The following is a 212,680-nucleotide window of genomic DNA, read 5'->3' on the forward strand; positions in this document are numbered from 1 at the left end:
GTCGCAACCGGTGGAGCGCAGGCCAGCACCAGTGACGCCCCATTCCAGGGCCTCTTTGGTGTTGTAGGCAGCGACCCCGATGGTACGACCCTTGAGGATGCTGTTCTGCAGGGCGGCCTTGGTGTATTCGTCCAGGCGCTTGGGCATCCACTCGACGAAGTCCTTGACCAGCTTTTCCCAGCCCCGTGGCAGGTCGTGGGCCACGCCACCGATGCGGTACCAGGCCGGGTGCAGGCGGAAACCGGTGATGGCTTCGATCACCGTGTAGGCCTTCTGGCGGTCGGTGAAGGTGAAGAACACCGGGGTCATCGCCCCCACGTCCTGGATATAGGTCCCCAGGAACAGCAGGTGGCTGGTGATACGGAAGAACTCGGCCATCATGATGCGGATGACGTCGACCTTTTCCGGTACCTTGATCCCGGCCAGTTTTTCGACCGACAGCACGTACGGCAGGTTGTTCATCACGCCGCCGAGGTAGTCGATGCGGTCGGTGTACGGGATGAAGCTGTGCCAGGACTGGCGCTCGGCCATTTTCTCGGCGCCACGGTGGTGGTAGCCGATGTCAGGGACGCAGTCGACGATCTCTTCGCCGTCCAGCTGCAGGATGATGCGGAACGCACCGTGGGCCGAAGGGTGGTTCGGGCCGAGGTTGAGGAACATGTAGTCCTCGTTGGCACCCGAACGCTTCATGCCCCAGTCTTCAGGCTTGAAGCGCGCGGCTTCTTCCTCGAGCTGTTGCTTGGCCAGGGACAGGCTGAACGGGTCGAACTCGGTGGCACGGGCCGGGAAGTCCTTGCGCAGCGGGTGACCTTCCCAGGTCGGTGGCATCATGATGCGCGACAGGTGCGGGTGGCCGGGGAAGTCGATCCCGAACATGTCCCACACTTCACGTTCGTACCAGTTGGCGTTCGGCCAGATACCGGTCACGGTCGGCACGCTGAGGTCGCTCTCGGACAAGGCGACCTTGATCATTACGTCACTATTACGCTCGATCGACAGCAAGTGATAGAACACGGTGAAGTCGACGCCGTCGGGCAGCCCTTGACGCTTGGTGCGCAGACGCTCGTCCACGCCGTGCAGGTCATAGAGCATGACGTACGGCTTGGGCAGGTTGCGCAGGAAAGTCAGGACTTCGACGAGTTTGGCGCGGGCAACCCAAAGTACCGGCATGCCGGTGCGGGTCGGCTGGGCGGTGAACGCCTCGGGGCCAAAACGGTTGTTCAGTTCGACGACCACATCCTGGTCGTCTGCCTTGTAAGGCGGGATGTACAGAGCACTGCCTGTAGTCATGGTTATTTATCGCTTTCGGTCAACGTAAAGAATGAAGCCAGGTTCTCGTTTCTTGTAGGGAACAGAGCTGGATCAGACTTCGTCGGGGCTGCGCAAGTTGGTGACTGCGATACGCTGTTCGCGGCGCTGTTCCTTTTGCGATGGCATGTCGGCGCGATAGACGCCTTGATCGCCAACGACCCAGGACAGCGGGCGACGCTCCTGGCCAATCGACTCCTGCAACAGCATCAGGCCTTGCAGGAAAGCTTCAGGGCGAGGCGGGCAGCCGGGCACGTAGACGTCCACGGGCAGGAACTTGTCCACCCCTTGAACGACGGAATAGATGTCGTACATGCCACCGGAGTTGGCGCACGAACCCATGGAGATAACCCACTTCGGCTCGAGCATTTGCTCGTAGAGACGCTGGATGATCGGCGCCATCTTGATGAAGCAGGTACCGGCGATAACCATGAAATCCGCCTGGCGTGGCGATGCCCGGATCACTTCGGCGCCAAAGCGCGCGATGTCGTGGGGCGCCGTGAAGGCGGTGGTCATTTCCACGTAGCAGCACGAAAGACCGAAGTTGTACGGCCACAGGGAGTTCTTGCGACCCCAGTTGACCGTGCTGTTCAGCACGTCTTCGAGCTTGCCCATGAAGATGTTTTTGTGGACTTGATCTTCTAACGGATCGGCGACGGTTTCCCGTTCGCCAATCGGATACTGCTCGTTAGGAGCATCGGGGTCGATCCTGGTGAGATTGTATTGCATTGCCAAAGCCTCATTGTTTCAGCTTCGCTTGCCGCTTGCGCCGAGCTTCCGGAGCCCAATCAAGCGCCCCCACTCGGTAAAGGTAGACAAGACCTGCCAACAGAATTGCTATGAAAACGAGAGCTTCGACGAATCCGGTCCAGCCGCTTTCGCGGACGGACACAGACCAGGCAAAGAGAAAGAGGGCTTCGATATCGAAGATCACGAAGAGCATCGCGACCAGATAGAATTTGGCTGAGAGCCGCAAGCGGGCGCCACCGGTAGGTAGCATGCCGGACTCGAACGGTTCATTTTTGCTGCGGCCCCAGGCTTTTGACCCGAGCAGGCTCGACACGCCGAGCATGAAGGCGCACAGGCCGACGACACCCAGAAGGAAAATGGCAAAGCCCCAGTTGTGGGCCATGAGTCCTGTCGCTTCGGGCATGCTGGAAATCCTTAACAGAGAGCAAAGGTCTCTGAGCTTGAATAGAAATAACGCAGTGACGATATGTCGCAGCAATCAATCGCGGTGATTTTATGGCTAAACACCGGGCAAGTAAAATTCCTATGGCGAAATTATTTATTGGAATAAGGACATAGCGCACCTCCAGAGCCCTGCGGCCCCGGCCCCGTGGGCGTTGGCCGGCTGTTCAGCAATAATATTTCGTGCGGAATGTAACAATGATAACGACTTCCAAATGATAATTATTATTATCTAGCCGGCATTTTCTACAGTGCACTTAGTGTCGTGTCCGAGAGGCTGTCTTACATCGTCGCTACTGCAATTGTCAGCGTCGGACGTTTTACTCCTTTTCCGACTGCCCAATACTGCGTTCGATCAATTTTCCTAGCACTGCGTAGGAGTTTGTTGTGGGGGCGGTGTCCGGCGAAGGTTGGGTCTGCATGAGGGACTGCTCCGTGGAAGCCAAGCTTGCTTGCAATGTCGGCAACGCGGTCCCGAGGCAGACAGCCTTATCGTGCATCGCAGCCAAGCCTGGCTTCCACAGTGCAGGCTTGCTCTTACAGCGTAGGTGGCTTCAAGGAAAACGGGTGAAAAAACCTCCGTCATCAGATCGAGGCCGCCCAGCCGAGCCAACCAAGAACCCTATGCCCCAGGCATTGGCGCGTTAGGCGAACCCGCTTTGCCTGCAAATATCGGCATGAGGCCGGCCCTAGAGCCTTGAAGAGTTGATGGCAAATGGCTATCTTTGCCGCTCACTCATCTAATCATCTATATCAATGTTGATTAGACAATTGCCCCTTCATAGATAGCTGCGTCAGTTTTCATCGTTCGCGGCGGATTACCAAAGGACTGTCATGAACTCTTGGATCGCGAACATGAGCGTTATGCTCAAGCTGGCTCTGGGTTTTGCTGTTGTGCTGTTTCTGACCGCGATCCTCGCCGCGACCGGCTGGACCAGTCTGGGCAAAATGATCCAGCGTGCGGATCGAATGACCAGCATTACCGAGCTCGGCAACCGTCTTGATCACCTGCGCAGGGCTCGCTTGCAATACCAGGTGGACAAGGGCGATGAACAAAAGGGTGAATTGATCCAGGCGTCGCTGGAACAATTTGTCGCCAAGCAAAAAAGCCTTGCAAATGAGTTGAAAAAACCCGAAAACCTGAAAAAACTTGCGCTGATCGAGCTGGCCAGCACCGAGTATCAAGTGGCGCTGAATACAATGCGCGAGGCTTATCGCACTGACGCAGCCATGCGCAAGGAGATGGGCGTCAATGCGGTCAAGGGCGCCGCGCTGATTGCCAAGGTCATCGATGACGTGGAAGCAATGCCTGCCACGGACGAGCGCCGTTTTGAGTTGTACAGGATTATCCTCAAAGCCAAAGAGGACGTCGCGCTGGTGCGTTATGAAGTGCGTGGCTACACCGGCAACCCCAACAGCGCCACCGAACAGGCCGCCACCCGCCAGCTCGAAAATGCGCTCAAGAGCATCGAAACCCTTAACGGTGCTTTCGGCCCGAGCTATGCCGACACCATCAAGCAGCTGGAAACCGCGCTGATTGCTTACCGTCGCTCGGTGCAGAACTTCACCGCCAGTAATCAGGCCATTGGCAAGGCCGTGCAGGACACCATCGATCTGGGTGAAACCATCACCCGTCTGACTGACGAAATGTATGCCAGCCAGTTGGTCTCCCTGGGTGACGAAAGCGCCCAGTCCCGTACCCTGCAGTTGAGCTGCACTGCCTTGGCGATGCTGTTGGGGATTCTTGCGGCCATGATCATCACTCGCCAGATTACCCGGCCGTTGCAGGACACATTGGCTGTAGTCGATCGCATTGCGGCAGGCGACCTCACGCAAGGCACCGTCGTGACCCGTGGTGATGAACTGGGTGTTTTGCAGCAGGGTATCCAGCGCATGGGCACCACGTTGCGCGACTTGATCGGTGGCATCCGCGATGGCGTCACCCAAATCGCCAGTGCCGCCGAAGAGTTGTCGGCTGTCACCGAGCAGACCAGTGCGGGGGTCAATAGTCAGAAGACCGAGACCGACCAGGTGGCTACCGCCATGCAGGAAATGTCGGCCACCGTGCACGAAGTCGCGCGTAATGCCGAACAGGCTTGCACGGTCGCGTCAGAGGCTGATGCACAGGCCCGTATCGGCGACCAGGTGGTTGCGCAAGCCATCGTTCAGATCGAACGCTTGGCCAGCGAAGTCGGGCGTTCCGTCGACGCCATGGATGAGCTGGAACAAGAAAGCGCGCGCATCGGCAAGATCATGGACGTGATCAGGGCGGTGGCGGAGCAGACCAACTTGCTGGCCCTTAACGCCGCCATCGAGGCCGCCCGCGCGGGTGACGCCGGGCGCGGTTTTGCCGTGGTCGCCGACGAAGTGCGTGGGCTGGCCCAGCGTACCCAGCATTCCACCGAAGAGATCGAAAGCCTGGTGGCGGGCTTGCAGAACGGCACGCGCCAGGTGTCGAGTATCATGCGCAATAGCCGCGAACTGACCGACAGCAGCGTGGAATTGGCCGGCAAGGCCGGCATTTCCCTGGGCAACATCACCCAGGCGGTTTCGGGCATCCAGGCCATGAACCAGCAGATTGCCGCTGCTGCGGTGCAACAAAGCTCGGTGGCCGAAGAAATCAGCCGCAGTATCCTGAGTGTGCGCGATGTATCCGAACAGACCGCCTCGGCCAGCGAAGAAACCGCAGCCTCCAGCATCGAGCTGGCGCGCCTGGGTAACCAGTTGCAGCAGCTGGTCAGTCACTTCAAAGTGTAAAAACCGGTAAAAAAAAGCCCCGAACCAGTCGGGGCTTCAGATCGTCGGCTTTGCGGTTAGTTTTTATCCGGTCCGCAAGGGCCGCTTACTCGAGGCAAGCGTGTGAATCAGTGGAACTGTTCTTCTTCGGTGGAGCCGGTCAGTGCGGTCACCGACGAAGTGCCGCCCTGGATCACGGTGGTCATGTCGTCGAAGTAGCCGGTGCCCACTTCCTGCTGGTGAGCCACGAAGGTGTAGCCCTTGGCGGCGTCAGCGAACTCTTGCTCTTGCAGCTTCACGTAGGCGGTCATGTCGTTGCGGGCGTAGTCGTGCGCCAGGTTGAACATGCTGTGCCACATGTTGTGGATGCCGGCCAGGGTGATGAACTGGTGCTTGTAGCCCATGGCGGACAGTTCGCGCTGGAACTTGGCGATGGTCGCGTCGTCCAGGTTCTTCTTCCAGTTGAAGGAAGGCGAGCAGTTGTACGACAGGATCTGGTCCGGGTATTCCTTCTTGATCGCTTCGGCAAAGCGACGGGCTTCGTCCAGGTCCGGCTTGGCGGTTTCGCACCAGATCAGGTCGGCGTACGGCGCATAGGCCAGGCCACGGGCGATGGCCTGGTCGAGGCCGGCGCGCACCTTGTAGAAGCCTTCCTGGGTGCGGGTACCGGTTACGAACGGCTGGTCGTACGGGTCGCAGTCGGAGGTCAGCAGGTCAGCGGCGTTGGCGTCGGTACGGGCCAGGATGATGGTCGGTACCCCGGCAACGTCGGCAGCCAGGCGGGCAGCGGTCAGCTTCTGCACGGCTTCCTGGGTTGGAACCAGCACCTTGCCGCCCATGTGGCCGCATTTCTTCACCGAGGCCAGTTGGTCTTCGAAGTGAACGCCGGCGGCGCCAGCCTCGATCATGCTCTTCATCAGCTCGTAGGCGTTCAGGACGCCACCGAAACCGGCTTCAGCGTCAGCCACGATCGGCGCGAAGTAGTCGATGTAGCCTTCGTCGCCCGGGTTCTTGCCGGCTTTCCACTGGATCTGGTCGGCGCGACGGAATGAGTTGTTGATGCGCTTGACCACGGTTGGAACCGAATCCACCGGGTACAGCGACTGGTCGGGGTACATCGACTCGGCGGAGTTGTTGTCCGCGGCCACTTGCCAGCCCGACAGGTAGATCGCCTGGATGCCGGCCTTGACTTGCTGCACAGCCTGGCCGCCGGTCAGGGCGCCCATGCAGTTGACGAAATCTTTCTCGGGACGGAAGGCTGGCTTGGCGCCCTGGGTCACCAGGTTCCAGAGCTTCTCGGCGCCCATTTTCGCAAGGGTGTGCTCAGGTTGAACCGAGCCACGCAGACGGACGACGTCAGCAGCGGAATAATTGCGCTTCACGCCTTTCCAGCGCGGGTTTTCAGCCCAGTCTTTTTCAAGGGCTGCAATTTGCTGTTCGCGTGTCAGTGCCATGGAGATAAACCTCGTCGCATAGGTCTTGGTGGAAAATTCCTGCTCCTGCCGACCAGGGGTTGGCTTACAAGTCGGTTCAGGCGGGGAGGCGACGGGATGAACGATGGGCTCGAGGGGAAAGTGAGCAGGTAGGGGCGAACTGCGGGCGCATTCGGGCGTCGTGGGCCTCCATACGAACTCAGAGTGATGCCGGGTTACCTAGTTACGCTTCCGTCCCTCGGGACAACTTCGTTCCAGTCGCAACCTCGTCAAACACACCTTGTGGGCGGTACAGACACGAATCGGCTCGCAGGGTAGTTGCAAGCGTCGACCCGAAGGCCCTTGCCAGGGCCCCTGATTAGCGGGAGCGAGGCCATCATGCCTTCGGTTTTTTTGCTCGTCAAACGTTTTGTAGTGCTTTTTTTATGGCACTACATCTTTGGTCTAATACGACTCATCAGTCAGTTTTTGGTGCTTCAGTTCAGGGTATCGACCTTGACCCGCAAAATCATGTCGTCGCGGCCCTGGGTCGAGTAGCTGCGGGTCAGGCCCTGTTTGTCGGCTTGAGTCTGGCGATTGACGCCGGCCAGGGTGATCCATTCGCCCAGGCGGCCACTGACGGTTGTGTCGGTACTCTGAACGTTCACTACATCGGGACGCTCCTGGCTCATGCGGTCACGATTGGTGCTGATGCTCAGATGAACGGTCTCGCCGGTGACGCTGGCCGTGACATAAAAACCCTGGGTGACGTTGCGGTATTCAGTCTGGCTCTGCATGCGGCCGTAGTTGTCGGTCTGGTTGCTAGTGAATGGCACGCTCTGGCCGACCTGGATCAGCGCCGGCTGGCCTTCACTGGCCTGCACCTGCTGCACGCCGCCTTCGCGGCTGGCGGTGCTGCGGTTGATGATGCGGGTCTGGCTGGGGGCGGCGCCGTTGATCGAGTAACCCTGGTCGCCCTGGAGGTTGTTTTCGTTGGTGTCGACCGTGATCAGCAGGCGCTTGGGGGCGGTGTCCAATTGGGCGAGGAATTGCCGCAGTTCTTCGATCTTGCCGGGCTCGGCGTTGACGATTAGTTGGTTGCCGTAGGCGCTGACCTGGCCGTCCTTGCCGATGAAGTTCTGTGCCACCGGCAGCAGGTCGGCGCTGGTGCGGTAGTTCAGCGGCACGATTTGCGTGTCGGCCATGACCGACAGGCTGCAACCGAGCAGCAGGGTAACCAGGAAGGTGCGTAGAGGCATGTCCATTTCTCCGCGAGACAAAGGCTTGATATTGCCAGTTTGTCGGCCTGGGGTGGGGCAAGTTGAATGGTAGACGGCAAAACGCCCCGGCATGCGGGAATGACGGGGCGTTTGAGTGCTGTGTGATGCCCTTGTGTGGCGAGGGAGCTTGCTCCCGCTGGGTCGCGAAGCGGCCCTAAAAAAACAGGACTGCTGCGCAGCCCAGCGGGAGCAAGCTCCCTCGCCACAAAGGCCATCATCTTGCTGGTAGGCGGGGGTTCAAGCCGAATGCCGCACCATGTCCACATGGGGAATCCCGGCTTCCAGGAACTCCTCGCTGACCACCGCAAACCCCAGCCGCTCATAGAACGGCGTGGCGTGCACCTGGGCGCTGAGCATCTGTTGCTGGAGCCCACGCTTCTCGGCTTCGGCGATCACGGCGTGCATCAGCGCATCGCCCACCTTCAGGCCGCGCCAGTCCTTGAGGACCGAGACACGGCCGATATGGCCATCGGTCAACAGGCGGGCGGTGCCGATGGGAAAGTCACCTTCAAACGCCAGAAAATGCACCGCGCTCTGGTCGTCGGCATCCCATTCCAGTTCAGGTGGAACAGACTGCTCGGCAATGAACACGGTCTCACGAATGCGCCGGATCTCGGCGTTATCCTTTTGCCAGTCTGCGACACGAACGTGAATTTTATTCATCGGCGAACCCCAGGCTGCCTTGCTTGACCAGCTCGCAGACCAGGCCGCGACCGTCTTCGTCGGCCAACCACGGACCGAGATTCTCGATGTGCAGGGCGTCGGCGGCGCAGATCATTTTCAGCAACTCGCGCAGCTTGCCTGGCAGGTAACGGCTCTGGCCGCTGGCGAACAGCAGCAGGTCGTCATCGACTTCCGACCAAGCCAGGCGCGCGCTCGGGTTGCGAATGATCACAGCGCCTTGTTCCAGGCTGGCCAGCAGGTCGTCTTCTTCCAGTTCCGGGCCCACCACCAGTTCCGGGTAACGCGGCTCGGTCATGAACTGGCCGAACCAGGTCAGCAGCAGGCGTTCGTCGCTCATGTGCTCGGCCAGCAAGCCCTTGAGGCGGTCGAGGGCGTCCTGCTGGATCTGATGCGGGTCGGCCACCGGGCGCGCATCGGCGTCGGTGTAGCGTTCTTCGTCCGGCAGGAACTGGCTGAGGAAGTCGGTGAAATGGGTCAGCACTTCGGCGGCGCTCGGTGCGCGGAAACCCACCGAGTAGGTCATGCAGTCGTCCACGGCCACGCCACAGTGCGCCAGGCGCGGCGGCAGGTAGAGCATGTCGCCTGGTTCCAGGGTCCACTCATCAGTGGCTTCGAATTCAGCGAGGATGCGCAGGTCGGCGTGCTGCAGCAGCGGGCTTTCGGAGTCGCACATCTGGCCGATCTTCCAGTTGCGCTGGCCATGGCCCTGCAGCAGGAACACGTCATAGTTATCGAAATGCGGACCCACGCTGCCACCCGGTGCGGCGAAGCTGATCATCACATCGTCGATGCGCCAGCTCGGCAGGAAGCGGAAGTTCTCCAGCAGCTCGCTGACTTCCGGTACGAACTGATCGACCGCCTGTACCAGCAGGGTCCACTCGCGCTCTGGCAGCTTGCTGAATTCGTCTTCGGCGAACGGGCCGCGACGCAATTCCCAAGGGCGTTCGCCGTGTTCGATCACCAGGCGCGATTCGACTTCTTCTTCCAGGGCCAGGCCGGCCAGTTCATCGGCATCGATCGGGCTTTGGAAGTCAGGAATTGCCTGACGGATCAGCAGGGGTTTTTTCTGCCAGTAGTCGCGCAGGAACTCCCGTGCCGTGATGCCGCCCAGGAGTTGCAGAGGAATATCAGGATTCATGTGTAACCTATTGAAAAAATATACTTTTCAGACGCGAATAAAAACGCCCGGCGCGGCCGGGCGTCTCAAAGGTAAAGCCGTGGATCAGATGCGCTTGGCTTGTGCCGCTGCGTTGCCGATGTAACTGGCCGGCGTGAGCTTTTTCAGCTCAGCCTTGGCGTCGGCGGGCATGTCCAGGCCATCGATGAAAGTCTGCAGCGCTTCAGGGCTGATGCCCTTGCCACGGGTCAGCTCTTTCAGCTTTTCATACGGGTTTTCGATGTTGTAGCGACGCATCACGGTCTGGATCGGCTCGGCCAGGACTTCCCAGCAGGCGTCCAGGTCGGCGGCGATCTTCTGCTCGTTCAGTTCCAGCTTGCTGATGCCCTTGAGGCTGGCTTCATAGGCAATGACGCTATGGGCAAAACCCACGCCCAGGTTGCGCAGCACGGTGGAGTCGGTCAGGTCGCGCTGCCAGCGGGAGATCGGCAGTTTGCTCGCCAGGTGCTGGAACAGTGCGTTGGCGATGCCCAGGTTGCCTTCGGAGTTTTCGAAGTCGATCGGGTTGACCTTGTGCGGCATGGTCGAGGAACCGATTTCGCCGGCGATGGTGCGCTGTTTGAAGTAACCCAGGGAAATGTAGCCCCAGATGTCGCGGTCGAAGTCGATCAGGATGGTGTTGAAGCGCGCGATCGCATCGAACAGCTCGGCGATGTAGTCATGCGGTTCGATCTGGGTGGTGTAGGGGTTGAAGCTCAGGCCCAGTTCGTCTTCGATGAAGGCGCGGGCGTTGGCTTCCCAGTCGATGTCCGGGTAGGCCGACAGGTGGGCGTTGTAGTTGCCCACGGCGCCGTTGATCTTGCCCAGCAACGGCACGGCGGCCACCTGGGCGATCTGGCGCTCCAGGCGGTAGACCACGTTCGCCAGTTCCTTGCCCAGGGTGGTCGGCGAAGCCGGTTGACCGTGGGTGCGCGACAGCATCGGCACGTCGGCGAAGCGAATCGCCAGCTCACGGATGGCCTGGGCGATCTGGCGCATCAGCGGCAGCAGTACATCATCACGGCCTTCACGCAGCATCAGGGCGTGGGACAGGTTATTGATGTCCTCGCTGGTGCAGGCAAAGTGGATGAATTCGCTGACGTTGGCCAGTTCCGGCAGCTTGGCCGCCTGCTCCTTGAGCAGGTATTCGATGGCCTTGACGTCGTGGTTGGTGGTGCGCTCGATCTCTTTGACGCGCTCGGCGTGCTCCAGCACAAAATTTTCTGCCAGGGTGTTCAGCACCGCGTTGGCTTCGGCGGAAAACGCCGGGACTTCGCTGATGGCAGGGTGGGCGGCCAGGCGCTGGAGCCAGCGCACTTCAACCAGGACGCGGGCACGGATCAGGCCGTACTCGCTGAAAATCGGGCGCAGGGCCTGGGTTTTGCCGGCGTAGCGGCCGTCAACAGGGGAAACCGCAGTGAGCGAAGAGAGCTGCATGGGGTGTTCTCGGACAGTCGGGCAACGAAATGGGGCGCGTATCATACATGAAATCTTGCGCCGGTCCGTCGCCAACTGACCGGCGTATTACGCGTAACAAGACACTATTTTTACTTGTGGCGAGGGAGCTTGCTCCCGCTGGGCTGCGTAGCAGCCCCTCTTGAGTCCGGGTTGCCCGGATTCAGGGCCGCTTCGCGCCCCAGCGGGAGCAAGCTCCCTCGCCACAAAAAAACGGGCTGAGGCGACTTATTCGTTGCGCATCAACGGGTAAAGCTCTTTAAGCAATTTGCGCCGGCTGACCACCAGTTGCCAGCGATGGCCGCCCAGCTGCCGCCACAACCGTGCCGAGCGGATACCGGCCAGCAACAGGGCGCGGATTTTCGAGGCATTGCTCGGTTGCTGCAGGTTGCGCATGTCGCCATGCACCTGGATGCGTTGGCGCAGGGTACTCAGGGTGTCCTGGTACAGCGCGCCGCAGGCCGCGACGACGTTTTCGTGGGACGGGCCGAAGTGCTCGACCTGGGACTGGATCTGCGGCAAGCGTTTGCCGATGGTCTCCAGCAGGTCGTCGCGCTTGGCCAGCTGGCGCTCAAGGCCCAACATCGACAGCGCATAACGCAGCGGTTCGCGTTGCAGGGCGCTGGGATCGCGCTCCAGGGCGCCGATCAGTGCACGATAGCCTTCGCGCAGGTTCAAGTCGTCGCCGCCGTAGACTTCCAGGGTGTCCTTGGGGTCGCGAACCAGCAGGCTGCCGAGCATGCAGGCTACGCCCGCTTCGGTGGCCTGGCCGGTCTTGGCGATCCTGTCCACCAGCACGGCGGCGAGAAACACACCGCCCAATGCCGTCAGTTGTTCCTGGATGGGGCTCATGCCTTGCTGCTCCAGGGTTCTGCGACTTCGATCACGCCACCGCCCAGGCAGATTTCGCCGTCATAGAACACTACGGACTGGCCGGGCGTGACCGCCCGCTGCGGGTCATCGAAGGTGGCTCGGTAGCCCGTGGCGGTTTTTTCCAGGGTGCAGGGCTGGTCGCTCTGGCGGTAGCGAACCTTGGCCGTCAGACGGCGTGGTTCGCTGAGGTCGATCGGGTTGACCCAATAGATGTCGGAGGCGAGCAGGGCGCGGGAAAACAACCAGGGATGGTCGTTGCCTTGGCCGACGATCAGCTCATTGTGCTCCAGGTCCTTGACCAGCACGTACCACGGCTCTTCCCCGGCGTCCTTCAGGCCGCCGATGCCCAGGCCCTGGCGCTGGCCGATGGTGTGGTACATCAGGCCATGGTGGCGGCCGATGACTTCGCCTTCGGTCGTCTTGATCTCGCCCGGTTGGGCCGGCAGGTATTGCTTGAGGAAGTCGCTGAAACGGCGCTCACCGATAAAGCAGATCCCGGTGGAGTCTTTTTTCTTGGCGGTGGCGAGCTGGTGTTTTTCGGCGATCGCGCGCACTTCGGGCTTTTCCAGTTCGCCTACCGGGAACAGGGTCTTGGCGATCTGCTCGCCGCCGACGGCATGCAGGAAGTAACTCTGGTCCTTGTTCGGGTCCAGGCCCTTGAGCAATTCGGTGCGGCCGTCGATGTCGCGGCGGCGCACGTAGTGGCCGGTGGCAATCAGGTCGGCGCCGAGCATCATGGCGTAGTCGAGGAACGCCTTGAACTTGATTTCGCGGTTGCAGAGGATGTCCGGGTTCGGCGTGCGGCCGGCCTTGTATTCGGCCAGGAAGTGCTCGAACACGTTGTCCCAGTACTCGGCGGCGAAGTTGGCGGTGTGCAGCTTGATGCCGATCTTGTCGCACACCGCCTGGGCGTCCGCCAGGTCGTCCATGGCGGTGCAGTATTCGGTGCCGTCGTCTTCTTCCCAGTTCTTCATGAACAGGCCTTCCACCTCATAACCCTGCTCGATCAGCAGAAGGGCGGAAACGGAAGAGTCCACGCCGCCGGACATGCCGACAATGACGCGCTTCTTGGATGTGTCAGAAGGAGCTGGATCACGCATAGGAGTTCAATGAGTGTCTTGAAAAAGGACGCGATTCTATCAGGCCCGGGCGCACAAGGCTAAAGAGAAGGACGGATCAGCGTCAGACTGTGGCAGTGGCCGGCCAGATAATCGTCGATGCAGCGGATGATCAGCTCGCTGCGCCAGCGGTCGCGTTGCTCCAGCAGTTCGTCGCGGCTTAGCCATTTGGCGCCGAGGATACCGTCGTCCAGTTGATAGTCAGGGCGATGATTCAAGGTCTTGGCGGCGAAACAGACTCGCTGGTAGGTCACGCCGTTGCTGGGGGCGGTGTACAGGTAAATGCCCACCACGCTCGTGGGTTCGACGTCCCAGCCGGTTTCTTCCAGGGTTTCGCGCACGGCGGCTTCGATCAGTGTTTCGTCCGGGTCCAGGTGGCCGGCGGGCTGGTTGAGCACCGCGCGTCCACCCTTGGATTCTTCCACCATGAGGAAGCGACCGTTGTCTTCGACGATGGTGGCGACGGTGATGTGGGGTTGCCAGTTCATGGGAGTCCTTATCTTGAAATTGGAATGCAGGCCGCTGTGGGGCAGAGCTTGCTCGCAATAGCAACGGGTTGCTCGATACTAAACGAATGATGAATCGCCGTCCCGAGCAAACTCCCATGCAGGTGATTGAGTCCTCCTGTCAGTGGCTGGGATGTAAGTTCAATTGCCCTTCGGGGTTCTAAGCAAAGTATGCCTATCCTCACAGGGCGATGCATATTGCATTCGGATAGTATTTGTCGAGGTAAGGGAAGTCCCGTATGTCACAAAGTTTGCCTGCGCCTGTAAATGATTTTATTTTAATGGTCACCTGTTTTTTTGAAGTGTCGTGGTTGAATTCGATGACGGCAGTTGCGTCCGAAAACCCGTCTTCTATCGTCAGGTTCGTTACGCCAGGCGGATAGCTTTTGTCCGGTGTCAGGTAGAGGTCGGTAGACATCGTCCCTACGAGTTTGTCGATTTTGTGCATTTCTCCCGGTGGGTACTCTTGGTATACATCGCAGCCTGAAAGATAGAGCGTGACGTTACCTAAAGATGAAAATCTGTCCGTGGGGTTGATAACGACTTGTAAGACCTTTTCTTTCGGGGTAGTAAGCGCGGGGCTGGTTGAGGAATGTTTGATGACCTGGTCGTTGATTTGCACCTCGGGCCATTCGGCCTTATCTGTCTGTTGGTCGAATTTTTTACCGGGTATGTGCATTTCGAGCTGAATTAACCCTGGAAAGTCCTCGAAGACAATAGAGGGGGCTCTGACGCTTGCGCCAGGTGAGTTGGTTGAGTAGATAACTTGATTTCCGAATTTGTTTAAATTGAATGTGTATGTGGCATCTGGGCTTGTAAAGGTTAGTTGTTGTGTGGTGGGGGTGTAGTTGTATATCTGTCCAAAGCGATTGGGGCGGATGTCTGTAGAGCAGCGTATGGCGTAACGGTCGGGAAATTCCTCTATTTTAGGGTATTCAAAAGGCTCATCAGCGCCCTCTCTCCTAAATAGGGTGGGGGAGCCTCGCAGTTGTTGAAAGTCTAAATTTCCAATTGTGAAGGGTATTTGAGCGTTCATAATTGCTTGCGCAGTCTTTTTCATGGTGTATTTCCTCAGTTTATGAGTCTGGTAGTGAGTTTATAAGTGCGTATTTTTCGCTGAAAACTCAAACTATCCAAAAGGGTTGCTATCGCTACGTAGCCGATTTCAGCAATCCAGTTTTCGCTCACTTGAGGTCGATACACCTGCTGGCAATCAGAATGACGCCTGATCTGACTCTCTCTCGTTCTCTTGCCGAGACATCTCGCATCCACGAAGGTTGAAAAGGTGTAGGGGTCACACCGGTCGTTCAGCGCTCGCGGTTTACTTCATGCACCTTCAGTGAAGAGGGCGTACTTAGAACGATGCTTTTAAGGCTAGGCTGTCTGATTGTACTGTCAAGGTAAGCCTGGGCAGCCAATGGGGTGGGGCAAGATAGGTTGGGGAGCGCTTGGTATGCCTGGAAACACAAACCCCGGCACAAGGCCGGGGTTCGTGGTGTTCCCTTACAACCTTACACCAGCGCGGCAATCGCTGCGTTGAAGGTGTTGCTCGGGCGCATGGCCTTGCTGGTCAGCTCCGGGTTGGCGAAGTAGTAGCCGCCGATGTCCACGGGCTTGCCCTGGACGGCGTTGAGCTCGGCAACGATTTTTTCTTCGTTGTCGGTCAATGTCTTGGCCAGGGAAGCGAACTGAGCCTTGAGGGCTGCGTCGTCATCCTGGGCGGCCAGAGCCTGGGCCCAGAACAGGGTCAGGTAGAAGTGGCTGCCACGGTTGTCGATGCCGCCGACCTTGCGCGAAGGCGACTTGTTGCGGTCCAGGAACTCACCGGTAGCCTGGTCCAGGGTCTTGGCCAGCACCAGTGCTTTCGGGTTGTTGTAGGTCACGCCCAGGTGCTCGAGGGAAGCGGCCAGGGCCAGGAACTCGCCCAGGGAATCCCAGCGCAGGAAGTTTTCTTCCAGCAATTGCTGCACGTGCTTGGGGGCCGAGCCGCCAGCGCCGGTTTCGAACAGGCCACCGCCGTTCATCAGCGGCACGATCGACAGCATCTTGGCGCTGGTGCCCAGTTCCATGATCGGGAACAGGTCGGTCAGGTAGTCGCGCAGTACGTTGCCAGTCACCGAGATGGTGTCCTTGCCTTCGCGGGTGCGGGCCAGGGTGAACTTCATCGCGTCGACCGGCGCCATGATGCGGATGTCCAGTCCGGCAGTGTCGTAGTCCTTCAGGTAGGTCTGGACTTTCTCGATCACGACGCCGTCATGGGCGCGCATCGGGTCCAGCCAGAAGATTGCCGGCGTGTCGCTGGCGCGGGCACGGTTGACGGCCAGCTTGACCCAATCCTGGATCGGCGCGTCCTTGGTCTGGCACATGCGGAAGATGTCACCAGCTTCGACGCTTTGCTCCAGCAGGGTGCGGCCGTTGCTGTCCGAAACACGGACCACGCCGTCGACCTTGATCTGGAAGGTCTTGTCGTGGGAGCCGTACTCTTCGGCTTTCTTGGCCATCAGGCCAACGTTCGGCACGCTGCCCATGGTGGTTGGGTCGAAGGCGCCGTGTTGCTTGCAGTCTTCGATCACCGCCTGGTAGATGGTGGCATAGCAGCGATCCGGGATCACGGCCTTGGTGTCGTGCAGTTGGCCGTCGGTGCCCCACATCTTGCCGGAGTCACGGATCATGGCCGGCATCGAGGCGTCGACGATGACGTCGCTCGGCACGTGCAGGTTGGTGATGCCTTTGTCGGAGTTGACCATCGCCAGGGATGGGCGCGCCGCGTAGACCGCCTGGATGTCGGCTTCGATCTGCGCCTGTTGCTCGGCCGGCAGGGCCTTGATGCGGGCGTACAGATCGCCGATGCCGTTGTTCAGGTTGAAGCCGATCTGCTCCAGCACTTGTGCGTGCTTGGCCAGGGCATCTTTATAGAACTCGGCAACGATCTGGCCGAACATGATCGGGTCGGAGACCTTCATCATGGTGGCCTTGAGGTGAACCGACAGCAGGACGCCTTTTTGCTTGGCGTCTTCGATTTCAGCGGCGATGAAGTCGCGCAGGGCGTTTTTGCTCATCACGGCGCAGTCGAGGATCTCACCGGCTTGTACGGTGGTTTTTTCTTTCAGGACAGTGGCAGTGCCGTCCTGGGCGATCAGCTCGATTTTCACGCTGCCCGCGGCGTCGATCAGGGCGGCTTTTTCGCTGCCGTAGAAATCGCCGGTGCTCATGTGGGCCACGTGGGATTTGGAGTCGGCTGCCCAGGCGCCCATCTTGTGCGGGTGCTTGCGGGCGTAGTTCTTGACCGACAGCGGTGCGCGGCGGTCGGAGTTGCCTTCGCGCAGGACCGGGTTCACGGCGCTGCCCTTGACCTTGTCGTAGCGGGCGCGAGCGTCTTTCTCGGCATCGGTGGTCACGGTTTCCGGGTAGTCCGGCAGTGCGTAGCCCTGGGCCTGCAATTCCTTGATCGCGGCCTGCAGTTGCGGCACCGAGGCGCTGATGTTCGGCAGCTTGATGATGTTGGCTTCAGGCGTAATGGCCAGGTCGCCCAGTTCGGCGAGGTGGTCGGCTACGGCTTTGTCACCCAGTTGCTCGGGGAAGCTGGCCAGGATGCGCCCTGCGAGCGAGATATCGCGGGTTTCCACGGCGATATCGGCCGAAGCGGTAAAGGCTTCGACGATCGGCAGCAGCGAATAGGTGGCGAGGGCGGGCGCTTCGTCGGTGAAGGTATAGATGATCTTCGAGCGGGTGGGCATATTCGGATTAACTCTCTTCTTTGCTAAAGCATGCGCAGAAACTCGAGGGCGCCGGGTAAGCGCGTTCGTTCAAAGTCATCCGTGAACCGAATGTCGAGGTTTCTTCGCGGTGATGTTGGGTGCATCAGTCGAGCGTCAAGCGGTTGGGCCGCGGTAACGGTCCGGCTTTTAAACTGGCGGAAAAGTCCTGTGATAGAGCGCTCAGCCAGCGTGACCCTGTGGTCAGCGGCGGCATTATACATAGGTAGCTGGCAATCTGCCGATGGTTCATAGACTTCCGTACACGTCCATTGGTCTAAACGTCGCAGTACCCAAGGAGCGGGCTATGCTCATGTTTGGCGCTTTTCCCTTGGTTTTCAGAGTTGTACACCGCGAACTGCAACGCTTTACCCCGGATGAGCCTAACGTAGGGTTTGCGTGCCGATTCAAGTGGGGTACGCTCGAACGCAGCCAGATGTTCAATCCAAGCAATGGAGTTCAGCATGGGGTATCAAAAGATTCAGGTTCCAGCCGTCGGTGACAAAATCACCGTCAATGCAGACCATTCTCTTAATGTTCCCGACAACCCGATCATCCCCTTCATCGAAGGCGACGGCATTGGCGTCGATATCAGTCCGGTCATGATCAAGGTTGTGGACGCTGCGGTTCAGAAGGCCTATGGCGGCAAGCGCAAGATTTCCTGGATGGAAGTCTATGCCGGTGAGAAAGCGACTCAAGTCTACGACCAGGACACCTGGCTGCCCCAGGAAACCCTGGACGCGGTCAAGGATTACGTGGTTTCCATCAAGGGTCCGCTGACCACGCCGGTGGGTGGTGGTATCCGTTCGCTGAACGTGGCCCTGCGCCAGCAGCTCGACCTGTACGTGTGCCTGCGTCCGGTGCGCTGGTTCGAAGGCGTGCCAAGCCCTGTCAAGAAGCCTGGCGACGTGGACATGACGATCTTCCGCGAGAACTCCGAGGACATCTACGCTGGCATCGAGTGGAAGGCCGGTTCGGCCGAAGCGACCAAGGTCATCAAGTTCCTGAAAGAAGAAATGGGTGTGACCAAGATCCGTTTCGACGAGGACTGCGGCATCGGCGTCAAGCCGGTTTCCAAGCAGGGCACCAAGCGCCTGGCCCGCAAGGCCTTGCAGTATGTTGTCGACAATGACCGCGACTCGCTGACCATCGTGCATAAAGGCAACATCATGAAGTTCACCGAAGGTGCCTTCAAGGAATGGGCCTACGAAGTGGCGGCCGAGGAGTTTGGCGCGACCTTGCTCGACGGCGGACCGTGGATGCAGTTCAAGAATCCGAAGACCGGCAAGAATGTCATCGTCAAGGACGCCATCGCCGATGCGATGTTGCAGCAGATCCTGCTGCGTCCGGCCGAATATGACGTGATCGCCACTCTGAACCTGAACGGTGACTACCTGTCCGACGCCCTGGCGGCGGAAGTGGGCGGTATCGGTATTGCGCCGGGCGCCAACCTGTCCGACACCGTGGCCATGTTCGAAGCCACCCACGGTACCGCGCCCAAGTATGCCGGAAAGGACCAGGTCAACCCGGGGTCGTTGATCCTGTCGGCGGAAATGATGCTGCGCCACATGGGTTGGACCGAAGCGGCCGACCTGATCATCAAGGGCACTAACGGCGCGATTTCGGCCAAGACCGTGACCTATGACTTCGAACGTCTGATGGAGGGCGCCAAGCTGGTGTCGTCCTCGGGCTTCGGCGATGCCCTGATCTCGCACATGTAAGCGGATCGGCGCTCAGCGCGAATGCCCGGCTCGAGTGATCGAGCCGGGCATTTTCATTTGTCCGGTGCAGCGACCGGTCAATGGGTCTCGGTGACCCTGACCTGGACAGGGGCGGGCTTTTCTTCGGCGGTGACAACCTTGATGTTGACCGCGTGCAGGCCCTTGGGTCCCTGGATGACGTCGAACGTCACAGGCTGTCCGGCCTTCAGGGTTTTATAGCCTTCCATGTTGATGGCCGAGTAATGGGCGAAAAGGTCTTCATCATCCCTGCCGGCCGCGATAATGAAACCGTAGCCCTTGGCATTGTTGAACCATTTCACCTTGCCATTCATCTTGACGACCGACATAACCCATTTCCCTCTGCAACGCACTCCATCACTGGAGTATCATCCAGTCCATCCGCAGGCTAATCTTGAAGTAAGGATAGATTCCACGGACCTTTTTAACCCACGATGGGCTCTATTGGTTGTAACACCGTTTTGCCGATAGTCAAGGTGGCCGGGTGGTCGTGGTTGAAATCGCCCACAAGCGCCCCCATCACTGTATTCGCCAACTAAACGAACCTTTCTTTCCATGCATGCAGTCAGCCAGATTCGACTAACATTCAATCAGGATCGCCCGGATCTACACGACGACGATTCCGCAGGCATTGCTGTTCAGGAGGCAAAGCCTGCATTACAGGCGCCACCGATGTACAAGGTGGTTTTGTTCAACGATGACTACACACCGATGGATTTCGTCGTCGAAGTGCTCGAGGTGTTTTTTAACCTGAATCGCGAGCTGGCGACCAAGGTCATGCTGGCCGTCCATACAGAGGGACGGGCAGTATGTGGAGTGTTTACCCGCGACATCGCCGAGACGAAGGCCATGCAGGTCAACCAATACGCCCGGGAAAGCCAGCATCCGCTACTCTGTGAAATCGAGAAGGACGGTTAACGCCGACCACTTGGGTATGAGGTGAAGCTATGTTAAACCGCGAGCTCGAAGTCACCCTCAATCTTGCCTTCAAGGAGGCTCGTTCGAAGCGTCATGAATTCATGACCGTCGAACACCTGCTGCTGGCCCTATTGGATAACGAGGCTGCCGCCACCGTTTTGCGTGCCTGCGGCGCGAACCTCGATAAACTCAAGCATGATCTGCAGGAGTTCATCGACTCCACCACGCCACTGATCCCCGTTCATGACGAGGATCGCGAAACCCAGCCAACCCTGGGCTTCCAGCGTGTCCTGCAGCGTGCTGTCTTCCATGTACAGAGCTCGGGCAAGCGTGAAGTCACCGGCGCCAACGTGCTGGTTGCCATCTTCAGCGAGCAGGAAAGCCAGGCGGTGTTCCTGCTCAAGCAGCAGAGCGTTGCGCGTATCGATGTCGTCAACTACATCGCCCATGGCATCTCCAAGGTGCCGGGGCATGGCGATCATTCCGAGGGTGAGCAGGATATGCAGGACGACGAGGGCGGTGAGTCTTCTTCTTCAGGCAACCCATTGGATGCCTACGCCAGCAACCTGAACGAACTGGCGCGCCAGGGGCGCATTGACCCGCTGGTCGGGCGCGAAGCGGAAGTCGAGCGTGTTGCCCAGATCCTGGCTCGGCGTCGCAAGAACAACCCATTGCTGGTGGGTGAGGCGGGCGTGGGCAAGACCGCCATCGCCGAAGGCCTGGCCAAGCGCATCGTTGACGACCAGGTGCCGGACCTGCTGGCCAACAGCGTGGTGTATTCCCTCGACCTGGGTGCCTTGCTGGCCGGTACCAAGTACCGCGGTGACTTCGAGAAACGCTTCAAGGCGTTGCTCGGCGAGTTGAAAAAACGTCCGCAAGCGATCCTGTTCATCGACGAAATCCACACTATTATTGGTGCCGGGGCGGCGTCGGGTGGGGTCATGGATGCGTCGAACCTGCTCAAGCCATTGCTGTCGTCGGGTGATATCCGTTGCATCGGCTCGACCACGTTCCAGGAATTTCGCGGGATCTTCGAGAAAGACCGGGCCCTGGCCCGGCGTTTCCAGAAGGTCGATGTGTCGGAGCCTTCGGTGGAGGACACCATTGGTATCCTGCGCGGCCTGAAAGGGCGTTTCGAGCTGCACCACAACATCGAATACAGTGATGAAGCCCTGCGCGCGGCGGCTGAGCTGGCCTCGCGTTACATCAACGACCGGCACATGCCGGACAAGGCCATCGACGTCATCGACGAGGCGGGTGCCTACCAGCGCCTGCAACCGTTGGAGAAGCGCGTCAAGCGCATCGAAGTGCCTCAGGTCGAGGACATCGTGGCGAAAATTGCGCGTATTCCGCCTAAGCACGTCACCAGTTCCGACAAGGAGTTGCTGCGTAACCTGGAGCGTGACCTGAAGCTGACGGTGTTCGGCCAGGATGCGGCCATCGACTCGCTGTCGACCGCCATCAAGCTGTCCCGCGCCGGTCTCAAATCGCCGGACAAGCCCGTGGGTTCGTTCCTGTTCGCCGGTCCTACCGGCGTCGGCAAGACCGAGGCCGCGCGGCAACTGGCCAAGGCAATGGGTATCGAGCTGGTTCGCTTCGACATGTCCGAGTACATGGAGCGCCACACCGTATCGCGTCTGATCGGTGCGCCTCCAGGCTATGTCGGTTTCGACCAGGGCGGCCTGCTGACCGAAGCCATCACCAAGCAGCCACACTGCGTATTGTTGCTCGACGAAATCGAGAAGGCGCATCCGGAAGTCTTCAACCTGCTCCTGCAGGTCATGGACCACGGCACGCTGACCGATAACAACGGGCGCAAGGCGGACTTCCGCAACGTGATCATCATCATGACCACGAACGCCGGTGCCGAAACTGCGGCTCGCGCTTCGATCGGTTTCACCCATCAGGACCACTCGTCCGATGCGATGGAAGTGATCAAGAAGAGCTTCACGCCTGAATTCCGCAACCGCCTGGATACCATTATCCAGTTTGGTCGCCTCAGCCATGAAGTCATCAAGAGCGTGGTGGACAAGTTCCTTACCGAACTTCAGGCGCAACTCGAAGACAAGCGTGTCTTGTTGGAAGTCACCGATGCGGCCCGCAGTTGGCTGGCAGAAGGTGGTTACGATGTGACGATGGGCGCGCGGCCGATGGCTCGCTTGATCCAGGACAAGATCAAGCGCCCGCTGGCCGAGGAAATCCTCTTTGGCGAACTGGCCGAGCATGGCGGTGTGGTGCACATCGACATCAAGGACGGCGAACTGACCTTCGACTTCGAAACCACGGCCGAAATGGCCTGATCGACCCGCAACAAAGCAAAAGGCGCCGAAAGGCGCCTTTTTGCTGTGTATGGGATCGTTCCCACGCTCCGCGTGGGAATGCCTCAACGGACGCTCCGCGTTCGGCTTTTGGGACGCAGAGCGTCCCTGGCTGCATTCCCACGCAGAGCGTGGGAATGATCCGCGTTGCGCGCAAACAAAAACGCCCGGCATCAGCCGGGCGTTTTGTATTGACTTGTTAGCGAGCGCGGTAAGTGATGCGCCCTTTGCTCAAGTCATAGGGCGTCAGCTCGACGCGCACTTTGTCACCGGTAAGAATACGAATGTAGTTCTTGCGCATCTTGCCGGAGATATGCGCGGTTACGACGTGCCCATTTTCCAACTCCACACGAAACATGGTGTTGGGCAGGGTGTCGACGACAGTGCCTTCCATTTCGAAGCTGTCTTCTTTCGACATGCAGTAAAGCCCTCGGTATCCAGTGAATGGCCCGGTGCAACTGCGCCAGGCAAAAGCGGCGTGCATTGTGCCCGAAAAAGGGGGGGCAAGCCAAGGGGTTCTAGCTTTATAAGCCGAAGGGGTTTAACTCAGGACAACCCACCGCTGGTTAATCAGCAGTTCAATGGGGCGATATTGGGTCTTGTAGTTCATTTTCTTGCAGTTCTTGATCCAGTAGCCCAGGTACACCGCTTCCAGGCCCAGGCGCCGGGCTTCGTTGATTTGCCAGAGGATGGCAAATCGTCCCAGGCTGCGCCGTTCTTCGTCCGGCTCGTAGAAGGTGTACACCGCCGAAAGTCCATTGGGCAGCAGGTCCGTGACGGCGATGGCGACCAGGCGCCCGTCCAGTCGGAACTCGTAGAAGCGGGAAAACGGCAGGTCACGCACCAGGAAGGTCGAGAACTGATCCCGACTGGGTGGGTACATGTCGCCATCGGCATGGCGTTGTTCGATGTAGCGCTGGTACAGGTCGAAATATTCTTCGGTGAACTGCGGCTTGGCCGGGCGGACCTGAAGATCGGCGTTGCGCTTGAAAATGCGTTTCTGCTGACGGTTGGGCAAAAATTGCGTCACAGGGATGCGCGCCGGGACGCAGGCGTTGCAATGCTGGCAATGGGGCCGGTAGAGGTGGTCGCCGCTACGACGAAAGCCCATTTCCGACAGGTCTGCGTAGACATGCACATCCATGGGCTGGCTGGGGTCGAGGAACAGCGTCGTGGCCTGCTCCTCCGGCAGATAACTGCAAGAGTGGGGCTGAGTGGCATAGAACTTCAAGCGCGCCAACTCGGTCATGATCAACCCTCGGATAAGCTTTTAGATTTAAGTGTAAGCCACGCGCGCGAATGTCGCTCAGCAAACCCAGGTTGCGTGGTTGGGTTGATCCAGATGGGCCTTGAGATAGCCAGCAAACTCAGTCCGTGGAATCGAGCGGGCGCCCAGGCTGTGCAGATGCTCGGTGGGCATCTGGCAGTCGATCAGCACGAAACCGGCGGCCTTGAGGTGTTGGACCAGCCTCGCGAAGCCGAATTTCGACGCATTGTCGGCTCGGCTGAACATCGACTCGCCAAAAAACAGCTGGCCCATGGCCAAGCCATACAGGCCGCCCACCAGCGCCCCTTGGTCCCACACTTCCACCGAATGGGCGAAACCGCGTCGGTGCAGTTCCAGATAGGCGGTTTGCATGGCGTCGGTGATCCAGGTGCCCTCGGCATAGTCCCGCGGCGCCGCGCAGGCCTGGATGACTGCGGCAAAATCCCGATCGAACGTCACTTCATAGCGCTGCTTGCGCAGCAGTTTGCCCAGGCTGCGGGAGATGTGCAGTTCGTCGGGAAACAGCACCGTGCGCGGATCTGGCGACCACCAGAGGATCGGCTGCCCCTCGGAAAACCATGGGAAGCAACCATGGCGATACGCCTGGACCAACCTGTCGGCGGATAGGTCGCCACCGGCGGCCAATAACCCGTTGGGGTCGCGCATGGCTTTTGCCAGGGGCGGGAACTCGAAGCTGTTGCGTTGTAACCAGGTCAGCATTGGTATCCGGCTTAGTAGAAGGGGAGGGCGGCTGGTGGCGGGCTTCGCCCATCCGCGAGCGCCCGCCTGGAAGGTTAACCGTCAAACGGCAGGGATGTCATCGAGATACTTCTCAGCGTCGAGTGCGGCCATGCAGCCGGCACCGGCGGAGGTAATTGCCTGGCGATAGACGTGGTCGGCCACATCGCCGGCGGCGAACACGCCCTCGATATCGGTTGCGGTGGCGTTGCCTTCGCTGCCGCCGCGTACGAACAGGTAGCCGTCACGCATCTTCAACTGGCCCTGGAATAGCTCGGTATTGGGTTTATGGCCGATAGCAATGAATACGCCGGCCAGGGGCAAGGTGCTGGTTTCGCCGGTCTCGCTGTGGCGCAGGCGCGCGCCAGTCACGCCGCTGGCGTCGCCCAGGACTTCATCCAGGTTCTGGTTCCAATGCAGCTTGATATTGCCGCTGGCGGCCTTTTCGAAGAGTTTGTCCTGCAGGATCTTCTCTGAACGCAGCTTGTCGCGACGGTGGATCAGGTGCACTTCCCTGGCGATGTTCGACAGGTACAAGGCTTCCTCGACCGCCGTGTTACCGCCGCCGACCACGGCCACCACCTGGTTTCGATAGAAAAAGCCATCGCAGGTTGCACAGGCTGAAACGCCTTTGCCGGCGAAGGTCTCTTCCGAGGGCAGGCCCAGGTATTGCGCGGAAGCGCCGGTGGCAATGATCAGCGCATCGCAGGTGTAGGTGCCGCTGTCGCCGATAAGCTCGAAGGGGCGCTGTTGCAACTTGGCGGTGTGAATATGGTCGTAGACGATCTGCGTGTCGAAGCGCTCGGCGTGCCGTTGCATGCGTTCCATCAGTACCGGGCCCGTCAGGCCTTCGACGTCGCCGGGCCAGTTGTCGACTTCCACCGTGGTGGTGAGCTGGCCACCGGCCTGCAGGCCGGTAATGACAACGGGTTTGAGGTTGGCGCGGGCAGCATAGACGGCAGCGCTGTACCCCGCAGGGCCCGAACCGAGAATGATCAGGCGTGAATGCTTCACTTCGCTCATAAAAAACACCTCATAAGCCTTTGTCACAAAAGAGAATGCATGGTCCAATTGGCGCGTGTATACCCTGTATTCGGCTATGCTGTCAGGCAATGCCTTGGCGCGGACAAAACCGTACAATGCTTGAGTTTTGAACGCAGGATGGGCTAAAGATCAAAATCTTCGGCAACGCCTGCGGTTTTCTGGATGCACCCCACAGTGGTAAAAGTAGTACCGGTTGTGCACATTCACTTTTTTACCTGCTCGTCGTGGGCAGTTTTTTATAGTCATTCAACAGATGGACGCGCCGTTGGCGCAGGAAAAGAAGCGTTTTGAAGAAATCCACCGCAGCACCCAAACCAGTCGTTCCGCTCTGGCGCCAGCAACTGCACTACCGGCTCAAGGAAGGTGCGTTGATCGCCATCGGCGCCCTGTGCCTGTTCCTGATGATGGCCCTGCTGACCTACGGCAAGGACGATCCGGGCTGGAGCCATAACAGCAAGATCGACGACGTGCAGAATTTCGGCGGTCCGGCCGGTTCCTACAGCGCCGATATCCTGTTCATGGTGCTGGGCTATTTCGCCTACATCTTCCCGTTGCTGCTGGCGATCAAGGCCTACCAGATCTTCCGCCAGCGCCACGAGCCGTGGCAGTGGAGCGGCTGGCTGTTCTCCTGGCGGCTGATCGGCCTGGTGTTCCTGGTGTTGTCGGGGGCCGCACTGGCCCATATCCATTTCCACGCGCCCACCGGCTTGCCGGCCGGGGCGGGCGGGGCGCTGGGGGAAAGCCTCGGCGACCTGGCCAGGAACGCCCTGAACATCCAGGGCAGTACGCTGCTGTTCATCGCCCTGTTCCTGTTCGGCCTGACGGTGTTCACCGACCTGTCGTGGTTCAAGGTCATGGACGTCACCGGCAAGATCACCCTCGACCTGATCGAGCTGATCCAGGGCGCCATGAACCGCTGGTGGGCGGCGCGCACCGAGCGCAAGCAACTGGTGGCGCAACTGCGTGAAGTCGACGACCGCGTCCACGACGTGGTAGCCCCGACGACGCCGGACAAACGCGAGCAGGCCAAGGTCAAGGAGCGCCTGATCGAGCGTGAGCAGGCGTTGAGCAAGCACATGTCCGAGCGCGAGAAACAGGTGCCGCCGGTCATCACCATGGCCCCGGCCAAGCCGCCCGAGCAAAGCAAGCGTGTCCAGAAGGAGAAACAGGCGCCGCTGTTCGTCGACAGCGCGGTGGAAGGCACCTTGCCGCCGATCTCGATCCTGGACCCGGCCGAGAAGAAACAACTCAACTATTCCCCCGAATCCCTGGCGGCCGTCGGTCATTTGCTGGAGATCAAGCTCAAGGAGTTCGGCGTCGAGGTCTCGGTGGACTCGATCCACCCGGGGCCGGTCATCACCCGCTACGAAATCCAGCCGGCCGCCGGCGTGAAGGTCAGCCGCATCGCCAACCTCGCGAAGGACCTGGCGCGTTCCCTGGCCGTGACCAGCGTGCGGGTGGTGGAAGTGATTCCCGGCAAGACCACCGTGGGTATCGAGATTCCCAACGAAGACCGGCAGATCGTGCGCTTCTCTGAAGTGTTGTCGACGCCTGAGTACGACAACCACAAGTCGCCGGTCACCCTGGCCCTGGGTCACGACATCGGCGGCAAGCCGGTCATCACCGACCTGGCGAAAATGCCCCACCTGCTGGTGGCCGGTACCACCGGTTCCGGTAAGTCGGTGGGTGTGAACGCGATGATCCTGTCGATTCTGTTCAAGTCCGGCCCCGAAGACGCCAAGCTGATCATGATCGACCCGAAAATGCTCGAGCTGTCCATCTATGAGGGCATCCCGCACTTGCTGTGCCCGGTGGTCACCGACATGAAGGACGCCGCCAACGCGCTGCGCTGGAGCGTCGCCGAGATGGAGCGCCGCTACAAGCTGATGGCGAAGATGGGCGTGCGCAACCTGTCGGGCTTCAACGCCAAGGTCAAGGAAGCCGAAGAGGCCGGCACGCCGTTGAGCGACCCGCTGTATCACCGCGAAAATATTCACGACGAAGCGCCATTGCTGCACAAGCTGCCGACCATCGTGGTGGTGGTGGACGAATTCGCCGACATGATGATGATCGTCGGCAAGAAGGTCGAAGAGCTGATCGCTCGTATTGCCCAGAAGGCCCGTGCGGCCGGTATCCACTTGATTCTCGCCACCCAGCGGCCGTCGGTGGACGTGATCACCGGCTTGATCAAGGCCAACATCCCGACCCGCATGGCGTTCCAGGTGTCGAGCAAGATCGACTCACGGACCATCATCGACCAGGGCGGCGCCGAGCAGTTGCTTGGTCACGGTGACATGCTCTACATGCCGCCGGGCACCAGCCTGCCGATTCGCGTGCATGGCGCGTTCGTCTCCGACGACGAAGTGCACCGCGTGGTGGAGGCCTGGAAACTGCGCGGTGCTCCTGAATACAACGACGACATTCTCAACGGTGTCGAAGAAGCCGGCAGCGGTTTCGAGGGCAGCAGCGGCGGCGGTGACGACGATGCTGAAACCGATGCGCTCTATGACGAAGCGGTGCAGTTCGTCCTGGAGAGCCGCCGGGCCTCGATTTCTGCCGTTCAGCGCAAGCTGAAGATTGGCTACAACCGCGCCGCCCGCATGATCGAAGCCATGGAAATGGCCGGGGTGGTGACGGCCATGAACACCAACGGCTCGCGCGAAGTACTGGCGCCGGGCCCGATGCGCGACTAATGACCCGGGCGGCCTGCTGACACGCCGCTCGCCCCCCACGACTTCATGAGGACTCCCATGCGCCTGATTCGCATGTTGCTGTTGCCCGTACTGGCCCTGACCACCTTGTCGGCCCACGCCGGCGAAAAGGATGTGGCCCGCCTGACCCAATTGCTGGGGGGCTCCCAGACCCTGACGGCACGTTTCTCCCAGTTGACCCTCGATGGCAGTGGTACCCAATTGCAGGAAACCGCCGGCGACATGGCCCTGCAGCGTCCAGGCCTGTTCTACTGGCACACCGATGCGCCAGCCGAACAACTGATGGTCTCCGATGGCAAGAAAGTCTCCCTGTGGGACCCGGACCTGGAACAGGTGACCATCAAGACCCTCGACCAGCGCCTGACCCAGACGCCGGCGTTGCTGCTCTCCGGCGACATCTCCGAGATCAGCCAGAGCTTCGAGATCACCTCCAAGGAGGCCGGGGGCGTGATTGACTTCACCCTCAAGCCCAAGACCAAGGACAGCCTGTTCGACAGCCTGCGCCTGTCGTTCCGTAACGGCCTGGTCAACGATATGCAACTGATCGACAGTGTCGGCCAGCGCACCAACATCCTGTTCACCGGGGTCAAGGCCAACGAGCCGATCGCCGCGTCCAAGTTCAAGTTCGACATCCCCAAGGGTGCCGATGTAATCCAGGAATAAACACTGGCCCCCTGTTGGAAATGGCCTGTGGGAAAAGGTCTGTGGGGGCCGATCTGCTCCGGCAGAGAGGATTGGCAACAGGACCCAGCGGAGGTTGTGTAAGTAGTGATGGACCTGTTTCGAAGCGCCCCGATTGCCCAGCCCTTGGCCGCCCGCCTGCGTGCGACCAACCTGGATGAGTACGTCGGCCAGGAACATGTGCTCGCCCGCGGCAAGCCTCTGCGCGAGGCCTTGGAGCAGGGTGCGTTGCACTCGATGATCTTCTGGGGCCCGCCGGGCGTGGGCAAGACCACCCTGGCGCGACTGCTGGCGGAAGTCTCGGATGCCCACTTCGAAACGGTGTCGGCGGTACTGGCCGGGGTCAAGGAAATCCGCCAGGCGGTGGAAGTGGCCAAGCAGCAGGCCGGGCAATACGGCAAGCGCACCATCCTGTTCGTCGACGAAGTCCACCGCTTCAACAAGTCTCAACAGGACGCGTTCCTGCCCTACGTCGAAGACGGCACGCTGATTTTCATCGGTGCGACCACCGAAAACCCTTCGTTCGAACTCAACAATGCCTTGCTGTCCCGGGCGCGGGTCTATGTGCTCAAGAGCCTCGACGAGGTGGCGATGCGCAAGCTGGTGCATCGGGCGCTGACCGAGGAGCGCGGCCTGGGCAAGCGGCATTTGAGCCTCAGCGATGAAGGCTTCCAGATCCTGTTTTCAGCCGCCGATGGCGATGGCCGACGCTTGCTCAACCTGCTGGAAAACGCCTCGGACCTGGCCGAAGACGACAGCGAGATTGGCGTCGAGCTGCTGCAAAGCCTGCTGGGCGATACCCGGCGTCGCTTCGACAAGGGCGGCGAGGCGTTCTACGACCAGATTTCGGCGCTGCACAAATCCATCCGTGGTTCCAACCCCGATGCGGCCTTGTACTGGTTTGCGCGCATGATCGACGGCGGCTGCGATCCGCTGTACCTGGCGCGGCGCGTGGTGCGCATGGCCAGCGAAGACATCGGTAATGCCGACCCGCGGGCCCTGAGCCTGTGCCTGGCAGCCTGGGATGTGCAGGAGCGCCTCGGCAGCCCGGAAGGCGAGCTCGCCGTGGCCCAGGCCATTACCTACCTGGCCTGCGCGCCGAAAAGCAACGCCGTCTACATGGGCTTCAAGGCCGCGATGCGCAGCGCTACCGAGCACGGCTCCCTCGAGGTGCCGCTGCACCTGCGCAACGCGCCGACCAAGCTCATGAAGCAGTTGGGCTACGGCGAAGAATACCGTTACGCCCACGATGAGCCGGACGCCTATGCTGCCGGTGAAGACTATTTTCCCGACGAATTCGAACCCCAGCGGTTCTACCAGCCGGTGCCCCGGGGCCTGGAGCTGAAGATCGGCGAGAAGCTCAACCACTTGGCCCAACTGGACCGCTTGAGTCCACGGCAGCGGAGAAAACCTTGATTCCCTTGATCCTTGCAGTCTCCGCTGGCGGTGTTGCCGGCACCTTGGCACGGTTCGCCACCAGCAATTGGGTCAGCGCAAATTGGCCGCGGCACTTCTATACCGCGACGCTGGCCGTTAATATCGTGGGCTGTCTGCTGATCGGCGTCCTGTACGGCCTGTTTTTGATTCGCCCGGAAGTGCCTGTCGAAGTGCGTGCCGGGCTCATCGTCGGCTTCCTTGGCGGCCTGACGACCTTTTCATCCTTTTCACTGGATACGGTGCGCCTGCTGGAAAGCGGGCAGGTGCCGCTGGCCCTGGGCTACGCGGCCATCAGCGTATTCGGCGGGCTGCTCGCCACCTGGGCCGGCCTGTCCCTGACCAAACTTATCTAACGAGAGACCGACATGCTCGATTCCAAACTGTTACGTAGCAACCTTCAGGACGTAGCGGACCGCCTGGCATCCCGTGGCTTTGCCCTGGACGTCGCGCGCATCGAAGCGCTGGAAGAACAGCGCAAGACCGTCCAGACCCGCACCGAAGCCCTGCAGGCTGAACGTAACGCGCGCTCCAAATCCATCGGTCAGGCCAAGCAACGCGGTGAAGACATCGCGCCGCTGATGGCCGATGTCGAGCGCATGGCGGGCGAGTTGAGTGCCGGCAAGGTCGAACTGGACGCAATCCAGACCGAGCTGGATTCGATCCTGCTGGGCATCCCCAACCTGCCTCATGAGTCGGTGCCGGTCGGGGAAGACGAAGACGGCAACGTCGAAGTGCGCCGTTGGGGCACGCCGACAACCTTCGATTTCCCGGTGCAGGACCATGTCGCCCTGGGCGAGAAATTCGGCTGGCTGGATTTCGAAACCGCCGCCAAGCTGTCGGGCGCCCGTTTTGCCTTGCTGCGTGGGCCGATTGCCCGTCTGCACCGGGCCCTGGCGCAGTTCATGATCAACCTGCACGTCACCGAGCACGGCTACGAAGAAGCCTACACGCCGTACCTGGTCCAGGCCCCGGCCCTGCAAGGCACTGGCCAGTTGCCGAAATTCGAGGAAGACCTGTTCAAGATCAGCCGCGAAGGCGAGGCCGACCTGTACCTGATCCCGACCGCCGAAGTGTCGCTGACCAACATCGTGGCCGGCGAAATCGTCGACGCCAAGCAACTGCCGATCAAGTTCGTCGCCCACACGCCGTGCTTTCGCAGTGAAGCCGGGGCGTCGGGCCGTGATACCCGCGGCATGATTCGCCAACACCAGTTCGACAAGGTCGAGATGGTCCAGATTGTCGAGCCGTCGAAATCCATGGAAGCGCTGGAAAGCCTGACCGCCAACGCCGAGAAGGTCCTGCAGCTGCTGGAACTGCCATATCGCACCCTGGCACTGTGCACCGGCGACATGGGCTTCAGTGCGGTCAAGACCTACGACCTGGAAGTCTGGATCCCGAGCCAGGACAAGTACCGCGAGATTTCCTCGTGCTCCAACTGCGGCGACTTCCAGGCCCGCCGCATGCAGGCGCGTTTCCGCAATCCGGAAACCGGCAAGCCGGAACTGGTCCATACCCTCAATGGCTCCGGCCTGGCGGTGGGTCGTACCCTGGTGGCGGTGCTGGAAAACTACCAGCAGGCCGACGGTTCGATCCGCGTGCCTGAAGTGTTGAAGCCCTACATGGGCGGCATCGAGGTCATCGGCTAAATGGACTATTTGCCACTGTTCCACAACCTGCGCGGCAGCCGCGTGCTGGTGGTCGGCGGCGGCGAGATTGCCTTGCGCAAGTCTCGCTTGCTGGCCGATGCCGGTGCGCTGCTACGGGTAGTCGCACCCGAGATCGAGCCGCAGTTGCGGGAGCTGGTTAGAGGCAGCGGTGGCGAATGCGTCCTGCGTGGTTATCAGGAAGCCGACCTGGACGGCTGCGGCTTGATCATTGCCGCCACCGACGACGAGCCGCTTAACGCCCAGGTGTCGGCCGACGCCCATAAGCGCTGCGTGCCGGTCAACGTGGTAGACGCGCCGGCCCTGTGCAGTGTGATCTTCCCGGCGATTGTCGACCGTTCACCCTTGGTGATCGCGGTGTCCAGTGGCGGCGATGCGCCGGTGCTGGCGCGGTTGATCCGGGCCAAGCTGGAAACCTGGATTCCGTCGACCTACGGGCAGTTGGCTGGGTTGGCGGCGCGTTTTCGCAGCCAGGTCAAAGGCTTGTTTCCCGATGTGCAGCAACGACGGGCGTTCTGGGAAGACGTGTTCCAGGGCCCTATCGCCGACCGGCAACTGGCCGGGCAGGGCGCGGAAGCCGAGCGTCTACTGCGGGAAAAGATCGATGGCCAGGCGCCGAACGCGCCGGGCGAAGTTTATCTGGTGGGCGCCGGGCCGGGTGATCCGGACCTGCTGACCTTCCGCGCCTTGCGCCTGATGCAGCAGGCCGACGTGGTGCTGTACGACCGCCTGGTGGCGCCGGCGATCCTGGAGCTGTGCCGGCGCGACGCCGAGCGCATCTACGTCGGCAAGCGCCGCTCTGAGCACGCCGTGCCCCAGGACCAGATCAACCAGCAATTGGTGGACCTGGCCCGCCAGGGCAAGCGCGTGGTGCGGTTGAAGGGGGGCGATCCATTCATCTTCGGGCGCGGCGGCGAAGAGATCGAAGAACTGGCAGCCCATGGCATTCCGTTCCAGGTCGTCCCGGGCATCACCGCGGCCAGTGGTTGCGCGGCCTACGCCGGGATCCCGCTGACCCATCGCGACTATGCCCAATCGGTGCGTTTCATCACCGGCCATCTCAAGGATGGCACCAGCGACTTGCCGTGGGCGGACCTGGTTTCGCCTGCCCAGACCCTGGTGTTCTACATGGGCTTGGTGGGGCTGCCAGTGATCTGCGACGAGCTGATCAAGCATGGCCGTGCGGCGGATACGCCAGCGGCACTGATCCAGCAGGGCACGACGTCCAACCAGCGGGTCTTTACCGGCACTTTGGCGGACTTGCCACGGCTGGTGGCCGAGCACGAAGTTCATGCGCCGACCCTGGTGATCGTCGGGGAAGTGGTGCAACTGCGCGAGAAACTGGCGTGGTTCGAAGGGGCTCAGGGGCAGGTCTGAAGCCGTGTAGCTGATCGTTCCCACTCCCGTGGGAACGCCGCCCGGGACGCTCCGCGTTCCGCCTTGGAGTGACGCAGAGCGTCACCGGATGCATTCCCACGCGGAGCGTGGGAACGATCTTAATCGCGCTGCCAAATCCCTTTCCCACTCAACCTTCCCCGATCATGGGCAACCCTGAAATCCTGCTTCGGCCCCTTGGGCACGATTCCATTGGGGTTGATGGTCTTGTGGCTGCCATAGTAATGGCCCTGGATATGCGTGAAATCCACGGTCTCGGCAATGCCCGGCCACTGGTACAGCTCCCGCAGCCAGTTCGACAGGTTCGGATAATCGGCGATGCGCCGCAGGTTGCATTTGAAGTGGCCGAAGTACACCGCGTCGAAGCGGATCATCGTGGTGAACAGGCGGATGTCGGCCTCGGTCAGGTATTCGCCAGCCAGGTAGCGGCGGGTTTCCAGTAACGCTTCCAGCCAATCCAGTTCGGCGAATAGCCGGTCGAAGGCTTCTTCATACGCGGCTTGGGTCGTGGCGAACCCGGCGCGATACACGCCATTGTTCACCGCCGGATAAATCCGCTCGTTCAACGCGTCGATGTCGCCGCGCAGGTGTTCGGGATAGAGGTCCAGCCCGTTGCCGGTCAAGCCGTCGAAGGCACTGTTGAACATGCGGATGATTTCCGCCGATTCATTGTTGACGATGCGCTGTTGGCGTTTGTCCCAAAGGGCCGGAACCGTGACGCGGCCAGTGTAGTCCGGCGTGTCGGCGGTGTAGCGCTGATGCAGGAATTGCAGATGGTCGAGCTTGTCGCCGGTGGAGCCGTGGGCCTTGTCGAAGGTCCAGCCGTTTTCCAGCATCAGGTAGCTGACCACCGAGACATCGATCAGCGCCTCCAGGCCCTTGAGCTTGCGCACGATCAGCGTGCGGTGGGCCCAGGGGCAAGCCAGGGAGACATACAAATGGTAGCGCCCGGCCTCGGCGGCAAAGCCGCTCTCGCCCGAGGGGCCAGCGCTGCCGTCGGCGGTGACCCAATGACGGCGCTGCGCCTGTTCGCGCTGGAAGGTGCCGTCCTTGCTTTCATACCACTGGTCCTGCCAGCGGCCCTTGACCAACAAACCCATCTGGATCTCCTCGCTCAATAATCATTGGAGACGAGTCTATTCCCATAGGTTCGAACTAAAAGCGCAAAGGTTGGGCGTTAATGATCGGTTAAATCGAACGATCCCGAGCATCCCAATACCGCCGGGCTTTATCGAACGCTTCTTCGCGAGCCAGGCCCAGGCCACGCAAGGCCAGGGCCATGGTGGCGATGAGCGCCAGTTGCGGGTAGCTGTCTTCGACGTCACCGAGCCAGATCGCTTTCAAGTGCTCAGGATCGAGGCTTTCCGGTTTGACGTGGCGCTGCTCGGCCAGTCGCGGCCATTCTTCATCCCAACTGACGCCGCCGGTGGTGCCGTACAGGTGGCTATCGGCGTCCGGGTTGATTTCGATCTCGCCGCCGTCGCCCTTGATCACGATGGCGGTATCACCGAGCAAACCGCTGGCGTCGCGATGCACGGCTTGGTAGCCCGGGTGGAAAATGCTTTGCAAGCCGCAACGGGCGGCCAGCGGGTTGAGGATGCGTGCCAGTGAGTGGATCGGCGAGCGCAGGCCCAGGGTGTTGCGCAGGTCGATCATCCGCTGCATCTGCGGCGCCCAGTCCACCAGCGGCATGAAGGCCAGGCCGCCGTTGTCCAGCGCACTGCCGACCTGTTGCCAGTCACGGCATAGCGGGATCTGCAAAAACGCCAACAGTTGTTCGGTGTAGAGCCGGCCCGCCGTATGAGCGCCGCCGCCGTGCATGAAGATCCGCACGCCGTTCTGCCCAAGGCACTTGGCCGCCAGCAGGTACCACGGCAAATGGCGCTTCTTGCCGGCGTAGGTCGGCCAGTCGAGGTCCACCGCCAACGCCGGGACCACCAGGCGTTCACGCAGGGCCTCGGTGAAACCGGCCATCTCCTCGGCACTTTCTTCCTTGTGCCGCAGCAACATCAGGAAGGCGCCAAGCTGGGTGTCCTCGACCTTTTCGTCGAGCACCAGGCCCATGGCTTCGCGGGCTTCTTCGCGGGTCAGGTTGCGGGCGCCGCGCTTGCCTTTGCCCAGGATGCGCACGAACTGGGCGAACGGGTGTTCGGCCGGGGTCTCAAGGGTCAGCGATGGAAAGTCGGTCATAAGCAATTCGTCGGTTTGGGCAGGCCCGCCAGCTTGGCGGCGAGTTTGGCGGGAGTGCCTTTGAACAATCGGTTCAGGTGCAGGCTGTTGCCTTTGTTCGCGCCCAGTTTCAGTGCCGTGTACTTGATCAGCGGCCGGGTCGCGGGGGAGAGCTGGAATTCGTTATAGAAGCCGCGCAGCAGTTCGAGGATCTCCCAGTGTTCGGGGCCCAGCTCGATGTCTTCGGCAGTGGCCAGGGCCGTGGCGACCTCGGCCGACCAGTCGTCAAGGTCGGCCAGGTAGCCGTCCTTGTCCAGCGCGATGGTGCGGTCGCCCACGTTCAGCGTCTTCATAGCCAGGTGTTGACCTTGTCGTGCTCGATCGACAGCTCGACGAAACCCGAATAGTTGATGGCTTCGGCCCAGTCTGGCGTGTCCAGGGCGCGGGCCTGGAGGTCTTCGGCGAGCACGAACAGGTTCACGCCAGCGGCCTGCAGCACTGCAAACGGTGGGCTGCCCGGTTGCAACGCGTACGTCGCGTCGCCGCACAGCAGCAGCGCATCCTGATTACCCAGCACCCGCAGGCAACTGGCGAGGCGGTTATCGCCGAAGGGCGAATGAGACAACACATGCAAAGTCGACATCAGAGGGTGATCACCTGGTCGTAACGGTCAATGAGCGCGGCGATTTGCGGCGCGGTCAGTGCTTTCATGTCGGCCAGCGCCAGGGTGTCGAGGGCGACACCGCGTTCGGCGGCGCTGTCGGCACAGACAAACAGGTCGTCGACGCCAAACATCGGCAATGCCTGCAAGTTCGCGCTCAGGTCCTTTTGCTGGACGGCCTTGGCGTTTTGGCTGCTTGTCAGTTGGAATACCCCGTCATCGAGAAACAGCAGGCCGATGGGCAGGTCGAAGGCGCCGCCGGCCAGGACGATGTCCAGCGCTTCACGGGCGCCGGGGCCGGACCAGGGGGCCTGGCGGCTGATCAACAACAAAGACTTGGCCATCACGCGCCTCCAAAGCAGATCAAACGGTCGGCGCCCTGGATCGCATCGTGCAACTGGCCCAGCCCGGACAAGGTCCAGGGTGCCTCGACGCTAACCGCCGAGCGCTGGTAGCGCTGGGCCTCTTCCTCGTTCAACACCCCACGGCGCAACGCCGCCGCGATGCAGACCACACCATCGAGCTGGTTGTCGCTGACAAAGGTTCGCCACTGCTGGGGCAGGTCCTGTTCGTCCTGGGGCGTGACGACACTGGCGCAGGCGTTATAGACGCCGTCCTGATAGAAAAACAGCCGCACGATCTCATGCCCGCCCGCCAGCGCAGCCTGGGCAAACAGCAAGGCACGGCGCGAGGAGGGCGCATGGGCGGCGGAAAACAGCGCAATGGCGAACTTCATGACAGACCCGATCAGCAAAACTGCGGCCATGATAAAGCTTTATTGGCGGTGGGGCGATTGCCAGAAAACGGTGAGACCGTGTGGCGAGGGAGCTTGCTCCCGCTGGGGTGCGCAGCGGCCCCAACTCATCCGCTGTGGTTTGGCTGACACACCGCGTTGGGAGGTTTTGGGGGCGCTACGCACCCCAGCGGGAGCAAGCTCCCTCGCCACAGGGGGGGCAGTGCTAGACCTGAAGTCCGTGCAACTCGCAATACTCCGCCCATTCCATCCCTGCCATCTCCGCCACTTCCTTGTGCACTTCCAGGCGCTGGGCTTGGTAGTCCTGGGGCGAGGTGGCGGTCAGTTGCAGGGTCAGTTCCCAGGCAAACAGGCCCAGGCGCTCGGCCTCGGCTTCGAACGCTTCATGCAACCGCTCGGCGCGGTACTGCGCGGCGGTCTCGCCCTTGGCCTGGGCCAGCAGCGGGTTGAGGTGGTCCAGTTCGTGGCGCAGTTCGGGGCGCTCATCGAGAAACTTTGCCAGGGCCCGTTCGTGTTGCTGTTCGGTTGCCGCCATGGTCACTCCTTGGGGGATGCAGACTGCTTCTTGCTGGCCTTGGCCGCAGCCGCCAGGCATTCGAGGGCGAACTGTTCGGTGTAGGTCATCTGGATCGGCGTGGTTTCGCCCTTGACGGTCCGTTCGCCGTCGAGGATGTAGCGAACCCGCTTGTCGGTGACGCCGATGCGCTTGGCGATCCAGGACGGTGTCTGGCCGATCTGGCTGATCAGTTTGTCGGCATATTCCGGGGTGGGCTTGTAGAACTCGGCGTTGGGAGTCATGGGGTGTTCCGCTTGGCTGGTGGCAATGGCGCGACAGGGTGCGCGAATCGCAGGCCGATGTCCCGTGTAAATTTCAGTAAAGCAGCACGAAGGCCCGGGCCGCAGTGCTACAGTCCGTTTTTTTCTTGATGAGTGAACGCAATGCGAATGTTGACCGTGGCCCTGGCCGCGACCTTGCTGGCCGGCTGCGCGGGTTCTGCGATGAACGAGGCCCGGACCCAGGCCCCTTACAAGACCCTGACCTCGGACAAACCCGAACAGGTCGTGGCCCAGTGTGTGCAGTTCTCCTGGCAGGACGAAGCAGTGTTCGGTGTCGATGCTGGCGCCTACCTGCAACCGGGCAAGAAGGGGGGCTCGACGGTCTACACCCGCTCCGCTGAATCGTTTGTCGATTTGCACGCCGGTGCGACGGGCACCGAGTTGAGTTATTACGCCAAGCATGACGACTTCGTGGCCAAGCGTCGGTTGGCGGCGTTGGCGACGTGTCTTTGAACAGATAGACCGATCGCGAGCAGGCTCGCCCCCACGGGTTTGAGGCTTAACTGATCGGCATTACCCACAGGGACTGGTTTTTAGTCAGAGGGCGTCAGGCGCTTCTGGAAGAAGAAGTGCTGGTGGCCCGGGGGATAGTCGTCGATCTGGCCGATTTCCGTGAAGCCGTGCCTGCGGTAGAACTCCGGCGCCTGGAAGTCGAAGGTGTCCAGCCAGATGCCCACGCAGTTTTTCTCCCGGGCCAGTGCTTCGGCCATCTGCATCAGGGTCGAGCCGGTGCCCTGGCCTCGGGCCTGTTCCGGCACCACCAGCAGCTCGATATACAGCCAGCGGAAAAACACTCGGCCATAGAGCCCCCCGACGATTTCGTCGTGTTCATCGCGCACCAGCCAAGCCACCAGTTCAGGCACCGTCCCGCCGGTCTTGGCCGTGTTATAGGCGCGCAGCGGAGCGAGGATGGCTTGGCGTTCTTCGTCGGTGGGCGCGTCCGTGCGTTCGATTCGTAGCGTCATCGGCAATGTCCTTATTCAGTCAAGATTAACCGCAGGAGCCTATCCCAAAGGCTACCGTGGCGTCACCCGGTCGGCTTGGAAACAGGCGCATTACGCAAACCGGGCCATACTAGCTAGTTGCTTGATGCGATCGCCGACTGTTTAAAACAAGAAGAGGCCGAGTCATGAAGTTCGAATCCTTAGCCCGAACCCTCATTGCCATATCCCTGACCCTCAGCTGTTTGTATGCCCAGGCCGCCTCCCAGGCACCGGTGGCCGCCGAGAACGGCATGGTGGTCACCGCCCAGCACCTGGCGACCCACGTGGGTGTCGACGTGCTCAAGAACGGCGGCAATGCCGTGGATGCGGCGGTGGCGGTGGGGTATGCCTTGGCGGTGGTGTATCCGGCGGCGGGCAATCTGGGCGGGGGTGGGTTCATGACCCTTCAAATGGCCGATGGCCGCAAGACGTTCCTGGATTTCCGCGAAAAGGCCCCCCTGGCCGCCACGGCCAACATGTATCTGGACAAGGACGGCAACGTCATCCCCGACCTCAGCACCCGCGGACACCTGGCCGTGGGCGTGCCCGGCACCGTCTCCGGCATGGAGTTGGCGTTGAAGAAGTACGGCAGTAAACCGCGGGCGGAGCTGATCGCCCCGGCCATCAAGTTCGCCGAGGAAGGCTTCGCCCTGGAGCAGGGAGATGTCGATCTGCTGGAAACAGCCACCGATGTGTTCAAGAAGGACATGCGCGACTCCGGGGCGATCTTCCTGCACAACGGCGAGCCCATGCAGGTCGGCCAGAAGCTGGTGCAAAAGGATCTCGCCAAGACCCTGCGGGAAATCTCCGCCAAGGGTGCCGACGGCTTCTACAAGGGCTGGGTCGCCGATGCGCTGGTCACCTCCAGCCAGGCCAACAAAGGCATCATCACCCAGGCCGACCTGGACAAGTACAAGACCCGCGAGCTGGCCCCGGTGGAGTGCGACTACCGCGGCTACCACATCATCTCGGCGCCGCCGCCCAGTTCCGGCGGGGTGGTGCTGTGCCAGATCATGAACATCCTCGACGGTTATCCGATGAAGGACCTGGGGTTCCATTCGGCCCAGGGCATGCACTATCAGATCGAAGCCATGCGCCACGCCTACGTGGACCGCAACAGTTACCTGGGTGACCCGGACTTCGTGAAGAACCCCATCGACCATCTGCTGGATAAAAACTACGCCGCCAAGCTGCGGGCCGCGATCGAACCGCAAAAGGCCGGCGACTCGCAGAAGATCAAGCCCGGCGTGGCGCCCCATGAGGGCAGCAACACCACCCATTACTCCATTGTCGACAAGTGGGGCAACGCCGTCTCGGTCACCTACACCCTGAACGACTGGTTCGGTGCCGGTGTCATGGCGAGCAAGACCGGGGTGATCCTCAACGATGAAATGGACGATTTCACCGCCAAGGTCGGCGTGCCCAACATGTACGGCCTGGTGCAGGGCGAAGCCAACGCCATCGCGCCGGGCAAGGCGCCGCTGTCATCCATGAGCCCGACCATTGTCACCAAGGACGGCAAGACGGTCATGGTGGTGGGCACCCCGGGCGGTAGCCGGATCATCACCGCGACGTTGCTGACTATCCTCAATGTGATCGACTACGGCATGAACCTCCAGGAGGCGGTCGACGCGCCGCGTTTCCACCAGCAGTGGATGCCGGAGGAAACCAACCTGGAGGCGTTCGCGGCCAGCCCCGATACCCGGAAGCTGCTGGAGAGCTGGGGGCACAAGTTTGCCGGCCCGCAGGACCCCAACCACATCGCCGCGATCCTGGTCGGCGCGCCGTCATTGGGTGGCAAGCCGGTGGGCAAGAACCGCTTCTATGGCGCCAACGACCCCCGTCGCAACACTGGGTTGTCGCTGGGGTATTGAGTCATCGCGCGGCTCCGATAATGTTTGAAGAGGGAAGGTCATGAACACCGCATTGCTGATCATCGATGTCCAGAACGCGCTGTGCTCAGGCGAAGAGGAATGCTTCGACAGCCAGCGCATCATCCGGACCATCAACGACCTGGCGGCCAAAACCCGGGCCCTCGGCTTGACGGTGATCCTGATCCAGCACGAAGAGTTGGAAGGTTCGCTGACCTATGGTTCTGCCGCCTGGCAACTGGCCGACGACCTGTTGACCGCAGCCGATGACCTGCGGGTGCGCAAGACCACCCCCGATGCCTTCTACCAGACCGACCTGCAACCGTTGTTGCAGGCCCGAGGCATCGACCGCCTGGTGATCTGTGGGCTGCAAACCGACTATTGCGTCAACGCCACCGTGCGCCAGGCCCATGCCCTGGGGTACGACGTGGTTTTGGTGGCCGATGCCCACTCCACGGTGGACAACGGCAGCATGGCGGCCGAGCAGATCATTGCCAATCACAACAACCGATTGGGGCGGCTGAGCAGTGCGGTATCGCGGATCGATGTGGTGCCGGCTGCTGAAATCCGCCTGTAGCCGATACTCACTGTCGGTACTGCGACGCAGGTTTGACTTGGGGGCACACTTGTGGCGAGGGAGCTTGCTCCCGCTGGGTTGCGAAGCGACCCTAAAATTTTTACGACCGCTTCGCGCTGGAGCGCCAGCCCGGTCGAGCGGGGGCAAGCTCCCTCGCCACAACAGCGGATGGCTCAGCATCGACGATGGTTTTTCACGGCGCGCCAAGCACCATCGTCCAGTACACCCCCGCATCACTGCGCGAATCGCTGGCGGAAGCGGCGCCCATCTGGGTGAACATCGGGTTCATCAGGTTGGCGCAGTGCCCCGGGCTGGCCAGCCAGTCGTGCATGGCCTGGGTCGGTGAGCGTTGTCCGGCGGCGATGTTCTCGCCCAATTTATGTCCGCGAAAGCCGGCGCTCTTGGCCCGATCGGAAGAGGAGCGACCGTCCGGGTCGCGATGGGCGAAATAATTCTCGCGGGCCATCGACCGGCTGTGGCCTTGGGCGGCGGTTCCCAGCGCGGCGTTCCAGCTCAGCGGCCGGGCCGCGGCGAAGCGCTGGCGCCCGCACATCCGCGGCTTGGCCCTGGCGGCGTTGACCTGGGCCAGCAGCGACTTGTCCGTCGCACCCGCGTCGCTCATCCGTGTGCCTCCCATGGGCTGCGCCAGCACCACGCGCCACTCATCACCGAGCCGATTGACGCCAATGTCGGCGTATTGGTTGTCCAGCAGTGCTGCGCAATGTTCGTCAGCCAACATGTCGAACGCTTCTTCGGCGTCCCGCGCATCGGTCAGGCGGATGCTGCGCACGGCCCGGGCCTGGTAGCCGGCGTCTTTCAAGGTCTCCCGCAGCCCACCGCGAAAGCCCATCGGCAAGCCCAGGTTCGAGCGCAGCACCAGCGGCGGCGTGGCACGCACCGTGCGCCATTCACAGCGGCGTGATTGGCTACGGAAATCGTTGATGGCGTCCACCAATTGCCTTTCGCCACGGGCGTGGACGGGGCTGGCAAATAAGGGAAACAGGGCAAGCAAGCACAGCGAAACGAAACGGCTAGAGCGAACAGGGTGGCGCATGGGGCGAACGGCTCAAGAAGGGGGAGGTGCTTAGCGCCAGGCTTGGCGCCGATCAGCTGGAAAACCCGGCGCTGCAGATCGGCGGGTTTTCACGGCTGGGGTAGGACTGTGGGTTTTGGAACAAGTTTCTGAGGACGAAGACTTTCTACGAGCTGGCACAACACCATTGTGGCGAGGGAGCTTGCTCCCGCTGGCCTGCGAAGCAGGCCCAACGCATTGGCGACCGCTTCGCGCTGGAGCGCCAGCCCGGTCGAGCGGGAGCAAGCTCCCTCGCCACAATGGTGTTCAGTCAGTTCAATTCGCTGTTCCAGCCACAGGCACCTTGGCCTGCTCAACCTTGCGATAGGTCAGCAATACGATGCCCGTCACCACAATCGCGCCACCCATCACCTGGCCCGGGTTGAGCATCTGGTCCAGTACCAGCCAGCCGATCAGCAGCGTGGCCAGCGGTTCGATGTTCATCACCGGGGCGTTGCGCGGCATGTCCAGGCGGGGCACGGAAATGAACAGCACAGTGAAGCCGGTGCCGTAGAGCACCACCAGGGTCGCCAGGGCGAACCAACCGGTGCTGCTGGCTGGCAGGTCGAAACCGCCGGGCAGGGCACCGGTCAGGCCGGCGAGGTTGACGCTGCTGAAGACGATGAAAATCGTCAGCAGGCTGCGCACCGAACCACGGACCTGGGACAGCTTGTGGTCGGTGATCCACAGCGCACAAGCGAACACGCAAGCGGCACAGAAGGCCAGGCCCACCCCCAGTAGCCATTGCGGGCCAACGCTCTGTTCAGACGATAACCGCGCCGGCACCTCCAGCACGAATACCAGGCCCACCAGGATCATGCCCATTAACGCGGCGGTGCGTGCAGTGGGCCGTGGCCCGCCCAGCGCCCAGGTCAGCAAGGCCAGCAGAATCGGAAAGACGTTGCCCACCAACAGCGCCAGTGCCACCGGCACCCGGGCCACGGCCGAGTACAGGCACAGGCTCTGCGCAGCGATGAGTAACCCCAGCAGCACCTGCCAACGCCATGCGCCCGGCGGCAAACGCAGGCTCTGACGTTGCCACAGTACCATCGCGGCCAACACCAGCAGCGTCCCGCCTGAGCGCAGCAGGATCGCCAGCAATACCCCGGCACCGTCATCGAACGCCGCTCGGGCGGCGACATGATTGCCGGCAAAGGCACAGCCCATGCACAGCAGAACGAGCACCGCGAGGTGACGGGGCAATGGAGGAGGGGCGTCAGGTGCAGCGGCGGGGCGAGTCATGGCAGGGTGTCTCAATGGTGGGCCGCCGAGGCAAATCGCCTTGGATCAGCTGTTTTTAGTTATAAGTCGTCGTACAACTTTGAGGGCTGTTTTTACCCTATAGGATTACAAGAGACAAGGTCGGGGTTGCGGGGGAGCTCTACCTTCTTAAGTGAACGACCGCGTGCACATTGTCCTGCGCTTTGCTGTACAACAACCTGACCGTTGTGTCGTTTACAGCATTGCCCTTTGCGGAGCCTCCCCATGCGCCTGGCCGATTTCATTCTCGACAATATCGAGCCGATTCTTCAGGCGTGGGAAGACTTCGCCAAAACCATCACCCCCGCATCCATTGGCATGGATTCCGTGGCCCTGCGCGACCATGCCGAGCAGATGCTGCGCACTATCGCCGCTGACCTGCGCACCTCGCAAACGCGCAATGAGGCGATTGCCAAGTCCCACGGCGAGGCCCCGCCGGTTGATGCCGAAACCGCCGCCGAAACCCATGCGGTCATCCGCCAGTCCTCGGGTTTTACCGTGGAGCAAATGGTTTCCGAGTACCGGGCCCTGCGCACCAGCGTGCTTATGCTCTGGATGCCGCACACGCAGTTGGATCACAAACAGGTCATGGACGATCTGATTCGATTCAACGAGGCCGTGGACCAGGCCTTGGCCGAGTCCGTCGTCAGTTACTCGGGGGCGGTGGATGCGTCGCGCAATATCTTTCTCGGGATTCTGGGGCATGACTTGCGCAGCCCCTTGGGCGCGATCCTGCTGAGTTCCGAAGTGCTGCTGCGGGCGGGGGACCTGCCCGCCAAGGCGACCAAGATCACTTCGCGCATCTACACCAGCGTCAAGCGGGCCAACAAAATCGTCGGCGATCTGCTGGATTTCACCCGCACCCAACTCGGCTCGGGCATTCCAGTGCAGCGCTTCAAGGGTGATCTGGTGGCCGCCTGCGAAGGTATGGTGGAGGAGGCGCGGGCCTATCACCCGGAAAGCAAAATTGTCTTTAAAACGAGCGGCGCCCTGGAGGCGCTGTTTGATCCGGCCCGCATGGAGCAGGTATTTGCCAACCTGATTGGCAATGCCGTCCAGCATGGTGCCGAAGGCTCGCCGGTGACTGTTTCGTTGAGCGTGGAAAAGGATATGGCCGTGATCGCGATCAACAACCAGGGCAAGCCTATCGAGAAAGAGGCCATTGCCAACATCTTCAACCCAATGGTCCGAAATCTGTGCAGCAGTGAAATGCAGTACGGTTCCACGGCTGGACTCGGACTTGGCCTGCACATCGCTTCGGCGATCGTATCGGCCCATCAGGGCACCATCAAGGTCCACTCGGAGGCGCAAGTCGGCACGACCTTTACTGTTCGTATACCGCTGAACCCGGCCTGATCGACTGTGCGCAGAGCAGATTCGCATACTTGTACGATGTCTTATCACGTAGTAAAACTGTCGTCCCGTCCAATAATAATTAACGGAGACGCACCGATGGATGCTTCGCAATCTGCAACCGCCGCCGATCAGGGCCGCCGGGTATTCCTGAAAAAATCCCTGGTGGTCTCGGCTGCTGCGGCCGCCCTTGGCAACCTGCCCGGGCTCGCTCAGGCCGAGCCCTTGAGTCAGCGTTACCCGGACCCGCTGATCAATATCCTTGACCCCAGCTTCATGGACTTGCGCATCTTCAATGCCAGCGTGGAGAAACTCGCCACCGGTTTGCGTTGGGCAGAAGGGCCGGTGTGGGTTGGTGACGGTCGTTACCTGCTGGTCAGCGACATTCCCAACAACCGCATCGTGCGCTGGGATGAAATTACCGGTGGCCTGTCGGTCTACCGCGAGAATTCCAACTTCTCCAACGGCATGTGCCGCGATCGCCAGGGCCGGCTGCTGGTGTGCGAAGGCTCCACCACCGCCAGCGAAGGCCGACGCATCACCCGCACCGAGCACAACGGCACTATCACCGTGCTGGCGGACAGTTTCGAAGGCAAGCCGCTGAACTCGCCCAACGACATCGTGTGCAAGCGCGATGGCTCGGTGTGGTTCACCGACCCACCGTTCCAGACCGGCAACAATTACGAGGGACACAAAGTCACCCCCGCCCAGCCTCACGCGGTGTATCGCATCGATGGCGAAACCGGCAAGGTCACGCGGGTCATCGACGACCTGGCGGGGCCGAACGGGCTGTGTTTTTCCCCGGATGAGAAAATCCTCTACGTGGTCGAAGGCCGGGCCAAGCCCAACCGCTTGATCTGGGCGATCACCGTCAAGGATGACGGCACGCTGGGTGAGCGGCGCAAGCACATCGAAGGCCTGGATTACGCGGCGATCGACGGAATCAAATGTGATGAAAGCGGCAACCTCTGGTGCGGTTGGGGCGGCAATGGCGACCCCAAGGCCGACCTGGAAAAACTCGACGGCGTGCGGGTGTTCAACCCTGAAGGCAAGGCCATCGGGCACATCTCCCTGCCGGAGCGCTGTCCCAACGTCTGCTTCGGCGGGCGGGAAGGCAATCGGTTGTTCATGGCCGGCAGCCACTCGCTGTATTCGCTGTTCGTGAATACTCGAGGGGCGACGTTTGCCTGAGTGACACATTCACCCTCGGAGTTGATGGACTTTGTGGCGAGGGAGCTTGCTCCCGCTGGGCTGCGTAGCAGCCCTAAAACCATTCACCTGGGTGTGCCTGGTTGGTCGCATTCAACATTCGGTCTCTTTGGGGTTGCTGCGCAACCCAGCGGGAGCAATCCCTGGCCACAGGATGTCCGCTGTGCCTGCGGTGTTTTCTGATGGGTTCAGGATTGTCCGCAGCTCCATAGCTCCACGGTCGGCTGGCCCTCTGTCGGCGGCCCCAGCCAATGACTCATCGCCCGACAACCGCCACCAAAACATAACTGATAGTCGCCAGCCTGCGGCGTGCGGCCCAGTTTCAGCGGTTGCAGGGGCGGCACCTGGCGTTGATAGTGCCAGCTGCCGTTTTCAAGCCTTGCATCGTCGGGAATCTCCATGCCCGCGCCATTGCCTTTGACCCTGGCCTCGCCCAGGATCAGGCCCTGTTCGCTGACGCGATAATCTTCCTCCCAGCGAATCTTCTCGATGGTGTGGTTCCATGCCAACGTGAAATCGGCCACGGCGAGCTGGGCCCAGACCACGCCGGACAAGCCCAGGCACAGACCGATCACGCCAAGGCCCGCCCACTGCGTCGTGCGCGCCAGACGTGTTGGAGAATCAGCAGCCCACCCAGCACGAAGCCGATCTCATCGGTCACGGGCAGGGCAACCACCAGCAACGCGCCGGCGGCAAAACACAGCAAGCGTTCCCAAATCGGCATTTTCTGTTGCAGGTAGCCGGTGGACGCCATGCCCCAGAGCCCGACGGCCAACAACGTCTTGATCAGCATGTACGCCGTCATCCACAGGTTGTCGCCCTGGAGCATCAGGGCCGGATTATAGACGGTCATGAATGGAATGACGAACCCAGCCAGGGCAATGCGCACCGCCCAGAAGCTGATCTTCAGGCCACTTTCCCGGGCAATGGGCGCGGCGGCGAAACAAGCCAGCGCCACCGGCGGCGTCAGGTCGGCCAAGATACCGAAATAGAACACGAACATGTGCGACACGATCAGCGGCACGCCCAGTTCCAGCAGGGCCGGTGCGGCGATCGAGCTGGTGATGATGTAGTTGGGGATGGTCGGTATACCCATGCCCAGCACCAGGCAGGTGAGCATGGTGAGGATCAGCGACAGCAACAGGTTGTCCCGGCCGATGGCGAGGATGTAGCCGGCAAAGGTGGAGGCCACGCCAGTCAGCGAGACCACCGCGATGATGCTGCCCACCAAGGCGCAGGCGATCCCCACTGGAACGGCATGACGCGCGCCATCTACCAACGCATGCAAGCAGATGACGAGGGTTTCCCGAGTGCCTTGCATGAACCAGCAGGCCACCACCAACACGCCGATCACCGCAAACACGACACCGATGCCCAAGCGGAAAAAACCGACGCAAAGCAGCCCCAAGGCGATCCAGAAGGCGCAGCGCAACGCGTAGTTCGAGACTTTGAGAATGATCGCCGAGCCGAGAATTACGATGGCTGTCAATGCCAGGCCCACCATGCCGGAAAACAGGGGGGTGCGTCCGGAAAACAACAGGTAGACCAACACCCCGAGCGGGATCAGCAGGAACCAGCTGTCCTTGACCGCGCCCCAGGCGCTGGGGCATTGGTCCTTGGGCAAGCCCTTGAGGTCGGAGCGCTTGGCCTCCAGGTGAACCATCCAGAACACCGAGCCGAAGTACAGGCAGGCGGGTATCAATGCGGCCTTGGCGATTTCAACGAACGGCACATTGATGGTTTCGGCCATGATGAAGGCCACCGCGCCCATCACCGGCGGCATGATCTGGCTGCCCATGCTGGACGTGGCTTCCACACCACCGGCAAACGCGGCCTTGTAGCCGAAGCGCTTCATCAACGGGATGGTGAATTGCCCGGTGGTGACCACGTTGGCGATGCCAGAACCGGTGATGGTGCCCATCAGCGCCGATGACACCACGGCCACCTTGGCCGGACCACCGAGCTTGTGACCGAACAGGCCCATGGCGAAATCGGTGAAGAGCTTGATCATGCCGGCCTTTTCCAGGAAGGCGCCGAACAGGATGAACAGGAAAATATAGGTGGCCGACACGTAGGTTGGCGTGCCGTACAGCCCTTCGGTGCCGAACGACAGCTGGTTGATGATTTGATCGAGGCCATAGCCGCGATGGGCCAAGTCGCCCGGTAAGTATTCGCCGAACAGGCCATAGGCCAGGAACAGGCCGCAAATGATCGGTAGTGCGATGCCCATCACTCGCCGCGCGGCTTCGAACACCAGCACGACCAGGACGATCCCCATGATCATGTCCGTGGTGGTCAAGTCGCCGGAGCGTTGGATCAGGTCCGACTCAAACACCCATTGATAAAGCGCCGTCGCCACGCCCCCCAGGCTCAAGACCCAGGCCAAGGGTTGCCAAGGGCGCTGCCTGCCATGCGCGGGGTAGCTGAGGAACACCACCCACAACAGAAAGCCGACATGTACCGCCCTCAGCACAATGCTGGAGACCGGAGAAAACGCGGCGGTGACGATCTGAAATATTGAAAACAGCAAGGCCACGTAGAACAGGGTCTTGGGCCAGTCTCGCGGGTCCGTGGCGATGCCGTGCTGGTCTTCACTCATGAGGTGCCTGCCTTCTGTTCACATTCAAGGGGCGAAAACACGACGTATCAACGGCGATGGGCGCCGTTGATACGCAGGGTGTTACAGCGCGCCCACTTCCTTGTAGTAGCGCTCGGCGCCGGGGTGGAGTGCGATCGGCAGGTTCTTCGCGGCGTTTTTCAGGGTGATGTCCTTGGCCGCTGAATGGGAGGTGCCCAGGCGAGTGAGGTTCTCGAAGAGCAGCTTGGTCATCTGGTACGCCACCTCATCCGGGACATCCTCGCGGGTGACCAGGATGTTGGTGATGGCCACCGTCGGTACGGCCTCCGCCTGACCATCGTAGGTATTGGCCGGAATCATTGCGCTCTGATACGCCGGGTTGCCGATTTTCTCCACCACATCGGTGGGCACCGCTACGTAGCTCAGCGCCATGGTCGAGGCCAGGTCGCGAATGGCCGCCATTCCCAGGCCCGAGGACTGCAGTGTGGCGTCCAGTTGGCGGTTCTTGATCAAGTCCACCGACTCGGCGAACGGCAAGTACTGGACCTTCATGTCCTGGTAGGTCAGCCCCGCAGCCTTGAATATCGCCCGGGCATTGAGTTCGGTACCGGATTTTGCCGCGCCGACGGAAACGGTCTTGCCCTTGAGGTCGGCCAATGTCTTGATGCCGGACTCCTGGCTGGCGACGATCTGGATGTAGTTGGGATAGGCGCCAGCGATGGCGCGCAATTTGGTCAACGGCGCCTTGAAACCGGCGTCTTCCACGCCGTTCTTTGCATCCGCCACCGAGTCGCCCAGGGCCAGGGCCAGCTCACCACGACCGGCTTGCAGCAGGTTGAGGTTTTCCACCGAAGCCTTGGTGGCTTGCACCGATGTCTTGGCGTCCTGGATGCCGTTGCTGTAGATCTGTGAAAGCCCGACCCCGATCGGGTAATAAACCCCGCTGGTGCCGCCCGTGAGGATGTTGATGTACACCGGGGCGGCCTGGGCCGTGGTGCTGACCACCAGGGCTGCCGCGGCGGCCAGGAGGGTGAAGTGCTTGTTGACTCGCATGGGGACCTCTCCGTCTTGTTATGGCTTATGCAGAGTCTTTCCACTGTAGTTCAAGCGCGGGTGATGGCGAGTCGAGTGGCCGTAAAGGCTTCTGTGGCGAGGGAGCTTGCTCCCGCTCGGCGGCGCAGCCGTCGTAAAACCGACAAACACGGTCTGCCTGAAAAATTGCGTCAGCCTCTTTCGGGGCTGCTGCGCAACCCAGCGGGAGCAAGCTCCCTCGCCACTGGTCCCTTGTTAGGCCAGGGGCGCCGTACTGCCTCGCACCGTCAACTCGAACGGCAACACCACATGCCGCTCGGCAATCGGCTTCTTCTCGATCAGAGCAATCAGCATCTGCACCGCTTTTTCCCCAAAGATTTCGGCAGGCTGTGAAATGGTGGTCAGGGGCGGGTCGCAGTAGGCGGCGAACGGGATGTCATCAAAACCCACCAGGGAAATATCCTCGGGCACCCGCAGGCCCATTTGCTTGATGCGCCTGAGCGCGCCGATGGCCATCTCGTCGTTTTCACAGAACAGCGCACTGGGGCGGTCGGCCAGCGCCAACATCGCGCCGGCCCCGTCATCACCGGCCTTCAAGGTGAAGTCGCCATGGCAGATCAGGCTGGGGTCGACGGCGATACCGGCCTGGCTCAGGGCATCCTGGTAGCCGGCCACGCGATCCAGGGTCAGGGGGCTGCTGCGTGGCCCCTTGATGATGCCGATGCGGCGGTGGCCGAGGCCGATCAGGTGCTCGGTCATGGCCTGGGCGGCGGCGCGGTTGTCGAGACTGATGGTCGGGTAGGGGGCGTTCTTGACCACTTCGCAGGCGTTGACCAGCGGCAGGCTTTCGACGCCTGCCGGCATCGATTCGAAAGGATCGCTGGCGCGCAACTGGATCACGCCGTCGGCCTGGTGGGCGTAGACCAGGGCGGCGAATTCCCGCTCGATCTGCGTCCGACCCTGGGTGTCGCACAACAGCAATCGATAACCCGCCGCCTGCGCGGCCTGCTGCGCGCCGCTGATGACCCGGGCGAAAAACGTATTGGCGATGGCCGGCACCAGGATCACCAGGTTGCCGGTGCGCCGGGAGCGAAATTGCACCGCCATCAGGTTGGGCCGATAGCCGGCCTGTTCCACCGCCGCGTTGACCTTGTCCCGTGTTTCGGGGAGTACCCGCTCGGGCGATTTCAGGGTTCTGGACACCGTGGCCACCGAAACACCCGCCAGCCGGGCCACCTCACGAATGTTGGACAAAATCACCTCGGGGAACAGGGGGTACGGTGGGGAGCTTACCGCAGGTTGAGCGCCTCACAAATATTCCACGGTGAACCCTGTGGGTTTGACACGCGGGGAAACTGAGCCTAGATTTTCGCCATGATGTAACCGGTTACATCATCATCCTGACAGGAAGACAAACACGATGAATCCTGTAGCACCAAAAATAAGAATGGGCTTCGTCGGCGGTGGAGAGGGCGCGTTCATCGGCCAGGCCCACCGTCAGGCCGCGGGCCTGGATGGCGGTTTCGAACTGGTCTGCGGCGCATTCAGCCGCGACCCTCGCAACACTCGGCAGACCGGCGCGGCCCTGGGCCTGGCCGCGTCCCGTTGCTACCACGACTGGCAGCAGATGCTCGACACCGAAGCGCTGCTGCCGCTTGATCAGCGCATGGAATTGCTGGTCATTGTTACCCCCAATCATCTTCATGCACCCATCGCCAGCGAGGCCTTGAAAGCCGGTTTCCATGTGTTCAGCGAGAAACCCGCCGCGCTGGACCTCAACGAGTTGCTGGCCCTCAGGGAAGTGCTGCAAGGCAGCCGTTGCCTCTACGGGCTGGCCCATACCTACCTGGGTTATCCCATGGTGTGGCAGGCCCGGGAGATGGTGCGCTCGGGCGCGATCGGCCAGGTGCGCAAAGTGCTGGTCGAGTACCCCCAAGGCTGGCTCAGCCAGGATGTCGCCGCCCAGGGCAATAAACAGGCCGAATGGCGCGACGACCCTGGCCAGTCCGGCCTGGGCGGTTGCATCGGCGACATCGGCACCCACGCGTTTTCCCTCGCCGAGTTCGTCGCAGACCAGCCTATCCAGCAGCTATGCGCCACGTTGGGCTCCCATGTGCCGGGCCGGCAATTGGATGACGACGTCGCGATGCTGTTCAAGATGGCGGGTGGCGCCAGCGGCGTGTTGATCGCCAGCCAGGTCTGCACCGGCGAAGAGAACCCGCTGAAGATTCGCGTCTACGGCAATAAGGGCGCCTTGGAGTGGCGCCAGGAAGAACCGGCGAGCCTGATCCATCGCGCCTTCGACCAGCCTTTGCGCATCCTGCGTAGCGGCGTCGGCCAGCCGTGGCTGTGCGCGGCGGCCACGCGGCGCATGCGCCTGCCGGCCGGGCATCCCGAGGGCTACCTGGAAGCCATGGCCAACCTCTACGGCGATTTCGCCCACGCTATTCGCAGCCATGTCGAAGGCCCCGACGCCCCAGGCGTACCCGGCATCGAGACCGGCTTGCGTGGCATGGCATTCATCGAGGCCGCCATCCTCAACCACCGTGGCGACGCGAAGTGGACCACCGTGCAAACCGGAGCATCCCTGTTGTGAATACCCTCGACACACCACCGAGCGGCCTGCGTGGCCCAGGTATTTTCCTGGCGCAATTCATGTCCGCCGAAGCGCCGTTCGATACCCTGGCCAACATCGCCCAGTGGGCGGCGTCGCAAGGCTACAAGGCCATTCAGCTGCCGACATCGGGCACCCAATACATAGACCTGGCCCGGGCCGCCGAGAGCCAGGCCTATTGCGATGAGCTCAAGGCCACCTGTGCCCAGGCCGGTGTCGAGATCAGCGAGTTATCGACGCACCTGCAAGGCCAGTTGGTGGCAGTGCACCCGGCGTTCGACGCGCTGTTCGATGACTTCGCCCCGGCCCATTTGCGCGGACAGCCCCAGGCGCGGACCGAGTGGGCGATCGAGCAACTCAAGCTGGCCGCCCGCGCCAGCCAGCGGCTGGGTCTCAAGGCTCATGCGACGTTTTCCGGCGCGCTGCTGTGGCCGTATCTCTACCCCTGGCCGCAGCGGCCGGCGGGTCTGGTGGAGCAGGGGTTCGCCGAACTGGCCCGGCGCTGGTTGCCGATTCTCGACTGCTTTGACGCGGCGGGGGTGGACCTGTGCTACGAAATCCACCCCGGCGAAGACCTCCACGACGGGGCCTCGTTCGAGCGCTTCCTGGAGGCGGTCGATCATCACCCGCGGGCGGCGATCCTCTACGACCCCAGCCATTTGCTGCTGCAACAGATGGACTACCTGGGCTTCATCGACCGCTACCACGCGCGCATCCGCATGTTCCACGTCAAGGACGCCGAATTCCGCCCCGATGCCCGTTCCGGGGTATACGGCGGCTACCAGGGCTGGGTCGATCGGCCCGGGCGGTTCCGTTCGTTGGGCGATGGCCAGATCGATTTCAAATCGATCTTCAGCAAACTGACCCAATACGATTTCAGCGGTTGGGCGGTCCTGGAATGGGAGTGCTGCTTGAAGGATTCACAACAGGGCGCCGCAGAAGGGGCAGCGTTCATCCAGCGGCACATGATCAGCAAGACCGGCAAGGCGTTCGATGATTTTGCCAGCGTCACGGCGGATGAGGATTCCAATCGGCGGTTGTTGGGCCTGTTGAGGTAACCGCTCCACCCCAAGACCCTGTGGCGAGGGAGCTTGCTCCCGCTGGGCTGCGAAGCAGCCCTAAAACCTGACAACTCGGTGGATCAGGTAGATGTAGGCCGAGGTGACTGTTTTGAGGGCTGCTGCGCAGCCCAGCGGGAGCAAGCTCCCTCGCCACAAAAGCCACAAAAGCAAGCCACAAAAGCTGTGCAAGGCTTTTTTCTTCACAAGAACAACAATAAAACGGTGACGCTCATGACCACGATGAATGCACGCCTCAGCGTGATGATGTTCCTGCAGTTCTTTATCTGGGGTGGCTGGTTCGTCACCCTCGGCACCTTCCTCTCCAGCACCCTGGGCGCCAGCGGTGGGCAGATCGGCATGGCGTTCTCCACGCAATCGTGGGGAGCGATCATTGCGCCGTTCGTCATCGGCCTGATCGCCGACCGCTTCTTCAACGCCGAACGGATCCTGGCGGTGTTGCACCTGCTCGGTGCGGTGTTGCTGTATCAGCTGTATTCGGCGGCGGATTTCAGCGTGTTCTACCCGTACGTGCTGGTGTACATGGTGGTCTACATGCCGACGCTGGCCCTGGTCAATTCAGTGGCCTTCCGGCAGATGCGCGATCCGGCGCTGGAGTTCTCCCGTATCCGGGTGTGGGGCACGATTGGCTGGATCGTCGCGGGCGTGGTGATCAGTTTTGTGTTCGCCTGGGATTCGCGCGAAGCGATCTCGGCAGGCGGCTTGCGCAATACGTTCCTGATGGCGGCCGTTGCTTCCCTGGTACTGGGGCTCTACAGCTTCACGCTGCCGGCCACGGCGCCGCTCAAGGAACAGGCCCGCGCGGGCGGCGTCAGGCAACTGCTGGGGCTGGACGCGTTGGGGCTGTTGAAGGATCGCAGCTACCTGGTGTTCTTCATCGCCTCGATCCTGATCTGCATTCCCCTGGCGTTCTATTACCAGAATGCCAACCCGTTCCTGGCCGAAACCGGGATGACCAACCCAACGGCGAAGATGGCCATCGGGCAGGTCTCGGAAGTGTTGTTCATGCTGCTGTTGCCACTGTTCATCCAGCGCTTCGGCATCAAGCTGGCGCTGTTGGTGGGGATGTTGGCGTGGGCGTTGCGCTACCTGTTGTTCGCCTACGGCAATAACGGCGACCTGGCGTTCATGCTGTTCACCGGCATTGCCCTGCATGGCATCTGCTACGACTTCTTTTTTGTCTCGGGGCAGATCTACACCGATGCCAAGGCACCGGAGCGCTTTCGCAGCTCGGCCCAGGGGCTGATTACCCTGGCGACCTACGGTGTGGGGATGCTGATCGGCTTCTGGGTGGCGGGGCAGGTGACCGATCACTTTGTCGTGGCGGGCGGTCATGACTGGCAGAGCATCTGGCTGTTCCCGGCCGGTTTCGCGCTGCTGGTGTTGCTCTGCTTCCTGTTTACCTTCCGCGGCCAGCAAGCGCTCGCTGCGTCGTCAAAGGCTTGAAGCAGGGCTGGGCGTCAGTCATTTGTGACTGACGTCCAGCTTGGTGTAGGTCACTTTCCCGCCTTCGTTGGAATAACCCTTGTTGTCCAAGGTGTAGACACCGGCCTTGAAATAGAAGTTATAGCCGTACCAGGACGGGTCCAACTTCACCTGTTTGCCCGCGTTGCCGATCAGCACCGAGAGCTTGCCTTGCTTGTCCATTTGCAGCGAATAGGAGAAGGCCTTGTTCAGCGGCACGTTGGGCACGGTGTAGATCACCGGGCTCTTCTTGTCCTTGGGCTTGACCCGGTATTCCACGTCGATATTGCCGGTGCCCTTGGCGTAGCGGTACACCAGTTTCAACAACGGCGTAGGGGCGTCCTTGGCGTGGATCTGCGCCACCACCACCCGGCCTTCGGAAGGCACCTGGTTCACCGCCAGGGTGCCCTTGAGGGTATTGGTGCCGCTGTTGTAGCGCCAGTTGCGCAGCTTGCCGTCCTTGCTGGTTTCCCGCAGCTCGGAGCGCGGGTATTCGCTTTTACCGGTATGGGAACCGGTGACCGGCGCCCAGAAGACGATCCGCTGGCCGTTATTGTCGAAATACTTGTTTTTCAGGGTTGGCATGGCTTTGGTCGCCACGACCTGCGCCGGCGTTTGCACGGGCAGGGTAATGTTCCAGACAGTCAGGTCAATCATGATGAAACCCTCCAACGGGACCGGCCGTTACCTGGCGGCCGTCAAGACAGAGACTGCCTTCCGTGGCGCAGTTTTCATGTTATCGACGATGGGCTGTTTCGCTGGAGGTGCACCTGACGGATGGCTCTGCGATGAGCCTTTCAGGCACTGAATTGGGCGGATTATCGTGTGTCAATTTGTTGCTGATCGGTTAGAGTACGCGCCGCCCGAGAGACGGATCCCGGGCGTCTTTCCATGGAGCGTCAAATGAATCAAATCAGCAAAGTTGTCGCCTGCGCACTGTTCGGCCTGGCCCTGGCGGGTTGCACCGGCACCCCGATGAAAACCCAGCAATACGACAGCAGCCAATACACCGTTGTCGGCCACAGTGAAGCCAAGGCCACCGGCCTGTTGCTGTTCGGCGTGATCCCGATTCGCCAGAACAACCGTTTCGTACGCGCCCAGACCGCGGCGATCAAGGCCAAGGGCGGCGACGCCATGATCAACACCCAAGTCCAGGAAAACTGGTTCTGGGCCTGGGTCCTGACCGGTTACACCACCTCGGTGTCCGGTGACGTGGTCAAGCTGAAAAGCGTTCAGTGACACCCTGCTTTAGAGTAGGTGAGCGCCGGTTGTAAGGGCGCTTGCCTGTGGCGAGGGAGCTTGCTCCCGCTCGATCGCGCAGCGATCGCAAAAGGGCCGCTTAGCCGCCCAGCGGGAGCAAGCTCCCTCGCCACAACAGCCCGATCATGCCCGATCCTCTGTCACTGTCCTCCCACCACCATATGCGTGAACGGCGCCACATACGCCTGCAACGTCACCAGCCCGCCCACCAGAATCGCCAGCACCACCGAGTGGAAAAACACGTAGCGCAGGATTTCGCCTTCGTGACCGTACCAACGGGTCGCGGTGGAGGCGACCACGATCGACTGCGCGTCGACCATCTTGCCCATCACCCCACCGGAACTGTTGGCCGCGGCCATCAACACCGGGCTGATGCCCAGTTGCTCGGACGTGACTCGTTGCAAGCCGCCAAACAACACGTTGGAGGCGGTGTCCGAACCGGTCAGCGCCACGCCGAGCCAGCCCAGCAAGGTGCCGAACATGGGGTAGAAAATGCCCGTGGCGGCGAAGGCCAGGCCCATGGTCGCGTCCAGGCCTGAGTAGCGCGTGAGAAACCCCAGGGCCAACATTGCTACGATGGTAATCAGCGAGTAGCGCACCACCCAGAGCGTTCGCAGGTAGTGGTGCAGCAGTTGCGGGATGGAATAGCCCATCAGCAAGCCACCGAGAATCGCCGCCAGGAAGATGCCGCTGCCCGTGGCAGTGAACCAGTTGAACTTGTAGACCGCTTCCTCGGTTTTTGGCTGGGGCACCACGGGCGGGACTTTTTCGATCTGCTGGTGGATGGTGCCGAAGGTCAGCAGGGGCGAGAAGATCGGATTGGCCTCGCGCATCGGCTTGCCTTGGGGATCCAGTCGGGCCGATTGGGTCTGGGGGTCGATGGCCGGACGGGTGTCGAACAGGTTCTTGAAGCCTTGGGTGCCCCAGGCGAACACGAACACTGTGAGGATGATCCAGGGCATCCAAGCCCGTCCCACGGCGGAGCGGGTGTCGCTGGAAAATGCCGCGCTGGCGACGGGTTTTTCATCCTCGCTGGCGTCGATCTTCGAGTTGTCGACCCGCCCGGACAGCGCGGCGGAGGTGTGCACCGTGGCCGGTTTCCAGACCTTGAGGAAACCGGTGAGGCAGGCCATGGAAATCAGCGCGGCAATCACATCCACCAGCATCGGCCCGTGGTAATTGGACACCAGGAACTGCGGGATGGCGAAGCTGACACCGGCCACCAGGATCGCCGGCCAGACCTCCAGCATCTTGCGCCACCCGGCAAACGCCCAGATCAACCAGAACGGCACCAGCACCGAGAAAAATGGCAACTGCCGACCGACCATCATCGACAGCTCCATTTCATCCAGCCCGGTGACTTTGGCCAGGGTGATGATCGGCGTGCCCAGGGCGCCGAAGGCCACGGGCGCGGTGTTGGCGATCAGCGCCAGGCCCGAGGCGGCCAAGGGGGAGAAGCCCAGCCCGATCAGGATCGCCCCGGTCACCGCCACCGGCGTCCCGAAACCCGCGGCGCCCTCGAAGAACGCACCGAAGCAAAAGGCGATCAGCAGCAATTGCAGGCGTCGGTCGTCGGTGATGCGGGCGAGGGAATCCTGCAGGACCTTGAACGAGCCGTTTTCGGTGGTCAGGCGGTGCAAGAAGATGATGTTGAGGACAATCCAGCCAATGGGCAGCAGCCCGTTGGCCGCGCCGTAAAGTGCCGCTGACCCGGCCATGCCGGCGGGCATGCCGAAGGCGAAGATGGCGATCAGCAAGGCCGAGGCCAAGGCCATCAACGCCGCCAGGTGCGCCTTGACATGAAAGAACGCCAGGGACGCCAGCATCACCACCACCGGAACCGCCGCCAGGAGCGTCGACAGCACCGCATTACCGAAGGGATCGTAGACTTGTTGCCAGACCATGTTCCACCTCTGCTTTTTATTGTTGGAAGTGCAGGCCCCGGGGGGGATTGGCAGAGAAGTATAGGCGGGGATTGGCGAGGGGAATGGCGCAGAGGCCTGGGGTAAGCCCCTGTGGCGAGGGAGCTTGCTCCCGCTGGACTGCGCAGCAGGCCCAAGTTTTTTGTTTAAGCACAAATTCTTGGGGCGGCTTCGCCACCCAGCGGGAGCAAGCTCCCTCGCCACAAGGTCAGTGGTGTGCTGGCTAGCGTGGGGGCTCACCTTCCTCCTGGCGAAGCTCAAGGCTCAAGCCGTCGCAGCTTTGCGACCAGGCGACCAGCCAGTCGGGCACGGCGGGCGATTGTTCGGCCAGGCCCAACTCGCGGATGAACTCAGCCGGTGCAATCGTGCCTTTGGCCGAGCGGAACAGGCCGCGCATGATCACCACCCCGACCACACGTCCCTGGCTGATGAAACGGTGCTCCATGAACGTCCATTTTTCGTCCCAACCGAGCAGGCGGGTGTGCACCTCGAACGCCTCGAACAGTTTCAATTCCCGCCTGAACTTGCCCCAGACATCCCCCACGATCGGCACCGCCCGGTTGCGCAACGCCACTTTGTAGGCGCCGCTGCGCAGCACGTAATCCATGCGTCCCACATCGGCCAACGTGAAGTAGCGTCCGTTGGTGACGTGGCGATTGAGGTCCAGGTCCAGCGGCCATACCCGCATGCGCACCACCGTGGTGCCCAGGGGCGCCGCCGGCTTGCGCCACGGGCGGCGGAACAGCATCAGCAACAGTCGAAACCAGAGATTCATAAGGAGGCCGTGAAGAGGGAAAACGGCGCACTTTAGACCCCGTGCAGGAAGCGGGCTAGGTGCGAAAGTGACGATTTGCGTGGCAATCGCGCATTTGGGGCATGTTCGAGCGGCTGTTGTGGCCAGGAGCTTGGGCCCGCTGTATGGCGAGCCGCTCCAAGAGTTTGGGTCGAAACAAAAGAACTGGGCCTGCTGCGCAGTCCAGCGGGAGCAAGCTCCCTCGCCACAAAAGCAGTGCAGCGCTACAAAGGTGCAAGGCGCTCGTTCAGCCCTTCGCCGCCATCGCCGTCACTTCCACTTTCATGCCTTCAACCGCCAGCGCTGCCACACCCACCGCCGCACGAACCGGCCAAGGCTTGGCGAAGAAGCGTTTGTAGACCTCGTTGAACGCGGCGCGGTCGGCCATGTCGGTCAGGTAGATGGTCAGGTGCAGGACCCGGTCCATGGAGCTGCCGGCGCCTTCCAAGGCAGTCTTGAGGGCTTGCAGCGTGCATTCGCTCTGCAGGGTGATGTCGCCCAGCTCCAGGCTGCCATCGGCGTGGGTGGGGATTTGCGTGGAAACCAGCAGGCCGCCGAAACCGGCGACGTCGGAGGAAATGGAGTCCGCATCCGGATCTGGAATAAACGTGATGTCTGGGTTGCTCATGCAAAACCTCATGCTGGAAAAGAAAAAGGAGCGCCGCAGTTTACCGTTCATTGCCGCGCCGTTCCTGCATTCCTTTATCCGTGCGCTCCCAGCCTGTTGTTTTGCACCAGTGCCTGGATGTAGGCCTCAAGCGTCATGGTGCCGTGCAAGGCGTCGTCGCCCACGTCGAAGCCGCTGTCTAGGCTGACGGCGCTCATGCGCGCATAGGATTGCGCCGCAGCGGGGCTGAAGCCGAGGCTCTGGAAGGTGCTTTCCCATCGGTCCCTGGGTATCACGTGTACCTCGACCGGCCGGCCGAGCGCCTGGGAAAAAGCCTGCGCCACATCGTTGGGCGAGTACAGGCCAGGCCCCTGCACGTTACGCACGCCAATGTCATCCACCGACGATAGCAATCGCGCGGCCGCCACTTCGCCCAGGTCCCGAGGCGCAACCATGGGGAAGGCCAGGTCGGCTGGAAACAGCGTCGGCAGCTTGCCGGTCTCGCGGACGGTATCGAGCAGGCTGTCCCAGTTGCTCATGTAATAAGCGCCGCGATTGATCGCCGCCGGGATCGACTGGTTGCGCAGCCCTTCTTCCAATTCCCACAAGACGCTGAGATCGCCGATACGCCTGCCAGGCTGGGCGCCGGCGGTGGATTGCACGACGATTTTCTCAAGACCCGATCCGTCGAGGGCGGCCAGGATGTTGGCGACCGTGCGCCGTTCCACCGCATCGGTATCGGTACTGGGAGCCGCTGGCGGGTTGAGAATGAATGCCCTGCGCCCGAGCCGAAACGCTGCGCGCAACGACTCGACGTTTTCGGCGTCCGCTTCGACGATTTGAGCGCCCCTGGCCCGCCATTCAGTGGCGTGGGTGGCGTTGCGGGTCATGATAATCACGGCATGCCCTGGCGCCAGCAAGGCGCGGCCTGTGGCCGAGCCAACGTGACCTGTGGCGCCCATGATCACGTACATGGCTTTATCTCCCGAAGTCAAAGTCCGCCCTGGGCCGGACGGTGGGTTGTCATTGCCGGTTCAAGGTGCGGTTGCGCGCCGTTCAGGCGTGCGGCCAGCTGTTGTGCCTGTTCCCATCCCAGCGCGGGCTCCAGCCATTCGAGCGCATCTTCGGCACTGAAGGCCAGTACCCGCTGCTGCTGGCTGGCGATGTCGCCATACGTCACCAGGGTCAGGCCGTCACAGCCAAACGGGGTCTCGCTGGCCTGGGCCAGGGCAGCCAGGAAAATCGGGACCGACTGCCGGGCGGTCGTGTAGGTGAGGCGTTGCGCCTGGGAGGGCGAGGCGGGGGCTTGTGACTCATACCAACCCTCCACGGGAACCAATACGCGGCCTTCGTGCTTGATGGGGTCGAAGACCTTGGAGCGCATCACCAGATGCAAGGGTAGATGGGTCAGGGGCGGCATCGTCCCGACCGACCAGATTGGCGACCAACCCCAGCGAACCTTGATGCACTCCAAGTGCCCACCGCGACGACGAATGGCGCTGACCTGCATGTTTGGCTTGATCAGACTCTGGCGCTCCTGGACCTTGGGCGGCGTTGTCACGTACAGGTCCAAGGGCGTCACGCTTGCACCGAAACGGCTGCCGGGCGTGTCTCGCTGGGCGAAATACGCCAGGGAGTCTTTTGAAGAAACGTGTTGAACAAGACCGTCACACATAACGAAAACTCCCGGCAGTGAACGCAAAGAAGCCTTGATCCACCCGCTGTTCAAGCCGTGACGTCGAAGCGCGTCAGCATGGCTTTCAGCGGTGTCATGTAGGTCCGAGCCGTGGCGAATGGCTTGGTTCGAAAATCCTTGCGGCGGGGAGACGAGCGGGCGGTGTGTCAGTTTGCAGAGAGGTTGGCTGTGCCGACGCCTTCGCGAGCAGGCTCGCTCCCACACTGTTGTGCGTTGATGAAGTCCACGAAAGCCCTCAATGGCGAGGGCAGGTAGCGGCGGCCGGGGTAGTAGAGAAATGGGCCGGTAAAGCGCTGCCACCAGGGTTCGAGTACCGCTTCGAGGGCGCCGCTGTCCAGGTACGGTCGTAACCAGTCTTCGAACAGGTAGACGATGCCCAGACCGTCTACAGCGGCTTGCACCGACAGGTCCACCGCACCGCCAATGCGCGTGATCAACGGGCCGCTCGGGTCGACGCTGATGGTTTCGCCGCCGCGCTCATACTCCCACAGCGGCATGGCGCCGCTGGGGAACTTGCCCCGCAGGCACGCGTGTTCCAGCAGGTCTCTGGGATGTTCCGGCCTGCCCCGGGCATCGAGGTATGCCGGGGCGGCGGCCGTGGCGAAGCGCTGGAACCGTGGGCCGATGGGGATGGCGATCATATCCTGCTCCAGGCGCTCGTCGTAGCGAATGCCAGCGTCACACCCGGCCGCCAGCATGTCGACGAAGCTTTCTTCGGTGACCACTTCCAGGCGGATGTCGGGATAGCTTTTCAGGAACGGCGTGATAATCGCCGGCAACACCAGCCGGGCCGCGCTGACCGGCACGTTCAGCCTGAGGGTGCCCGAAGGACGGTCGCGAAAGTCGTTGACCACGTCCATGGCCGCCTCGACCTCGCCCAGGGCCGGGACGATGCGTTCCATCAACCGGGCACCGGCCTCGGTCGGTACCACGCTGCGGGTGGTGCGATTGAGCAGGCGTACGCCGAGCCGGCTCTCCATCCGGCGTACGGCGTCGCTCAGGCTTGAGGCAGACTTGCCGCTCAGCCGCGCGCCTTCACGAAAGCCCTTCGCGTTGACCACGGCCACGAAGGCCAGCAAGTCTTGAATATCCGTCGCCATTGTTCTCTCCGCCGTACAACCTGTGCTGATTGCACCTGATTATCATGAGAATGGTCAACGTCTATAGTCGGCCCACGCACATTGATCCGAGGGCGACGAGATGAACATTGCAGGCAAGGCAGGCAGCTTTTTACTGGGCGATCGCACGGTCAATCGCATGGGTTACGGCGCGATGCAGTTGGCGGGGCCCCAGGTCTTCGGACCGCCGAAAGACCCGGCGGCCGCCGTCGCCGTGCTGCGCGAAGCATTGGCGAACGGGGTCAACCACATCGACACCGCCGATTTCTATGGGCCCCATGTCACCAACCATCTGATCCGTGAAGCGCTGCACCCTTATGCCCAGGACCTGGTCATCGTGACCAAGGTCGGTGCCGTGCGCGGTGCCGATGCGTCCTGGAACCCGGCCCACAGCCCCGCCGAGCTGACCCGGGCGGTCCACGACAATCTGCGCAACCTGGGTGTGGAGGTCCTGGACGTGGTCAACCTGCGGGTGTGGGGCGACCTGCATTCGCCCACGGAAGACTCCATCGAAGAATCGTTCACGACACTGGCGCAGCTACAGAGCCAGGGCCTTATCCGTCACCTGGGGCTGAGCAACGTCACGGCCGCGCAGGTCAAGCAGGCCCAAGGCATTGCCCAGGTGGTCTGCGTGCAGAACCACTACAACCTGACCCATCGCGACGACGAACACCTCATCGCCGACCTGGGCCGGCAGGGCATCGCCTACGTGCCGTTCTTCCCCTTGGGCGGCTTCACACCGCTGCAATCGCAAACCCTTTCCAGCGTGGCGGCGCGCTTGCAGGCGTCACCGCTGTGCGTGGCCCTGGCGTGGTTGCTGCAACGTGCGCCGAATCTGCTGCTGATTCCCGGCACATCGTCCCTGGCGCACCTGCGGGAAAACCTCTCGGCGAGTGAGCTGAAGATCCCTGCGCCGATGCTCGCCGAGCTGGACGCGTTGGCCTAGGCCGCCTGGAAAACCAACGTCTCGCCATCTTCCGGTATCAACAACCGGTCTTCGACACCGGCCTTCGCGGCGGCTGCGGCAAGGGCCTTGCGAGTCGTCGGGCAGTGGCTGATCGCTTCCAGGTGATTGGCCACCACGGTCCCGCGGGACAAACGGGTGAATTCCAGCGTCTCGTCGATGCCCATGATGATGTCGCCGCCGATGTCGAATCGTGCCCCGCCCGCCGGAACTACGCTGACCTGTGGCTGGTGTCGCAAGACGAATTCGCACACGGTGGGGGTGAGCACGGTGTCGCCGGTGAGGTAGACACTCGGTTCGCCGGGCAGCTCGATCAGGTAGCCGACGCCATGCTCCATCAACTTTCCCACCAGGCCCCGCCCGTGGGTGCACCGGACCGTGCGAATAGTGCCGCCCAGGAATGGGGTGGGTTGGTCATGGGCCTGGGCGAGCGCCTGGACATTCAAGCCACGCTTGTTGAGATAGGGCGCGTCATGGGGCGTGCAGATGACCGGGATCTGTTTTTCCCTCAGCCAGCGCTTGGCCGCGCGGTCCAGATGGTCGAAATGGCCTTTCTGGCAGTGGGTGATCAAGCAATGGGTGACGGTCTCGAGGGCCTGCGCTGTCGAGGCCGGAAGTGCCACCAGCGGATTGCGTTGCGTGGCGCCAAACAGGCGAAGCGGCGGCAGCGTGCCCTGGCCAGCCAGCATCGGGTCGACGAGCACGCGATACGGGCCGAATTCAAGAATGATCGTGGCGTTACGGATCTGCTGGATGTTCATGAGGTGTTCCTGTTGAGCGAGTGCTTCATGGTGCCGATCCGGTCCCGTGTGCATAATGGCCGGATCTGACATCTTTGATTCGTTTCAGGCCATGACAAACAAACTTCGAATCGGTTTGCTTCTATTTCCCGGCTGCATGCCCGCCGGCCTGTTCGCGTTCGCCGATCTGCTGCATGCCGCCAACCGCAGAAGAGGGCGGGCGCTGTTCGAGGCCCGCTACATCGCGTTGCAGGCCGGGCCGGTGGTGTGTGCCCATGGCGTGACCCTGCAGGCGGAAGCGGCGTTGGGCAGCGCCGGGCTGGATGCTGTCCTGGTTCCCGGTTTCTGGGCCGAGTCGGCCGAGCAGATGAATGCGCTGCTGGCTGAACAGACAGCCCTCGTGAGTGCGCTGTCGAACCATGCCCGATCGCTTCAGCTCTGGTCCTATTGCACCGGTGTCTGCCTGCTGGCCGCCGCCGGCCGATTGGACGGGCAGGGTGCGACGGTGACTTGGTGGCTGGCGCAGGCGATGCAGCAGCAGTATCGAAAAGTCCATTGGCAAAGCGAGCGGAACTGCGTGTTCAACGAGCGCACGGCGACCGCGTCTGGGGTGAACGGTTACCTGCCCATCGCCGAAAAACTCATTGAGCGAAGTGTCAGCAGCGACGTACTGCGCGATATCACGCGGCTCATGGTGCTGCCGCGCCCAGCCATTCCCCATGCGGCGTTCCAGGGCATTGCCCTGATCGAGCAACCCAGCGGATGGTTGCGGCAGTTGCATGGGTTGATCGAACAGATGCCGGCCGAGCGGGTCACTGTGCAGGCACTGGCCAGCCAGTTGGCGGTGTCCGAGCGCACCCTGGCGCGCAAGGTCAGCCGTGAGACGGGGCAGGCCGTCGCGGCCTACGCCCGGCGCATCAAGTTGAACCAGGTCAGCGAGCGTCTGACGTTGACCACGCTGCCCCTCGCCAGCATCGGCGCCGAGCTGGGGTTCAGCAGCAGCTCCAACTTGCAGCGGATGTTCAAGGCGTTGACCGGGCTGACGCCGATGGAATACCGGCGCAAGTTCGGGCGGGTATGACGCCGGTCAACCCGGCGTCTTGTCGGTTTCGTTGCGATGGTGTTCCTGCCAGTTGTCGACGGGGCGGGCACGGTCTTCGTTGAACATGTCCGTGAGCAGCGCGTTGGCGCGCCGATAGGCATCGTGGCGAAACTTGAGGTCGTCTTCCGGCTGGGCGACGATCTCCTCCAACATCTTGAGGTTCAGCCGGCGGAACTGATCCGCCCGTTCCCGCGCTTCGTAAGCCCCGACGCCCATGTGCTCCAGTGCACTGCGACCCAATGCCAGCGCGCTCTCGAAGGTTTCCCGCTCGGCCGCCTCCACGCCCATCTGTCGCAGGGTGATGAGGTGGCCCATGTCCCGCGCCCGCACGATCAACTGCAACGCGGGGAAGTGCTCCTGGGCCAGCCGGGTCAGTGTCAGGTTGTCTTCTCGATCGTCGATCGCATTGATCAGCACCACCGCTTGGGCCGCGCCGGCTGCGTGCAGCAGATCAAGGCGCGTGGCATCGCCATAAAAGACTTTCACGCCGAATTTACGCAGCGTCTCGATGTTGTCTGGGTCGTGATCCAATACCACCACTTCGACGCCGCAAGACATCAGCAGGCGACCGGCGATCTGCCCGAAGCGGCCGAACCCGGCGATGATCACCCGTGGATTCTGCTGGTCGACGAGGTCGGATTCGCGTTTGTTTTTCTTGGCGACGGACTCGAACCGATCCAGCAACACGATCAGCAAGGGCGTCAGGCACATGGACAGGGCCACCGCCAGGGTCAGGCTCTTGCCCCATTGATCGGTCAAGATGCCGGCCACGGTCGCCGCGCCAAACACCACGAAGGCGAATTCGCTGCCCTGGCCCAGCAACACCGCCTGCCAGGAGCGCTGGCCGGCGGGGACGTTGAGGAACCGGCCCGCCATCTTGATCACCAGCAGCTTGATCAGGATGAAGCCCAGGGTCAGGGTGACGACTTTCAGCGGTGCGTCGATCAGGGTGCCGAAATCGATCGACATGCCGACACCGATGAAGAACAGGCCCAACAACAGGCCCTTGAACGGCTCGATGTCGCTCTCCAGGGCATGGCGGTATTCGGAACTGGCCAGCAGCACGCCGGCGAGGAACGCGCCCATGGCCATCGACAGGCCGGCTTCCTCCAGCAGAAAGCCGAAGCCGAACACCAGGAAAAGCGCCACGGCACTGAAGATCTCGCGCAAGCCTGACCGCGCGGCGAAGCGCAGCAGCGGTCGCGTCACGTAGCGCCCCAACAGCACGACGATGGTGATGGCAGCGACGATTTTGCCAATCGATAGCAACAGCGCCGTGCCCGAAGGCGTGTCGCCGTGGGCCGACAACAACGGGATCATTGCCACCAGCGGAATGGCCGCGATGTCCTGGAACAGCAGCACGGCGAAGCTGCTGCGCCCGACCGCGGTGGCGGTCAGGTTGCGTTCGTTCATCGCCTGCATGGCGATGGCCGTGGAGGACAGGCTCAGGGTCAGGCCGACCAGCAGCGCTGCCGTCCAGCTCAGGCCAAGGGCCGTGCAGAACAAGCCAATGGCAGCGCCACAGGCGAGCATCTGCAGGGCGCCACCACCGAACACCATCTTGCGCAGGGCCCAGAGCCGTTTGGGGTCGAGCTCGAGGCCGATGATGAACAGCATCAGCACCACGCCGATTTCAGCGAACTCCAGGATGGCTTTTACATCGGTAATCAGCTTCAGCCCCCACGGGCCGATGATGCACCCTGCCAGTAGATAACCCAACACCGGGCCCAGGCCAAATCGAACGGCAATCGGTACGATCAGCGTCGCCGAGGCCAGGTAGATGAGCATTTCAATCAGGCTGTGAGTTTCCACTTCAATCTTCCTTCCAGGCGGCCAGGCGAGCGGCATAGTGTTCGATTTGGACGTGTTGGGCATCCGCTTCGGCGGCATAGGCGCCATGCACGACAACCGGCTCCAGCCAGCGCATGCCGCAATAGAGGGCCGTGGCGTGGAGCGGTTGGGCCAGTGCGGCAAAGCCTGGGTAGCCGCCGATCTGGAAATGCCCCTGATCGCCACCGGTGGTCACGGCCCACAGCAGGGATTTGTCCTTGAGCGCCGTGGCGCCTTTGCCATAGGCCCAGCCGTGGGTGAAGACTTTATCGATCCACAGCTTCAGCAAGGGCGGTGTGCTGTACCAGTACATCGGGTGCTGGAGCACGACCAGCTCTGCTTGTTCCACCGCACGCTGTTCCGCCTCGACGTCGATATCGAAGTCGGGATAAAGCGCATAGAGCGAACGTATGACCACGTCCGGGTTGGTCGACACTCGCTTGAGCATCTGCTGGTTGACCCGCGATTTGTCGGGGTAGGGGTGCGCATAAATGATAAGAATCATCGGTGAATTCCTTGGTTTGGCTCCGTCGATTCCTGTCTGTCGTGAGCGCGAACGATGGCATTGAGTCGAGCGATACAAACAAGAGCGCCTTCCCGGAACAGGGCCCAGGCCGGAAAAACCGGACATCCTACCGAGGAAGGCGCTGATTGTTTAGCGCGGATCGTCACATCGGGCACTTCAGTCAAGCGGCAGCGAGACCCTGGCCTCCAATCCGCCGCTTTTTCGATTGCGCAGGGTCAGCGTGCCGCCATGCTCCAGCACCGTCGCCCGGGCCGCCGACAGGCCCAGCCCGACGCCGCCAGTGTGCTTGTTGCGAGAGCCTTCGATGCGAAAGAACGGCGTGAAGACCTGCTCAAGGTATTGGGCGTCGATGCCCGGCCCTCGGTCCAGGATGCGAATGTCCACACGGTGGGCGTCGGCTTCGAGTCGAACCGTCGGCTGGCCGCCATATTTGATCGCGTTGTCGATCAGATTGACCAAGGCGCGTTTGATGCCGATGGGGCGGCCGACATAGACGAAGCGCTGGGCACCTTTGAACGCGACCTCGGTGCCGGCGTCCTTGAGGTCATCGACGATGGTGTGCAGCAGCTCAGCCAGGTCGAACGCGGTGGCGTGTTCAAGCCGGGCATCGTCGCGGAAGAACTCCAGGGCTGAGTTGACCATCGCCTGCATTTCGTCCACGTCCCTGAACAAGCGCGATTGTTGTTCGGCATCCTCGATGAACTCCCCGCGCAGGCGCATGCGGGTCAACGGCGCGCGCAAGTCATGGGAGATGGCGGCGAGCATCTGCGTGCGGTCCTGCAGGAAGTGCTTGAGCTGTGCCTGCATGGCATTGAACGCGAGGATCGCCTGGCGGATTTCGTGGGGGCCAATGACCGGAATCGGTGGTGCCTGGTGGTCGACGCCAAAGCGCCGGGCGCCTTTGGCGAAACGTTCCAGCGGTGCGGCCAGGTGCCGGGTGGCGATCAGCGCGACGATCAACGTCGAGAGCAGGATCAGCGCGATGATGATCCCGTTGCGCGCCCATTCGCCCAGCCCCCAACTGCGCGACGGCACGGAGAAGATCACCCACGAATGGTCGGCCAATTCGATGATCACCGCGTAGCGTGCATCCGGTTGGTCGGCCGGCCAGTCGCCCGGTTCGTAGGCTTCGATCCTGGCGTCCGGCCGACCCAATTGTTGGCGCAGGAGCGTCGAACCTTCACTGAACTCCGGGTCGTCGATCACCGGCAACCGCGCGTCTTCATGCCGTTGCAGCCATTGTGCGTTGAACGCCTGGTCGCTGGCGGCCCTGGCAATCGCGGGGCGTTGTGCGGGCGCGACGGAGTCAATGATGCGGGTGATGGCGGCGGCCTTTTCCATCAGGCCGGTTTCCATCAGGGGAGGGCGCGCCCAGGCACCGGCCAGCAGGCTGAACAGCTCATTGAGGGCCAACAAGGTCAGCATGGCGATCATGGTGGTCAGGGCGATCCAGCGCGCTACCGTGTCCCGTGGACGTTGGGAGCCCGAGCGCGAGGGCTTCATCGCTTCACCACATGGGGGCTGAAAAGGTAGCCGCTGTTGCGCACGGTGCGGATCATCGACGCCCCGGTGATGTCGGTCTCCAACTTGCGCCGCAAGCGGCTGACCTGGACGTCGATGCTGCGGTCAAACGCCTCGAAGGTTTCGCCGCGGGCCAGGTCCAGCAACTGCTGGCGCGTCAGCACCCGGCGCGGGTGTTCGGCAAACACCAGCAGCAGTTCGAACTCTCCGGCGGACAGCGGGATCATGACCTTGTCCGGTGAGCGCAGTTCGCGCCGGGTAACGTCCAGTTGCCAGTTCTCGAACTCCAGGATCGGCCGGAAGGCGTCGCTCGACGCGTCCCTGGCTTCACCAGTGCGCCGCAGGACCGAACGCACCCGGGCCAACAGCTCCCGGGCGTCGAACGGTTTGGTCAGGTAATCGTCCGCCCCCAGCTCCAGGCCGACGACGCGATCACTCAATTCGCCCATGGCGGTGAGCATGATGATGCCGACCGTGTGCTCGGCCCGCAGTCGTTGGCAGAGCACCAGCCCATTGTCGCCCGGCAGCATGACGTCGAGGATGACGAGGTCCGGCACCCGACGCTGCACCGCCTGCCACAGGGCGTTGCCGTCGGCGGCCACCTCCACGCTGTAGCCATGTTGTTCGAGGAACTTGCGCAAGAGGGCGAGGACTTCGAGGTCATCGTCCACCAGTAATAAATGGCTCACGGTGGGCACGCAGGGTAATGAATACAGGAGGCGATACTAGGGGCAATCCAGGGCATGCGTCATATATTTCAATCCGGCAATAAAGTTGCCGACGGGCAATATTCCGGAAATCTCCAGGCAAAGAAACAGCGGCAGGATGGCCCCGATGTCAGTCAGTTAAACAGCCATCCAACACCGAACCCTGTGGCGAGGGAGCTTGCTCCCGCTGGGTCGCGAAGCGGCCCCAAAAAGCGGTGAGCGCTTCGCACTCAAGCGGGAGCAAGCTCCCTCGCCACAGGGTTCGGTGTTCGGCTTTTAACCGGCATAGGCAGCCCCCATTCCTCGCCGAGATCACCCTGTATGCCGATCACCAGACCCGCTCCGTTGCTTGTTCGATCCACCGTTGTGGTTGTATTGACGGCATTCACCAGTGGTTGCTCCAGCACACCCGCTGCAAAACCGGGCGTGTGTGAGCGCGCGGCCTATACCGTTCACGATCCCGCAGAACCGGTCAACCGCGGCATCTTCGCGTTCAACCGAACCGTGGATGACTATGTGCTGGCCCCGGTCGCCCGTGGTTATCTCAAGTTGCCGGAGATGTTCCAGGCCGGCGTCCACAACTTCGTGGCGAACTTCGGTGAGCCCAAGGTGTTCATCAACGACTTGCTGCAAGGCAATGCACAACGCTCGGTCAACACACTGGGGCGGTTCGTCATCAACACCACGGCGGGCATCGTCGGGCTGGTCGACGTGTCGGGCAAGCTGGGCATCGAGCGCCATAAGGCCGATTTCGGCCAGACCTTCGGCGTCTGGAACGTCGCCCCCGGACCGATCGTGGAACTGCCGTTGCTGGGCAGCGCCAACCTGAGGGACGCGTCGGGCAAAGTGCTGAGCTTTGCGGTCGACCCGTTTGGCGACAACAGCAGCACCGTCGACACCCTGGGTACGATCAACACCGTCGGCGGCGTTGTCGATGGCCGCGCCGAGGCATTGCCGCTGACCGACCAGTTGCAGGCCCAGGCGGATTACTACGCGGCGCTTCGCGATGCAACGGCGCAGCGGCGTGCCGATTTTGTCGCGCAAGGGAATTGGGGGGCGGTCGTGCAGGACCATCCGCAATGCCAGGACGGAGCCGCCGCTGATGAGTAGCGAGGTGTTGGTCCTGCATCGGCGAATGCGCACGCTCGATCCGGATGTGCTGCATTGCCGTGAGGTTGAACTGCGGTTGGCCGAGGATGGCCGCCACGTGCTGCTCAACCGCTATGTCGAGTTGTATCGCCATGAGCACGTCAGTTGGTGCGCCATCCAGCAGCATCGGGTGCCGTTGGCGAGGATGGTGCGCTGGATGGTCGATAACGGCGAATTGGTGATGGGTTAGTGGCAATTTGCTCCTGAATACACCGGTATCTTGGGAGCGGACACCATGAAATATTTCTACATAATTAGGCAGCAATAATGGTTGTACGACGTCGTATCTAATATGTTCGACTGTGGCCGTTTCTCACAAAAAAAATAACGGAGATTCCATCCATGACGAGCATTCCTTCCGCTGAAGGCCAGGCTGCGGCGTCCACGCAAGGCCGTTTCGTACGCCTGCTCAAGCTTCTCGGCCCCGGCATCATCGCGGTCCTTTCCTGGCTGGGCGCAGGCGACTTGATCACTTCATCCGTGGCCGGCGCGAATTATGGCTACGCGATGATGTGGGTACTGGCGGTCTCTCTGCTGCTGCGTTACCTGATCGTCAACATCATCGCGCGCTTCCAGCTCTGCAATAACCAGGGCATGACCATCCTGCAAGGTTATGCCCAGCTCAATCCGTTTTTCGCCTGGTTCCTGTTGGTGTATGCGTTGCTCATGGGGCACCTGATGAACGCTTACATGATCAAGGGTGCTGGCGAAGCCTTGGCCATGTTGCTCAAGGTCGACTATCCACTGCTGTGTTCGGTGGCGGTGGTGTTGGCGGTGTGGATGCTCGTCGGGCGCAATATCTATTCGATGATTGAAGGCGTGATGAAAGGACTGCTGGCGATCATGACGCTGGCGTTCCTGGCCCTGGCGGTGATGTCCGGCCCGGATGTCGCCGGCATTGTCAGAGGCACCATCGGCTTCAGTATCCCGCCCGATGAAGGGGTGCACGGTGCGTTGCTGGTGGCCGTCTCGGTGATCGGTGCGGTGGCCGGTTCCATCGCCAACTTCGTTCATCCGTATGTCATGCGCCAGAAGGGCTGGGTGGGGCCTGAACACAAGCGTATCCAGCGTAACGACCTGCTGTTTGCTGTGTTTGTCGGGATCGTCATCAACCTGGCGATCTGGATCGTCGGTGCGGAAATCCTGCGACCCAACGGCATCGAGGTCAAAACCCTGGGCGATTTGGGCAAGGCCTTGGAAATGTTCTTCGGTTCGATCGGTTGGTACGTGTTCTTTATCGGTGTGTTTGCCACGCTGTTCGCCAGCATATCCGGCAAGACCACGGCGTTCCCGATGCTCATCACCGACGCCTTCCAGCACGTACGGCCCGAGCGCCGGGAGCGTTACGGCAAAGAGTTCCACCGTGACCCGATGCACAAATGGTTCATGCTGTTCATCCTCGTGACACCACTGATCTGGTCGCTTCCCGGCATGCCGGACTTCGTCACGCTGACCATCGGCGTCAATGCGCTGAACATCATCGGCTTGCCGGTGATTTCCCTGGGCCTGCTGATCATGTCCAACCAGAAGTCCCTGCTGGGCAAGGAGTACCGCAACAACCTGTTCGAGAACATCGCGTTGATGTTTGCCACGGGCCTGGCGTTGTGGGTTGCGTTCCAGTTGGGGGTCGATCTGTTTACCTGAGGCCCGGCCATCTGCAACTTTCGGGGGGACTGCTAGACTTTATCGTCCAGTCCCTTTCGGAGAAGCGGAATGAACAATAAAAACAGGATCTGCCTCTGGTACGACGGCAATGCCCAGGAAGCTGCGCAGTTCTATGCCAAAACGTTTCCCGACAGTGCGGTGAACGCCGTCTACCAGGCCCCGAGCGATTATCCGTCGGGCAAGGAGGGCGATGTGATCACGGTGGATTTCACGGTGATCGGCATCCCTTGCATTGGCCTCAACGGCGGGCCGGTGTTCAAGCACAGCGAGGCCTTTTCATTCCAGATTACAACTGAAGACCAGGCCGAAACGGACCGCTTGTGGAACGCGATCATCGACAACGGCGGCCAGGCCAGTGCCTGCGGCTGGTGCAAGGACAAGTGGGGCTTGTCGTGGCAGATCAGCCCGCGTGTGTTGCTTGAAGCGGTCGCCAGTCCTGACAAGGCCGTTGCCAAGCGGGCCTTCGAGGCCATGATGACGATGACCAAGATCGACATTGCGGCGATTGAGGCGGCGGTGAAAGGTTAGCCGGCGCAGCACTTCCATTCCCTTGTGTGCGAGCTTGCTCGCGATGGCGTCGGAACAGCCAACAGTGATGCAAGCTGACCCACCGCTATCGCGAGCAGGCTCGCTCCCACACTCGATATCACGAGGTGGTTTCGGGCAACCTGGCAATCACCTTGATCTCGAACTGAAACCCATATAGCCACGTCACGCCCACCGCCGTCAGCGTCGGATGCGGCGCGCTGCCCCAGAACTCGGGTACAACGCTCCAGACCCGCTCGAAGGTCGATTCGGGATCGACCATGAAGACCGTGACGTCCACCACATCGTCAAAACTGCAATGGGCGGCAGCCAGAATCGCCTTCAGGTTGTTGAACGCCAGCCGGACTTGAGCCTCCAGGTCTGGCTCTGGCGAGCCCTCGGCAGTACTGCCGACCTGTCCCGAGACGAACAGGAAGCCATTGGAACGAATCGCCGGCGAATAGCGATTGCGCTCATAGAGTGCCTGGCGTCCAGGCGGGAAAACCACGTCGCGCTGTGTCATGAGTACCTCCATCAAAGAGTGGGTTCCAAACGTTGAACGCACTCTAGGGGCTTGTGTCCTGGCGATAAACGAGCAACCTTGGCGATCACTGTTTGTAGAATCCAAACAATCGGATCGACACCCGAGGCACAGATGGATCGTTTTGATGCAATGCAAGCGTTCGTTCGAGTCGTGGAGGCGGGCAGCTTTACCAAGGCGGCTGAAACCCTGCACATGAGCAAAACCACCGTGACCCAATTGGTGCAGCAGCTCGAGGCACGGTTGCGGGTCAAGCTGCTCAACCGCACCACGCGCAAGGTCAATGTCACCGCCGACGGCGCGGTTTATTACGAGCGGGTGATCCGGCTGCTGGCCGACATGGACGATGCCGAGACCAGCGTGTCCGGCGCCCAGGCGTTACCTCGCGGGCGACTGCGTGTGGACGTGCCGAGCCCGCTGGCCGCGATGATCCTGATACCGGCCTTGCCGGCGTTCTACGCGCGATACCCGGACATCCAGATCGACATGGGCGTCAGTGATCGCATCGTCGACATGCTCGATGAAAACGTCGATTGCGTGGTGCGCGGCGGTGAGTTGAGGGATCAGTCGCTGGTCGCCCGACGCGTTGGCGATCTCGCCCTCGGCGTCTTCGCCGCCCCGAGTTACCTGGCACGATTTGGCCTGCCCGCGCATCCGCGAGAACTGGAAGATTCGCACCACCGCACCGTGGGTTTCCTGTGGGCACGCACCGGCAAATCCTTGCCCTACGCCATGCGCCGTGACGGTGAGCTGCTCCACGTCAAAGGGCGTTACTCGCTAGCCATCGACGACGGCAACGCCTACCTCGCGGCTGGTTTGGCGGGGCTGGGGGTGCTCTGGCTGCCCAAGTACATGTCCAGGCCTCATGAAGCGCAGGGTGAGTTGGTGCCGCTGTTCGAAGACTGGCACCTCGAGCCGATGCCGCTGTATTTGGCTTATCCTCCGAACCGGCACATCAGCGCCAAGCTGCGAGTGTTCATCGATTGGGTTGTGGAACTGATGGCGCAACATGCGCCGGTTGACGCCAAGGGAAGCGCGCAATGATCGCCGAAGGACTCGTTGTACTGCTGGACTACACCCTGTATCTGCTGCCGGGCCTGGCGCTCTTCGGCCTCTGGTTCGCGTTGACGCCCAAGACCCAGACAGCGTTGCGTATCGTGATTGTGCTATTGGCGTTCGTGTTGATGCGCGATGCGATGACGCCCTTGGGCATGTGGTCCCTGAACGGCGATCTGCAGATTGGTTTTCTGGCCAACCCGTTCGTCCTGGTGATGTTGGGCGCTTCGTCGCTGCTGTTGGTCGCGTTGAGCGCGCGCCTGTTACCGGACTTGTGGCAACTGGTCGTTCTATTCAAAGGCAATCGATTGGCTGGCCTGGTCCTGGGCATCGCCGTGGGTTGCTTGATCGGCTTGCCGCTGCGGCTTTATCAAGGGGCTGAAACGGCGATTCCAGGTTATTGGGCCTGGCTGTTCGGCATGACGGTGCTGGCCTACGGAGCCAACGCCCTGGAAGAAGTGTTGTTTCGTGGTTTCCTGCAGGGCTACCTCGAACTGCACGCCAGCGCCTGGCGAGCAGCGCTGATCAGTGCCGTGGCGTTTTCGGCGCTGCATGCTTTTCTCGCCTTGAGCGTCACCCCACTCGGTTGGCCCGTGTTGCTGTTTACACTGATAGAGGGCCTGGCCTGCGGGCTCATTCGCATGCGCTACGGCGTCGTGGCATCGAGCGCTACCCATGGGACGGCAATATTGCTGATCGCAGTGCCGATGATGAGTTAAACCAGGAACAGGCAGGCGCGGTCGAAGGTTGTATCTCGATCGCTCGACGACAGAGGAGACCCACCATGGACCGATTCACCGGCGGTTGCCTATGCGGCAACGTGCGTATCGAGGCCTCGGGCCGTCCGTATCGGGTTGGCCTCTGTCACTGCCTCGACTGTCGCAAGCATCACGGCGCGTTGTTCTACGCGGCTGCCGTGTTCCCCCAGGATGCCGTGACGATCGAGGGCGAAACACGGGATTACGCCGGGCGCTTTTTCTGCCCTCGCTGTGGCTCGTCGGTGTTCGCCCGTACCGGCGATGAAATCGAAGTGAACCTCGGCACGCTGGATGCCCCCGATCAACTGGTGCCCACCTACGAAAGCTGGACCGTGCGCCGTGAGGCCTGGTTGCCGGCGTTTCCGTTCAGCCGACATTACGCGCATGATCGCGAGGGCACCGGGCGGGCTGAGGAGTAGGGCGCTCATTCGAAGCCGACAATCGCCTTGGTCTCCAGATACTCCTCGAAACCGTGAACCCCATACTCACGACCATTGCCCGAACGCTTGTAGCCACCGAACGGTGCCATCGGGTTCCACGCCGGGTAGTTCAACAGCACTTGCCCTGCGCGGATACGCGACGCAACGGCGCGCACAAGATCAAGGTCCTGACCCTGGACATGCGCCCCCAGCCCATAGACGGTGTCGTTGGCGATGGCGACGGCTTCATCCACCGTGTCATAGGCAATGATGCACAGCACCGGGCCGAAGATTTCTTCCTGGGCGATGCGCATGGCGCTGTCGACTTGCGAGAAAACCGTGGGGCGGGTGTAGAAGCCTTGTTCAAGACCCTCCGGGCGTCCTGGGCCACCGCACACAAGCTTGGCTCCTTCATTCATGCCGACTTCAATCATGGCTTGCACGCGATTGAACTGGGCCTCGTTGGCGACGGGACCGAGTACGGTTTCTTCCAATTGCGGATTGCCCACGATGATCGCGTTGGCGGTGGCGGCAGCCAACGCCTCGACTTCTGCCAGCCGATTCCTTGGCACGATCATTCGGGTCGGTGCGCTGCACGATTGGCCGACGTTGCGAAAAGCCGACATCACGCCCGACGGTACGGCCTTGGCGAAGTCGGTGTCGGGCAACAGCACGTTCGGTGACTTGCCGCCCAACTCTTGGGTAACGCGCTTGACCGTAGGGGCGGCTGCCTGGGCCACCAGTGCGCCCGCGCGGTTCGAGCCGGTGATGGAGATCAGGTCGATGTCGGGATGCGCCGCCATGGCCGCGCCGACCTCGGCACCGCTGCCGTTCACCAGGTTGAAGACGCCGGCAGGCAGGCCTGCGTCATGCACCAGTTGGGCGAAGAGCAGGGCGCTCAGGGGCGACAGTTCGCTGGGTTTCAACACCACCGTGCAACCGGCGGCAATCGCCGGGGCGACTTTGGCGGTGATTTGGTACAGCGGCCAGTTCCACGGCGTGATGAGGCCGCAGACGCCAATGGGTTCGCGTTGAATGGCCGTGCCATGCTCAATCTTCTGGAAGGTGTAAGTGGACAGCACATCGCGGGCCACCCGAACGTGTTCGGCGGCCAGCGGCACTTGCATGGCCCGTGCGAAGCCGATGGCCGCGCCCATTTCCAGCGAGAGCGCCTGGGCCAGTTCTTCTTTGCGTTCAAGGATCAGTGCATGGATCTTTCCCAGGATTGCCACGCGGGCATCCACCGCAGTCGAAGACCAGCCGGCAAAGGCTGCGCGAGCCGCCGCTACGGCGCGGTCAACGTCTTCGCCGGACCCTCGGGCGACCTCGGCAATGACGTGCTCGGTAGCGGGATTGACCACGGGCAGCGTGGCCGGGTATGCCGGAGACAGCCAGTCACCATTGATATAGAACTGCTGGGACGTAGGCGAGGTGTTCAAAAAAGGGGTGGTCATCCAACGGGCTCCCATAGAGCGGTGATAGCACTGCCGGCGACAGATTCTGAGGCCGTTTTCTTCTCGATAAACTAACAAAGCGGCCCGGAAGGGATATGCCGTTCTCAAGCCTGGCAAAGAAGAATCTGCTGTATCTGCCGGGCTAACTTGGCAAAAAAATGGCGACGCCCGTCCAGGGCAAAAAGGGCGCCCAGTCGCCTGTGTCAAATGAGTCTGCCGGTGCCGGGCGTGCTCATCTGAGGCATTGTCAGAGCGGTCGGTTCGGTGAACCTGCGAATATCGAAGGGGCTGATCAGGGTGCGGGTGCTGCCGGTGCTGATCAGCTCGGCCATGACGTCGCCGACGCCCGGGCCGAGCTGGAAGCCATGCCCGCAGAACCCAAAGGCATAGAACAACCCCTTGACCTTGCCGCTTGGGCCCATGATCGGCAGCGAGTCTGGCGTATAGCTTTCGATGCCGCTCCACACTCGGATGATGTTGAGGTTCGCCACCCCGGGCAGCAGGCGGCTCATCTGCTGCATCTGGTTGAGCAGGCTCTCGGGCTTGAAGTAGGCGCGACGGTTGATCATGTCCGGTTTGCAGCGGTTGCCGCCGCCGATGATGAGATTGCCTCGGGGGATCTGCCGGAAATAAATCACCTCTTCCTTTATCTTGGTGAACACACCGATCACGGTCGGCAAGGCATAGGGCACAGGTTCGGTGACCGACATCTGTGGGCCATTGGCTTGCAACGGCACCGCTTCGTCGAATTGCTCGGACAGCTTCGCCCCCCACGCGCCCGCCGTGATCAGCAGTTGCTCAGCGATGAATAGCTGGCCGTTGGTGGTGGTCACGTGGAAATGGTCATTCTCCTTTCGTACCGTGGCGACTTCCGTTCGCTCGCGGATGCTGGCCCCGGCCCGTGTCGCCGCGCGGGCAAATGCCGGGGCTGCCAGGCGCGGGTTGGCGTGGCCGTCGTGCGGGGCGTACGAGCCGCCCTTGACCTGCGCGCCGAGGAACGGGAAACGCGCGTGCAACGCCTTGCCGGTGATGATCTGCAAGTCCAGCTCCCGGGCTTCGGGGGCGGCGGCGTAGGCTTCAAGCTCGGCTATTTCGTCCTCGCGATAACAGACGCGCATATGGCCGCTGGGGATGAACTCCAGGTCATCGCCAATCAACTCGGGGAGCCGTTTCCACAATCCGTACGAGCGATTCGACAGTTCCAGTTGGCCGAGGAATCGCCCTTGGCGTCGCACGTTGCCGAAATTCACCCCACTGGCGTATTGGCCGATCAGATCGCGTTCCAACAGGGTCACCGAGTGCCCACGCTGGCGCAGAAAGAACGCCGACGCCGACCCCATGATGCCGCCGCCGATAATCAATACATCGCTTTTTTCTGGCTTCATGATATTCCCTCGAAAATCCTCGACCGCGGTTCAATAGCAATACAAGACCTGGCCAGCCCCCTGTGGCGAGGGAGCTTGCTCCCGCTGGGTCGCGCAGCGGCCCCAAAAAAGCGGTGAGCGCTTCGCACTCAAGCGGGAGCAAGCTCCCTCGCCACAGGTTCATCTAGGCCGTCGGGAAGGCGTGCACACGTGCCAGCGCTTCGATTTCGATCAGGTACCCATGGTGCAAGGCCGGGACGGGCACTACCGCGCGTGCGGGCCGGTGTTCGCCGAGATAGTGGGCGTAGATCCGGTCGAAAGCCGGCCAGTGTTCGATGCCGACGACATAGACCGTCACCTTCAGCAAGTCATTGGGGCTGCGGCCTGCCGCGCCGAGAATCGCCATCAGGTTGTCCAGGGCGATGGCGGCTTGCACTTCGAACGGTTGGTCGACGCTGTGGCTGCCATCGGCGCGTACCGGCAGTTGCCCGGACACGTACAAGACGCCCTGGTGCAAGACCGCCTGGGTGTAATGTCCGCCCGCTGCGGCCGCCTGGGTCGTGTGAATCAACTCGATTTCACCAGCCATGCAGACGACTCCAGGTGTGCACCGCGCCCGAGGCATCGCAGGCGCGGTAGTCAGGGAATTGCGCACCAGTGGCGCAGGCGTGGTTGGGCAGGATGCGCAGGCGACTGCCGATGGAAAACCGCTCGGTGATATCGATGTCCCCGGGAGTGGAAAGGGTGACGATACCGTGCTCCTGGTTGGCGCTGCAGAGCAGGGCGCCCTCGATCCAGTCGCCGGCTTCGCTGCACACTTGCCCATACCCGAAATCCCGCTGCTGGCGCTGGGTACCCCGATCACGACTCATGGCCATCCAGCCGGCGTCGGTGATGATCCAGCCTTTGTCCGGCTGATGGCCGATCACGGTGGTCAGTACGCTCAGGGCCAGCTCATCCGCCTGGCAAACACCGATGTTGTGCATCACCAGGTCGAAGAACACATAGACGCCAGCGCGCACTTCAGTGACGCCCTCCAGGCTTTGCGCCGAAAGTGCCGTGGGTGTGGAGCCGATGCTGACCTCGGGGCAGGCCAGCCCGGCTGCGCGGATGCGCTGGGCGGCGCTGACGCAGAGGTGGCGTTCTTGTTCGGCCAAGGCTTGCAGCGCTTGGGGGGTATCGAGCTCGTAGCTGGACCCGGCGTGGGTCATGACGCCGCAAAGCTGCATGCCGCCTTCGCTGAGTCGCCGTGCGATGTCGACGAGTGCATCGTCTTCAGCGCGCACGCCGGAACGATGGCCATCGCAATCAATCTCGATCCAGACCTCGAAACGCTCGTCGTGCTGCCTGCCGAAATCGACGATGGCCTGCGTCGCCGCCAGGCTGTCGGTCAAGATGCTCAATCGACAGCCCTTGCGCCGCAGCCTCAGGGCCTGGGCCAGTTTGCCAGGTGCCATGGACACGGCATAAAAGATGTCGCGGATGCCGTCGGCGAAGCAATGCTCGGCTTCCTTAAGGGTCGACACGGTGATGGCGTTGGCGCCTGCTGCAAGCTGCGCCCGGACCACCGGCAGGCATTTGCTGGTCTTGATGTGCGGGCGCAAACGCACGCCCAAGGCATCCATGCGTTGTTGCATGCGCTGGATATTGCGCTGCATTCGCGGCATATCGATGAGCGCGACTGGGGTATCGAGGGAAGCAATTGAGACTGGCATGAACGAGGCTCGCGGGTGAAAGACAGGTTCGACTCTACTCAGTCATCGTAAAGCCGTGGTTCAATGCGCTGTCATCAATCATTAAGTTGAACTGAATGATCAGCCTCGAAGACCTGCGTATGGCCGTGACGCTGGCACGCTGCGAATCGTTGAGCGCCGCTGCCAGGGCCCTCAATGTCTCGCCACCGGCGCTGTCCATGCGCTTGCGCAAACTGGAGACGCTCCTGGGCCTGACCTTGGCCAATCGCGACGCCCGGCGGCTGAGCCTGACCGCCGACGGCGAGCGTTTCTCGCGCCAGAGTGCGCTGTTGCTGGAACAGCTGGAGGCGCTTCCCGAATCGTTCAGGCAGCAAGACGATCAACTGGCCGGCACCCTGAGGCTGGCGGCACCGTTCGGCTATGGACGCCAACGCCTCGCGCCGCTGCTGGCCCGTTTTGCCAGGTTGCACCCGCAGCTATGCCTGCATCTGGATCTCCGGGAAACGCCCTGGCCTGACCGTCATGACAGCGATGCGGTGATTCACATCGGTCACCTGAGCGACAGCCAGTGGGTCGCCCGGCCCCTTACGCAAAATGACCGTTGGCTGTGCGCGAGCCCCGCTTACCTGGAGCAGAACGGCACACCGTTAGCGCCGGAGCAACTCGCCGAGCATCGTTGTATCTGTATTCGTGAAAACGATGAAGATGTCACCCTGTGGCACCTGCGCAACGCGCACGGGCGCAAGACCCTGCGGATCAAGCCTGCCTTGTTGAGCAACGATGGCAGCGTGGCTCGACGCTGGGCCGAACAGGGCCTGGGGCTGGTGCTGCGTTCGCAATGGGACGTCAACAAAGCCATCGCCGACGGCCGCCTGGTACGGGTGCTCGCCGATTGGCAATTCGACAGCGCCCCAATCAACCTGCTGGTGCCCTCGCGCAAACTGCGCAGTGCACGGGTGCAGGCGTTGGTGAGTTTCCTGGAGGCCGAACTGAAGGTCTGAATCGGACACTGTTCCTATCGACCCATCGCCATCGCGAGCAAGCTCGCTCCCACAATGGATCGGCGGTGTTTCTTGAACCCGTGCCCACCACCATCCCCTGTGGGAGCGAGCTTGCTCGCGATGACGGCAGCCCATTCACCAGGGATGCTGAAGCTGCTGCGCCAAGCGCAGATTCTGCCGAAAACAACTCTTTGCAGAGCCGTTTGGCGCACCATAACTGCCCGCAAACCCAAAGAAACACGGGCGCGACGCCCACGCCTGGAGCATCCCGCAAAGTCTGCTGAGCGAGCCCCGCAAAACGGTGGTTTGTACCAAGCGGCCGGTATTTTTAACGATTTATCCACGGTCTCATGGTGTTGTAATGAAAACGTGATGCAGCGTTGCACCGATGCCTCACGAAAGGCGCCATGTTCGCCTCGTCGAGCCTTCAACAACAATCCAGGACCGCACTCATGAGCTTTCTTCGACCCAAGTACATCACCTTCGACTGCTACGGCACGTTGACCAATTTCCAGATGGGCACCATGACCCGCGAGCTGTTCGCCGACCGTGTCGATGCCGGGCAGATGGACCAGTTCGTCAAGGATTTCTCCGCTTATCGCCTGGACCAGGTGATGGGTGACTGGCGGCCCTATGATGAAATCATCAAGACCTCCCTGATGCGGGTCTGCAAGCGTTGGGGCGTCGAATATCGTGGCGAAGGCCAGCTCTATTACGACGCCGTGCCAACCTGGGGCCCCCACGCCGATGTACCGGCGGGCCTGTCGAAAATCGCCGACAAGATCCCCCTGGTGATTTTTTCCAACGCGATGGACGAGCAGATCATGTCCAACGTCGACAAGCTCGGCGCGCCTTTTTACAAAGTCTTCACCGCCCAACAGGCCCAGGCCTACAAGCCGCGCCTGGCCGCGTTCGAATTCATGCTCGATAACCTTGGCTGCGGACCGGAAGACGTCCTGCATGTGTCGTCGAGCTTCCGCTACGACCTGATGTCGGCCCACGACATGAAGATCAAGCACAAGGCCTTCGTCGCCCGCGGTCATGAACAACCGGCCAACGCTGCCTTTGGCTACCAACAGATCTCGGACATCGGCGGGTTGCCCGCTCTGGTCGGGCTCTGAGTCTCGACGCACGCTTGAAGGCGAAAGGGGTTAGACATGGGCAGTGAGTCCTATTGGCTCGACACCGCACCGGCGTTCACCGGTGCTCAGCTCGGCGGATTGCCCGGGCAGGTCGATGTCGCCATCGTCGGTGGCGGCTTCACCGGCCTGGCGGCGGCGCGGGCCCTGGCCTTGAAGGGGGCCAGCGTGGCAGTGCTGGAAGCGGGCAGGGTGATTGGCGAGGCGTCGGGGCGCAACGGTGGGCATTGCAGTACCGGCGTGGCCCAGGATTACGCGGCGCTCACCGCCAGCCTCGGCGCCGACAAGGCCCGGGCGTATTACCAAGCCTATGAAAACGCCGTGCACAGCGTCGTGACGCTGGTGGAGCAAGAGCAGATTGCTTGCGACCTCAAGCGCAACGGCAAGCTCAAGCTGGCTGCCAAGCCGATGCATTACGAAGGGTTGGCGCGCACCTGTGAATTGATCCGCAAGGAAGTCGATGCCGAGGTCGAGTTGCTTTCGGCCCAGGAGACGCGGGCGGAAGTCAATTCGGCGCAGTTTCATGGCGGCTTGTTGCAGCGCAATGGTGTGCAGATGCATGTCGGGCGTTTCGGCGTCGGCCTGGCCGAAGCGGCCGCCCGTCACGGTGCGTTGATCTTCCAGGGCGTGGCGGTGCAGGACTGGAAGGCCAGTGCCGGCGGCTATCGAGTCAACACCAGCAAAGGGGCGCTGCAGGCCACGCAGATCCTGCTGGCGACCGGTACCTGTCAGCAGGGCGGCCTGGGCTGGTATCGGCGGCGAATCGTGCCGGTGGGCAGTTTCGTGATTGCCACCGAGGTATTGCCCCAAGCTTTGATCGACAGCTTGCTGCCGGCACGCCGCTCCTATGTCACCAGCCGCATGATCGGCAACTACTTTCGCCTGACCCCGGACAACCGCTTGCTGTTTGGCGGCCGTGCGCGGTTTGCCATGTCCGACAGTGTTTCCGATGCCAAGAGCGGCAAGGTGTTGCAGGCCGCCATGGTGCAGATGTTCCCGCAGTTGGCGAACACCCGGATCGACTATTGCTGGGGCGGCCTGGTGGACATGACCTCCGATCGCCTGCCCCGGGCCGGCCAGCATGGCGGGGTTTATCACTCCATGGGCTACAGCGGCCACGGTGTGCAGATGTCGGTGCACATGGGCCAGGTCATGGCCGAGGTCATGGCCGGCAAGGTCGAGGCCAACCCTTGGCGCGAACTGGACTGGCCGGCCATTCCCGGGCACTTCGGCAAGCCTTGGTTTTTGCCGCTGGTCGGCGCGTATTACCGCTTGCAGGACTACCTGCACTGAGTTTCACCGCGTTGTTTGGCGTTTCAACCACGTTGCGTTAACGCAACGTCATCGAGCCCTATCATTTTCCGAAAGGTAGAACTGACATGAGTGACACTAAAAACGGCATCAAAGACCAGTTGATCACCGGTACAGAAAGTCTGCGTGTTTTCGAAGGGCTCAATCGTGGCATGTCACGCCGGCATGCCTTGCAAATGCTGGGGCTGGCCGGTGTGGCCGCGGCGGGTGCCGGCAGCCTGTTCGGCGCCGCCGGCAAGCTGCTTGCCGATGAACAGGCGAGCCCCGGCAAAGGCAAGCCCGGCGGGCGTATCCGGGTCGCCGGTATCTCCAGTTCCACCGCCGATACCCTGGACCCGGCCAAAGGCTCATCGTCCACGGACTACGTGCGCCATTACATGTTTTACAACGGCCTGACGCGTTTCGACAGCCACATGGTGCCGCAACTGGAACTGGCCGAGCGCATGGACACCACCGATGCCACGCTCTGGGTGATTACCCTGCGCAAGGAAGTGACCTTCCACAACGGCAAGGGCCTCACCGCCGCCGACGTGGTGTTTTCCCTGATGCGCCACAAGGACCCGATCACCGGTTCCAAGGTCTTGCCGCTGGCCGAGCAGTTTGCCGAGGTCAAGGCCACCGGCACCCATGAAGTGCAGATACGCCTGAGCGGCCCGAATGCCGAGCTGCCATCGATCCTTGCCATTTCCCACCTGTTGATCGTCCCCGAGGGCACCAGCGACTTCAACCAGGGCATCGGCACCGGTCCATTCAAGGTCAAGGAGTTCAAGCCTGGGGTGCGTTCCATCGGTGCGCGCAATACCAATTACTGGAAACCTGGCCTGCCGTACCTGGACGAAATCGAATTCATCGGCATCGGTGACGAGCCTTCACGGGTCAACGCGTTGCTGTCGGGCGACGTGCAGATCATCAACGAGGTCAACCCGCGCTCGACCACGCGCATCAAGGACAGCACCACCCATCGTGTAGTGGATTCGCCGTCGGGTAACTACACCGACCTGATCATTCGCCAGGACCAGATGCCCGGCCAGAGCCCGGAGTTCACCGAGGCGATGAAACTGCTGCTGGACCGCGAACAGGTCAAGTCGGCGATCTTCCGTGGGTTCGCCAGGGTCGGTAACGACCATCCGATCGCCCCCGGCGCACGCTTCTACAACGCCGACCTGCCGCAACGGACCTACGATCCGGAGAAGGCTCGTTTCCTGCTGAAGAAGGCCGGCATGGAAAGCATCAGCATGCCGGTGATGTGCTCGCCAGCCGCCACCGGTTCGGTCGACGTTGCCGTGCTGCTGCAGCAATCGGCCAAGGAGGCCGGGCTCAAGCTCAACGTCAATCGGCTGCCGAGCGACGGCTACTGGTCCAACCACTGGGCCAAGCACCCGCTGAGCTTTGGCAACATCAACCCACGGCCCAACGCCGACATGATCTTCTCGCAATTCTTCCAATCGACCGCGCCCTGGAATGAATCCGGCTGGAAAAACCCGCAGTTCGACCAGTTGCTGATCCAGGCCCGGGGTGAAACCGATGAGGTCAAGCGCGGCAAGATGTACGGGGACATGCAGGCCCTGGTGCATGAACACAGCGGCATCGGCATCCCGGTGTTCATCAGCAACATCGATGGCGTCGACCAACGCGTCAAAGGTTATGGCACCAACCCGCTGGGCGGTTTCATGGGCTATATGTTCGCCGAGCAAGTCTGGCTTGACGCTTGATGCGTGTTGTCTTGCGGCGTGACATGGCACAAGGGGTAGGGCGATGAATAGCAACACACTTTGGTTGATCGGCCGGCGTCTGGGCGCTGCGGTCGTGACCCTGTTGATCGTATCGATGGTGGTGTTCGCCATTACGGCGGTGTTGCCGGGAGACGCGGCGCAACAGTCCCTTGGACAGTTCGCCACGCCTGAGCAAGTGGCGGCGCTACGGGTGAAGATGGGCCTGGACCAACCGGGTGTGTTGCGCTACCTGCACTGGTTGATGAGCCTGCTCAGCGGTGACATGGGCGTGTCGATCTCCAACGCCACGCCGGTCAGCGAGTTGATGGCTGGCCGGGTGCCCAACACCCTGATGCTGGCGGCGGCCACGGCGCTGGTGTCGGTGCCCGTGGCGTTGATCCTGGGCATCGGCTCGGCGATGGGGCGAGGGGGACGCATCGACGGCTTCCTGAGCTTCTTCACCCTGACGATGGTGGCGGTGCCGGAGTTCCTGGTCGCCACCCTTGCAGTGCTGATTTTCGCGGTGAACCTGGGTTGGCTTTCGGCGTTGTCCTATTCCAGCGAGATCACTTCGCCTCTGCAATTCATGCGTACCTACGCCTTGCCGGTGATGACCCTGTGCTGCGTCATCGTTGCGCAGATGGCGCGCATGACCCGGGCGGCGGTGATCGATCAACTCGACAGCCCCTACGTGGAAATGGCCCGTCTCAAAGGCGTGAGTCCGGTGCGGGTGGTGCTGCGCCATGCCTTGCCCAATGCCATCGGGCCGATCGCCAATGCCATCGCCCTGAGCCTGTCCTACCTGTTGGGTGGGGTGGTGATCGTCGAGACGATTTTCAACTATCCCGGCATCGCCAGCTTGATGGTCGATGCCGTGACCAACCGCGACATGGCGTTGGTCCAGGCCTGCACCATGCTGTTTTGTACGGCGTACCTGGCGTTGGTGCTGGTGGCTGACCTGTGCGCGATCCTGTCCAATCCGAGGCTGAGAAACCAATGAACAATCTCATTGTGAAATCCCCGCCTGCGGCGCCCGAACCGGCGTTGGTCAAGGTGTCGCGCAAAACGCCCTGGCTCGGCCTGATCGGCGCCGCGATGTGTGTGATCTGGTTGCTGGTGGCTATCTTCGGGCCATGGCTGGCGCCGCACCCGGTGGGGGAAGTGGTCTCCGACAACGTCTTCGACAACCTCAGCGCCACTTATCCGCTGGGCACCGATTATCTGGGCCGCGACATGCTCAGCCGCATTCTCGTGGGCGCGCGCTTCACGGTGGGCCTGGCGCTGGTGGCGGCGGTGCTGGCCAGTGGGCTGGGCACCAGTTGCGCGCTGCTGTCGGTGGTTTCGCCGAAGTGGCTGGACGAGCTGATCAGCCGCCTGATGGACGCTTTCATTTCAATCCCGAGCAAGATGCTGGCGCTGATCATGGTCTCGGCGTTCGGTTCGTCGGTGACGCTGCTGATCTGCACGGCGGTGCTCAGTTTCATGCCGGGGGCGTTTCGTATCGCCCGCAGCATGGCGGTGAACATCGAGGCCCTGGAATACGTGCAAGTGGCCCGCACCCGTGGCGAACGCCGGCTGTACATCGCTTGTGTGGAAATCCTGCCGAACATGCTCAACCCGGTGCTGACCGACCTGGGCCTGCGTTTCGGCTTCATCGTCCTGCTGCTTAGCGGCATGAGCTTCCTCGGCCTGGGCGTGCAACCGCCGGATGCCGACCTGGGCTCGCTGGTGCGGGAAAACATCGGCGGCCTCAACCAGGGGGCGCCGGCCATCGTGATTCCAGCCCTGGCCATCGGCACCCTGACCATCGGCGTCAATCTGTTTATCGACCGCTTGTCTTCGCGGCGCAACCGACGTACGGGAGGCCATTGATATGAGCCAATTGATCCGAGTCGAGAACCTGCGCGTAGTCGCCTGTGGCGAGCGCAGCGAGGTGGAGATCGTCAAGGGCGTGAGTTTTTCCCTGGAGAAAGGTGAAGTGCTGGCGCTGATCGGCGAGTCCGGTTCAGGCAAGACCACCATCGCCCTGGCGTTGCTCGGTTATGCCCGGCGCGGTTGTCGCCTGGCCGGCGGCGTGGTGCAGATTGGCGAGCACGACATGCTCGCCTTGAGTGAACGCGAGCTGCAAGGCCTGCGCGGCAATCGGGTGTCGTACATCGCCCAAAGCGCCGCGGCGGCGTTCAACCCGGCCAAGAAACTCATCGACCAAGTGGTGGAAGGGGCGGTGATCCATGGCCTGGGCAGCCGTGCCGTGCTCGAAGCCAAGGCCATCGAACTGTTCCGCGACCTGGCGCTGCCGGATCCCGAGCGCATTGGCCAGCGTTATCCCCATCAAGTGTCCGGCGGGCAACTGCAGCGGGTGATGGCGGCCATGGCGCTGATCAGCGACCCGCTGCTGGTGGTGCTCGATGAGCCGACCACGGCCCTCGATGTGACGACCCAGATCGACGTGCTGCGCGCCTTCAAGCGGGTCGTGCGCGAACGTGGCGCGACGGCGGTCTATGTGTCCCACGACCTGGCCGTCGTGGCGCAGATGGCCGATCAGATCGTGGTGCTCAACGGCGGGCAGATCTTTGAACAGAGCGCCACGGCGCCGCTGCTCAAGGGCCCGGCTCACGCCTACACCCGCAGCCTGCTGGCGGCGGCACGGCCAGACACGACGATTCGCCCACCCTGCGGCGTGGCCGAAGACACGCCGTTGCTGACCATCCAAGGCCTGGTCGCAGGCTACGGCAACAAGAACCAGCAGGGCATGCCGGCGATCCGGGTGCTCGAAGACATCGACCTGACGGTGCGCAGGGGCCAGGCCATCGGTGTGATCGGTGAGTCAGGCTCGGGCAAATCGACCCTGGCGCGGGTGGTGGCCGGGCTGTTGACCCCGGCCCTGGGCGGGCTGACGTTTGACGGTCAGCCACTGGGTGGCAGCTTGTCCGAACGCACGGACGAACAGTTCCGGCGTATTCAAATGGTGTTCCAGAATGCCGACACCGCGCTCAACCCGATGCACAGCATCAGCACTATCCTAAGTCGGCCGTTGAAGATGTATTTCGGCCTCAAGGGCGCGGCGCTGCGTGAGCGTATCGGCGAATTGCTCGACCTGGTGCGTCTGCCACGGGACATGGCCGAGCGCCGCCCGAGCGAACTCTCCGGTGGACAGAAACAGCGGGTCAACCTGGCCAGGGCGCTGGCGGCCAAGCCGGATCTGATCCTGTGCGATGAAGTGACCTCGGCCCTCGACACCGTGGTCGGCGCGGCGATCCTTGAACTGCTGCGCGACTTGCGCCAGCAACTGGGGGTTTCCTACCTGTTCATCAGCCACGACATCTCCACGGTGCGGGCGCTGTGCGACGACATCGTGGTGATGTACAGCGGCCACAAGGTCCAGGCGGGCACCCGACAATCGTTCGCCCAGGCGCCGTTCCATCCCTACACCGACCTGCTGATCCACTCGGTACCGGAGATGCGTCAGGGTTGGCTGGAAAGTTGTGGCGCCACCACCTGCGGCACGCTGCCGGTGTTGGGCGCGCGCGCCGAGGTGCCGGACCTGTGCACCTTCCTCAATCGCTGCCCGGTGCGGGTCGACGGCCTGTGCAATCACACCGCACCGCCCCGGCGGATCATCGATGGTGGCAGCGAGGTGCTCTGTCATCACGACAGCGCCGAGCTGCTCAAGCGCCAACAGGATTCAAACAGCATGATCGTGGGAGCCTACGCATGAACGCGCGTTTCGTGAGGTTGGCCGAACAGGGCCGGCCTGTCGTCAAATTGAAAGTGGATGGCGTCCCGGTCGAGGCGTTGCAGGGCGACACCTTGATGGTCGCCTTGCTGACCCACGGCCCGGCGTTGCGCCAGTCGGAATTCGATCCGGGCAGCCGTGCCGGTTTCTGCCTGATGGGCGCCTGCCAGGATTGCTGGGTCTGGACCCGCAGCGGCGAACGCCTGCGGGCCTGCTCCAATGAAGTACGCGAAGGGCTGGACATCATGACTCAACAACCGGAGGCGATATGGCCACTGCGCGGCTGAACACGCATCGAGTCGTCATCGTCGGCGCCGGGCCGGCCGGCATCCGTTGTGCCCAGACCCTGGTCGCAGCGGGCTTCAAGCCGATCCTGCTCGACGAAAACCGTCGCGATGGCGGGCAGATCTATCGGCGCCAGCCCGAAGGGTTCACCCGCAACTACGCCACGCTGTACGGCACCGAGGCGGACAAGGCCCGTGACCTGCACGAAAGCTTCGACCGCCTGCGCCCGCAGATCGACTACCGTCCGGACACCCTGGTGTGGAACCTGACCCCCGGGCAATTGTGCTGCGTCAGCCAGGGCCAGCACACGACGGTGGATTACGACGCGCTGATCCTCTGCACCGGCGCCACCGACCGCTTGATGCCCATCGAGGGCTGGCAGTTGGGCGGCACCTACAGCCTCGGCGGCGCGCAGATCGCCTTGAAGGCCCAAGCGGTTTCCATCGGTCATCGGGTGGTGTTCATGGGCAGTGGGCCATTGCTGTATCTGGTCGCCAGCCAATACCTCAAGGCCGGCGCCAATGTCGCAGCGGTGCTGGACACATCGCCGCTGGGCCAGCGCATCAAAGCCTTGCCCAAGCTCATGGCGCGCCCGGGCTTGCTGTTCACCGGCATGAAACTGTTGGCACAGTTGTATCGGGCGAAGATTGCCGTGCACCTGGGCATTTCGCCGCTGCAAATCCTGGGAGAGGCGAGCAGCGGCGTCAGCGGCGTGCGGGTCCGTACCGCGAGTGGGGAAACCTTGACGGTGGCGTGCGACGCGGTGGCGCTGGGTTATCACTTGCGCCCGGAAACCCAACTGGCTGACCTGGCGGGCTGCCGCCTGCGCTTTGACGAGGCCTCCAGCCAATGGCTGCTGGACACGGACGAAGAGGGGCGGACCTCGGTCAGCGGTGTCTACGCCGCCGGTGATGGTTCGAAGATCCGTGGCGCCGATGCCGCCGAGCACGCCGGACGCCTGGTCGCCCTGGCGTTGTCGAGCGATCTGCAGCAGCCGGTGGACGCCGCACTCGTCGCCGAACAGCGCCAGGCGCTCAAGGTGATGGACGCGTTTCGCCTAGGCCTGGCCCAGGCGTTTCCCTGGCCGGCGGCACAAGCCAAGGCCTTGCCGGACGAAGCCATTATCTGCCGCTGCGAGATGATCAGCGCCGGCGAACTGCGCCGCACGGTCAGCGAAAAGGGCGCCTGTGAAGTCAATCGGGCCAAGGCGTTCAGCCGGGTTGGCATGGGCCGCTGCCAGGGACGTTATTGCTCCCAGGCCGGCGCCGAAGTCATTGCAGCAGCAGCGGGTGTCCAGGTGCAGGAGGTGGGGCGCCAGCGCGGCCAGGCGCCCGTGAAACCCCTTTCGATGCTCACTCGGGAGGTGACGCCATGACGCTGAATAAAGCCGATGTGGTGATTGTCGGCGGCGGCCTGATGGGCTCGGCGGCAGCGTTTTTCCTGCGCCAGCGGGGGCAGTCGGTGATCTTGCTGGAGCGTGACCAGATCGGCCAGTACGCCAGCGGCGTCAACTTCGGCAACGTCCGGCGCCAGGGACGTTTCCTTGGGCAACTGGAACTGGCGAACCGCTCCTGGGCGCTGTGGAAACGCCTGCCGGAGCTGATCGACGACGACCTGGAATTCATCGCCAGCGGGCACATGCGCGTGTGTTATCGCGAGGATGAAATACCCGAGCTTGAGGCTTACGCAGCGGCACCGGAAGCGGCGCAACTGGACTTGCAGATCTATCGCGGTAGCGAGCTGCACGCGCGTTTTCCGTTTCTTGGCAAGGACGTCAAGGGCGGCTCCTATGCGCCCCACGACGGTCACGCCAACCCGCGCCTGGCCGCCCCGGCGTTCGCCCGGGCGGCGCGGCGGCTCGGGGCACGCATCGAGGAGCGCTGCGAAGTGGCCGAGGTGCAGAAGGTCGGTGAAGGGTTCGGCATCAGCACCACCGATGGTCGCCAGTTCAGCGCCGCGCAACTGTTGATTACCGCAGGTGCTTGGGGCCAGAAACTCTCGGCGCAATTCGGCGAGCCGGTGCCGCTGGAGACCAACGGCCCGCAGATGGCCGTCACCGAACCGGTGCCTTACGCCTTGCCGACGGTGATCGGGGTGTACACCAAGATTCCTGAAGAAGTGATCTATTTCCGCCAGATTCCCCGGGGCAATATCATCATCGGCGGCGGCTATCGCAGCAAGCCGGACATGCTCAACCGCCGGGCCTATGTCGAGCCGCGCAGCATCCTCAACCAACTGGACCAGATGCGTCGGCTGCTGCCGGGTGTCGGCCATCTCAACATCATCCGCGTGTGGAGCGGCATCGAAGGCTACCTGCCCGATTCCCTGCCGGTGATGGGGCCCAGCGGCAACGTCGATGGCTTGTACTATGCGTTCGGCTTCAGCGGCCATGGCTTCCAGCTCGGTCCGGGCGTTGGCGATGTCATGGCTGAACTGATCAGCACCGGCAGCACTCGAACCTTCATCGAGCCGTTCTCCATCCGCCGGTTCGCCCTTTTCGCCGAGCAACGGAGCAAGGCCTCATGAAACCCCGCGTGTTAGCTATTTTCGAACGCCTGCTGGCGTTTGAAACGGTCTCTTCAGAATCGAACCTGGCCCTGATCGAGTACGTGCGCGAGCTGTTGCTGAGCAAGGGCATCGAGTCGCTGATCGTCAAGGATGAGAGCGGCAAGAAGGCCAACCTGTTCGCCAGCACCGGCCCGCGTGACTTGCCCGGGGTCCTGCTGTCCGGCCACACCGATGTGGTGCCGGCGGCGGGGCAGGCCTGGACCGTTCCGGCGTTCCAGGCGACCGTGCGCGATGGGCGGGTCTACGGGCGCGGCAGTTGTGACATGAAAGGTTTCATTGCGCTGGCCATCGACGCCATGCTCGATGCCGCCGACCATTCGTTGAACCGGCCATTGCAACTGGCGCTTTCCCACGACGAAGAGATCGGTTGCGTGGGGGTGCGGCGCTTGCTCGACGTGCTGCACCTGGCGCCGGTGCGACCGTTTCTGTGCGTGATTGGCGAGCCGACCAACATGCAATTCGTGCTCGGCCATAAGGGCAAGGGTTCCTATCGCACCTACTGTCGCGGCCTGGAAGCGCACTCATCGCTGGCACCGCGCTCGGTCAATGCGATTCACGTGGCCTGCGATTTCATCGCGGCGTTGCGCCAGAGCCAGCAGCAATTGCAGGAGCAAGGCGCCCAGGACGCGGATTACGACGTGCCCTACAGCACCGTGCATGTCGGGCAGATTGTCGGCGGCAAGGCACTGAACATCGTGCCAAACCTGTGCACCCTGGATTTCGAAGTGCGCAATTTGCCGGACGATGATCTGGACCTGTTCCTGGAGCAACTGCGTGAGCGCGCCGAGGTGATCGTGCGCGAGGCGAAAAAACTCTCCAGCGTCGCGGACATCGAGATCGAAACCCTGAATGTCTATCCGGGCCTCGACACCCATCCGAGCGTCGAAGCCGTGCGCTTCCTGAAAAACTTCGCCACCCCGGACACCGGCACCGCCAAGGTCTCCTTCGGCACCGAGGGCGGCCTGTTCAAGCAGCGTCTGGATGTCCCCGTGGTGGTCTGCGGCCCAGGCTCCATCGAACAGGCGCACAAGCCTGACGAGTTCATCGAAATCAGCCAGATGGATGCGGGGGAGCGGTTTCTGGAAGGGTTGTTGGGGTCGTTGAAAATCTAAGCCATGTACATGACTAAATGTGGGAGCGGGCTTGCCCGCGAAGGCGATGTGTCAGTTGACGATGAGTTGACTGGCACGCCGCTTTCGCGAGCAAGCCCGCTCCCACATAGGCTTCAGTGGTGATGCTGACATCTCGGTAGAGCCTGCCGTCCCACCTCGAAATTTCAGCATCCAACACTGCCCAATCCCCGCTTTCAGCATCCTGCCCCGCGGCATCTCCCTAGACTGGAGCTACCTCGGAACAGGACGCGACCATGCTCAAGAATCGATTGAAAGACCCCAGCCTATTGGCAGAACTCGCTTACGTCGACGGTCAGTGGATCGGTGCCGACAACGCCGCCACCCTTGACGTCATCGACCCGGCCACCGGCCAGTCGCTGGCTCATGTACCCGCGATGCAAGGCGTGGAAACCCGGCGTGCCATCGAGGCCGCCGAGCGCGCCTGGCCAGCGTGGCGCGCGCGTCCGGCGGCGGAGCGGGCAGCGCTGTTGGAGCGCTGGTATCAGGCCATGATGGACAACCTCGACGACCTCGCGCTGATCATGACGTGCGAACAGGGCAAGCCGTTGAGCGAAGCCAAAGGCGAAATCCGCTACGGGGCCGGTTTCGCCAAATGGTTTGCCGAAGAGGCCCGGCGGGTCTATGGCGAGACCATCCCGGCGCCCAGCGGCGACCGACGCCTGCTCACGCTCAAGCAGCCGGTGGGGGTCTGTGCCGCGATCACTCCATGGAATTTCCCCAATGCGATGATCACTCGCAAGTGCGCACCGGCCTTGGCGGCGGGGTGCCCGGTCATCGTCAAACCCTCGGACCTGACTCCCTTGTCGGCCCTGGCCCTGGCGGTGCTGGCCGAGCGGGTAGGGATTCCGGCCGGGGTGTTCAATGTCGTGACGGGTATGCCCGCCGGTATCGGCGAAGAACTGACCGGCAACCCGACGGTGCGCAAGATTTCCTTTACCGGTTCGACGGCGGTCGGGCGTTTGTTGATGCGCCAGAGCGCCGAGCACATCAAGCGCTTGAGCCTGGAGCTGGGCGGCAACGCGCCGTTCATCGTGTTTGACGATGCGGACCTGGAGCAAGCCGTCGCCGGCATCATGCTCAGCAAGTTTCGCAACGCCGGCCAGACCTGCGTCTGCGCCAACCGCATCCTGGTGCAGGACGGTATCTACGAACGCTTCGCCGCGCGGCTGGTGGAGGAGGTGGGCAAGCTCAAGGTCGGCAATGGGCTGGAGGCTGGCGTGATGATCGGCCCGCTGATCAACCTCGCTGCGGTGAACAAAGTTGCCCGGCACATCGACGATGCGTTGAGCCAGGGCGCGCGCCTGCTCTGTGGTGGCGTTCCCGAGGGCGACAGTCAGTTCGTCCAGCCAACGGTACTGGGCGAGGCCCACGCCGGGATGTTGCTGGCCAACGAAGAAACCTTCGGCCCGGTGGCTCCGCTGATGCGCTTTACTACAGAAGAGCAGGCCCTGGCCCTGGCCAATGCCACGCCGTATGGCCTGGGCGCTTATTACTTCACCCAGGACCTGCGCCGCTCATGGCGTTTCGGCGAGGCGCTGGAGTTCGGCATGGTCGGGCTCAACACCGGGATCATTTCCATGGAAGTCGCGCCCTTCGGCGGCATCAAGCAGTCGGGCCTGGGGCGCGAAGGCAGCAAGTACGGCCTGGACGAATACCTTGAAGTCAAAGCCTTCCACATCGGTGGGTTGTGATGCGACCGTCATTTGAACAGACACCAGGGAGCCACGATTGATGAGCAAACCATTTCGAATCGCTGCCATTGCCGGCGATGGCATCGGCAAGGAAGTCCTGCCGGAAGGGCTGCGGGTACTGGAGCAAGCCGCGAAAAAGTGGCAGTTGTCGCTGGACATCGAAGTGCTCGATTGGGCCCATTGCGATTACTACTTGGAACACGGGCAGATGATGCCCGCCGACTGGTTCGAACAACTCAAGGACTTCGACGCCATCTACTTCGGCGCCGTGGGCTGGCCGGACAAGGTGCCGGATCATGTTTCCCTGTGGGGCTCGCTGCTCAAGTTCCGTCGCGACTTCGACCAGTACGTGAACATCCGCCCGGTGCGGCTGTTCCCGGGCGTGCCGTGCCCCCTGGCCGGGCGCAAGGCGGGGGACATCGACTTCGTGGTGATTCGTGAAAACACCGAGGGCGAATACTCTTCCGTCGGCGGCAAGATGTTCGAGGGCACCGAGCATGAGTTCGTGCTGCAGGAATCGGTGTTCACCCGGCGCGGGGTCGACCGGATCCTGAAGTTCGCTTTCGACCTGGCCCAGACCCGACCGCGCAAACGGTTGACAGCGGCAACCAAGTCCAACGGCATTTCCATCAGCATGCCGTATTGGGACGAGCGCACGGCGTTGATGGCCGAGCGGTACCCGGATGTGCAGTGGGACAAGCAACACATCGACATCCTGTGCGCTCGCTTCGTTTTGCAGCCCGACCGGTTTGATGTGGTGGTGGCGTCGAATCTGTTCGGCGACATCCTTTCCGACCTGGGCCCGGCCTGCGCCGGCACTATCGGCATCGCACCGTCGGCCAACCTTGATCCGGAACGCCGCTACCCGTCGCTGTTCGAACCGGTGCATGGTTCGGCCCCCGATATCTATGGGCAGAACATCGCCAACCCGATCGCGATGATCTGGTCCGGCGCCTTGATGCTCGACTTCCTGGGTAACGGCGATGAACGCTACCGCGCGGCCCATGATGGGATTCTCAAGGCCATCGAACAGGTGATCGCCGAAGGCCCCATCACCCCCGACCTGGGTGGACAAGGCTCGACCCAGGCTGTTGGCCAGGCCATCGCCGCGGCGCTCTGAGACTTGATCCAACCTGCGACACCTTTTGCCCGCTCACACTGCGGGCTTTTTTTTGGCTGATCTACCACCACCCATCACAACCCTTTGTGGGAGCGAGCCTGCTCGCGATAGCGGTGGAACTGTCATACGCCGGATTACTTGACGACGTACACCTTGCGCACATAAACGCTGCTTTTCCAGGCACACGGGGCATTCAGCGGGACGAATACGGTATCGCCGGTGTTGACCGTCAAGTCGCTGCCGTCGGCTGCCTGTAAGGTGACGCTGCCTTCGAGCAGGTGCATCAGCTCATGCAGTTTGTGCGGTCGTGACTTGCGGGTGTAGGGCGTCGAGTCCCAGATACCGATGCGCAGGTTGCTCGCTTCTTCGACAAACAGATTGTGCGAGCGACATTGCGGTGGCGGGCTGAGCAGGATCTCCTCATCCGGGGCAGCGGAAGGCGAGAGCAGGGTGTGGGCGGGGAGTGCCGTCAGTCCGGGAAGGTGCGCTTCGATGCGCTGGGTGTCGGCACAGAAGGCCCAAAGCGAGCCGGGTTGCGCCTCGACCTCTAGCGCGGTCCCCCGACCGATCACCGCGCTTTCACCTGGCTTGAGCTGCAGCGTCTGCCCCTGGCTGCGCAGCGTTACTGCGCCGGCATGCACCACGAGCGTCTCACTGAAGGGGTATTCATCGACGCTGAACAGCCCGCTCGCCCGGACCACGCCGGCAGTCATGCCATCCTCCCCGGCATAGGCGATGAGTCGGTCGAACGGATCCTTGGCGCCCAGTGAACCCGGGGTGAACGGGGTTGAGGCAAGACTGCCATCGGCGTGTGCCAACAGCACTGCAGTGGGTTCGAGCATGAAGATGATTCTCCAGGGAGCATTGAGGGAAGTGTGGGTTTTCAGCCAATGGCCTGGGTCACCGGCGCAAATTGCCGAACCGCACAGGTAGCCTGCGGGGGTGTGCCCCGTGCCATTTGGGCGACGGTGTCGACCTGCTTGAGCCCGGCATCTTCCAGCCAAGGGGCCAGACCGCTGTTTGAGGGGATGTCGATACGAACGAATGCCCCCGGCACTTGGGCCAGCAGCACGGCGATCAAGTGCTGAGCCTGTTCCAGGGTTTGGGCGATGACCGGGCCAATGCAGCGACCACGGCCAAAGGGACGCAGCAGGGCGAAAGCGCACAGGTGACCGTCCTGTTCGATACCCACGCAATGTTCAACGACACCGAACAGGTCATTGAGTACGGCGCTTCGTTCCAGCCCGCTCCCGGCATTGGCCAGTTTGATCAACTCGGCGTGATCGGCTTCGTCCAGCACGCGGCAGCGTTCGCCGGCGGCCAGTTCTTGCGGGGCCGGCACCAGCGCTTGCCCTTGATGCTGCTGGATATGCCCAAAATCAACGAACCCCTGGCTGGCATACAGCGGGGCACCGGCCAGCGTCGCATTGAGGATGGCGGTTCGTGAGCCGCAAGCTTCGATTGCCAGTTCCATCAGTTTGCGCCCGATTCCCTGGCCTTGATATTCATCGTCGACAATCACCAGGCCGATCGTGGCGTAATCCCCCTGGGCGCAGGTGAACGCCGTGCCAATCAAACGGCCCTGGTCTTCCACGACAAAACCCTGGGCAACACGTTGCAACATCGCCCAGTCTTCCAGGCGATGGGGCCATTTCAATTGCACGGACAAGGCATGGGCCGCAGGCACATCGGCGGCGGTCATGGCGCGATAGAAGTAAGTAGGGCGTTGCGAAATGGACATGGCAGATCACCATAAAATAAGGGGCGAAATCGGATGGATGTGTGCGCTGAAAGTCTTTGTATCTCACCTGCCATCGGGCCTGGCAAGGGCGGCAAATCGATTCGGTATCTTCCGTAAGCAACGGCTCTGCCGGCCACATTTCTTGCTCAAATCAGACGCTTGGCCAGCAGTAAATACCGGGTCGTTTTTTCGCTGTTCAGATCGAAACCAGAGGTCATCGAGGGCTCAATAGTTACGCTCACGATCAACCAGGCCCAGCATCGATTTTCCCCGTTGATGCCGGCGGATGTTCTCCAACAACACGCCAAAGGCACTTTCAGGCTGAGTCATCGCCGCGATGTGCGGCGTCAACAGTATCTGTGGATGGTGCCAGAAGGGGTGATCCATCGGTGCCGGCTCCTGCTCCAGCACGTCCAGCACCGCGGCGCTGAGTTGGCCGTCGGCAAGGGCTTCAAGCAGGTCCGCTTCCACCAGATGCCCACCTCGGCCCATGTTGACCAACGCTGCGCCCTTGGGCAGGTGTTGGAACAGCTGGCGGTTGAGGATCCCTCGGGTCTGCTCGGTCAACGGCAGGACGCACAGCACAATGTCGCATTGACCGAGAAAGGCCGGCAATTGCTCGTCGCCAGCAAAGCACACGACGCCCTCGATGTCATGCTCGCTGCGGGCCCAGCCCGATAAGGCAAAACCAAAGGTCTTCAAGGTGGCGAGTATCTGCCGTGCCTGCAAACCCAGGCCCATGAGGCCCACCCGGCGTTGCCCGGCGGGCACCAGCCGGTGCGCTTGCCAGCACCGTTCGGCCTGTTGCTGGCGATAGCGCAACATGTCCCGGTGCAGGTTGAGCACGGCGAAACTGGCGTATTCGCACATGCCCTGGCTGATGCCCGGGTCGAGCAAGCGCACCACCGGCAGCGTCGTAGGCAACCGGCTCAGGTCAAGTTGATCCACGCCGGCCGACAAGGCAAACAGCACCTGCAGATTCGGCAACAGCGTTTCGACGTCGTCCGGCGCCTGCCAGGCCGCCAGGTACTGGATATCCCGCGGGTCGCCGATGTCTGGCCAGGCACGCCATTCAATGTCCGGCGCGTGTTCGGCGAATAGGCGCCGCCAGTGTTCGCCGCGTACCGGGTCAGCTTTATAGAGCAGGGCCATGGGTCACTTCTCGCCTGAAATCAAGGAGCCCCTAGCATGCCTCAACGCCAGAGCAGGATCTGTCGAAAGGGCCGGCGTAGCAGCATCGCACTGCGTTGCAAGGTGCCTTTTGCGGCAGATTCCATGGGGCTGGAATGCCTCTGGAGGATTCTGCTGTTTGCCGGGGTGTAAACAGTCGATCCGAATTTCTCAACGACCAAGTTCGGCTTAGACAATCGCGTCGAACGCTTAACCTGTGAACACACCGCAGCCGCTTCCTGGGTGCGAGGCTCACGATGGGAAATGCCAATGAACAGTAAAGTCGAAGAAACCCCAAGTTTGCTCCGTCAGCGTGATCAATTCGTGCCACGTGGCCTGGTCACCGCGCACCCGTTGGTGATCGATCGGGCCCAGGGTTCGGAATTATGGGACGTGGATGGCAAGCGCTACCTGGACTTCGTCGGCGGCATCGGTGTGTTGAACATTGGCCACAATCACCCCAAGGTCGTCGCGGCCGTGCAGGCCCAGTTGCAGAAGATCTCCCATGCCTGCTTCCAGGTCGTGGCCTACAAGCCTTACCTGGACCTGGCCCAGCGCCTGTGCGAAATGATCGGCGGCCAGCACGCCTATAAAGCGGCATTTTTCACCTCGGGTGCCGAAGCGGTGGAAAACGCGGTGAAGATCGCCCGGGCCCACACCAACCGCTCGGCCGTGATTGCCTTTCGTGGCGGATTCCATGGCCGGACCTTGCTCGGCACCACGCTGACCGGCATGAGCCAGCCGTACAAACAGAACTTCGGCCCGTTCGCCCCGGAGGTCTTCCACACGCCCTATCCAAATGCCTATCGCGGCGTCACCAGCGCCATGGCGCTGCAGGCGCTGGACGAGCTGTTGGCCACGCAAGTGGCACCTGAGCGGGTCGCGGCCATCATCATCGAGCCGGTGCAGGGCGATGGCGGTTTCCTGTCGGCCCCCGCCGAGTTTTTGCAGGGCCTGCGCGCATTGACGCAAAAGCATGGCATTGTGTTGATTCTCGATGAAATCCAGACTGGTTTCGGTCGTACCGGTAAATGGTTCGGTTTCCAGCACGCCGGCATCCAGCCGGACCTGGTCACGGTCGCCAAGAGCCTCGCCGGTGGCTTGCCGTTGTCGGGTGTGGTCGGCAAGGCCGAGATCATGGACGCTCCACTGCCGGGTGGCCTGGGCGGTACGTACGGCGGTAATGCGCTGTCGTGCGCGGCGGCGCTGGCGGTGATCGAGGCGTACGAGCAAGAACAGCTGCTGGTCCGTGGCGAAGTCCTGGGTCAGCGCTTGCGCCAGGGCCTGCTGCATCTGCAAACGCGTTACCCGCAGATCGGCGACGTGCGCGGCAGCGGCTTCATGCTGGCGATCGAACTGATCAAGCATGATGAGGCGCGGACCCCGGATGCCGACCTGAACCAACGCCTGATCGACGAAGCCCGGGCCGGTGGTTTGCTGGTGATCAAGTGCGGGGTGTACCGCAACGTCTTGCGCTTCCTGGCGCCGCTGGTGACCAGCGAAGCGCAGATCGACGAAGCGTTGCAGATTCTCGACGGTGCCTTGGCACGCGTCCTGGGCTGATGCCCGCGTTCATGACGTTTGCCGGGGCAAGCGTCAGTGGCGGTTAATGGAGCGTTGATCGATGGGACATCATCGGAGGCTTTACAGATGAGGCTGACTGAATATCGGGCGTTGTTGATCGACTGCGATGAGGTCTTGGTGGATCGGGACTCCGGCGTCTGGACGGCGTTGCAACCGTTGCTGGAAAACCATGGCGAGCCGTTGGACAAAGCACAGGTGCTCGCCGATTTTGACGAAGTACTGCAAGCCTTGTACCCGCGTTTCGGCGAATTGGGCTTCAGCGGCTTGCTGTGTTTCGCCCACCGTCAATTGGCCGAGCGCTGGAAGCTCAAAATCAGTTGGGAGGAGGGCATGAGCTTCGCCCGCTCGGCTGCCGGTTGGACGCTGTTCGAGGATGCGCCGGGTGCGATGCTCTACCTGCGCAAGTTCTATCGGTTGTTGGTGCAAGGGGATCGCGATGCCGAGGACCGGGGCGTGTTGTGCGAGCGCCTGGGCATCGAGCCTGATGATTTTATTTCGCTGGCGAGCGACCCGTTGCAGGATCACGATTGGCTGGCGGCCAATGGCCTGAGCGCCGAGACGATTCTTCAGGTGACCCGTCCTGGCGCCCGTCCACGGTCGGTTGGGGCTGTCTGCCTGATCTGCCGCAACGCCGATAGGTCGCCCGCGCCCTGTGCGGCGGACTACTGCATCAACAGCATGGCTGATCTGGTCGCTCAGCATCAGCTGTCCTTACGACGCTGATTTTGTTAGAAGATTGTCTTACAAACGGCAGGCAAGAGGTATGCGATGGAAGGTTTAGCGAAACTGGACCGGATCGACATCAGCATTTTGGTAGAGCTTCAAAAAGATGGCCGCATGACCAACGTCAGCCTGGCCGATGCCGTGGGCTTGTCCGCCAGCCCGTGCCTGCAGCGGGTCAAGCGACTGGAGTCGTTGGGGTACATTTCCAGCTACAAGGCCCATCTGAACCTGGCCAAGATTACCGACTCGGTGACGGTCTTCACCGAAGTCACCCTGAGCGACCACAAGCGTGAGGACTTCGCCAAGTTCGAATCCAACATCCGCCTGGTGGATGAAGTACTCGAATGCCACCTCATCAGCGGCGGCTACGACTACCTGGTGCGCTTCATGACCCGCAGCATCCAGGACTATCAGGACGTGATGGAAAGCCTGTTGGACAAGAACATCGGCATCTCCAAGTACTTCAGCTACATCGTCATCAAGTCACCGGTGCGCAAGGATGAGATTCCATTGCGCAAGTTGTTGCGGCATTGAGTTCGGGAACCATCCTAAAACAGCTGCGGGAGCGAGCTTGCTCGCGAAGGCGTCGGCAGGTTCGGCATTGAGGCACGCTGATCCACCGCCATCGCGAGCAAGCTCGCTCCCACAAGGGATCTGGGCTTTTATTCCTTGAGGAAGGTCAGCAGATCCTGATTGAGACGATCCTTGTGCGTCTCGGTCAAGCCGTGCGGCGCACCAGGGTAGACGATCAGTCGAGCGCCCTTGATCAGCGCCGCCGAGGCCCGGCCTGAAGCGTCGATAGGCACGATCTGGTCGTCATCGCCATGGATCACCAGCGTCGGCACATCGAACTTCTTCAAATCGCCGCGCAAGTCGGTAGCCGAGAATGCCGCGATCGAGTCATAGGTATTCTTGCTGCCACCCTGCATGCCTTGCACCCAGAACGACTGGATCAACCCCTGGGATGGCTTGGCGCCCTTGCGGTTGTAGCCGTAGAACGGGCCCGAGGCAATGTCCAGGTACAGCTGCGAGCGGTTCTCCAGGGATGCCTTGCGCAGGCCATCGAACACCTCGATAGGCAAGCCACCGGGGTTGGTGTCTGTCTTGAGCATCAACGGCGGGACAGAGGACACCAGCACGGCCTTCTTCACTCGAGCGGTGCCGTGACGGCCGATGTAGCGAGCCACTTCACCGCCCCCTGTCGAGAAGCCCACCAAGGTGACGTCCTTCAGGTCCAGCGCTTCAATCACCGCCGCCAGGTCATCGGCATAGTGATCCATGTCGTTGCCTTCCCAAGGCTGGCTGGAGCGACCGTGGCCGCGACGGTCATGAGCCACCACGCGATAACCCTTCGAGGCGAGGAACATCATCTGGCCTTCCCAGCTGTCGGAGTCCAGTGGCCAGCCGTGGCTGAAGGTCACGACCTCACCATCGCGCGGGCCCCAGTCCTTGTAATACAGCTGGACGCCATCCTTGGTGGTGATGTAACTGGCGGACTGAACCACGCTGCCGACAGCAGACGCGCTGGCAGCGGACTGGACAGGTGACGCGGCTTCGGCGCTGAGGGTGGCCAATGCCAGGGTGGCGACAGCGAGGGTGCGGTTGAATGTGTTCATCGTTTCTCTCTCCATAAGGTCAGTTTGATCTGCGGCGATCGTCGTCGATCGCGTTGGTGGGCAGATTAGAGAGAGAGGCCGAGGACGAGAACGGCGCCGGTATCGATAGCAACTATGGGAAAATCGGATAGCTGCGTTTCGCTTCGGTTGCGTGTGAATGGTCGGCGCGGGTTATGGTGACCTTGTGGCGAGGGGATTTATCCCCGCTGGGTTGCGCAGCAACCCCAAAATTTAAGGGGACTGCTACGCAGCCCAACGGGGATAAATCCCCTCGCCACAATTGCCTGCTCTGTACAGATTCACACGGATGAAAGCGGCAGTGTCTTCAGGCCATTTGGCGTTTGAATATGTGCAACCAGGGAGGGAGCCGAAGACGCTTGCCGTGCATGAAGATGAACCGGGCCAGAAAAGTTCATGGCCGTCAGGATCGCGCTGACTTTTTCCGGATCCGTATGGAAGATCTCCAGCGTCAATAGCGCGCACCCCTTGTCCTGGAGCATGTCCGCAGGATGAGGCCCAGGCGCCCATTGAATGAGGGTGGGGACTGATCCAGCCATGGGAAGGCTTCCATCAGCCGGTATGGTGATTTGCCAATTCAGTGCTCCTCTCGTCATGGGTTCGACATCTCCGACAAGGCCAGGGCAGGCATCACGAGCCGTATGGATATCATCGGTGCGTGCTACCCAGGTCGCCAGGCGTGCCGGCGAATCGGGAGCCAATTGATCGAGGCCGAACCAGCGTGCCCGGTGCGGACGTAGGGCGGACGGGTCCACGGCAATCACTTCGAGGTAGACCCCGGGGCCAAGGTGCAGCAGCCTGTTATGGGTGCCCATGCGTGAGTGGACGCCACCCGGCTGAAGGTCGACGCCCAGCGCGTCAGTCACGAACGCGCAGCCGGTATCGAGGTCCGTTGCCACGATGACAAGGTGATCAAGGGTGGTTTTCATGTGTTCATCCATCCGTGGGTTGGGAAGTGTCTGTCGCCATCAACCAAAAGAAGGCATCGGCCCCAGCGAGTGCAAGATCCACATGACCGCCGCCACTGCTGCCAGCGCGGCGACCACAATGCCGATCAGCACCCATTTCAGGATTTTCTGCCCTTTCGACGGCTGGGACCTTGGCCCGTGTGCCTCGACCATGTGCCGAATTTCTCCGGCGCATCGCGGGCAAACAGCGGTGTCGTAAGGGAGGAGGGACCCGCATTGATCACAGTTTGTCATGTCGTCACTTCGAGGCTCAAAGGAGGGGGGGCCCTTTATGGGCTCGTAAAAGCGGACCGAACATGTGTGGCGTCAGTCGCTTAATATTTGTAGACGATGCCCAGCCTGCCCATGATCTCCAAGGCATTGGTCAGGCCCAGGCCGTTCATGGGCAGGCAGGCGAAGGCCTGGTATTCATCGAAGTGCGTGCCGATGGCCAACAACTTCAAGTCATGGGCCTCCAGCTGGGCGTTGAAATACTGCAGGAGCGCACGCTCCCAATCGTTGGCGCGGTTGATGGCATCGATGGCGTTACGCTCGGGCACAGGGATTTCAATGCCCAACTGTCGCAGCGGGGCGAGGGCATTGACGGCATCGATCCCGCAGGACGACCACTCCTTCCATTCGAACCCGGCCAACTGATTGGTCTCGGTGAGTGCTGACTCGACCTGCGTCCAAGCCCAATCCCACTGCCCGGTAGGCGCCGGGATGTTCTGAATGAGCGCCTGCGCGCGCGCCTCGTCGAACAGGCAATCAAACAGATCGGCCAGGGTATCGGCCAAATCGGGCTGCGGCCCGTGTCCCTGGGTGTCCAGGTCGTGGCTCAAGCGCTGCCATAGACTGCTCAGTTCGGCCCAGTCCTCGTCGTCCATGTCGTCATCGATCACCTGGGCCTTATGGCCGCGCAGGTAGTTATCCAGCCGTGTCTTGCGCACGCGTACGCTGCCCTCGGCGAGATCGACCTCATAGCTGCGGTAATCCAGGTAGTTGGTCTGGAAAACGATGCGGTCAGCAAACACCTCATGGGCGAGGCTTTCCTCAGCGTCGAAATACGCCGCGCCTTCGCAGTTGCCATGGGCGGTGATGATGCGTTGAAACGACAGTGGGTCGATCGGATTCATGTGGGCGGGTCACAGGGAGAAGGGCGAAACGGAAGCGCGGCGTACGCTGTCCGATATCCGGATCGCGCTGATCGTACACCAAGGCCTGGAGATTGCTAAGGGGCGGAATGTGGGCTACGTCAACTGGCGGGCGCGTGTTTGGGTCTATGCTTACCTTGCCCCCTTGAACCAAGCCCGTCCATGCACAAACACCGAACAATCCGCCGGGAGAACATGTGAGACATTCGACACCGGTTGCAGCGCTGATCTGCCTATTGCTCGGCACGGTTGATGCCAGGGCCGAGGAGTATCAAGTCATCACCGAAGAGTGGGCACCGTACAACTATCAGGAAAACAATCAGCTCACCGGCATGACCACCGAGATCGTCCGGGCCATCATGGCGCTCACCGGGAATGACTTCGAGGTGCTGTTGCAGCCGAGTATGCGAGCCACCCAGGTACTGAAGACGCGACCCAAGACCATCATGTACTCCCTGTTCCGCACACCGGAGCGCGAGCCGTTGTACAAATGGGTCGGACCGATCGTGGAGGAGTCCATCCACCCCTATCAACTGGCCAGTACGCCGCCGGTCAACTCCCTGGAACAACTGCTGCATGCCCCGCAGATCACCACCCGTCACGCCGGCCTGGTGCCGCAGATGTTGCAGTCGCTGGGCTTCAACAACCTGGATAAAAGCGCCACCGAGAGCAAGTTGCTTTACCGCATGCTGCTTGCCGGGCGCACCGGCATCATCATCGGTGACACCGATGCGGGCGTGGCTTATTACAGCCGTCAGTTGAACATCGCGCCGGGCACCTTGCGACGGATCCCTATCGAACTGTATCGCTCATCGCTGTACATCGCCTTCAGCCCTGACAGTGAGGATGAAGTGGTGGCGGCGTGGGCCAGTGCGTTGGAGAAGTTGCGGCGTTCCGGGGAGTTGGAGCGGATTCAGCGGCGGTATGAGGGGGCGGTGGGGCAATGAGCGCGCGGAACCGGCGAAAGCCGGCCCCGCAGACCTGCACTCACTTCACGCTCTGCACATGCATGTCGATGGATATCGAGTCATTTTTGTCAGTACTGGCGTGATAGAAGAACCCATAGTCAACCAAGTAGTAATAGTGCGTCAGCGGCACGACTGTTGAGCTTGGGCGCTGTTCACGGCAGCTCAACGCCTTGGCGTTACCGCTCAAGGCTGGGTTCAGTCGTTTGGCTGGCCCTTCACTGTCGACGGTACAGTCGAAGGTTTTCGGTTCCTTGCCCACGGTGCCGATCAGATTGCTGGTGAGGCTGCCCTGGCGGGTAAAGCCCAGCTGACTGCCCACAGGCATACGCTGCCAATCGCCACGGAAACTCAGGCTGTTGACCACCTCGGTGTTCTCGGAACGCGTGGCCTGCTCTGTGCCCGATAGCCTGATCAGGCCGCGCCAGTTGATCTGGCGGCCATTGAGGTTTTCGCTTTTGTGAACGATGCTGAGCTGCCGGGTCACAGGGTCAGTGGACAGGAAGTACTCAGTACGCTCCGGCCAACTTTCTTGGGCATGACTGGCGGTGCCTGCCAACTCAATATAAGTCAGCGTCTTGACCGGGGCCGGCATGTGAAGTTGCTCAATGCTCCTCAATACACCTGGGTTGATGTCGGGCAGAGCATCCGCCGCGATCGGTGCTTTGGTACGAGACTTGAACGTCGGCAGAGTGGCAATGGTCGTAGGCGCGTTGCACACGAGTTCAAAAACCTTCAACTGATCCTGATCGGCCGCTGTCATCGCCTTGGCCTCGGGAAACATTTCGATTTTCCCGTCAGTGACCTCGTTATTGGCATTGAGGTAATAACGGGCCAACAGCGTGACCTTTCGCGCTGCGCAGTCCAGCGTGTACTGCTCGCGGGTCTGCGTGAAAGGAGACCTACTCAGCGGGTTCAGGCGGGTCTGCGGCTCGTCGTAGGCCATCCAGAACTGCACCTGTTTACCGTTTTTGCGCACGCTGCTGTTATCCAGCAACAGCCACCGTTCAGCGTCCCCCTTCATCACCTGGCGCCAATCCGGAGCGGGGAGGTTTTTACACGCCTGGGTGAACTCCCGGTTGTTCATCAGCGTGGCGTGATAACGCTCGGGCAACGCTGTTGGCGGGGCATAGTGGCCGCTATTGTTGGCGTAGGAGCGGCGGAGCATGAACGAGTAAACCTGGTTGACCTGAGGTCTGGAGCAGGCCGCCGAAAACTGAACCGTTTGCCAGAAGGGTATGTTCGGTTCGCGGGGGGCGAACACCTGGAAGTTTATGACGTCGCCTTCGCGCATCAGGCTATTGGGCGTCAACGGCTGAGCGAGCAGGGTGGCTTGCTTATCGGCTGGTGGCTGTTGGCTGGCGCAGGCGGTTAGCAGCACTGAGGCGATGAGAAGGGTAGGGCGTTGCACAGATGTCTCCGGTAAGTCCATTGAGGGAGGCGGGGTGGGGCGATGTCTTGGGGCTGGGGGCTTAGGATAGAGGGAGTGATTAGCTGATGCGAGCCCTGGCCAGCAATCAGGCCGGCCAGTGTCGGTGAAGCGACGACTACCGGCCTGTGGCACTGCATCGAGCAACAACACGGGTCGGGGCTTGACGGAACGTCCAATGGGTAACTGGTTTACCTACGGGCTCCAGGCCAAAGGTATAACACGGACCCATTCATGTATGAGTTTTATCCTCTACCGTCTTCAAGTAGGCCGCAGGTACCGACTCCACAAGCCAAACGCCATTGTCCGCCTGAAAGAACCGAACCCCTGCCTGTTTCATACCCTGTACATCAACAGCGAGTAGAACAGGTTGTCCATAGCGCTTGCCGACGGCCATTGCCGTTTCGGGACTTTCAGTCAGATGGACATGGTGCCGACTGCCTGGGATCAAGCCCTGCACCTCGATGGAGGCCATGAAGCGGCTGGCGGTTCCATGATAGAGCTGGGCAGGTGGTGTTTTTTCGACGTGTTGCACCTGGACCTGCCCGGTGCTGTGACCTTGTGCGGCTCGAATGCGTTGGCCATCTTCAGAGAGCGTGAAACGCTTCTTTTCGTTGGTCTCGACCACCTCGTGCAGCATCTGGTAGTCGAAGGTATGGCCATGTTGGTGGGCGTTCGAAATCAGATTATCAATGTCGGCCCAACCGTCGCGGTCCAGGACTAGCCCCATGGATTCGGGGGCGTGGCGTAGTACGTAGCTGAGGAGCTTGCTGATGTCGTCGCGTTGTTTCTTGTTCAAGGAAAGGTCCGTTTTCATTAGCTGATTGCAAATAGTACTGTGCTTGGTTGTATGGCGGCACTCAAACGAACGTTGCCCGGAGGCCGAAGCGGGCTCATTCTGAGTGATGTTGAGTTGATATCACTCAGTTGAGTTGGTACTATCCGCGGCGGAGTAGTTGAGCATCGGTAAGCTCACCCGCCCTTTACTTAAGCTTCGGCTTTACATTATCCGCGGGGGAGAAGAAGTTTTCTCCATGCCGGTTCGAATCCGGCCTACTTCACGTTAAGCAGCAATATGACGAGCACTATAATTTTACGTACGCGAGCTTTGAAGCTGTTCCGTACCAAGCTTGGCAATCCGGTGCGAAACCTGAACAGTGTCGTGATTGGTTTATGCGGGGTCGGTGCAGGAATAGCGTTGAAACCCAAGGATCTTGCTGTTAGCTGGGCTCCTGGTGATCTCATCCAGGCTGAGCGTGAGGCAAGAGGGTTTGCAATAAAGTCTTTGATGGTAACGGCCTGTGATGCCTTGGATCATTACCTTGAAGACTTAGGCGTTGGTCCGAGCCCATTGGCTGATATGACCTTACGTTCAGTGCTGAGAAAAGAGCCTCAGATTACCCAAAGGGGCCAGGCGCTCACGCCAAGCGGCATATCAATGCTCGAGACGCGACTGAATGAAGTCATCGATCGCCCATCCGAGATCAAATCTGTCCTGCGTGATTTTTCGGAAAAGTTCTGTGGCAAACAAAAAACGCTATCGTTGAATGCTCGTTGTGGTGGGCTTTTTTTCCACGCTCAAACCTTGAACGGACCTGCCATTTCCGCCATTCCTCTAAGACCGTCCTATCACTCGGCTGTGGTCCTATTGGTTGCATGGCGCAATGTACTCGTACACGACATGGATACGGATCCGCTAGATCCCAAGGTCGTTTCGGACTTGATCGCGGATAAGGAGTATCTGGCTGCCGAGCATGCCGGTATAGACTTCGAAAAAACCCTTGAGCGATACAGTTCTAAGAGCGAGCCATCTCTTAAGGATATTTCTACACTCGTCTCCATACTCATGCGGTATCTAGCCGCAATTGATGCTCGGCTAATCGCATCCTGTGATCTTAGTAGATTTGTTCAAGAGGCCGTTTGCGAGGAGCTGAACTTGCGTGGTGCGCCAGAAGATACCCTGCGGAAGTGGGCAGGCAAGAGCTATCCTGAGCGTATTTCAAAGGCGCTTAGAATGGTCGGTAACCATGGCTTCGTTTCCACAACTTTTGACAGAAAGAAAAAAAGCTATCCTGGACGCGTGATCGCGAAGCAGGACATGAGTTTTCTTGATGCTAAGAATTTCAAGGAACTTTCAAGCTTGGTTTTTCCAGATATTTGTAAAAGGTAACTAGATCACGCCAAAATCGCAGAGTCGGGTCAGGCCACGGCTGTCAAGTTATAGTCTGATCCGGATTTCTGCTGAGGTATAGGTCTCTGGCATGCTACAGGTCAGTTCAATTCCGGATATATAGGCAGTGACAGAATCAGGCGCCTGATGAAGCCAATCGCGGCAGACGTTCTACCGCTCTTGATAGTACTGCGCTCTACGCCTGGCTTCTTCCCGCTCCATTTCTTCATAATGCTTGCGTTCTTCCCGCTCCCTCGCTTGATGGCGCTCGCGGTGTTTCCTGTCTGCTGCTCTATCCATTTCGCGCTGGTGTTCCCAGTGGCGCCTGTTTGCCTCTCGATAGTCCTGGTTCCGATCACCGGCAAATGCGCCCGCTGAGGTGAAGCCAATCCAGGTGAGTACAAAAATGGCAGCCATTTTCATGTGATTGTCTCTCTAGCGCAGAGGTAGGCAGGGGGGCCATTTGCGGCTTCCGGTAGACCATAAGGATGGTCGCAAGTGCACTGCTTTGGGTTGAAAGGGGGCGCTCCAAGTTACGTCCCCTTTTTCTGCTTTCTAGAAACTGTACTTGGCGGTCAACATCATGTTGCGAGGATTGCCGTAGGAATCACCGCCGTAGCTCACGGAGTTGGCGATGGTCGAGTAGTACTTGCGGTCGAAGATGTTGTTGGCGTTAACCTGCAAGTCCAGGTTCTGGCTGACCCGGTAGCCGGCCATCACATCGGTGATCGCGTAGCTGCCTTGTTCGAGGCGGTATGTGCTGCCATCAGCCAGCGAGATGTCGTTGTACATACGGCTCTGCCAGGAGACGTTGCCGCCCACGCGCAGTTTTTCCAGCGGGCCCTGGAAGTGGTAGCTGGTGGTCAGCTTGAACAGATGCTCCGGCGTGTCGGTGTCGAACTGCTTGTTTACGTTCTGCGGGTTCGCGGCATCCTTGATGGTGTGTGTGCGCGCGTAGGTGTAGCCACCGCCGACTTGCCAGTTTTCGGTCAAGGCGCCTTGCAGTTCGAAGTCGATACCCTGGCTGCGAATCTCGCCGGAGGCGTCGTAGCAGGTTGCCTGTGGGCAGTTTGCGGTAAACAGCTGCACGGCGCGGTTTTCCTGGTCGACGCGGAACAGCGCCACGCTCGCATTCAGCGCGCCATCAAAATATTCGCCCTTGATGCCGACCTCGTAGTTTTTGCCGACGATCGGCTTGACCGGGCTACCGGAAGTATCCTTGGAACTCTGCGGCGTGAAGATATCGCTGTAGCTGACGTAGACCGAATGATGTTCGTCCAGGTCGTAGATCAAGCCGGCGTAACGGGTGAGGTTACGGGTGACTTTGTAGTCGCCGTCGCCATCCCGGTTATCGTAGTCGTACCAGTCCAGGCGCCCGCCGAGAATCAGCTTCAACGGGTCCGCCAGGCTCAGGCGTGTGGTGAGGTAGACGCCGTCCTGAGTGGTCACTTCGCGCTGGTTGCTGGTGTGGACGAAGTCCGGTTTACCCGCATTGAGCGGCCAGTTGGTGTCGTACGGGCTGTAGTTGTGAGTGGTCATGTCGTAGATGCGCTTGCTGGCGCCCACCACCAGTTCATGGGTACGCCCGAACGCTGCGAAGGGCCCACTGGCAAAGGCGTCTACGCCGGCCTGGTTTTCATCGAAGTCGGCCTGGTAAACCGTGCGGGCCAGTGTGTTGTTGACCCAGCGCGATTGGTAAGAGCCGGAGAATAACGCGTTCTGTTCGGCGTAGTTGGCGTTGACCTGAAGGTTCCAGTCGTTGGCCAGGCGATGACGGACTTCGGCGAATACGGTGTTGATCTCCTGATCCTTGTTCTCCCAATCCGTGCCCGGATTGTAGGAGCGTGGCAGATCCAGATGATGGCCGTCCTGGCCGATCATCGAAGAGCCCCAGAAGTAATTGGTCTTGTCCTTCTGGTGGGAAAAACCCAGGGTCAGGGTGGTGTCTTCGCTCAAGTCCGCTTCGGTGACCGCATAAAACAGGCCATGATCTTCTTCGACATTGTCGATGAAGCTGTTGGCGTCCTGATAAGAGGTCACGACCCGGCCGCGCAGCGTGCCGCTGTCGTTGAGCGGGCTGGAGGCATCGACCTCGCCACGGTAGTCGTCCCAACTGCCGGCGGCACCGGTCAGGGTGACTTTTTGCTCGGCCAATGGCCGCTTGCGAATCAGGTTGATGGCGGCCGAAGGGTTGCCTGCACCCGTCACCAGGCCGGTGGCACCGCGCACCACCTCGACCCGATCGAACATGGCCAGGTTAGGCTGGGCGCCAACGTTAACGCCGTTGTAGCCACTCGGGATGCCGTCATACATCAAGTTGTCGATTTCAAAACCGCGCGCCTTGTAGGTCTGCCGACCAGGACCAGAGGAAAAATCCAGGAACAAACCGGGCGTCGCCTTGACCACGTCGTTGATGTCGGTCATCACCTGGTCATCCATGCGCTGGCGCGTAATGACGGTGACGGCCTGTGGGGTTTCACGCATCGTCAGCGGGAGTTTGGTCGCGGTCGACATCGCGCCAGTGGTGTAGGACTCGGTGCCTTCCGTGGTATTCCCCAGTTGGCCACTGCCGGAGACCTCGGTTGCGTCTAGTTCCAGGGTGGCGGGTGGGGTGTTGTCATCGGCGTAGGCGGGGGCCATGGAGATCATGCAGATAGCCATGGCCAGAAGATTGCGGGCAGGAGTGAAGTGACGCGGCGGGGTGGTGCGAGTCGACATGAATGGATCCTTGGATGCTAATGCTTGTGAGAGTAATTCGCATTAATTGTCGCAGGATTCATCTGAGCGATAAAGTTTGTTGCGGTTGGAGGAGGCGATGCGCAGTGGGGGGACAATCTGCACGTTGATCTTCATTCACCTTGGGCAGTCAAGGCGCCAGAGGCATGCACCATGTTTGCCCCTTAAGCCTTTTCTACGATGCGCAGGATGCACCGCCACCGAGTACAGCCATCCTCGATGGCCGTCGTACCCAGCCAGAACGGTGCCAAGAACTTCATTTCCGGCTACATCGTGATATCGGAGGTTATTGCTCTAGGTGGAGACTCTGCATCTAGATATTGAGAGCTTCAGTTCGTTGGGGTTAGGGCGAGAGGAGCCCTCACGGCAATAGAGTCATCAGAGAGAGGAGTTCGGAGAAAAAGCGACGAAAATCAGTAGGGAGGTAATAATGTGTAAAACCAGTATCGCTTGAAAAATCACACAATTGCATAGTTGGAGAAAGTGAAAACTTCGAGGCTTTACATTTTTAAGCGGGCGCTTTGACGTGGTGATGGCTATGGGCTACCCTGAGTCTGGTGCGAACTTAGGAGAACAACGGAATGTCCAGAAGTCATTTCATGGAGTATAGGGCTTTAACTGTAGTTGCTGTAATCGTAATTCCGGGGTGCTCTAATAATCCAATTCCGCTGAAGGAACCGTCGGAGTACTCCGTGGTTGTTGCAGGAGACGGCTCCTCCAGTGAGGTAAAAAATAACCCTGATAAAACTATCGGTGGGCTAGATCCCGCTGAAAATTACGGTGATTTGATTAGATCTTTAAAGCTGTATGAACAATCGTTTAAGAAGACAGCAATCGAATATAGAACGAAATCTTATACATCCAGCGACGGGACTGCTTTAGGTGCCGTTGTGGGCGTGGTTGGCGGTTTTTTTGAGAAAAGTGGAGCGATCTACGGAGGTGCTGGTCTGGCGGCTGCATCGTCTATTTATTCACAAAGATATCAATTTGATGTTCAGGCGCATAACTATCGTCAGGCCTATGACTCAATTAGATGTCTGAGAAATAGAATTACCCCTTACAGGGCGATAACTTTGGCGGAGATTACGGAAGTAAACGAAAAAATAAATAAAACTGTGGACAAGCTTTTTGATGCTCAGTGGAGCCTTGAACTCATGGCTCCCGATGTTGATGCGCTCAAGCTGGCATTTGAAAGGGGCCAGACAGCTGCCGGTAATAAGCGCGCGGCTGAAGTTGAGCTGGCTCTAGCTGAAGATGAAGTGCAGAGGTTGACGGATGAGATACAAATGAGTCAGGGTGAGTTTGAATCTCTAAATAGACAAATAGTAGCTACGGACGATGAGGGGCAGAAAGACTTAACGAGAAGTCGTGCGGATCTGCTGAAGGAGAAAATCGATACGTTGAATGAAGATAAGCGGACGGCGTTAGACAGAGTGATTAGTGCGCGACAGGCAGTTCCCGCTGCTGAAAAAAATGAACTGATGGCGAAGTTGGACGAGTGTGTCGAGTCAGCGTAATTTTAGAAGCTGCTCAGGGGGGCGGGTTACTTGATTTGTAATCTTCAAGTATTGGCGTGGGGGGGCTGCTGCATCACGCTGCGATTATCGATGCCCAGATTGTTAATGATGAATCATGCGATCGCCGTAATCGTAGCCATTCAGCATTTAGTATCCAACCCCAAGAAGCTCTCCTCGATGTACTGAAGGCTGGGGTAACCAATTTTCACGGAGGAAACATGCTTATCGTTCGATACCTCACCTTTCTTGGACTAGCTCTACTGTTCTCTGGGTGCACGCCCAATACCCCTTACAGAACCCTACGGGACGCTCCTCCCGACCCAACCGGTGTGATCCACTATGAGAAAGGGAGAACGATTCCCGCACTTAAGCTTGCCCCTTCGATGGAATGCACGGGGGGGGATCGGTGCGTCAACTTTGTTGAGTTCGATGAGTTTGGGAACGCGGAAAGTCGCAACCAATTCAACGCTGGGCTTACGGCGGCAAAAGCTGTTGCCGAGCATGGGGGGATGATGGTCGTCTACATCCACGGTTGGCATCACAATGCCAAGATTGACGATTCCGACATAACGAACTTCCGCAACCTGGTCAAAGAGGTTAAGCAGGGCAAGCCAGCTGTCGGTATCTACGTTGGCTGGCGTGGGGAGTCGATCAACTCAGATTCGGTACTAGGCTATGGCCCCAGCTATCTGGGTACTTTCTGGGATCGCAAAAACACAGCTCACACCATCGGCAACGCTGGTGGAGTGACGGAGCTGTTACGCACCCTCTCCGATATTCGTAGTCGAAACCCGACATCGCGGCTCCTAGTAATAGGGCATAGCTTCGGTGGGGCCATCCTCTATTCCGCTCTGTCGGATGGCATTGCCGAACAGATTCGTCGGGACTGCCAGCGGAGCAAGCAGTACACACCAATTGCTGACCTCGTGGTGCTGATAAACCCGGCCTTCGAAGCCATGCGGTTGCGACCGATCTATAGTTATGCGCGGAACTTCGAATACCCTGATGAGCAGAAGCCGCGGCTAATGATCATTACCTCCAAAGCTGATTCCGCTACAGGCTTCTTTTTTAAGATAGGCCGCCATCTAGGGACTATTTTTCAAGGATATCCAGATGGCGCCTACAAGGAACAGGATGTCACCGCGATAGGGCACTACACTCCATACATTACGCATCAACTGAAGACGGTCAGCAGTTGTTCAGATCGAGCAACCACCTTCTCCTTTGCAGGCAATGGGAGGCCGCTGAGCATGTGCATCGACGGCAAGCTGGAGCTTACCCGGTGTGATAGTAGCGCCGATTGCGCAGAGGTAGCTGACGGGCATTTCATAGACCGTGGAGAGGCCGGCACGCACATTCCCCACCGATTTCCTATTTACAATATTCGCGCCACGAGGGGTGTTATTCCTAGTCATGTCGACATCTGGGAGAAACCAATGCAATCGCTACTGCATACGCTTCTGGAAGAGGTCCAGCACTCTGAGACGATGCCCCTGGCCCCGACGGATTGTGGAATCCCTGCCGGGCAGATAGCGCCGCCTATTTGAAGCTGCCGCCAGCGCAAATGTTTGCGTTCTACACCCATAAGTCAGCCACTCCGATCAACTGAAAGACCTCCTCTGCCGGGGGCTCGGCGAAAGTGATGTCCAAGTCACGGTAACCGGAGTGGTCCCCGACCAAGCTCAACTCGAATCGAGCCCCAGAGGCGTCGGCTTCGTAGCTCTTCAAGTAAGTCAGGTTCTTGGTTTCATTGAAAACCACGTCCAGCGTGCCGTTGTAACCGTTTCCCAGCCGGGTAAAGCCCAAGGCGGACAAATCGATCGTGTCTTCACCCGCGGTATAGTCAACCAGGCGATCAGTGTGGTTTTCGGTGGCGGTACGGTAGCTGTCGCTCAGTACGTCGAAGCGGAACACATCGTTGTTGCCGCCACCCGTCAATAGGTCCCGGCCCTCTGCGCCAACCAATACATCATTGCCTAGCGCTCCATGAAGGCGATCATCGCCCGCGAATCCTTCGATGATTTCGCCGCGAGCGTTGCCTTGTAAACGATCGGCCTCTTCGGTGCCCATCAGCCTGGCTGGCTGGAACAGGAGGTTGGTTTCATTCAGCGCTTGGCTCAAGTCACCGTCGAAGACCACTTCGAAGCGTTCCCCATCCGCGTTGGCATCGAAACTCTTGAGGTAGGTCCGCGTCCCGCTTTCATTGACTCGAATCGCCAGCGTTCCGTCATGTCCATTGCCCAGCCCGAGGAAGCCCAGGGAGGCGAGGTCGATCGTATCGGTGCTGGGGTCGAAGTCGGTGATGCGGTCGCTATGGGCCGCGGTTGCGGTTCGGTAACTGTCTGTGACTGACTGGTAGCGGAACGTATCGGCCCCGGCACCGCCCGTCAGCAGGTCGCGACCTTGCTGGCCATCGAGCAGATCGTTGCCGGCCCCGCCGAAGATCGCATCGTCGAACGAGGCGGTGCCGAGCAAGAAGTCATCATCGCGGCCACCGTCAAGGTGGTAATAGCCGTCGTCGGGATTGCCAAAGCTGTGGTCCAGGCTGCCGTCGGGGTTCAACTGGACCAGGGCGGCCAGATAGCCGTCCGCGCTTGTACCTTGGCTTCCGCCAATCAACAGCTTGCCGTCGGCCAGTACGACCATGTCGGCTACGGCGAAAGGCGCGCTTTGCGAGCCCCAACTTACCCGACCCTGATTACCGAAATCGGTGTCGAGCGAGCCATCGGCGTTGAGCCGGATGACGGTCGCCACGCCGCCCGAGGCGCCCGCCAGGAGAATTTTGCCGTCATCCTGGAGGACGAGGGCGTCTGCGTGAACATCCAGGGCCAGGCTGCCGCCGTTGGCAAAGCTGCTGTCCAGGGTACCGTCCTGGTTGAGGCGGGTCAGGGTATCCTGCCCCGTGACCAATACCTTCCCGTCTCCCTGCAGCGAAACGTCGATCGTGCGGCTGGGTTGAATGCCGACGGACGCTGGCAGGTGCAGGATCCCGGCCTCTGCGAAAGACGAGACCAAGGCCCCCGTCGCGTCGAAGCGGGCGATATAGATCTCCCCAGAGGGATACGCGGCGCTGGCGAAAAAACTGCCGTCGCGTTGCACGGAGAACGACGCTTGCTGGCCTAGAGAGTCATTCCAGTAGAAAGGCACTGTCGCGGTGCCGCCATTCCCGAAACTCGTATCGAGGCTGCCGTCAGCCAAGGTACGGCTTACGCCCGACACCCAGGTGTCGCCTACTTTCACGTATTGCGCCACCAGGTAACCCCCTCCCGGCTGCACCGCGGCATTACCGCCGTCCTCGATATCGAGCGCCACAGGCAGGAGGGATTTACCGTCGCCACTGAAGTGGCGGTCCAGGCTACCGTTGGCATTGAACCGGACCAGGCTGCCGGTGAAGCCTGAATCCTCTTCGCCGCCGAGTCCCAGGCGACTATAGGCGCCAAGCCAGATAGCACCGTCCGGATCGACCGTGATACCGCCGATTTTGTCCGAGCCCCACAAGGACGTGGCGACCATGCCTGTTTTCCCCACGGCTGAAGCGGCGGGCGAAATGCTCTGATTCATGTCCATGCCTCCGATAGCTATTGCGTCGCCAAAAACAATAGACAGGGTTCAGTCTGGTTGCCAGCAGCGGCGACGATAGGGTCGTTCCAGGGATGGCCATACTGGAAAAGGAGGACGAAATGCCGCAGGCCTGTCAGTAATTGAAAGTCATTATCATCTGATATATTCTCGCGACTCCTCCTCGCTTGAGTCGCTTGCGTGTCCAGGCCATCCGATCCTCATTCCACCGACGGCCAGTTCGAGAGCCATTCGAGTGAACTGCTGCACTTCCTCACACGGCAGGTGAAGTGCGCAGAACTGGCGGCCGACCTGCGCCAGGAGACTTGGCTGCGCTTTCGCAGGCGCGAATCCGGGCAGGAGATCGGCAACCTTCGTGCGTTCCTCTATCGCATCGCGCGCAACCTGATCATCGACTACCGCCGCCAGCAAAAATCCCGCCCCGTCGAGGAGGAGCTATCCATCGAATTGGTCAGTGCCCAGCCGGGTCCGGAGCGAGCGGCAAGCGACACCCAGCGCCTGGAGCGACTGCAGCGCGTGGTCGAGGGTTTGCCCCCGCACCTGCGCCAGGCGTTGTTGTGGAATCGCCTGGACGGGCTGACCCAGCGTGAGATCGGCGAGCGCCTGGGTGTCTCGGAAAGCATGGCCGGACGCTATATCCTGAAGGCCCTCGAACACTGCCAGCAGCAGATGGACCCGCAGCCGTGAATCATCCTTCGCTTCTCGACCAGGCCCGACAATGGCAGGTGCTGCTGCATTCTGGCCGCGCCACCGCTGCCGATCGCGATGCCGCGCAGGCCTGGCGCCAGGCGGCGCCCGAGCACGAGCAGGCGTTGCGTGAGGTGGAAGGGCTGTGGTCGTTGCTCGGCCAGATAGAACGTCCGGCCGAGCAGCCCCAGGTACGCGTGATACGTCGCCATCGACTGTGGGCGGCCCCGCTTGCCTGCGCTGCGATGCTGTTGCTCGCCCTGTGGTTACCGCGTGGCACCTGGATTGGCCTGTATGCCGACATCAGCACCCAACCGGGGGAGGTGCGCGAGGTGCGGCTGGCCGATGGTTCGCTGCTGACCCTCAACGGCGATTCGGCGCTGGACTGGCAGTTTGTCGACGGTCGCCGCGAGGTCAGGCTGTACCGCGGCGAGGCGGATTTCCAGGTCGCCCATGACCCGGCTCGACCGTTCACTGTCAGGGCCGGCGAGGCGCGCATCCGCGTCACTGGCACGCGCTTCGATGTGCGTCTGGAGGAGGGCGGTGTCGACCTTGCGGTAAGCGACGGCCGCGTGTTGGCCTCCAGCGAGGGAAGCGAACCGCTGCCCGTGGTCGGCGGGCAGCAGGTGCAGTGGCGCGGCGGGGCGCTGCAGGCGCCGCAGGCACTGGATGCGCGCCAGCGCTTGAGCTGGCAGCGCGGCAAGCTGGTGTTCCGCGACCAGCCGCTGGAGCAAGTGTTCGCCGAGCTTGAGCGCAGCCAGTCTGCGCGAGTGCTGTTTGTCGACGAAGCCGCTCGCCGGCTACAGGTGACCGGCGTGTTCGCCCTTGACGACCCACAGGCGGTGTTGAGCGCTGTGGAAACCACCTTGCCTGTGCGTCTGGTGCGCCTGCCGGGGTTGATCCTGGTCACGTCCCGCTGAGCCCCGCGCCGCGCCTGTACCTTCAAAAAAAGAAAATATTTAGGCGGCGATGGTTCAGAAATCATCGCCGCCTTCGTCTTCCGTTCCTGCAAATGCGACTTCTTCGTATTGAAAGCCAAGGACATCAGCATGCGGTCGACTTCCTTCCTCGCGGCGCTAGCCGTTCTTCCCCTGGCCATGGCCGCCGCACAGGCGCGAGCCGTCGAGCTCGACGTGCCTGCCCAGCGGCTCGACGCGGCACTCACCGATTTCGCCGAGCAGGCCAACGTGCGGTTGCTCTATGACGCTGGTCTGACTCGTGGCAGCGCCATGGTGCCGGCGCTCAAGGGCGACTATTCGGTGGTCGACGGCCTGCAGCGGTTGCTGGAGGGCAGCGGCCTGACCTTCCAGGCCGGCAACGACGGCACCATCACCCTGGTGCCGCAGCCCGAGCAGGGCGTGCTGGAGCTGGGCCCGACCACTATCAGTGGGCTCGCCGAAGACCGTGTCGACCTGCCGGCCGAGTACGCCGGCGGGGAGGCGGCGCGCGGTGCCCGCATCGGCGTGCTGGGCAACCAGGACATGCAAGATGTGCCCTTCGCTTTCTCCAGCTACACCTCCGAGCTGATCGAGAAGCGCCAGGCGCAGACCCTGGCCGATGTACTGGCCAGCGATCCGGGCGTGCGTCAGTCGTTTGGCTTTGGCAACTTCTCCCAAGTGTTCGTCGTGCGCGGGTTCCAGCTGTTCAGCGACGACATTGCCTTCAACGGCCTGTACGGCATTCTGCCGCGCCAGATCATCTCCACCGAGTCGGTCGAGCGGGTCGAGGTGTTCAAGGGGGCCAACGCCTTTGTCAATGGTGTATCGCCGTCGGGCAGCGGTGTCGGCGGGGCGATCAACGTGGTCTCCAAGCGTGCCGAGGACACCCCCACGCGCAGCGCCACCCTGGACTATGCCAGCGACAGCCGAGTGGGTGGGCACCTCGACCTGGGCCAGCGCTTCGGCGAGGACAACCGCTTCGGCGTGCGGGTGAACCTGGCCCAGCGCGAGGGCGAGACCGCGGTGGACGATGAGCACTCGCGCTTCAGCCTGGCCACCCTCGGTCTGGATTACCGCGGTGACCGTCTGCGCCTGTCCGCGGACCTCGGTTACCAGAAGCAACGGGTCAATGAGGGACGCTCGGTGGTCTACCTGACCACGACGGGGCCCACCAGCACACTCAACGGCAAGACGCCGTCGGCACCCGACGCCGACCACAACTACGCGCAACCCTGGAGCTGGTCGCAGCTCGAAGACACCTATGGCATGTTCAGCGCCGAGTACGACCTGTCGCCCACATGGACCGCCTACCTGAGCGCCGGCGGCAAATACACGCGGGAGAACGGCGTCTACGCCTCCAACTACGTCTATGGCGCGAATGGCGACGCCCGTATCGGCCGCCTCTATTCGCCGCTGGACCAGGAAACCCTCAGCGCCGTCACCGGGCTGCGCGGCGAACTCGCCACCGGGCCGGTCAGCCACCGCATCAACCTGGCCGCCAACGGTATCTGGCAGGAGAAGCGCAACGCGTTCGAGTCCACCGCGGCGGGCAGTCGCGGCTTCGGCAATCTGTATGACGGCCAGCCCGTCGCCGAGCCGCCGGCCACCAGCGTCTCCGGCGATATCCACGACCCGGACACCACCGCCAAGGTGCAGAACCGTAGCCTGGCGGTGTCCGATACCCTGGGCTTGCTCGACGACCGCGTGCTGCTGACCCTGGGTGTGCGCCGCCAATCCATCGGCGCTGATGCCTGGAGCGCGGCCAGCGGTGTCCGCACCTCCAGCTATCAGGAAAGCATCACCACGCCGGCCTATGGCCTGGTGATCAAGCCCACCGAGTTCCTGTCGCTCTATGCCAACCGCGTCGAGTCGCTGCAACAGGGCCCGACCGCGCCGGCCGCCGCGCTCAACAACGGCGAGATGTTCGCGCCCTATCGCTCCAAGCAGACCGAGGTGGGCGCCAAGCTCGATTGGGGCACCTTCGGCGGCAGCCTCAGCCTGTTCCGCATCGAGCAGCCGCAAGGCGTGCTCGGCGGCGACGGCTACTACCGGGTGGATGCCGAGCAGCGCAACCGCGGCGTGGAACTGAGCCTGTTCGGCGAACCGCTGGACGGCCTGCGCCTCCTGAGCGGCGCCACCTGGACCAAAGCCGAACTTAGCGGCACCACCGGCGGTCGCGACGATGGTAACCAGGCGGTGGGGGTGCCGAAATTCCAGTTCAATCTGGGCGCCGACTGGGATGTGCCCGGCTTGCCCGGGGTGAGCCTGAACGGCCTGCTACTGCGCACCGGCGGCCAGTTCGTTGACAGCGCCAACGAATACAGCATCCCCGCCTGGACCCGTGTCGACCTGGGCGCGCGCTATCGGACGAAAATGGATGGCCGCGGGGTGACCTTCAACGCGATGCTGGAGAATGTTGCCGATGAGAATTACTGGGCCTCGGCTAATGGTGGTTATTTGACTCAAGGTGCACCGCGTACGCTGAAGGTGTCGGCTACTGTTGATTTCTGAGGTTGCTCACGATTAAGGAGGTGCCGTTGCAAGCTGTGTGGAAACACGCTAAAGGCGATTTCGCCAGGCGCTCCGAGAGGCTGCATTTGCGGCCTCTGTTGTTATTGCTGTGATTAGGTCGATTGGAGCCTTTTGCTAGGCAGGAGTCGGCCAGAAGCCGTCGTTCAGAGTAGGGACATGACCCGCCTTCTTACTAGCGGCAAAACACTTCATAAGGTGTACTGCGCGCACCATGCGACAGACCCCCACATGCTGTGGTGCGCACAGCCCCCCTTACACGATAGCGTTTCCTCTTGAGTTTGATGCCGGCCTTCGATTAGATACCAAGCGTAAACGTTGTGACGTGAATAGCACCATCAAACACAAGGAAATAGCACTAAATGGCAAGGATAGAACCCGTTTTCGGCAGCATCAGCAGCGAAATCGAAAACCCATACCAACTGGGCGACGCCCAACTGATTGACGACGAGGTTGTCACGTTTTCAAAACCCAGGATTTTTGATTTTTCCGGGCGTATTTCTCTGGCGCGCTTCTGGCTGATTCGTGTGCCCTTGGTGCTGGTTCTTCCGTGCATTTTGCTGTCGTTCTTTATGGTGGGGTTGCGCCATCAACTGGTGGTTTTGCTGATAGTCGGTGTCACCGTTGTCGTTCCTGCCATCCTGCTCGACGTGTCTCTACTGGTACGTAGGGCACGTGATCTAGGCTGGAGTCCGATATGGGGAATTCTCTGGGTGTTCCCTGTTATCGGCTTTGTGATAACGCTTCCGCTCATCATGCTTCCGGGGCGTAAAGCGATTAATAAATACGGCCCGCCCAATCCACCTCTCTCGACGTTGGTAAAGCTACTTACCGCGCTGTTGGTGGTTCTGGTGCTTGTAACTTCAACCGTGCTAGCTGCGTATTTTCCCCAATACCACCCACAGGCACTCTACGAGTGGTTCGTTAATGCATTGGTTCAGGCATAACGTTAGCGTACGCGAAGTCCATGCTTCGCCTCATTGCGCGGCGCCAAGTGCTCAGGTGCCTTTGTAGAGAGCGCTGCGCGCACCACGCGATAGCCCTGCGTACGCCGCGGTGATGTCCAAGTAAAAAAGGGGACTGATTTATTTGCTTGAAAATAGTTTCGTTCCCTTATCGGGCCCCCTTTTGTTATTTGTATTGCCAGCACCGGGCAGGTTTGGAGGTCTTCCGATGCGCCAAGCTTGACCGCAGCTGATTTTCTCGCAGAGGATTTTGCTATAGGTTTTGATGCGGCGACCGGTGTTTTTCCAGCTTTTGGAGCCGCAGCTTTGGAAGTCACCGCTAATGTTGTAATGGAAAAAAACGGGACAAAAAAATGGGACAGGCTTATTTTTTCTGATAATAAATCTGCCCCCTTTCCCTAGACCGGCTGGAGCCAGCCAGAAACCGCCACTGCAATCGCAGCGTCCGAGCATATCTTCGTGCGGACAGCAGCGTTCCGAAAAAAGGGGCAGTCTGTTGTTTTCCAACAAGCCTGCTATCAACACGGCACAGGCTCGGCTCAGCCCCGTCAAGCTCGACGAGCACAGGTATTACACGTTCAGTTGAATGGATACCTCTTTAGCCACCTCGATGAAAACTCGCATCGCTGCGCTCTGAAAGGCATCCTTGCGCCGCATAAGGACGGCGGTGCGTTGCAAGCGCTCGGGCTCCAGTGCGATAGCCACCAGATCATCATGGGCCAACGCTATTTTGGCAGGCAACAAAGTCGATAGATTTGTCCTGCGAACAATTTCGATCACGGCGCCGAGGGCATTAGCCTCCATCTGCACCTGAGGATGAATCGCGTGTTTGCGGAAGTAGCGGTCGATTTGTTCGCGGGTTGCAAACTCTGGACTGAGCAGAATCAGGGATTCAGCATTCAGGTCCTGCAATCCAATGGACCGCTCCTCGGCCAAGCGGTGTTTGCGACTCACCACCAAAGCGAGGGTTTCGTTCAGCAAAGGGACGGCATCAATGTTCGGTGTATTTATTTCATCGAACGCGATCCCCGCGTCCAAATCTCCTGCCAAAAGCTGCTCCTCAATGCGCTCTTGGGAAATCTCCTTCAGGTTGAGAGTGATTTTAGGATGCCGGGAGTGAAATGCTTCGATCACCGGCCCCACCAGATAGGTCGTGAACGTCGGCGTCACGGCCAGGCGTAATGAGCCGCGGGTGAGGTCGCTCACATCATGGATGGCGCTTTTGGCTTCCCGCAATTGCTGATAAGCACGGCGCGCATACAGAAGATAGACGTCTCCCGCGTCAGTCAAACGGGTTGTGCGTCCTGAGCGGTCGAACAACTGGGCTCCAAGGCTTTCTTCCAACTGCCTCACCTGCTGCGAAAGGGCTGGCTGAGAGACGTGCAGCGCCGCTGCGGCCTTCGTAAAACTGAGATGTTCCGCAACCGCGAGGAAATATTGGACGTGCCGAGCAAGCATGGTTTTTGCCATAAGGTAATCTGATCCATCTCATAATAAATGAGACTTTTACCTTATGTAACGCGTTGCTTAGTCTTTGTTTCACACCCGCGACATTGAGACAGCAACCATGAAAGCGATCATCGACGGTTTTCTGAAATTCCAAAGAAACGCCTTCCCTAAGCGAGCCAAATTGTTCAAGGACCTGGCCAATCAGCAGAGCCCGAGAGCGCTGTTCATCTCCTGTTCTGATAGCCGCTTGGTGCCGGAACTAGTCACCCAGCGCGAGCCAGGCGATCTGTTTGTCATTCGAAATGCCGGCAACATCGTGCCGTCGTATGGGCCAGAGCCGGGTGGCGTTTCGGCCTCGGTTGAATACGCAGTCGCCGCACTTCAGGTCGCAGACATCGTGGTATGCGGCCACTCCGACTGCGGCGCGATGACCGCTGTGGCAACTTGCAAGTGTCTGGATCACATGCCTGCCGTCGCCGGATGGCTCCGTTACGCCGACTCGGCCAAGGTCGTTAACGAAGCCCGCAAACACCCGGATCTGCCGAGCAAAGTAGCGTCCATGGTGCGCGAAAACGTCATCGCGCAGTTGGCCAACATCCAGACACACCCATCCGTTCGCCTGGCTCTCGAAGAAGGCCGCCTGACCCTGCATGGTTGGGTCTATGACATCGAGAGCGGGCGTATCGACGCCTTCGATGGCAGTACCGGGATCTTCGTGTCCCTCGCGGAGAACTCCGAAGTTCACGCCGTTTCCCAACAAGCCAGGCACGTTGCCTGAAGCCTGTACCTGCACCCTTGCTAACCCAGGAGATACGCCATGATCCAGACTCAAGCCACACGCACCGCTCGCCAGGAGCTGACTGAAACCATCATTCTGGCTAAGGCTCGCAAAGACCTGTCCTTCGCCGAAATCGTTGACGGCACCGGCTTGTCCGAAGCCTTCGTCACTGCTGCCTTGCTCGGCCAGCATCCGCTGCCTGCCAGCGCCGCCAATGTCGTGGGCAGGAAACTCGACCTCGATGCTGATCAGATCGCCTTGCTGCAATCGATGCCAATTCGCGGCAGCTTTTTTGACGGCGTACCTTCCGATCCGACCATCTACCGTTTCTACGAGATGATCTCGGTATACGGCACCACCCTCAAAGCTCTGGTTCACGAAAAGTTCGGCGACGGCATCATCAGTGCCATCAACTTCAAGCTGGACATCAAGAAAGTCGAAGATCCGGAGGGCGGCCATCGTGCCGTGATCACCCTGGACGGCAAGTACCTGCCTACCAAGCCTTTCTGATGTAAGTCAGCCCGGCGTCTGGCGGCGACCGGGCTACACCCCAAACCTTTATTACGACTGAGCACAAATTGAGTGCTTTGGCCTTCTCACGCCCTCATTGCAGGTGATTGCTATGAGACTGTTACTCGTTTTATTCCTGGGCTGCCTTGGCTCTGTCGCCATGGCCGATGAACAGGATACTCAGGCAGCGCAAGTTAGGGTCGAGCCCTATCGTTACTCTCAGAACCTGGATATCGCGCACATTGTGGCGATGACTCCAATACCCAATATCTGCGACGTAGTGCCGGTGCGGATGACTTACGACGACTCCAAGGGCGATCGGCACATCATGGAGTGCCAGGTTATAGGTACGGGCTGTACCAATTGACTCCTCTGCCGTTGACTCACCTGGCGCTTGATCACTCGGCGCCGGGGGAGGGCGGCAAACATCCGCCGACCCCTGTGCTTTTTGAGGGCAATACCCTTCGCTACTTGCGCCTCGCGCCACGCTTGCTGCTTCTACTCGTACGGTATTCTGGAGAAAGGAACAGATTTGTTTTTCTGATAAAAAATCTGTTTCCTTTTTTGCAGGTGAATTCAAAATCGTGGCCTGTCCCCAGCCTCACCAGCTTCACGAGGGCGGCTGTCGCGAGCCGAGCCACCGGGGCGTCTCGGCCCTTCCGGCTTCATCCTTCATACCTACGGGCTTCGGCCTGCGCGCACCGCTTGCGAGGGAACGCACCACTCCTTGTTAATCTGTAACCTGCTGGCAAGGGTTAAAAACCTCGGTTACGTCGAGTGTTGTATGCCACGGAATGGCAGTGCCTGACACCATTCCGCCTACGGTTTGCTGTCGACCCGACTTGCGCACATATCCGCCATCCGCTCCAGTGAAGACTTGCTGCCCTGGCTTCGTCAGGTAATCAAAGAAACTGACTTTCACAGGCACATTCATTTGTCCACCAGGCGTAATGACGGCGAGCATGATCGCTCGGTCTTTGGTGAATACAACGAACGGTTCGACTCCAGTGCGACCACCAACTGTCTTCACGCACTGCACTTGTTCTGGGAGGATGCGTGCGGTTTCAGTGTAGGTGTGGTTGTTGTAGAGACTGAGGATCAGGCCTTTGCTGGTCAACACTCCCAGGCCTTGAGTGGCTTTGCAGCTGCCTTCGCTTCCATATGGGAACAAGCACCAGTTCGTTTCCGACACGGCTTGAATATCCGATGGTGCAATTTTCAGATCGCGCTGGATTTGGGCTTTTGATTCCGGCGTGTCATAAGGGATCATCACGCATCCCCCGACTGTCACTGCTGCGATGAGGCCTATGGCCGCAGCTACGTTTTGGATTGATGATCTGAAGGTGTTCATTGTTCGCTCTCTTTGCTGTATTGCCACCACTGGAAGGCTGTGGTGATTTTGGTAGCGAACCTTACGGCATGGGCGGCAAGCAGTCATCCTCATGCTGATAGCTGGATCGGTAGATGACTTAACTGGACGCTTACCCTACAGCCGCTTCTCCATAACGATGGTGCGCTCCGCCCCATGAAACTCCTCTCGGATTTTCTGATAACCCAACGCTGTATAAAACCTTTCAGCTGTAATCGACGAGGGCACACGTACAGCTCCAACTCCTGCGCTGGCAGCAGTTGTATGAATGACATCCATCAAATGCCGCCCGATACCGCCTTTCTGGTGAGCCGGGTCAACGAAAACACTTCTGACCACATCACCGTCGAGACCGGCAGTGCCAATAATGTTTTCGCCCAATAAGGCTACGAAGACCCTACGCTTCGTAAGCTGTGTGGTGATGGCTTCAGGAGAAAAGCTCTGCTCAACCTGAGCGATCACATCAGGCGGATAGTCCTGTGAATTTGACTCACGCAGGGCGGCAATAACTACGCGGCTTATCGCTGCTGCATCTCTGCTCGTGGCGGGACGAACGTGACATTCCATGCTGGGACCTCAATCCTAAAGGATTACAGCTTAGCGCATCGCAATGTGCCTTCCCCGGACGCTGACACTCATGTTTGCACTTCCACTGGTCAAGGGGGAAGTCAACATCGCAGATGTTCATGCTTATTGAAGGACTCAGGGTGCTATATCCGAAGCTTCATGCAGCGATTCGCGACAACGCAGATTTGTTCTTAAAAGGGGAGCCCCGTGAAGCTGTGCGAGGTTTCGCAGATGGATTCAAAATCGTGGTCTGTCCCCAGCTTCCCACCCAGCTTCCTCAGCTGATTTTCTCGCAGCAGGTTTCGCGTCTGTTTTAGCCGCCGGTACGGCTGGTTTTTTCGCAGCGGATTTTGCTGTAGGTTTTGATGCAGCGACCGGTGGTTTTCCAGCTTTTGGAGCCGCAGCTTTGGAAGCCACCGCTAATGTTTTAATCGGTTGTACCGTGAGTTCCACACCCATCGCGGTCATCAATTTCCTGATGGTTTCAAACCGCGTTTTTGCTCCAGATTTCAGCACCTTATAAAGGCTTTCACGATTAACTCCGGCATCTTTGGCGACTTTATTGACACCTTTAGCTTTTGCGACCTCGGCCAACGCATGAATAAGACTCTCTGTGTCATCGGCTTTCATACTTTCAGCCAGATAAGCCGCTATAGCTTCTGGGGTATCGAGAAAACGCGAAGCCTCGTAACGAGTCGTACCGGTAGTGCCGAGGCTAAGGACCGGCATATCCTCAGGATTGAATTTGTCGCTCATGTCATTGACCTCTCAGGGCATCAAGAATCACTTTGGCTCTCTTAATGCCTCGTTTTTGATCTGTTTTATCGCTTCCGCTGAGCATCAAGTACTCTGCGGTCCCCGAGCGTACAAAGTAGATTCTGTACCCCGGTCCGATAAAAACACGCATTTCGCTCACCCCATCGCCAACCGGTTCGCAATCACCAAAATTGCCATTTCGGGCGCGATCCAGGCGGGCCAAGATGGCCGCTTTTCCTTGAGCATCCTTCACACTGTCAAGCCAATCCTCAAAATCGGGCGTCTGGTGGATCTCGTACATTTTCTTATCGATCATAGTCTCATTTGTAGCCATATGGCTACTCCTGATAGATGGGAGGATTGACTGCAGATCATGGTTCTTTTCATCGAACATAGAGCCGATGGTGTCGCTCTGGCTGGCAGTAGGCGCTATTTGTATGCTGCAGTTGCGTGAAAACGGGCGCTCTCAGGCGCCCGTCGTTCCATTAGTTTTCGACCTGCGCCTGAAGTCGCCTACCAATCACCTCCAGCAAATCACACCCATCCCGCAGCGGAATCACCAAAAGCTGCGCGAAATCCGAAAGCACCACCGTATCGCTGGCAATCTCGGAGCGAAACGCGATGTTTTCCAATACCTGGGTCACGGTACGGATACGGTAATCGGCAGTTGCGTGCAGGACGTCAAGGGGGGCTTGGGTGTCGATAAGCAGGGCGGCTGGGGTGCAGTCGATGCCGGTGATGGGGATGTATCTCTGCATGGGATTGCTCCATTTGGTTAGAGGGCTTATCCGATACGCAGGTCGCCAAACCTGATCACCATGGTTGGCGACGGAAAGAACTATAGATTTGCGCCCCCAAGACGAACAAGGTGAGAGATTCCGACGCCTTCGTAGGAATCATGAGAATTCTCCAAGGAAACGAATCGACGTGATCCATTTCCGTAGGACCAATTGCTCACACCGCAGAAAACCCACCCGATTCCTGAGTCTCCCGGGCATCAGGTATTCTCCGCCCCCTGAAACCCCACCCTGGCCCGAGGCGTTCAATCGTCATCCCAACCCCTCGAACAGTCTGCAAAGCAACGCAACAGGAGTCATGCATGTTGATAGGACATCGGTTCGAGCGCACGGCGCAGGGTGACCTGCACATCCATTCGCGCAACGTGGTGCAGAGCTTGGTCGTGTTGGTGATAGGGGCGTTGGCCTTTATCTTGCCAATGGCGTTCGCCGTGTTCGTGATGGTTGACGGGGCCTCGTTGATGGCTGAGGTGGATCCACTGTCCGCTCTATTGATGGTGCTGCTGTGGCTGCTGATTCCTGCCCTTGGCCTGCTGCTGGTGGTGTACACCGGCGTCCACGAGACGTTGGTGTTGTCGCGGGTCGACGGCGAAGGCAAGCGCCTGACCCGCAACTTTTTCGGGCGCCGCGAGCGTGTGCAATCGGCCTTCCAGATCGAGGCTGCCAAATTCCTCGAACTGCGCCGCCTCCCGCAGGCTGGGCGAGCTCGCACCCAGCTGTGGCTGATACTGCGCGATGGCACCGCGCACCGCCTGACCACCGACAACGTTCCGGTGGTGCCGGGCAGTCAACGCACGGACTTGTGGCTGCGGGAGCTGGCCGACTACCTGGGCGTGGCGCTGCCCACCGAGGTGGTCGAAGGGGCGGCGCCGGTTGTGAAGGTGCCCTATAGGCCAACTCCGGCCCCTACCAGCGGCAAGGCGGTAAGGGCAGCCCGTCAGCGCCGGGAAAACGGCGACGCTCCTGCGCCTGAGCCGACCGAGAAACTGGGCATGCCCGCACGAGCCTTGCTCATGCTATTGGGCGCCTTCTTTGCGGTGTTGGAACTGACCAACATCATGACCTTGGTGCCGGCCATTTTTACCGGACGGCTGCGCGTCAGTGGCTTTCGAACGGGCTCGACGACCTTCTACTGGGCCGAGCAGCCATTCAGTTTTTCCTTGAACCTGCTGGAGGGTATCGTCGGAGGCGTGGTCGTTGGCTTCATTGCCTGGGGTTGCCTGTACATGGCGATCCGCGGCCGGATGCGTTCCAAGCCCTGAGGGTCGTCCACCCGGGGCTTGACCCTCACGCAACGTGAGGCTGCAGCATGGGCGTCGTCTAAGGAAACAGGAGTTGAAACGATGTTGCTTCGAGTGGGTGAACTGGCCAAGCGCACGGGATTGACCGTGCGGACCTGGAGAGCAGGGGCGGGCACTGGCCGGGCGCTGGCTCGCCCTGTTCCGGGGTTATGCCGGAGACGATCCGCGCACCCATCAGAAGATCCGCCAAGCCATGCAACAGGAGCCCAGTCTTGCCGAGGGCACCTGGCTGGATGAACGCTGCGTGGGCTTTCTGGAGAAAGCGGTGGCCGAGCTGATGAGGGAGGCGCATTGACCACAAGGGTCATTGCGCTGATGCTTGCGCAGGCTGCGCCAACGAATGGGCGCGGCCTGCCAGGCCCTTGATCGGGCCAGTCCATTCACAGAACCGAGGGAACCTATGCCTGTGACTGTTCGTGTCGCCGTTGCGGACGACGCACAAAAACTGTCCGCCATCGAGGCGTCCGCCGCCCTGGTGTTCGGAAGCATTGATGGGCTGAGCTGGGTGGCGCAGTCGCCGCCGATGTCTGTCGAGCGACATCGCCAGCTCATTGCGTTGTCGACGTGCTGGGTTGCCCTCGATGACGAAAGCGCACCGCAAGGGTTTCTCAGTGCCGAGCGCTACGGCGAGGCTCTTCATATCCATGAGATATCCGTCGCGCGGCCCTGGCAGGGCCGGGGCGTGGGGCGGCGTCTGATAGAGGTTGCCCAGGAGCATGCCCGCTCCAACGGGCTGCATCTGGTCACCCTCACAACATTCATTGACGTGCCCTGGAACGCTCCGTTTTATGCACGCATGGGTTTCCAGGCTCAAGCCACCCAAGACCTGGGGCCGCGACTGGCGGCCCTGTTGAGTGCCGAATACCAACGCGGATACGCACCGGGCAGCCGCTGTGCAATGGTCTGGTCAGTCACCTGAATACGATTTTTAAATACCTGCAACGGAGACAAGCATGGAACGCGACAACGACAGCAGCAGCGCCTACATCACCACGATGCAAGCGCTGGAAAGCCTCTATGGCCCCGTCGCGAAACCCTCAATCCTCAAGGAAGTCGACCATATCCATCCGGTTTACCAGCCCTTCATAGAGGCTGCATCCTTTGCGATCCTCGCTTCCTCAGGCCCCGGAGGGCTGGACGCGTCTCCGAGGGGCGACGCGCCGGGGTTCGTTCATGTCCATGACAGCAAGACGCTGTATTTGCCCGACCGCCGCGGCAACAACCGTATCGATTCGCTGCGAAACATCGTTGAGGATCCCCGGGTCGCGCTGCTTTTCCTGGTGCCGGGCGTGGGGGAAACCTTGCGCGTGAATGGCACGGCCAGGATATCCATCGAGCCAGCCCTGTTGTCCCGCTTCGCAGTAAAAGGGCAGCTCCCTCGAACCGTTCTGGAAGTCACCGTAACCAGTGTTTATTTCCAGTGCAGCAGGGCGGTGATCAGGGCGGGGCTGTGGGACGTGAAGCGGCAGATCGAGCGCAGCGCACTGCCCACGGCAGGTGAGGTGTTCAAGCGCATCTGCCCATCGCAGGTCGATGGCGACGCTTATGACAAGGCACTGCCGGAGCGTGTGGCCAATACGCTTTACTGACGGTGTTTTTTGAAACACTTCAATGCCCAGGTCCGAGAAATCTGGGCATTGCCTGTTGTTATCGATAAGCCGAGGGGGCAGTTTCCCGTAAGATCATTTATTTGAAATGACCTCACTCATGTATTGATGCAGATCGCGCAGGTCCTTGACGCTCCAAGGGTGCGGCGGGATCTTCACGCCATTCTCTTTCAAGGTCCTTGGAATCAGGTTTCCATTTGGGCGAAGTATGATCGACGAGACTATCACTCCCGGGTAATCGGTCAGTCGTTTTTTGAAGGCGGGGTGTCGTAAGGTCGGGGATGGGGGGGCTTTTCTTGGCCAAGGCGCCTGTTCCTTTAATATCTGAGCCATGGCACACGGAACCGCGATAGTTTTTTGCCAGAGATGACCTGGCAGGCGAGGGCAGCCGAATCTGTATCGACACGGACAGCTGCGCCATGGAAATTTACTGTCGCGAGCGGCCTAGTGCCGTCGAGCCAGTACTTGAAAGGAGAGGGTCATGGAGAAATGGACGCTGCACTGGCTGGAAGCCTCGGGGAGCCTGGCCGAGCTTCGCAGCAAGCTGGCTGATGAATTCGCCGCCGCTTATGAGGCCATAGCGCGCCTGATGCCTCCGCCGCGACTCGATATTCTGATTCAGAGGCTTCCGGGCGAAACCATTACGGAAATGGGTTTGGTAGGGCGGGCGTATCGCAGTTCGATGTTCACCATGACCCTTGATCCCGACAATCCAAATTTCTTTTCCAGCCTGAGCGCCGGTGCATTACGCCGACATGTTATCCATGAGGTTCATCATTGCCTGCGCATGGACGGTCCTGGCTACGGCTGGACTCTAGGCGAAGCTTTGGTCAGCGAAGGACTGGCCGGCCAGTTTGTTCGGCATTTGCTCGGTAGCGATCCAGAGCCTTGGGAGTATGCCATTGCATCTGCGGATCTTTTGCGCTCACCGGCTAGACTACAAGCGCTTGAATCGAGGCATTACGATCACAACGAGTGGTTCTTCGGTGTCGGCGACAAACCCAAATGGCTCGGTTATTCATTGGGTTATCAAATGGTTGGACGCTGGCTTGCATTGAGGGGGGAAACCGACAGTTTAACCTGGGTCAACGTACCCGCAGCAGACATCATGGCCATTGCGCTGGAGGAAGGTCTGGTGTTGGCCGAGCCTTGAACGACTCGCGCAAACATTCAATCACTTGCTCAATCGACGGCCCCTGAATGGCTGGCGGCGTCGTGCTCTCCCCAAACTCCCGCCAAATGAACAACGTCAGCTCCGCACCGTCGGTCATTGTCTGGGCATTCCCTGGGCTCCCAAAAGTCTCCAGCAGCCTGTACCGCGTATCTTTCCAAAACAACGTCTCGACCCAGTCGTACACCGGAATGAAATGGAAGTGGATGGGGTAGCGGGGATCGTGGCCGAATCGGCTGATGTAAAGCCATTTGGGGTGGAGCTGTGTTTCAAGAACGCTCTGGACATGCGCCATCAGGCCACCCAGCTCTGCTAATGCCGGCGCAGGTAATTGAGCCAATGAGTTCACGTGAGCCTTGGAGCCGAGCATGAGGTAGCCGGGCAGGGCGGACGCCAAGTGATGGTTGACTGTCCAATGGCTCGTTTCATGGAGGATAAACGGTGGTGCTAGTTCCAAAGCTGACTCCCTGTCGTAGTGCGGTTAGGACCGTTCCTTCAACTATGTAACATTTTTCAGCCGTGCGCTGACAGGCGAGGCGGGTGAGGACCCGTGGCGAGGGAGCTTGCTCCCGCTGGGCTGCGCAGCAGCCCTGTAATCTACCCCGCGGTGCATCAGGCAGAACGCGTTCAATTTGGTTGGGGTCGCTGCGCAACCCAGCGGGAGCAAGCTCCCTCGCCACAGGGTTTTGTTTGGTCGGTGGACCGAGTTGTCAGCTTTGGGGTCGCTTCGCGCCCCAACGGGGATAAATCCCCTCGCCATAAGAATGGTCGGCGGGATGCCGCTCAGCGCAGTCCAATGGCTTTTGTGGGGAGGGGCACGGACCGTTCCTTCAACTATGTACATTTTTCTCAGCCGTGCGCTGACAGGTGCGGTTGATGAGGACCCGTGGCGAGGGAGCTTGCTCCCGCTGGGCTGCGCAGCAGCCCTAAAACCTACCCCGCGGTGCATCAGGCAGAACGCGTTCAGCTTGGTTGGGGTCGCTGCGCAACCCAGCGGGAGCAAGCTCCCTCGCCACGGGTCTTGTGTTGTCCGGGCACCGAGGTGAACGCTTTAGGGCCGCTTCGCGGCCCAACGGGGATGAATCCCCTCGCCACAGGGATGCATCAGAGTGCACAAGGATGGTCAGCGGGATGTCGCTCAGCGCAGTCCAATGGCTTTTTCGGCGAGGTTGCAACTACCCTTCGAACTCCGTCTTCAACATCGTCAAAAACGCTTCCCTGGCAGGATGCCGGCCAGCGTTTTCATGCCAGTAGAACAGGTTGTCGATGCCCGTCAATCCAGGGAATTCATACCCTGTCCAGCCAGCCCCCTGACGGTATTGCTCATAGATCCCACGCGGCACCAGCGAGACGCCGGCACCGGCACTGACGCAGCCGACGATGGCGCCATAGCTGGCGATGCTGATGATCGGTTGTACTTGGTCATGGCGTAGCAACCACTGCTCCAGGGCAAAGCGGTACGGGCAGCCTGGGGGCCACATGAAGATCGCCTTGCCTTGCAGGTCTGCGGCATTGCGCAAGGGGCCGTGGGATTGGGAGGCGATGAGCATCAGGTCTTCGCGGTACATTACGGCGCGCTTGAGCCCCGGCCGTTCCACGTCGACCGCCACGATCACACCGTCGAGCCGGTGGTGCTGGGTATCGTCCAGTAACTGCGCCCAAGTCCCCGTGCTCAGTTCCAGCGACACCTGAGGATACTGCGCGTGATATTTGGCCAATAACTGCGGTAGGCGCCCCGTGGCGCTGGATTCGATGGCGCCAATGCGCAACGGTCCGCTTGGCGTGTGGCTGGGGTTTACCGCGCGGCGGGCTTCTTCCGTCAGGCCGAGGATTTTTGTCGCATAACCCAGGAGCACCTCGCCCGCCGGGCTGACCCGCAAGCCGCGACCTTCACGAAAAAACAACGGTGTACCCAACTCCCGCTCCAGGGATTTGAGCCGTGCCGTGATGTTGGACGGTACGCAGTGCAGCACTTCGGCGGCGCGGGCGATGCTGCCGGTGTCGCAGACGGTCTTGAGCATGCGCAGTTGGGACAGTTCCATAGCTCACCCAAAGTGAATGGTTGGCTGAGTTTAAGTCACTTGTATTGAGAGTGGGTGGTTTTGATACTTCAGGGTAAATCGACCAGACGCCCAGTGCGCAGGAACTCTGAATGGAAACCCGTTGTGTGCCGTTTGAGGGCTTGAAGAACCCCAGCAGACCCCGCGTAAAAGTGATCCTGGCGACCACGTTCGTGATTCTTTGCTGGGCCTATTCGCCCATTGGTATTCGCATCGGCTTGCAGGCCTACGAACCGGGTCAACTGGCGTTGATGCGGTTTCTCATCGCTTCGGTGTTCATGGCCGTCGTCGCGATGGCGAAGGGTATTTCCTGGCCGCGTCTCGGGGATTTACCGTTGCTGGCGGTATTGGGTTTCTTTGCCGTGAGCCTGCACCACATCGCCCTCAATTACGGTCAACGGGGCGTCAGTGCCGGGGCGGCGAGTGTGTTGGCCCAGTCCACGCCGTTATTCAGCACGTTGTTGGCGCATTTTGTCTTCAAGGAAAGAGTCGGCGCTTGGCAATGGGGCTGTGTCCTGTGCGGCTTGCTTGGCGCTGCCGTGGTCGTTACGGGGGATCGAGGCTGGGGTGACATGGACGCCCGTGGGCTATTGATCCTGCTGGCGGCGCTGTCCTGGAGTGTGTATTTCGCTTTGCAGAAGCACCATACCCATCGTTACGAAGGCTTGACCCTGGTTTGCTACACCGTCTGGTCGGGCACACTCCTGTTGTTCATTTTCGCGCCGGGCATGTTGAGCGCGGCACGACAGGCTCCGGCTTCGGTGAACCTGGCGGTGTTGGTTCTCGGTATTTTCCCCAGCGCGCTGGCGTACCTCGCCTGGGCTTACGTGCTGGCTCACAGCGACGTGAGCCGCGCTTCCATGGCGCTTTACCTGATACCGCCCACGGCGATGTTGATGGCTTGTCTAGTCCTGGCCGAACGTCCAGCGGCGATGGTAAGTGTTGGGGCGGTTATCGTGTTGGCGAGTGTGCTTGCGTTGAATTTCGGGCCGGTGAGTGTGGCGAAAGCCAGCTGATTCTGTAGTAGATGTAGGCAATGATGTTGGATGTTGTAGCCACACAGACTGTTTTTGAACACTGTCCGACGGGCAAGTGATCACTTTGGGAGAAATCGAGGAAGTCTCTGACAACTTTTTAAGGTTGGCCTTCGGAAGTACTGCACTTACGATCTGGCGTTGTCTCAGTGCTGCGCGTTGCATCCGGTACACCCAGCTTCGTTTTAGATCGTGAGGACAAATCAATGCCTGGAAGCCGCTACGCCAAGACTTTGGAGCACGCCACCGGTGTTTTCGGCAGTCGGCATTTGGCTGAGGATTGGCTGCAGAAGCCCTGCAAGTACCTGGACAATCATGTACCGCTGGAGCTGATCGACAGTTCGCAAGGCTTTCAAGTGGTTGAGGATTATCTGACTCGGATTGAACACGGGGTATATCAATGAGTCCTTTGTCGGGGCGTGAAGCTCGCTGTTTTGGGGCTGCTGCGCAGCCCAGCGGGAGCAAGCTCCCTCGCCACGGTTGTGTTTCGAGCTAACAACTTTCGATCGCTCCCGTGCGTGGGATGCCACTTGGGACAATCAACGTACCGCCACCTTATTTTTTAACCTGATAATCCTGGCCCCACACGCGCACGGTGTTGATTTTCTCGTTCAACCCTTCAAACACAAACTTCTGGCGCACGGCCGTCTTCGGCGGAATGGTGACTTCATCCGGGTTTTCAAACCCTGCCAGCCTGTTGGCGTAACCGGCCTGGTCGATGGCGAGCAAGGCGCCCGTTTGGCCGAGGTTGATCAGGCGCAGTTGCGTGTCGGTGCTGTTCTTGAAGCCGAGGGTGACGCTGAAGGTGTCGTCGACGGGCTCCAGCTTCAGGACTTCGATGGAGACACGGTCTTTCAGTTGCTCGTTGGAGGAAATGATCGCCGCGCCGTCGGCGCCCTGGGCCGATTCGCGGCCATCGAGCACGCCTTCGCTGACGCCACCCAACAGGTTCTTGCCAGCGGTAATGAAGCTTGAGACGGCTGCCTTGGTCGAGTCCTTGATGAGGCTGCCGTCGGTTGGCTCGCCTTCGGCGAAGCACAGCGAGCTGAGCAAAAGGCTGGAGACGAAGAGGGTGGAGCGTGACGGCAGAAGGTTCATACCTGAGTCCTTGAGGGGGGCAGCGACATCGCCCGGCAACAGGGCGAACGGCAATGATAGCCGTGATCATGGGCCGCTAGCGATCGGCTTCCTTGAGTTTTTCCGACATCTTCACCAGCGTTGCCAACGAGTCCGCATTCATCTTGCGCATCAACGACCCGTGCCGCACTTTCACGGTCACCTCGCTCAAGCCCAATCGGGCGGCCACTTGCTTGTTCAACAGCCCTGACACGACCAGCTCCATCACCTCGCGCTCGCCGTCAGTCGGAGAGAGAACTTCGCGGTATGGCTTTAACTTTTTTCGCCTATTGAAAGTTGTGCGACGAGGGAAGGCGTTCGTCTGATCCGTATTTTTCTGCGCCAGGTGCCTCTGTAATGACCCCGGGCCCAGCCCCAGAATAATCACGCGGCTGGCCTATCGGGCTACCCGTGTACTGCAATTTTTTGGTCCAGGAGTGTTCATGGCGAGGATGGCGATTTTTCTAGGTGGGTTTTTGGCACTGACTCTTTTGATCGGCGTGCTGGCGACGATTTCGCCCGTGTAGGCACAGGCTGCTGGAGCGCCTGTGGCGACAAGCCCACTGCGGTCGATCATTCCCACGCTCTGCGTGGGCAATGCATCCCGTGACGCTCTGCGTCACTTTCCAGAAAGCGGAGCGTGGGGAGCGATCATTCACCTGATCAAGCTCCACTGTAGGGACGGTCGTTGTTACCGATGCAAGATCACCTGCGCAATCTCCTGCAACCCCATCACCCGTTGCGCCGCATTGAGTTTGATCGCTTCCTTGGGCATGCCGAAGACCACGCAACTGGCTTCGTCCTGGGCCACGGTGGTGCTGCCGGCGTCGAGCATTTCCTTCAGGCCGCGGGCGCCGTCGTCGCCCATGCCGGTCATGATGATGCCGGTGGCGTTGCGGCCGGCGAATTTGGCCACGGAGCGGAACAGCACATCCACCGAAGGGCGGTGGCGGTTGACCAGTGGGCCATCCACCACCTGCACGTGATAGAACGCGCCGCTGCGGGTCACCATCATGTGCTTGCCGCCTGGTGCGATGAGTGCCAGGCCCGGGTGGATGCGGTCGTTGTTGCGGGCCTCGCGCACTTCGATCTGGCACAGGCTGTTCAGCCGGGCGGCGAACGAGGCGGTGAATTTTTCCGGCATGTGCTGGACGATGACGATGCCCGGGCACACTCGTGGCAGGGCGGTGAGCACCGCTTCCAGGGCCTGGGTACCACCGGTGGAGGTGCCCAGGGCGACGATGCGTTCGGTGGTCTGTGCCATGGCGTGGCCGTTGGCGGCGGGCAGCATGGCGTCGGCGGTGAGTTTGGTCGCGGGCGTCAGCGCGATCGGGGCGGGACGCTTGCCCAGGTTGCGCACGTTGACCTGGGCGGCGGCACGGATCGCCGACACCAGTTCCGGCGCCGACTCCAACAGAAAGTTCTTCAGGCCGGTGGTGGGCTTGGTGATGATTTCCACCGCGCCAGCGGCCATCGCCTGCAAGGTGGTTTCCGCGCCCCGGGGCGTCAGGGACGAGCAGATCACCACCGGAGTGGGGCGCTCGCTCATGATTTTTTTCAGGAACGTGATGCCGTCCATGCGCGGCATTTCCACGTCCAGCACGATCACGTCGGGCCATTCCTTGGCCAGTTTGTCCATGGCGAAAATCGGGTCGGACGCCGCGCCCATGACGTGGATGTCCGGTGTGTCGCTGAGGATCGCCAGCAACACCTGGCGAACCACCGCAGAGTCATCCACCAGCAGTACATTGATCTTTTTTGACATAGTCAGTGCCGGGTCCTTATAGGTTGGTGCCTGACCCATACATCGCCGCTGCAAAGGTCGAAGATGATGCTTCGGTGGCCGGTGCTACCCATGTCCTGGGCGATCAGGTCCAGGCGGTAGAGGGCAGCGATTTCCAGCGCCGCATTGACGTTCAACCGCGCCACATCGCCGTAGGGCACATGGCGTTGCAGTTCGGGGAACATCTCGCCGCCGCCGAACAGCTTGAGTTGATAGTCCTCGGGTTCGGTGTGATGGGCCCTGGCCTGGCGGATGAACAGCTCTATGGCTTCATCGGCGTACAGGCCGTTCAAGGCCTTGGAGCAACGCACCCGACTGGGCAGCATGAAGTGGCACATGCCGCCGATCTTGCGTTCGGGGTGCCACAGCGTGATCGCCACGCAAGAGCCGAGAATCGTGCGCAGGCGGGTCGGGCAAGTGGCAAAGCGAAACTCCCCCGGCGCCAGGTACACCTCGGCCACTGCCCTCATTGCGGTGTTCATGGCTTGCGATAAATCGAAGGGGCCACCAGTTTCAACGCATCGGACACACCGTTGAGACTCTCCGAGTGGCTGACGATGAAATACCCGCCGGGCTTGAGTCGTGGGATCAAGCGGGCAACCACTTTGCTTTTGGTGGGTTGGTCGAAATAGATCATGACGTTGCGCAGGAAGATCACATCGAACTCCCCCAGCTCCGGCAAGGTGTCGTTGAGGTTGACCTGGATGAAGTTGACCCGGTTGCGCAACGCCCGGTCGATGAGGAACGTGCCTTGCTGGCTGCCGGTGCCCTTGAGGCAATATTTCACCAGCAGCGGCTGAGGCAGGGTGCGGGCGCGTTCCATCGGGTAATGCCCGGAGCGCGCCTTGGCCAGTACCTGGCTGCTGATGTCCGAACCGATCACTTCCCAAGGCGTGGTGCCCAGCCCTTCGGCCAGGGTCATGGCCAGGCTGTAGGGCTCTTCCCCGGAAGAGCTGGCCGCGCTCCACAGGCGGAAGGTCTTGCCCGGCGTTGCGTGGGGCAGTACGTGTTGGCGCAGGAAATCGAAATGTTTGGGCTCGCGGAAAAAGTAGGTCTCGTTGGTCGTCAGCAGGTCCAGCGCCACTTGTAATTCATCGGTGCGCTGGCCGTTCATGATCAGCTTGAAATACTCGCCGTAGCTGTCCAGCCCATAGTGCTTGAGGCGCTTGAACAAACGCCCGGCCACCAAGGCTTTCTTGGCCTCGGACAGGCTGATGCCGGCGGCCTGGTACAGCCAGGATTGGAACTGGCCGAACTCTCGGTCACTGAGCGCCAGCGCGTTCGCCGTGCGTTCCTTGCAGGTATCGGCGTTCACGGGGCATCCACTTCCAGCACGTTCGGGCTGGCTTCGGCGAGTTGGGACATTTCGTCGATGGACAACACGCGGTCCACCTCCAGTACGATGACGAACTTGCCATCGACCTTGGCCATGCCACTGATGAAATCGGCCCGGATCTTCGCGCCGAAGCTCGGTGGCGGCTCGATCTGCGACGCCGGAATTTCCAGCACCGCCGACACCGTGTCCACCAGCAGGCCAATGTCCTGGGCCTGGCCGTCGGCGCTGGACGCCTCGATGATCACCACGCACGAGCGCCGGCTGATCGCCGAATTCGGCCGGCCGAAACGGGCCGACAGGTCGACCACCGGCACGACGGCACCGCGCAGGTTGATCACCCCGCGCACGAACGTCGGCATCATCGGCACCACGGTCAGGTTGCCGTATTCGATGATTTCCTTGATGCACAGGATGCCGATGGCAAACATCTCCGTGCCGAGCATGAACGTCAGGTATTGCGCTTCTTCCTCGACCGCGATGGCGGTTTGACGTGTGGTCGCGATGGCGCCCATTGCTTTTTCTCCTTTAAGCAAGCCTGTGGAACCGGGCCATCAGAACCGGGTGAATTCCGATTCGTCCGGGGCACTGGCCATGTTGTAGGCAAACGCCTTGGGCATGATCGGTGCCGGTGTCCGCGTCGGTTTGCGGCCGGAGGAGCCTGGGGTGTTGTCGACCCTGGCAACTTGCACGGCAGACTTGGGCGGCGTGTCCAGGGTGAAGAAGCTCATGGCCTGTTGCAGCTGTTCGGCCTGGCTGCTCATTTCCTCGGCGGTGGCGGCCAGTTCTTCGCTGCTGGAGGCGTTTTGCTGGGTCACCTGGTTGAGCTGGGTCATGGCGGTGTTGATCTGCGCCACACCGGCGGCCTGTTCTTCGGAGGCGGCGCTGATTTCCTGCACCAGGTCCGAGGTCTTGTTGATCGAGGGGACCATCTCGTTGAGCAGGTTCCCGGCCTTCTCGGCCATATCGACGCTGCTGGAGGACAGCTCGCCGATTTCCTGGGCGGCCACCTGGCTGCGTTCGGCCAGCTTGCGCACTTCGGCGGCGACCACCGCGAAGCCTTTGCCGTGCTCACCGGCGCGGGCGGCTTCGATGGCAGCGTTGAGCGCCAGCAGGTTGGTCTGGTAGGCGATGTCGTCGATGATGCTGATCCGCTGGGCGATTTTCTTCATCGCCACCACGGTCTGCTGCACCGATTCGCCGCCGTCGGTGGCTTCCTTGGCGGCCTTGCTGGCCATGCCGTCGGTGACCTTGGCGTTCTCGGTGTTCTGGTTGATGCTGGCGCTCATCTGCTCGATGGAGGCGCTGGTTTCCTCGACGCTGGCTGCCTGTTCACTGGTGGCCTGGCTCATCGATTGCGCGGTGGCGCTGACTTCTTCGGAAGCACTGGCCAGGTTGTCCGCAGCGTTACGCACTTCGCCAATGATGTGCGAGAGCTTGCCGATCATGTTCTGCATGGCGTTGAGCACCATGCCGGTTTCGTCTTTGGAGCCGCCGTCGATTTTTGCGTTCAGGTTGCCTTCGGCCAATTGCTCGGCGACGGTCGCGGCCTGTTTCAAGGGGCGCGAGATGATGCGCGAGATGAACAGCGCCAGGCCCAGGCCCACCAGCAGGGCGGCAATCAGCACGACGATGATCGACAGGCGCGATTTTTCAAACAGCGCTGCGCCATGCTCGCTGGCGGCGCCAGCGCCCGCGTCATTGAGTTCCACCAGTTTTTGCAGGTCGTTGACCACCAGATCGAATTGACGCTTGGATTGGCCCTTGAGCAGTGCATGGGCTTGCTCGGTCAGGTTTTGCCGAGACAGTGCAAGCAGGTCTTTGCTGACTGCGAGGTAAGCGACCCAGTCATTGCGGGTGGTTTCGAACAGCTGGCGATCTTCCGCGCTGGAGAGCAGTTTTTCATAGGTCGCCATGCGGGTTTCAAACCCCTTCCTGGCGTCTTCCGCTTCTTGTTCGACAGTGAGGCGTTCCTGTTCGGAATCGGCGGTAATGTGGCGGTTTTCCTTGAGGCGATAGTTTGCCGCGTAGAAACGCATGCCCGAGGCCGCACGCATGGACGGCATCCAGTTTTCCCTGATATCGACGGTGGTGCTGTTCACCTCGCCCAGTTGGATGATCGCGAACACTCCCATGACGGCGGTCAGGGCCAGCACCACAAGAAATGAAGTGATCAGTTTGGTGGCGATTCTAAGATCGTAGAACCATTTCATTGGGAAGTACCTCTCCATGGAATTGCTTAAGCGTCAGCGAGCGTTGGCTTGTTGTAATTGAGTTGATGTGAAGCGGTTTTCCACTTGGGCGATCTGGGTGAGCAGCGCCGGTACGTCGAGAATCAACGCCACCGCGCCGCTGCCCAGGATGGTCGAGCCACTGATGCCGCGAAGGGCACCAAACAGCTTGCCCAGCGGCTTGATCACGGTCTGGAATTCACCCAGCAAGTCATCCACCACCAGCCCGGCCTTGAGTTCGGCGTAGCGCACCACCACCACGTTCTGCCGGCGAGCGGGCGGGCCTTCGTGGCTGAAGTGATCGCGCAGGTAGACCAGGGGCAGCACCTCGCCGCGCAGGTCGAGATAGCCTTGTTCGCGGCTGGCGACCCCATCGTTTTCGCTCAGCTCGATGCATTCCTGGACCATGTCCAGCGGAATGACATAGGTTGACTGACCGATGCCCACCAGAAATCCATTGATGATCGCCAGGGTCAGCGGCAGGCGGATACGCACCACGGTGCCCTTGCCGGGCTGGCTGTCGAGGTCGACGGTGCCGCGCAGCAGGGTGATGTTGCGCTTGACCACGTCCATGCCCACGCCACGCCCCGAAAGGTTGGTCACGGCCTGGGCGGTGGAAAAACCGGGTTCGAAGATCAGGTTGTAGATCTCCTGGTCGGTCGGGCTCGCGCCGGGGGCGACCAGGCCGCGCTCCTGGGCTTTTTCCAGGATCCGGTCACGGTTCAGGCCGGCGCCGTCGTCGGCGATTTCCAGCACGATGCTGCCCGAGTCGTGATAGGCGTTGAGGTGCAGGTGCCCCTTGGCCGGTTTGCCCGCCGCCAGCCGGGCCTCGGCGGTTTCAATGCCGTGGTCCATGGCGTTGCGCAGCAGGTGCATGAGCGGGTCGCCGATTTTTTCCACCACGGTCTTGTCCAGTTCGGTCTCCGCGCCGCTGATGATCAGGTCGATGTCCTTGCCCAGTTCCTGGCTGACATCGCGCACCACCCGACGGAACCGGTTGAAGGTTTCGCCGATGGGGATCATGCGCAGGCGCAGGGCGCCATCGAGGATTTCTTCCACCAGTCCGGAGACTGACGAGGTGGCCTCCTGCAACGGATCGTTCTGGCAGGTGCGGGCCAACAGGCTGGCACCGGCGCTGGCGATGACCAGTTCGCCCACCAGGTTGATCAGTTCATCGAGCTTGTCGGCATTGACCCGCACATAGGTGCCGTCCTTGGCCTTGCTGTCGCTGCTCACCGCTTGTTTGTCGGTGGCGATCTGGGCGGGCATGCGTGGCGTCTTGCGCTGGTCGGACAACAACTCGCCGGTGGCGACCAATGCGGTGGTTTCCTCGGCCGGTTCCGGCGACGTCGTGACCAGGCCGGTGTTGGCCTGGGGCGCGATGTCGTCGTCCTGGGCAACAATCTCGATCTCGCAGTCTTCCCGGACGAAATCGAACACTTCATTGATCGCGCCGTGGCCCGCGGCCGAGCGAAACTCGATGTCGAAACCCAGGTAGCAGGACTCGGCGTCCCAGGCATCGGCGGCGGGCAGGGCGTCGGTCACGGTGGTGATGTCGACGATTTCACCCAGGGTTTGCAGGTAGCGCAGGAACGACAGAGGGTCCATGCCGTTGCGGAACACGTCCTGGCCGAAACGCAGGGAGATGTGCCAGAGGCGCGTTTCGCCGGGTTCACGGGTTTCGGTGTCCTGGGCAGGCGTTGGGGCCGTGGCCGGCGAGGGCGCCTGGTACTCCTGCAGGATCTGGCACAGTTCCACTTCCCGCTGCAGGGCCGGTGGCGGTAGCGCTCCGCCTTGGTTGGCGGCCACGTTGATCAGCTCCAGCATGTGATCGCTGGACTTGAGCAGTACCGCGATCAGGCCGGCGTCCACTTCGACGCTGCCGTTGCGCAGGCGATCGAGCACGTCTTCGACGATGTGGGTGAAGCTGACGATCGGTTCCAGGCCGAACAGCCCGGCCGAGCCCTTGATCGTGTGCGCCGCCCGGAAGATCGCGCCGATGGCGTCATCGTCGCCGGGGTCGGTTTCCAGTTGCAGCAGCGACTCTTCCATCGCTTGCAACTGTTCCCGTGCCTCGACGATGAACGTCTGTTGTGCCTGATCGAGATTGATGCTCACGCTCATATCCTTTGTCGTGTCCGACGTATTGCAGCAGCCCTAGGCAACCAGGTTGCACAGGGCAAGTGTTTCCATGACGGCCTTGCTCTGGCCGGTCAATGTCAGTTGGGTGCCGGCCTTGGCGGCCTCGCGTTGTACCATCAGCAGCAGTTGCAGGCCGGCGCCGTCCATCTCGGTGATCTGCGACAGATCAAGGGCCATCCGCGGTGTTGCGCCCAGCTGCGGTAACCATTGCGCGGCCAGGTCGGCGGCGGTGTAGATCGTCAGCTCGCCGTCGATGTGCACCTGGGCGGTGTCATCCTGTGTTTCGTAGTGCAACGACATGGGCGCCTCCGCTCATCAAGGAAGAATCAGCTTGGATACCGCCGCCAGCATCTGCGCCGGCTGGAACGGCTTGACCACCCAGGCCTTGGCTCCGGCGGCCTGGCCTTCCTGTTTCTTCGATTCCTGGGATTCGGTGGTGAGCATGATGATCGGCGTGAACTTGTAGCTGGCCAGCTTCTTGACCTCCTTGACGAAGGTGATGCCGTCCATGTTGGGCATGTTCACGTCACTGATGATCAGGTGCACTTTCTGGCCATTGAGTTTGCCCAGGGCATCCTTGCCATCGCTGGCTTCGATCACGTCATAGCCGGCACTTTTCAACGCGATGCCGACCACCTGCCGAACGCTCGCGGAGTCGTCGACAACCAATACACTTTTAGCCATGAACGGCGCTCCTAAAAGAAGGTGATTTCCTGTGAAGTCTGTTGCGCGGCCGAGTCGCCGTGGTGATTGCGGCGTTGCTCGTCGGTGGCGTAAGTGGTTTCCATGCGCGCCAGCCATTGGCGAGCGTCGATGGAAACGGCCTGTTCGGGCGACTGGCTGGCCTGCTGCATGTGCACATGCAGGTCCTCGATGTTGTCGCGCACGTGGCTGAGGATCTGGCTGACCCGATCCTGGAATTGCAGGCTGACCAGCACCTCGGTGAGTTCATCGCGGATGCCGAAGCTCTCCCGCTGCAGCATGTCGGCCGAGTCGGCCAAGCTGCCGGTGACACTCTTGAAGCGCTCCAGCACCTGCTGGATGCTTTGCTCGGAGGCACTGACCGAATGGCTGTCCTGGTCCGCGCCGCTGGACGCGGCATGCACCAGTTGGGTGATGGCGGTGTTGATGATGTCGACCTTGGCCGACATCTGCTGGCCGGTCTCGCTGGACTTGCTCGAGAGGCTGCGCACGGCGTCGGCCACCACCGCAAAGCCACGCCCGGCCTCGCCGGCACGGGCGGCTTCGATGGCGGCGTTGAGGGCCAGCAGGTTGGTCTGCGCGGCAATCGCCGCGACATCGGCGGCCATGGTCCGCAGTTCCCCGGTATAGGCCGTCAGGTTGCGTACCTGGGCCAGGGTTTCGTCGCGGCTGGCCTGGGTGGCCTTCAGCGAATCGATGACCTTGACCAGTTCACTTTCGCTCTGGGCCAGCACCTGCACGGCACCGCCACTGCTGCTGCCGGCCAATTCACCGGCGGCCAGTTGCGAAGCTTGCACGGTCTCTTCCAGGCGCGAAGAAATGCCGGTGAAGCGGCTGGTCAGCGAGACGATTGCGGTTTCGGTCTGCTGCCGGGAGCTTTCGACCTGCTTGGCCCAGATCGGCATGGCGCCGAGAATGACTTCGTTGAGTTGCTCGCTGGCTTTATGGGCCAGATGCTCGCTGGCTTGCAGGTCGCGGCGGGCCATGGCGGCGGCGATGGCGCTGTCGAACTGCTGACGTTGTGAACGCGCACCCCATACGCCAGCACCGACACCAACGGCCAGGAGGGCAACAGCCAGGATGATGTTTTGTACACTTGGACCATTGAGCAGTAAGACGCCAACGGCAGCAACGAAAGCGACGAGCACTGTGTTCCAGAGGATGCGAGGTGGTTGGGCGAAGGAATGACCGTGTGGGTACGACGTCATGGTTCGGTCCTTGAACAGAGTTTCTAACAGGTTATTTGCGAATAACTGGTTATCTGCGACCTCTACTCGGACTTTAAGACCGGCTGTCCGATACCGGTATTGCATAGGCATTGGCCTACACAGTACGTGGCACTGTGCTATTTCAGGTTAGACGCTGTCTGGGAAATGTCGAATGCACCCGACGAAGGAATGAGCCACCTGGCAAGGGAGATGGCGCATGGGCTTTTGTGGCGAGGGAGCTTGCTCCCGCTGGAGCGCGAAGCGGTCCCAAACTTGGCGGGTGCGGTTGGCCTGATAGATTGCGTGTTTAGGTTTTGGGACTGCTGCGCAGCCCGGCGGGAGCAAGCTCCCTCGCCACGAAAAACGGACATCTTCCGAAACAGAATCCATGGATTGCGCTAAATTACCCCGCATTGGATTTCGAACCTGCCATCAGAGCCCCCATGCCCACCCAGCCCCTCTGGAAAACCTACCTCCTGTTCCTGATCCCCATGGTCTTGTCCAATTTCCTGCAGTCCATGTCTGGCACGTTCAACAGCATCTACATCGGCCAGATGCTCGGTACCCAGGCCTTGGCGGCGGTGTCGGGCATGTTTCCCATCGTGTTTTTCTTTATCGCATTGGTGATTGGCCTCGGCGCGGGGGCGGGGGTGTTGATCGGGCAGGCCTACGGCGCCGGCGAAACCGGGACGGTGAAGGCGATTGCTGGTTCGACCTTGTTGCTGGGGGCGATCATCGGCCTGGCGGCGGCGGTGCTTGGCAGTGTCTTTGCGCGTCAGGCGTTGCAGGGGCTCGGCACGCCGGCCGATGTGCTGGAGGATGCCGTTTCCTATGCCCGGGTCATGCTGTGGATCCTGCCGATGTTGCTGGTATTTGTGCTGTTTACCCAGCTGCTGCGCGGGGTGAGCGATACGGTGTCACCGATGTTGGCGCTGCTGACCTCCACCAGTGTCGGGCTGCTGCTCACGCCGGCGTTGATTCGTGGCTGGTTGGGGTTGCCGCAGATGGGCATCCAGAGCGCGGCGCTGGCGGGGTTGGTGGGGACGGCCTCGGCCATGGCCATGCTGGCGTGGCGCTTGAACCGTCGCGAGCATGCCCTGGCGCCGGACCGGGCGTTGTTCGCGGCGATGCGCCTGGACATGGAGATCCTTGGCAAAGTGCTGCGCATAGGCTTGCCCACAGGGTTGCAGATGGTGGTGATCTCGTTGTCCGAGTTGGTCATCCTGACGCTGGTCAATAGCCATGGCTCCCAGGCCACGGCGGCCTACGGCGCGGTGACGCAGATCGTCAACTACGTGCAGTTTCCGGCGCTGTCGATCGCCATCACCGCTTCGATCCTCGGCGCCCAGGCCATCGGTGCCGGACGCCTGGAGCGCCTGGGGCCGATCCTGCGCACGGGGTTGTTGATCAACCTCTGGCTTACGGGCGGGTTGGTGGTCCTGGGGTATCTGTTGTCCCACTGGCTGCTGGGGCTGTTCATCACCGACCCGGCGGCACGGGTCCAGGCCGAACACCTGCTGCACATCATGCTCTGGAGCCTGCTGGTGTTCGGCTTCCAGGCGATCGTCGGCGGCATCATGCGCGCCAGCGGCACGGTGCTGGTGCCAGTCGCTATCTCGATCTTCTGCATCGTCGCCGTGCAGGTGCCGGCGGCGTATCTGCTGGACGCTCACTTCGGCCTGCAAGGGGTATGGATGGCGTTCCCGGTGGCCTACTTGAGCATGCTGCTGTTGCAGACGCTGTACTACAAGCGGGTGTGGCAGCATCAGCCGATCGAGCGGTTGGTGTAACCAACTCACCATTAAACCCTGTGGCCATCACCCGCCACGCCGCCACCGAGGATCCGATGCCTGCCAGTCTCCCCACCCACATTGCCTACCGTGCCTTCCTGTTCGACATGGACGGCACACTGCTCAATTCCATTGCCGCCGCCGAGCGGATCTGGACGCGCTGGGCCCTGCGCCACGGCGTGGACGTGGCGACATTCCTGCCGACGATCCATGGCGTGCGCGCCATCGACACCATCACCCGCCAGCACCTGCCGGGGGTGGATGCCCAGGTCGAGGCCGAGCAGATTACCCGCGAGGAAATCGAAGATGTCGAAGGCGTGGTGCAGGTGGCCGGTGCACAGGCCTTTCTGAACAGCCTGCCGCCAGAGCGCTGGGCAATCGTCACCTCGGCGCCGATGGCATTGGCCTTGCGGCGTATGGAAGCGGCCGGGATCCCACGCCCCGCAGTGATGGTCACTGCCGAGGACGTGAGCGACGGCAAGCCCAACCCCGCCTGCTACCGCTTGGCTGCTGAACGCTTGCAGGTGGCACCGCAGGAATGCCTGGTGTTTGAAGACGCCGAGGCGGGCATTCGGGCTGGCGAGGCGGCGGGGGCGGATGTGCTGGTGGTGACGGCGACGCATACGCACCCGGTGGTCACCCTTCATCCGCAGATCGAGGATTACCTTGGGCTAGGCATTGAGGTGGATGAGGCCGGCCTGATGCGGTTGCCTTCGATTCTATGACCGCCGCAGAACACCTGTGGGAGCGAGCTTGCTCGCGATAGCGGTGGTTCAGCTTGCATCAGTGCTGAATGTACCGGCGCCATCGCGAGCAAGCTCGCCCCCACATTGGATCTACGGTGGTCCTCGGATAGGTCAGGTCACCACGCGATAGCACGGCACATACGCCGCGCCGCCTGGCAGTTTCATGCGGTGCTGGGCGACGAAGGCCTGGAGCAGGCGGTCGAGGGGTTCCATGATGGCGGCGTCACCGTGGATCTCGTAAGGGCCGTGTTCTTCGATCAGGCGGATGCCCTTGTCCTTGACGTTACCGGCCACGATGCCCGAGAACGCCCGGCGCAGGTTGGCCGCCAGTTCGTGGGCGGGCAGGTCGCGGCTCAGGCCCAGGCTGGCCATGTTGGCGTGGGTCGGGTCGAACGGGCGCTGGAAGCCTTCGTCGATCTTCAGCAGCCAGTTGAAGTGGAAGGCGTCGTTGCGCTCGCGGCGGAACTGCTTGACCTCCTTGAGCCCCTGGGTCATCTGCCGCGCCACTTCGGCCGGGTCGTCGATGATGATCTGATAGTGCTTCTGCGCGGCCTCACCCAGGGTTGCACCGACAAATGCATGCAACTGATCGAGGTACGGCGCGGCGCTTTTCGGTCCGGTGAGCACCACCGGGAATGGCAGGTCCTGGTTGGCCGGGTGCATCAGGATACCCAGCAGGTAGAGGAACTCTTCCGCCGTACCAGCGCCACCCGGGAAGATGATGATGCCGTGACCGACACGTACGAAAGCCTCGAGGCGTTTCTCGATGTCCGGCAGGATCACCAGCTCATTGACGATCGGGTTCGGCGCCTCGGCGGCGATGATGCCTGGTTCCGTCAGGCCCAGGTAGCGACCGCCATGGATACGCTGCTTGGCATGGGCAATGGTGGCGCCTTTCATCGGGCCTTTCATCACGCCAGGGCCGCAGCCGGTGCAGATATCCAGGCTGCGCAGGCCCAGCTCGTGGCCGACCTTCTTGGTGTATTTGTATTCTTCGGTGTTGATCGAGTGACCGCCCCAGCACACGACGATTTTCGGCTCCACGCCAGGACGCAAGGTGCGGGCGTTGCGCAGCAGGTGGAAGACGTAGTCGCTGATGCCCTGGGACGAGCTGAGGTCGATGCGCTGGCTGTCCAGCTCGTTCTCGGTGTAGACGATGTCGCGCAGGGCGCTGAACAGCATTTCCCGGGTGCTGGCGATCATTTCGCCGTCGACGAACGCGTCGGCCGGTGCGTTCAGCAGCTCCAGGCGCACGCCCCGGTCCTGCTGGTGAATACGGATCTCGAAGTCCTTGTAGGCTTCCAGGATGGTCTTGGCGTTATCAACATGGGCGCCGGTGTTGAGGATGGCCAGGGCGCACTGGCGGAAGAGGGTATAGATACTGCCGGAACCGGCTTCGCTCAGTTGCTGGACTTCGCGCTGGGACAAGGTCTCCAGGCTGCCTTTGGGGCTTACCGAGGCGTTGATTACATGTCTTTGATTCATTCAGCTTTCCTTGAAAACGATGCCATGCACACAACGACGGCATCTTGAAAAAAACGTCCACGCAGAAAGATCGCACGATCCTTGCGCTATCGCCATGGACTTCGATCCGGACCCGGCGAGTCGGTTGCGATACAAAATGAGCTCCAGCATAGCTAAATCGACCGGGCAGGCGATAATGCGTGACTCTTTTGATGCCGTACAAGGAAATTGCACCGCGATGTTCGAGATCAAACCGTGGGATAGCGACACCTATCGCAAGCAGACTCGCCGCAGCACCCTGATCATCGCGGTGGTGTTCCTGGCCCTGGCGATGTTGCTGTCCAGCCTGGCCGTGCTGCTGCTGGGCACGCCCGGAGGCGATAACTTTCGTTTCAATCTCGGCGGGGTGCTTGTCGCGGTGCTGGCAATGGCCGCGCTGATGCGCCTGTATTTCTGGTCGCAGCCATGGATGGCCGCCGCCGTGTACGGCTGGCAGCTCAAGCGCAGCCTGATGAAAATCACCAACGTGATGCACCAGGTGACCGCTGGCGTGCAAGCCCAGGATCCCACCGCTATGAAGCTGCTGCGTTTCTATCACCTGGGGCTGGCCCAGATGCATCAGCTGGACGCCAACTCCAGCGCCCAGGGCTCCCTGGCGCGAGAGGCCGACGCGCACCTGGCGAAGATGCAGGCGCTGGGCCTGGGCACCGAACAGTCGCGCCTGGAGGCGAGTTGGATCGAGACGGTGAAGCAGGCCTATCGCGCAGGTTGAGCGGTCAGAGGGTGCCGATGCGGTCGAGCTCGGCTTTCAAGGCCTGGGCATCGAGCTGGTCGAAGGGCAGGGCAAAAAAGGCCCGGCAGCGGGTTTCGATACGATCCAGGGTGGCATGGAAGGCCTGGCCGATCTGATCATCGCTGCCTCTGACGGTCGATGGATCGACCAGGCCCCAGTGGGCCTTGATGGCCGGACCGAAGTACACCGGGCAAGCATCGCGAGCGGCGCTGTCGCACACGGTGATGACGATGTCCGGCGGGCTGCCCTCGAATGCGTCGTTACCCTTGCTGCGCAAGCCTTTTACGCTGATACCGGCTTCTTGCAAGGTGCTCAGGCTGCGCGGGAGCACGTGGCCCTTGGGGAAACTGCCGGCGCTGACGGCCTGGAATCCGGCCGGGGCCAGATGGTTGAACATCGCTTCGCTGAGAATGCTGCGGCAACTGTTGGCTGTGCACATGAAGAGGACTTTCATCGATCGGCTCCGATAAGCGCAAGGTTGGGCTGCGCCGGAGTATATGCGGACAATCGAATATATGGAATTTCGTATTTGTAGCGAGAGCGAGAGCGGATAGCGCCGGGGCGCAGTACGTCTGCGCCCCAACGATTTGCGTGGTTACGATTTTCTGCCGCCGCCTTGGCTGCGTTCGCTACCTTTGTTACCGGCTCCAGTGCCTTTTTGCCGGTCGTTAGCAACGTTGCCGCCCGACGCTTGTCCGCCTTTCTTGCCGGCTTCCGATGCTTTTTCACGATCATTGGCGAAGTTGCCTGGGTTTTTGTTTCCGCTACTGGCCATTTCGAGAATCCTCATTTTGGTTGAGCGAGCAACGTGCCTCGCATTAGTTGGGAAAGAAAATGGCCGGGGGAAGTTTAAAAAAAACCGCTTGCTGGCGACGAATGGTCTGCCACCAGCCTTCACTTCTAATCCTCGCCACCGCTGACTTTCCAATGCTTGGCATCTGCCGGGAACACCACTTGCTCGACCCGATGGGCAATGCCGAAAGCCAGGGAGTTCTCCGCTGGAATCACCCGTTCCTCGGCACACAGGCATTTGAAAATATCCAGCTGCGTCGCCGCGCCAGCGGTTTCCTTGACGTAGATTTCCACGTAGCGCGCGACGTCGTTGTCCAGGCTGGACAGGTACTCGCGCAAGCGTGAGTGGTCCACCGACTTCTGGCCGAAGTACCAGTTCATCGGATGAATCAGGAAACGCGAGTGCGGGGTAGTGGTGCGGTCGCTGGCGGCCAGGTACATGACGATGCCCATCGACTCGATGTTGCCGGCGTTCACCGCACGTACCGGTACCGGCAGGGACTTGATGAAGGTGTAGAGGGTGAAGCCGAAGTTGGTGCTGCCACCGACTGTGGAGAGATTGAGCATCAGCGAGTCGGCGCCTTTCTCAATGGCCTCCAGGCAGTTATCGCGAAAGCGTTCCGTGGTTCCCTGATCGATCTGGCAATGAAAATGGACAATGTGTTCGGACATCTGAAACTCCTGTCGACTTCACCCTTTGCAAGTGCCTGCGGATCGGCTGTGCCGTACAGTTGGGAGTCCAGCGGTCTGCGGATGTTCCTCATCCGTGGCTGGCTGCCGGTGAGCGCATCAAGCCGGTTGCTGCTGTTCGCATTTCTGGGCAGCTTGCGTCATGCGCTGCAGGAATAACGCCAGCCCGGCTTCTTCTTCGCTGAGGCCTTTACGTGCCCGGGGTTTGGGTAACTGGGTCAGGGCACCGAGCAGGAAACTCTCCACCACCGCAGGATGAATGTAGCACTTGCGACAGACGGTCGGCGTGTTGCCCAGTTGTCGGGCGACTTGCCTGACCATCTCGGCGACATGCCTTTTGGCCTCGCTTTCGGTTTCCCAGCGCAGCGTCCGCAACCCGGCCAGAGCGGCTGCGCTGCCGGCCCAGGTGCGGTAGTCCTTGGCGGTGAAGTCAGCGCCAGTGAGGGTCTTGAGGTAGGCGTTGATGTCCGAAGAACTGATGGCGTGGCGTTCGCCGTGTTCGTCCAGGTACTGGAACAGGTTCTGCCCGGGGATCTCCTGGCAGCGCTTGATGATCCGCGCCAGGCGCCGGTCCTTCACGGTGATCTGGTGCTCGATGCCGCTCTTGCCACGGAACTGGAAGGCGATGGCGCTGCCGTTGACCTCGACATGTTTGTTGCGCAGGGTCGTCAGGCCATAGGAGCGATTGTCCCGGGCATATTGGCTGTTGCCGACGCGGATCAGGGTCGTGTCCAGCAGGGTGATGACCGTGGCCATGACTTTGTCGCGGCTGAACCCGGGCGTGGCGAGGATTTCCTCCAGGCGTTTGCGCAAGCGCGGCAGGGCCCGTCCGAATTCCAGCATCCGCGAATACTTGTCCGCATCACGGACCTCACGCCAGCGCGCATGGTAACGGTACTGCTTGCGTCCACGGGCATCGCGCCCGGTGGCCTGGAGATGGCCGCGCGGGTCGGTGCAGATCCAGACATCGGTATAGGCCGGTGGCACCGCCAGGGCATTGATGCGCTGGATCTCGGCTGCGTCGGTGATGCGCTGGCCTTGCGGGTCGAAATAACAGAACTTGCCACGCAATTTCTTGCGGGTGATGCCGGGGGCCGTGTCGTCGACGTAATGCAGGTCGGCCGGCAATGCATCCGGCGGCAGGGTGTCGGGCATGAAGAAAGTCCTTGGCAGCGAATCCGGTGGCCATGTGATCGATTGACCGCAGCCCGTTGCGGTCGTGCCAAGATTCTGCGGTTACCCGCAACCCCTGTGTGCGAGCTTGCTCGCGATAGCGGTGAATCAGCTTGCATCAATGTTGGATGCGTCGTCATCGCGAGCAAGCTCGCACACAAGGTGGACTACGCCAACACCGCCACCGCCTTGATCTGCGCCCACAGCAACTGCCCTGGATGCAGCTTGAGCTGATCGCGCGAATAGCGGGTGATGCGTGCCAGCAGCGGGGTGCCGGCGGCTTCCAGGCGGACCAGCACATGGGCGGTGTTGTCGGCGGCCTGTTCGCTGACCACGGTGACCGGCAGGCGATTGAGGATGCTGGTCTGGGCATCGTTCGCCAGGCTGAGGCTGACGTCCCGGGCCTGGACCTTGAAGCGCAGCGGCTGGCCGAGGGCCAGGGACGTGTGGGCCACGCGTACGTTCAGTTGGCTATCGGGCAGATTCAGGGTCAGCAGTTGATAAGCCGGGTCATAACCGCTGACCTTGCCCTCGATCACCACGCCGGCGTCGTCCCCCAAGGCCAATGGCAGGTCGAGCCGGGCCAGGGTTTCGCCGATCGGCCCACTGGCCAGCGCGCGACCGCCGTCGAGCAACACGATGTGATCGGCCAGGCGCGCCACTTCGTCCTGGGAATGGCTGACATACAGCACTGGAATGTCCAGCTCATCGTGGAGCCGTTGCAGGTACGGCAGGATTTCGTTTTTGCGCCGGGTATCGAGGGCCGCCAGCGGCTCATCCATCAGCAGCAGTTGCGGGCTGGTGAGCAAGGCGCGGGCGATGCCCACCCGCTGGCGCTCGCCGCCGGACAGGTTGTGCGGCTGCCGATCGAGCAAGTGGCCGATGCCCAGCAGTTCGGTCGCCTGTTGCATGTCCACCCGCCGTTGTGCCGGCGCGATGCGCTTGAGGCCGAACGCCAGGTTGGCCTGCACCGACAGATGGGCGAACAGGCTCGCCTCCTGGAACACATACCCCACCGGCCGTTTATGGGGCGGCATGAACACCGCGTGCTCACTGTCTTGCCAGACTTGGCCGTTGACCTCGATAAAACCCCGGGCCGGTCGCTCCAACCCGGCAATGCAGCGCAGGCAGGTGGTTTTACCGGAACCGGAAGGCCCATACAGTGCGGTCACGCCACGGCCGGGCAGTTGCACATCCAGGTCCAGGGAAAAAGCCCCGTGGTCGAGCTGAAAACGCGCCTGAATCATCGATCAACTCCAACCGGCACGGGTTCGGCGGCTGGAATACAGCGCCAGCAGCACCAGGAATGAAAACACCAGCATCGCCGCTGCCAGCCAGTGGGCCTGGGCGTATTCCAAGGCTTCGACATGGTCGTAGATCTGCACCGACACCACCCGGGTTTTCTCCGGAATGTTGCCGCCGATCATCAGCACCACGCCGAATTCGCCGACGGTGTGGGCAAAGCCGAGAATCGCCGCGGTGATGAAGCCGGGGCGGGCCAGGGGCAGGATGACGCTGAAAAACGTATCCCAAGGCCCGGCCCGCAGGGTAGCGGCGACTTCCAAGGGGCGACTGCCGATGGCGGCAAAGGCGTTCTGCAACGGCTGCACCACAAACGGCATGGAGTAGATCACCGAGCCGATCACCAGCCCGGTGAAGCTGAAGGTGAGGGTGCCCAGCCCGAGGGCCTGGGTGAATTGGCCGATCCAACCGTGCGGCCCCAACGCCAGCAACAGGTAGAAGCCGATCACCGTGGGTGGCAACACCAATGGCAATGCCACCACCGCGCCCACCGGCCCGCGCAGCCACGAGCGGGTGCGCGACAGCCATAAAGCGATGGGCGTGCCGATGAGCAGCAGGATCACCGTGGTCAAGGACGCCAGTTTGAGGGTCAGCCAGATGGCGGCATAGTCGGCGCTGGTCAGGGGCATTTTAGCGATGGTAACCGTAGGCTTGGACGATGGCGGCGGCTTTCGGGCCCTTGAGGTAATCCACCAAAGCCGCGGCAGCGGGGTTGTCCCGGCCCTTGCTGAGAATCACCGCGTCCTGTTTGATCGGGTCGTGCAGTTCGGCCGGGACGATCCACGCCGAGCCGCCCGTCACTCTGCCGTCCTTGTACACCTGGGACAAGGCGACGAAACCGAGTTCGGCGTTACCGGTGGAGACGAACTGATAGGCCTGGGTGATGTTCTGGCCTTCGACGAGCTTGCCTTTCACCTGCGCGGTCAAGCCGAGCTTGTCCAGCACCTGGGTCGCGGCGAGGCCGTAGGGTGCGGCTTTCGGGTTGGCAATGGACAGGTGCTGGAAGTCGTTGTGCTTGAGGACCTGCCCCGTGCCATCGACATAACCCTCTTTGGCTGACCACAGCGCCAGGGTGCCGACGGCGTAGGTGAAGCGCGAGCCCTTGACGGTGTCGCCCTCGCTCTCGAGTCTGGCCGGGGTGGTGTCGTCGGCGGCGAGGAAAACTTCGAATGGCGCGCCGTTCTTGATCTGCGTGTAGAACTGCCCGGTGGCGCCGTAAGCCGCCACCAATTTATGCCCGGTGTCTTTTTCGAAGTCGGCGGCGATGGCCTGGATCGGTGCGGTGAAATTGGCGGCGACCGCCACCTGCACCTCGGCGGCCTGGACGGCGCCAATAGTCAGGAACGGGATCAACAGCAACGGCGCGAAGCGGGTGAGGCGCATAGGTGAGGCTCCGAGGGCAGGTTCGCTATATACCGGAATATATAGCGAATGGCCGACAAACGGAACGTGGCATTTTGCCTGGGGAGCGAGGGAGCAAGCGATGGCGGCCTGACAGGCGATGACGGCTGTCAGGACCGCCCACGATTGTTGAATCGGGCCAATGCCTCTTCAGCCAACCGCCGGGTCAACTCGGCGCTCGACAGTTCGCGGCCCAGGGGAAACGCCTGGCCGGCCCACAGGTTGCTGAAGTCCGCTTCATCCTTGGCGCGCAGCGGCATCAACGCGCCGCCCGCCAGGGGAAAGGCCGGTGCGAGCGGGCTCATCGGGCCCACTTCGCGCATCACCCGGTTGACGATGCCTCGGGCCGGGCGCCCAGTGAACAGGTTGGTAACAGCGGTCTGGCTTTCCTTGGCCGTGCGCAACGCGCGGTGATGGGAAGCGCTGATCTTCGCCTCGGGGGTGAACAGATAGGCGCTGCCCAGTTGCACCGCCGAGGCGCCCAGGGCGAACGCCGCGACGATCCCCCGTGCATCGCCAATGCCGCCGGTGGCGATCACCGGCACCTTCACCGCATCCACCACCTGCGGCAGCAAGGCAAACAGCCCGACTTGGGTGTTGAGGTCGTCGCTGAGGAACATCCCGCGATGACCACCGGCTTCGTAACCCATGGCAATGATCGCATCGCAACCATGCTGTTCCAGCCAGATGGCCTCCTCGACGGTAGTGGCCGAGGAAAGGATTTTCGCGCCAGTGGCCTTCACCCGATCCAGCAAGGATTTTTCCGGCAGGCCGAAATGAAAACTGACCACTTTGGGACGCATCTCTTCCAACACCTGGCAGGCGGCATCATCGAAGGGGGTGCGGTTGGACACCGGGGTCGGCGCGTCGAAGTCGACGCCCAGTTCCTGGTAGTACGGCTTGAGCCGTTGCTTCCAGGCCGCGGCCCGCTGTTCGTCGAAGGCCGGGGGCTGGTGACAGAAAAAATTCACGTTGAACGGCTTGTCGGTTTGCTCGCCGATGGTCGTCAGCGCCTGGCGCAGTTGTTCGACATCGAGCATCGCCGCCGGCATCGAACCCAGCCCGCCGGCATTGCACGTCGCGACCACCATGGCCGGCCCGGTCACCCCGGCCAGCGGCCCCTGAATGATGGGCAGCTCGATACCGAGCAGGTCAAGAATGCGAGTGTCTGGCCACTGGCTCATGGGCGGGGTCTCCGACGGCAGAAGGAAACAGCGGTTTTAGCAGGTGTGGACCGGCGAGGGCCAGTCGAGTTTTTCAATCGAGCGCTGCAACTTGATCCCGACGGTGGGAGGGTTACCATGCGGGCTTCATACATCAAGGAGCCCGATCCATGGACGTGAAACTCAAGACCGTCGAACCCTTCACCGTGGCCGGCCTGCAGGTGCGCACCCGCAACACCGACGAGCAGCAGCCCGGCACCGCCCGAATCGGCCCGATGTGGCAGCAGTTCTTCAACGAAGGGCTGTTCGACACGATTCCGGCCCGGCAGTCGGAGTCGTTCGTCTACGGGGTGTATTCCAACTACGAGTCCGACGCCACCGGCCACTTCGATGTGACGGCCGGGGTGCAGGTGGATGCGACCAGCGCAGGCTATCCCGCCGTGGACATCGAGGGTGGCGACTACCTGGTGTTTTCGGCCAAGGGGCCGATGCCCGACTGCGTGATCCAGACCTGGGGCCTGATCTGGGCGTACTTCGCGGATAACCCGCAGACATTGCGCCGTTTCACCACCGATTTCGAGGTCTACAGCGGCCCCGACTCGGTGGCGATCTACATCGGCATTCAATCCCCGGATGAGCGCTCCAGCGCCAGCAACTGACGCTTGCGTTCCACGCCCCAGCGATAGCCCGACAGGTTGCCGTCGCTGCGTACCACCCGATGGCAAGGGATCGCCACCGCCAGGCTGTTGGCGCCGCAGGCCTGGGCCACGGCGCGCACGGCCTTGGGCATGCCGATGCGCTGGGCGATCTCGGCATAGCTGGCGGTGCTGCCTGCGGGAATGTCCCGCAAGGCTTGCCAGACCCGCTCCTGAAAGGCAGTGCCGCGCAGGTCCAAGGGCAGGTCCAAGCCTAAGGCCGGTGCTTCGATGAAGCCAACCACCTGGGCGATCAACTGCTCGAACTCGCGGTCGGCGCCAATGAGGTTGGCGCGGCGGAACTTGTCTTGCAGGTCGCGCACCAACGCGTCCGGGTCGTCCCCCAGCAGGATCGCACACACGCCACGCGCGCTTTGCGCCACCAGGATTGCCCCGAGGGAGCATTGGCCGACGGCGAAACGAATGTCGGTGTTCTGCCCGGCGGCGCGGTAGTCGGCGGGTTTCATGCCCAACACCTTGTCGGCAGCCTCATAAAAGCGGCTGTTGGAGTTGAAACCGGCGTCGTACAGCGCCTCGGTGATGCTGCCGCCATCGGCCAGGCGTTCGCGAACCTTGCGTGAGCGGTGGGCGGCGGCATAACCCTTGGGGGTCAGGCCGGTGACAGCCTTGAAGACCCGATGAAAATGGAACGGGCTCAAGCCCGCGCTTTCTGCCAGCTCATTCAGGCCAGGCAGTTGCTCGGCCGCCTCGATTTGCCGGCAAGCGGCGGCAACCCGTGCCGCTTGTTGGGCGGCGATCTGGGTCTGGTCCCGGGCTACGCGCTTGCTGGGCCGATAACCGGCGGCCTGGGCCTGTTCCGGCGTGTCGAAGAACTCGACGTTGCGCGGGTTGGGCAGGCGCGACAGGCTGCTGGGGTGGCAATAGATGCCAGTGGTTTTTACGCCATAGACGAAGGTGCCGTCGGCGCGTGGATCCCGGGCGAGCACGGCGGCCCAGCGCGGATCCAGTTCAGGGGCGAGATTGTTCGAAGTGCTGTTCATGGTCGTTATGTCCATTGGCCCGTTTTGGCTACAGTAGCGAGCCTGGGGAGCGGCGACACTCCGGGTCTTGCGGTTGAATTCTGCACCTTCATCCGGCGGTGCGAAACGTCAGGTTGATGCGCTGGGCGCCCAGGCGCGGATGCTCTCCCGCCTTGAGCGGCAGCACGCCGTGGTAACGCAACCGGTCCACGCCGCCCCAGACCACGATGTCACCATGGAACAGTGGCACACGCAGGCTTTTGTCGCTGCGCTCGAACCCGCCGAACTGAAACATTGCCGGCAGGCCCAGGGACATCGAGACGATAGGGGCGCTGAGTTGGCGTTCGTTTTTATCTTGATGCAACGACATCCGTGCGCCGGGCACGTAGCGGTTGATCAGGCAGGAGTCCGGCTCGAAATGCTCGAACCGTGCCTGCCGGGCGGCGGCCTGGGCCAGTTCGCGAAACACCGCCGGCATGGCGGGCCAGGGGTGGCCGGTCTGAGGATCAACGGCGCTATAGCGATAGCCGCTGCGGTCGGTGGTCCAGCCCAGCGTGCCACAACTGCTCAAGGCCACCGACATGGTAAAGCCGCCAGGTGTGACCATCTGCCGGAACGGCGCGGCCTGCAACACGGTTTCCAGGGCCGGCAGCAAACGGTCGAGCCAGGGCAGGGCAAAGCCACGCAACACGAACGATTGCGGGCCAATCTGTTCGACCTGGCCGGGCGTTGTCGGCGTCTCGTCGGCGAACAGGTCCAGGGTGATCGGGTTGTCGTCATTGCGCATCATGAAAAATGATTCCCAAGGTGTGCCGCCTACCGTCGTGCACGCGGCTGACGCCATGGCGCATGTTCACTCGATAATAACCGCGAACGCCTTTGACGGGCCGCTGATGCACCGCGAACACCACTGCGTCACCCTGTTTCAGATCGATGACCTGCGGCCGCGACTGCATGCGCGGACGTTGTTCGGTCAGCACGAACTCGCCCCCGGTAAAGTCCTGGCCCGGTGCCGACAGCAGGATCGCGACCTGCAGCGGGAACACCTGCTCGCCGTACAGATCCTGGTGCAGGCAGTTGTAGTCCTGGGGGCCGTATTGCAGCAACAATGGCGTCGGGCGTTGCTGCCCGGCGGCATGGCAGCGCTGGATGAAATCGGCATGCCGGTCGGGATAGCGCACCTCTAGGCCCATGCACGCGTTCCAGCGGTTGGCCAGCGGTACCAGCAGCGGATACAACGACTGACGCAGTTGCTGGACGAGGTCAGGCAGCGGGTAACGAAAATACTGATACTCGCCGCGCCCGAATCCATGGCGGGCCATGATCACCCGTGAACGAAAAAGCCCGCTCTCTGCGTACAGACCACTGAGCATTCGACATTGCGTGGCGGGCAGCAGGTTGTGGATGAGCGCGCTGCCGTCCTGCTCGAGACTGTGTTCCAGGGCCGACCAATCCAGTTGATTTATTCGTTGGGTCAGTGAGGGCAGATGCGGGGGAGTGGGCATGATGACAATCCTTGGTGCAAAGGATTGGTCAGTCTGGAGGGTGTTTCGTTGGTCAGCACTCCGGTTCTTGCGATGCATCAATGTCCTGAGTCACTCCCGTCAGCAGGCACGACAAATCCCCTGTGGCGAGGGAGCTTGCTCCCGCTCGACTGCGCAGCAGTCGTAAAACCTGCCAGCGCGGTCTGCCTGCAAGAATGCACCAGGCAATTGGGGCGGCTTCGCCGCCCAGCGGGAGCAAGCTCCCTCGCCACAAAAGCATCGTGCCCGCCCTGGTGCCACAAACATTTATCAGGGTGAGTCTTTACAGCGCCTTGCTGACACTGACGTTGCTAATCACATCGTCGGTTTCGCCATGCAGCTTTTGCAACGCGGCTCGGGCTTCTTCCTCGGTGCCGGTTTCCAGTTGCGCGAATTCGAAGCGGCGTTCGTCGTTGAGCTTGTACTTGATGACGTATTTGGTCGTCTGGGCCACGGTTTTGCCTGTCTTGAAAGTGGGCGAGGCTCAGCTCAGCTTCGAGCTGGAACGCCGGATGATTTTGATCTTGTGGGTCAGGGTCGGCTTGCGCGTGACGCTGATTGCACGGCGGTTGACGGTGTCGATGGTGATGTTCCAGAAACCGGTGCTAGGGGCAGTGATCCGAGCCGGGAAAGTGTCGAACGCGCCGCCGTGATACGTGTGCCGACCGCCGTTCTTGAAACTACGGAAGTTGGCGTCGTTCATCAAACGGATGTTGCACATTTGGGAGCATTCGATGACGACAATGTCGTCTTCGTTCAGGTGCTCGCGCTGGTGGATGAATTTCATGGGCGCCTCCAGAAGGGCTTTTTCTACAAAATCAAAACGATAGCAAGGGGCAATGATGCGCAGTTTATCAGCCCCGAGTGTTAATATCCGGCCCGCGCTCCAGGCTTTGTTCATTTATTGCAGGTTGCGGGAAAAATAAAGCTGTGTGGCACCGGAGAAAAACGGGGCCTGCACTGTCGGAGGATCTTTATCGGAGGAATCATATGAAGCGCAGCGTGTGGGTGTTGGCATTGGCCATGAGTGGATGTGCATCGGTATCGGACATCAACCAGACGCCCCCCACCATGAGCGTCATCTCCGGAAAGAAACCTCACGAATATGCCAAGTGTGTTTCCGACAAGCTGGCCAAAAGCCGTGGTCCGCTGCAAGTGGAGCCACACAAGAATGGTGTTCGACTGATCGTCCCGGGCAAACTGTCGACCCTGCCGGCGGCGGTGTTCGATATTGACGAGCGCTCCAGCGGCAGCAGCATCAAGCTGCACGAAAGCATGTCCAATGTACCGGTGCGTCCGGGCGACGTGCAGGATGCGGCCAACGCCTGCATTTCCGGCTGATCACATTCCGCGCCTGACGAGCGGACCGGGCATCGGATAAACTACTGCCCTCGACAAAAGATGCCGCCACGGTTCACGTTGGCGGCATTGTCATTTATGGAGCCAGTCGATGAAACGCGAGCAGGTGCGCGAGCGCCATGCAGAAGGTCTTATCTGTGCCACCCACGTGATCCAGAACCCGGCGAGCCCGGGCGAATGGATCGTGTTCTTCAAGAAAAGCGCCGGGCGCAGTTTTTTCCTGGTGGATGACCAGGACGAAGTGGAGTCCTTCAGCCGTCTTGATGAACTGATCGAAACCTTGCGCGGGCTGGGCATCAAGTTTGCCGAGATCCACATTTGATTACTTGCAGACCACCACGACACTGCGGCTGGTGAAGTTACCGACGTCGACGCCCAGGGTCTTCTCGCTTTCCTTGGCCTGGGGTGTGCCGTCGGTGCCGACAATGCGGTAGCCAGTGCCGGCACAGGACGCGTCAGCCTTTTCGTAGCACGTCGCCCAGGAGTTGGCCTCGCCCGAGCAGTCGATGGCCAAGCCTTGCTCGCCGTTATCGAGATAGGTTTTTTCGGCCGAGGCACAGCCCGCCAGGGCCAGGACTGTAAACAGTGCCAGAAGTGTCTTCATGGGATCGTCATCGAGAAGGGAAGGGCAACGGCGAGATTATAGCGAATGGCCATTGCGGTACAGCTAAAGTACAGCTGAACCAGCCTCGTTCAATGCCCGGGTGGCATCTACTAGAGGCTCGTCTGGTTATTTCTTGCGGCGGGGGCTGCGTGCGGGAGCGGTGTCGCGTTCTTTCGCCGCCGGGGCAGCGCGCTCATCCTGGAATACCGCGGCCACTTCCACCGCCATGGCCTTGCTGGGCAAGGGACCGGCGACCTGCTCGCCGTGGTAGTTGATAATCCACCACTGGCCGTCCTTGCCCTGGCTGACCGAATAGCCGTTTGCGTTTCTTGTTACCGACATCTAGCTGCCTCATTGGCGTGATCAAGGGCGCCATGATACGTCAAATGCTCGCAAACAGCGCCTACTGGCGTACAGTGGGTCTGCTGCAGCCATCGAAACGAAAGGCGATTGAACTATCCGCCGTTTTTTATTTCTCTATGATGGCACCGGTTGGCCAGTGCGGGCATTGTAAGGTGCCCGTCGCCTGATTAGACTGCGCCGAAACTCGTACACACCGCCTTTTCAAGGACTTATATGATCAAGAAATGCTTGTTCCCAGCAGCCGGTTACGGTACTCGCTTCCTGCCAGCGACTAAAGCCATGCCCAAAGAAATGCTGCCGGTGGTGAACAAGCCACTGATCCAGTACGGCGTCGAAGAAGCCCTCGATGCGGGCCTGACGGAAATTTCCATCGTCACCGGCCGCGGCAAACGCGCCCTGGAAGACCATTTCGACATCAGCTACGAGCTGGAGAATCAGATCAAGGGCACCGACAAGGAAAAATACCTGGTCGGTATCCGCAAACTGCTGGATGAGTGCTCGTTCTCCTACACCCGCCAGACTGAAATGAAAGGCCTGGGTCACGCGATCCTGACCGGCCGCCCACTGATCGGTGACGAACCGTTTGCCGTGGTCCTGGCGGACGACCTGTGCGTCAACCTCGAAGGCGACGGCGTACTGACGCAGATGGTCAAGCTGTACAAGCAGTTCCGCTGTTCCATCGTGGCGATCCAGGAAGTCGATCCGCAGGAAACCAACAAGTACGGCGTGATTGCTGGCGAAATGATCCGTGACGACATCTACCGCGTTCACAGCATGGTTGAAAAACCAAAACCTGAAGACGCACCGTCGAACCTGGCGATCATCGGTCGCTACATCCTGACCCCGGACATCTTCGACCTGATCGAACAGACCGAGCCAGGCAAGGGCGGCGAAATCCAGATCACCGACGCTCTGATGAAACAGGCCCAGAACGGCTGTGTCATGGCCTACAAGTTCAAAGGCAAGCGTTTCGACTGCGGTGGCGCCGAAGGCTACATCGACGCGACCAACTTCTGCTTCGAGAACTTCTACAAGACCGGCAAGGCTTACTGATAGCCTGCGCCGCGCCTTGAAAAACGCCCCGACTGGTTCGGGGCGTTTTTTTTTGGAAAATCACCAGGCAGTTCAAGCCCGATAGGCACACAGAACCCTGTGGCGAGGGGATTTATCCCCGCTGGGCTGCGCAGCAGCCCCAACATCCGGATGCGATCAGCCTGATACACCGCCGTTGCAGGCTTTAGGACTGCTGCGCAGCCCAACGGGGATAAATCCCCTCGCCACAAGTGGGTGAGGCAGGCCTTGGTTCGTCGCTCAGCCACAAGAAGGTGGTCGCGAAGTCCGGCTGGCTTTTTCACTTTCCGCCCCCATAACCATCGCAACGCTGCCTCAGGCGAAAACAGCAGGTATGCTGATGACCTGCCGAAGGAGATAGAAATGGCCTACGATTTTGACTTGTATGTGATTGGCGCCGGTTCCGGCGGTGTGCGGGCTGCACGGTTTGCCGCCGGTTTCGGCGCCAAGGTGGCTGTGGCGGAGAGCCGCTACCTGGGCGGGACCTGCGTGAACGTGGGCTGCGTGCCGAAAAAACTGCTGGTCTACGGCGCGCACTACGCCGAGGACTTCGAGCAGGCGTCGGCCTATGGCTGGACGGCGGGCGAGGCAAGTTTCGACTGGGCCACGCTGATCGCCAACAAGGACCGGGAAATCAATCGCCTCAACGGGATTTATCGCAACCTGCTGGTCAACAGCGGCGTCGTACTGCACGAAGGCCACGCCAGGATCACCGGGCCCCATGAGGTCGAGATCAACGGCCAGCGCTACACCGCCAAACACATCCTGGTCGCCACGGGTGGGTGGCCGGTGATCCCGGACATTCCGGGGCGCGAGCATGCCATCAGCTCCAACGAAGCGTTCTTTCTCAAGGAACTGCCCAAGCGCGTCATCGTCGTGGGCGGCGGCTACATCGCGGTGGAGTTCGCCGGGATTTTCCACGGCATGGGCGCGCAGACATCGTTGCTATATCGCGGCGGACTGTTCCTGCGCGGCTTTGACGGTGCGGTGCGCAAGCACCTGGCAGAAGAACTGACCCGCCGTGGCCTGGATCTGCAATTCGACGCTGACATCAAATGCATCGAAAAACTGGACGATGGCAGCCTGAGGGTCGAGCTCAAGAATGGCCAAACGCTGCTCACCGATTGCGTGTTCTACGCCACCGGCCGGCGGCCGATGCTCGATAATCTTGGCTTGGAGAACACCGCGGTCACGGTGGACGAGAAAGGGTTTGTCCAGGTCAACGAAAAATACGAGACCACCGAGCCGTCGATCCTGGCCATTGGCGATGTGATCGGTCGTGTCCAGCTCACACCCGTGGCCCTGGCCGAGGGCATGGCGGTTGCGCGACGTCTGTTCAAGCCCGAGCAATATCGCCTGGTGGATTACCGGATGATCCCCACCGCCGTGTTCAGCCTGCCGAATATCGGCACGGTTGGCCTGACGGAAGAGCAGGCCCGGGAAGAAGGCCATGAGGTGCAGATTTTCGAAAGCCGCTTCCGGCCGATGAAACTGAGCTTGACCGACTGCCAGGAGCGCACGCTGATGAAACTGGTGGTGGATGCCCGGACTGACAAGGTGCTGGGTTGCCACATGGTCGGGCCGGATGCCGGGGAAATCGTCCAGGGCCTGGCCATTGCGCTCAAGGCTGGCGCCACCAAGCGTGACTTCGACGAAACCATCGGCGTGCATCCGACAGCTGCCGAAGAATTCGTGACGATGCGTACGCCCGTCGCCTCCTGATCACCGGACGAACATATGGCGGGCGAGCCGGCTCGCCATATTAAGTTTTCTTCTATCTATTTAGCTGCTGATAGCCAAAACCAATCATTCACATCAGGTTTGCCAATGAGCCAGCCTGGGGATGAGTGGTTAAGATCCTCTCCATCAACTTTCAACCCTGACGGAGAAACATCGATGCCTATCATCAACAGCCAAGTTAAACCGTTCAACGCTACCGCCTTCAAAAATGGCGAATTCGTCGAAGTATCGGACGCCAACCTGAAAGGCAAGTGGTCTGTCGTGTTCTTCTACCCGGCTGACTTCACCTTCGTTTGCCCAACCGAGCTGGAAGACCTGGCCGACAACTACGCCGAATTCAAGAAGCTGGGCGTCGAGATCTACAGCGTTTCCACCGACACTCACTTCGCCCACGCTGCCTGGCACAACACTTCGCCAGCCATCGGCAAGATCCAGTACACCATGATCGGCGACCCGACCCACGTCATCTCCCGCAACTTCGACGTGCTGATCGAAGAAGTCGGCCTGGCTGACCGCGGTACTTTCGTGATCAACCCAGAAGGCCAGATCAAGATCGTCGAGATCAACGACGGTGGTGTCGGCCGTGACGCTTCCGAGCTGTTGCGCAAGGTCAAGGCCGCCCAGTACGTCGCCGCTCACCCGGGCGAAGTCTGCCCAGCCAAGTGGAAAGAAGGCGAGGCCACCCTGGCTCCGTCCCTGGACCTGGTCGGCAAGATCTAAGACCGTGAGTCCCTTGAGGGCGGTCATCCGCACCTAAGCAAGCTGCACCGCCCACAAAAAACGCCCGGGCGAGATTCGCTCGGGCGTTGTTTTTTCTGAAATTCAAAAAATGGAAATCGCCCGTATGTTGGACGCCAATCTTAAAGCTCAGTTGAAGTCATACCTGGAACGGGTCACCCAGCCGATCGAGATCGTCGCTTCCCTCGATGACGGTGCGAAATCCCAGGAAATGCTTGCGTTACTCAAAGACGTCGCCAGTCTTTGCGACCAGATTACTTTGCTCGACAACGGCACCGATGCGCGCAAGCCTTCGTTTTCGTTGAATCGCCCGGGTGCCGATATCAGCCTGCGTTTTGCCGGCATCCCCATGGGCCACGAATTCACTTCGCTGGTGCTGGCCTTGCTGCAAGTCGGCGGTCACCCATCGAAGGCCAGTGTCGACGTCATCGAACAGATCCGCTCCCTCAAGGGCGAGTTCAACTTCGAGACCTATTTCTCGCTGTCGTGCCAGAACTGCCCGGACGTGGTCCAGGCACTGAACCTGATGGCGGTGCTGAACCCGAACATTCGCCACGTCGCCATCGACGGCGCGCTGTTCCAGGCCGAGGTCGATGAACGGCAGATCATGGCCGTGCCGAGCATCTACCTGAACGGCGTGAACTTTGGCCAGGGCCGCATGGGCCTGGAAGAGATTCTTGCCAAGATCGACACCAGCGGTATCGAGCGCCAGGCCGAGAAGATCAGCGCCAAGGATGCGTTCGATGTGCTGGTGGTGGGCGGTGGCCCGGCCGGTGCTTCGGCGGCGATCTATGCGGCCCGTAAAGGCATTCGCACCGGTGTGGCGGCCGAGCGTTTCGGCGGGCAGGTGCTCGACACCATGGCCATCGAGAACTTCATCTCGGTCCAGGAAACCGAAGGCCCGAAACTGGCCGTTGCCCTGGAAGAACACGTCAAGCAGTACGACGTGGACATCATGAACCTGCAACGTGCCGACGCCTTGGTGCCAGGCAAGGACGGTGGGTTGCATGAAATCAAGTTCGCCAGCGGTGCGAGCCTCAAGACCAAGACCGTAATCCTGGCGACCGGTGCCCGCTGGCGTGAAATGAACGTGCCGGGCGAGCAGCAATATCGCAACAAGGGCGTGGCGTACTGCCCGCACTGCGACGGTCCGCTGTTCAAAGGCAAGCGCGTGGCGGTGATCGGCGGTGGTAACTCCGGTGTCGAGGCGGCCATCGACCTGGCCGGTATCGTCGCCCACGTCACCTTGCTGGAGTTCGATGTGCAATTGCGTGCCGACGCGGTATTGCAGCGCAAGCTGCACAGCCTGCCGAACGTGACGGTGATTACCAATGCCCAAACCACCGAAGTGACTGGAGACGGTCAGAAGGTCAATGGCTTGCGCTACAAGGACCGTCCGAGCGGTGACGTGCGGGATGTGGAGCTGGAGGGGATCTTCGTGCAGATCGGCTTGTTGCCCAACACCGATTGGCTCAAAGGCACCGTCGAGCTGTCGCCGCGGGGTGAGATTATCGTCGATGCCCGGGGTGAAACCTCGATCCCTGGCGTGTTCGCCGCCGGTGACGTGACCACCGTGCCGTACAAGCAGATCGTGATTGCCGTAGGCGAGGGCGCCAAGGCTTCGCTGAGTGCCTTCGACCACCTGATCCGCACCTCCGCGCCGGCATAAGCAGCCGAAAGCGGCAAGACAAAACCCCATGGGCCTGGCTCATGGGGTTTTTTATCGGCCCTTATTTTGCGGGAGCGGTGGTGAGGTTTACAGCGGTGCAGGCTGGATGATTTCCACCCAGTAGCCATCCGGGTCCTTGATGAACGCCAGGCTTTTCATGCGACCGTCGTTCAGGCGTTTCTGGAAATCGCAGCCCAATGCTTCGAAGCGCTCGCAGGCGGCGGCGACGTCGGGTACCGAGATGCAGATGTGGCCGAAGCCGCGTGGGTCGGTGTTGCCGTTATGGTAGGCGAAAGCCGGGTCGCTTTCGGTGCCATGGTTGTGGGTCAGTTCCAGGATGCCAGGGATCGACTTCATCCATTCGGTCCGCGCCGCTGCGTCCGCCGGGATCTGGTTCTTGTCCACCAGCGCCAGGAAATACAGGCTGAATTCGGCTTCCGGGAAGTCGCGTTTTTCCACCAGCGAGAAACCCAGCACGCGGGTGTAGAAATCCAGGGACTTGGTGATGTCCTTGACGCGCAACATGGTGTGGTTGAAGACGAACTTGGCCGTGGCAGCGTCGGGTTGGGCGGTGACGCCAGGGAAAGTGTTGAGTTCGTGCAGGCTCATGGGCCCTCCGGATATAAGTGGGGCAAACGGCGTCGCACGTTTGGTTGCGACGGTTCCTGGGCTTGCGTCAGACGGCTTCCTTGCAGGTGCGAGCATGATACGCAAGGGATGCGGTGTCGCCAAACCGTGTGTGGCTATTGCCTGCTTCTGTCTCGGGCTTCAGACTTTACGATTCGCCCTTGAGTGCCAACGCAATGATTCGACCGTTCCTTTCGCTGTTTGTCCTGCTGTTTGCCTGCATTGCGAGTGTCGGCGGCGTCCAGGCGGACGAACCGCAGATCGCCTGGCCCCAAGGCTGGGTTGTCGAGTCTCTGCCCGCCGACGCCGCGGCACCGGGCCCCTTGCGACAACGTGCAACCAAGAGCGATTCGGCAGGCAATGCCGTGATGGTCATGGAATTGACCACGACTACCATCGAACCCGATCACCAGGTCAACTTGCAAGGCGTGTTGCTGGAAATGCGCAAATCGATCCAGAAGGATTTCTTCCAGGGCGGTTACCAAAGTGTGTGCAATAAAATCCATGCTTCCATGTTGGGCGGCGTAACTGCGTTGGAAACCACTTGTACGATCACGCAAAACGGACGACATGTATTGTCTCAGGCACTCGTCGCGGCACTAAATGAGGGCAAGGCTTATGTGCTGTCCTATGCAGGGCAGGCGCAGGTGTTTGTTGAAAGCCAGGATGAAATACAGTCGGTGCGAAACAGTTTGAAACTATAACGCCGTCAGCGTAGTACGCTCGGAATTTAATCCAAAAGTTTAGCCCATAAAAAAGCCCTGAGTGTATTCAGGGCTTTTTTGCATCATGGACGCTGTCAACCGCGCCCGTGTCAACCACGCAACCAAGAGTCGACGGTAGCTGCACCGTACTGTTCTTTCCAGGCTTTCAGGCCGCGGTGATTGCCGCCCTTGGTCTCGATCAACTCACCGGTGTGCGGGTTCTGGTAAACCTTTACCACTCGCGCACGGCGGGTCTTGATGGGTTTGGTCGATTGCAGGCTTGCCTTGGACGGGTTCGGGTCGAGGATCGCGACGATGTCGCGCAGGCTCTTGCCGTAGGTTTTCATCAGTCCCTGGAGCTTTTCCTCGAATTCGATTTCCTTCTTGAGCCCGGCATCGTTCTTCAGCGATTCCAACTGCTTGAGCTGTTCTTGAAGGGCCTTTTCGGCTGCACGAAATTCAGCGAGTCTGGACAAAATCGTTACTCCAATCAAAATATTTGGCTGATACCAACCGCAAACAAAGCTATAAGCCGAGCGCCTTGGTGTTAATGACTCTCCTGCTATCTGGCACAGGTAGAAAAATTGTAGTAGTTAATCCGTAAAGTGTAAATCGTAACTTTTTCGTTATGTAACAACAGCAAAAGCTTTTATCAGTTGGGCATCGTCGTCAATAGATCGGCGGCGGTTAACTGCCATTAAGCCCGGTCAAGGTCTCAATGAACGCCTGTCCGCTAATCGGTCGACCAAATAGATAACCCTGTAGAAAGTTCACCCCATGGGCGCTCAGGTAGTCGCTTTGCTCGACGGTTTCGACCCCCTCGGCCACCATGTCCAGGCCCAGCTTGCCCGACAGTTCGATGATGCTGTCGAGCAGGTGCCGTGACAGAGTATCGGCACCGATCATCGCGACAAAACTCTGGTCGATCTTCAAGAAGTCCACATTGAATTGACGCAAGTACGCCAGGCTGGAATGACCCGTACCGAAATCGTCGAGGGCGATCTTGACGCCCAGCTCCCGCAGTTGGTCGAACAGTTGCCGGGTAACGGGCGTAGGTTCGATCAACTCGCGCTCGGTCAACTCCAGCACCAGGGCAATCGTACCTGGCGCGAAGGCGGCGAGAAATTCGCGACAATCGTCCACCAGCGCCAGATCCTGGCAGTGGCGGGCGGTGATGTTGATGCCAACATGAAACGGCGCTTCCAGTTGAGGCGCCAGCGGTTCCAGCAGGTGCATGGTCTGCTGCATCAGCGCCCGGGTCATCGGTACGATCAGGCCGCTGTGTTCGGCGAAGGGAATGAACAGGTCCGGGCGAACCAGGCCTTCCTTGGGGTGGTTCCAGCGCATCAGCACTTCGACGCCGGCCCAGCGTTTGCTGTCGCTGTGTACGACCGGTTGCAGATAGGGCACGAACTCGCCGGCTTCCAGGGCCCGTTGCAGTTCACGACTGGGCGAGGAGGCGCGTTTTTGCAGCCAGTGTCCGAGGGTCCCGGCCACGACGCCGAAGAAGATCAGCAAGCTGAACAGCGGCGGATATTCCCTGGCCATGTAGCGCCAGGTTTCACCCTCGTCGAAGCCGGCTTCTACATTGAAGGCGTAGCGCGATGACCCCAGCTCATGCTGGGCGACCGGCAGCCCGGGCATGGGCGCTGGCCGGACCTTGCCGTCCGCCGCCAGCCAGTTCGGCCCGACTTGCAGCCGTAGCCGGGTCTGGCGGCCGATCAAGCGCAAGACGTTCGTCAGGTGGTACCCGTCAAGCGTGGCCAAGGCGCCTTGATGGCCCTCGTTGAGCCGGTAAATCAGCAGCGCGGTGTTCGGCGTGACCGGGTTGCCGTCCATGAGCCACAAGCTGCCTTGATGGTAGTCGCTCGAGTTGACGCGTTCCTCGAAGGCACCGAACAGCGAGCTGCAATACAGGTTGTTGTCCCAGACAAGGTTGGTCGAACGGACAAAGGGCCGGCGCGTCACTTGTTCGCGTAATGCCAGCTTCACCGCTTCGCAGGGCTGGCCGGCCAGGGGTAATAGTTCATGGGCCGCCAAGGCCGTGTTGTCGAGCATCAGTTCGATCTGCCTGACCAGTTCCTCGGCAGTCTGCCGGGTGTGTTGCGCCAGCGTCCGTTCGGCCTGCATGTACAAAATGGCCAGCCCTGACAGCATCGGTACCAGGCCGCAAAGCAGGGTGACGAGCGCGCGACGGGGCCGGGTGTGCGAGCGTGTGGCGGTCAAGGGCATCGGCACAACCTGAGAAGAAAAGGGATGAGGGGGAATCGTCGGATGCCGTCCATGATAGATGGCTTGCCGAGCGCTTGCTGACCGCAGCGTGACTGTGGGAGCGGGCTCATGACTGTCGGGCCAGCTCGATGAACGCCAGGGTGGCGGGCGAGGCCTGGCGGCTGTCCAATACCGCCAGGCCGATCTGGCGCGGCACTCGTGGGGACAAGGGCCGGGCAACGTAACCGGGATTTCCATCGTCCGGCAACGACCCCTCGGACACCACGCTCACCGCCTCACCGCGCCTGACGATATCCAGGGTGCTGAGCAGTTGCGAACAACGAAAACGCACATTCGGGGTCAGTCGGGCGGCATTGAACAGGCGCGAAACCAGTTCCGACGATCCGGCCTCGGTGTGCACGAAGGGGTCGTTGCACAGGTCCTTGAGGCTCAGGCTGGCCTGGGCGGTGAGGGGATGGTTAGTGGGCAGCAGGGCGACCATCTGATCTTCCATCAGCATGAACGTATCGAAACGCTCCTCGGGCAGCACCACGAAGCCGACGTCGATCCGCCGTTCGTCCAGCCATTGGAGGACCTGCCTGTCGGGCCCTTCATCGATGTGCACTTCGATGCCCGGGTGCAAGTCTCGATAGCGCCGCAGGATACCGGGCAACAGTTTCATCGATGACGTCGGCCCGAACGAGCCGATGCGCAAGGTGCCTCGGCGCATGCCTCGGGCATCGGCGGCTTCCTGGCGCAAGGTGTTGGCCAGCCCGAGCATGGCCCGGGCCCGCAGCAGCAATTGCTGACCAATGTCGCTGAGTTCCACCTGGGATTGATGACGCCTGAGCAATTCCACGCCCAATTCTTGTTCCAGGGACTTGATGGCGTGGGACACCGCTGACTGGCCGATGCCCAGACGCGTTGCCGCCGCCGTGAACCCCCGCAGCTCGGCGACCAGGGAGAAGATTTCGAGTTGGGTGAGGGTCATGAGGGTTTGCTCATTTTACGATGATTAAGCATGAGCGTGATGATGAGGCATCTGATTCGAATCAGAAAGCAATACAGAACTTTTGTGGCGAGGGGATTTATCCCCGTTGGGGCGCGAAGCGACCCCCTCGAACTCCAGACACACCGAGTCGTCAGGTTTGGGGCCGCTGCGCAGCCCAGCGGGGATAAATCCCCTCGCCACAGGTTTTGTGAGTGACTTCACTTACAGGTTTCGGTGCACCATGAAAACCCTCGAACAAACCCTCCCAACCCCGTCAGACCTGCCGGTCTACCTGAAGCTCGCCATGGTCACCATGATCTGGGGCGGGACCTTCGTCGCCGGCCGGATCCTTTCCGATGCCTTGGCGCCGATGTTTGCCGCCAGCCTGCGTTTCCTGTTGGCGAGTATCGCGCTGCTGGCATTTCTCGCCCTGGCCGGGATCCCGCTGGCCAGGCCCAGTGTGAAGCAGGGGCTGCACTTGGCCGCGCTGGGGTTCTTCGGCATCTTTTTCTACAACCTGTGCTTCTTCTATGGCTTGCAGTACATCAACGCGTCGCGGGCTTCGCTGATCGTGGCCTTGAACCCAGCGGTGATCGGGCTGGCGTCCTGGTGGTTGTTCAGGGAGCGGTTGAGCCGCTTGAAAGTGGCGGGCATCGTGCTCTGCATCGGTGGGGCGGGGCTGGTAATCGTCAGTCGTGATCCGTCCTTGTTGCAAGGCGCCGCGCAGGGTTGGATCGGCGACCTGCTGATTTTTGGTTGCGTGTTGGGCTGGGGCATCTATTCGCTGTTTTCCAGGCGCTTGAATGACAGCCTCGGCCCCTTGCAGACCGTGACCTGGTCGATTCTGCTGGGCACGCTGATGTTGTGGCTGGCCTGCGCGGCGGCGGGCGAGATTCGTGTCGAAGCCCTGCGCGCGTTGGATTTGGAGCAATGGCTGAGCCTGTTGTACCTCGGCGTGCTGGGCTCGGCCCTGGCCTATATCGCCTGGTATGACGGCATTCGCCGGATCGGTGCGACCCGTTCCGGGGTGTTCATCGCGCTCAATCCGTTGACGGCGGTGCTGTTGGGGGCGCTGCTGCTGGACGAACGGCTCACGGCCTTGATGTGTGTCGGCGGGGGCGTGATTCTGGTGGGCATTTTCCTGTGCAACAAACCCCTTGCGCGGGCGAAGGAAAAGGCGATTTGATACAGAAGGCGGACAAACCAGGTTACGCTGTGTAGAATCGAGTTACGCATATAAGAATAACGTCTTCTGGCAGCAGAAGCCTCGCCCGCAAGAGCCTTGGGTCGACAATGAAGATACTTGGGTTTCAACTGATCTATGGCGATTTCCTCGCCCGCAGCGTTCGTGGCATTTCCTGCGCGCCGCCCCGTGTCCTCAGCATCGCCAGCAACTAACGTTTTTTGTTAATTGACCCGACTGATGAGGCGCCGACATGGCAGATCTATACGAAAACCCCATGGGCCTGATGGGCTTCGAATTTATCGAATTCGCATCCCCGACCCCCAATACCCTGGAGCCGATCTTCGAGATCATGGGCTTCACCAAAGTGGCCACCCACCGCTCCAAGGACGTGCACCTGTATCGCCAGGGCGCGATCAACCTGATCCTCAACAACGAACCCCACAGCGTGGCGTCATACTTTGCCGCCGAGCATGGTCCGTCGGTGTGCGGCATGGCGTTCCGGGTCAAGGATTCGCAAAAGGCCTACAAACGTGCCCTGGAACTCGGCGCCCAGCCGATCCACATCGAGACCGGCCCGATGGAGCTGAACCTGCCGGCGATCAAAGGCATCGGCGGTGCGCCGCTGTACCTGATCGACCGTTTTGGCGAAGGCAGCTCGATCTATGACATCGACTTTGTGTTCATCGAGGGCGTTGACCGCAACCCGGTGGGCGCGGGCCTGAAAATCATCGACCACCTGACCCACAACGTGTATCGCGGGCGCATGGCCTACTGGGCCGGCTTCTACGAGAAGCTGTTCAACTTCCGCGAGATCCGTTACTTCGACATCAAGGGCGAATACACCGGCCTGACCTCCAAGGCCATGACCGCCCCGGATGGCATGATCCGTATCCCGTTGAACGAAGAATCGTCCAAGGGCGCCGGACAGATCGAAGAGTTCCTGATGCAGTTCAATGGCGAAGGCATCCAGCACGTGGCGTTCCTCACCGATGACCTGGTCAAGACCTGGGATCACCTGAAAAGCATTGGCATGCGCTTCATGACCGCGCCGCCGGACACTTACTACGAAATGCTCGAAGGCCGCCTGCCGAACCACGGCGAACCGGTGGATGAACTGCAATCGCGAGGCATTCTGCTGGACGGTGCTTCCGAGCAGGGCGACAAGCGCCTGTTGTTGCAGATCTTCTCGGAAACCCTGATGGGGCCGGTGTTCTTCGAATTCATCCAGCGCAAGGGCGATGATGGTTTCGGCGAAGGCAACTTCAAGGCGCTGTTCGAATCCATCGAGCGCGACCAGGTGCGCCGTGGGGTGCTGGCGACCGAGTAACACCTGAGTGCAAAAAAGCCCGCCTGGCAGTGATGCCAGGCGGGCTTTTTATTGACGCGACGCAGACCCAGGGTGGGAGCGGGCTTCAGCCCCTGCGCTGCTGCCGCACCAAGTGCTTGAACCCTTCGAACACCAGCACCGCCACCGCCATCCAGATCGGGATATAGGTCAGCCATTCACCGGCCTTGATGCTTTCACCCAACAGCAGCGCAACGCCCAGCAGCAACACCGGCTCAACATAACTCAACAGCCCGAACAGGCTGAACGGCAGCAATCGACTGGCGACGATGTAGGACACCAGCGCGCTGGCGCTGATCACCCCGAGCACCGGGATCAGAAGCGACAGCCATGGGTATTGATCGAAAACGTCGAGGCCCTGTTCACCGCTTTGCACGAACCACAGTGCAACGGGGAGCATCAGGGTCATGTCCAGCCAGAGTCCACCCAGGTTGTCGGTCTTGATGCGTTTGCGCAGGATGAAATAGATCGGGTAGCCAATCACCACCAGCAAGGTTGCCCAGGAAAAACCACCCACCTGGTACAACTCGTTGAACACGCCCAGGGTGGCGAAGAACACGGCGACTTTCTGCAGGTAGGAAAGGCGTTCGCCATAGACGATGCGTCCGGTCAGGACCATCGACAGCGGCAACAGGAAGTACCCCAGCGACACGTCCAGGCTGTAGCCATTGAGCGGCGCCCACATGAACAGCCACAGTTGCGCGCCCATCAGTGCCGACGAGGCTATTGCTGCGATCAACAGCCGTGGCGTGGCGATCAGGCGTTGGATCAGCGCCGTGACCAGTTTCCATTCCCGCGTCACCAGCATGAACGCGGTCATGCACGGCATCGTCAGCAGCATGCGCCAGCCGAAGATCTCCACGCCGGTCAGCGGTGAGAGTAACGAGGTGTAGTAGTACATGACGGCGAACAGCGCGGAGGCCGAGACCGATAGAGCGATGCCTTTGGACACTTTTATTCTCTTGAGGGGAGCAACTAGCACTCTTTGTGGCGAGGGGATTTATCCCCGCTGGGGGCGAAGCCCCCCGTTCGTGAAACCTGAGATTTCGTGGTGCCAGGCCCAGGGGGCTGCTTCGCAGCCCAGCGGGGATAAATCCCCTCGCCACAGAGGGTGCACTTCAACGATCTTATGACGTACGCGGTACTCGCCCCGGCACGAAATGGCTCACATCGTTGAACCCCGGCGTCGACGCATGCCCCGGCGTCACCAGCGAATCGATGAACGCTTCATCTTCCGCGCTGATCTTCACCGATTGCGCCTTGGTGTACGAATCCCACTGCTCCTCGGTGCGCGGCCCGACGATGGCCGAGGTCACGGCGTTGTTGTTCAGCACCCAGGCGATGGCGAACTCGACGATGCCCACGCCGCGGCCTTGGGTGTATTGCAGGATCTGCTGGGCAATACGCAGGGACTCGACCCGCCACTCGGTTTCCAGGATGCGTTTGTCTTGACGGCCCGCACGGCTGTTGGCGTCCGGCGCCACGTCCGGCGCGTACTTGCCGCTGAGCACGCCTCGGGCCAGGGGGCTGAACGGCACCACGCCGAGGCCGTAGTTCTGCGCCGCAGTGATCTGTTCGGTTTCGGCCTGGCGGTTGACGATGTTGTACAGCGGTTGGCTGATCACCGGCCGGTCGATGCCCAGGCTGTCGGCGATCCGGATCACTTCGGCGATGCGCCAGCCACGGTAGTTCGACAGGCCCCAGTAGCGAATCTTGCCTTGGCGAATCAAGTCGCCGATGGCCGACACGGTGACGTGCAGCGGCGTGTTGTGGTCTTCGCGGTGCAGGTAATAGATGTCCAGGTAATCGGTGCCCAGGCGCGTCAGGCTGGCCTCGATGCCATTGAACAGGTGCTTGCGGCTCAGTCCGCTGCGGTTGGGCATGCCGTCCGGCGGGCCGAAGCCGACCTTGGTGGCCAGCACCCATTCCTGGCGATGACGGGCGATCGCCTCGCCGACGATTTCCTCGGAGCGACCATTGGTGTAGACGTCCGCGGTGTCGATGAAATTGATGCCCTGGTCCCAGGCCTTGTCGATGATCCGCAGCGAATCCTCGGTGCTGGTCTGTTCGCCGAACATCATCGTGCCCAGGGTCAGCGTCGAGACTTGCAACCCGGAATGGCCTAGCGTGCGGTAGCTCATGACAAGATCCTTTCATCCATGGGGAAAGGCCCAATCAAACCCCAGAACCACCGCACGGATCAAACAGAATTCTCAAACACCCTCCAAATCAGCTGTGGGAGCTGCGGAACTACCTCTGTGGGAGCGAGCCTGCTGGCGATGAGGCCGGCAGCTTCAACCTGAATCTTCCTGGAAAACCGGTATTTGTGAATTTGAACAATAATGCCCGCTGCCTTTTGTGCAGCGGACCGGCATCATGGCGGCGGTCAACTGGCAGCATGTTGTGCATCGGAACCGGAGAATAATATGAAAATAGTCATCGCCCCCGACTCGTTCAAGGACAGCCTCAGTGCCCAGGGCGTCGCCGATGCCATCGCCCAGGGGCTGGCCGAGGTCTGGCCGGATGCGCAGTTGATCAAATGCCCGATGGCGGACGGCGGGGAGGGCACGGTGGAGTCGGTGTTGGCGGCCTGTCATGGTGAGTGGCGCCACACCCGGGTCCGCGGTCCGTTGGGTGTCGCTGTCGAGGCGCGCTGGGGCTGGTTGGCCGAGAGCCGCACCGCGATCATCGAAATGGCCGAAGCCAGTGGCTTGCAACTGGTGCCGCCGGGGCAACGCGACGCCTGTTCCAGCAGCACCTACGGCACCGGCGAGCTGATTCGCGCGGCCCTCGATGAGGGCGCTGGCCGGGTCATCCTGGCGATCGGCGGCAGTGCCACCAACGACGCCGGGGCCGGTGCGATGCAGGCCTTGGGCGTGGTGTTGCTGGATGACCAGGGCCAACCCCTTCCTCCCGGTGGCTTGGCCTTGGTGAACCTGTCGCACATCGACCTGAGTGAACTCGACCCACGCCTGGCCCAGGTCAGCTTCGAGATCGCTGCCGATGTCGATAACCCGCTGTGCGGCCCCCATGGCGCGTCCGTGGTTTTCGGTCCGCAGAAGGGCGCCTCGGCGTCTCAAATGCAGGCACTGGACCGGGCCCTGGGGCATTTCGCCGAACACTGCGCGCGGGCGCTGAACAAGGATGTGCGCGACGAGCCGGGCAGCGGCGCCGCCGGTGGCCTGGGGTTCGCGGCCAAGGCGTTCCTGGGTGCGCAGTTTCGTACCGGCGTGGACGTTGTCGCCCAGTTGACCGGGCTGGCCGAGGCGGTCAACGGCGCCGATCTGGTGATGACCGGCGAAGGCCGTTTCGACGCCCAGACCCTGCGCGGCAAGACCCCCTTCGGCGTGGCCCGCATCGCCCGCCAGCACGGTGTACCGGTGGTGGTCATTGCCGGCACGTTGGGGGAGGGTTACCAGGCGCTGTATGAACACGGCATCGACGCCGCCTTCGCCCTGGCCAGCGGACCGATGACCTTGCAGCAAGCCTGCATCGACGCCCCGCGCCTGCTGAGCGAGCGTGCCCGGGACATTGCACGGCTTTGGCGGGTGGCGCATCGATAAAGTGGTCGAACACTGTACCCGTGGCGAGGGAGCTTGCTCCCGTTGGGCCGCGAAGCGGCGCCGAAACCATCCACCGCAATGTGCAAGGTTGACCACGTTCGATTTGGGCTGCTGCGCAACCCAGCGGGAGCAAGCTCCCTCGCCACAAAAAAGCATTGGGAAATATTTTTTTACACACCCTGCACAAATCCTAAAGCCCAGCCGATAACGGATTAAGCGTATATCCCCATAACTCCAATCAGTGCGCTTGCCAGCATGGACGCTCGACCCAACATTTCGAGGTCTTTCCATGTCCCTACGCAGCCTGAATATCGCGCCACGAGCCTTTCTCGGCTTCGCCGTCATCGCGTTGCTCGTCGTTATCCTCGGCGTATTCGCCGCCAACCGCATGTCTGTCATTCGCCAGGCCTCGCTGGAGATGGAACAGACCCAGGTGCCCAGCGTCGGCTATCTGGCCAATGTGCTGGAGAACGTGCTGCGCATGCGCATCCTCTCGTTCCGCATTCTGGTCAACCGGGATCCGGCCAGCCTGACCGAGGCCGAGAGCCGCATCGGCGTGCTGGTGGAAAAACTGAACAAGGCCAATAGCAGCTACGCCGCGCTGCCGAGCACGCCGCAGGAGGCCGAACTGTACAAGGTCTTTTCCGCGACCCTGGAAAAATACCTGCAAGCCCAGAAGGAAATGCTCGACCTGTCGCGGCAGAACAAGGCCGATGAGCTGCGCACCCACATCAATACGCGAATCAAGGAAGGCACCGACCTGATGGGCGAGCAGCTCAACAAGCTCATCGCGATCAACGTGGCCGGAGTCGGCGAAGCCTCGGCCAAGGCCGGTGAGCACTACGACAGCGCGATCACCGGCATCATTATTGTCTCGATCTCCGCCGCCCTGGCCACCGTGGTGCTGGCCTTGCTGCTGACCCGCAGCATCGTCGCGCCGCTCAACCGGGCATTGGAGGCTGCGCGGACCATTGCCAGTGGCAACCTGGTCCAGGTCATCGCGGACGATGGCAAGGATGAGCCTGGGCGCTTGCTCCAGGCCTTGGCCGCCATGCAAGTCAGCCTGCGCCAGACCATCGAGCAGATTGCCGGTTCGGCCACTCAACTGGGCGCTGCGGCGCAAGAGCTGAGCGCCGTGACCCAGGAATCCTCCCGCGGCCTGCAACAGCAGCACAACGAAATCGAACAGGCGGCCACGGCGGTCAACGAAATGACCGCCGCGGTCGAAGAGGTAGCCCGTAACGCGGTGTCCACCTCCGAGGCGTCGAACCAATCGACCCAGGCCGCCCAGGAAGGCCGCACACGTGTGGTCGAAACCGTCGACGCGATCCAGACCATGACCCACGACGTGCAGGCCACCGCCTCGATGATCGAAGGCCTGGCGGTCCAGGGCCGCGACATCGGCAAGGTGCTGGACGTGATCCGCGCCATCGCCGAACAGACCAACCTGCTGGCCCTCAACGCCGCCATCGAAGCCGCTCGCGCCGGGGAGGCCGGACGCGGTTTTGCGGTGGTGGCCGACGAAGTCCGGGCCCTGGCCCATCGCACTGCGCAATCGACCCAGGAAATCGAAAAAATGGTCGCCGGTATCCAGAACGGCACCGGCCAGGCCGTGCAGTCGATGCAACAAAGCAACCAGCGTACCCAAAGCACTCTGGAAATGGCCCGCGCCGCCGGCGTGGCCCTGGAGCAGATCACTCAGTCGATCCACCAGATCAACGAACGCAACCTGGTCATCGCCAGTGCATCGGAGGAACAGGCCCAGGTTTCCCGTGAAGTGGACCGCAACCTGGTGAACATTCGCGACCTGGCCACCCAGTCGGCCAGCGGCGCCAAACAGACCAGCGATGCGAGCCACGAACTGTCGCGCCTGGCGGTGGGGTTGAATGCGATGGTGGCGCGGTTTGTGATTTGAGATAGGGTTGAGGCTGGATATCGCGCAATCAGGAGAGATACATGCGCTTTTCAGTCTTGACCCAACGCATCACCGGCGATGGTGCCGCCGCCTGGCAGATTCACGACCGGGCGCTGGCCATGCGCGAACAGGGCATGGATGTGTTGTTGCTGTCAGTGGGCGATCCGGATTTCGACACCCCGCGCGCCATTGTCGATGCTGCCGTGGGCAGCCTGCGGGCCGGTGAGACCCATTATTCGGACATCCGCGGCTTGCACACCTTGCGCACCAGTATTGCCCGGCGTCATCGCCTGCGTTGCGGCCAGCCTGCGGGGGCCGAACAGGTCGTCGTACTGCCGGGGGCGCAGTGCGCGGTGTATGCGGTCGCGCAATGCCTGCTCAACCCTGGCGACGAAGTCATCGTCGCCGAGCCGATGTATGTCACCTATGAAGCGGTGTTCGGTGCCTGCGGGGCGACAGTGGTGCCGGTGGCGGTCCGCCCGGAGAACGGTTTTCGGGTCGAACCTGCGGACGTTGCCCCCCTTGTGACCCCGCGTACCCGGGCGATGCTGCTCAACAGCCCGAACAACCCGTCCGGCGCCAGCCTGCCGATGCCCACCTGGCAGGCATTGGCCCGGTTGTGCATCGAACATGACCTGTGGCTGATCAGTGACGAGGTCTACAGCGACTTGCTCTATGACGGCGAGCACATCAGCCCCGCCAGCCTGCCGGGCATGGCCGAGCGCACCGCGACGATCAACAGCCTGTCCAAATCCCACGCCATGACCGGCTGGCGCATTGGCTGGGTCATCGGCCCTGAATCCCTCGCCGACCATTTGGCAAACCTGTCCTTGTGTATGTTGTTTGGCCTGCCGGATTTCGTGCAACGCGCAGCCCAGGTCGCCCTGGAGCAGGAGTTGCCGGAAGTGGCGCAGATGCACGACGAGTATCGCCAGCGCCGGGACCTGGTGTGCGCCATGCTCGACGACTGCCCAGGCCTCAAGCCGGTGCGGCCCGATGGCGGCATGTTCGTGATGGTCGATGTGCGCCGGACCGGTCTCGACGCCCAGGCATTTGCCGAACGGTTGTTGGACGACTATGGCGTGTCGGTGCTGGCCGGCGAGGCGTTCGGGCCCAGTGCGGCAGGGCATATCCGCCTCGGGCTGGTGGTCGATCAGGTGAAGCTGGCGGATGCGTGCCAGCGGATCACCTCGTGTGCGGCGGATCTGCTGCGGGCCCAGCGGTAACGTTTTGTAGTGGCTGTGTGAAATTGTGTAAGGGTTTTGCTCGTGGATGAGCGAGGGCGTATATCCTTGGCAGCTTGAGATTTTCTGCGCCTGGCAGGCCCTCATCGCGAGCAGGCTCGCTCCCACATTGAGTCTTTAGTGCAACTCAGGCCCCTGTGGGAGCGAGCCTGCTCGCGATAGCGTCATTTCCGGCGCCACAGCACTTTCTGGAAACACCCATGCCCAACATCCTCCTGGTCGAAGACGACTGCGCACTCTCCGAACTGATCGCCAGTTACCTGGAGCGCAACGGCTATCAGGTCAGCGTGCTCAGCCGTGGCGATCATGTGCGTGAGCGGGCACGCGTCGATCCGCCGGACCTGGTGATTCTCGACCTGATGCTGCCGGGGCTGGACGGTTTGCAAGTCTGCCGCCTGCTGCGGGCCGACTCGGCGACCTTGCCGATCTTGATGCTCACTGCCCGGGACGACAGCCACGACCAGGTCCTGGGCCTGGAGATGGGCGCCGATGACTACGTGACCAAGCCTTGCGAGCCCCGGGTGCTGCTGGCGCGAGTGCGTACCTTGTTGCGCCGCAGCAGCCTGACCGAGCCGCAGACGGTCAACGACCGCATCCTCATGGGCAACCTCTGCATCGACCTATCCGAGCGCACCGTAACCTGGCGCGGACAAGCGGTGGAGCTGTCCAGCGGCGAATACAACCTGCTGGTGGTGCTGGCCCGGCATTCCGGCGAAGTACTGAGCCGAGACCAGATCCTGCAGCGCCTGCGCGGCATCGAGTTCAACGGCACCGACCGTTCGGTGGACGTGGCGATTTCCAAGTTGCGGCGCAAGTTCGACGACAACGCCGACGAAGCCCGCAAGATCAAGACCGTGTGGGGCAAGGGTTATCTGTTCAGTCGTTCCGAGTGGGAATGTTGAGCCGATGTGGAAGCTGCTGATTCGCCTTTACCTGGTCACCATCGTGTCCTACAGCGCGGCGATCTACCTGATGCCCGAACTGGTGATCCGCCTGTTCCAAGACCGTTTCATGACCTACAACCTCGATTACTCCCGTGGCCTGCAAACCTTGATGGTCAAGCAGTTCCGCGCCGTGCCCAGCGAGCAGTGGCCGGCGCTGGCGGCGCAGATGGACAAGGAGTTCGAGCCGCTGCGCATCGAGCTGGCGGCGATCGATGACGGCGGCTTCAGTGCCGATGAGCAGGCGCGTCTCAAGCGCGGCGAGAACGTGGTGCGCATCGGTGACTGGGCCTGGCGCACCTTGGCGGCGGCACCGCTGGACGGGCGCACAGCGGTGAAAATGGTCGTGCCGCCGGACCCGGCCGACGTCAGCTGGTTGTACTGGAGCATCAACGTGTTGATCGGCGCGACCATGCTGGCCTGCCTGTTGCTCTGGTTGCGGCCTCACTGGCGCGACCTGGAACGCCTCAGGCGCACCGCCGAACGCTTCGGCAAAGGTCATCTGGGTGAGCGTACGCACATTGCCTCCAGTTCGAACATCGGCAGCCTGGCCCATGTGTTCGACACAATGGCGGGTGACATCGAGAACCTGCTCAACCAACAGCGGGACCTGCTCAACGCCGTGTCCCACGAACTGCGCACGCCACTGACACGGCTCGACTTCGGCCTGGCCCTGGCGCTGTCCGATGACCTGCCGCCGGCCAGTCGCGAGCGCCTGCAAGGGTTGGTCGCGCACATTCGTGAGCTGGATGAACTGGTGCTGGAACTGCTGTCCTACAGCCGTCTGCAGAACCCGCAACGCCTGCCCGAACGGGTCGAGGTGGCATTGGACGAGTTCATCGACAGCATCCTGGGCAGCGTCGACGAGGACCTGGCGGCGCCGGACGTGGTGATCGACGTGCTGCTGCACGGCGCGCTGGAGCGTTTCGTACTGGACCCACGCCTGACCGCTCGGGCCTTGCAGAACCTGTTGCGCAATGCCATGCGTTATTGCGAAAAGCGCATCCAGGTGGGCGTACTGGTCAGTGATCAAGGCTGTGAGATCTGGGTCGACGACGATGGCATTGGCATTCCCGATAGCGAACGCGAGCGCGTGTTCGAGCCGTTCTACCGTTTGGATCGCAGCCGCGACCGCGCCACCGGCGGCTTCGGCCTTGGCCTGGCCATCAGCCGCCGAGCCCTGGAAGCCCAGGGCGGCACGCTGACCGTCGAAGCCTCGCCGCTGGGCGGGGCGCGCTTCAGGCTGTGGCTGCCAACACCCGCTTGAGCCTCGGTCCGATCTCTGTGGCGAGGGAGCTTGCTCCCGCTGGACCGCGAAGCGGTCCCAATGGCCCCTTACCCAAACAACCCCGCCGCAATATTGATCGAAAACCCCAGGATCGCCGTGTTGAACACAAACCCGATCAACGATTGAGCCAGGACGATCTTGCGCAACTGCCGGGTGGCGACCCCCACGTCGGACGTCTGCACCGCGACCCCGATGGTGAAAGAGAAATACAGGAAGTCCCAATAGTTGGGCGTGGTCAGCCCTTCGGCAAACCGTAGCGCCGGCTCCTTGCCTTCCCAGGTGTAATACAACCGCGCGTAGTGCACGCTGAAGATCACCCCGATCAGCAACCATGAACCGATCACGGTCATTGCCGTGAAACCGTAATGCAGCAGCTTTCCGGCGGCGTCCAGGTCGCGGCTGCCGGCCAGTTCGAAGGTGATGGTTGCCAAGCTGGCCAATGCCGCGATGCAGACCACCAGCAGGACCAGCCCGGCATTTTCATCTTCGATTTCGGCGATGCGCCGGACGTCGGGCGCCTTGGCCCGCACGGTCAGCCAGGACATCAGCACCAGGTAGGTCCAGACGCCGACATTCCAGCCGATCAGGATTTTGCTGATGATCGAGTCCACGGGAACCAGGATACCCACCGCCAGGCCAAGGACCGTGGCGCTGGACAGACGCGGGTGGGTGCGGGCGAGGAAGGGCATGGAGACTCACTGTCCGGAAAGGAGACGCCTAGTATGAGCCGTCACGCGAAGGGGCGGCCATCTATCGCGCTGGAGTCGATCAATTGCACGCCCGCTTCCTGCATCCGTCGGATTGCCGCTTCCATCGAGCCGTCGATATCGATGCCCCGGCAGGCATCCAGTATCACCAGCGCATTGAACCCCGCCAACCGGGCATCCAGCGCCGAGAACATCACGCAGAAATCCAGGGCCAGCCCCACCAGGTACACGGTGTCGATGCCGCGTTCCTTGAGATAGCCGGTCAAGCCGGTAGGGGTCAGGTGATCCGCTTCCATGAAGGCTGAATAGCTATCGATGTCCGGGTTGCAGCCCTTGCGAATGATCAGCTTGGCATGGGGTAGGTCGAGTGCCGGGTGCAGCGCGGCGCCATTGCTGCCCTGTATGCAGTGGTCGGGCCAGAGCTTCTGCTCGCCGTAGGGCAATTGGACGATGTCGAACGGCTGCTTGCCCGGATGGCTGGACGCAAACGAGGCGTGCCCGGCCGGGTGCCAGTCCTGGGCAAGGACGACGTGCCTGAATGAATGCCCCAACTGGTTGATCAGCGGCACGATCTCATCGCCACCCGGCACGGCCAGTTGGCCGCCGGGGATGAAGTCGTTCTGTACATCGATGACTACCAGCGCAGTGGTCAAAGCCCGGTTGGCGGCAACGCCCATGAATGAATCCTCCTTGGAGTGGTTCTTCGATAGTAGCTGAACGGCTTGGGCCTGGTGCGTAGACTGACGCACCGCCATCGCGAGCAGCCTCGCTCCCACGACGAATCTGCGGTGAACGCAGGATTGATGGTTTACAAAAATAGTCCTTCTGCGAGGGGTGGTGTCTTTCGTCGAAAATATTCCAGCGTTGATGGCTTTTTGATATTTGGTTCGTGCGTCCCTGTCACGATTAAGTACAATCGCCGGCCTTCAACCGGGCATGGAAGCAGTCCGGTCTCCAGTTACGAGAAAAAAACATGCTCATCGGCAGTTATTCCCCCGCCCTTGTTTCGATTTCCTTGTTTGTTGCTGTGCTGGCTTCCTATACCGCCCTGGACCTGGCCGGGCGGATCGCGACCGCCCAGGGGCGCGCCGCGCATTTGTGGATGGCCGGGGGCGCGCTGGCGATGGGGGTGGGGATCTGGTCCATGCACTTCATCGGCATGCTCGCGTTCAGCTTGCCGGTGGAGCTTGGCTACGACGTATCCATCACCGCGCTGTCGCTGCTGGTCGCGATTCTTTCCAGCGGTTTTGCCTTATGGCTGGTCAGCCAGCCGCGATTGCCGGCGTGGCAACTGGCGTTCGGCGCGCTGATCATGGGCGCCGGGATCAGCACTATGCACTACACCGGCATGGCCGCTCTGCGAATGCAGCCAGGCATCGACTATGATCCGACACTGTTCGGGGCTTCGTTGGTGATTGCTGTCGGCGCTTCGGCGGCGGCGTTGTGGATTGCCTTTCGCCTGCGCCAGAACACGCCCCACGTGCGTCTGGCTCGTGCAGGTGCTGCGGTGGTCATGGGTGTGGCCATCGTCGGCATGCACTACACCGGCATGGCCGGGGCGCGGTTCAGCGACGGCAGCTTTTGTGGCTCCCTGGACGGCTTGAGCGGCAAGGGCCTGGACAATCTGGTGTTGATCACCACCCTGGCGGTGCTGGCCATCGCCTTGTTGACGTCGATTCTCGATGCGCGCCTGGAAGCCCGTACTGCGGAGTTGGCCCAATCGCTGACCCTGGCCAACCGGGAACTGACCCAGTTGGCCCTGCACGACCCCCTCACCGGACTGCCCAACCGGGTATTGCTGGCTGATCGTATCGACCAGGCCATGCACCGGGTGCAAGAGCAGGGTGGCTGCTTCGCCCTGATGTTCATCGACCTGGATGGTTTCAAGCCGGTCAACGACGCCTTCGGTCACCACATGGGCGATTTGTTGCTGCGGGACGTGGCCCTGCGCCTGCGTGAGGACCTGCGCAGCCAGGACACCCTGGCGCGGATCGGCGGTGATGAGTTCGTGCTGCTGGTGCAACTGGCTGAACCCGACGACGCCTTGCGATTGGCGGCACGTCAGGTCGGCCTGATCGCACGCACGTTCCGGGTGGCTGAGCATGACTTGCAGATCTCCGCCAGCGTCGGTATCGCCCTTTACCCTGGCAACGGCCAGAGCGCCGACGAACTGTTGATGAACGCCGACGCGGCGATGTACCACGCCAAGGGCGCCGGCAAGAACGGCTACAGCTTTTTCGACGCGTCGATGAACAGCAACGCCCGCAAGCAATTGCAGTTGCTGCAAGACTTGCGCATCGCCGTCGAACAGCGGCAATTCAGCCTGTACTACCAGCCCAAGTTCGATGCCGCCAACGGCCAGCCAGTCGGCGCCGAGGCCTTGTTGCGCTGGAGCCATCCGACCCAGGGCCTGTTGATGCCCGACACCTTCATCGACCTGGCGGAAAAGACCGGGTTGATCATCCCCATCGGCGAATGGGTGTTGAACGAAGCCTGTCGGCAGATGCGTGAATGGTACGTGCTCGGTTATACCGATTGGCGCATTGCGGTGAACCTGTCGGCGTTGCAGTTCTGCCATACCGGTTTGGTGCAGAGCGTGGCCAAGGCCCTGGAAACGCATCAGCTGCCGGCCAACAGCCTGACCTTGGAAATCACCGAAACCACCGCGATGAGCGATGCGGACGCGAGCATGACGGTGCTGCAACAGCTCTCGGACATGGGCGTGGACCTGTCCATCGACGACTTCGGCACCGGCTATTCGAGCCTGATGTACCTCAAGCGCCTGCCGGCCAACGAGCTGAAGATCGATCGCGGCTTCGTGCGTGACCTGGAGCACGACAGCGATGACGCGGCGATCGTCTCGGCCATCGTCGCCCTCGGCCAGGCCCTGGGCCTGCGGATCGTCGCCGAAGGTGTGGAGACCGATGTGCAACAAGACTTCCTGACCCAGTTGGGCTGCGATTCGCTGCAGGGCTATCTGCTGGGGCATCCACTGCCGGCTGAGCGGTTCATCCACGACATTCGCCAGGCACAACGGGTGGCGGTGGGCTGAGCCACTTCAAGGCACGATGTCGAACGCCGTGCTGCCAAGTCGCTCGCCGTTGACCAGCAGGTGCACGGCATGCCGCCCCGCGTAGTGTTTGCGCGTGGTCAACTCGCGAATGTGCTGGGAGCGGCTGAGGTTGACGCAACCCTGGGCGGGCAGGTCGAAGGTCTTGAGCTTGAAGACTTTGGCCGAGGTGCCGCCCGAGGCTTTCACGTAGTCGACGGCATAGTCGATCACCAGGCGTTGGCTCTGCCCGAGGGTTGATTGCACCGTGAAGGACAGCGTGACCTGTTCCCCCAGGCGAATCACCGCAGGCGTCACCTGCAAATCCAGCACTTGGACCTGTGCCTTGCCGCCGACCCCGATGACGCCCAACGCCCTGGGGTTGCCTTGTTTGATCAGGCTGCGCAGCGCGTGCCGGGCGATCCATGCCGTGTGGCGGTCTTGCAGCGGCCAACCTTCGATCTGGTCCAGCACCCAGTCGGGATGCTGCTTGGTGACGTCGTTGAGGTGGTTGGCCACGGATTTGCGCACATAAAGGCTATCGTCGGCCTTGAGCGTGTCGAGGATCGCGGCGGCGAGGTCAGGGTTGGCCTGGATCGGCTCCAGGTGAAACGACCACGGCAAGCGTGGCCGGCTGCCTTCGCTGGCCAGGCGGCGTACGTGCTCGTTGGCGTCCAGCGCCCAGTCGTGCATGACCTTGAGGGTGCGTTCCAGGTCATCGCGCAGGAAGTGCCGCACGGCGAACTCCGACGAGCCGAACCGGGTGAAATACTTGAGCGCGTCCAGCGACACGTCGAAGCGATGCCGGCCATAAGACGCCACGTAGTGTGGCAGGAACATACTGACGAACATGCTGTTCAGACGCGGGGCCAGGGCGCGCAATATCTCCAGCGAAGCTTCATAACCGAGGGGCAGTACCGCATGCAGGCACTCACTGACCCGGGCCATGCGCTGCATCACCGATAACTCGGCCAGCCCATCGTTAGCCATGTGCAAGAACGCCTTGGCGTCGAATGCCGGATACACCGCGCGCATTTCGCTGGCGATGTGTTCCAGGCGGGCGCTGTTGAAGATTTCCTTGAGGGCAGGGGAGGCAGTGGTCGAAGTCGTCATGGCAGGGTCCGTCGTGCAGGGCTTGTCACTATATCCCGTGGCGAGGGAGCTTGCTCCCGCTCGGCTGCGCAGCAGTCGTACCCCCCGTGAATGCCGCATCACTGAATGACCGCGTCGCCTGGATTGGGGCTGCTGCGCAGCCCAGCGGGAGCAAGCTCCCTCGCCACGGGGTACAGTTTCCAGGAATTAAGGAATGATTCGCCGCCCGCGAAGTCCCAGATTCAGTCCCTCGAATAACTGGAGTTTTTTCTATGCGCAAACCATCCCTGATCGCCAGCCTGGTCCTGATCACCGGCCTTGGGGCCCTTGGGCCTGTTGCGCAAGCGGTCGAGAAAACCGGCGACGCCCTGGAGCATTCGCCGAGCAATGGCCGCAGGCTGGTGGAGAACGACCGGGTCCCGGCGGACTACCAGCGCGCGGACAGGGCCATGAAAGACTGGAAGCAGAAGGAACTCGAGCAACCGACAAACGAGCAGCAATGGGTGCAGATCGACGACAAGTACTTGCTGATCGAAACCGTATCCGGCGCCATCGTCAAGATCGTGCCGGCCACACGCTAGAGCACTTCGCCCTTGTCCCACAGGTGAACCAGCTCGCCGGGTGCCTGGTCCTCAGGCACCTGCAGTACCATCTCGTCATCCTGGTCGTTGGCGCGATAGTGCACCTCGATCTGGAAAAAACGCTGGTCGCCGCGCCCAGGCGTGGAGGACGTCAATGGCAGGCAACCCTCCAGGACCGAACAGATGCGCGTGCGCTGGTCGAGGTCGCACTGGGCGAATTCGATTTCCCGTGGCCGGGTCAGCGCATGGATGGCGGCCACGCCACCCTGGCGCGACAGCCGTACCACGGCTTTGTCGTCGAGGTCTGGAAGGGTTTTCATCAGCTCTCCTGTGTCAGGTCGACGCCGACCTGGGCCCAGCCGTTCTGCACCGCTTGCACTTCCCGCGTGCCGAAGCGCTGGCGGGCGTGCTCGACGGTCAGGCGGGCGAAGGCGCTGAAGGACGCGTCATTGGCCAATCTTCGGTCGCACAAGGTTTCATACCAGATCCGGCCGGCCTTTTCCCAGGCAAATCCGCCCAGCGTGGTCGCCACCAGATAAAAGGCCCGGTTGGGAATGCCCGAGTTGATGTGCACGCCGCCGTTGTCTTCACGGGTAATCACGAATTCGCGCATGTGTGCCGGTTGCGGGTCCTTGCCCAGCAACGGGTCATCGTAGGCGCTGCCGGGGTTGGACATGCTGCGCAGGCCGTCGCCGTTGATCTTGTCGGTGAGCAGGTCGGCGCCGATCAGCCAGTCGGCCTGGTCGGCGGTCTGTTCAAGTACGAACTGCTTGACCAGCACACCGAACACATCGGAGATGGATTCGTTCAGGGCGCCGGACTGGTTGGCGTAGATCAACCCGGCCTCGCTTTCGGTGACGCCATGGGCCAGCTCGTGGGCCACCACGTCCAGGGAACGGGTGAAGCGCTGGAAGATTTCACCATCGCCGTCGCCGAACACCATCTGCGCGCCGTTCCAGAAGGCGTTTTCATAGCCCTGGCCATAATGCACGCTGCCCACCAGGGCGAAGCCTTTGTTGTCGATGGAGTCGCGCCCCAGCACGTTCCAGAAAAAATCATAAGTGGCGCCGAGGGCGTCGTAGGCTTCGTCCACGGCCGGGTCGCCACTGGCCCGCTGGCCTTCCAGGCGGACCGGCTGGCCGGGCAGTTCCATGCTGTTCTGGGCGTCATGCACGCTGCGTTGCGGCTGTCCGGCCTTGCCGGGCTTGGGCAGCTTCGCGGCGGCGGGAAGGTTGCCGGGCGGGCCGGGGTTGTGCCGTAGGCTGCGCACGTGGGTCAAGGTGCCGAGAGCGCTGGAGCGTTGCTGTTCGGAGCCGTGGGCGATGATGCGATTGAGGATGTATGGCGGAATGAAACCGTGGAGCGGACGAGAGTCGAACATCAGAAAATCCTTATCTGAAATGCAGGGTCGATACCCATGTGAACCGAAGAGGCCGCTGCGGTTCCCTATTGCACGAATAGCCTGATAAAACATAACTCCATACGAATCTATGGGACTGTTGGGTCCGGGGACATGGGACCTGTGGCGAGGGGATTTATCCCCGCTGGAGTGCGAAGCGCTCCCGGACGCTACGGACATATAGAAATTCCTGGGGGGTCGCTCCGCAACCCAGCGGGGATAAATCCCCTCGCCACAAGGGATTGCCAGATGCCTGGAATTCTGCGAAAACCCGGCGCTTGAATGACACGGACAGATCCCATGAATGAAGAACTGCAAATCATCGACCTGGAACAGGGCGATGGCAAAAGCGTAGTCAAAGGTGCGCTGATCACCACCCAATACCGCGGCACCCTCGAAGATGGCACCGAATTCGATTCGTCTTACAGTCGCGGCAAGCCCTTCCAATGCGTGATCGGCACCGGTCGCGTCATCAAGGGCTGGGATCTGGGCCTGATGGGCATGCAAGTCGGTGGCAAGCGCAAGTTGTGGGTGCCGGCGCACCTGGCCTACGGTGAGCGGTCCATGGGTGCCCACATCAAGCCCAACGCCAATCTGATCTTTGAAATCGAGTTGCTGGAAGTCCTGACCCGCGACGACTGATGGGCTGGGCGGGTCATGGCCTGTCGGTACGTGATCGTTCGCTGAACAGCGGGATGCGGCCGTTGACGGAGGGGCGATAGCGCCAGGCCAGCTGATCCAGTGGCGGTTGCTGCTCGATAATCGCCGCCAGTGTGGCGCGGGCGATGTCCATCGCCAGGGTTTGGCCTGGGCATTCATGGCGCCCGCTGCCGAAGCTGAAACTGCGGCGGTTCGGGCGGTCGAGCAGCAGGGTGTCTGGTCGGGGGTTGAGTTGCGGGTCGCGGTTGGCTGAGGCCAGCAGCACCAAGACCACCTCCCCAGGGTTCAGCGCAGTGCCGAGGATTTCGCAGGGCGCGGCGACGAAGCGGCGAGTGTTTTGCACCGGCGGGTCGAAACGTTGGACTTCGGCCAGCAATGAGTCGACCTGTGTGGGGGCCTCCCGCAGCGTCCGGCGCAACGCTGGATCGCCGATCAGTGCCAGCAACGCGTTGCCAATCAGGCCTGCGGTGGCTTCATAGGTTTGCGAGAACAGCCCGATCAGGTTGGCGATTTTACTGTCCGGATCAGCGCCTTCGAAGCCTTGGTCAATGCCCCGCAACACAGCGTTGTCCTGCGCCTCTATCCGCGCCTGGAATAAACTGGCCAGTTGCTCGCTGGCCTGGTGCGCCGCGTCCAGCTGCTGTGCTTGGCTCAACGGCGACAGGCCGGCGACGAAGTCTGCGGTCAATTCGCTGACCCGGTGACAGTCCGTCGGGCTGAAGCCCAGCAACGCCGCGACCACGCTGGCCGGCCCGATGAACTGGGCCTGGTGCAGGCCTTCGGCGCCCCCTTGGAGAACGCGGGCCCTGACCAGTGCCTCGACCTGCCGGGGGGCGATGTCCTGCAACCGCGGCGCAATCGCTGCCCTCGGGCAACGTTGCTGTTCTCCTTCGTTCATGCGCATCAGATGCCCGAACACCCGCCCGGCCGGCCCCTCGGCGATGGCCTTTGGCACCGGCTCGTGGGCCGGACGCACATGGCAATCGGGATGGTGCAGCACCGCGCACACGGCCTCGGCGCTGCTGGCGACCCACTGATTCAGTTCGGGGTCGAAGGCCAGCCCGCCGGCAGCGCGCAGGGCGGCATAAAAAGGATAGGGGTCGGAATGTGTCGCGGCGGTGATCGGGTCCATGAAGCGCGGCCTTGTTCGTGATGGAGAAAGTGTTGCTACTATCTCCAGTCGATGCATGGCTTGATTCGTCGGGGAGCGAAATATGAACGCAGAGCACCATGACCTGGGCGTGTCCCAAGTGGCGGCGGCCATTGCCGAACCGGCGCGCACCCGGATGCTGTGCGCGTTGATGGATGGCCATGCCCGCACCAGCACCGAATTGGCGAGCATTGCCGAGGTCAGCGCCTCGACCGCCAGCGCCCATCTGGCGAAACTCAAGCAAATGGCCTTGGTGCGCTTGCATGTCCAGGGCCGTCATCGTTATTACAGCCTGGCCGACCCGCGCGTCGCCCAGGCACTGGAGGCACTGATGGTGATCGGTCAAAGCGCCGCACCGACTTTCACCCCGCGCACACCGGATCGCCTGCAATTTGCCCGCACCTGTTACGACCACATGGCCGGCACTCTGGCGGTGCGCCTGCATGACCGGATGATTGAGGCTGGATGGCTGATAGAGGTGGAAGGCGATGGCTATCGGCTGAGTGATTCCGGCGAGGCGGTGCTCGCGGGCTTGGGCATCGATGTCCTGCACCTTGCCACGCAACGCCGTCGATTCGCCTGCCCCTGCCTGGATTGGAGCATGCGCCGCCCCCACCTGGGCGGTGCCTTGGGCGCGGCGTTGCTGCAAGTGGCGATCAAGCGCAAATGGGTGATCCAGGACCTGGACAGCCGGGCGCTGGGAGTGACGGCCAGTGGTCGCCGGGAGATGGCGGGGCGGTTTGGGGTCAGTGCCGAAATCGATGTCAAGCCCGCCTCCGTCATCGCGAGCAAGCTCGCTCCCACAGTGGGCCTGCGCTGAACACAAGACCCATGGACACCCAAGATCCCCGGTGGCAGCGAGCTTGCTCGCGATAGCCGTTTCAGCACCACCCACATCATCCAGCCATATGCCGGCGCCGATACTCCTCCGGCGTGGTGCCCATCATTTTGCGGAACATGCTGATGAACGCCGAGGCGCTGCTGTAGCCCAGGTCCAGGCCGATGGTTTCCACGCTCTGGCCACGTTCGAGCAGGGCCAGGGCCTCGATGACCTTGAGACGTTGGCGCCATTCCACCAGTGACATGCCCAGGTCCCGCTGGGCCCGGCGCATCAGCGTGCGCTCGGTGGTGTTGGCGGCGCGGGCCAGTTGCGGCAAGGAGCGCGGGTCGCCGGGGTTCGCTTCCAAGGCCCGCAGCACGGGGCCCAGCAGTGGATCGTCCGAGGAGGGCAGGTAGCTGCCGACATGGGGGGCCTGCGCCAGCTTGTCCACCAACACCTGCAGCAAGCGCTGCTGCTCGGGCGTCTGCGGTTGGCTCGGTGGATCGCTGCGCAGCTCTTCCAGCAGGGCACGGATCAGCGGGCTCAAGGTCAGCGCGCAGGGTACGGCCGGCAACGCGTCGCACAGTTCGGCGGCTAGGTACAACGAACAATGGCAGGCCTCATGCCGATTGAAGCCAACGTGTTCCATGTCCGGTGGCAACCAGATGCCGTACTGCGGTGGCGCCAGGTAATGGTGTTGGGCGATCTCGATTTCCATCACGCCACTGTAGGAGTAGACGAACTCACCCCAGGCATGTCGGTGCCGGGGGTAAGTGGCATGGGCCGGCATGCAGGCGCTGCGAAAGAAAATCGGCGAGGGCAGGACCGCTTCGAACGGAGGAATCTTCAGATGTTGGGCTGGAGGCTGCATATCGACCGCAATGGCGGATTACCGGGATGGCTTGTCGGGTAATCACTATATCCAGCAAAGGTGTCAGGTAGACAATCCTTTCCATCTCTTTCTGTCCAAGGACCGTTCCCATGACCACCCGCCGCGCCCTGGATGGCCAGGTCTGCGCCCTGATGACCGGCCTCTGTGCCATTTGGGGTTTCCAGCAAGTCGCGATCAAGGCCGGCGCCGCCGACATGGCGCCGATGCTGCAGTTGGGCGTGCGCTCGGCCATCGCTGCGGTACTGGTCTGGTTGTTGGTGCTGGTGCGCGGTGAACGCCTGTCCCTGGCCGATGGCAGTTGGCGTCCGGGCATGCTGGTGGGATTGTTGTTTGCCCTGGAGTTCGTGATGGTGGGCGAAGGCCTGCGGCATACGACGGCTTCGCACATGGTGATTTTCCTCTACACCGCACCGATGTTCGCCGCCCTCGGCTTGCACTGGAAACTGCCTAGCGAACGCCTCAAGCCGGCGCAATGGCTGGGCATCGCCGTTGCCTTCGGCGGGATCGTGGTGGCTTTCAGCGGGGGCTCGGGCGCGGCGAACGGCAGTTCGTTGCTCGGTGACGGCATGGGCTTGCTGGCCGGTGCGCTGTGGGGCGCAACCACGGTGACGGTACGCTGTTCGCGGTTGACGAATCTGCCGGCCAGCCAGACGCTGCTTTACCAACTGGTTGGCGCCGGGATGCTGCTGATCGGAATGTCGGTAGCCCTGGGGCAAACGACGATCAACCCCACGCCACAACTCATTGCCAGCATGGCGTTCCAGGTGTTGCTGGTATCCTTCGCCAGCTTCCTGATCTGGTTCTCCCTGCTGCGCCACTACCTCGCTTCGCAACTGGGTGTGCTGTCGTTCATGACGCCGCTGTTTGGCATCGGTTTTGGCGTCTGGTTGCTGGATGAGCCGCTGGAGCCGAACTTTATCGTTGGCGCGGTTCTGGTGCTGGGCGGGATCTTGCTGGTCAGCGGTTATGGATGGTTTCGCCAGCGTTGGGGGCGATGGCCGGTCTTGCGTCGAGAGTAGTGGGGGCAGATCCATGTGGCGAGGGAGCTTGCTCCCGCTGGGCTGCGCAGCAGCCCCAAACCAGGCAACCCGGCCATTCAGACAGATCGCGTTTACCGGGTTGCGACTGCTGCGCAGCCGAGCGGGAGCAAGCTCCCTCGCCACAAAAGCTCCCGAGTGCTACAGGTGGACTCGGATCAAACCTTGACGATCCAACCCGCTGGCGCTTCCACGTCACCGGTCTGCACGCCGGTCAGCTCTTTGTAGAGCTTCTGGGTGATCGGGCCGACTTCGGTTTCGCTGTGGAACACGTGCAGCTTGTCCTTGTAGCTGATGCCGCCAATCGGGGTGATCACCGCAGCGGTACCGCAGGCGCCGGCTTCCTTGAAGTCCGACAGCTTGTCGATGAACACGTCGCCTTCGATCACTTCCAGGCCCAGGCGCGATTTGGCCAGTTCGATCAGCGACAGGCGAGTGATGCCCGGCAGGACCGAAGGGGATTTCGGGGTGACGAATTTGTTGTCGTGGGTGATGCCGAAGAAGTTGGCCGAGCCGACTTCCTCGATTTTCGAGTGGGTCATTGGGTCCAGGTAGATGCAGTCGGCGAAACTGGCCTTTTTGGCTTGGGAACCGGGCATCAGGCTGGCGGCGTAGTTGCCACCGACCTTGGCCGCGCCGGTGCCTTGTGGGGCGGCGCGGTCGAAGCTGGAGATCAGGAAGTTGTGCGGGGTCAGGCCGCCCTTGAAGTAGGCGCCGACCGGGATGCAGAAAATCGAGAAGATGAACTCGGGTGCGGTGCGCACGCCGATGTTGTCCCCCACGCCGATCACGAACGGGCGCAGGTACAGCGCGCCGCCGGTGCCGTAAGGCGGGATGAAGCGCTCGTTGGCGCGGACCACTTGCTTGCAGGCCTCGACGAACTGCTCGGTGTCGACCTGCGGCATCAGCAGGCGGGCGCAACTGCGCTGCATGCGGGCGGCGTTCTGGTCCGGGCGGAACAGGTTGATGGAGCCGTCCTTGCAGCGATAGGCCTTCAGGCCTTCGAAGCACTGCTGGCCGTAGTGCAGGGCGGTGGAGCCCTCGCTGATGTGCAGCACGTTGTCTTCGGTCAGGGTGCCCGCGTCCCAGGCACCATCGCGCCAGTGCGACAGGTAGCGCTTGTCGGTCTTGATGTAGTCAAAGCCCAGTTTGTCCCAATTGATGCTCTCGTTACCCATGACACCCTCTATTTCTTGACAACCGTCGAAACGGTTCAAGGCTTCTGACGTTTTTTGGATGGGGACAACAATACTTCATTCCGGGGCTGTTTCGCAGCCTGTAACACTGATCCTGTGGATGAAAAACCGCTGGTTGGTGCTCCGCAAACCTGTGGCGAGGGGATTTATCCCCGTTGGGCTGCGAAGCAGCCCCCTTGGCTCTGAGTCCTCGATGTATCTGACGCCCCGCGATGCCAGGTTTTGGGGCTGCTTCGCAGCCCAGCGGGGATAAATCCCCTCGCCACAAGGTCATTCATCTACAACTGATCGGTTACAGATGCAACGCATGCCCCAACGCCCGCAGCGCCGCTTCCTGCACGGCCTCGCCCAGCGTCGGATGGGCGTGGATGGTGCCGGCGATGTCCTCCAGGCGCGCGCCCATCTCCAGGGATTGGCCGAAGGCGGTGGACAGCTCCGACACGCCGACGCCGACCGCTTGCCAGCCAACGACCAGGTGATTGTCACGTCGCGCCACGACCCGGACGAAACCGCTTTTCGATTCCAGGGTCATGGCCCGACCGTTGGCGGCGAACGGGAAGCTCGACACAATGCAATCGAGCCCGGCCGCCTGGGCTTCGTCCGGCGTCTTGCCGACCACCACCAGTTCCGGATCGGTGAAGCACACCGCGGCGATGGCCGTGGGGTTGAATTCCCTGTGCTGGCCGGCGATCAGCTCGGCGACCATTTCACCTTGGGCCATGGCTCGGTGGGCGAGCATCGGTTCACCGCTCAGGTCGCCGATGGCCCAGACGTTGCGCATGCTGGTCTGGCAGCGCTGGTCGATTTTCACCGCCGCACCGTTCATCGCCAGGTTCAACGCTTCGAGATTCCAGCCCTGGGTGTTGGGTTTGCGACCCACGGCCACCAGTACCCGGTCAGTGTCCAGGTTCAGCGTGTCGCCAGCGGGGTCACGCACTTGCAAAGTGCTGGCCTGGGCGTCGAACCCTTCGACGCTGTGCTTGAGGTAGAGCTTCACGCCCAATTGCTTGAGCGCTTCGTGCACCGGTTGGGTCAGTTCGCCGTCGTAGGCCGGCAGGATCCGTTCCTGGGCCTCGACCACACTGACCTCGGCGCCGAGCTTGCGGTAGGCGATGCCCAGTTCCAGGCCGATGTAGCCACCGCCGACCACCACCAGGTGCTTGGGCACCGAGGTGGGGGCGAGGGCTTCGGTGGAGGAAATGATTGGCCCGCCCACTGGCAGCATCGGCAGGTCGACGCTTTTCGAACCAGTGGCCAGCAGCAGGTGTTCGCACAGGATGCGGGTATCACCGACCTCGACCGTCTTGCCATCGATCACCTTGGCCCAGCCATGAATGACCTGGACCTTGTGCTTCTTCAACAGCGCCGCGACGCCGGTGGTCAGGCGATCGACGATGCCGTCCTTCCATTCCACACTCTTGCCGATGTCCAGGCTCGGCGCCGACACCGTGATGCCCAAGGCCGAACCCTGGCTGTGGTGCCGCGTCTGGTGGAACTGTTCGGCCACGTGAATCAAGGCCTTGGACGGAATGCAGCCGATGTTCAGGCAGGTCCCGCCCAACGCCTGGCCTTCCACCAGGAGGGTCGGGATGCCCAACTGGCCGGCGCGGATCGCCGCCACATAGCCGCCGGGGCCGCCGCCGATGATCAGCAGCGTGGTGTTCAAAGTCTGTTGCATGCCTTACTCCACAAACAGCGTTGCGGGTTGTTCGAGCAGGCCGCGCAGGGCCTGGATGAATTGCGCCGCGTCCATGCCGTCGACCACCCGGTGATCGAAGGAGCTGGAGAGGTTCATCATCTTGCGGATCACGATCTGCCCCTTGATCACCACCGGCCGTTCGACGATTTTGTTCACCCCGACAATGGCTACTTCCGGCAGGTTCAGCACCGGCGTGCTGACGATGCCGCCCAATGCCCCAAGGCTGGTCAGGGTGATGGTCGAACCGGACAGCTCATCGCGACTGGCCTTGCCCGTGCGGGCCACCGTTGCCAGGCGCGAAATTTCCGCCGCGTTGTCCCACAGGCTGCGGGCTTCGGCGTGGCGCACCACCGGCACCATCAGGCCAACGTCGCTCTGGGTCGCGACGCCCACGTGCACCGCGCCTGAGCGGTGAATGACCTGGGCTTCGTCGTCGTAGCGGGCGTTCATTTGCGGAAAATCGCGCAGGGCCACGACCAACGCACGAACCAGGAACGGCAGCAAGGTCAGCTTGCCGCGACTGGCGCCGTGTTTTTCATTCAGATGCACCCGCAGCTCTTCCAGGGCCGTGACGTCGATTTCCTCGACGTAGCTGAAATGCGCGGCGCGTTGAGTCGCCTCCTGCATGCGCTGGGCGATCTTGCGGCGCATGCCGATCACCGGGATCTGTTGCTCATCGTGGCGCTCGGCATAGCCCGAACCGCCCTTGGCCTGGACCGACGGACCTTGGGCCAGATAGGCCTCGAGGTCTTCGTGCAGGACCCGCCCGGCCGGGCCGCTGCCCTGGACCAGGCGCAATTGAATGCCCAGGTCCAGCGCGTGTTTGCGCACGGCCGGCGACGCCAGTGGACGCTCGTCGGGATCGCGGGCCACAGGCGCTTGCGGGGCGCAGCGCGGCGCGGCGGTTTTTTCCAGTACCGGTTCAGGTGTCGCCACGGGTGCCGGCTTCGGTGCCTGCGCAGCCGGCGCTGGCGTTGGCGCCTGTTGGGCCGATTCTTTCAGGTTACCCGCACCTTCGACTTCAATGCGGATCAGTTCGCTGCCCACTGCCATGACTTCACCTGGCTCGCCACCAAGAGCGATGACCCGGCCATGCACCGGTGAGGGGATGTCGACCATGGCCTTGTCGGTCATGACATCGGCCAGTACCTGGTCTTCGACCACCATGTCGCCGACCTTGACGTGCCACACCGACAGTTCAACTTCCGCGATGCCTTCGCCGATGTCCGGCATCTTGATAACGTGCGTGCCCATTCAGACCTCCATGACCCGTTTCAACGCCGCGCCCACACGGGACGGCCCTGGGAAATACGCCCATTCCTGCGCGTGCGGGTAGGGGGTGTCCCAACCGGTGACACGCTCGATAGGCGCTTCCAGGTGGTGGAAGCAGTGTTCTTGCACCAACGCCACCAGCTCGGCGCCGAAACCGCAGGTGCGGGTGGCTTCGTGGACGACCACACAGCGGCCGGTCTTCTTCACGGATTTGACGATGGTCTCCAGGTCCAGCGGCCAGAGGCTGCGCAGATCGATGACTTCGGCGTCGATGCCGGTCTCTTCGGCAGCCACTTGGGAGACATAGACCGTGGTGCCGTAGGTGAGAACCGTCACGTCCTTGCCCGGACGGGTGATGGCGGCGACGTCCAGCGGCACGGTGTAGTAACCGTCTGGCACTTGGGCCGAGGGGTGTTTCGACCACGGCGTTACCGGGCGGTCGTGGTGGCCGTCGAACGGGCCGTTATACAGGCGCTTGGGTTCGAGGAAGATCACCGGGTCATCGTTTTCGATGGAGGCAATCAACAGACCCTTGGCGTCGTAGGGGTTCGAAGGCATGACGGTGCGCAGGCCGCAGACCTGGGTGAACATCGCTTCGATGCTCTGGCTGTGGGTCTGGCCGCCATAGATGCCGCCGCCGCAAGGCATGCGCAGGGTCATCGGCGCGGTGAACTCGCCGGCCGAGCGATAGCGCAGGCGCGCCGCCTCGGAAATGATCTGGTCCGACGCCGGGTAGACGTAGTCGGCGAATTGGATCTCGGCGACGGGTCGCAGGCCGTAGGCGCCCATGCCCACCGCCACGCCGACGATGCCGCTTTCGGAAATCGGTGCGTCGAACACCCGCGAGGTGCCGTACTTGTTCTGCAGGCCTTCGGTGCAGCGGAACACGCCGCCGAAGTAACCCACGTCCTGGCCGAACACCACGACGTTGTCGTCGCGTTCGAGCATCACGTCCATGGCCGAGCGCAGGGCCTGGATCATGGTCATGGTGGTAGTGGTCATGGCGGTATCCAGCGCAATATTGTTGTTGTGATCGTTCATCTCAGATCCCCAACTGCTGACGCTGGCGCTTCAAGTGCTCCGGCATCTCTTTGTAGACGTCTTCGAACATGGTCGCGGCGCTTGGAATCTGCCCGCCAGCGAGGGTGCCGTACTGCTCGGCTTCCTTCTGCGCGGCGATCACCTCGGCTTCGAGTTCGGCGGTAACGGCGGCATGTTCCTCTTCGGACCACTGGCCGATCTTCACCATGTGCTGCTTGAGACGGGCAATCGGATCGCCCAGCGGGAAGTGGCTCCAGTCGTCGGCGGGACGGTATTTCGAAGGATCGTCCGAGGTGGAGTGCGGGCCGGCGCGGTAGGTGACCCATTCGATCAGCGCCGGGCCGAGGTTGCGGCGGGCACGTTCGGCGGCCCAGCGCGAGGCGGCGTAGACCGCCATGAAGTCGTTGCCGTCCACGCGAAGGGAGGCGATGCCGCAACCGACGCCGCGTCCGGCGAAGGTCGTGGCTTCACCGCCGGCAATGGCCTGGAAGGTGGAGATCGCCCACTGGTTGTTGACCACGTTGAGGATCACCGGCGCCCGATAGACGTGGGCAAAGGTGAGGGCCGTGTGGAAGTCCGATTCGGCGGTGGCACCGTCACCGATCCAGGCCGAAGCGATCTTGGTATCGCCCTTGATCGCCGAGGCCATGCCCCAGCCCACGCCTTGGATGAATTGCGTGGCGAGGTTGCCGGAGATGGTGAAGAAACCGGCGTCCTTGACCGAGTACATGATCGGTAACTGCCGGCCCTTGAGCGGATCGCGCTCGTTGGACAGCAGTTGGCAGATCATGCCCACCAACGGCACTTCGCGAGCCATCAGGATGCTTTGCTGGCGATAGGTGGGGAAGCACATGTCATCGATGTTCAGCGCCAGGGCCTGGCCGCTGCCGATGGCTTCCTCGCCGAGGCTCTGCATGTAGAACGACATTTTTTTCTGGCGTTGGGCGACCACCATGCGGTTGTCGTAGATGCGCGTCTTGAGCATGGCGCGCATGCCTTTGCGCAGGATGTCGAGTGGCACGTCTTCGGCCCATGGGCCGTGGGCATTGCCTTGGTCATCGAGCACGCGGATCAGGCTGCGGGCCAGGTCGGCGGTGTCGGCGGGTTCGACGTCGATGGAAGGTTTACGCACCGTGCCGGCATCGGACAGATGCAGGTAGGAAAAGTCGGTCTTGCAGCCGGGACGGCCCGAGGGTTCGGGAACGTGCAGGCGTAGCGGTTCGTACGCTGGGTTCATGGCTTTCTACGCTCGATCTTGTGAATTTCTTGTAGTGGGCGCGCTAGCTGACGAATTTCCCCGGGTACGGGAAATTGTCCTACAACAATCATAGGCTCGACGCAGAAGAATATTTTTCTCTGTTGGCTTGCTGTTCAGATCATTTGCAGATAAAAAATCTGCACAACGATAAAAAACAGGATTATTTGTCTCATGCGTAAATTGGATCGCACCGATATCGGCATTCTGAACAGCCTTCAGGAAAACGCCCGCATCACCAACGCCGATCTCGCCCGTTCGGTCAATCTGTCGCCGACCCCGTGCTTCAACCGTGTCCGGGCGATGGAGGAGTTGGGCGTGATCCGCGAGCAGGTCACCTTGCTCGACGCCGACCTGCTGGGCCTGCACGTCAACGTGTTCATCCATGTGAGTTTGGAGAAGCAGGTGGAAGAGGCGCTACAGCATTTCGAAGAGGCGATCTCCGACCGCCCGGAAGTGATGGAGTGCTACCTGATGGCAGGCGATCCGGATTACCTGATCCGTGTGCTGGTGCCGACCATCCAGTCGCTGGAGCGCTTCATGATGGACTTCCTGACCAAGGTCCCGGGCGTGGCGAACATCCGCTCCAGCTTTGCCCTCAAGCAAGTGCGCTACAAGACTGCGCTACCGTTGCCGGCCAATGGGTTGACCTTGGGGACCTGAAGATCAAATGGTTTTTGAGGGCCGCTTCGCGGCCCAGCGGGAGCAAGCTCCCTCGCCACGGGGATGGGTGGCTGGCGAGCCGGTAGCCATCAAGCACCGTCCTGTGGCGAGGGAGCTTGCTCCCGCTGGGCTGCGCAGCAGCCCCAAGCTTCTAAAGCTGATTGATCGGAATTTTCAGATAGGTCACGCCATTGTCCTCGGCCGGCGGCAGGTGGCCGGCCCGCACATTGACCTGGATCGCCGGCAACAGCAGCGTCGGCATGCCCAGCGTCTTGTCGCGCTGGGTACGCATGGCCACGAACGTGGCTTCATCGATCCCATCGCGCACATGAATGTTGTGCTGGCGTTGTTCACCCACGGTGCTCACGCACTGGGGCTCGCGCTCATCCGGTGGATAGTCGTGGCACACGTAGAGCCGCACGTTGGCGGGGAAGGCCAGCAGTTTGCAAATCGAGGCGTAGAGTTGATGGGCGTTGCCGCCGGGAAAGTCGCAGCGGGCGGTGCCCACGTCCGGCATGAACAGCGTATCGCCTACCAGGATCACGTCGCCATCGATCAGGTAGGCCATGTCCGCCGGAGTGTGGCCGGGCACATGCAATGCGGTGGCCTTGAGGTTGCCTATGAAAAACCCTTCGTCGGCGGCGAACAGATGATCGAACTGGGAGCCGTCGACGGCAAACTGCGGTTCAAGGTTGAACAGCTTCTTGAAGACTTGTTGGACCTCGCCGATGGCTTGGCCGATGGCGATCTTCCCTCCCAGCGCCTTGCGCAAGTAAGGCGCGGCGGATAAGTGATCGGCGTGGGCATGGGTCTCCAGCAGCCATTGCACCGTCAACCGGTGTTCGCGCACGAAGGCGATCACCCGCTCGGCCTGAGCGGTGCCGCTGCGGCCCGAGGCCGGGTCATAGTCCAGCACCGGGTCCACCACCGCGCACTGCCCTCCATCGTCTTCATAGACGACGTAGGTATAGGTCTTCGAGGCGGGGTCGAGAAAGCTTTGGATCTGCGCGGGCATGACAGCGAACCTGTACGGGAAGAAGCGGTTGCAACGCTTGAGGTTTACAACATAGGGTCCGCAGCTTAGTGAGGGCCGAGGTGTCCTGCAAATGCGATCGCACCTGACAACAGGTGTGCGCGGCTTGAGAGAGTTTTATGGTTCCGGCAGGTTTTTTTGGCGTGATCATGGGGGTGATCCTCGGGCTGACGGGGGCCGGTGGTGGCATCCTGGCGGTGCCGGCACTGGTGCTCGGGTTGGGCTGGAGCATGATCCAGGCCGCCTCGCTGCACCGCCACGCTGTCGGCACTGGGGGCGGTGACGGGCCTGGTATCGGGCTCGCTGGGCGTGGGTGGTGGTTTCCTGATCGTACCGGCGTTCAAGCAACTGACCGACGTGCAGATGCGCGGCATCGTCGCGACGTCCTTGATGGTCATCAGCCTGATTTCACTGATTGGCGTGGTGGGTGCGTTTCATGCCGGGGTGAGCATCGACCGGGTCGGCGCGGTGTTCATCGCGGCAAGCATCGCCGGGATGGTGCTGGGGCGGCGCCTGGCGGCCAGGGTCCCGGCCCGGGTGCTGCAGGTGGGGTTCGCCGGGGTTTGCCTGGGGGGGCGGTGTTCATGTGGGTGCGGGCGTAGCCAGGATCACGATCCGCCTCATGCCTGATTCCTTGTCGTTCATCGGGGCCCTGTGTTCATCCCAGTCCTGACCGTACGTCCGGGCCTGCTTAAACCTGTCAACTCTGACAGTGGACGGTGAACAGGATCCAGGCAATAAATCCTCCATTGAGATGGGCAGTACAACCCACAATGGAGGATCTGAAAATGGCTAGCGACTCGAAGACCGACACACCAAAGCGGGCCGGCGAATTTGATCCGGAATTCAACGGAGGCCAGATTCTGCTTCTTCCGGGGACGGATGCCGTCGATGTTGCGATAGATTCAGAGGACAGGATCTACGTCGTGGGTGGAACGGCGCTATGGGTAAATGGCGAATATATTATTTCGGCGCTCAATCATGACGGGACGAACCGTGAGGACTTCAATGGCGGCGAGCCAGTCAGAAATACGTTCATGCCGGGTGCGTATAGCCTGGCGGAGCAGGTGGCCGTCCTGCCGGACGGTAAAATACTGATCCTGGGAGTCGTCGATCTGGGCGGCTCGAATTTTGGATTCGCGCTGGCGCGCTACCTTCCCAACGGCACGCTGGATCTTTCGTATGGCGTCAATGGCCACGCGATACCGGTCTTCGATTTCTGCGATGTCGTCATTTCGAGGAATGACCTCAATGCCGACGGCAACGAGCCAACCTATCTCTATACGGGGAAAACTTATCTGTCCCTTTACGGAGGACGCACATACATCTCGGGTCTCGCACTGACCGTGGGGGCGCGCAAGGCAGTTACGTTACTCATGTGCTTGGACGGGGACGGCAATCTCGTTCAGGCGTTCGGAAACAAAGGCGGCGCGGTCATTGAGCATCCCGAGCATCATTTGAATGCGCAAAGCATGCTGGTGACAAACGACTACATATATTTAGTGGGGTACATCCAGCGTAACCCTCGTAATTACAAGGTTTGGGTGCGTGTGCGACTGGATGGCCGTCTCGACACCCATTTTGGCAAGAGAGGATTTATCACGGATATGGGCCCTGGCTTCCACGTTGGCGCGGGAAACTTCCATGCGGTCGCGTTACATGGCAACCTGAAACTCCTGGGTGCCGGCTCATCGCCCAACCAACGGTTTGTCGCTCATGCAACGCTGGAAAGTATCGACAAGGATGGCGGCAAAGACCCTGACTTCAACGATGGCGAACTCGTTGTGACCACTATAGGTCTGGGGTCCATCTGGTTCGATTGTGCAATTCAGTCGGACGGGCGCATCGTAACCTGTGGCAAAACCGGCCCGGAGATTGAAGAGATGTTGGTTGGGCGCTATCTACCCAGTGGACGCCTGGATACTGGCTTCGGTGATCACGAAGGCTGGACACAATTCAGGTTGAAGGATGAGGTAGACAACCCCGTATTGGCATTGGATTCCAATGATGATGTTGTCGTAGCCGGTCGATATTTCGACGACCTGAGCGCGATACCTTTCGTATTTCGGTTGAAGGGCTGAGTCGCCCTGGTTTTTATATCAACCGGCACTGCATCAAGAATCCCAGCGCCACCGATTGCCCTTGCTCCAGCAAGCGCAACCCCGGTCGCCCCGGCAGGTGATGGGCGTTGACCGGGTGGCTGACCGGTTCGATGCAAAAGAAGTCCAGGCCCACGGGGCAGTAGAGCAGGAAGTAATCGCAGCCGCTGGCCCGGCACTCCAGCTCATAACCTAGGTCCGGCTGCTGGATCAGGCATTGCCCGTCCCAGCCACCGAAGCCGTTGTCGACAAGCGTGTCCGGCAGTAAACGGAGCGCCTGGAAATCCCAGTGTTCAGGAGTGTTGGTCAGTTCCGTGGGCAGTTTCGTCGCATCGCACATCCAGACCTCGCTGGCGCGGGTTTGCAGGCGCGTGGCGGGGGTGCGTGGAAAGTATGGATGCAAGCCCAGCCCGTGCCACGCGGCCTGTTCGGCCATGTGGGTGACGTGCATTGCGAGCTGCAACTGGCCGCCGCTCAGACCGATCCGCAGGCTAGCGCGGTAGGTGAACGGCTGTTGGCTGTCGAGTTGCAGCAACGCTTCCTGGGCACTGTGCTCGATCACCTGCCACGGTTGTTGCCACGCACTGCCATGGATCGGAAACGGATCGTTGGGGCTGTTGGCGTCCAGGGCCAGCCAGCCGCCGGGACAGTCGAAGCCGCCGTGGGTGATCCGGTTCGACCAGGGAATCAACGGGAAGCCGCCGAGCTTGCCAGGCAGGCCGTTTTCCAACGCGTGGGGCGCTGGCGGGCGCAGTAGCGGGGCGCCGTTACTGCGCAACGTCCAGTCGACCAGGCTGGCGCCCAGATGCGGGGCCAGGGTGAGACGAGTCAGTTCGTCTTCGAGGTGGAGAAGGGGTGGCGTCATGGTGGTGTTGGTCTGCTGAATTGGAAATGGTGTTACAGAGGTTTTTGTGCGAACGCTGTTGTGGCGAGGGGATTTATCCCCGCTGGGCTGCGAAGCAGCCCCCAGAGACGCGGATCTCGGTGCATCAGACAGATCCCAGTTGCCAGTTCTGGGGCTGCTACGCAGCCCAGCGGGGATAAATCCCCTCGCCACAGATAATCTCTGCCACAGATAAATCCCCTGATCACAGGGGACTTGTCATGGTTACAACACCAGATGCGGCAACCACAGGGAAATGGCGGGCACATAAGTCACGAGCATCAGCACCAGGAACAGCATGGCGTAGAACGGCAGCAGCGCCTTGACGGTGCTTTCGATACTGACCTTGCCAATGGCCGAGCCCACGAACAGCACCGCGCCCACCGGTGGCGTGATCAACCCGATACCCAGGTTCACCAGCATGATCATGCCGAACTGCACCGGGTCCACGCCGATGCCCACGATCACCGGCATCAGGATCGGCGTCAGGATCAGGATCAATGGCGCCATGTCCATCACGGTGCCCAGCAGCAGCAACATCACGTTGATGCACATCAGGATCACGTAGCGGTTGTCCGACAGCGTCAGGAACGCGGTGGTGATCTTCGCAGGGATCTCCATCAGCGTCATGATGTAGCCGAAGCTGGCGGCGAAGCCGATCAGGATCATCACGATGGAGATGGTGCGTACCGTACGGTGCATCAGTTTCGGCAACTCGCTCCACTTGTAGTCGCGATAGATGCACATGGTCACGAAGAACGCCCACACCACGGCGATGGCGGCCGATTCGGTGGCGGTGAAAACACCCGAGAGAATGCCGCCAAGGATGATGAACAGGGTCATCATGCCCCACATGGCTTCCCTGCAGATCTTCAGCGCTTGCTTGAGCGGAATCACTTCACCTTTGGGGTAGTTGCGCTTTTTCGCGAAGACCAGGCACAGCGCCATCAGGCAGAGGTTCATCATGATGCCGGGGACGATGCCGGCCATGAACAGCGAACCGATGGAGACGGTGCCGCCCGCGGCGAGCGAATACAGCACCGCGTTGTGGCTGGGCGGTGTCAGCAGCGCTTGTACCGAACCACTGACGGTGACGGCGGTGGCGTAATCACGCGGATAGCCCCGGCGTGTCATTTCCGGGATCAACACTGAACCGACCGAGGCGGTATCGGCTACCGAGGAACCGGAGATCGCGCCAAAAAAGCTCGAGGCCACGAGGTTGACCAATGACAGGCCTCCGCGCACGAAGCCTACCAACACACTGGCGAATGCCACCAGTCGGCGGGACATGCCGCCTTCGGCCATGATCGCACCGGCCAGAACGAAGAACGGAATGGCCAACAACGAGAACTTATTCACCCCGCCCGTTACCTGGATCATCATGGCCTGGAACGGAATATCGATCCACCATGCCCCGATCAGGGCGGCAGCGCCCAACGCGTAGGCGACCGGCATGCCGATCAGGATCAACAACAAAAAACTGCCCAGCAGAATCAGCGCGTCCATTAAGCGGCACCTTCGTTTTCTTCAACCAGGTCGAACTGCACGACCCGACGCTGGCTTTGATCGCCCAGCAAGAGTTTTTCCAGGACAAAAATCAACGTCAGGAAGCCACCGATCGGTATCGGCATGTAGGTGATGCCGACGCGCAGGGTGGGGATGGCGCTCATGAATTGATTCCAGGTGGTCATGCACAACTTGGTGCCCCAGATGGTCATGAAAATGCACACCGCCGCCATCAAGAGCTGGGTGAAAACCGAAGCCAGGGTTTGCCAATGCGGGGGCAGGCGGCTGGTGACCATGTCCACGGCCATGTGCGAGCCGGAGCGGTAGCTGGCGGCGGCACCGATGAAGGTAAATACGATCATCAGCAAGATGGCGGTGGGTTCCGGCCAGCTTGAGCCGGTACCGAGTACGTAGCGGGCAAACACCCCCCACGGAATCATCAGCGCAACGGCAAGGACAGAAAGGCCGGCCACCCAGATGCAAGTCATGTAAATCGTGTCGTTGATACGCAGCAGCAAATTCTTCATCGGGTTCCACCGTAACCGGGCGCACCTTCAACCGCAGGCGCGCCCAGCCTTTTCATGAGTACAGATTGAGAGGCTTTACTGGACGGCTTCGATACGCTTGATCAGGTCGGCATACGGCGCGCCGTATTTGGCCCGGATCGGCGCTGTGGCGTCGTAGAAAGGTTTCTTGTCGACGGTGATGAACTCGACGCCAGCGGCCTTGAGTTTTTCTTCACTGGCGGCGGACTTCTTGTCCCACAGCACGCGCTCTTCAGCCTGGGCGGCCTTGGCGGCTTTTTTCACCATGTCTTGCTGCTCTGGGGTGAGCTTGTTCCAAGTGATTTTCGACATCACGATCGGCTCAGGCAGGATCAGGTGGCCGGTCAGGCTGTAGTACTTGGCGTTCTGGTAGTGGTTGTGTTCGAGCATGGTCGGCGGGTTGTTTTCCGCGCCGTCAATCACGCCGGTCTGCAGCGCGCTGAAGATCTCGCCGGTGTCCATGGCGATACCATTGCCGCCCATGGCGTTGATGGTCTCGATGAACATCGGGTTGCCCTGTACGCGAATCTTCATGCCCTTCATGTCTTCGAGCTTGCGCACCGGCTTCTTGGTGTAGAGGTTGCGGGTGCCGCCGTCCATCCAGGCCAGGGCCACCAGGCCGAATTCGGAATTGGTGATCCGGTCGAGAATCGCATCGCCGACTTCACCGTCGATGACGGCGCGCATGTGGGCCTGGTCGCGGAAGATGAATGGCATGTTGAAGACGTTCACGTCCGGCACGACGGGGCCGACGATACCCAGGCTGACCCGGGACATCTGGATCGCGCCGGCTTGCATCTGCTCGATCACTTCTTTTTCGGAGCCCAGTACGCCGCCCGGGAAATACTTGAACTTCAGTTCGCCGTTGCTCTCTTTTTCCAGGGTCTTACCCATGGATTCCTCGGCGACCACGGTCGGGTAGCCCTTGGGGTGGATGTCGGCGATCTTGATATCGAGGGCGTGCGCCGCCTGGGCCAGAAAGGCCAAGGGAAGGGCTGCGATCAGAAGTGTACGTTTGAAATTCATGGTCAATCTCCAGTCTTGTTGTTTTTTTATGGCTCATCCAGTGAAGCGGTGAAGCAGATCAGTTCGCGGAGTGCTCCCGTCCTCCGAAAGCAGGTTCAGCCAGGCCCTTGACGCCGGGGTTGAGGGCGAACACGCCACCGGCCAGGGACTGCGGGTCGTTGTCGTCACCGGGACGGATCGAGGTGACGAAGAGGGTGTCCAGGCGACTGCCGCCAAAGGCGCACATGGTCGGTTTCTTCACCGGCACTTGCAGTGACCGGTCCAGACGTCCGTCCGGGGTGAAACGGTGAATCAGCCCGGCATCGTTGGCGCAGATCCAATAGCAACCGTCGGCATCCACCGCGGCGCCATCCGGGCGACCGGCCAACGGCATCATGTCGACGAACAGCCGCCGGTTGGACGGTGTGCCGCTGTCGATGTCGTAGTCGAAGGCCCAGATCTGCTGCACCAGCGGGTGTGAATCGGAGAGGTACATCGTGCGTCCGTCCGGGCTGAAGCCCAGGCCATTGGGCACAATGAAGCCGCTCAGTTGCGCCTCGACCGGGCTGCGCTGGCCTGCCTCGTAACGATACATCCGGCCTACGTCAGCGTTGGCGCCCATGTTCAGCACCATGCTGCCGGCCCAGAAACGGCCCTGGCGGTCGCAGCGGCCATCGTTGAGGCGCATGTCGGTGCGGCTGTGTTCGACGCTTGCGCACAGTTCGCTGTCCAGGCTGCCGTCATCATTGGGGTGCAGGCGAAAGAAACCGCTTTCCATGCCGGCGATCCAGCCACCGTCCTGGTGACGGGCTATGCAGGCGAGCATTTCGGGCGCTTCCCAGCCCTGGAGCTTTCCGCTGCTAGCGTTCCAGCATTGCAGGCCACCGTTGGGAATGTTCACCCAATACAGGGCGTTTTCGTCGGGAACCCATACCGGGCTTTCCCCGACGGCGTTGCGTGCATCGACAATCAATTCGGCTTGCATGGTGATTCCTTTGTGCGTGCGTATCCCATGAAAAACAGCGAATCAGTCGTCGAATGGGCCGGCTGCCACAAAGGCGCCACCCTGATAAACCATGGCCGGGTCATCGGCGGCCGGCATCGGCTGCGCTTCGACCTTGTCGCGGAAAATCTCGGACGTGTCCTTGGGCTGGTAGCCCAGGTGCGCGGCCTGGCTGTTGTCCCACCAGACGTCGCGATTGGCGGACATGCCGTAGACCACGGTGTGGCCAACCTTCGGCGTGTAGAGCGAACATTCGATCAGTTGGGTGAGGTCGTCGAAACTCAGCCAGGTGCTCATCATCCGGCGGTTCTGCGGTTCGGGGAACGACGAGCCGATGCGGATGCTGACGGTCTCGATGCCGTAGCGATCGAAGTAGAAACTGGCAACGTCTTCACCGTAGGACTTGGACAGGCCGTAGTAGCCATCCGGGCGGCGAGGGGAGAGAGCGTCGATGGTCTCATCCTGTTTGTAGAAACCGATGACGTGGTTGGAGCTGGCGAAGATCACTCGCTTGACGCCGTGTTTGCGGGCGGCTTCATAAATGTGAAAGACGCCGCTGATGTTGGCGCCGAGGATTTCTTCGAACGGACGCTCCACCGAAACACCACCGAAATGCAGGATGGCATCGACGCCTTCGACCAGTTGGTGCACGGCCTGCTTGTCCGACAGGTCGCACGGCATCACTTCTTCGCTTTCGTCGATGGCCGGGGCCATGTTGGCGATGTCCGACAGGCGAATGTGACGGGCGAAAGGCTTGAGGCGTTCGCGCAAGACTTTGCCAAGGCCGCCAGCGGCGCCGGTCAATAGGAGGCGATTGAAGGGATGACGAATCTGTGTCGTGGTCATGGCATTACCTGAGCAAACTATGAGAGGTACAGTTGTTATAAGTTGTCGTACGACCGAGAGGAATATCCTTATCCTTCCGTTACCTTGTCAACGTTTGATCGACGAACCGCTCTAAACCGACGTCCTTGCCGCGCTACGAGGATTCCACCGCCCCTGTGGCGAGGGAGCTTGCTCCCGCTGGACTGCGAAGCAGGCCTATAAGATTGCGAAACACGGCGTCTGCTGCGCAGCCGAGCGGGAGCAAGCTCCCTCGCCACAGGTGATTCGGTTAGCCTCAACAAAGCGCTTCGCCCCACGGCGCGCGCTTGCTGCTTACAACAGCGACAGCGGGTAGCTGATGAAGATACGGTTCTCGTCGAATTCGTTGGTGCTGTAGTCCCGACGAATCGATGCGTTACGCCATTTCACGTTGAGGCTCTTCAGCGCACCGCTCTGTACGGTGTAGGCCAGTTCGGTTTCGCGACCCCATTCCTTGCCGTCGTCAACGGTGGCGGTGTGCACGTTGTCACCGCTGATGTAGCGGTTCATCAACGTCAGGCCCGGCACGCCGACGGCAGCGAAGTTGAAGTCGTGGCGCAGTTGCCAGGATTTTTCCTTGGCGTTGTCGTAGCTGGAGTTGTAGCTGTCGTTGGCCAGGGTGCCGCCGCTGGTGCCGTTGACGCGCATCCAGGCATCATCGCCGCCGACTTTCTGCAGGCCGACATAAAAGGTGTTGCCGCCGTATTTGGCCGAGAGCATGGCGAACGCGGTTTTGTTGTCCAGGTCGCCGGCCAGCGCACTGCCGTTTT

The 212,680-nt window shown here is 61.2% G+C and carries 209 protein-coding genes, 1 tRNA gene and 6 pseudogenes (1 of these 216 only partly in view); 91 read left to right on the top strand and 125 right to left on the bottom strand.

The features are described 5' to 3' along the window. The 3 genes from nuoC to BLO97_RS13140 form a co-directional block, all read right to left on the bottom strand. Positions 1–1,290, bottom strand: partial view of an NADH-quinone oxidoreductase subunit C/D gene (gene nuoC, locus BLO97_RS13130; protein ID WP_063320475.1) — the 5' portion only. 495 nt of this gene lie to the left of the window's left edge; 1,290 of the gene's 1,785 nt are visible here — the first part of the coding sequence; it begins with the start codon at positions 1,288–1,290; its stop codon lies off the left edge, out of view. 72 nt (positions 1,291–1,362) lie between these two features. Further along, positions 1,363–2,037, bottom strand: a complete 675-nt coding sequence (locus tag BLO97_RS13135; RefSeq protein ID WP_013693708.1) for a NuoB/complex I 20 kDa subunit family protein — start codon at positions 2,035–2,037, stop codon at positions 1,363–1,365. A 10-nt stretch (positions 2,038–2,047) separates the two neighbouring features. Continuing rightward, positions 2,048–2,461 (bottom strand): NADH-quinone oxidoreductase subunit A, encoded by a 414-nt coding sequence (locus tag BLO97_RS13140; RefSeq protein WP_030141323.1) that lies wholly within the window; start codon positions 2,459–2,461, stop codon positions 2,048–2,050. 1,007 nt (positions 2,462–3,468) lie between these two features. Here BLO97_RS13140 and BLO97_RS32300 point away from each other — a divergent pair. Together BLO97_RS32300 and BLO97_RS32305 are read left to right on the top strand one after the other, a co-directional pair. Next, positions 3,469–4,353, top strand: a pseudogene (locus BLO97_RS32300) (methyl-accepting chemotaxis protein); the annotation flags it as partial. Positions 4,354–4,551: 198 nt separating this feature from the next. Then, entirely contained in the window at positions 4,552–5,256 is a 705-nt protein-coding gene (locus BLO97_RS32305) for a methyl-accepting chemotaxis protein (protein ID WP_371914898.1), read from the top strand. A 107-nt stretch (positions 5,257–5,363) separates the two neighbouring features. On the opposite strand, the gene aceA is transcribed toward BLO97_RS32305, so the two are convergent. The 10 genes from aceA to BLO97_RS13200 all read right to left on the bottom strand — a co-directional run bounded on the left by aceA (position 5,364) and on the right by BLO97_RS13200 (position 17,456). Next, positions 5,364–6,689: an isocitrate lyase gene (aceA, locus tag BLO97_RS13155; RefSeq protein ID WP_063320477.1), complete on the bottom strand. Its 1,326-nt coding sequence runs from the start codon at positions 6,687–6,689 to the stop codon at positions 5,364–5,366. A gap of 455 nt (positions 6,690–7,144) precedes the next feature. Beyond that, positions 7,145–7,906, bottom strand: a complete 762-nt coding sequence (locus tag BLO97_RS13160; RefSeq protein ID WP_092346152.1) for a secretin N-terminal domain-containing protein — start codon at positions 7,904–7,906, stop codon at positions 7,145–7,147. A gap of 258 nt (positions 7,907–8,164) precedes the next feature. Then, the gene (locus BLO97_RS13165) at positions 8,165–8,590 is read right to left on the bottom strand and encodes a GNAT family N-acetyltransferase (protein WP_018609216.1); all 426 of its coding nucleotides are present in this window, start codon (positions 8,588–8,590) and stop codon (positions 8,165–8,167) included. Beyond that, positions 8,583–9,749: a ribosomal protein uL16 3-hydroxylase gene (locus tag BLO97_RS13170; protein ID WP_003203358.1), complete on the bottom strand. Its 1,167-nt coding sequence runs from the start codon at positions 9,747–9,749 to the stop codon at positions 8,583–8,585. The genes BLO97_RS13165 and BLO97_RS13170 overlap by 8 nt, the downstream gene beginning before the upstream one ends. Positions 9,750–9,833: 84 nt before the next feature. Further along, positions 9,834–11,204 (bottom strand): adenylosuccinate lyase, encoded by a 1,371-nt coding sequence (purB, locus tag BLO97_RS13175; RefSeq protein ID WP_092346154.1) that lies wholly within the window; start codon positions 11,202–11,204, stop codon positions 9,834–9,836. Positions 11,205–11,450: 246 nt separating this feature from the next. After that, positions 11,451–12,074: a high frequency lysogenization protein HflD gene (hflD, locus tag BLO97_RS13180; protein ID WP_072339625.1), complete on the bottom strand. Its 624-nt coding sequence runs from the start codon at positions 12,072–12,074 to the stop codon at positions 11,451–11,453. Beyond that, positions 12,071–13,195 (bottom strand): tRNA 2-thiouridine(34) synthase MnmA, encoded by a 1,125-nt coding sequence (gene mnmA, locus BLO97_RS13185; RefSeq protein ID WP_057450008.1) that lies wholly within the window; start codon positions 13,193–13,195, stop codon positions 12,071–12,073. The genes hflD and mnmA overlap by 4 nt, the downstream gene beginning before the upstream one ends. A 59-nt stretch (positions 13,196–13,254) precedes the next feature. Continuing rightward, positions 13,255–13,701 carry an NUDIX hydrolase gene (locus BLO97_RS13190; protein WP_092144478.1) on the bottom strand — a complete coding sequence of 149 codons (447 nt, stop codon included), beginning with the start codon at positions 13,699–13,701 and terminating at the stop codon, positions 13,255–13,257. A 199-nt stretch (positions 13,702–13,900) separates the two neighbouring features. Then, entirely contained in the window at positions 13,901–14,779 is an 879-nt protein-coding gene (locus BLO97_RS13195; protein WP_092346156.1) for a hypothetical protein, read from the bottom strand. Between the two features lie 451 nt (positions 14,780–15,230). Continuing rightward, positions 15,231–17,456 carry an NADP-dependent isocitrate dehydrogenase gene (locus BLO97_RS13200; RefSeq protein WP_092346158.1) on the bottom strand — a complete coding sequence of 742 codons (2,226 nt, stop codon included), beginning with the start codon at positions 17,454–17,456 and terminating at the stop codon, positions 15,231–15,233. A 482-nt stretch (positions 17,457–17,938) separates the two neighbouring features. On the opposite strand from BLO97_RS13200, the gene icd reads away from it, so the two are divergent. Then, positions 17,939–19,195 (top strand): NADP-dependent isocitrate dehydrogenase, encoded by a 1,257-nt coding sequence (gene icd, locus BLO97_RS13210; protein ID WP_063320485.1) that lies wholly within the window; start codon positions 17,939–17,941, stop codon positions 19,193–19,195. 77 nt (positions 19,196–19,272) lie between these two features. Here the strand turns inward: icd and BLO97_RS13215 are convergent, their stop codons facing one another. Further along, positions 19,273–19,542 carry a cold shock domain-containing protein gene (locus BLO97_RS13215; protein WP_092144484.1) on the bottom strand — a complete coding sequence of 90 codons (270 nt, stop codon included), beginning with the start codon at positions 19,540–19,542 and terminating at the stop codon, positions 19,273–19,275. Positions 19,543–19,768: 226 nt separating this feature from the next. Between BLO97_RS13215 and clpS the strand changes: the two genes are divergently transcribed. Together clpS and clpA are read left to right on the top strand one after the other, a co-directional pair. Beyond that, entirely contained in the window at positions 19,769–20,131 is a 363-nt protein-coding gene (gene clpS, locus BLO97_RS13220) for an ATP-dependent Clp protease adapter ClpS (protein ID WP_003180089.1), read from the top strand. Positions 20,132–20,160: 29 nt separating this feature from the next. Then, a complete protein-coding gene (clpA, locus tag BLO97_RS13225; protein WP_063320487.1) occupies positions 20,161–22,431 on the top strand; it encodes an ATP-dependent Clp protease ATP-binding subunit ClpA in 2,271 nt (756 codons plus the stop codon). A 217-nt stretch (positions 22,432–22,648) separates the two neighbouring features. On the opposite strand, the gene infA is transcribed toward clpA, so the two are convergent. The 4 genes from infA to trxB all read right to left on the bottom strand — a co-directional run bounded on the left by infA (position 22,649) and on the right by trxB (position 25,477). Next, positions 22,649–22,867 (bottom strand): translation initiation factor IF-1, encoded by a 219-nt coding sequence (gene infA, locus BLO97_RS13230; protein ID WP_002553999.1) that lies wholly within the window; start codon positions 22,865–22,867, stop codon positions 22,649–22,651. 123 nt (positions 22,868–22,990) lie between these two features. Next, the gene (locus BLO97_RS13235; protein ID WP_063320488.1) at positions 22,991–23,698 is read right to left on the bottom strand and encodes an arginyltransferase; all 708 of its coding nucleotides are present in this window, start codon (positions 23,696–23,698) and stop codon (positions 22,991–22,993) included. Positions 23,699–23,755: 57 nt separating this feature from the next. Then, positions 23,756–24,436 carry a leucyl/phenylalanyl-tRNA--protein transferase gene (gene aat / locus BLO97_RS13240; protein WP_092144486.1) on the bottom strand — a complete coding sequence of 227 codons (681 nt, stop codon included), beginning with the start codon at positions 24,434–24,436 and terminating at the stop codon, positions 23,756–23,758. A gap of 81 nt (positions 24,437–24,517) precedes the next feature. After that, the gene (trxB, locus tag BLO97_RS13245; RefSeq protein WP_063320490.1) at positions 24,518–25,477 is read right to left on the bottom strand and encodes a thioredoxin-disulfide reductase; all 960 of its coding nucleotides are present in this window, start codon (positions 25,475–25,477) and stop codon (positions 24,518–24,520) included. Positions 25,478–25,785: 308 nt separating this feature from the next. Between trxB and BLO97_RS13250 the strand changes: the two genes are divergently transcribed. The 6 genes from BLO97_RS13250 to cysG all read left to right on the top strand — a co-directional run bounded on the left by BLO97_RS13250 (position 25,786) and on the right by cysG (position 33,368). Continuing rightward, positions 25,786–28,191, top strand: a complete 2,406-nt coding sequence (locus tag BLO97_RS13250; protein ID WP_063320491.1) for a DNA translocase FtsK — start codon at positions 25,786–25,788, stop codon at positions 28,189–28,191. Positions 28,192–28,248: 57 nt separating this feature from the next. After that, positions 28,249–28,872 carry an outer membrane lipoprotein periplasmic chaperone LolA gene (gene lolA, locus BLO97_RS13255; RefSeq protein ID WP_063320492.1) on the top strand — a complete coding sequence of 208 codons (624 nt, stop codon included), beginning with the start codon at positions 28,249–28,251 and terminating at the stop codon, positions 28,870–28,872. A 108-nt stretch (positions 28,873–28,980) separates the two neighbouring features. After that, complete coding sequence (locus BLO97_RS13260) at positions 28,981–30,306, top strand: replication-associated recombination protein A (protein WP_092144489.1); 1,326 nt, start codon at positions 28,981–28,983, stop codon at positions 30,304–30,306. Continuing rightward, a complete protein-coding gene (gene crcB, locus BLO97_RS13265; protein ID WP_063320494.1) occupies positions 30,303–30,680 on the top strand; it encodes a fluoride efflux transporter CrcB in 378 nt (125 codons plus the stop codon). The genes BLO97_RS13260 and crcB overlap by 4 nt, the downstream gene beginning before the upstream one ends. 12 nt (positions 30,681–30,692) lie before the next feature. Next, positions 30,693–31,973, top strand: a complete 1,281-nt coding sequence (serS, locus tag BLO97_RS13270; RefSeq protein ID WP_063320495.1) for a serine--tRNA ligase — start codon at positions 30,693–30,695, stop codon at positions 31,971–31,973. Next, a complete protein-coding gene (gene cysG, locus BLO97_RS13275) occupies positions 31,974–33,368 on the top strand; it encodes a siroheme synthase CysG (protein WP_092222695.1) in 1,395 nt (464 codons plus the stop codon). It begins immediately after the preceding gene. A 119-nt stretch (positions 33,369–33,487) separates the two neighbouring features. Here cysG and BLO97_RS13280 read toward each other — a convergent pair whose 3' ends face one another. The 8 genes from BLO97_RS13280 to BLO97_RS13315 form a co-directional block, all read right to left on the bottom strand. Beyond that, entirely contained in the window at positions 33,488–34,486 is a 999-nt protein-coding gene (locus BLO97_RS13280; RefSeq protein WP_092346160.1) for a glutathione S-transferase family protein, read from the bottom strand. A gap of 88 nt (positions 34,487–34,574) precedes the next feature. Continuing rightward, entirely contained in the window at positions 34,575–35,576 is a 1,002-nt protein-coding gene (locus tag BLO97_RS13285) for a glycosyl transferase family protein (protein WP_092346162.1), read from the bottom strand. Next, complete coding sequence (locus BLO97_RS13290) at positions 35,573–35,908, bottom strand: TusE/DsrC/DsvC family sulfur relay protein (protein ID WP_092222701.1); 336 nt, start codon at positions 35,906–35,908, stop codon at positions 35,573–35,575. The genes BLO97_RS13285 and BLO97_RS13290 overlap by 4 nt, the downstream gene beginning before the upstream one ends. Next, the gene (gene tusB / locus BLO97_RS13295) at positions 35,905–36,198 is read right to left on the bottom strand and encodes a sulfurtransferase complex subunit TusB (RefSeq protein WP_063320500.1); all 294 of its coding nucleotides are present in this window, start codon (positions 36,196–36,198) and stop codon (positions 35,905–35,907) included. Before tusB ends, BLO97_RS13290 begins: the two co-directional genes overlap by 4 nt. Beyond that, a complete protein-coding gene (gene tusC / locus BLO97_RS13300) occupies positions 36,198–36,560 on the bottom strand; it encodes a sulfurtransferase complex subunit TusC (protein ID WP_092346164.1) in 363 nt (120 codons plus the stop codon). The genes tusB and tusC overlap by 1 nt, the downstream gene beginning before the upstream one ends. Beyond that, entirely contained in the window at positions 36,560–36,952 is a 393-nt protein-coding gene (gene tusD, locus BLO97_RS13305; RefSeq protein ID WP_092144722.1) for a sulfurtransferase complex subunit TusD, read from the bottom strand. Before tusD ends, tusC begins: the two co-directional genes overlap by 1 nt. Before the next feature lie 223 nt (positions 36,953–37,175). Further along, positions 37,176–37,505 carry a DUF6388 family protein gene (locus tag BLO97_RS13310; RefSeq protein ID WP_092144499.1) on the bottom strand — a complete coding sequence of 110 codons (330 nt, stop codon included), beginning with the start codon at positions 37,503–37,505 and terminating at the stop codon, positions 37,176–37,178. A 2-nt stretch (positions 37,506–37,507) separates the two neighbouring features. Further along, entirely contained in the window at positions 37,508–37,768 is a 261-nt protein-coding gene (locus tag BLO97_RS13315) for a hypothetical protein (RefSeq protein WP_063320503.1), read from the bottom strand. Positions 37,769–37,909: 141 nt separating this feature from the next. On the opposite strand from BLO97_RS13315, the gene BLO97_RS13320 reads away from it, so the two are divergent. Beyond that, complete coding sequence (locus tag BLO97_RS13320; protein ID WP_013693699.1) at positions 37,910–38,260, top strand: hypothetical protein; 351 nt, start codon at positions 37,910–37,912, stop codon at positions 38,258–38,260. A gap of 80 nt (positions 38,261–38,340) precedes the next feature. Here the strand turns inward: BLO97_RS13320 and BLO97_RS13325 are convergent, their stop codons facing one another. Then, a complete protein-coding gene (locus BLO97_RS13325) occupies positions 38,341–38,772 on the bottom strand; it encodes a GNAT family N-acetyltransferase (protein WP_063320504.1) in 432 nt (143 codons plus the stop codon). A 164-nt stretch (positions 38,773–38,936) separates the two neighbouring features. On the opposite strand from BLO97_RS13325, the gene ggt reads away from it, so the two are divergent. Beyond that, the gene (ggt, locus tag BLO97_RS13330) at positions 38,937–40,664 is read left to right on the top strand and encodes a gamma-glutamyltransferase (protein WP_092346166.1); all 1,728 of its coding nucleotides are present in this window, start codon (positions 38,937–38,939) and stop codon (positions 40,662–40,664) included. A gap of 40 nt (positions 40,665–40,704) precedes the next feature. After that, a complete protein-coding gene (locus BLO97_RS13335; RefSeq protein WP_063320506.1) occupies positions 40,705–41,238 on the top strand; it encodes a cysteine hydrolase family protein in 534 nt (177 codons plus the stop codon). 193 nt (positions 41,239–41,431) lie between these two features. Here BLO97_RS13335 and BLO97_RS13340 read toward each other — a convergent pair whose 3' ends face one another. Both BLO97_RS13340 and BLO97_RS13345 read right to left on the bottom strand, forming a co-directional pair. After that, positions 41,432–42,292: a CAP domain-containing protein gene (locus BLO97_RS13340; RefSeq protein ID WP_092346168.1), complete on the bottom strand. Its 861-nt coding sequence runs from the start codon at positions 42,290–42,292 to the stop codon at positions 41,432–41,434. Positions 42,293–42,586: 294 nt separating this feature from the next. Then, on the bottom strand, positions 42,587–43,552 hold the full coding sequence (locus BLO97_RS13345) for an EamA family transporter (protein WP_092346170.1): 966 nt from the start codon (positions 43,550–43,552) through the stop codon (positions 42,587–42,589). A gap of 243 nt (positions 43,553–43,795) precedes the next feature. Here BLO97_RS13345 and BLO97_RS13350 point away from each other — a divergent pair, with 243 nt between their 5' ends. Next, positions 43,796–44,926, top strand: coding sequence for a sensor histidine kinase (locus BLO97_RS13350; RefSeq protein WP_092144507.1), 1,131 nt, complete (start codon positions 43,796–43,798; stop codon positions 44,924–44,926). A 96-nt stretch (positions 44,927–45,022) separates the two neighbouring features. Continuing rightward, positions 45,023–46,114: an SMP-30/gluconolactonase/LRE family protein gene (locus tag BLO97_RS13355; RefSeq protein WP_092222717.1), complete on the top strand. Its 1,092-nt coding sequence runs from the start codon at positions 45,023–45,025 to the stop codon at positions 46,112–46,114. A gap of 206 nt (positions 46,115–46,320) precedes the next feature. Here BLO97_RS13355 and BLO97_RS13360 read toward each other — a convergent pair whose 3' ends face one another. The 4 genes from BLO97_RS13360 to BLO97_RS13375 form a co-directional block, all read right to left on the bottom strand. Beyond that, positions 46,321–46,707, bottom strand: a complete 387-nt coding sequence (locus tag BLO97_RS13360) for a DUF1850 domain-containing protein (RefSeq protein ID WP_063320511.1) — start codon at positions 46,705–46,707, stop codon at positions 46,321–46,323. Next, the gene (locus tag BLO97_RS13365; RefSeq protein WP_063320512.1) at positions 46,704–48,731 is read right to left on the bottom strand and encodes a TRAP transporter permease; all 2,028 of its coding nucleotides are present in this window, start codon (positions 48,729–48,731) and stop codon (positions 46,704–46,706) included. Before BLO97_RS13365 ends, BLO97_RS13360 begins: the two co-directional genes overlap by 4 nt. A gap of 81 nt (positions 48,732–48,812) precedes the next feature. Then, the gene (locus BLO97_RS13370) at positions 48,813–49,763 is read right to left on the bottom strand and encodes a TAXI family TRAP transporter solute-binding subunit (RefSeq protein WP_092222719.1); all 951 of its coding nucleotides are present in this window, start codon (positions 49,761–49,763) and stop codon (positions 48,813–48,815) included. 234 nt (positions 49,764–49,997) lie between these two features. Next, positions 49,998–50,996 carry a LacI family DNA-binding transcriptional regulator gene (locus BLO97_RS13375; protein ID WP_092346172.1) on the bottom strand — a complete coding sequence of 333 codons (999 nt, stop codon included), beginning with the start codon at positions 50,994–50,996 and terminating at the stop codon, positions 49,998–50,000. Positions 50,997–51,162: 166 nt separating this feature from the next. Between BLO97_RS13375 and BLO97_RS13380 the strand changes: the two genes are divergently transcribed. The 3 genes from BLO97_RS13380 to BLO97_RS13390 all read left to right on the top strand — a co-directional run bounded on the left by BLO97_RS13380 (position 51,163) and on the right by BLO97_RS13390 (position 54,881). Further along, the gene (locus BLO97_RS13380; RefSeq protein WP_092346174.1) at positions 51,163–52,338 is read left to right on the top strand and encodes a Gfo/Idh/MocA family protein; all 1,176 of its coding nucleotides are present in this window, start codon (positions 51,163–51,165) and stop codon (positions 52,336–52,338) included. After that, positions 52,335–53,414 carry a sugar phosphate isomerase/epimerase family protein gene (locus BLO97_RS13385; protein ID WP_092346176.1) on the top strand — a complete coding sequence of 360 codons (1,080 nt, stop codon included), beginning with the start codon at positions 52,335–52,337 and terminating at the stop codon, positions 53,412–53,414. The genes BLO97_RS13380 and BLO97_RS13385 overlap by 4 nt, the downstream gene beginning before the upstream one ends. Before the next feature lie 234 nt (positions 53,415–53,648). Next, the gene (locus BLO97_RS13390) at positions 53,649–54,881 is read left to right on the top strand and encodes a nucleoside permease (protein ID WP_063320517.1); all 1,233 of its coding nucleotides are present in this window, start codon (positions 53,649–53,651) and stop codon (positions 54,879–54,881) included. 18 nt (positions 54,882–54,899) lie between these two features. Here the strand turns inward: BLO97_RS13390 and BLO97_RS13395 are convergent, their stop codons facing one another. Next, on the bottom strand, positions 54,900–55,556 hold the full coding sequence (locus tag BLO97_RS13395; protein ID WP_092222729.1) for a polysaccharide lyase family 7 protein: 657 nt from the start codon (positions 55,554–55,556) through the stop codon (positions 54,900–54,902). A gap of 246 nt (positions 55,557–55,802) precedes the next feature. On the opposite strand from BLO97_RS13395, the gene BLO97_RS13400 reads away from it, so the two are divergent. After that, positions 55,803–56,138, top strand: a complete 336-nt coding sequence (locus BLO97_RS13400; protein ID WP_063320519.1) for a hypothetical protein — start codon at positions 55,803–55,805, stop codon at positions 56,136–56,138. Positions 56,139–56,299: 161 nt separating this feature from the next. Here the strand turns inward: BLO97_RS13400 and BLO97_RS13405 are convergent, their stop codons facing one another. From BLO97_RS13405 to BLO97_RS13430, 6 genes are all read right to left on the bottom strand, one after another. Further along, positions 56,300–58,063, bottom strand: coding sequence for an L-lactate permease (locus BLO97_RS13405; RefSeq protein ID WP_092222731.1), 1,764 nt, complete (start codon positions 58,061–58,063; stop codon positions 56,300–56,302). 241 nt (positions 58,064–58,304) lie between these two features. Further along, positions 58,305–58,856, bottom strand: a complete 552-nt coding sequence (locus tag BLO97_RS13410) for a thioesterase family protein (protein ID WP_063320521.1) — start codon at positions 58,854–58,856, stop codon at positions 58,305–58,307. A gap of 265 nt (positions 58,857–59,121) precedes the next feature. Next, positions 59,122–59,502, bottom strand: coding sequence for a RidA family protein (locus BLO97_RS13415; RefSeq protein ID WP_079301342.1), 381 nt, complete (start codon positions 59,500–59,502; stop codon positions 59,122–59,124). Positions 59,503–59,576: 74 nt separating this feature from the next. After that, complete coding sequence (locus tag BLO97_RS13420; protein WP_092346178.1) at positions 59,577–60,455, bottom strand: NmrA family NAD(P)-binding protein; 879 nt, start codon at positions 60,453–60,455, stop codon at positions 59,577–59,579. Positions 60,456–60,472: 17 nt separating this feature from the next. Beyond that, complete coding sequence (locus BLO97_RS13425) at positions 60,473–61,156, bottom strand: SOS response-associated peptidase family protein (RefSeq protein WP_092222735.1); 684 nt, start codon at positions 61,154–61,156, stop codon at positions 60,473–60,475. A gap of 167 nt (positions 61,157–61,323) precedes the next feature. Next, positions 61,324–62,277 (bottom strand): LysR family transcriptional regulator, encoded by a 954-nt coding sequence (locus BLO97_RS13430; protein WP_092346180.1) that lies wholly within the window; start codon positions 62,275–62,277, stop codon positions 61,324–61,326. Between the two features lie 100 nt (positions 62,278–62,377). Here BLO97_RS13430 and BLO97_RS13435 point away from each other — a divergent pair, with 100 nt between their 5' ends. Further along, positions 62,378–63,241, top strand: coding sequence for an aldo/keto reductase family oxidoreductase (locus tag BLO97_RS13435; RefSeq protein ID WP_092346182.1), 864 nt, complete (start codon positions 62,378–62,380; stop codon positions 63,239–63,241). Here BLO97_RS13435 and BLO97_RS13440 read toward each other — a convergent pair. Continuing rightward, complete coding sequence (locus BLO97_RS13440) at positions 63,238–64,020, bottom strand: MBL fold metallo-hydrolase (protein ID WP_092346184.1); 783 nt, start codon at positions 64,018–64,020, stop codon at positions 63,238–63,240. The two genes, BLO97_RS13435 and BLO97_RS13440, sit on opposite strands and share 4 nt — an antisense overlap. A gap of 91 nt (positions 64,021–64,111) precedes the next feature. Between BLO97_RS13440 and BLO97_RS13445 the strand changes: the two genes are divergently transcribed. Beyond that, positions 64,112–65,080, top strand: coding sequence for a GlxA family transcriptional regulator (locus tag BLO97_RS13445; RefSeq protein WP_092144724.1), 969 nt, complete (start codon positions 64,112–64,114; stop codon positions 65,078–65,080). A gap of 6 nt (positions 65,081–65,086) precedes the next feature. On the opposite strand, the gene kefC is transcribed toward BLO97_RS13445, so the two are convergent. The 4 genes from kefC to BLO97_RS13465 form a co-directional block, all read right to left on the bottom strand. Next, the gene (kefC, locus tag BLO97_RS13450) at positions 65,087–66,913 is read right to left on the bottom strand and encodes a glutathione-regulated potassium-efflux system protein KefC (RefSeq protein WP_092222743.1); all 1,827 of its coding nucleotides are present in this window, start codon (positions 66,911–66,913) and stop codon (positions 65,087–65,089) included. 1 nt (position 66,914) lies between these two features. Beyond that, positions 66,915–67,436 carry a glutathione-regulated potassium-efflux system oxidoreductase KefF gene (gene kefF / locus BLO97_RS13455; protein WP_092144533.1) on the bottom strand — a complete coding sequence of 174 codons (522 nt, stop codon included), beginning with the start codon at positions 67,434–67,436 and terminating at the stop codon, positions 66,915–66,917. Between the two features lie 177 nt (positions 67,437–67,613). Next, the gene (locus tag BLO97_RS13460; RefSeq protein ID WP_092144535.1) at positions 67,614–68,960 is read right to left on the bottom strand and encodes an ATP-binding protein; all 1,347 of its coding nucleotides are present in this window, start codon (positions 68,958–68,960) and stop codon (positions 67,614–67,616) included. Continuing rightward, the gene (locus tag BLO97_RS13465) at positions 68,957–69,667 is read right to left on the bottom strand and encodes a response regulator (protein WP_092346186.1); all 711 of its coding nucleotides are present in this window, start codon (positions 69,665–69,667) and stop codon (positions 68,957–68,959) included. Before BLO97_RS13465 ends, BLO97_RS13460 begins: the two co-directional genes overlap by 4 nt. Before the next feature lie 339 nt (positions 69,668–70,006). On the opposite strand from BLO97_RS13465, the gene BLO97_RS13470 reads away from it, so the two are divergent. From BLO97_RS13470 to BLO97_RS13485, 4 genes are all read left to right on the top strand, one after another. After that, on the top strand, positions 70,007–70,795 hold the full coding sequence (locus BLO97_RS13470) for an MlaA family lipoprotein (protein ID WP_092346188.1): 789 nt from the start codon (positions 70,007–70,009) through the stop codon (positions 70,793–70,795). Further along, positions 70,788–71,024 carry a hypothetical protein gene (locus tag BLO97_RS13475; protein ID WP_092346190.1) on the top strand — a complete coding sequence of 79 codons (237 nt, stop codon included), beginning with the start codon at positions 70,788–70,790 and terminating at the stop codon, positions 71,022–71,024. Before BLO97_RS13470 ends, BLO97_RS13475 begins: the two co-directional genes overlap by 8 nt. 152 nt (positions 71,025–71,176) lie before the next feature. Continuing rightward, positions 71,177–72,478 (top strand): Nramp family divalent metal transporter, encoded by a 1,302-nt coding sequence (locus BLO97_RS13480; protein ID WP_092346192.1) that lies wholly within the window; start codon positions 71,177–71,179, stop codon positions 72,476–72,478. Positions 72,479–72,547: 69 nt separating this feature from the next. Next, complete coding sequence (locus tag BLO97_RS13485; RefSeq protein ID WP_092346194.1) at positions 72,548–73,027, top strand: VOC family protein; 480 nt, start codon at positions 72,548–72,550, stop codon at positions 73,025–73,027. A 118-nt stretch (positions 73,028–73,145) separates the two neighbouring features. On the opposite strand, the gene BLO97_RS13490 is transcribed toward BLO97_RS13485, so the two are convergent. Further along, a complete protein-coding gene (locus tag BLO97_RS13490; protein ID WP_092144544.1) occupies positions 73,146–73,547 on the bottom strand; it encodes a RidA family protein in 402 nt (133 codons plus the stop codon). Positions 73,548–73,679: 132 nt separating this feature from the next. On the opposite strand from BLO97_RS13490, the gene BLO97_RS13495 reads away from it, so the two are divergent. The 3 genes from BLO97_RS13495 (at position 73,680) to BLO97_RS13505 (ending at position 75,798) form a co-directional block, all read left to right on the top strand. Beyond that, on the top strand, positions 73,680–74,609 hold the full coding sequence (locus BLO97_RS13495) for a LysR family transcriptional regulator (RefSeq protein ID WP_063320537.1): 930 nt from the start codon (positions 73,680–73,682) through the stop codon (positions 74,607–74,609). Beyond that, positions 74,606–75,340 carry a CPBP family intramembrane glutamic endopeptidase gene (locus BLO97_RS13500; RefSeq protein ID WP_092346196.1) on the top strand — a complete coding sequence of 245 codons (735 nt, stop codon included), beginning with the start codon at positions 74,606–74,608 and terminating at the stop codon, positions 75,338–75,340. Before BLO97_RS13495 ends, BLO97_RS13500 begins: the two co-directional genes overlap by 4 nt. A 65-nt stretch (positions 75,341–75,405) precedes the next feature. Next, complete coding sequence (locus BLO97_RS13505; RefSeq protein WP_092144548.1) at positions 75,406–75,798, top strand: GFA family protein; 393 nt, start codon at positions 75,406–75,408, stop codon at positions 75,796–75,798. A gap of 5 nt (positions 75,799–75,803) precedes the next feature. Here BLO97_RS13505 and BLO97_RS13510 read toward each other — a convergent pair whose 3' ends face one another. The 4 genes from BLO97_RS13510 to BLO97_RS13525 all read right to left on the bottom strand — a co-directional run bounded on the left by BLO97_RS13510 (position 75,804) and on the right by BLO97_RS13525 (position 80,331). Then, positions 75,804–77,252, bottom strand: coding sequence for an aldehyde dehydrogenase family protein (locus tag BLO97_RS13510; RefSeq protein WP_092346198.1), 1,449 nt, complete (start codon positions 77,250–77,252; stop codon positions 75,804–75,806). Between the two features lie 203 nt (positions 77,253–77,455). Further along, the gene (locus BLO97_RS13515) at positions 77,456–78,637 is read right to left on the bottom strand and encodes an NAD(P)/FAD-dependent oxidoreductase (protein ID WP_092346200.1); all 1,182 of its coding nucleotides are present in this window, start codon (positions 78,635–78,637) and stop codon (positions 77,456–77,458) included. 163 nt (positions 78,638–78,800) lie between these two features. Beyond that, the gene (locus BLO97_RS13520) at positions 78,801–79,205 is read right to left on the bottom strand and encodes a RidA family protein (RefSeq protein ID WP_092144554.1); all 405 of its coding nucleotides are present in this window, start codon (positions 79,203–79,205) and stop codon (positions 78,801–78,803) included. Continuing rightward, entirely contained in the window at positions 79,195–80,331 is a 1,137-nt protein-coding gene (locus tag BLO97_RS13525) for a DSD1 family PLP-dependent enzyme (RefSeq protein WP_092346202.1), read from the bottom strand. Before BLO97_RS13525 ends, BLO97_RS13520 begins: the two co-directional genes overlap by 11 nt. Before the next feature lie 95 nt (positions 80,332–80,426). On the opposite strand from BLO97_RS13525, the gene BLO97_RS13530 reads away from it, so the two are divergent. The 13 genes from BLO97_RS13530 to BLO97_RS13590 all read left to right on the top strand — a co-directional run bounded on the left by BLO97_RS13530 (position 80,427) and on the right by BLO97_RS13590 (position 96,006). Further along, a complete protein-coding gene (locus BLO97_RS13530) occupies positions 80,427–81,311 on the top strand; it encodes a LysR family transcriptional regulator (RefSeq protein WP_063320544.1) in 885 nt (294 codons plus the stop codon). A gap of 452 nt (positions 81,312–81,763) precedes the next feature. Beyond that, positions 81,764–82,432, top strand: coding sequence for a haloacid dehalogenase type II (locus BLO97_RS13535; RefSeq protein WP_092144560.1), 669 nt, complete (start codon positions 81,764–81,766; stop codon positions 82,430–82,432). Between the two features lie 36 nt (positions 82,433–82,468). Continuing rightward, positions 82,469–83,743 (top strand): NAD(P)/FAD-dependent oxidoreductase, encoded by a 1,275-nt coding sequence (locus tag BLO97_RS13540; RefSeq protein WP_092346204.1) that lies wholly within the window; start codon positions 82,469–82,471, stop codon positions 83,741–83,743. Between the two features lie 86 nt (positions 83,744–83,829). Then, a complete protein-coding gene (locus tag BLO97_RS13545) occupies positions 83,830–85,473 on the top strand; it encodes an ABC transporter substrate-binding protein (protein ID WP_092144564.1) in 1,644 nt (547 codons plus the stop codon). A 43-nt stretch (positions 85,474–85,516) separates the two neighbouring features. After that, complete coding sequence (locus tag BLO97_RS13550) at positions 85,517–86,473, top strand: ABC transporter permease (protein WP_014337747.1); 957 nt, start codon at positions 85,517–85,519, stop codon at positions 86,471–86,473. After that, the gene (locus tag BLO97_RS13555; RefSeq protein ID WP_063320549.1) at positions 86,470–87,345 is read left to right on the top strand and encodes an ABC transporter permease; all 876 of its coding nucleotides are present in this window, start codon (positions 86,470–86,472) and stop codon (positions 87,343–87,345) included. Before BLO97_RS13550 ends, BLO97_RS13555 begins: the two co-directional genes overlap by 4 nt. A 1-nt stretch (position 87,346) precedes the next feature. Further along, positions 87,347–89,191 carry an ABC transporter ATP-binding protein gene (locus BLO97_RS13560; protein ID WP_092144566.1) on the top strand — a complete coding sequence of 615 codons (1,845 nt, stop codon included), beginning with the start codon at positions 87,347–87,349 and terminating at the stop codon, positions 89,189–89,191. Beyond that, positions 89,188–89,496, top strand: coding sequence for a (2Fe-2S)-binding protein (locus BLO97_RS13565; protein WP_072339509.1), 309 nt, complete (start codon positions 89,188–89,190; stop codon positions 89,494–89,496). The genes BLO97_RS13560 and BLO97_RS13565 overlap by 4 nt, the downstream gene beginning before the upstream one ends. Continuing rightward, positions 89,478–90,869 (top strand): FAD/NAD(P)-dependent oxidoreductase, encoded by a 1,392-nt coding sequence (locus tag BLO97_RS13570; RefSeq protein ID WP_092346206.1) that lies wholly within the window; start codon positions 89,478–89,480, stop codon positions 90,867–90,869. Before BLO97_RS13565 ends, BLO97_RS13570 begins: the two co-directional genes overlap by 19 nt. Next, positions 90,866–92,020, top strand: a complete 1,155-nt coding sequence (locus tag BLO97_RS13575; protein ID WP_063320553.1) for an NAD(P)/FAD-dependent oxidoreductase — start codon at positions 90,866–90,868, stop codon at positions 92,018–92,020. Before BLO97_RS13570 ends, BLO97_RS13575 begins: the two co-directional genes overlap by 4 nt. After that, on the top strand, positions 92,017–93,174 hold the full coding sequence (argE, locus tag BLO97_RS13580) for an acetylornithine deacetylase (protein ID WP_092144570.1): 1,158 nt from the start codon (positions 92,017–92,019) through the stop codon (positions 93,172–93,174). The genes BLO97_RS13575 and argE overlap by 4 nt, the downstream gene beginning before the upstream one ends. Before the next feature lie 254 nt (positions 93,175–93,428). Then, positions 93,429–94,886: an NAD-dependent succinate-semialdehyde dehydrogenase gene (locus BLO97_RS13585; protein WP_092346208.1), complete on the top strand. Its 1,458-nt coding sequence runs from the start codon at positions 93,429–93,431 to the stop codon at positions 94,884–94,886. A gap of 40 nt (positions 94,887–94,926) precedes the next feature. After that, positions 94,927–96,006 (top strand): tartrate dehydrogenase, encoded by a 1,080-nt coding sequence (locus tag BLO97_RS13590; protein ID WP_092222767.1) that lies wholly within the window; start codon positions 94,927–94,929, stop codon positions 96,004–96,006. A 134-nt stretch (positions 96,007–96,140) separates the two neighbouring features. Here BLO97_RS13590 and BLO97_RS13595 read toward each other — a convergent pair whose 3' ends face one another. The 3 genes from BLO97_RS13595 to BLO97_RS13605 form a co-directional block, all read right to left on the bottom strand. Beyond that, positions 96,141–96,848, bottom strand: coding sequence for a cupin domain-containing protein (locus tag BLO97_RS13595; RefSeq protein WP_092346210.1), 708 nt, complete (start codon positions 96,846–96,848; stop codon positions 96,141–96,143). Between the two features lie 41 nt (positions 96,849–96,889). Continuing rightward, positions 96,890–97,747 carry a GNAT family N-acetyltransferase gene (locus tag BLO97_RS13600; protein ID WP_092346212.1) on the bottom strand — a complete coding sequence of 286 codons (858 nt, stop codon included), beginning with the start codon at positions 97,745–97,747 and terminating at the stop codon, positions 96,890–96,892. 225 nt (positions 97,748–97,972) lie between these two features. After that, positions 97,973–98,899 carry a 2-hydroxyacid dehydrogenase gene (locus BLO97_RS13605; RefSeq protein ID WP_092346214.1) on the bottom strand — a complete coding sequence of 309 codons (927 nt, stop codon included), beginning with the start codon at positions 98,897–98,899 and terminating at the stop codon, positions 97,973–97,975. A gap of 288 nt (positions 98,900–99,187) precedes the next feature. On the opposite strand from BLO97_RS13605, the gene gabT reads away from it, so the two are divergent. The 3 genes from gabT (at position 99,188) to BLO97_RS13620 (ending at position 101,758) form a co-directional block, all read left to right on the top strand. Continuing rightward, positions 99,188–100,480 carry a 4-aminobutyrate--2-oxoglutarate transaminase gene (gene gabT / locus BLO97_RS13610; protein ID WP_092346216.1) on the top strand — a complete coding sequence of 431 codons (1,293 nt, stop codon included), beginning with the start codon at positions 99,188–99,190 and terminating at the stop codon, positions 100,478–100,480. A gap of 87 nt (positions 100,481–100,567) precedes the next feature. Further along, positions 100,568–101,224: an HAD family hydrolase gene (locus tag BLO97_RS13615; protein ID WP_092144580.1), complete on the top strand. Its 657-nt coding sequence runs from the start codon at positions 100,568–100,570 to the stop codon at positions 101,222–101,224. Between the two features lie 45 nt (positions 101,225–101,269). Further along, the gene (locus tag BLO97_RS13620; RefSeq protein ID WP_003203167.1) at positions 101,270–101,758 is read left to right on the top strand and encodes an Lrp/AsnC family transcriptional regulator; all 489 of its coding nucleotides are present in this window, start codon (positions 101,270–101,272) and stop codon (positions 101,756–101,758) included. A 128-nt stretch (positions 101,759–101,886) separates the two neighbouring features. On the opposite strand, the gene BLO97_RS13625 is transcribed toward BLO97_RS13620, so the two are convergent. From BLO97_RS13625 to BLO97_RS13635, 4 genes are all read right to left on the bottom strand, one after another. After that, on the bottom strand, positions 101,887–102,840 hold the full coding sequence (locus BLO97_RS13625; RefSeq protein WP_092346218.1) for an alpha/beta fold hydrolase: 954 nt from the start codon (positions 102,838–102,840) through the stop codon (positions 101,887–101,889). Between the two features lie 299 nt (positions 102,841–103,139). Continuing rightward, positions 103,140–103,787 carry a VOC family protein gene (locus BLO97_RS13630; protein WP_092346220.1) on the bottom strand — a complete coding sequence of 216 codons (648 nt, stop codon included), beginning with the start codon at positions 103,785–103,787 and terminating at the stop codon, positions 103,140–103,142. A 39-nt stretch (positions 103,788–103,826) separates the two neighbouring features. Next, positions 103,827–103,979, bottom strand: coding sequence for a hypothetical protein (locus tag BLO97_RS31620; RefSeq protein WP_158265810.1), 153 nt, complete (start codon positions 103,977–103,979; stop codon positions 103,827–103,829). Between the two features lie 161 nt (positions 103,980–104,140). After that, the gene (locus BLO97_RS13635; RefSeq protein WP_092346222.1) at positions 104,141–104,941 is read right to left on the bottom strand and encodes a DUF6630 family protein; all 801 of its coding nucleotides are present in this window, start codon (positions 104,939–104,941) and stop codon (positions 104,141–104,143) included. 215 nt (positions 104,942–105,156) lie between these two features. Between BLO97_RS13635 and BLO97_RS13640 the strand changes: the two genes are divergently transcribed. Further along, positions 105,157–105,906 (top strand): substrate-binding periplasmic protein, encoded by a 750-nt coding sequence (locus BLO97_RS13640; protein ID WP_063320565.1) that lies wholly within the window; start codon positions 105,157–105,159, stop codon positions 105,904–105,906. A 40-nt stretch (positions 105,907–105,946) separates the two neighbouring features. Here the strand turns inward: BLO97_RS13640 and BLO97_RS13645 are convergent, their stop codons facing one another. Then, positions 105,947–107,506: a surface-adhesin E family protein gene (locus BLO97_RS13645; RefSeq protein WP_256571876.1), complete on the bottom strand. Its 1,560-nt coding sequence runs from the start codon at positions 107,504–107,506 to the stop codon at positions 105,947–105,949. A gap of 79 nt (positions 107,507–107,585) precedes the next feature. After that, a complete protein-coding gene (locus BLO97_RS13650; protein WP_086936753.1) occupies positions 107,586–108,152 on the bottom strand; it encodes an RNA 2'-phosphotransferase in 567 nt (188 codons plus the stop codon). A gap of 150 nt (positions 108,153–108,302) precedes the next feature. Here BLO97_RS13650 and BLO97_RS31625 point away from each other — a divergent pair. After that, a tRNA-OTHER gene (locus tag BLO97_RS31625) sits at positions 108,303–108,414 on the top strand. 47 nt (positions 108,415–108,461) lie between these two features. After that, positions 108,462–109,523, top strand: coding sequence for a hypothetical protein (locus BLO97_RS13655; protein WP_175489845.1), 1,062 nt, complete (start codon positions 108,462–108,464; stop codon positions 109,521–109,523). A 171-nt stretch (positions 109,524–109,694) separates the two neighbouring features. On the opposite strand, the gene BLO97_RS13660 is transcribed toward BLO97_RS13655, so the two are convergent. From BLO97_RS13660 to BLO97_RS32310, 3 genes and pseudogenes are all read right to left on the bottom strand, one after another. Then, the gene (locus BLO97_RS13660; protein ID WP_092346228.1) at positions 109,695–109,946 is read right to left on the bottom strand and encodes a hypothetical protein; all 252 of its coding nucleotides are present in this window, start codon (positions 109,944–109,946) and stop codon (positions 109,695–109,697) included. Positions 109,947–110,078: 132 nt separating this feature from the next. After that, entirely contained in the window at positions 110,079–112,241 is a 2,163-nt protein-coding gene (locus BLO97_RS13665) for a TonB-dependent siderophore receptor (protein ID WP_092346230.1), read from the bottom strand. A gap of 135 nt (positions 112,242–112,376) precedes the next feature. Then, positions 112,377–112,514 (bottom strand): annotated as a pseudogene (locus BLO97_RS32310) (GNAT family N-acetyltransferase); the annotation flags it as partial. Between the two features lie 326 nt (positions 112,515–112,840). Between BLO97_RS32310 and BLO97_RS13675 the strand changes: the two are divergent. Together BLO97_RS13675 and BLO97_RS13680 are read left to right on the top strand one after the other, a co-directional pair. After that, on the top strand, positions 112,841–113,776 hold the full coding sequence (locus tag BLO97_RS13675) for an Atg14 domain-containing protein (protein ID WP_092346232.1): 936 nt from the start codon (positions 112,841–112,843) through the stop codon (positions 113,774–113,776). Positions 113,777–113,994: 218 nt separating this feature from the next. After that, entirely contained in the window at positions 113,995–115,323 is a 1,329-nt protein-coding gene (locus BLO97_RS13680; protein ID WP_092346234.1) for an alpha/beta hydrolase, read from the top strand. Between the two features lie 28 nt (positions 115,324–115,351). On the opposite strand, the gene BLO97_RS13685 is transcribed toward BLO97_RS13680, so the two are convergent. After that, entirely contained in the window at positions 115,352–117,337 is a 1,986-nt protein-coding gene (locus BLO97_RS13685) for a M10 family metallopeptidase C-terminal domain-containing protein (protein ID WP_092346236.1), read from the bottom strand. A 198-nt stretch (positions 117,338–117,535) separates the two neighbouring features. On the opposite strand from BLO97_RS13685, the gene BLO97_RS13690 reads away from it, so the two are divergent. The 5 genes from BLO97_RS13690 (at position 117,536) to BLO97_RS31630 (ending at position 122,876) form a co-directional block, all read left to right on the top strand. Continuing rightward, the gene (locus tag BLO97_RS13690) at positions 117,536–118,042 is read left to right on the top strand and encodes an RNA polymerase sigma factor (RefSeq protein WP_092346238.1); all 507 of its coding nucleotides are present in this window, start codon (positions 117,536–117,538) and stop codon (positions 118,040–118,042) included. Further along, positions 118,039–118,962, top strand: coding sequence for a FecR family protein (locus BLO97_RS13695; protein WP_092346240.1), 924 nt, complete (start codon positions 118,039–118,041; stop codon positions 118,960–118,962). The genes BLO97_RS13690 and BLO97_RS13695 overlap by 4 nt, the downstream gene beginning before the upstream one ends. A 129-nt stretch (positions 118,963–119,091) precedes the next feature. Continuing rightward, complete coding sequence (locus tag BLO97_RS13700) at positions 119,092–121,491, top strand: TonB-dependent receptor (RefSeq protein WP_092346242.1); 2,400 nt, start codon at positions 119,092–119,094, stop codon at positions 121,489–121,491. A gap of 380 nt (positions 121,492–121,871) precedes the next feature. Further along, on the top strand, positions 121,872–122,456 hold the full coding sequence (locus tag BLO97_RS13705; RefSeq protein WP_092346244.1) for a DUF805 domain-containing protein: 585 nt from the start codon (positions 121,872–121,874) through the stop codon (positions 122,454–122,456). Between the two features lie 237 nt (positions 122,457–122,693). Continuing rightward, positions 122,694–122,876 carry a hypothetical protein gene (locus tag BLO97_RS31630; protein WP_158265806.1) on the top strand — a complete coding sequence of 61 codons (183 nt, stop codon included), beginning with the start codon at positions 122,694–122,696 and terminating at the stop codon, positions 122,874–122,876. A gap of 168 nt (positions 122,877–123,044) precedes the next feature. Here the strand turns inward: BLO97_RS31630 and cynR are convergent, their stop codons facing one another. Next, a complete protein-coding gene (gene cynR / locus BLO97_RS13710; protein ID WP_092144730.1) occupies positions 123,045–123,932 on the bottom strand; it encodes a transcriptional regulator CynR in 888 nt (295 codons plus the stop codon). Positions 123,933–124,041: 109 nt separating this feature from the next. Between cynR and BLO97_RS13715 the strand changes: the two genes are divergently transcribed. From BLO97_RS13715 to BLO97_RS13725, 3 genes are all read left to right on the top strand, one after another. After that, positions 124,042–124,701, top strand: a complete 660-nt coding sequence (locus tag BLO97_RS13715) for a carbonic anhydrase (RefSeq protein WP_092346246.1) — start codon at positions 124,042–124,044, stop codon at positions 124,699–124,701. 39 nt (positions 124,702–124,740) lie between these two features. Further along, positions 124,741–125,211 carry a cyanase gene (gene cynS, locus BLO97_RS13720; RefSeq protein ID WP_063320589.1) on the top strand — a complete coding sequence of 157 codons (471 nt, stop codon included), beginning with the start codon at positions 124,741–124,743 and terminating at the stop codon, positions 125,209–125,211. Positions 125,212–125,323: 112 nt separating this feature from the next. Beyond that, positions 125,324–125,578: a DUF2790 domain-containing protein gene (locus BLO97_RS13725; RefSeq protein WP_092346248.1), complete on the top strand. Its 255-nt coding sequence runs from the start codon at positions 125,324–125,326 to the stop codon at positions 125,576–125,578. Between the two features lie 363 nt (positions 125,579–125,941). Here the strand turns inward: BLO97_RS13725 and BLO97_RS13730 are convergent, their stop codons facing one another. From BLO97_RS13730 to BLO97_RS13750, 5 genes are all read right to left on the bottom strand, one after another. Next, positions 125,942–126,562 (bottom strand): hypothetical protein, encoded by a 621-nt coding sequence (locus BLO97_RS13730; protein WP_092144643.1) that lies wholly within the window; start codon positions 126,560–126,562, stop codon positions 125,942–125,944. Positions 126,563–126,697: 135 nt separating this feature from the next. Continuing rightward, entirely contained in the window at positions 126,698–127,147 is a 450-nt protein-coding gene (locus BLO97_RS13735; protein WP_092144645.1) for a GNAT family N-acetyltransferase, read from the bottom strand. Positions 127,148–127,384: 237 nt separating this feature from the next. Beyond that, entirely contained in the window at positions 127,385–127,903 is a 519-nt protein-coding gene (locus BLO97_RS32095) for an addiction module antidote protein (RefSeq protein WP_092144647.1), read from the bottom strand. A gap of 1 nt (position 127,904) precedes the next feature. Beyond that, complete coding sequence (locus BLO97_RS13745) at positions 127,905–128,219, bottom strand: type II toxin-antitoxin system RelE/ParE family toxin (protein ID WP_092144732.1); 315 nt, start codon at positions 128,217–128,219, stop codon at positions 127,905–127,907. Positions 128,220–128,388: 169 nt separating this feature from the next. Then, entirely contained in the window at positions 128,389–128,661 is a 273-nt protein-coding gene (locus BLO97_RS13750; protein ID WP_063320592.1) for a hypothetical protein, read from the bottom strand. Positions 128,662–129,002: 341 nt separating this feature from the next. On the opposite strand from BLO97_RS13750, the gene BLO97_RS13755 reads away from it, so the two are divergent. From BLO97_RS13755 to BLO97_RS13765, 3 genes are all read left to right on the top strand, one after another. Further along, a complete protein-coding gene (locus BLO97_RS13755; protein WP_092346250.1) occupies positions 129,003–129,962 on the top strand; it encodes a hypothetical protein in 960 nt (319 codons plus the stop codon). Between the two features lie 439 nt (positions 129,963–130,401). Next, the gene (locus BLO97_RS13760; protein WP_092346252.1) at positions 130,402–130,920 is read left to right on the top strand and encodes a GNAT family N-acetyltransferase; all 519 of its coding nucleotides are present in this window, start codon (positions 130,402–130,404) and stop codon (positions 130,918–130,920) included. Between the two features lie 34 nt (positions 130,921–130,954). Further along, entirely contained in the window at positions 130,955–131,590 is a 636-nt protein-coding gene (locus BLO97_RS13765) for a pyridoxamine 5'-phosphate oxidase family protein (protein ID WP_092346254.1), read from the top strand. Positions 131,591–131,683: 93 nt separating this feature from the next. Here the strand turns inward: BLO97_RS13765 and BLO97_RS31935 are convergent. Next, a pseudogene (locus BLO97_RS31935) lies at positions 131,684–132,029 on the bottom strand (cytochrome c). A gap of 60 nt (positions 132,030–132,089) precedes the next feature. Between BLO97_RS31935 and BLO97_RS13775 the strand changes: the two are divergent. After that, positions 132,090–132,761: a DUF2268 domain-containing putative Zn-dependent protease gene (locus tag BLO97_RS13775; protein WP_092346256.1), complete on the top strand. Its 672-nt coding sequence runs from the start codon at positions 132,090–132,092 to the stop codon at positions 132,759–132,761. On the opposite strand, the gene BLO97_RS13780 is transcribed toward BLO97_RS13775, so the two are convergent. Further along, positions 132,715–133,236: an HIT family protein gene (locus BLO97_RS13780; RefSeq protein WP_092346258.1), complete on the bottom strand. Its 522-nt coding sequence runs from the start codon at positions 133,234–133,236 to the stop codon at positions 132,715–132,717. The two genes, BLO97_RS13775 and BLO97_RS13780, sit on opposite strands and share 47 nt — an antisense overlap. A 718-nt stretch (positions 133,237–133,954) precedes the next feature. Beyond that, on the bottom strand, positions 133,955–134,821 hold the full coding sequence (locus tag BLO97_RS13785; RefSeq protein WP_092346260.1) for a LysR family transcriptional regulator: 867 nt from the start codon (positions 134,819–134,821) through the stop codon (positions 133,955–133,957). A gap of 110 nt (positions 134,822–134,931) precedes the next feature. Between BLO97_RS13785 and BLO97_RS13790 the strand changes: the two genes are divergently transcribed. Continuing rightward, positions 134,932–135,855 (top strand): DMT family transporter, encoded by a 924-nt coding sequence (locus tag BLO97_RS13790; RefSeq protein ID WP_092346262.1) that lies wholly within the window; start codon positions 134,932–134,934, stop codon positions 135,853–135,855. Between the two features lie 224 nt (positions 135,856–136,079). Beyond that, positions 136,080–136,277, top strand: coding sequence for an MbcA/ParS/Xre antitoxin family protein (locus BLO97_RS13795; protein ID WP_092346264.1), 198 nt, complete (start codon positions 136,080–136,082; stop codon positions 136,275–136,277). Between the two features lie 151 nt (positions 136,278–136,428). On the opposite strand, the gene BLO97_RS13800 is transcribed toward BLO97_RS13795, so the two are convergent. The 11 genes and pseudogenes from BLO97_RS13800 to BLO97_RS13850 form a co-directional block, all read right to left on the bottom strand. Continuing rightward, complete coding sequence (locus tag BLO97_RS13800; protein WP_072406658.1) at positions 136,429–136,971, bottom strand: hypothetical protein; 543 nt, start codon at positions 136,969–136,971, stop codon at positions 136,429–136,431. 76 nt (positions 136,972–137,047) lie between these two features. Further along, a pseudogene (locus BLO97_RS13805) lies at positions 137,048–137,230 on the bottom strand (LuxR C-terminal-related transcriptional regulator); the annotation flags it as partial. Positions 137,231–137,680: 450 nt separating this feature from the next. After that, a complete protein-coding gene (locus BLO97_RS13810) occupies positions 137,681–138,754 on the bottom strand; it encodes a protein-glutamate methylesterase/protein-glutamine glutaminase (RefSeq protein WP_003203057.1) in 1,074 nt (357 codons plus the stop codon). Positions 138,755–138,756: 2 nt separating this feature from the next. Further along, positions 138,757–139,254: a chemoreceptor glutamine deamidase CheD gene (gene cheD / locus BLO97_RS13815; protein WP_063320598.1), complete on the bottom strand. Its 498-nt coding sequence runs from the start codon at positions 139,252–139,254 to the stop codon at positions 138,757–138,759. After that, on the bottom strand, positions 139,251–140,087 hold the full coding sequence (locus tag BLO97_RS13820; protein WP_063320599.1) for a CheR family methyltransferase: 837 nt from the start codon (positions 140,085–140,087) through the stop codon (positions 139,251–139,253). The genes cheD and BLO97_RS13820 overlap by 4 nt, the downstream gene beginning before the upstream one ends. After that, a complete protein-coding gene (locus BLO97_RS13825; protein WP_092144655.1) occupies positions 140,084–140,620 on the bottom strand; it encodes a chemotaxis protein CheW in 537 nt (178 codons plus the stop codon). Before BLO97_RS13825 ends, BLO97_RS13820 begins: the two co-directional genes overlap by 4 nt. Positions 140,621–140,659: 39 nt before the next feature. Then, positions 140,660–142,318, bottom strand: a complete 1,659-nt coding sequence (locus BLO97_RS13830) for a methyl-accepting chemotaxis protein (protein WP_092144657.1) — start codon at positions 142,316–142,318, stop codon at positions 140,660–140,662. A 33-nt stretch (positions 142,319–142,351) separates the two neighbouring features. Further along, positions 142,352–144,454 carry a chemotaxis protein CheA gene (locus BLO97_RS13835; protein ID WP_092346325.1) on the bottom strand — a complete coding sequence of 701 codons (2,103 nt, stop codon included), beginning with the start codon at positions 144,452–144,454 and terminating at the stop codon, positions 142,352–142,354. A gap of 39 nt (positions 144,455–144,493) precedes the next feature. Beyond that, positions 144,494–144,778: an STAS domain-containing protein gene (locus BLO97_RS13840; protein WP_063320602.1), complete on the bottom strand. Its 285-nt coding sequence runs from the start codon at positions 144,776–144,778 to the stop codon at positions 144,494–144,496. 15 nt (positions 144,779–144,793) lie between these two features. Continuing rightward, a complete protein-coding gene (locus tag BLO97_RS13845; protein ID WP_003203044.1) occupies positions 144,794–145,162 on the bottom strand; it encodes a response regulator in 369 nt (122 codons plus the stop codon). 11 nt (positions 145,163–145,173) lie between these two features. Further along, entirely contained in the window at positions 145,174–146,499 is a 1,326-nt protein-coding gene (locus tag BLO97_RS13850) for a methyl-accepting chemotaxis protein (protein ID WP_371914896.1), read from the bottom strand. Between the two features lie 332 nt (positions 146,500–146,831). Between BLO97_RS13850 and BLO97_RS13855 the strand changes: the two genes are divergently transcribed. Together BLO97_RS13855 and BLO97_RS13860 are read left to right on the top strand one after the other, a co-directional pair. Beyond that, positions 146,832–148,178: an MATE family efflux transporter gene (locus BLO97_RS13855; protein ID WP_092346268.1), complete on the top strand. Its 1,347-nt coding sequence runs from the start codon at positions 146,832–146,834 to the stop codon at positions 148,176–148,178. Positions 148,179–148,234: 56 nt separating this feature from the next. Next, positions 148,235–148,903, top strand: a complete 669-nt coding sequence (locus BLO97_RS13860; RefSeq protein WP_092346327.1) for an HAD family hydrolase — start codon at positions 148,235–148,237, stop codon at positions 148,901–148,903. Positions 148,904–149,035: 132 nt separating this feature from the next. On the opposite strand, the gene ppnN is transcribed toward BLO97_RS13860, so the two are convergent. Continuing rightward, entirely contained in the window at positions 149,036–150,409 is a 1,374-nt protein-coding gene (ppnN, locus tag BLO97_RS13865; RefSeq protein ID WP_063320605.1) for a nucleotide 5'-monophosphate nucleosidase PpnN, read from the bottom strand. A gap of 217 nt (positions 150,410–150,626) precedes the next feature. On the opposite strand from ppnN, the gene BLO97_RS13870 reads away from it, so the two are divergent. Further along, on the top strand, positions 150,627–151,160 hold the full coding sequence (locus tag BLO97_RS13870; protein WP_063320606.1) for a DUF3087 family protein: 534 nt from the start codon (positions 150,627–150,629) through the stop codon (positions 151,158–151,160). 4 nt (positions 151,161–151,164) lie between these two features. On the opposite strand, the gene BLO97_RS13875 is transcribed toward BLO97_RS13870, so the two are convergent. The 8 genes from BLO97_RS13875 to BLO97_RS13910 all read right to left on the bottom strand — a co-directional run bounded on the left by BLO97_RS13875 (position 151,165) and on the right by BLO97_RS13910 (position 157,723). Next, positions 151,165–151,635 (bottom strand): arsenate reductase ArsC, encoded by a 471-nt coding sequence (locus tag BLO97_RS13875; RefSeq protein ID WP_063320607.1) that lies wholly within the window; start codon positions 151,633–151,635, stop codon positions 151,165–151,167. A 141-nt stretch (positions 151,636–151,776) separates the two neighbouring features. Further along, entirely contained in the window at positions 151,777–151,956 is a 180-nt protein-coding gene (locus tag BLO97_RS13880; protein ID WP_003203031.1) for a con-10 family general stress protein, read from the bottom strand. A 125-nt stretch (positions 151,957–152,081) separates the two neighbouring features. Further along, the gene (locus BLO97_RS13885) at positions 152,082–152,645 is read right to left on the bottom strand and encodes an ATP-dependent Clp protease proteolytic subunit (protein ID WP_014337800.1); all 564 of its coding nucleotides are present in this window, start codon (positions 152,643–152,645) and stop codon (positions 152,082–152,084) included. Positions 152,646–152,762: 117 nt separating this feature from the next. Beyond that, a complete protein-coding gene (locus BLO97_RS13890) occupies positions 152,763–153,818 on the bottom strand; it encodes a DNA topoisomerase IB (protein WP_072347965.1) in 1,056 nt (351 codons plus the stop codon). A 185-nt stretch (positions 153,819–154,003) separates the two neighbouring features. Further along, complete coding sequence (gene modC / locus BLO97_RS13895) at positions 154,004–155,083, bottom strand: molybdenum ABC transporter ATP-binding protein (protein ID WP_092222778.1); 1,080 nt, start codon at positions 155,081–155,083, stop codon at positions 154,004–154,006. 3 nt (positions 155,084–155,086) lie between these two features. Then, the gene (gene modB / locus BLO97_RS13900; protein ID WP_063320611.1) at positions 155,087–155,767 is read right to left on the bottom strand and encodes a molybdate ABC transporter permease subunit; all 681 of its coding nucleotides are present in this window, start codon (positions 155,765–155,767) and stop codon (positions 155,087–155,089) included. Between the two features lies 1 nt (position 155,768). Beyond that, a complete protein-coding gene (modA, locus tag BLO97_RS13905; RefSeq protein WP_092346270.1) occupies positions 155,769–156,521 on the bottom strand; it encodes a molybdate ABC transporter substrate-binding protein in 753 nt (250 codons plus the stop codon). Between the two features lie 128 nt (positions 156,522–156,649). Beyond that, positions 156,650–157,723, bottom strand: coding sequence for an NAD(P)H-dependent flavin oxidoreductase (locus BLO97_RS13910; RefSeq protein ID WP_063320613.1), 1,074 nt, complete (start codon positions 157,721–157,723; stop codon positions 156,650–156,652). A 149-nt stretch (positions 157,724–157,872) separates the two neighbouring features. On the opposite strand from BLO97_RS13910, the gene BLO97_RS13915 reads away from it, so the two are divergent. Further along, positions 157,873–158,361, top strand: coding sequence for a GyrI-like domain-containing protein (locus BLO97_RS13915; protein ID WP_063320614.1), 489 nt, complete (start codon positions 157,873–157,875; stop codon positions 158,359–158,361). Here BLO97_RS13915 and ada read toward each other — a convergent pair. From ada to BLO97_RS13940, 5 genes are all read right to left on the bottom strand, one after another. Further along, positions 158,325–159,398, bottom strand: coding sequence for a bifunctional DNA-binding transcriptional regulator/O6-methylguanine-DNA methyltransferase Ada (gene ada, locus BLO97_RS13920; RefSeq protein WP_092346272.1), 1,074 nt, complete (start codon positions 159,396–159,398; stop codon positions 158,325–158,327). The two genes, BLO97_RS13915 and ada, sit on opposite strands and share 37 nt — an antisense overlap. An 88-nt stretch (positions 159,399–159,486) precedes the next feature. After that, positions 159,487–160,167, bottom strand: coding sequence for a DNA oxidative demethylase AlkB (alkB, locus tag BLO97_RS13925; RefSeq protein ID WP_371914897.1), 681 nt, complete (start codon positions 160,165–160,167; stop codon positions 159,487–159,489). Further along, a complete protein-coding gene (locus BLO97_RS13930; protein ID WP_092346274.1) occupies positions 160,154–160,882 on the bottom strand; it encodes a 2OG-Fe(II) oxygenase in 729 nt (242 codons plus the stop codon). The genes alkB and BLO97_RS13930 overlap by 14 nt, the downstream gene beginning before the upstream one ends. A gap of 301 nt (positions 160,883–161,183) precedes the next feature. Continuing rightward, complete coding sequence (locus BLO97_RS31635; protein WP_086936548.1) at positions 161,184–161,354, bottom strand: hypothetical protein; 171 nt, start codon at positions 161,352–161,354, stop codon at positions 161,184–161,186. 30 nt (positions 161,355–161,384) lie between these two features. After that, positions 161,385–161,687, bottom strand: a complete 303-nt coding sequence (locus tag BLO97_RS13940) for a DUF1883 domain-containing protein (RefSeq protein WP_003182962.1) — start codon at positions 161,685–161,687, stop codon at positions 161,385–161,387. Positions 161,688–161,890: 203 nt separating this feature from the next. Here BLO97_RS13940 and BLO97_RS13945 point away from each other — a divergent pair, with 203 nt between their 5' ends. Together BLO97_RS13945 and BLO97_RS13950 are read left to right on the top strand one after the other, a co-directional pair. Next, positions 161,891–162,241 (top strand): hypothetical protein, encoded by a 351-nt coding sequence (locus tag BLO97_RS13945; RefSeq protein WP_003203007.1) that lies wholly within the window; start codon positions 161,891–161,893, stop codon positions 162,239–162,241. A 109-nt stretch (positions 162,242–162,350) separates the two neighbouring features. Then, the gene (locus tag BLO97_RS13950) at positions 162,351–162,581 is read left to right on the top strand and encodes a hypothetical protein (protein WP_072348699.1); all 231 of its coding nucleotides are present in this window, start codon (positions 162,351–162,353) and stop codon (positions 162,579–162,581) included. Here BLO97_RS13950 and BLO97_RS13955 read toward each other — a convergent pair whose 3' ends face one another. Together BLO97_RS13955 and BLO97_RS13960 are read right to left on the bottom strand one after the other, a co-directional pair. Further along, on the bottom strand, positions 162,582–162,863 hold the full coding sequence (locus BLO97_RS13955) for a hypothetical protein (RefSeq protein ID WP_063320618.1): 282 nt from the start codon (positions 162,861–162,863) through the stop codon (positions 162,582–162,584). Positions 162,864–162,989: 126 nt separating this feature from the next. Continuing rightward, positions 162,990–163,205: a hypothetical protein gene (locus BLO97_RS13960; protein WP_063320619.1), complete on the bottom strand. Its 216-nt coding sequence runs from the start codon at positions 163,203–163,205 to the stop codon at positions 162,990–162,992. Positions 163,206–163,439: 234 nt separating this feature from the next. On the opposite strand from BLO97_RS13960, the gene galU reads away from it, so the two are divergent. The 4 genes from galU (at position 163,440) to ahpF (ending at position 168,444) form a co-directional block, all read left to right on the top strand. Further along, positions 163,440–164,279, top strand: a complete 840-nt coding sequence (galU, locus tag BLO97_RS13965) for a UTP--glucose-1-phosphate uridylyltransferase GalU (protein WP_003182953.1) — start codon at positions 163,440–163,442, stop codon at positions 164,277–164,279. Positions 164,280–164,660: 381 nt separating this feature from the next. After that, entirely contained in the window at positions 164,661–166,019 is a 1,359-nt protein-coding gene (gene gorA / locus BLO97_RS13970) for a glutathione-disulfide reductase (protein ID WP_092346276.1), read from the top strand. Positions 166,020–166,193: 174 nt separating this feature from the next. Continuing rightward, positions 166,194–166,757, top strand: coding sequence for an alkyl hydroperoxide reductase subunit C (gene ahpC / locus BLO97_RS13975; RefSeq protein ID WP_063320621.1), 564 nt, complete (start codon positions 166,194–166,196; stop codon positions 166,755–166,757). A 124-nt stretch (positions 166,758–166,881) separates the two neighbouring features. Then, positions 166,882–168,444, top strand: a complete 1,563-nt coding sequence (gene ahpF / locus BLO97_RS13980) for an alkyl hydroperoxide reductase subunit F (protein WP_092346277.1) — start codon at positions 166,882–166,884, stop codon at positions 168,442–168,444. An 87-nt stretch (positions 168,445–168,531) separates the two neighbouring features. Here ahpF and gloA read toward each other — a convergent pair whose 3' ends face one another. Continuing rightward, positions 168,532–169,053: a lactoylglutathione lyase gene (gene gloA, locus BLO97_RS13985; RefSeq protein ID WP_063320623.1), complete on the bottom strand. Its 522-nt coding sequence runs from the start codon at positions 169,051–169,053 to the stop codon at positions 168,532–168,534. Positions 169,054–169,247: 194 nt separating this feature from the next. On the opposite strand from gloA, the gene BLO97_RS13990 reads away from it, so the two are divergent. After that, positions 169,248–169,775, top strand: a complete 528-nt coding sequence (locus tag BLO97_RS13990; RefSeq protein ID WP_092346279.1) for a DUF4946 domain-containing protein — start codon at positions 169,248–169,250, stop codon at positions 169,773–169,775. A 110-nt stretch (positions 169,776–169,885) separates the two neighbouring features. On the opposite strand, the gene BLO97_RS13995 is transcribed toward BLO97_RS13990, so the two are convergent. The 3 genes from BLO97_RS13995 to BLO97_RS14005 form a co-directional block, all read right to left on the bottom strand. Beyond that, positions 169,886–170,251 (bottom strand): histone-like nucleoid-structuring protein, MvaT/MvaU family, encoded by a 366-nt coding sequence (locus tag BLO97_RS13995; protein WP_003202992.1) that lies wholly within the window; start codon positions 170,249–170,251, stop codon positions 169,886–169,888. A gap of 211 nt (positions 170,252–170,462) precedes the next feature. Beyond that, positions 170,463–172,007: an EAL domain-containing protein gene (locus BLO97_RS14000; RefSeq protein ID WP_092346281.1), complete on the bottom strand. Its 1,545-nt coding sequence runs from the start codon at positions 172,005–172,007 to the stop codon at positions 170,463–170,465. 106 nt (positions 172,008–172,113) lie between these two features. Further along, a complete protein-coding gene (locus BLO97_RS14005; RefSeq protein ID WP_063320626.1) occupies positions 172,114–172,977 on the bottom strand; it encodes a LysR family transcriptional regulator in 864 nt (287 codons plus the stop codon). Positions 172,978–173,218: 241 nt separating this feature from the next. On the opposite strand from BLO97_RS14005, the gene BLO97_RS14010 reads away from it, so the two are divergent. Then, the gene (locus BLO97_RS14010; RefSeq protein WP_092346283.1) at positions 173,219–174,163 is read left to right on the top strand and encodes a DMT family transporter; all 945 of its coding nucleotides are present in this window, start codon (positions 173,219–173,221) and stop codon (positions 174,161–174,163) included. Positions 174,164–174,413: 250 nt separating this feature from the next. Next, on the top strand, positions 174,414–175,490 hold the full coding sequence (gene hppD, locus BLO97_RS14015) for a 4-hydroxyphenylpyruvate dioxygenase (protein ID WP_003202983.1): 1,077 nt from the start codon (positions 174,414–174,416) through the stop codon (positions 175,488–175,490). An 85-nt stretch (positions 175,491–175,575) separates the two neighbouring features. Here hppD and rarD read toward each other — a convergent pair whose 3' ends face one another. Beyond that, complete coding sequence (gene rarD, locus BLO97_RS14020) at positions 175,576–176,460, bottom strand: EamA family transporter RarD (RefSeq protein ID WP_092346285.1); 885 nt, start codon at positions 176,458–176,460, stop codon at positions 175,576–175,578. A gap of 175 nt (positions 176,461–176,635) precedes the next feature. Continuing rightward, on the bottom strand, positions 176,636–177,649 hold the full coding sequence (locus tag BLO97_RS14025) for an aldo/keto reductase (protein ID WP_092222786.1): 1,014 nt from the start codon (positions 177,647–177,649) through the stop codon (positions 176,636–176,638). Positions 177,650–177,934: 285 nt separating this feature from the next. Between BLO97_RS14025 and BLO97_RS14030 the strand changes: the two genes are divergently transcribed. The 6 genes and pseudogenes from BLO97_RS14030 (at position 177,935) to BLO97_RS14050 (ending at position 184,438) form a co-directional block, all read left to right on the top strand. Next, positions 177,935–179,071, top strand: coding sequence for a glycerate kinase (locus tag BLO97_RS14030; RefSeq protein WP_092346287.1), 1,137 nt, complete (start codon positions 177,935–177,937; stop codon positions 179,069–179,071). A gap of 289 nt (positions 179,072–179,360) precedes the next feature. Further along, positions 179,361–180,131 (top strand): annotated as a pseudogene (locus tag BLO97_RS32315) (MCP four helix bundle domain-containing protein); the annotation flags it as partial. Beyond that, the gene (locus BLO97_RS32320) at positions 180,123–180,986 is read left to right on the top strand and encodes a methyl-accepting chemotaxis protein (protein WP_371856193.1); all 864 of its coding nucleotides are present in this window, start codon (positions 180,123–180,125) and stop codon (positions 180,984–180,986) included. The pseudogene BLO97_RS32315 and the gene BLO97_RS32320, both read left to right, overlap by 9 nt. A gap of 41 nt (positions 180,987–181,027) precedes the next feature. Next, the gene (locus BLO97_RS14040; protein ID WP_092144685.1) at positions 181,028–182,212 is read left to right on the top strand and encodes a pyridoxal phosphate-dependent aminotransferase; all 1,185 of its coding nucleotides are present in this window, start codon (positions 181,028–181,030) and stop codon (positions 182,210–182,212) included. A gap of 218 nt (positions 182,213–182,430) precedes the next feature. Beyond that, positions 182,431–183,132: a response regulator gene (locus tag BLO97_RS14045; RefSeq protein ID WP_063320633.1), complete on the top strand. Its 702-nt coding sequence runs from the start codon at positions 182,431–182,433 to the stop codon at positions 183,130–183,132. 4 nt (positions 183,133–183,136) lie between these two features. Beyond that, the gene (locus tag BLO97_RS14050) at positions 183,137–184,438 is read left to right on the top strand and encodes an ATP-binding protein (protein WP_063320634.1); all 1,302 of its coding nucleotides are present in this window, start codon (positions 183,137–183,139) and stop codon (positions 184,436–184,438) included. A gap of 68 nt (positions 184,439–184,506) precedes the next feature. Here BLO97_RS14050 and BLO97_RS14055 read toward each other — a convergent pair whose 3' ends face one another. Together BLO97_RS14055 and pncA are read right to left on the bottom strand one after the other, a co-directional pair. Further along, entirely contained in the window at positions 184,507–185,148 is a 642-nt protein-coding gene (locus BLO97_RS14055; RefSeq protein ID WP_063320635.1) for a DUF1345 domain-containing protein, read from the bottom strand. A gap of 41 nt (positions 185,149–185,189) precedes the next feature. Next, positions 185,190–185,843, bottom strand: a complete 654-nt coding sequence (gene pncA / locus BLO97_RS14060) for a bifunctional nicotinamidase/pyrazinamidase (RefSeq protein WP_092346291.1) — start codon at positions 185,841–185,843, stop codon at positions 185,190–185,192. Positions 185,844–186,139: 296 nt separating this feature from the next. On the opposite strand from pncA, the gene BLO97_RS14065 reads away from it, so the two are divergent. Beyond that, on the top strand, positions 186,140–188,218 hold the full coding sequence (locus tag BLO97_RS14065) for a putative bifunctional diguanylate cyclase/phosphodiesterase (protein ID WP_063320637.1): 2,079 nt from the start codon (positions 186,140–186,142) through the stop codon (positions 188,216–188,218). A 6-nt stretch (positions 188,219–188,224) separates the two neighbouring features. Here the strand turns inward: BLO97_RS14065 and BLO97_RS14070 are convergent, their stop codons facing one another. Then, positions 188,225–189,328, bottom strand: a complete 1,104-nt coding sequence (locus BLO97_RS14070) for a DNA alkylation repair protein (RefSeq protein WP_092346293.1) — start codon at positions 189,326–189,328, stop codon at positions 188,225–188,227. Between the two features lie 251 nt (positions 189,329–189,579). Here BLO97_RS14070 and BLO97_RS14080 point away from each other — a divergent pair, with 251 nt between their 5' ends. Beyond that, positions 189,580–189,888, top strand: coding sequence for an RcnB family protein (locus BLO97_RS14080; protein ID WP_092346297.1), 309 nt, complete (start codon positions 189,580–189,582; stop codon positions 189,886–189,888). Here the strand turns inward: BLO97_RS14080 and BLO97_RS14085 are convergent. Beyond that, positions 189,885–190,208 (bottom strand): protealysin inhibitor emfourin, encoded by a 324-nt coding sequence (locus tag BLO97_RS14085; protein ID WP_092346299.1) that lies wholly within the window; start codon positions 190,206–190,208, stop codon positions 189,885–189,887. The two genes, BLO97_RS14080 and BLO97_RS14085, sit on opposite strands and share 4 nt — an antisense overlap. After that, a complete protein-coding gene (locus BLO97_RS14090; protein ID WP_063320641.1) occupies positions 190,208–191,269 on the bottom strand; it encodes a M4 family metallopeptidase in 1,062 nt (353 codons plus the stop codon). Before BLO97_RS14090 ends, BLO97_RS14085 begins: the two co-directional genes overlap by 1 nt. 318 nt (positions 191,270–191,587) lie before the next feature. Between BLO97_RS14090 and BLO97_RS14095 the strand changes: the two genes are divergently transcribed. Then, complete coding sequence (locus tag BLO97_RS14095; RefSeq protein ID WP_003202944.1) at positions 191,588–191,929, top strand: FKBP-type peptidyl-prolyl cis-trans isomerase; 342 nt, start codon at positions 191,588–191,590, stop codon at positions 191,927–191,929. A gap of 13 nt (positions 191,930–191,942) precedes the next feature. Here the strand turns inward: BLO97_RS14095 and BLO97_RS14100 are convergent, their stop codons facing one another. After that, positions 191,943–193,079 (bottom strand): cytochrome P450, encoded by a 1,137-nt coding sequence (locus tag BLO97_RS14100; RefSeq protein WP_092346301.1) that lies wholly within the window; start codon positions 193,077–193,079, stop codon positions 191,943–191,945. A gap of 82 nt (positions 193,080–193,161) precedes the next feature. Between BLO97_RS14100 and BLO97_RS14105 the strand changes: the two genes are divergently transcribed. Continuing rightward, entirely contained in the window at positions 193,162–193,917 is a 756-nt protein-coding gene (locus BLO97_RS14105; protein ID WP_092346303.1) for an ArsR/SmtB family transcription factor, read from the top strand. A 76-nt stretch (positions 193,918–193,993) separates the two neighbouring features. Here BLO97_RS14105 and BLO97_RS14110 read toward each other — a convergent pair whose 3' ends face one another. Next, on the bottom strand, positions 193,994–194,788 hold the full coding sequence (locus BLO97_RS14110) for an AraC family transcriptional regulator (RefSeq protein ID WP_092346305.1): 795 nt from the start codon (positions 194,786–194,788) through the stop codon (positions 193,994–193,996). Between the two features lie 110 nt (positions 194,789–194,898). Between BLO97_RS14110 and BLO97_RS14115 the strand changes: the two genes are divergently transcribed. Continuing rightward, the gene (locus tag BLO97_RS14115) at positions 194,899–195,828 is read left to right on the top strand and encodes a DMT family transporter (protein ID WP_092144698.1); all 930 of its coding nucleotides are present in this window, start codon (positions 194,899–194,901) and stop codon (positions 195,826–195,828) included. Between the two features lie 176 nt (positions 195,829–196,004). On the opposite strand, the gene BLO97_RS14120 is transcribed toward BLO97_RS14115, so the two are convergent. From BLO97_RS14120 to BLO97_RS14140, 5 genes are all read right to left on the bottom strand, one after another. Continuing rightward, positions 196,005–197,024, bottom strand: coding sequence for a branched-chain amino acid aminotransferase (locus tag BLO97_RS14120; protein WP_092346307.1), 1,020 nt, complete (start codon positions 197,022–197,024; stop codon positions 196,005–196,007). Positions 197,025–197,334: 310 nt separating this feature from the next. Continuing rightward, on the bottom strand, positions 197,335–198,720 hold the full coding sequence (lpdA, locus tag BLO97_RS14125) for a dihydrolipoyl dehydrogenase (protein ID WP_092346309.1): 1,386 nt from the start codon (positions 198,718–198,720) through the stop codon (positions 197,335–197,337). Positions 198,721–198,723: 3 nt separating this feature from the next. Beyond that, on the bottom strand, positions 198,724–199,995 hold the full coding sequence (locus BLO97_RS14130; RefSeq protein WP_092346311.1) for a dihydrolipoamide acetyltransferase family protein: 1,272 nt from the start codon (positions 199,993–199,995) through the stop codon (positions 198,724–198,726). After that, complete coding sequence (locus BLO97_RS14135) at positions 199,996–201,054, bottom strand: alpha-ketoacid dehydrogenase subunit beta (RefSeq protein WP_014337843.1); 1,059 nt, start codon at positions 201,052–201,054, stop codon at positions 199,996–199,998. A 1-nt stretch (position 201,055) separates the two neighbouring features. After that, entirely contained in the window at positions 201,056–202,291 is a 1,236-nt protein-coding gene (locus BLO97_RS14140) for a 3-methyl-2-oxobutanoate dehydrogenase (2-methylpropanoyl-transferring) subunit alpha (protein ID WP_063320650.1), read from the bottom strand. Between the two features lie 192 nt (positions 202,292–202,483). On the opposite strand from BLO97_RS14140, the gene bkdR reads away from it, so the two are divergent. After that, positions 202,484–202,972, top strand: coding sequence for a Bkd operon transcriptional regulator BkdR (gene bkdR, locus BLO97_RS14145; RefSeq protein WP_003202929.1), 489 nt, complete (start codon positions 202,484–202,486; stop codon positions 202,970–202,972). 151 nt (positions 202,973–203,123) lie between these two features. On the opposite strand, the gene BLO97_RS14150 is transcribed toward bkdR, so the two are convergent. Then, complete coding sequence (locus BLO97_RS14150) at positions 203,124–203,987, bottom strand: MBL fold metallo-hydrolase (protein WP_092144704.1); 864 nt, start codon at positions 203,985–203,987, stop codon at positions 203,124–203,126. A gap of 137 nt (positions 203,988–204,124) precedes the next feature. Here BLO97_RS14150 and BLO97_RS14155 point away from each other — a divergent pair. Next, positions 204,125–204,635: pseudogene (locus BLO97_RS14155) on the top strand (TSUP family transporter). A gap of 158 nt (positions 204,636–204,793) precedes the next feature. Next, complete coding sequence (locus BLO97_RS14160) at positions 204,794–206,086, top strand: delta-60 repeat domain-containing protein (RefSeq protein ID WP_158265805.1); 1,293 nt, start codon at positions 204,794–204,796, stop codon at positions 206,084–206,086. 13 nt (positions 206,087–206,099) lie between these two features. On the opposite strand, the gene BLO97_RS14165 is transcribed toward BLO97_RS14160, so the two are convergent. From BLO97_RS14165 to BLO97_RS14195, 7 genes are all read right to left on the bottom strand, one after another. After that, positions 206,100–206,969, bottom strand: coding sequence for an aldose 1-epimerase (locus BLO97_RS14165; protein ID WP_092346315.1), 870 nt, complete (start codon positions 206,967–206,969; stop codon positions 206,100–206,102). A 243-nt stretch (positions 206,970–207,212) separates the two neighbouring features. Then, entirely contained in the window at positions 207,213–208,493 is a 1,281-nt protein-coding gene (locus BLO97_RS14170) for a TRAP transporter large permease (protein ID WP_092144710.1), read from the bottom strand. Continuing rightward, positions 208,493–209,020: a TRAP transporter small permease gene (locus tag BLO97_RS14175; protein ID WP_092144712.1), complete on the bottom strand. Its 528-nt coding sequence runs from the start codon at positions 209,018–209,020 to the stop codon at positions 208,493–208,495. Before BLO97_RS14175 ends, BLO97_RS14170 begins: the two co-directional genes overlap by 1 nt. A gap of 75 nt (positions 209,021–209,095) precedes the next feature. Continuing rightward, positions 209,096–210,064 (bottom strand): TRAP transporter substrate-binding protein, encoded by a 969-nt coding sequence (locus BLO97_RS14180; protein ID WP_092144714.1) that lies wholly within the window; start codon positions 210,062–210,064, stop codon positions 209,096–209,098. Positions 210,065–210,122: 58 nt separating this feature from the next. Continuing rightward, the gene (locus BLO97_RS14185; protein WP_092346317.1) at positions 210,123–211,028 is read right to left on the bottom strand and encodes an SMP-30/gluconolactonase/LRE family protein; all 906 of its coding nucleotides are present in this window, start codon (positions 211,026–211,028) and stop codon (positions 210,123–210,125) included. A gap of 42 nt (positions 211,029–211,070) precedes the next feature. Further along, positions 211,071–211,892 (bottom strand): NAD-dependent epimerase/dehydratase family protein, encoded by an 822-nt coding sequence (locus tag BLO97_RS14190; RefSeq protein ID WP_092346319.1) that lies wholly within the window; start codon positions 211,890–211,892, stop codon positions 211,071–211,073. Between the two features lie 312 nt (positions 211,893–212,204). Beyond that, a partial coding sequence (locus BLO97_RS14195) for an OprD family outer membrane porin (protein ID WP_139197682.1) occupies positions 212,205–212,680 on the bottom strand: 476 nt, incomplete at its 5' end.

The sequence above is a fragment of the Pseudomonas sp. NFACC05-1 genome (assembly GCF_900100135.1).
Lineage (GTDB): Bacteria > Pseudomonadota > Gammaproteobacteria > Pseudomonadales > Pseudomonadaceae > Aquipseudomonas > Aquipseudomonas fluorescens_Q.

Bases quoted from the DNA above. Each gene is read 5' to 3' on its own strand.
- BLO97_RS14055 (WP_063320635.1), bottom strand. From the start codon at position 185,148: ATGCCCTTCCTCGCCCGCACCCACCCGCGTCTGTCCAGCGCCACGGTC.
- BLO97_RS13380 (WP_092346174.1), top strand. From the start codon at position 51,163: ATGAATCCTGTAGCACCAAAAATAAGAATGGGCTTCGTCGGCGGTGGA.
- BLO97_RS13735 (WP_092144645.1), bottom strand. From the start codon at position 127,147: ATGGAATGTCACGTTCGTCCCGCCACGAGCAGAGATGCAGCAGCGATA.
- BLO97_RS13910 (WP_063320613.1), bottom strand. From the start codon at position 157,723: ATGAGCCAGTGGCCAGACACTCGCATTCTTGACCTGCTCGGTATCGAG.
- clpA (WP_063320487.1), top strand. From the start codon at position 20,161: ATGTTAAACCGCGAGCTCGAAGTCACCCTCAATCTTGCCTTCAAGGAG.
- BLO97_RS13390 (WP_063320517.1), top strand. From the start codon at position 53,649: ATGACCACGATGAATGCACGCCTCAGCGTGATGATGTTCCTGCAGTTC.
- BLO97_RS14025 (WP_092222786.1), bottom strand. From the start codon at position 177,649: ATGAGCTACCGCACGCTAGGCCATTCCGGGTTGCAAGTCTCGACGCTG.
- BLO97_RS13850 (WP_371914896.1), bottom strand. From the start codon at position 146,499: ATGCCTATGCAATACCGGTATCGGACAGCCGGTCTTAAAGTCCGAGTA.
- BLO97_RS13525 (WP_092346202.1), bottom strand. From the start codon at position 80,331: ATGCCAGTCTCAATTGCTTCCCTCGATACCCCAGTCGCGCTCATCGAT.
- BLO97_RS14005 (WP_063320626.1), bottom strand. From the start codon at position 172,977: ATGACCCTCACCCAACTCGAAATCTTCTCCCTGGTCGCCGAGCTGCGG.
- BLO97_RS13415 (WP_079301342.1), bottom strand. From the start codon at position 59,502: ATGAGCAACCCAGACATCACGTTTATTCCAGATCCGGATGCGGACTCC.
- BLO97_RS13325 (WP_063320504.1), bottom strand. From the start codon at position 38,772: ATGACGCTACGAATCGAACGCACGGACGCGCCCACCGACGAAGAACGC.
- modA (WP_092346270.1), bottom strand. From the start codon at position 156,521: ATGCGCCTCACCCGCTTCGCGCCGTTGCTGTTGATCCCGTTCCTGACT.
- BLO97_RS13585 (WP_092346208.1), top strand. From the start codon at position 93,429: ATGCTCAAGAATCGATTGAAAGACCCCAGCCTATTGGCAGAACTCGCT.
- BLO97_RS13600 (WP_092346212.1), bottom strand. From the start codon at position 97,747: ATGTCCATTTCGCAACGCCCTACTTACTTCTATCGCGCCATGACCGCC.
- BLO97_RS13630 (WP_092346220.1), bottom strand. From the start codon at position 103,787: ATGAAAACCACCCTTGATCACCTTGTCATCGTGGCAACGGACCTCGAT.
- BLO97_RS13485 (WP_092346194.1), top strand. From the start codon at position 72,548: ATGAACAATAAAAACAGGATCTGCCTCTGGTACGACGGCAATGCCCAG.
- BLO97_RS32320 (WP_371856193.1), top strand. From the start codon at position 180,123: ATGCAAGTCAGCCTGCGCCAGACCATCGAGCAGATTGCCGGTTCGGCC.
- cynS (WP_063320589.1), top strand. From the start codon at position 124,741: ATGATCCAGACTCAAGCCACACGCACCGCTCGCCAGGAGCTGACTGAA.
- BLO97_RS13285 (WP_092346162.1), bottom strand. From the start codon at position 35,576: ATGACCGACTTTCCATCGCTGACCCTTGAGACCCCGGCCGAACACCCG.
- purB (WP_092346154.1), bottom strand. From the start codon at position 11,204: ATGCAGCTCTCTTCGCTCACTGCGGTTTCCCCTGTTGACGGCCGCTAC.
- BLO97_RS13370 (WP_092222719.1), bottom strand. From the start codon at position 49,763: ATGCGAGTCAACAAGCACTTCACCCTCCTGGCCGCCGCGGCAGCCCTG.
- BLO97_RS14080 (WP_092346297.1), top strand. From the start codon at position 189,580: ATGCGCAAACCATCCCTGATCGCCAGCCTGGTCCTGATCACCGGCCTT.
- BLO97_RS13170 (WP_003203358.1), bottom strand. From the start codon at position 9,749: ATGAATCCTGATATTCCTCTGCAACTCCTGGGCGGCATCACGGCACGG.
- gloA (WP_063320623.1), bottom strand. From the start codon at position 169,053: ATGAGCCTGCACGAACTCAACACTTTCCCTGGCGTCACCGCCCAACCC.
- BLO97_RS14165 (WP_092346315.1), bottom strand. From the start codon at position 206,969: ATGACGCCACCCCTTCTCCACCTCGAAGACGAACTGACTCGTCTCACC.
- BLO97_RS13290 (WP_092222701.1), bottom strand. From the start codon at position 35,908: ATGAAGACGCTGAACGTGGGCGACCGCACCATCGCGCTGGACAAGGAC.
- BLO97_RS14135 (WP_014337843.1), bottom strand. From the start codon at position 201,054: ATGAACGATCACAACAACAATATTGCGCTGGATACCGCCATGACCACT.
- BLO97_RS13405 (WP_092222731.1), bottom strand. From the start codon at position 58,063: ATGGTCTGGCAACAAGTCTACGATCCCTTCGGTAATGCGGTGCTGTCG.
- BLO97_RS13745 (WP_092144732.1), bottom strand. From the start codon at position 128,219: ATGATCGATAAGAAAATGTACGAGATCCACCAGACGCCCGATTTTGAG.
- BLO97_RS13760 (WP_092346252.1), top strand. From the start codon at position 130,402: ATGCCTGTGACTGTTCGTGTCGCCGTTGCGGACGACGCACAAAAACTG.
- BLO97_RS13635 (WP_092346222.1), bottom strand. From the start codon at position 104,941: ATGAATCCGATCGACCCACTGTCGTTTCAACGCATCATCACCGCCCAT.
- BLO97_RS13520 (WP_092144554.1), bottom strand. From the start codon at position 79,205: ATGGCTGGTGAAATCGAGTTGATTCACACGACCCAGGCGGCCGCAGCG.
- BLO97_RS13505 (WP_092144548.1), top strand. From the start codon at position 75,406: ATGGACCGATTCACCGGCGGTTGCCTATGCGGCAACGTGCGTATCGAG.
- BLO97_RS14120 (WP_092346307.1), bottom strand. From the start codon at position 197,024: ATGGGTAACGAGAGCATCAATTGGGACAAACTGGGCTTTGACTACATC.
- ahpF (WP_092346277.1), top strand. From the start codon at position 166,882: ATGTTGGACGCCAATCTTAAAGCTCAGTTGAAGTCATACCTGGAACGG.
- BLO97_RS13395 (WP_092222729.1), bottom strand. From the start codon at position 55,556: ATGATTGACCTGACTGTCTGGAACATTACCCTGCCCGTGCAAACGCCG.
- tusD (WP_092144722.1), bottom strand. From the start codon at position 36,952: ATGAAGTTCGCCATTGCGCTGTTTTCCGCCGCCCATGCGCCCTCCTCG.
- BLO97_RS13915 (WP_063320614.1), top strand. From the start codon at position 157,873: ATGGACGTGAAACTCAAGACCGTCGAACCCTTCACCGTGGCCGGCCTG.
- BLO97_RS13495 (WP_063320537.1), top strand. From the start codon at position 73,680: ATGGATCGTTTTGATGCAATGCAAGCGTTCGTTCGAGTCGTGGAGGCG.
- BLO97_RS13365 (WP_063320512.1), bottom strand. From the start codon at position 48,731: ATGAGTGAAGACCAGCACGGCATCGCCACGGACCCGCGAGACTGGCCC.
- BLO97_RS13595 (WP_092346210.1), bottom strand. From the start codon at position 96,848: ATGCTCGAACCCACTGCAGTGCTGTTGGCACACGCCGATGGCAGTCTT.
- kefF (WP_092144533.1), bottom strand. From the start codon at position 67,436: ATGATTCTTATCATTTATGCGCACCCCTACCCCGACAAATCGCGGGTC.
- ggt (WP_092346166.1), top strand. From the start codon at position 38,937: ATGAAGTTCGAATCCTTAGCCCGAACCCTCATTGCCATATCCCTGACC.
- BLO97_RS13200 (WP_092346158.1), bottom strand. From the start codon at position 17,456: ATGCCCACCCGCTCGAAGATCATCTATACCTTCACCGACGAAGCGCCC.
- lpdA (WP_092346309.1), bottom strand. From the start codon at position 198,720: ATGCAACAGACTTTGAACACCACGCTGCTGATCATCGGCGGCGGCCCC.
- BLO97_RS13190 (WP_092144478.1), bottom strand. From the start codon at position 13,701: ATGAACTGGCAACCCCACATCACCGTCGCCACCATCGTCGAAGACAAC.
- BLO97_RS14180 (WP_092144714.1), bottom strand. From the start codon at position 210,064: ATGAATTTCAAACGTACACTTCTGATCGCAGCCCTTCCCTTGGCCTTT.
- BLO97_RS13480 (WP_092346192.1), top strand. From the start codon at position 71,177: ATGACGAGCATTCCTTCCGCTGAAGGCCAGGCTGCGGCGTCCACGCAA.
- mnmA (WP_057450008.1), bottom strand. From the start codon at position 13,195: ATGCGTGATCCAGCTCCTTCTGACACATCCAAGAAGCGCGTCATTGTC.
- BLO97_RS13940 (WP_003182962.1), bottom strand. From the start codon at position 161,687: ATGAAATTCATCCACCAGCGCGAGCACCTGAACGAAGACGACATTGTC.
- BLO97_RS13320 (WP_013693699.1), top strand. From the start codon at position 37,910: ATGCGAATGTTGACCGTGGCCCTGGCCGCGACCTTGCTGGCCGGCTGC.
- BLO97_RS14185 (WP_092346317.1), bottom strand. From the start codon at position 211,028: ATGCAAGCCGAATTGATTGTCGATGCACGCAACGCCGTCGGGGAAAGC.
- BLO97_RS14090 (WP_063320641.1), bottom strand. From the start codon at position 191,269: ATGTTCGACTCTCGTCCGCTCCACGGTTTCATTCCGCCATACATCCTC.
- BLO97_RS14085 (WP_092346299.1), bottom strand. From the start codon at position 190,208: ATGAAAACCCTTCCAGACCTCGACGACAAAGCCGTGGTACGGCTGTCG.
- BLO97_RS14040 (WP_092144685.1), top strand. From the start codon at position 181,028: ATGCGCTTTTCAGTCTTGACCCAACGCATCACCGGCGATGGTGCCGCC.
- infA (WP_002553999.1), bottom strand. From the start codon at position 22,867: ATGTCGAAAGAAGACAGCTTCGAAATGGAAGGCACTGTCGTCGACACC.
- BLO97_RS13590 (WP_092222767.1), top strand. From the start codon at position 94,927: ATGAGCAAACCATTTCGAATCGCTGCCATTGCCGGCGATGGCATCGGC.
- BLO97_RS14000 (WP_092346281.1), bottom strand. From the start codon at position 172,007: ATGCCCTTGACCGCCACACGCTCGCACACCCGGCCCCGTCGCGCGCTC.
- hflD (WP_072339625.1), bottom strand. From the start codon at position 12,074: ATGAGCCCCATCCAGGAACAACTGACGGCATTGGGCGGTGTGTTTCTC.
- cynR (WP_092144730.1), bottom strand. From the start codon at position 123,932: ATGCTTGCTCGGCACGTCCAATATTTCCTCGCGGTTGCGGAACATCTC.
- BLO97_RS13960 (WP_063320619.1), bottom strand. From the start codon at position 163,205: ATGTCGGTAACAAGAAACGCAAACGGCTATTCGGTCAGCCAGGGCAAG.
- BLO97_RS13880 (WP_003203031.1), bottom strand. From the start codon at position 151,956: ATGGCCAGTAGCGGAAACAAAAACCCAGGCAACTTCGCCAATGATCGT.
- BLO97_RS13990 (WP_092346279.1), top strand. From the start codon at position 169,248: ATGATTCGACCGTTCCTTTCGCTGTTTGTCCTGCTGTTTGCCTGCATT.
- clpS (WP_003180089.1), top strand. From the start codon at position 19,769: ATGCATGCAGTCAGCCAGATTCGACTAACATTCAATCAGGATCGCCCG.
- BLO97_RS13215 (WP_092144484.1), bottom strand. From the start codon at position 19,542: ATGTCGGTCGTCAAGATGAATGGCAAGGTGAAATGGTTCAACAATGCC.
- BLO97_RS13540 (WP_092346204.1), top strand. From the start codon at position 82,469: ATGGGCAGTGAGTCCTATTGGCTCGACACCGCACCGGCGTTCACCGGT.
- BLO97_RS13665 (WP_092346230.1), bottom strand. From the start codon at position 112,241: ATGTCGACTCGCACCACCCCGCCGCGTCACTTCACTCCTGCCCGCAAT.
- pncA (WP_092346291.1), bottom strand. From the start codon at position 185,843: ATGGGCGTTGCCGCCAACCGGGCTTTGACCACTGCGCTGGTAGTCATC.
- cysG (WP_092222695.1), top strand. From the start codon at position 31,974: ATGGACTATTTGCCACTGTTCCACAACCTGCGCGGCAGCCGCGTGCTG.
- BLO97_RS13885 (WP_014337800.1), bottom strand. From the start codon at position 152,645: ATGTCCGAACACATTGTCCATTTTCATTGCCAGATCGATCAGGGAACC.
- BLO97_RS14030 (WP_092346287.1), top strand. From the start codon at position 177,935: ATGAAAATAGTCATCGCCCCCGACTCGTTCAAGGACAGCCTCAGTGCC.
- BLO97_RS13530 (WP_063320544.1), top strand. From the start codon at position 80,427: ATGATCAGCCTCGAAGACCTGCGTATGGCCGTGACGCTGGCACGCTGC.
- icd (WP_063320485.1), top strand. From the start codon at position 17,939: ATGGGGTATCAAAAGATTCAGGTTCCAGCCGTCGGTGACAAAATCACC.
- cheD (WP_063320598.1), bottom strand. From the start codon at position 139,254: ATGAACACCGCAATGAGGGCAGTGGCCGAGGTGTACCTGGCGCCGGGG.
- galU (WP_003182953.1), top strand. From the start codon at position 163,440: ATGATCAAGAAATGCTTGTTCCCAGCAGCCGGTTACGGTACTCGCTTC.
- BLO97_RS14115 (WP_092144698.1), top strand. From the start codon at position 194,899: ATGACCACCCGCCGCGCCCTGGATGGCCAGGTCTGCGCCCTGATGACC.
- BLO97_RS13875 (WP_063320607.1), bottom strand. From the start codon at position 151,635: ATGAAAGTCCTCTTCATGTGCACAGCCAACAGTTGCCGCAGCATTCTC.
- BLO97_RS13615 (WP_092144580.1), top strand. From the start codon at position 100,568: ATGAGGCTGACTGAATATCGGGCGTTGTTGATCGACTGCGATGAGGTC.
- BLO97_RS13340 (WP_092346168.1), bottom strand. From the start codon at position 42,292: ATGCGCCACCCTGTTCGCTCTAGCCGTTTCGTTTCGCTGTGCTTGCTT.
- BLO97_RS13510 (WP_092346198.1), bottom strand. From the start codon at position 77,252: ATGACCACCCCTTTTTTGAACACCTCGCCTACGTCCCAGCAGTTCTAT.
- BLO97_RS13945 (WP_003203007.1), top strand. From the start codon at position 161,891: ATGAAGCGCAGCGTGTGGGTGTTGGCATTGGCCATGAGTGGATGTGCA.
- BLO97_RS13420 (WP_092346178.1), bottom strand. From the start codon at position 60,455: ATGTACGTGATCATGGGCGCCACAGGTCACGTTGGCTCGGCCACAGGC.
- BLO97_RS14095 (WP_003202944.1), top strand. From the start codon at position 191,588: ATGAATGAAGAACTGCAAATCATCGACCTGGAACAGGGCGATGGCAAA.
- BLO97_RS13785 (WP_092346260.1), bottom strand. From the start codon at position 134,821: ATGGAACTGTCCCAACTGCGCATGCTCAAGACCGTCTGCGACACCGGC.
- lolA (WP_063320492.1), top strand. From the start codon at position 28,249: ATGCGCCTGATTCGCATGTTGCTGTTGCCCGTACTGGCCCTGACCACC.
- BLO97_RS13335 (WP_063320506.1), top strand. From the start codon at position 40,705: ATGAACACCGCATTGCTGATCATCGATGTCCAGAACGCGCTGTGCTCA.
- BLO97_RS13140 (WP_030141323.1), bottom strand. From the start codon at position 2,461: ATGCCCGAAGCGACAGGACTCATGGCCCACAACTGGGGCTTTGCCATT.
- BLO97_RS14065 (WP_063320637.1), top strand. From the start codon at position 186,140: ATGCTCATCGGCAGTTATTCCCCCGCCCTTGTTTCGATTTCCTTGTTT.
- BLO97_RS32095 (WP_092144647.1), bottom strand. From the start codon at position 127,903: ATGAGCGACAAATTCAATCCTGAGGATATGCCGGTCCTTAGCCTCGGC.
- BLO97_RS13680 (WP_092346234.1), top strand. From the start codon at position 113,995: ATGCTTATCGTTCGATACCTCACCTTTCTTGGACTAGCTCTACTGTTC.
- tusC (WP_092346164.1), bottom strand. From the start codon at position 36,560: ATGGCCAAGTCTTTGTTGTTGATCAGCCGCCAGGCCCCCTGGTCCGGC.
- BLO97_RS14070 (WP_092346293.1), bottom strand. From the start codon at position 189,328: ATGACGACTTCGACCACTGCCTCCCCTGCCCTCAAGGAAATCTTCAAC.
- BLO97_RS14140 (WP_063320650.1), bottom strand. From the start codon at position 202,291: ATGAACCCAGCGTACGAACCGCTACGCCTGCACGTTCCCGAACCCTCG.
- BLO97_RS13435 (WP_092346182.1), top strand. From the start codon at position 62,378: ATGAACATTGCAGGCAAGGCAGGCAGCTTTTTACTGGGCGATCGCACG.
- BLO97_RS13705 (WP_092346244.1), top strand. From the start codon at position 121,872: ATGGCAAGGATAGAACCCGTTTTCGGCAGCATCAGCAGCGAAATCGAA.
- modB (WP_063320611.1), bottom strand. From the start codon at position 155,767: ATGCCCCTGACCAGCGCCGACTATGCCGCCATCTGGCTGACCCTCAAA.
- BLO97_RS13860 (WP_092346327.1), top strand. From the start codon at position 148,235: ATGCCTGCCAGTCTCCCCACCCACATTGCCTACCGTGCCTTCCTGTTC.
- BLO97_RS13715 (WP_092346246.1), top strand. From the start codon at position 124,042: ATGAAAGCGATCATCGACGGTTTTCTGAAATTCCAAAGAAACGCCTTC.
- BLO97_RS13235 (WP_063320488.1), bottom strand. From the start codon at position 23,698: ATGACCGAGTTGGCGCGCTTGAAGTTCTATGCCACTCAGCCCCACTCT.
- BLO97_RS13755 (WP_092346250.1), top strand. From the start codon at position 129,003: ATGTTGATAGGACATCGGTTCGAGCGCACGGCGCAGGGTGACCTGCAC.
- BLO97_RS14105 (WP_092346303.1), top strand. From the start codon at position 193,162: ATGAACGCAGAGCACCATGACCTGGGCGTGTCCCAAGTGGCGGCGGCC.
- ada (WP_092346272.1), bottom strand. From the start codon at position 159,398: ATGAACAGCACTTCGAACAATCTCGCCCCTGAACTGGATCCGCGCTGG.
- BLO97_RS13840 (WP_063320602.1), bottom strand. From the start codon at position 144,778: ATGTCGTTGCACTACGAAACACAGGATGACACCGCCCAGGTGCACATC.
- BLO97_RS13355 (WP_092222717.1), top strand. From the start codon at position 45,023: ATGGATGCTTCGCAATCTGCAACCGCCGCCGATCAGGGCCGCCGGGTA.
- BLO97_RS13445 (WP_092144724.1), top strand. From the start codon at position 64,112: ATGACAAACAAACTTCGAATCGGTTTGCTTCTATTTCCCGGCTGCATG.
- BLO97_RS32305 (WP_371914898.1), top strand. From the start codon at position 4,552: ATGTCGGCCACCGTGCACGAAGTCGCGCGTAATGCCGAACAGGCTTGC.
- BLO97_RS14100 (WP_092346301.1), bottom strand. From the start codon at position 193,079: ATGGACCCGATCACCGCCGCGACACATTCCGACCCCTATCCTTTTTAT.
- BLO97_RS13280 (WP_092346160.1), bottom strand. From the start codon at position 34,486: ATGGGTTTGTTGGTCAAGGGCCGCTGGCAGGACCAGTGGTATGAAAGC.
- BLO97_RS13830 (WP_092144657.1), bottom strand. From the start codon at position 142,318: ATGAAATGGTTCTACGATCTTAGAATCGCCACCAAACTGATCACTTCA.
- BLO97_RS14050 (WP_063320634.1), top strand. From the start codon at position 183,137: ATGTGGAAGCTGCTGATTCGCCTTTACCTGGTCACCATCGTGTCCTAC.
- BLO97_RS13560 (WP_092144566.1), top strand. From the start codon at position 87,347: ATGAGCCAATTGATCCGAGTCGAGAACCTGCGCGTAGTCGCCTGTGGC.
- BLO97_RS13845 (WP_003203044.1), bottom strand. From the start codon at position 145,162: ATGGCTAAAAGTGTATTGGTTGTCGACGACTCCGCGAGCGTTCGGCAG.
- BLO97_RS13260 (WP_092144489.1), top strand. From the start codon at position 28,981: ATGGACCTGTTTCGAAGCGCCCCGATTGCCCAGCCCTTGGCCGCCCGC.
- BLO97_RS13470 (WP_092346188.1), top strand. From the start codon at position 70,007: ATGCCGATCACCAGACCCGCTCCGTTGCTTGTTCGATCCACCGTTGTG.
- argE (WP_092144570.1), top strand. From the start codon at position 92,017: ATGAAACCCCGCGTGTTAGCTATTTTCGAACGCCTGCTGGCGTTTGAA.
- bkdR (WP_003202929.1), top strand. From the start codon at position 202,484: ATGCGTAAATTGGATCGCACCGATATCGGCATTCTGAACAGCCTTCAG.
- hppD (WP_003202983.1), top strand. From the start codon at position 174,414: ATGGCAGATCTATACGAAAACCCCATGGGCCTGATGGGCTTCGAATTT.
- BLO97_RS13135 (WP_013693708.1), bottom strand. From the start codon at position 2,037: ATGCAATACAATCTCACCAGGATCGACCCCGATGCTCCTAACGAGCAG.
- BLO97_RS13620 (WP_003203167.1), top strand. From the start codon at position 101,270: ATGGAAGGTTTAGCGAAACTGGACCGGATCGACATCAGCATTTTGGTA.
- BLO97_RS13500 (WP_092346196.1), top strand. From the start codon at position 74,606: ATGATCGCCGAAGGACTCGTTGTACTGCTGGACTACACCCTGTATCTG.
- BLO97_RS13440 (WP_092346184.1), bottom strand. From the start codon at position 64,020: ATGAACATCCAGCAGATCCGTAACGCCACGATCATTCTTGAATTCGGC.
- BLO97_RS13490 (WP_092144544.1), bottom strand. From the start codon at position 73,547: ATGACACAGCGCGACGTGGTTTTCCCGCCTGGACGCCAGGCACTCTAT.
- BLO97_RS13730 (WP_092144643.1), bottom strand. From the start codon at position 126,562: ATGAACACCTTCAGATCATCAATCCAAAACGTAGCTGCGGCCATAGGC.
- BLO97_RS14010 (WP_092346283.1), top strand. From the start codon at position 173,219: ATGAAAACCCTCGAACAAACCCTCCCAACCCCGTCAGACCTGCCGGTC.
- BLO97_RS13565 (WP_072339509.1), top strand. From the start codon at position 89,188: ATGAACGCGCGTTTCGTGAGGTTGGCCGAACAGGGCCGGCCTGTCGTC.
- BLO97_RS13890 (WP_072347965.1), bottom strand. From the start codon at position 153,818: ATGCCCGACACCCTGCCGCCGGATGCATTGCCGGCCGACCTGCATTAC.
- alkB (WP_371914897.1), bottom strand. From the start codon at position 160,167: ATGATGCGCAATGACGACAACCCGATCACCCTGGACCTGTTCGCCGAC.
- ahpC (WP_063320621.1), top strand. From the start codon at position 166,194: ATGCCTATCATCAACAGCCAAGTTAAACCGTTCAACGCTACCGCCTTC.
- BLO97_RS14175 (WP_092144712.1), bottom strand. From the start codon at position 209,020: ATGAAGAATTTGCTGCTGCGTATCAACGACACGATTTACATGACTTGC.
- BLO97_RS14150 (WP_092144704.1), bottom strand. From the start codon at position 203,987: ATGCCCGCGCAGATCCAAAGCTTTCTCGACCCCGCCTCGAAGACCTAT.
- BLO97_RS13765 (WP_092346254.1), top strand. From the start codon at position 130,955: ATGGAACGCGACAACGACAGCAGCAGCGCCTACATCACCACGATGCAA.
- BLO97_RS13570 (WP_092346206.1), top strand. From the start codon at position 89,478: ATGGCCACTGCGCGGCTGAACACGCATCGAGTCGTCATCGTCGGCGCC.
- BLO97_RS13550 (WP_014337747.1), top strand. From the start codon at position 85,517: ATGAATAGCAACACACTTTGGTTGATCGGCCGGCGTCTGGGCGCTGCG.
- modC (WP_092222778.1), bottom strand. From the start codon at position 155,083: ATGATTCAGGCGCGTTTTCAGCTCGACCACGGGGCTTTTTCCCTGGAC.
- BLO97_RS14190 (WP_092346319.1), bottom strand. From the start codon at position 211,892: ATGACCACGACACAGATTCGTCATCCCTTCAATCGCCTCCTATTGACC.
- BLO97_RS14045 (WP_063320633.1), top strand. From the start codon at position 182,431: ATGCCCAACATCCTCCTGGTCGAAGACGACTGCGCACTCTCCGAACTG.
- tusB (WP_063320500.1), bottom strand. From the start codon at position 36,198: ATGTCGACTTTGCATGTGTTGTCTCATTCGCCCTTCGGCGATAACCGC.
- BLO97_RS13625 (WP_092346218.1), bottom strand. From the start codon at position 102,840: ATGAACACATTCAACCGCACCCTCGCTGTCGCCACCCTGGCATTGGCC.
- BLO97_RS13725 (WP_092346248.1), top strand. From the start codon at position 125,324: ATGAGACTGTTACTCGTTTTATTCCTGGGCTGCCTTGGCTCTGTCGCC.
- aceA (WP_063320477.1), bottom strand. From the start codon at position 6,689: ATGGCACTGACACGCGAACAGCAAATTGCAGCCCTTGAAAAAGACTGG.
- BLO97_RS13310 (WP_092144499.1), bottom strand. From the start codon at position 37,505: ATGGCGGCAACCGAACAGCAACACGAACGGGCCCTGGCAAAGTTTCTC.
- BLO97_RS13535 (WP_092144560.1), top strand. From the start codon at position 81,764: ATGAGCTTTCTTCGACCCAAGTACATCACCTTCGACTGCTACGGCACG.
- BLO97_RS13795 (WP_092346264.1), top strand. From the start codon at position 136,080: ATGCCTGGAAGCCGCTACGCCAAGACTTTGGAGCACGCCACCGGTGTT.
- trxB (WP_063320490.1), bottom strand. From the start codon at position 25,477: ATGAGCGAAGTGAAGCATTCACGCCTGATCATTCTCGGTTCGGGCCCT.
- BLO97_RS13790 (WP_092346262.1), top strand. From the start codon at position 134,932: ATGGAAACCCGTTGTGTGCCGTTTGAGGGCTTGAAGAACCCCAGCAGA.
- BLO97_RS13605 (WP_092346214.1), bottom strand. From the start codon at position 98,899: ATGGCCCTGCTCTATAAAGCTGACCCGGTACGCGGCGAACACTGGCGG.
- gabT (WP_092346216.1), top strand. From the start codon at position 99,188: ATGAACAGTAAAGTCGAAGAAACCCCAAGTTTGCTCCGTCAGCGTGAT.
- BLO97_RS13345 (WP_092346170.1), bottom strand. From the start codon at position 43,552: ATGACTCGCCCCGCCGCTGCACCTGACGCCCCTCCTCCATTGCCCCGT.
- BLO97_RS13930 (WP_092346274.1), bottom strand. From the start codon at position 160,882: ATGCCCACTCCCCCGCATCTGCCCTCACTGACCCAACGAATAAATCAA.
- BLO97_RS14170 (WP_092144710.1), bottom strand. From the start codon at position 208,493: ATGGACGCGCTGATTCTGCTGGGCAGTTTTTTGTTGTTGATCCTGATC.
- BLO97_RS13800 (WP_072406658.1), bottom strand. From the start codon at position 136,971: ATGAACCTTCTGCCGTCACGCTCCACCCTCTTCGTCTCCAGCCTTTTG.
- BLO97_RS13430 (WP_092346180.1), bottom strand. From the start codon at position 62,277: ATGGCGACGGATATTCAAGACTTGCTGGCCTTCGTGGCCGTGGTCAAC.
- BLO97_RS13575 (WP_063320553.1), top strand. From the start codon at position 90,866: ATGACGCTGAATAAAGCCGATGTGGTGATTGTCGGCGGCGGCCTGATG.
- BLO97_RS13955 (WP_063320618.1), bottom strand. From the start codon at position 162,863: ATGAAGACACTTCTGGCACTGTTTACAGTCCTGGCCCTGGCGGGCTGT.
- BLO97_RS13165 (WP_018609216.1), bottom strand. From the start codon at position 8,590: ATGAATAAAATTCACGTTCGTGTCGCAGACTGGCAAAAGGATAACGCC.
- BLO97_RS13950 (WP_072348699.1), top strand. From the start codon at position 162,351: ATGAAACGCGAGCAGGTGCGCGAGCGCCATGCAGAAGGTCTTATCTGT.
- BLO97_RS13315 (WP_063320503.1), bottom strand. From the start codon at position 37,768: ATGACTCCCAACGCCGAGTTCTACAAGCCCACCCCGGAATATGCCGAC.
- BLO97_RS13810 (WP_003203057.1), bottom strand. From the start codon at position 138,754: ATGTCAAAAAAGATCAATGTACTGCTGGTGGATGACTCTGCGGTGGTT.
- BLO97_RS13555 (WP_063320549.1), top strand. From the start codon at position 86,470: ATGAACAATCTCATTGTGAAATCCCCGCCTGCGGCGCCCGAACCGGCG.
- BLO97_RS31620 (WP_158265810.1), bottom strand. From the start codon at position 103,979: ATGGTCGAGGCACACGGGCCAAGGTCCCAGCCGTCGAAAGGGCAGAAA.
- ppnN (WP_063320605.1), bottom strand. From the start codon at position 150,409: ATGAATCAAAGACATGTAATCAACGCCTCGGTAAGCCCCAAAGGCAGC.
- BLO97_RS13825 (WP_092144655.1), bottom strand. From the start codon at position 140,620: ATGGGCGCCATCGCGACCACACGTCAAACCGCCATCGCGGTCGAGGAA.
- BLO97_RS13425 (WP_092222735.1), bottom strand. From the start codon at position 61,156: ATGTGTGACGGTCTTGTTCAACACGTTTCTTCAAAAGACTCCCTGGCG.
- BLO97_RS13700 (WP_092346242.1), top strand. From the start codon at position 119,092: ATGCGGTCGACTTCCTTCCTCGCGGCGCTAGCCGTTCTTCCCCTGGCC.
- BLO97_RS13870 (WP_063320606.1), top strand. From the start codon at position 150,627: ATGTTCGAGATCAAACCGTGGGATAGCGACACCTATCGCAAGCAGACT.
- BLO97_RS13400 (WP_063320519.1), top strand. From the start codon at position 55,803: ATGAATCAAATCAGCAAAGTTGTCGCCTGCGCACTGTTCGGCCTGGCC.
- aat (WP_092144486.1), bottom strand. From the start codon at position 24,436: ATGCTGACCTGGTTACAACGCAACAGCTTCGAGTTCCCGCCCCTGGCA.
- gorA (WP_092346276.1), top strand. From the start codon at position 164,661: ATGGCCTACGATTTTGACTTGTATGTGATTGGCGCCGGTTCCGGCGGT.
- BLO97_RS13660 (WP_092346228.1), bottom strand. From the start codon at position 109,946: ATGAAAATGGCTGCCATTTTTGTACTCACCTGGATTGGCTTCACCTCA.
- BLO97_RS13515 (WP_092346200.1), bottom strand. From the start codon at position 78,637: ATGAAGCCAGAAAAAAGCGATGTATTGATTATCGGCGGCGGCATCATG.
- BLO97_RS14110 (WP_092346305.1), bottom strand. From the start codon at position 194,788: ATGCAGCCTCCAGCCCAACATCTGAAGATTCCTCCGTTCGAAGCGGTC.
- serS (WP_063320495.1), top strand. From the start codon at position 30,693: ATGCTCGATTCCAAACTGTTACGTAGCAACCTTCAGGACGTAGCGGAC.
- BLO97_RS14160 (WP_158265805.1), top strand. From the start codon at position 204,794: ATGGCTAGCGACTCGAAGACCGACACACCAAAGCGGGCCGGCGAATTT.
- BLO97_RS13460 (WP_092144535.1), bottom strand. From the start codon at position 68,960: ATGAAGCCCTCGCGCTCGGGCTCCCAACGTCCACGGGACACGGTAGCG.
- BLO97_RS13675 (WP_092346232.1), top strand. From the start codon at position 112,841: ATGTCCAGAAGTCATTTCATGGAGTATAGGGCTTTAACTGTAGTTGCT.
- BLO97_RS13750 (WP_063320592.1), bottom strand. From the start codon at position 128,661: ATGCAGAGATACATCCCCATCACCGGCATCGACTGCACCCCAGCCGCC.
- BLO97_RS13195 (WP_092346156.1), bottom strand. From the start codon at position 14,779: ATGAAAAAGACTGCGCAAGCAATTATGAACGCTCAAATACCCTTCACA.
- BLO97_RS13855 (WP_092346268.1), top strand. From the start codon at position 146,832: ATGCCCACCCAGCCCCTCTGGAAAACCTACCTCCTGTTCCTGATCCCC.
- BLO97_RS13775 (WP_092346256.1), top strand. From the start codon at position 132,090: ATGGAGAAATGGACGCTGCACTGGCTGGAAGCCTCGGGGAGCCTGGCC.
- BLO97_RS13475 (WP_092346190.1), top strand. From the start codon at position 70,788: ATGAGTAGCGAGGTGTTGGTCCTGCATCGGCGAATGCGCACGCTCGAT.
- BLO97_RS13350 (WP_092144507.1), top strand. From the start codon at position 43,796: ATGCGCCTGGCCGATTTCATTCTCGACAATATCGAGCCGATTCTTCAG.
- BLO97_RS13410 (WP_063320521.1), bottom strand. From the start codon at position 58,856: ATGAATCTCTGGTTTCGACTGTTGCTGATGCTGTTCCGCCGCCCGTGG.
- BLO97_RS13160 (WP_092346152.1), bottom strand. From the start codon at position 7,906: ATGCCTCTACGCACCTTCCTGGTTACCCTGCTGCTCGGTTGCAGCCTG.
- BLO97_RS13545 (WP_092144564.1), top strand. From the start codon at position 83,830: ATGAGTGACACTAAAAACGGCATCAAAGACCAGTTGATCACCGGTACA.
- BLO97_RS13685 (WP_092346236.1), bottom strand. From the start codon at position 117,337: ATGAATCAGAGCATTTCGCCCGCCGCTTCAGCCGTGGGGAAAACAGGC.
- BLO97_RS14130 (WP_092346311.1), bottom strand. From the start codon at position 199,995: ATGGGCACGCACGTTATCAAGATGCCGGACATCGGCGAAGGCATCGCG.